The following is a 230,686-nucleotide window of genomic DNA, read 5'->3' on the forward strand; positions in this document are numbered from 1 at the left end:
TTTATGCACGGCTGATGGCACAAAAAGGAAACTGGCAGGTAGATTTGAAACCGTGGTATCGCCTGACTGAAAGTAACAGCCGGGATGATAACCCGGATATGAACCGTTATATGGGGTATTATCGCCTGAAAGTCGGCTATCACTATGGTGAAAATGTATTTACCATGCAGGGGCGTTATAACTGGAACACTGGTTATAGTGGCGGAGAGCTGGGCTGGAGTTATCCTCTATCTAAACATGTCCGTTTTTACGCACAACTCTTCAGCGGATATGGCGAATCAATGATTGATTACAATTTCAGACAGACCCGATTCGGTATCGGTGTTATGCTGAATGATATGCTGTAATTAATTAAATATCCGTTGTTTTTCAAGTTGCCTCTTTGTTGGCTGTGTTCACTCGCTCAGAGCACCGTTTTTATAAACAGATGGTTATCTAAGTTCCCGGGGGCGATCCCTTGTCGCTGCGATGCAACTTGAAATTCACTGGATATAATCATTTTATAAAACCAGCTCTAAACATTGAGGAAAGGCGTGTCTACCGCAGAAGTCATCAGCACGGCATCGCTGGCTGAACAAGTATTACGAAAAACATTCGGATATCAGCAATTTCGCGCCGGACAGCAACAGGTCATCAATGCTGTTCTTGATGATCGAGACTGTCTGGTTATCATGCCGACAGGTGGCGGTAAATCAGTTTGTTATCAAATCCCCGCTCTGATGAAAGAGGGGCTGACATTGGTGGTTTCTCCACTGATCTCATTAATGAAAGATCAGGTGGATCAACTCAGAGCGAATGGTATAGAAGCAGAGTGCTTAAACTCCACTCAGGATCGTGAACAACAGAGTGATATTATCCGTCGCTGTCGTCAGGGAAGCATTAAATTGCTTTACATTGCTCCTGAGCGGCTGGTGACTGATAACTTTCTCGAACAGTTATCTCATTGGCGTCCTGCTCTGCTGGCTGTTGATGAAGCGCACTGTATTTCTCAGTGGGGGCATGATTTCCGGCCAGAATACCGGGCACTTGGGCAATTACGCAGGCGTTTTCCTGATCTCCCCGTTATCGCGTTGACAGCCACCGCAGATAAGACCACCCGGCAGGATATTGTCCGCCTGTTGGAACTGCGTGATCCTATCATTCACCTCAGTAGTTTTGATCGTCCTAACATTCGCTACACATTGGTTGAGAAATATAAGCCCCTTGACCAGCTTTGGGCATTCATTCGAAGCCAGCAGGGAAAAAGCGGGATTATCTACTGTAACAGCCGGAATAAAGTAGAAGAAACGGCCGAACGGTTGCAAAAGCGCGGATTGAGCGTTGCACCTTACCATGCGGGGCTGGAAAACAATCAGCGAGCATGGGTACAGGATGCATTCCAGCGCGATGATTTACAGGTAGTGGTGGCAACGGTTGCGTTTGGTATGGGGATTAACAAACCGAACGTGCGATTCGTTGTGCATTTTGATATTCCCCGCAATATCGAATCCTATTATCAGGAAACGGGGCGTGCCGGGCGTGATGGCCTGCCTGCTGAAGCTGTGCTGTTTTATGATCCGGCGGATATGGCGTGGCTGCGCCGTTGTCTCGAAGAAAAACCTGCCGGTGAACAACAGGATATTGAACGGCATAAACTCAATGCGATGGGCGCATTTGCTGAAGCGCAAACCTGCCGCCGCTTGGTCTTGCTCAACTATTTTGGTGAAAGCAAGCAAACAACCTGTGGTAACTGCGACATCTGCCTCGATCCACCGAAACGTTATGATGGTCTGGTGGATGCGCAAAAAGCCCTGTCCTGTATTTACCGCGTTGGGCAGCGTTTTGGGATTGGCTATATTGTGGAAATGTTACGTGGCGCTAATAACCAGCGTATCAGGGAGTCAGGGCATGACAGGTTACCTGTTTACGGCATCGGTAAAGAGCATAGTCAGGAACATTGGATGAGTGTCCTGCGCCAGCTAATCCATCTGGGGCTTATCAACCAAAATATTGCCAATTATTCTGCACTACAACTGACGGAAGCCGCGCGGCCTATTTTGCGTGGTGAAATGCCCCTGCAACTTGCAGTTCCCCGAATTCAAAGCCTGAAAAGCAGAAATCAACAAAACAAGTCATACAGTGGAAACTATGATCGTAAATTATTCGCTAAGTTGCGTAAATTACGGAAATCCATTGCTGACGAAAATAATATTCCGCCGTTTGTCGTTTTCAATGATGTAACACTGATTGAGATGGCGGAACAGTGCCCAATAACACCCGATGAGCTTCTGCTGATTAATGGTGTCGGGCAGCGTAAACTCGAACGTTTTGGTGATGCCTTTATGACAGTTATCCGTGAACATTTCGAAGGATTCGAATAAACGTAGCAGTAGTAATTTTGTAATCTGCAACCGGAAAGACCGCGGGTATAGAGGATGATGATGGTATCTGAAAGATTGAAAGCAAGCTGGTTAAACCGTGAGCCTCAGTTTTCTGCTTTTACAAATGGATTATTGCTGGATTTTTGGAATATCAGAGATGAACGTGAATTCATGGGTGTTGATAATATCCCTATCCGTTATGTCTCTTTCAGTTCACCTCACCATGATAAAACACTGGTAATATCTCCGGGTCGTAGCGAAAGCTATGTGAAATATCCGGAGGTAGCCTATGATTTTTACCATTTGGGTTACAACATTCTTATTATTGATCATCGCGGTCAGGGGCGTTCAGGCAGAATGCTGACAGATCCCCAGAAAGGGCATGTTGAGTCGTTTGATCACTATGTAGATGATCTGGCAAAACTCATTGAACTGGAAATTTCTTCACTTAAGTCGCATCGCTGTTATGCACTTGCTCATTCAATGGGAGGGGCTATCCTGAGCTCTTTGCTGTTACGTCATGAGTCGGTATTCCGTGCTGCGGCTTTATGTGCTCCTATGTTTGGTATTAATTTGCCAATGCCTCGCTGGGTGGCAAACTTTTTGGTCAATCAGGCTGAACCTTATCCTGGAAGGCGTAACAGATATGCGGTCTTAACCGGGCAATGGCGTCCATTACCCTATTTGATCAACCTGCTAACTCACAGTTATGCCCGTTACCAGCGATACTTACGCTATTATGTAGATTATCCTGAATTGCGCCTGGGTGGCCCGACTTATCGCTGGATGCGTGAAAGTATGCGGGCTGGAGATAGCCTCATTGAGAAGGCTGGCGAAATTCAGACACCACTCATCGTCTTAAAAGCAAGCGAAGATAAAGTAGTTAGTAATCGGGAGTTGTTGGCTTTTTGTGCATCTCGCCAAAAAGCCGGAGCAGGAAAAGAAGAATATAATCCTCTGGTTATCCAAGGGGCACGCCATGAAATCCTGTTCGAAAAAGACGCATTGAGAGCACAGGCTCTTAATGCGATTTGTGATTTTTTTGACCAAAATTAATTTAGCTTAGGAATTTGAACCATGTACCATGTTGTTGCTTCAGATTTAGATGGCACACTGTTATCTCCCGATCACGTATTAACACCATATACAAAGAAAATATTGAATCTGCTGACGGATAAAGGAATCCACTTTATCTTTGCAACAGGGCGTCACCACATTGATGTAGGACAGATCCGGGACGGGCTGGGCATTGATGCTTACATGATCACATCAAATGGGGCGAGGGTACACAACTCACAAGGAGATTTGGTCTTCAGCCATAACCTTGCACCGGAAATTGCCCGTGATTTATGTTTGCTGGAGTTTGATAACCCGGATGTTCTGACTAACTATTACAATAACGATGAGTGGTGGGTTAATCGCGCAAGCGAGGAACAAACCGAATTCTTTAAAGTATCGGATTTCCATTACCAGATTTTCCAGCGCGACAATTTCCCGGTTAATGGGGTATGCAAGGTTTACTATACCAGTGACGACCATGATTATTTGGTTCAGCTGGAAGAAAGGATTGAAGCGCGCTGGGGAGACAAAGTCAATGTCAGCTTTTCACTGAGAAACTGTCTGGAAGTCATGTCAGGCGGTGTATCCAAGGGAGAAGCACTGGCACAGGTCTGCCAGTCCATCGGTTATGAGTTAAGTGATTGCATAGCGTTTGGAGATGGCATGAATGATCGTGAAATGCTGAGCGTGGCTGGCAAAGGCTGCATTATGCAGGGTGCACATCAGCGCCTGAAAGACACTCTACCGGACATGGAAATCATAGGCTCTAATGCTGATGATGCGGTGTCGTGTTATTTGCAGAAAATGTATCAGGTTTAAGGGTGTTGGTTTCACCCATCAAAATATAAAAACAGCATCCGATTGGATGCTGTTTTTATATTTAAAAGACAAAATTAGCAATACTATTTTTAAATATGATAATTTTATTATTTATTATCACAAATATTATCATTTGGTTTTATGGTTATATTATTACTGTGGATTTGTTTTTAATTTTTTATATTTCAAGTTGCTATGTGATTTTTATCTTAATAATGAATCGTAATGAAAGTGTACTGTGTAGATATAGGGGTTTTTTAATCATCATGTTTCAAAATTTATTAATTACAATCAATGAATTTTCTATGATAGTTGTTGCTGAAGTTCAATAATTAAATTCCTGTATTTTTACAGTCTACGCGAGTAGATATTCTGGTGTGTGAAAATAATCGATGAATAAAAATAATATTGTCAGACATATTATGTTGGAGTTAAAAATTCACTGTTCCAACATTCAGGGAATACATTGTTATGCCGTATGAAAATACGGAGCCAGTTATCACTGAGTTAAGACATGCTTCTGAAGCGTGTCTGGCTACACCGGAAGGGCGAAAAGGGTTTCGGCGAGCGATTTTTTCCTGTTGGTTCGGTACGACGATGGAATATGCCGATTTCGCACTTTACGGTTTAGCTGCTGGTATCATTTTTGCTGATATTTTCTTTCCGGAAGTGACTCCGACAATGGCGTTATTAGCCAGTTTTGCCACTTATTCTGTCGGGTTTATTGCCCGTCCTATTGGAGCGCTTGTATTCGGCTGGATGGGTGATCGGAAAGGTCGTAAATTCGTCATGGTTATGACTGTCATGCTGATGGGAGTTTCCACGACATTAATTGGCTTAATTCCCAGTTATGCACATATTGGTGTTTGGGCCCCGATTTTTTTGGTGATTTTACGATTTATACAGGGATTAGGAGCAGGTGCAGCATTATCTGGCGGTACTGTCATTCTGGGGGAATTTGCTCCACCTAAGCAGCGAGGTTTAGTTTCATCCATTATTGCTCTTGGCTCTAATGGTGGAACGTTACTGGCATCACTAGTCTGGTTGCTGGTTTTGACGATGGATAAAAAGAGTTTATTGGATTGGGGATGGCGTATTCCATTCCTGTGTAGCTTTTTGATTGCACTAGCCGCATTATTCATACGCCGCTATATGAGTGAAACGCCGGTTTTTGAACGCTATAAAGCAATGCTGACAGAAGAACGAGGTCGGGTATTAACTGAAAAAGAGCAAGATAAAATATCTGGGCGTGAGCGCTGTTTTTGGCAGAGAACCCGGGCATTCTGGCTAATGGTAGGGTTGCGCATTGGCGAAAATGGGCCGTCATATCTGGCTCAGGGGTTTATCATTGGTTATGTTGCAAATGTACTGGCGATGGATAAATTTATTCCCACAATTTCTGTACTTATAGCGTCAGTTCTGGGGTTTATCATTATTCCTCTGGCAGGTTATTTTTCTGATCGCTTTGGGCGCCGTATTACTTATCGCTGGTTTTGTCTATTACTGATTTTTTATGCATTTCCTGCTTTTTACCTGATGGAAAGTCGTGAACCTATCGTCGTTATTCTGACTATTGTTGTAGGAATGGGATTGGCTTCACTCGGTATTTTTGGTGTACAGGCTGCGTGGGGAGTTGAACTATTTGGTGTCACCAATCGTTACTCCAAAATGGCATTTGCGAAAGAATTAGGCGCGATATTATCTGGTGGTACAGCACCACTGATTGCAGCCGCTTTATTCTCTTTTAGTGGTCATTGGTGGCCCATTGCATGTTATTTTTCAGTGATGGCAGGGATCGGGTTTATTACGACATTTTTTGCACCTGAAACACGTGGCAGAGATTTGAATTTACTTGAAGATGCAATTTAATACCCTGCAATCCAATATGATGGAACTAGTATAGTTATATGAATGCCCGCTTGAAAAAAGTCACACGCAGCGATGTTGCGAAAGAAGCCGGAACCTCGGTAGCTGTTGTCAGCTATGTTATTAACAATGGCCCACGCCCCGTAGCAGAAGCAACTCGTCAGCGTGTATTGGCTGCGATAAAAAAAACAGGTTATCGCCCGAATAATATTGCCAAGGCGCTAGTTTCTGGCTCAACTCATGCCTATGGCCTGATTTTGCCGGATATATCCAATCCTTTCCTTTCTTCGGTAGCTCATGCCTTGCAGTTGGAGGCTTTTAAACATGGTCAGGTACTGCTGCCGGGAGATTCAGGTGATAATCGAATCCGGGAGAAGGAGCTGATTAATAATCTACTGAATCGTCAAATTGATGGTTTACTGTACACTAGCGTGGATCGTCATCCTTATATTGATTTGATTCAGGCCAGTGGAACTCCCTGCGTGATGCTCGATTGGGTTTATGCTGATTCAAATGTCAGTGCAATCCGGGTCAATGAACGGATTGCCGCATTTAAAGTGACTCAACATTTGACTGAGCATGGTTATCGGGATATTGCCATTATTTGTGGGCCTCTTAGTATGCTAAACACACAAGATCGCCTTTCCGGCTGGCGAGATGCGTTAGAACAGGCCAATCTGGCGATAAAGAAAGAATGGATTTTCTCTACAGATTATACCCGGCTGGGAGGCTATGAAGCGACGCTACGAATGTTGAAAGGGAAGTTGCCTCAGGCTTTGTTTGCTTCCAATGAGTTGCAGGCGTTCGGTTGTTTACGGGCACTGGCCGAACATAAAATAAAAGTGCCAGCCGATATTGCGTTAGTTTGTTTCAATGCGACTCAGCAATCTTTATATAATGTGCCTTCTTTGACTGCTGTTCGCCAGCCGGTTGATCAGATGGCACAAACAGCTATCAACATATTGAGAACATGGAATGGCCGGGCACAGGAGTGTGAATTCGAGTTTGAATTACAAATTGGTGAATCCTGTGGCTGCCAGCCTGAGCGATAAACTCACTTATTATCGTGCTTCACTGGGTTCTACCTGATCTAAATATCGCCTGACCAACAACACGACTGGTGCAATAAGGCTGATAGCAAAGACATAATTCCATACTAATTTGTAATCACTAACAAAAATTAGTGGAACAAGCCCTGTCGCAATGATCCTGCCGCACAGTGCGAAAAATTGCCCATATGAAAATGCCCGGCCAATTACCTCAGAATCAACTTCCTGTAGAATAAGGTTGTTGCTTGATATCCGTGATGCTGAATTACTGAATCCGAGGAAAAAACCACATATCAGAATCACTTCAAGAGTTGGAAACAGAGCGATTATACCGAGCGCTATCGTAAAAGTGAGAGTGAACATTAGCACCAGATTGCGTTGAGGATAACGATTGGATATTTTTCCCATAATAAAACCAACCAGAATGGCACCACAGCCATAGATAATCCCGTAAGTAGCATAAGAGCTGATAGGTTGCTGAAGCACACTATCCATAAATGGGGGTTGTATGATATTGATGGTCATGATGCAAATGAAGGGAATTGCGCCCATTGATATATAGCAAAATAAGTCAGTTTTTAAAAATGACAAAGGAAGCGTAGATTGCTGAGATTCAGGTGCTCTTCCAGGTTTGATATTTCTGGCGGTATAAGGGATTACTGCGAGTATAATAAGGGAAATAAACGCCATGCATGCCAGTAGCATAAAAATATCAATGTTGGCTGAACCAGAAAAGGTAACGACTAATAATGCTGCAATGAGTGTCGAAGACTGGGCTTCTATTTCAAGAATGGCATTAATACGATACAGCTCACTGGCCTGAAAAACATCTTTAATAAATCCCTGCCGGGTTGAATAGAAAACAGCGAAATAAATCTGAATGCAGATATAGGCACAGATTAGGGCATATAATTGGTTGGAAAATGTACTACCTGAGAGAGAAAGAAACAGAAAAAGTATCAGAACCGCAATGGTGATAAACATCAGAATTGATTTTCGGTTGAAAGAATCGATTATTCTGCCAATAAAAGGCGTCAGACAAAGTACTAAAACAGCAGAAAACATGGCAGTTGTTGCCAGAGAAGAAGGATCCCCGGCATTATTGCTGATATACCACGGAATAAGATACATTCCTATTGCAACGGCAATTGAAGAGAAAAGATTTGCTATCAGGAAAAAAGTTATTAGTAGCCATGGCCTGTCGGATAAGGTTTTCATATTATCTCGAACGATAAGAATATGTTTATTATTTAAGCTGACATAATAGGGTTTTGTTAAATTTATGTAAATGGCGTGACTGGTGTAACCGCATTTTTTGCCTTTGTGCGATGATTAATAACTGATTAGAGTATTTTTCAGAGGCACCATTCCTTTTTTTGATGATTTAATTAATTATAAGCATGCTATGAAAATATTATTTTATGGTCGGTTAATGCTGCATTAATTAGCTTTTTTTTTCTGATCAATTGATGGCTAACTTTGATATGAAGTAGACGAATATATATTGAAATTACGTTTTATTTTATATTGGGCAGATTTTATTGATTAAATATCTGAGAATTACATGGTTTGTTTAATATTATTCCTTTAAGGGCGATGTGTGGACTTTAAAATATAATTGAGTATAAAATCTCGCATCCTTTATAGTTTGTCTCCTTTTGTTTTATTAAATTTTCTTTTAAAGAAGTAATATTATGAATTGGTATGTTCAGGTTTTAAAAAATTACGCTGATTTCTCCGGGCGTGCACGTCGTAAAGAATATTGGATGTTTTATTTTCTCAATATGCTGGCATTTTTGGCCGTTTGCATATTAGGTGCAATTCTCGGTGAGACCATCGGACTTATATTAGTTGTCCTCTATGCGTTAATCACTTTTATTCCGTCACTGGCAGTAACGGTACGTCGCCTGCATGATACTGATCGCTCTGGCTGGTGGTTCTTACTGGTTTTTGTCCCGATTGGCGGTATTGTTGTATTTATCTTTACTCTTCTGGAAGGTACAGAAGGTAGTAATGAATACGGCGCTGACCCAAAGGGACTGCGTTAATATAGTAATATCTCTTTGATCTTTTTCTTTAGTTTGCCAAAACTATCAAAACGCTGCTTATGATTTTATAACAGCGTTTTCTTATCAATAAAAAATCATCTTATTCTGTCATCGTTACCTGATTTTTAATTTTCCCTTCTTCCTCGCAGAAGCAAGTAAACTAATATTCCGCTTAATACTATTACCGCCATAATAATAGGTGTTTGTTGGGCGATGCTGGATTCCAGCACAGCACCGAAAGAGATATACCCGACAGGAACGTTAATAAATCGGGTAGAGGTAAACAGGGTCATTATTCTGCCAAACAGATTTTCAGGTACTTTGCGTTGAATCAACGTAATTTCTACTGGCGCAGCAAAACCAATGCCACAGCCGATGGTAAAAAGCTGGATAAACAAAACATACTGCCCACTGAATAGAGATAAAGACAGGAAGCATAACCCAAGCAGGCTGTAGCCGGAGAGAAGGATCCGGTGGCTGGAAAAGTATTTTCCATAGATACCGTACAGCAAAGAGGAAAGAGCAGTGCCTATACCAAAGCATGTCATTGAAACCCCAAGACTGATAACGGAATTAAATTCGGTTTTATTGACGTAAGGCAGGTAAACGGTCAGGAATGGGGTGATAACAAAATTGATAATTGAACTTAGGATGAGTACAGAAAACAGTTCCTTCTCTGATTTAATGTAGCGCAAGGCTTCAAGGAAATAATGATGTGGCAGAGAAGGGGCTTCCGTTATCTGGTTTATATCAGCGGAAAAATGTTTTTTCAGAATAATAATACCAAGGGCAACAACTAAAAAACTGACCGCATCAAAGTATAATGCGTTGATTGTACCAAGCATGGCGATAATGAGTGAGCCAACAGCAGGGCCAACAAGATCACAAATATTTTCAATGGTGCTATTTATGCCATTGATTAATTCATTCTCTCTTTTATGCAGTTTTATTTCCTTTGCTAGCATAATATCTTTTGCCAGACGCCCTGGTGCATCCAGAATAGTTGAAAATATTAATAAAATAGCTAGAAGATAAAAGTGAAGAATATCCATTGTATAGAATACAGGGATTAATAACACACTCAGGAAATTAACTAAATCCGATAATACTGAGATCCGAAATGCGCCGTATCTATCAACTAACTGTGCACTGAAAAAAACAGATAATATTAATGGCAGCATTTTGGCTGACATCACAGCAGCAACCAGTAATGGACTGCCTGATATTTCCAGAATTAACCAAGGAATAGCGATTTCTGTGATGGTGTTTCCCAGAATAGAAACACCATTTAATGCCAGTAAGCCACTTATCTGAACAGGGATGCGCCTTACCATATTTTTGTTCTCTTTTTCCCTAAATTAAATTATAGATCTCCCGGTTTACGTGGAAGATTGCGACCTGATGTATTGGTTGTAGCACTGCGGATCTCCTGTCCGAAAATATCAACACGAGCCTGAAATGGAGGGAATGGCAGGGTGATATTGTGGTTATGGAATTCCTGCAAAATATACTGATGTACTTCATGACGAGCAGGCATACGATGCCCCATTTCTGCGGCATAAGCTCGCAGTTCATAAATCTGAATCCCTTGTTGCAGGTCAACCAGATAGGCTTCAGGCATCGGATTATCGATAATTAACGGGCATCGTCTTGCTGCGGTCAGTAATATCTCTGTTGCTTTCGCAGATTCTGTCTCTACGGGAACAGGGATCGTCAGGACAATACGGGTGATGGTATCAGACAATGACCAGTTTATAAATTGTTCAGTAATAAATGCTCTATTGGGAACGATGATCTCTTTTCTATCCCAGTCAGTCAGAGTAGTTGCCCGTGTATTAATTTTTGTGATGCTACCGGTCAGCCCGCGAATAGTGACGGTATCGCCAATACGGATTGGTTTTTCGAACAGGATCATCAGCCCGGAAATAATATTGGCAAAAATTTCCTGTAACCCAAAACCAAGCCCAACCCCCATTGCTGCAACTAACCATTGCAGTTTTGACCATTCAATACCCACTAATGAGAAACCGACGATACTGCCGATCAGCGTAATACCGTATTTGGTTAATGTGGTGATGGCGTAGCCTGTACCGGGCGTCAGTTCCAGATGTTGTAACAGTGCCAGTTCCAGTAATGCAGGGAGATTACGGACAAGCTGAGTCGTAATAATAATGACCAGAATGGCAATCAGGATAGAACCCAGAGTGATTGACTGGATAGTATCAATACCGTTGATGCTTGTGGTGACATCCCATAACCGGATATTTTCAAGGAAAGAGAACGCAGAATGTAGTTCTGACCATAACAGGATAAGTGAAACCAGTGCCAGCATCGTCAGGATGGAGCGTACCAGACCTAAAGACTGGGCACTGATTGCATCCAGATCGATAACTGGCTCTTCAACTTCAATCACCCCTTCAACACTACTGTTAATATTGCTGGAATCTTCTTCACTTTTAGCGCGTTGAGCAAGGATATCGGCCCGGCGTTGTTTTGCCCTTTCGAACGCAATTTTACGACGCTGGATTAACATCCATCGGCGGGTTATGTGATAGATGACCAGCAGGGAGAACCAGATGGCAACGGAGGTTTCCAACCGCGCTAACAGGGCCTGCGAAGTTTGCAGATAACCCAGTACAGAAGCCAGCGCGGCCAGAATTGGTGCAGAGAGCAGTATCCACCATAAAACAGAGTTGATAACGTTTTCACCTGACCCATGTTTATCCATGTACAGTGGAATACCAGCCCGTTTCAGGCTGGTTGTGACCAGACTTAGCGAGACGCAGAGCATTAGAAAACATAATCTGCCGAGGGTTGCACCAAACTCACGATCACTGTAATTGTTAAAGGTAATTAGCGCCATCATCAATGGCACAATCAGGAAAATTGATACCCGATAAAAGCGCATTGCCCGTTTGACGCGTTCTTCCGGCCAGCGGAAATGAGCAATAAACAGACCATTCGGATGGGCAAACGCTGCACTGAGCATGAAAATCCATAGGATAGGCGTTGTTTCACTGACACCATTACCGATAGCGGTTGCCATTGGGTACTGCCAGGCGTTTTTCAGGCCGTAGCCAATCGCTGACCAGAGCATTGGCAGAGGCAAAGCCGCTACAACAGACCAGAACACGGTTCTTATGGTCAGGGAGAAGTGATCTTGTGTCACCTTTCCGATACGGTTGCTGGAGCGTTCAAGGAAAGCGTGATACTGGCGGTGTGAACTGATGCTGAATATCACCAGCAACAACGTACCCAGCAGATAAAGCAAGGTATCCTGCGTTGTCAGCATCACATGGATTGCAATTCCTAATTGGGAAATTGTATCCAGAGAGAGTAATCGGGTTAAATCTCGTACAACCAACAGAGGATAATTCAGTGAAATGGGATTGACATCTGCTACCCAGAACAGATAGCGGTGTGTGGCATCCTTAACTTCTTTCAATGCCTCATTTAACTGGCTGGTAGAAACTTTGAGTTTTGTTAATTCCAATATTTCGCTGTCATAACCGGAAAGCAGGGAATTAAGTAACTCTTTTCTGGTACGGATAAGGGAATCATAAACCTGTTTTTGGGTTGGCGTCAGGCTGCTATTTGTAATAGGAGTATGTTCGCTTTCCCGCTGAGAGTGTTCCAGCATTTCTTCATATTTTAGCCTTTCAACCCGTAATTCAACTATATTTCGGTCTAGCTGCTGAGATTTCGGGACATCCGGGATGCGGGTTAACTGTGCCCTTAACGCGGCTCCTAATGTTGTTGAATCACCCAGCCACTGCGCCTGTTCGCGGATGGTATTAAGGGTCTGACGTACCCGCAGAATATCATCGGCAGCTTTGCGTTGCTGAGAGCCAATGGAATCCATGCGTTGAGTTTGCTGATTGAGCATTTGTGAAAGGTGGCGGTTTTGCTGAAGTTCATCCAGTAGAAACTGAGGGAGTTTTCCACCATTCTGTTCTGCCAGCATTTCAGTATGCTCAAGAGCTGACTCTGCTTTTTGCTGCCGCTTGGCGTTTAACTGGCTACGAAGTTGCTGGAGCTGAATATCCAGATTTTGATAGCGTTTTTTAAATAATTCTGCTCGTAAGCGGGCAATCTCCTGCCGATTATTGGCAGAAAGTTGTGCCATCTCCAGTTCACTGGTCGCAGTTTTGCGGGCATTCACTTCTGCCTGAGCAAGCGTTAACTGTGCTTCACTCAGTCCCGGTGAAGGTGTATTTAATGACTGAAGCCGGGAAGTTGCCTCAGCTAACAAGCGCCTTGCTTCTGTTTGCTGTTGAGGCATGAGATTTACGGATTCACTAATCTCCCGGATTTTCTCCTGTTCTTGTTGTAACTGCCGTTCCTGCTCCAGTAATTGACTGTTCAGCTGGATAATCTGCTGTTCCAGGCTGCTGATGGCCTGATTAGCCTGAATAGCAGGAGGTGGTTCACTGGTTGCCAGTATTTTCTGACGTAATTCTTTGATTAATTTTGGGAAGTCATCAATTGACTGTTGATATTTTGCAATCCGTTCCTTGGAGGATTTTGTGTCACTAATCCAAGTGATAGCCCCTTGCAGTGCTTGCGCAATTTCAGCGTCCTGCGGATTTTTACTGCCTTCAACCTGTTTCAGCTCCTGTTTAAGCTGGTTTTCATCCAGCTGTGTTGTGGAGGCGAAAGCCAGATTCGCAATAAGCAGGCTAAGAAATAAACTGATAATCAGGCGCACAATAAGGGGCTCCTTGGTAATAAATTAACTGGCGCTATTTTGATTCACGGAAACATCGTCAGTTGTGTGCTCAGTATGCTCTTCATCGTTTGAGATAGTTTGTGCCAGCAGGCCACCCATCAGGGTTTGTGAACCACTGTATAAGTTATTGGCAAACTGAATCTGATTAGGGGCAAACAGATTGATTACGGTTGAACCCAGTTTGAAACGGCCCATTTCTTCTCCTTTCTTGAGAGTAACAGCCCCTTCTTCGCCTTCTGCCGGATAGACCCAGCGTTTGATAATCCCTTCGCGTGGTGGGGTAACACAGCCACTCCAGACAGTTTCTATACTACCCACAATTGTGGCACCAACCAGAATTTGTGCCATTGGGCCAAAGGCTGTATCAAACATACAGATAACACGTTCATTACGTGCAAACAAATTCGGTACATTGGCGGCAGTCAGCGGGTTGACTGAAAACAGATCGCCGGGAACATAAATCATCTCTTTCAATACGCCGTCACATGGCATATGAACACGGTGATAATCTTTCGGTGATAAGTAAATCGTCACAAACTGGCCATTACGGAACTGCTCAGCAAGTTGGTGCTGGCCGGCCAACAGTGCTTCTACCGTATAATAGTGACCTTTAGCCTGAATAATCTGCTCTTCCCGGATGGCACCCAATTGGCTGACGGCTCCATCTGCGGGCAGTGCCAACAGGTGTGTTTCATTGACGACGGGACGAATGTCCTCTTTTAATGGCCGGACAAAGAATTCGTTAAAGGTTGAATAAGCCTGAAAAGATGGATTCTGGGCTTCATTCATATCAACTTTATAAACTTTGGCAAAAGCCTTAATGACAAGCTGTGTCAACCAGCCTGCTTTTTTATTGGCGAACCAGCCTGCTAAGTGAGTAATACATTGCTTTGGCAGTAAATATTGTAGTCTGATTTTAATATTATCCAGCACGTCAACCTCTTGAAGTGTTTTATCGGCCAATGTCTTATAGGAAAATTGGGCAAAAGTCCGCTATTCTACCTGCCCTTATCTTGAATGTCAGGGCAACGTATTGCTAATTATTGCCTTATTTTTGACCTTCAGTGAAATTTTTGCGTGGTTTAACCTGAGCCATGCTTTCCAGGATCCTGTGGTAGTTTTCAAAGCGCTCTTCTGCAATAACCCCTCGTTCCAGTGCATCGCGTAACGCGCAACCGGGATCATCAAGATGTTTGCAATCGCGGAATTTACAGCTTCCAAGGTAATCCCGAAATTCAATAAACCCTTGTACCACCTGTTCTGGCGTCAAATGCCATAAGCCGAATTCCCGGACACCGGGAGAATCAATGACATCTCCTCCCTGTGGGAAATGGTAGAGGCGTGCTGTTGTCGTCGTATGCTGACCAAGGCCAGAGTTATCTGAGACTTCATTAACCAGAATGGTGTTTTCGTTGTCCGGAAGCAGGGTGTTCAGCAGGCTGGATTTTCCGACCCCTGATTGACCGGCGAATATACTAATTTTATCAGCCAGTAATTGGACTAGTTCAGGAATGCCTTCTCCGGTGTGACTGGAAACTTCCAGCACCCGATACCCGATATGGCGGTAAATATCCATGACACCGTTGACCCATTCACGACTTTCTTCATCCAGAAGATCGATTTTATTAAGCACTATCAAGGGTTCAATATTGAGTGTTTCACATGCTACCAGATAGCGATCGATAATATTCAGTGAGAGTTCAGGCAGGATAGCGGAAACAATCACAATTTGGTTGATATTAGCGGCAATCGGTTTGATACCATCATAATAATCAGGACGAGTGAGCACGGAAGTACGTTCATGAACCGCTTCTACGATCCCATTGACCTTAACATCTGACTGGAGCTGTAAGGCAGGACGCCATACGACACGATCACCGGTAACCAGTGAACGAATAGTCCTGCGGATATTACAGCGTTGTATGGAGGCGTCTGCGGCCTCAATATCTGCATGTTGCCCGAATCGGCTGATAACCAGCCCTTCTTGTGGCTCACCAAACTGGCTGTCGTCCAGTTCTGGTTTTTGGGCGTCATTCCTGCTGAGCGGCTGTTTTAGCCTGCGCTGGTGATTGGCCTGCACACGGCGTTGCTGCCCTTTGGAGAGTTTACTTTTAGCCACCGAACCTCACTTATTTCATCTATCTTGCTGGTTATCGCTGTGGGTGATCAAAAACGCTATGATACACCTCTGATACAGATTACCTGTTTTAAAGGAACCTAGGATATATCATGTCAAAAAGTGAGAACAATCTTATCTGGATAGATTTAGAGATGACGGGTCTGGATCCCGAGCGCGATCGCATAATTGAAATTGCAACAATAGTGACTGATTCAGAGCTGAATATTCTTGCAGAAGGACCGGTTATTGCGGTACACCAGCCAGCTGAGCAACTGGCCCTGATGGATGAGTGGAACGTCAGGACTCACACTGGCAGTGGTTTGGTGGAGCGTGTAAAACAGAGTTCGTTTAGTGAGGCTGAAGCTGAAAAAGCGACGATTGCCTTTCTGGAACAGTGGGTTCCGGCAGGAAAATCCCCTATCTGCGGTAACAGCATTGGTCAGGATCGTCGTTTTCTGTTCCGTTATATGCCTGAACTGGAAAGATATTTTCACTATCGCTATCTGGATGTCAGCACACTTAAGGAATTGGCCCGTCGCTGGAAGCCAGAAATGCTGGCTGGCTTAAGCAAGAAAAATACTCATCAGGCACTGGATGATATCCGGGAGTCAATTGCGGAACTGGTTTACTACCGCGAGCATTTTATTCAGAAATAAATGGCGGTATTTTGCTGACATGAGTTGATTAAGTGGGTCTGAAACCCCACTTAATCAACGTTTATCGCTAGCAATTTAAAATAGATCTGAGTGCTTTTCATCTATAGCTGTGATCACAAATTACGTATGATTTGTTGGTTTAATAATCAATTAAGGGAAAAATTCGTTTTTTTTTCGTCTTGGTACTTGCCAGAAGGTGAATTATTTGTATAATGCGCTCCCCGTACCGATGAATAATTTCGAAAGTACAGCACACCAAAATTAAGCGGGAATAGCTCAGTTGGTAGAGCACAACCTTGCCAAGGTTGGGGTCGCGAGTTCGAGTCTCGTTTCCCGCTCCAAATCTTTTTTATCAGAGTCAACCCTAAATTTCTTACCATTCTCCGAATTCTGACAATACTCCTGATACACACTGCTTTTAAATAAATTTTTTGTTCAGGGCAATGTCATTGCAGTTCTGACACTACGCGGCGTAAGCGAAAGTAAAGCAACAATAGCCAGAGTTAAGCCAATCCAAAGTGGTGATATTAATCCATATCCGGCAGCAATGCTTAATCCCCCGGCCCATGAGATAAAGGCAGAACCACTATTAATGAAAGAGACATGGACGCTGTTAACCAAAGGGCCTGCATTTGCCACGCGCATAACCCGTGTAATCAGTGCCGGGCTCATAGAGACACCTACAATGCCAATAATTAGAAAAGCGATCACACTGATATAGCGGTTTTCCGGGAAAAGCGCGAATATCAGCAGCGATATTGTCAGTATACTTATCCCGATTGTCAGTACCGCAAAGGTGTGTCGATCAGCAAAACGACCTGTGATCGAAGTACCGATGACATTCGCAACGCCGTAAAAGCCAAGAACAATAGGAATGATAGCGGGTAATAATCCTGTGATTTCAGTCAGGATAACAGAGATATAACTGAAAGCAGCGTAAGATGCGCCAATAATCAGAGCGCTTGATGCATAAGCTGCCCAGAGTTTCCCATTTCTGAATGAGGCAAGTTGCTCGCTGATACGGATATTGGCAGCATTGCGTGAAAGTGGCACCATTGCCCATAAAATCAAGGTACAAATAATGGTGAAGATAACGATTAGCCAAAAACTGAAACGCCAGCCGAAATACTGATCGATCATGATTGCTGCGGGGACACCCAGAACATTTGCCAGCATCATGCCTGTGAATACAATCGATGAGGCTCTTCCTCTTATTTCTGTTTTAACAACTTCACCACAGATTGCCAAAGCGATGCCGATGCAGGCAGATCCTGCAAAACCGGTAATAACACGGGCGATAGCCATAACATAATAACTTCCGGCAATTGCAGCTATGACCCCTCCGATACTATAGAGCGTTAATATCCAAAGCAGCGCTTGCTTGTTGGGAATTCGAAGTACACCAAATACTGTTGTCAATATCGGTCCGCCGATAAGCATTCCTACTCCGTAGAGTGAAAGCAGGTAGCCGATATCTGTGACTGTAACGGCAAACGCATCCATTAACGATGGCATCATGCCCACAACCATAAACGCGGAAGTATTCAGGATGAATATCGTCAATCCGAGCAAATAGATGGAGAGAGGTATATCACGATGTTTTTTATCTGATATTTCTGGTGAGGCTTTTGTATTTATTTTCTCTGATGCCATGTTATTCACGGTGGATTTCCTCAATATAGCTGTACTTTGTTTGTTCGGTATGAAAGTTTGTGTTTGATAAAGAGCAGTGTGGGATATAAACAAAAATCATTCAATTTAATAATTGAATATTAGATTAATGTGATGTCAAATTTTAGTCAAGAGGCTACACAATTCATGTCTTTTTGCTTTTGATTAAAGAGAAAATGCGCAGGTGTTGAGTGCTGATTAAGGCATTAGTGGTGTTTACTAGCGTCTGATAGCATGTATTTTGAGCACTTGATGTTTTATGGCTTGTAAAATACTTGCCATCTTTACTAAAGAAGTTCATAATGGCGCCCATCTTGATGCCGTTAAAGACAAAACATTAACCTAATCAATGGGTTGAGTGTCTTTATTTTTAAAATAGCGGATCAGCTATGCGGGAATAGCTCAGTTGGTAGAGCACAACCTTGCCAAGGTTGGGGTCGCGAGTTCGAGTCTCGTTTCCCGCTCCAAATTCAGGACGGCAGATTTTAATAATCTGCAAGTCATAGAAAAAAGCGCCTTTCGGCGCTTTTTTTGTTTTTATTACGCAAATCCACTCTTGTGAACTGTAGAGTATTTGTTTTACTCCACAAAATCCTGATTACCTACCGATTTTAGCTCTTGTGATTACCCAATCTATTACTGAATATTTGACAAACAGCTTTTGATTGATTTATTTGGTAACGGGTGGTCAAATAGCGCAACGGATATAAATATTTTTCAGATATATGCTGCCCCTTTCGATACTATTAGATACATTACAACCAGTTATATCTAAAAGTATCATTCATATAGTTAAACTTTCTAATTTAAAGCAAAGTGATTACCTATCTAATTTATATCGATTTTTAGAAAATAGATTTGATTGGCATCAGGAAATAAATGAGGAATAATTATGAATGAAATTAATAAAAGTGACAGTTATGAATTCGATAATTATATTTTTAAATTAAAGACTAATCTCACTGAAGATAATTTAATCATAGAAGAAAATAAAAGTAATAAAATTATCTTCTCAGGTTATTTCAATGAAATAGATGATGTTTTGTTACTTGGAAAAAAAATATACATTAATTTAATTGATAAAAATAGACCCGTTGTCATTAAATTTTCTGCTTTTTCTAATAAACTTGGAGTGTTTAAAGCATATCAAAAGCTAGAACGTAGTTTTCATGAGATTAAATTAAGAAAAAAATTTAATGATTCATATGGGAAATACAAGGAAGAAGCAGAGGAAGTTTATAAAAAATACATTAAAGTATGTGGTCGGTTTAAGAAAAGCATGCGAGAAGCCGGGAGTATATATGTCAAGCTGAAAAAGGAAAATGAGGAATTAACTAACAAACTGAATTCTTTGTTAGACCAGCAAAAAGATGAAAATATTAGTCATAAACCAGCTAAAAAAAGTATAAAAACATCAAAAGGTAAGAGTTTTAATGGCGTACATTATAGCAATAATTTGTTAGAAGATGTTTCAGGGCAAGATTGTGAGAATTATATTAATAAATTCGGGACTTGATATAATCCATTCCCTGAAAATAATAAAATAGATGGATATCACCGTAGCCAGTGATATCCATCTGTTTTGAATATGTATTTCAATAAGTGCTTTCAGTAAGTTCTTTTAGCAGTATTTCTCTGCGTTCCTGCATGTTTTTTATCGTTTTTTGCTTCACATGCCCAAAACCACGGATTTGATCGGGTAAAACAGCGAGCTTCTGACAAATCTCCATGTTATGACTATTTAATTTTTCTATGAGTAAATCAATTAATTGTTCATATTCGGAGAGTAAATCCCTCTCTTGTTTCCGCTCTTCCTGATAACCAAAGATATCAAAAATAGTACCGCGCAATGGCTTACAGGCAGCGAGAAAACGAAAAACAGGAATTATCCAGGAGCCATACTCCCGTTTTCCTCTTTCACCGGTTCTGGGATCTTTACGATTAAAAAACGGTGCACTGAGGTGAAAGCGAATCTTATCCGTCTTATCAAACTGTGAACGGAGCTTATCCAAGAACCCGGTTTTGACGTAAAGGCGGGCAACTTCATACTCGTCTTTATAGGCCATCAGTTTGAATAAGTTTTCTGCGATAGATTTCGTTAGTTCTTCGGCATTAATTTGCTGTGTAACTTGTTGGACTTGAGCAATACGGCTGAGATAACGCAGTGCATATCTTTCATTCTGATACTCAACCAGAAGCTGGTATCGGTGTAAAATCAGGTCATCCAGTGTCTTGATGGTTTGTTTCGGTTCAACATGTAGAGAATTATTCAGGATATCTGGTTGTACGGCCGCAATTCTACCGATATGTAAAGCGCGTCGCGCATTCTCTATGACATGATTTTTTATGCCACTTTTCTGGATGGCCTGCTCGATAGAGCGTAGACTGATTGGGATTTTACCAAGCTGCCAAGCATAGCCGATTAAAACAATGTTAGTTTGATTTCTGTCTCCAACCAATTCGGCAGCAATCTGCTCGGCATCAATGGATTGTAATGTCCGGCAGTGCTGGCGGAGAGTATCCTGTATTCTGCTTTGATCTAAATTGAGTGTCGGATTTCTCAGCATGGCACCGATTTGCGTCTCATGGGTATTCAGTACACAACTGGTTTTTGATTTTGACATTACTTCCAGTGAGTTTTGCCCTGTGACAGTGACTAAATCAGCCGCAATAGCAAGATCTGCACGTCCTCGATCAATTCTGACCTGATGCAATTGTTCGGCATTCTGACTCAATCGAATATGGGTCATTGCTTCACCCCCTTTTTGAGCGAAGCCTGTAAAATCAAGCAGATTAACAGCATATTTTTCTATTTCGGCAGCAAGACCAAGCATATGACCAGTAGTAATGATGCCGTTTCCTCCGACCCCCGCTAATAAAATTTCAAAGGGAGCTTCTGCCATTTTTATCGTTGGTTCAGGTAGTTTAATCAGCAAGTTATCAATTTCTTCCTGCGACATTATTGTACCGGGATCCTGAACTGGATTGGCGTTTTCGATAGTAATAAAACTGGGGCAGAAGCCTTTCAGGCAGGATAGATCTGAATTACAGACATGGTGATCTATCGCACGTTTAGTGCCCAGCGGTGTTTCAATCGGAACAACAGCAAGACAATTGGATTGAATTTGGCAATCACCGCAACCTTCACAAACGGCTTCATTAATCACCGCCCGCCTTTTTGCCTGTGGGATTAATCCTCTTTTTCTTTTACGACGTAACTCTGTTGCACAGACCTGCTCATAGATGATGACCGTCACGCCTTTGATATCTCGCAGACGTTTCTGTACATCTTCGAGATAATCCGACTGATAAATTTTGACTTCGGCAGGGAGGCTATTCTGGCCTTTATATTTATCCGGGTCATCGGTGACGACTACAACTTCTTTCGCCCCTTCAGCCAGTATTAAAGAGGCAATTTGCTGGATCGTTATATTGCCATCAAGTGCCTGTCCGCCTGTCATTGCAACGGCGTCATTAAATAACAGTTTATAGGTGATGTTGCTGTCAGCAGCGATGGACTGACGAATGGCTAAATGCCCTGAATGGAAGTAAGTTCCGTCTCCCAGATTCTGAAATACATGGGAGCGATTGATAAAAGCGGAATGGCCTATCCAGTCAACTCCTTCTGACCCCATCGCGGTCAGGCCATAACCCGTACTACGATCCATCCATGCTGCCATTACATGGCATCCGATACCGATTTGTGCCTGACTACCTTCAGGCAGACGGGTTGAAGTGCTGTGGGGGCAGCCAGCGCAGAAATAAGGTGTCCGTTTGGGAAGCGTGATATCGTGTAATGTCGTCTGGACAGTCCATTCCAAAGGGACAGAAAGAAATAAGTCGAATTTTTTTAGCCAATCTGCCAGAAGAGGAGCAAGCAGGGAAGGGCGTAACTCCATATCTGTAGAGACTAGCTTGTTGCCGAGATGATCGTGTTTCCCAATCAGATTAATTTGTCGTGGCAAATTAATGAGATGCTGCGCGAGATGCAGTTCAACAACAGCGTTTTTTTCTTCAATGACAAAAATATCAGAAACCTGTGATGCCATCTCGCTGAGAAGTGGTGATAAAGGATAAACCAGTCGAATATGGAGAAGCGCAACGCCGTTTTTTGCCAGCTCAGCAGGTGACAGGCCTCCGATGCGCAGCGCTTCCAGAACATCCTGATGAGCTTTACCAACGGTAACTAATAAGGCTCGCGGATGTTGGCATGGTGCGATGAGCTGGTCTATCGGATTGAGTCTGGCGAAGTCCTGAACAGCTTTCAGTTTATAGACCAGCCGTTGTTCTATCAAAGGGCTGGGAAGGTCCGGCCAGCGCCAGTGTAACCCGTTCGGCCCGGGATCTATTTCCGGTATCTTATACTCAGGAAGAGTTTTCTCTCCCCTGATAGCACTGCTTTCCACGACTTCACTGATTGCTTTGAACCCAACCCATGTTCCGCTGACACGGGAGGCTGCCCAGCCCCATAACCCCACATCATGGTAGTCAGACACCGAAGCGGGATGTAAGACCGGCATACCCCATGATATCAGCGAGAGATCAGATTGGTGTGACATAGAAGAAGATACGCATCCGTGATCATCGCCCAAAATAACCAGTACTCCACCATTGGGTGAAGTACCATAGGCATTGCCATGCTTGAGCGTATCTCCGGCGCGATCAACCCCCGGCCCTTTGCCGTACCACATACTAAAAACACCGGTAACATTGCGGTCGGGGTCAGATTCAACTTTTTGAGTACCATAAATCGCAGTCGCTGCAAGATCTTCATTGATTGCAGGGTGAAAACGTATATTAGCCTGAGCCAGTTTTTTCCCACTTTGCCATAATGCCTGATCCAAGCGGGCTAATGGTGAACCTCGATACCCTGAAACAAATCCTGCTGTATTGAGATTATGGCTTTTATCCAGTTCCGCCTGAGCGAGAAGAAGATCGACAAGCGCGTCATTGCCAGTAACAAATTTAGGTGGAGAGTATAGAGTCATATAATTCGGCCTTTACTTAAGAGCATTACCGTTTGAGATACGACTAAAAATGGATCTAATCTATTTCCAGCAAATTATTCCGACAAGTACAAATCTTATTAGAGGTTAATTGTATATATTATGTTAATTTTTAGATAACGTAATGTACCATATTGCAATGGCAGCGTTCTATAAACATATGCAAAGTATGCGGTATATACAGATTTGAATGTCTTTTGAGCGGTTAGTGTTGATGTCTGGGTAAATGGCTTGCCATCTTTATCTGAGGCGTTCATAATAGCGCGCGTTCCTGAGATGCAGGAAGTTGATAGTTACGGGTGTTTACCGTAATTTCAGACTCAAATTAAAGCATTTCTGGTTCACCATCAATAATGCGGGAATAGCTCAGTTGGTAGAGCACAACCTTGCCAAGGTTGGGGTCGCGAGTTCGAGTCTCGTTTCCCGCTCCAAATCAAATTTCCATTCTGTAAACTAGTCAATCGATCAATTAGTCGAATCTCAAACCTAATACAATAGGTAATGTAATTACTGCAAGCATTGTTTGCAACGTGATAATCGCTGACATTAACTGACTGTCTCCATTTAACTGGCGGGTTAAAATATAAGCTGTCGGTGCAGTGGGTATGGCGAAAAAGAGAATCAGTAAGTTGATTTCCAACACATTGAGCTGAAATAAACAGCCAATAATGCCGGCCACCAAAGGCATCAGTAATAATCTGGACAGGCTGTTAATGATAATTGGTTTTTTCTCTGTTCTTAGCATTGATGGCTGCAACGATGCGCCGATGCAAATTAACCCCAGAGGAAGACTCGCCCCTGCCAGAATTTTTAAAAATTGCCCTGAGCCGTAAGGCAAGCCAATATTAGTCAGATTGAGGGTTATCCCAATGAAACAGGCTAATATCAGAGGGTTTTTAGTAATTATCATGACAAACTGCTTAACTGATAACGTCTTGATATCTGGTGTTAGTGCAAACACAGAAATTGCATTGCAAAGAGGAACCAAGATAGCGAGGATCAGCGACGCTACAGCGATCCCATGAGAGCCGAAAATATCTACCGTGATGGCTAATCCGAGATAAGTATTGAAACGCAATAACCCCTGTACATAAACACCAAAACGTTGCGCTGGCCATTTGAGTAAAAGCTTAATGACTATTAATGCCATTAAACCGGTGCTAATTACAGCGAGAATGGCCCAAAATAGCTGTGGTAACTGAGGATTATCTAAAGACGCAGTTGCCAGGCTATTGATTAATAAAGCAGGAAAAAGCAGAAAATAATTAAGTTTCTCTGCTCCTTGCCAGAATAAAGGATTAAACGAGGTATCACGCTTTAGAATAAAGCCTAATAGTATCAGTGCAAATAATGGCCATAAGATGGTAATAATCTGATTCATATATTATCTTAAATTTTGCTATCTACTGTCTTCTGAACCGCTTCTTTGCTGGTTGTATCGAAATTCGTTGGTATATATCCCAATATGGTTTTTTAGCCGTATATTATTTTGTTATCTTTTTATTAGTCATAAAAATTCCTGCAATAATGAAAATGCCACCAATACATATAGATACAGTAAACGTTTCCTGTAAAAAGAGTACTCCGCCCAATATCGCTGTCAGTGGATTTAATGCAATAAAAACACCTGCTCTTGTGGCGCCAATCTTACCAATGCCATCATAGTATAAAACATACGCAATAGCTGATCCGATGACGCCTAAATATGTCAGGCTTATCAAATCGCTCATGGATAAAGAAACTAATGCAGTAGAGTTAATATCACCCGTCACGAACGCTGTTATTGTTAACATTATTGCACCCGCAATGACGGAGTAAGCGACAGTATATAATGCACCAATTTCATTGATTGTTTTCCTGCCGAAAACACTATAAATCACCCAGCTGATGACACATCCTAAAATAGAGATGTCACCAATTATATTACCTTTATTACTCAATAATGATGATAAATTGTTTCCGACAATAACGATCCCGGCACCAAACAAACAGAATGAAATCCCGATAGTTTTTATGGTGGACATTTTTTCCTTAAACAAAAAATACGAGACTGTTGCTATCACTGCGGGATTTATTGCGACAATCAGAGAAGCTCTGGATGCATCGATATATTTCAGGCCATAAAAAAAACAAAGGTTATAGACATAAATACCAAAGAAACCCAGCATGACAATATTTGCCATTTGTGACTTATTGATTTTGATAAATCCTTTTTTAGAAAAAGCGATAATCATCATTAGCACAAATGCTGCAAAGATAAACCTAACTGTAGCTGATAATAACGAACTGGTATCAGAGGAGATAAACCTTCCTGCTATGAACGTTCCGCCCCATATAATGGAAACAATAGTTAACTTAATGTAGCTTGAGTAATCATCTGGTTTTGTTGTCATACTTATTATCGCCTTGTGATGTTTTCTCACTTAATATTTTCGTTAAGAAATGATAATAATGAACTATGTTCTTGTCTGATTTTATATCAATTACATTATATTATTGACGTTAGTCAACTCAGCATAGCAATATCATCATAAAAAACAAAGAGGAAAGACTATCTCTGATGAGGATTATTAGGCGTTAATGTAATTTAATGATAAGTAATCTATCTTTTTAACGTTTAATATTATTTGACTGGTCAGATAAATTAACTTAGCCATATAATTAACTATATGGCCAAGGTTTGTTTAGTAAATGCCGTAATCACATAAAGAAATATAATTATATTTCAGAAGGCAATAAGATATTTCGAAGTTTATTTTTTATTCCCAGCTTTAATTTCGCATCATTAAATATCTCATTGATAATAATTCGTTGAATTCGGCTCCCTCCCATGAATTGATAGTTCATAGGTTCTTGCAGAAGTAAGACTACATTTTTATAATTTTCCTGACTATAATTTTTTATCGATTCAAGGATATTTATTTTTGTATTATAGTAGCCTATCGGGTTACTTTTCTCTGTTTTTTCAATCAAGAAATCTATCATATCGAATCGCTTATTAATGCCAAAGACTAACGCTGCATGGAAATCATTGAAGAAATAAAAACCAAGTTCATCTTTATTATTCCATGACTCAAAAAGTAAATCTGCATGTTTTTGTATATATTGATCGTCCCTTCCGTGCGTGAATTTCATTTTAAATAATAAAGAAGTGGCGTCTAAATCTTCAAGTCCATACTTGTCATTTTTATGACGAATCTGATGGTATATATCTAATGCCTGATCAATTTCGTTAATTTCCATGAGAAACATTGCGTAATGCCAGAACAGGTGGATTCTCATGCCATAGTTGTTATGCCAAATGTCCTTCATTTCATCCATCCACTCCTTTCCCTCATGAAATAATTTCTTATCATAAAAATAGTGGCAGATAGCATGAATAGCATAAATATCGAAACTATTTATTTTCAGTGAACTGGCTGCACTGTCATAAGACTCATCATGATACCCGTTTTCATTCAGGATAAAGGCTTTAATACCTTTGAAATAGCTATAAAACTCATCGCTAATCTCCCAGTGCTTGTTAACAAGACTGAGCGTTTCAAGCATGGTTCCGGTCATACCATTGTTGAACTCAATCATATGACATGTATAAAAACTGAATATATCTTTAGGGTTTTTTAGTAAGCATTTATAGAAATAATTTCTGGCCTGATAATAATTTTCATTAATTAAAGAAATTATCCCGGAGTTTATTAAATCAGCGCGTTTATCCGATTCTTTTTCGCTTATTTTTTCTAGTATTTCGATGAGTGATTTAGCCTTTTTATACTTACTTTTCTCCATTGAGAGAAGTAAGTCAACTATATGTATTTGTAATATTGAAAGAGGGATATCACTTGAGTGAAACCAATTTATATTTGTGAGTTTTTCGTTTCTTTTCATTCCCAGTATGCAATGATAACATTCGTGTATGAGTGATAAATCATCAATTGTATTAACAACCTGAGATACATTTGACTTATCATTAATAATCATAGGTAACAACCTCATTTAGAGTTGATTGATATGTTATTTTTATATAAGTTTATATTTAATTATTCTATGGTGAATATATAATAAAAAGGAATGAAAATTAATACGTTCTTTTAAAAGTAACAGTCTATTAGTATAGGGTGTCTATCGAATATTATTATATATTATCGACCTGCTTCCAGCATTCCGTTATCCAGTCACTTAATATTAATATCCGGTTGAGAACATAGCTATTTTGTACTCTTAAAAGATGAACCGGTAGTGAAGGGAGAGTCCAGTCAGGTAATAATTGGATTAATATTCCATCTTTGATAGCACTATTGAATAACCACTTTGGTCCTGCATGGATACCGGCTCCATCACATACAGCCTGATAAATTGCTCCTACATTGTTAAGGTAAAAACTACCGAATAACTCTACTCGTTCGATTAATTCATTGCGGGATAATTGAAGATTGGTTGGATGGATATTTTGATGTAGTGAGTAAATAATCGACTTATGTTTCGTTAAATCCTGTGGATACATTGGTGTTCCATACTTTTCCAGATATTTAGGGCTGGCGCATAATACTCCAGAAATATTTCCCAATTTTTTAGCGATTAGGGTTGAGTCAGGTAATTCGCCAATTCGGATCGCGAGATCAATCCCCTCCTGCCGGAGGTCCAGGCAACTATCTGAAAGTACTATGTCAAATATAATGTCTGGGTTTTTATGTTGAAATACGGTTAACCATTGTGTGACGTAGTGTTCTCCCAAACTCACCGGAGCAGTAATCTTAATTATTCCAGATAATGCATTACCGCTGATATCACTCAATGTATTATCTATTTCATTAAGCAAAGGTAACATCCGGAAATAAGCTAACTCACCTGCTTCTGTCAGGCTTAATTTTCTGGTTGAACGATTAATTAATTGAACCTTTAGCTGTTGTTCAAGAGCAGCTAAACGTCGGCTAGCAACAGAGGGATCTAATCGTAAGTCTTTTGCTGCTTTTATCAGGCTTCCTTTTTCGACAATTCGAAAAAAAAGATGCCAGAGTGCCAGATCATGATTCATGCTATTTCCACAATTTTCATTTGAACATATAGCAATATTATTATGATGGTATAGAAGTAAAATAAAGCTATTAAAAACTTTTGTGGAGGCATAGATCGCAAATGGCGAAAAAGTCATGGCGTCGGTATTGGGTATTGGCTGCTGTTTGTATTGCCGGGCTGATTTTACCTCTTGAATATACGGGACCAGCTGTAGCTTTACCTGCGATTCAATCTGAGTTGAGAGGGAGTGCAATTGCATTATCTTGGGTTATTAATGCATTCGCATTAAGTTTTGGTAGTGCTGTAATGGCAGCAGGAGCGTTAGCTGATCAATATGGACGCAAGAAAATGTTTGTGAGCGGTATAACGGGTTTCACACTATTCTCTCTTCTTGTTACTGTTGCCAATAGTGTTGTTTATCTTGATTTATTACGTGGAATACAAGGTTTTTTCGCAGCACTGACTATGGCGGGGGGGAATGCCGCTTTAGCACAGGAATTTGATGGAAGAGCAAGAACAAAGGCTTTTGGTTTGTTAGGGACTGCTTTTGGTGTGGGTTTAGCATTTGGGCCGGTGATATCAGGTGCTTTGATAGAGATATTTGGTTGGAGATCTGTATTTTTACTGGGGGCTTGGTTTGGAGGAATTGCATTGGTAATTGGTTGTATCCAAATGCGTGAGTCACGGGATCCTAATGCAGCAAAACTCGATATTAAAGGGGTAATTAGTTTCACTGCATTTTTAGTGTTATTAACATTTGGTATTATGCAAATTCCACAAAGTGGTCTTGGAAGCGTTTCTGTTATTTTACTATTTGCTGCTTCCGTCATGATGTTGTGTATTTTTATTATTTGCGAATTAACGCATACTCGCCCAATGCTGGATTTGTCTCTTTTCCGTTTTAAAAAGTTTGTTGGGGTACAGCTTTTGCCACTGGCAACTGCGATTTGTTTTATTGTTTTGCTGATTTTGTTTCCAATTCGATTAATTGGTATTGAGGGCTACAGTGCAATTGAAGCTGGCGAAATAATGCTTGCATTGTCAGCACCCATGCTTATTGTTCCTTTTTTCTCGGCTTTGTTAACGCGCTGGTTTTCATCGCCGGTACTTTCATGTTTGGGTTTGTTATGTGCAGTAGCAGGATTAGCATGGTTAGCAAAAATACCTGTTGGTACACAACCGACAGAGTTAATATTGCCATTGATGTTGATAGGTGTTGGTGCAGGTTTTCCGTGGGGATTGATGGATGATCTTGCTATTAGGGTAGTGCCTATAGAACGGGCAGGAATGGCAACAGGGATTTTCACAACTATGCGAGCTTGTGGTGAGGCCATATGCGTTGCGGGAGCATTAGCAATGCTGAATTTTTTACTACAAATAAGTTTACAGCAAGTTTCACAACAGCCCACCAAAGTGATTTCTACGGCGGCAAGTAATTTGACAACAGGTAATTTTGACAATGCCAGAAGTCTGATTATTCATTTTTCTGATCAGGAGATTCTGACTATTTATAATGACGCTTTCAATACATTGATATATATATTAATGGGAATGACAATATTGGCTTCTATTATTTGTTTTATAACATTAAAAAATGAAAGGAGAGTTATTTAACATTAAGTTAATATGGTTGTTTTTTGCATGAAAATCCTCCCAGTATATTACTTATCACGAAGGTGATGTAATTTGATATGGCTTTTCTGGTTAATTCGAATAATTATATTCTATTTCTTTTAATGTGTATTTTTTCCAGGAAAAGTAATCACAGTCTGTATTAGTGTAGTTTATAGGTCGTTGTTCTCTGGCGTATTTTAATGAGGGATATTGTAATTATACAATTTCCAATTGTGGACAGTTTTCTTTTTATATTAGATATCCAGTGCTGACTGAAAAGATTTCTCTGCTTGACCTTTAAAATTATCATTATCGATAGGAGCATGGAAAGTATGATAAGAACCGGAAAGCAATATATAGAAAATTTGCGTGATGGGCGCACCATTTTTATTAATGGAGAAAAAGTTACAGATCATGTGGATCATCCTGCATTCAGGAATGCGATTAGATCTGTAGCAAGCCTGTATGATTATAAAATCCAACATGCAGATACAATGACTTTCAGGACAGAAACTGACGAGCAGATGAGTCTGTACTGGCAGTTACCTTCCACCCCTGAGAAGCTGATTGCACGTGGTCAGGCTGCATATGAGTGGGCGAAGCAGACTGTCGGCTGGCTTGGCAGAAGCCCGGATAATGCAGCAGCTGTGCTTACCGGAATGGTCACGCATATTGAGTTATTCGAATCTTATTCTCAGGAACGCGCTGATGCTTTACGGAATTATTTTGCCTATGTGAGTGAGAATGATCTTTATCTGGCCTATGCGCTGATTAACCCACAGGGCGATCGCTCAAAAACACCGGGTGCGCATGAAAAGAATATTTATCATACCCTTGGGGTTGTGGAAAAAAATGCTAAAGGTATTGTGGTTCGGGGAGCAAAAATGGTTGCTACCGGCGCAGCATTAGCAGATGAAATATTAGTTGGTTCGCATAAGCCGATGAAAAAAGGCGTTGATGAACGCTATGCGCTCTCTTTTGCTATGCCGATCAATACCAAGGGCATAAAAATTATATCCAGACGCTCTTATGAACTGGGAGCTAACCCCGCTGATTATCCGCTATCATCCCGTTTTGATGAGAACGATTCCACCATCTATTTCGATGATGTTTTGGTTCCCTGGGAAAGGGTATTCGTCTGCGAAGATATCGAGATGTGTTTTAAGCAGGTGGATTCAACCGCAACGGAACTCCTGATGGATATTCAGAGTATTGCCCGTTACGCGGTAAAATTACATTTTCTGGCTGGTATGGCGCAGGAAATGGCTGAAAATAATGGTGTCAGCGAATATCCACCCGTAAAAGAATCACTGGCACAGCTTGCTTCTTATGCCATGAATATTGAAGGATTATTTAAAAGTGTGCTCCATTGTCCAAGAATTGATAATGGATTTTATCTACCTGACAAAACGTTGCTTTATACATATCGAGTCATCGGGCAGTCCACATATCCAAGTGTACTGGAGACGATCAGAAAGTTGGCGGGCGGCGGAATTTTGATGGTGCCATCAAGTCAGTCTGATTTAGAAAATTCTGAAATTTTGAGTATTATTGAGAAAACACAATATTCATCTATCGTTTCCCCTGCTGAGAAGGTCAAGTTCATGAAACTGGTCTGGGATGCTATTGGCTCTGAATTTGCCTCAAGACATCACCAATATGAACTGTTTTACGCCGGAGCGCCTCATCAGACACTGGGACGGCTTTATAATCAATATGACTGGGGATTATCAAGAGAATTAGTGGAAAAGATAAAAGCCCTTTAACTCACGTTTTATTGCCATACTTGCCCCGTTGTGACTACGCTGTGGGGCAATAGTTGCAACTATTTGCTATCTTATTCCCATCAAAAATAATTTGCTGAAAGCGCTTGCCATCCTGCTTTAACAGGTCCATAATGCCGCCTCATTTTTGGATAGGCAGAGGAAAATTTCTCCACTAGTGTCTAGAATGGATGAAGAGTTTCCATTTTTACTGCTGATCCCTGATGCTTTCCAGTGAAGTGCAATTTCTATTTTTTATCCACAGAATTTAACATAACAACCATTTTGAGTTGCCCAGTATTGATTTGCTTGTTACACAGAGTTATCCACAGGCGATATGATCGCGTCTAACTTTTTTAATTTATTATCTTAAATAAGATATATCAATTAACTAATTGATAAGTTTGAATAATTGACTTTTATTTAAAGTATCTTAATTGATATTTATCTTTCCTTTGCACTTTTAGTAGAAAAGCATTTTTATTTTATTCACAAGGAAACAGAAGCTTTTTTTAAGCAAAAATCAGGCTGATTGTATATTAAGCATCTCGGGGCAACCCTTTGGTAATTGCCCGTATTAACCGTTTTTGTTGTGATGTTTGAACGTTAATTGCATCAATACTTCGGCGGGATAGTTGTTGGTCAATAGCCCAGTGGATATGTTCATCTAACACCTCACTTAGCCCAATTCTTTTTTCTAAAACCAGTACGATTTCATCACGGTATGGGGCATTACCCAATGCAACTGAAATATTACGCAGCCAGCGTAAATAGCCAATACGACGTATTGCTGAACCTTCTGTTATACGCAGAAACTTTTCTTCGCTCCAATTGAACAAATCGAGTAGTTCAGGAGTATGTAGTGCTGCGCGAGGGCTAAAATCGGCTTCGTCTGTTAATTGTGAAAAACGATTCCAAGGGCAGATAAGCTGACAGTCGTCACAACCATAAATCCGGTTGCCCATTAATGGGCGAAACTCTTCCGGGATCACACCATCAAGTTCAATTGTCAGATATGAAATGCAACGACGGGCATCAATGGTATAAGGCTCAACAATGGCGCCTGTCGGACACGTGGTCATGCAGGCAACACAACGCCCGCATTGCTCTTCCTGGGGGGAGTCAACAGGGAGGGGAAGGTTAACCAGTAATTCGCCGAGAAAGAACCAAGAGCCTGACTCTCTGTTTAATATAAGTGAGTGTTTACCAACCCAGCCAATTCCGGCTTTAGCGGCAAGCGGGCGTTCCATAATCGGAGCGGAATCAACGAAAGGCCGGAAATTCAGTATTCCCTGATATTCATGGGCGGAGCAATATTCCTGAATTTGCTCACCCAGCTTTTTAAGCCGCTGGCGTAGCAGTTTATGATAATCTCTGCCCAGTGCATAACGACTAACATACCCCTGCTCAGGATTATTCAGGGTGCTGGCAAAAGCGGCTTTGGCCGGCAGGTAATTCATGCGCACGCTGATAACCCGCAAAGTACCGGGTAGCAATTCATGAGGACGTGCTCTCATCATGCCGTGGCGTGCCATCCAGTCCATTTCTCCCTGATATTGCTTATCGAGCCACTCCTGTAGTCTCGGTTCTTCTGTGGATAAATCGGTATCACAGATACCAACTTGCTGAAAACCGAGAGAAAGGCCCCATTGTTTGATGTTTGCTGCCAGAAGGTTCAGGTCGAGAGGGATTGCCATTGGATATTAAGTGCTGCTGTAAAGGGCGGATAGGTTAACACAGGTTTTACCCGTCGTCTTTCAAGTTGCTTTGTTTCCGGGTAGAAGATAGTAAATGATAATAGCTGAGTTATGTTATGGTTATTGGTTAAACTATCTAACTAATATGTCTTTCATATATCCTATGGGTTTCAGACGATGGTCTGGGAAACGATGGGTATATTCCAATAGGCTTTAATTCAATAAAACAATAGATAATTTTCTATGAAAGAACTTGTTTTATCACTTCCGAATGAAAATGCCACTGTTGCATTGGGCAATTCAGTGGCAGCAGTCTGCGAACGCGGCTATGTTATTTATCTATATGGCGACCTTGGTGCCGGAAAAACAACGTTTAGCCGTGGTTTTCTACAGGCGCTGGGTCATCAGGGGCATGTGAAAAGTCCGACTTATACACTGGTTGAACCTTATGCTCTACAGCCACGCCCTGTTTATCATTTTGATTTGTATCGTCTGGCAGATCCTGAAGAACTGGAATTTATGGGGATCCGCGATTATTTTCATCAGGATGCCATTTGTCTGGTGGAATGGCCGCAACAAGGAACAGGGTTTTTACCTAACGCTGATATTGAGTTGCATCTAGCCTATAACAATGAAGGGCGGCAGGCTCATTTTGTGGCGTTATCTGAATATGGTGAAAGTTTACTGGATAATCTGAAATCCTTATGAAGGAATCCCTGACCATGATGAATGCCTTCTGCGTGAAGACGATAAAAAAATGGCAATCCCATTGTCTGATGTTTTTTATGCTGTTTATTGTTCTGAACCTATTGGTTATGACAACGGCGGTCGCATCGACACTAACAAATGTACATGTGAGTAACAGTTCATCTGAAGCCACTGTTACGTTGGGGTTCACTGGCGGGCATCCCGAGTATCGCTTTTTTCCTCTTCATAACCCTGAAAGGCTGGTTGTGGATATTCGTCAGTCAGCCGGTATTACAGGATTGCCGATGCGTTTATCTGGTCAGAATCTGGTGAAGATAGTCCGAACGAGCCAGCCGCCTGATGCGCAACATAAGCGGGTTGTACTGGAACTGGCTCAGAAGGCAACGGCGACTTCCGTTGTAAAGAAATCAGGGAATCAATATCAGATTATTTTCACTTTGAAGGCCGAGGGGGCTGCAAACAGCCCTTCAATATTCAAAGAGAACACCGCATCTAGTGAGGTTTCAACTCCACATAAGAGTAAGCAGTCACTAACAAATAAGGCGGCTGAAGTTACTTCTGTCATTCAGGAAACAAAACCTGTGTCCGCGCATAATGCCCCGGTTGTGAAAAAGCAGATAAATAAAACTGCTCAGGGGAAATATCCGATTGTGATTGCTATCGATGCCGGGCATGGAGGACAGGATCCGGGAGCCATCGGGCCGCGAGGATTACGGGAAAAAAATATAACCATCAGTGTGGCGCGCAGGCTGGAAGAACTTTTACGTAATGACCCGATGTTTAAACCCGTTCTGACACGCAACGGAGACTATTTTATCTCGGTAGCTGGACGTTCTGAGGTGGCCCGTAAGCACAAAGCAAATATGCTGGTTTCTATTCATGCGGATGCTGCACCTAATCGCAGTGCCAGAGGGGCTTCTGTCTGGGTATTGTCTAATCGTCGTGCAAACAGCGAGCTGGGAAACTGGCTGGAGCAACATGAGAAACAGTCTGAATTATTGGGGGGCGCGGGAGATGCTCTGGCTAATGGTACAGATCCGTTTTTGAGTCAGGCAGTGCTAGATTTACAATTCGGGCATTCACAGCGGGTAGGTTATGACGTTGCGGTTAAGGTGCTACAACAGTTATCTCAGGTTGGTTCTCTGCATAAGCGCACGCCGGAACATGCCAGCTTAGGGGTTTTGCGCTCACCGGATATTCCTTCCATTCTGGTGGAGACAGGATTTATCAGTAACACATCAGAAGAAGAGCTGTTAGGCTCCAATCAGTATCAGGAAAAGCTGGCGCAGGCGATTCATCTTGGATTGCGTCACTATTTTCAGGCTAATCCGTTGCAGACAGCACCAAAATAATTTTAAACGGTACGTAAGAAACCCGGTGATTTAAGAAAAATCGCAAATTACCAAGAAAAAGTAGGTAAGGTCGAATATGGTTATCAGGATATTACCCCCACAATTAGCAAACCAGATTGCTGCTGGTGAAGTGGTTGAACGCCCGGCATCGGTAGTGAAAGAGCTGGTGGAAAATAGCCTTGATGCCGGTACTACCCGTATTGATATCGATATTGAACGTGGTGGCGCAAAATTAATCCGCATACGTGATAATGGCTGTGGAATTAGCCGACAGGATCTCACATTAGCGCTGGCCCGTCATGCGACCAGTAAAATAGCCTCTCTGGATGATTTGGAAGCCATTGTCAGTATGGGGTTTCGTGGTGAAGCGCTGGCCAGTATCAGTTCTGTTTCACGGCTGACCCTGACTTCCCGGCCTGAGGGACAGGCAGAAGCATGGCAGGCTTATGCCGAAGGCCGTGATATGGAAGTGACGGTAAAACCTGCTGCCCACCCTGTCGGAACAACGGTTGAGGTTTTGGACCTGTTTTATAACACCCCTGCCCGACGTAAGTTCCTGAGAACAGAAAAAACTGAGTTCGGTCATATTGATGAGATCGTGCGCAGAATCGCCCTTGCTCGTCTGGATGTGGCGATTAACCTGAATCACAATGGAAAGCTCGTGCGTCAGTATCGTCCGGCTAAAGAAGAATCCCAGCATGAACGGAGGCTGGCAGCGATTTGTGGTACGGCATTTATGCAGCAGGCGCTGGCACTATCATGGCAGCACGATATGTTGTCTATTAAGGGCTGGGTTGTTGATCCCAAAAGTTCTCATACCGCGTCAGATATTCAGTATTGCTATGTGAATGGGCGCATGATGCGGGATCGGCTGATTAATCATGCTATCCGTCAGGCTTATCAGGATTTGCTGCAAGGCGAACAGCAACCGGCTTATGTCCTGTATTTAGAGATAGACCCACATCAGGTTGATGTGAATGTGCACCCAGCTAAACATGAAGTACGTTTTCATCAGGCGCGTCTGGTACATGATTTTATTTATCAGGGCGTTGCTGCGGTGCTGAAACAGCGTAGTAACGGCACTGAGTTGGGGCTAGATTGTCAGGAAGAGACAACAGACTGGATACCCGAAAACCGGCCTTCTGCGGGGGAAAACCATTTTCTCCGACAAAAACAAACAGCTTCGGCCGGGTCAACGCAAAAAACGTCATCCTCTCCCAGTACCGCCTCTGAAACACCATCTTCAGGTCATCAGGCAGGACATAGTGGTATCAGACAGCCTTATCAGGGGGAAAGTTACCAGAAAAAACAAGGCGAGTTGTATCAAAAATTGATGCAGTTTGCGCCAGAAGAAAAGCAGTCCCTTTTTCCTGAACGGTCAGAAGCAGAAAGAAAAACTTCCGAAAAGTCGGCTTCTGTCACAGAAAAAGCACCATTAATGTCTGCTCGTTCAACTCCTGTACAGGGAAAAAATAGTAGTTATAGTTTCGGTAAAGTATTGAGTATCTATGCTCCCCACTATGCATTGCTTGAATCGGCCTCGGGTATTGGATTATTGTCACTGCCTGTTGCTGAACGCTGGTTGCGGCAGGCTCAATTAACGCCGGGGGAGCAGGGGCTTAAACCACAGCCACTTCTTATCCCACTGAAGTTGTCTCTCAGTGAGACAGAGGTCAATGTTTTGCGACAGAATAGTGAGCTATTGAAGACTTTTGGTATTGAATCGACTGTCGCACATGGAAAAGTGACCATTCATGCGGTATCGTTGCCTCTGCGCCAACAAAACCTGCCAAAACTTTTTCCGGCGTTGTTGGGTTATCTGATGGAACAGTCATCAGTTTCAGCACGATCAGTTTCAGTACAGCAGGTGGCAATCTGGCTTGCCCGCCATGTGGGCAGTGAACATGAAACGTGGAATATTGCACAGGCTGTTCAGCTTTTAGCTGATGTTGAGCGTCTTTGCCCTCAATTAGTGGGATCTCCGCCAGAGGGTTTATTACAATTAATTGATTTACAAGCAGTGGTGGCACTTTTTAATCATGAGTGATTTAAAAACTCAACATTTGCCCACAGCCATTTTTATTATGGGGCCGACAGCCTCAGGAAAAACGGCATTATCAATCGCTTTGCGTCAGCATCTTCCGGTTGAACTGATTAGCGTTGATTCTGCACTGGTTTATCGTGGCATGGATATTGGTACTGCGAAACCGTCCGCAGAAGAGCAGGCTCAGGCTCCGCACCGTTTGATTGATATTCTGGATCCTGCCGACGTGTATTCTGCTGCTGATTTCCGTCGCGATGCGCTGGAACAAATGGCAGAAATTACGGCAGCAGGGAGAATTCCGCTCCTGGTCGGCGGAACCATGCTATATTTCAAAGCATTACTGGAAGGGTTATCACCACTACCTTCAGCAGACCCTGAAGTCAGGGCGGTCATTGAGCAGGAGGCAGAGGAACACGGGTGGGAGTCATTGCATCAGCAATTGCAGGAGATTGATCCGGTTGCAGCAGCAAGAATCCATCCAAATGATCCACAACGTCTTACTCGTGCACTGGAAGTTTTTCGAATTTCGGGTAACACTCTAACTACATTGACAGAAACGTCTGGGGAAGTATTGCCTTATCGTGTTCATCAGTTCGCTATTGCGCCTGCAAGCCGTGAAATTTTGCATCAGCGCATTGCAGCCCGATTTGAACAGATGATCAAATCAGGGTTTGAAGATGAAGTTAAAGCGCTTTATGCTCGTAGCGATTTGCATACGGATTTACCCTCCATTCGTTGTGTTGGCTATCGTCAAATGTGGTCTTACCTCGCAGGCGAGATTTCTCATGATGAGATGGTTTATCGTGGTATCTGCGCAACTCGCCAGCTGGCGAAGCGTCAGATAACCTGGCTCAGGGGGTGGGACGATGTGGCCTGGTTGGACAGCGACCAGCCTGAGCAGGCCCTGAAAACAGTCATGCAGGTTATTGGTACATAAATTCGTTGATTGTGTACAATTATCAGTACAAAGCGTCATTTTTGAGTAGTTACTTTTTCGAACCAACGGGTTCTTAGTTAAAAACAACAAAATAAGGAAAATATAGAATGGCTAAGGGGCAATCTTTGCAAGATCCATTCCTGAACGCATTACGTCGTGAAAGGGTCCCGGTTTCTATTTATTTAGTCAACGGCATCAAATTGCAGGGTCAGATTGAGTCTTTTGACCAGTTTGTCATTTTGCTGAAAAACACGGTTAGCCAGATGGTTTATAAACACGCCATCTCTACTGTTGTGCCTTCCCGTCCGGTATCTCACCACGGTAGCAATGCTAATATGGCATCCAGCGTGGGAAATTATCAGGCTGGTAACAGTCCGGCAGCACAACAGGAAAATGATATCGCTGAATAAATCAGTGATAATGCCTGACATAAATAAAAACATAGGTAGGGAGACTTTACCTATGTTTTTCCTATGGAATTTTATACCCAATGGATTTCGAGTTGCATCTCGGTAGCTTGAAAGACGAAGGGGATACTCAGCCTGAGGGTTGCACCATTGTTTGATCGTTACGAAGGCGGAGAACTAGCCGTTCTGGTGCATGTTTTTTTCTCACAGGAAAAAGACACGGAAAATCTCAGTGAATTTGAATCATTGGTGACTTCCGCAGGTGTTTCTCCTGTGCAGATTGTGACAGGAAGCCGTAAGGCTCCGCATCCGAAATATTTTGTCGGGGAAGGCAAGGCAGAAGAAATTGCTGAAGCAGTCAAAAACAGTGGTGCAGATGTGGTGCTGTTTGATCACGCACTTTCTCCTGCTCAGGAACGTAATCTGGAACGCTTGTGCCAATGTCGTGTTGTTGATCGTACTGGTGTAATACTGGATATTTTTGCCCAGCGGGCGAGAACTCATGAAGGTAAGTTGCAGGTAGAACTTGCACAGTTACGCCATTTATCTACTCGCTTAGTCCGAGGCTGGACCCATCTTGAACGCCAGAAAGGCGGAATTGGTTTACGTGGCCCCGGGGAAACCCAGCTGGAATCAGATCGCCGTATGTTGCGCGATAAAATTAAACAGATTCTGGGGCGTCTTGGTAAAGTAGAAAGACAGCGTGAACAGGGGCGTCAGGCGCGCAACAAAGCAGATATTCCCACCGTTTCTCTTGTTGGTTACACCAATGCCGGAAAATCAAGTTTATTCAATAGAATAACCTCGGCTGAGGTATATGCTGCTGATCAGCTTTTTGCTACTCTCGACCCGACATTGCGTCGGATCGCTGTAAATGATGTCGGCCCGGTTGTTCTGGCTGACACCGTTGGTTTCATTCGTCACTTACCCCATGATTTGGTGGCAGCGTTTAAGGCCACTTTGCAGGAAACAAGGCAGGCAAGGTTATTGCTTCATGTTGTTGATGCGGCTGATAACCGGCTGGATGAGAACATTCTTGCAGTGGACAGTGTTCTGGAAGAGATTGAAGCACATGAAATCCCTTCTTTGCTGGTGATGAATAAAATCGACATGCTGGACGATTTTGAACCCCGGATTGACCGTGATGAAGAAAATCGTCCGGTGCGAGTCTGGCTTTCAGCCCAGAGCGGGGAAGGTATACCCCTGCTATTGCAGGCACTGACTGAACTTCTTTCCGGTGAGATTGCACATTATGAATTGCATTTGCCTCCGGAAGCCGGGCGTCTGCGTAGCCGTTTTTACCAGCTTCAGGCCATTGAGCGTGAATGGATGGAAGAAAGCGGTCAGCTGGGGCTAGAAGTCAGGATGCCGATGATCGACTGGCGTCGTCTGTGTAAGCAGGAGCCAAATTTACCAGACTATGTTGTCTGATTGATTGGCGCAGGGCGACAAACAAGGTATTATTTTGGCCGCCATTTCAGGGTACTTAGCGTTATGGAGTAACGTGATGAAATGGCGGTGATGAAATGATTGTGCCAGAATTGCAGTGACAAAATCAGCACTGTCATCAGCACTGTCAAAAGGTATCACCCAAAAATATTGGTTGCTTATGAAACGGTGAAGTTTATCGTTTTTGCCCATGGAGGTTGTGTCTGATATATCAGTAACAGCGGCCTGTGAAGTGGGAAGCCTCACCCGTGTGGGTGGAAGAGCAGTCACCTCTGAAAAACCAGTGAAAAACTAAAAAGTGGAGCTAAAACATGGCGTGGAATCAGCCCGGTAATAACGGACAGGACCGCGACCCGTGGGGAAGCAGCAAGAATAATGGCGGCAACTCCGGCGGCAACAATAAAGGTGGTCGAAACCGTGGGGCAACTGATCTCGACGATCTGTTCCGTAAACTGAGCCAAAAACTCGGCGGCCTCGGTGGAAACAAAGGTGGAAATGGTTCTGGGCAGAACCCTAAATTTGGTGGACGTCTTATTGGTCTCGCCATTGCTGTTGTAGTTGTTGTTTGGGTTGTCAGTGGTTTCTATACAATCAAGGAAACAGAACGTGGTGTTGTTACCCGTTTGGGTAAATTCAGCCATATCGTACAGCCCGGTCTGAACTGGAAGATGACATTTATCGACCGCGTTCGTGCTGTTAACGTTGAATCTGTTCGCGAACTGGCAACAACGGGTGTCATGCTGACATCGGATGAAAACGTAGTGCGTGCTGAAATGAACGTTCAGTATCGTGTTACTGATCCTGAAGCCTACCTTTTCAATGTCACCAATCCAGATAACAGCCTTCGTCAGGCGACTGACAGTGCTGTGCGCGGGGTTGTCGGCAAATACACAATGGAAAAAATCCTGACAGCGGATCGTACTATTGTGCGTAATGATACCCAAAAGGTACTGGAAGAAACCATTCGTCCATACCACATGGGGATCACCCTGCTGGATGTTAACTTCCAGACTGCGCGTCCACCTGAAGAGGTGAAAGCGGCATTTGATGACGTTATCGCAGCCCGTGAAGAAGAACAAAAAACCATTCGTGAAGCAGAAGCCTATAAAAACTCTGTCTTACCAATTGCCAAGGGTAATGCTCAGCGTATTATCGAAGAAGCCAAAGCTTATAAGGTCAGTGCGGTATTGAATGCACGGGGTGAAGTAGCAAGTTTTGCCAAAATCCTGCCTGAATATAAAGCGGCACCGGAAATTACCCGTGAGCGTCTTTATATCGAGACAATGGAACGAGTTCTGAGTAATACCCGCAAAGTGATTGCCAATGAAAAGAGCAATAATATGCTGGTATTGCCACTGGATCAGGTTCTTCGTAGTCAGGCTGAAGCAGCAAAGGCTAAATCACCAGAAGTGAAAGTAACACCAGAGCATCGCAGCACGACACATTCTACACCAGCACACGGGCAATCAGGTTATGGCAGTTCTGGCTATGGTGATTCAAGCGACCTGCGTGGTGATACGACAAGACAAGGGAGACCATAATAATGCGTAAGTCGTTCGTCTTTGTTATTGCCGCCATATTGGTTGTGCTCTACTCATCAATCTTTATCGTATATGAAGGCCAGCGTGGGATCGTACTGCGTTTTGGTAAAGTAGTACGTGATGCTGAAAATAAGCCAGTGGTTTATCAGCCGGGCCCACATTTTAAGATCCCATTTATTGAAACTGTCAAAACGCTTGATGCCCGTATCCAGACAATGGATATCAAGGCAGACCGTTTCCTGACCAGTGAAAATAAAGACTTGATTGTTGACTCTTATCTGAAATGGCGCATTAAAGATTTCAGCAGCTATTATCTGGCTACCGGTAATGGTTCAATTTCTCAGGCTGAAGTTCTGTTAAAACGTAAATTCAGTGACCGTCTGCGTTCTGAAATCGGTCGTCTGGATGTTCGTGGTATCGTAACCGACTCCCGTGGTCGTCTGACGACGGATGTACGTAATGCTCTGAACCTGGGAACGAGTGATGAAGACTCTTCCGCAGACGATGCAATCGCTTCTGCTGCAGCCCGTGTGAAGAAAGAAACCAAAGGTGCACAGCCTGCTTTCAATCCGAACAGTATGGCTGCACTGGGGATTGAGGTTGTGGATGTCCGTATCAAGCAGATCAACCTGCCGGATGAAGTTTCAGGAGCAATCTACCAGCGTATGCGTGCAGAACGTGAAGCGGTAGCGCGTCGTCACCGTTCACAGGGGCTGGAAGAAGCTGAGAAGGTTCGTGCAGCGGCTGATAAGTCGGCGACTGAAATCAAAGCAGCCGCATATAGTGAGGCTCTGATTTTACGCGGTGAAGGTGATGCGGAAGCAACAAAACTGTTTGCCGATGCTTTCAATAAAGATCCTGATTTTTATGCCTTTATCCGTAGCCTGCGTGCGTACGAGAATAGCTTCAGGAATGAAGGGAATATCATGGTTCTCAGCCCTGATACAGACTTCTTCCGCTATATGAAAGATCCATCTAAACAGCGCACTCATAGTCGTGCTAATGACTGATAGTTTCTGATAGGTAAATTGATTGCAGATAAATGGTCTGATATTTGCCTGAATTAGCAGAAATAAACGTCATTTCTGAGCCACTGTAAGAAAACTTACAGTGGCTTTTTACGTCATTTTTTATACCCACGGTCTTTCAAATTGCTTCTTTTGTAGCTCTTATGAGTTATTCCGTCATTACCAATGCTTACTTATCAGCCCGTTAATATGACGAAACGAAATAACAGAAGTGAGAAAAAATACTGAAAGGTGCTAAATGAGATGGTAGAATCCATTTTTAAGCAACCGAGTGAACTTTTGAAATGGGTAAGAACGTTGTCGTATTGGGCACCCAATGGGGTGACGAGGGCAAGGGTAAAATCGTCGACTTGCTGACTGAACGGGCTAAATATGTTGTCCGTTATCAGGGGGGCCATAATGCGGGCCATACATTAGTCATTAACGGTGAAAAAACCGTTCTCCACTTAATCCCATCTGGGATCCTGCGTGAAAATGTCATTAGCATTATCGCTAATGGGGTCGTTTTAGCACCAGATGCTTTGATGAAAGAAATGAACCAGCTTGAATCACGTGGGATTCCTGTACGTGAGCGCTTGCTTATTTCTGAAGCTTGTCCATTGATCCTGCCTTATCATGTTGCATTGGACAATGCTCGTGAAAAAGCGCGTGGTGCGAAGGCAATCGGTACAACCGGTCGTGGTATCGGTCCTGCATACGAAGATAAAGTGGCTCGCCGTGGTCTGCGTGTGGGTGATTTGTTCGATAAAGAAACTTTCGCAGCTAAACTGAAAGAAATCATCGATTATCATAACTTCCAGCTGGTTAACTATTACAACGAACCTGCCGTTGATTTCCAGAAAACTCTGGATGATATTCTGGCGATTGCGGATATCCTGACTGGCATGGTAGTTGACGTTTCTGACCTGCTTTACAAAGCAACTCAGAAAGGTGAGCTGGTAATGTTTGAAGGTGCTCAGGGTACATTACTGGACATCGACCACGGTACTTATCCTTATGTAACCTCCTCTAATACCACCGCTGGTGGTGTTGCAACGGGTTCAGGTCTGGGTCCGCGTTACGTTGATTATGTACTGGGTATTGTCAAAGCTTACTCTACCCGTGTTGGTGCAGGTCCATTCCCAACAGAACTGTTTGATGAAACCGGTGAATATCTGCGCCAGAAAGGTCAGGAATTCGGTGCTACCACAGGCCGTAGCCGTCGTACTGGCTGGCTGGATATCGTTGCTATCCGCCGCGCTATTCAAATCAACTCCCTGTCCGGCTTCTGTATGACCAAACTGGACGTACTGGATGGCCTGAAAGAAGTTAAGATCTGTGTAGGTTATCGTCAGGCTGATGGTACTGTCATCGACACTACACCACTGGCAGCAGAGAACTGGGAAGGTCTGGAAGCGGTATATGAAATCCTGCCGGGCTGGGATGAAAGCACTTTCGGCGTGAAAGAGCACAGCCAGTTGCCACAAGCTGCTCTGAACTACATTAAGCGTGTAGAAGAACTGTCTGGTGTTCCTGTTGATATTATTTCTACAGGCCCTGATCGCTCTGAAACGATGATCCTGCGCGATCCATTTGATGCTTAACTGATTATTTTTAATCACTAAGTATCTCTAACCGGGCTTTATGCCCGGTTTTTGCATTTTAGGGACGCAGACAGCCGTACCTCTATCATTTTTCTGGTGACAGCTTGCTTTGCTTAATTTTTAAAATACCCACATAATGTGACCAGTTAATGATGATAAACCAATAATCTTTACTTGTTTGGTTTCCAATAATCCCCGTTATATCCAGCCACCCAGAGGTAAGTGTGCAGTTAACCAGTTTTACCGATTACGGCTTGCGTGCCCTGATTTATATGGCTTCTTTACCTGAAGGCCAGATGACAAATATTACCGAAGTAACAGAAGTTTACGGTGTATCACGTAATCATATGGTAAAAATCATTAATCAACTGAGTAACCTGGGATTAGTGAATGCTGTCAGAGGAAAAAACGGCGGCATTAGTCTGGGAAAATCCGCCAGTGAAATTAAAATTGGTGATGTGGTGCGTTTACTGGAGCCACTTGGATTAGTTAACTGCGACAGCTGCCATATTACTCCAGCCTGTCGTCTAAAATCAGTATTGAATCAGGCAGTGGAAAACTTTTTGGAAGAATTAAATCAATATTCTTTGGCCGATATGGTTGAAGACAATCGTCCCCTTTATCAATTGTTGCTGACGAAATGAAGCAGGAAATAAAGCGCGGGGATAAACAGCTTACTGATGACAACAGAGGAATAGCGATGTCAAAAGATCCTTTTCAGGAACGAGAGGCTGCAAAATACGAATCTCCTATCCCAAGTCGGGAATATATCTTGGATATCCTTTCTAAACACACCACTCCGGTAAGTCGTCAGGAAATAGCACAAGAACTTCAGTTAACCAGCGCAGAGGCGCAGGAAGCATTGCGTCGCCGTTTGCGCGCAATGGAGCGTGATGGACAGTTAGTTTTCACTCGTCGCCAGTGTTATGCGTTGCCGGAAAGATTGGATCTATTAAAAGGAACTGTCATTGGGCATCGTGATGGTTATGGATTCTTACGGGTGGAAGGTCACAAAGAGGATTTTTATCTGTCAGCAGAACAGATGAAGATGGCAATCCACGGTGATGTTGTTTTGGCTCAACCTTTACGTCCGGATCGTAAAGGCCGTATTGAAGTGCGTATCGTCCGGGTATTGGAGCCAAAGACCAGCCAGATAGTCGGGCGGTATTTTATCGATGCCGGTATGGGTTTTGTGGTTCCTGATGACAGCCGTTTGTGTTTCGATATCCTGATCCCGAAAGAAGAAATTTGCGGAGCAAGGATGGGGAATGTCGTTGTTGTGGAACTGACGAATCGCCCAACCCGTCGTACTAAAGCCATCGGTAAAATTGTTGAAGTACTCGGTGAAACGATGGGAACGAGCATGGCGGTTGATATTGCCCTTCGAACCCATGAAATCCCTTATAACTGGCCACCGATAGTGGAAAAACAGTTAGCTGGTCTGGATGAAAATGTCCCGGAATCAGCGAAAGAAGGCCGGGTTGATTTACGAGCACTGCCGTTAGTCACTATCGATGGTGAAGATGCCCGTGATTTCGATGACGCAGTATATTGTGAAAGAAAACGCGGTGGCGGTTGGCGCTTATGGGTTGCCATTGCTGATGTTAGTTACTATGTTCGCCCACAAACGCCTCTGGATGCCGAAGCATGTAGCCGTGGTAACTCCGTTTATTTCCCGTCGCAGGTTGTGCCGATGCTGCCGGAAGTGTTATCAAACGGATTATGTTCGCTAAATCCAGAGGTTGATCGCTTGTGCATGGTGTGTGAAATGACGATTTCCGCTCAGGGAAGGTTGTCTTCATACAAATTTTACGAAGCGGTGATGAATTCTCACGCTCGTTTGACTTATACCAAAGTAGGGAAAATCCTACAGGGCGATCAGGAACTGCGAGAACATTACAAGCCGCTGGTGGAGCACATCGAACATCTGCATGAACTTTATCAGGCGTTGGATGTATCCCGTGACGAGCGGGGAGCCATTTCGTTTGAATCTGAAGAAGCGAAATTTATTTTCAATGCAGAAAGGCGAATTGAGCGCATTGAACCGGTTGTGCGTAACGATGCTCATAAGTTGATCGAAGAGTGTATGATTCTGGCAAATATTGCGGCTGCGCGTTTTGTCGAAAAACATCGTGAACCTGCTCTGTATCGTATTCATGATCGACCACGAGAAGAAAGTATTCTGAATTTGCGTTCGGTCTTTAATGAACTGGGACTGGAACTGCCGGGTGGCATGACGCCAGAGCCGAAAGATTTCGCTGAACTGATGAAACTTGTCTCTGAACGTCCCGACCATGAATTGTTGCAAACGATGTTGTTGCGTTCCATGAAACAGGCCATTTATGATCCGGAAAATCGCGGTCACTTCGGTCTGGCCCTACGCGCTTATGCACATTTTACATCGCCGATCCGTCGCTATCCTGATTTAGTTTTACACCGGGCAATTAAGTATCTGCTGGCACAGGAAAACGGTACTGCTGAACAGCACTGGACACCAACCGGTGGCTGGCACAACGATATGGCGCAGATGCTGCAATTGGGTGATCACTGCTCAATGACTGAACGCCGTGCTGATGAAGCGACACGAGATGTGGCTGACTGGCTGAAATGTGATTTCATGCAGGATCAGGTGGGTAATGTTTTCACCGGCCTGATTACCAGTGTGACGGGCTTCGGTTTCTTTGTCAGGTTGCATGATCTGTTCATTGATGGTTTGGTACATGTTTCCACATTGGATAATGACTATTACCGTCATGACAATGTTGGTCAGCGTCTCATCGGTGAATCTTCCGGGCAGACTTATCGGCTTGGCGATGAAGTAGAAATCCGTGTAGAAGCGGTTCACATGGATGAACGTAAGATTGACTTTGCTTTGCTTTCTACGACCCGCAAAGCCCGTAATAAAGGCAAAACAGCACGGGATAAAGCGAAAAAAGGCGCATTTGAGCGTAAAGGTGCCAAAAAAGGTCGTGATTATAAAAAATCAGATAATTTTGAGCCAGATAGCGGTTTCCGTAAGAAGAAAAAAACGGAAAAAGCCAGTTCAGGAAATAAGTCAGATAAAACGTCAGACAGCCAGTCAGGAAAAGCAGGCAAAAAGAAGAAAATTTCAGACAAAACCAAAAAAATCACGGCAAAGCTGAAAGCTAAACGCGCGAAAAAAACGCGGAAAACAGTTGATAGTTAACTAGCAAAAAATAGAGATAATAGGGCGGTTTTCGCCGCCCTCCATTTTTTAGGTATCATCCCGTCATGAGTGAAATTATCTACGGTATTCATGCCGTTAAAGCCTTATTGGAGCGTGATCCACAGCGCTTCATGGAAGTTTATGTTCTGAAAGGGCGCGAAGATCGCCGTTTGACCCCGCTGTTGCAGGAACTGGAAAGTATCGGGATTTCTGTTCAACTGGCTAACCGCCAATGGCTGGATACACAGACAGAAAATGCGGTACATCAGGGGATCATCGCGAGAGTTAAACCCGGACGGCAATATCAGGAGAATGACCTGCCTGATTTACTGGCTCAGTGTGAGCGTCCTTTCCTGCTGGTGCTGGATGGTGTGACTGACCCACATAATTTGGGAGCCTGCCTGCGTACTGCGGATGCCGCAGGAGTTCATGCCGTTATCGTTCCCCGAGACCGTTCGGCACAGCTGAATGCAACTGCGAAAAAAGTTGCCTGTGGTGCCGCAGAAAGCGTACCTCTGATCCGCGTTACTAACCTCGCCCGTACTTTGCGTTTATTACAGGAACACAATGTCTGGATTGTGGGTACAGCGGGAGAAGCCACTCATTCTCTGTATCAAAGCAAATTGACTGGCCCGATGGCACTGGTCATGGGTGCTGAGGGTGAAGGCATGCGCCGTCTGACTCGCGATCATTGTGATGAGCTGGTCAGTATTCCGATGGCAGGTTCTGTTTCTTCTCTGAATGTTTCAGTTGCAACGGGCGTTTGTCTGTTTGAAATCATGCGTCAGAGAAGCGCTTAAAAATATACCCTATGGATTTCGAGATGCGTCGCGGCAGCAAGGGAACTCATCACCAGGAACATAGACAATCGTCTGTTTATAAAAACGGTGACTGGGGTGAGTGAGCGTAGCCAACAAAGAGGCAACTTGAAAGACGGCGGGTATTACTTGAGTTTTTTCTACTACGCAGGTATAGTGACGCGTCGATTTTTCAGCCGTACTTAACACGTTCCTTGCCTCCATGGGCCACGGCTGACCCTGACAGGAGGCTGAATAATCCGTAAGGAGCAATGATAATGCGTCATTACGAAATCGTTTTTATGGTCCATCCTGACCAGAGCGAACAGGTTCCGGGCATGATCGAGCGTTACAGTGCAACTATCACTAACGCACAAGGTCAGATTCATCGTCTGGAAGACTGGGGCCGCCGTCAACTGGCTTATCCAATCAACAAACTGCACAAAGCTCACTACGTTCTGTTGAACGTTGAAGCTCCACAAGAAGCGATTGATGAGCTGGAAACTAACTTCCGCTTCAACGATGCCGTTATCCGCAGCATGGTTATGCGTACTAAGCACGCAGTAACTGAACCATCACCAATGGTTAAGGCTAAAGACGAACGTCGCAGCCGTGACCTGGTCCTGGAAGAAGGCCTGGTTGATGATGTTGATGAAGCTGGGGATTCTGAAGAGTAATCTCTGTGACAGCTAATCGTTTGGTGCTTTCTGGCACAGTGTGCAAGACACCGATACGAAAAGTCAGTCCATCCGGTATTCCACATTGTCAGTTTGTGCTCGAACATCGTTCACAGCAGCAGGAAGCCGGATTCAGCAGGCAGTCATGGTGCAGAATGCCCGTTATTGCCAGCGGACAATTGTTACAAGAATATACTCACAGTATAACGGTCGGTAGTCGAATAACCGTTTCAGGATTCATTAACTCCCATCATGGGCGCAATGGTCTTAGTAAACTGGTTCTTCATGCCGAGCAGATTGAATTGATAGATTCTGGAGACTAGCCAAATGGCACGTTATTTCCGTCGTCGCAAGTTCTGCCGTTTCACAGCGGAAGGCGTACAAGAGATTGATTATAAAGACATTGCTACGCTGAAAAACTATATCACTGAAAGTGGTAAAATTGTACCTAGCCGCATCACCGGCACTCGTGCAAAATATCAGCGTCAGCTCGCTCGTGCTATCAAGCGTGCACGCTACCTGTCTTTGTTGCCTTATACTGATCGTCATCAGTAATAGGCACAGTCCATTCACGACTTTGAGAGGATAAGGTAATGCAAGTTATTCTGCTTGATAAAGTAGCGAACCTGGGTAGCCTGGGTGATCAAGTTAACGTTAAAGCGGGTTATGCCCGTAACTTCTTAGTTCCTCAGGGCAAAGCTGTTCCTGCAACTAAGAAAAACATCGAATTTTTCGAAGCTCGCCGTGCTGAACTGGAAGCTAAACTGGCTGACGTTCTGGCAGCAGCACAAGCTCGTGCAGAGCAAATCAAAGCACTGGGCGTTGTGACTATCGCTTCTAAAGCGGGTGACGAAGGTAAACTGTTCGGTTCTATCGGTACTCGTGACATCGCTGATGCAGTTACTGCTGCTGGTGTTGCTGTATCTAAGAGCGAAGTTCGCCTGCCTAACGGCGTTCTGCGTACTGTTGGTGAGCACGAAGTTCACTTCCAGGTACACAGCGATGTATTCGCACAGTTGAACGTTAGCATTGTTCCAGAAGCTTAATCTTTGATTAGCTACAAGAACATGTGAACAAAAAACGCTGGCAATGCCAGCGTTTTTTGTTTTCTTATGAAATGATCACCTTAGCTATTTCACTCACTTTTTCGATGATATCTTGAGGTGCTTTCTCAATAAATTTGATCTGGCGATTGGCAAAATCTAAGGATTTTATCTGATGAATAAGGATTGCTCCTTGAGTAGATAGATCCTTTGGTAAGATCACTTCCATATTCATCCCTCTTTTCATACTGGTAATCGGGGCTACAATAGCAAATCCTGTATGCTCGTTGAACATTTTGCGAGAGAGTACAAATGCAGGTCGACGTTTCATGATTTCTTTACCTGCACTTGGATCAAAATCTAATGAAACAATGTCTCCTTTTTCTGGTACATACATCAGAGTATTTCCTTACCAACAGGCTTGGAGTTAAGCCACTCTTTATCTTCTTCTGTTATTGTAAAACATTCTTTGGGACTTCCTGCTAATAGTGATTCCAGAGTTAACTCTTCTTCAATTGGTGTGAGTACAATTCTGTTATCCTGAATAGACAGTTCTAACTTTGAGCCAGTATGCAGATTCAGTGTTTTCACAATAGCTTTTGGAATACTAACAATGTTAGCTCCTCCAGATTGACGAATAACGACAGCAGCCATAATTGTGCCTCCTCCTGCTTAATTTATGCTCTAGTATAGCAATAGACAATGTTTTACAAAAGTAAAACTCTCTCTTTTTAATTCCTTCGTGCGTTTACCCATTCAGGCAGGGCTGTTATGCTTGAGCCTTTATTTATCCAATAAAGGTAATTTCATGACAAAACCTTCTTTTGAATCTATTGAAGCACGTGCAAGCTACGGTATTGGTTTGCAGGTTGGACAACAATTGCAGGAATCCGGTTTGCAAGGGCTGGAGCCAGAAGCTTTACTGGCAGGTCTGTGTGATGCACTGGAAAGCCGTGCTCCGGCGCTTCCTGTAGAAGAACTACATCGTGCTCTGCGTGAAGTACATGAGCGTGCCGATGGTGTTCGTCGTGAGCGTCAGCAGGCGATGGCAGAAGAAGGCAAAAAGTTCCTGGCAGAAAACGTACAGCGTGAAGGTGTGAGCAGCACTGAGTCTGGTTTGCAGTTCTCTGTTCTGACTCAGGGTGATGGCGCAATCCCGGCTCGCAGTGACCGTGTTCGTGTTCACTACACTGGCCGTCTGATCGATGGCACTGTATTTGACAGTTCTGTACAGCGTGGAACGCCAGCAGAATTTCCTGTCAGCGGCGTTATCCCTGGCTGGATTGAAGCTCTGACGCTGATGCCTGTTGGCTCCAAGTGGGAACTCTATATCCCTCACAACCTGGCTTACGGTGAACGCGGTGCAGGTGCTTCCATTCCTCCTTACAGCACTCTGATCTTTGAAGTAGAACTACTTGAGATCCTGTAATTCTGAACAATAAAATAGCTGGATAACCGGCTATTTTATTTTAGAAAATGCAGAGGTGTATATGTTACAACAGATCTGCCAACTTGCACGGGAAGCAGGTGCAGCCATCATGTCCGTTTATCATGATGAGCAACCGATGCAAATAAAGCATAAAACCGATGATTCACCCGTTACTGCTGCGGATATTGCCGCTCATAAGATCATCAAAGCAGGGCTGACACGTATTTCACCTGATATTCCATTGATATCAGAGGAAGATCCTCCAACGTGGGATGAGAGGAAAAACTGGCGTCGTTACTGGCTGGTTGACCCATTGGATGGCACGAAAGAATTCATTAATCGGAATGGTGAATTTACGGTCAATATCGCACTGATTGAAGAGGGTATTCCTGTCATGGGGGTTGTGTATGTCCCAGTACGTGACGTTCTTTATTCAGGGCATGAGCGGCATGCGTGGAAGGAAACTAACGGGCAGAAATTTCCTATCAAAGTTGTCTCTGCAACACCACCCACTGTCGTGGTTAGTCGTTCTCATATGGATGATGAGCTGAGGGATTATCTTACTCAGTTAGGGGCTCACCAAACACTGTCAGTCGGATCATCACTTAAATTTTGTATGGTAGCTGAAGGGAAAGCCCAGCTTTATCCTCGCTTCGGGCCGACAAATATCTGGGATACTGCCGCAGGCCACGCCGTTGCACTTGCTGCAGGCGGGCATGTTACTGACTGGGCAGGTAAAACGCTGGACTATACGCCGCGTGAATCGTTTTTAAACCCGGGGTTTAGGGTAACGATTTTTTAATGGGGTAAAGTGATAATGGTTCCTGACGAAACCATTATCACCAGCCAATATCATCGGATATTTTTAATATAACCGATTAATTTTTCAGTTCTTCTTTGATCAAAGCAAGGACGTGCTTGATATCTTCATTGTTCAACTTGCCATCTTTGACAAACTGTACGATACCGTTTTTATCCAGCACAATAATTGCTGAACTTTTAGGTTCCAGACCCCATGCTTGTTTGGCAACACCATCACTATCGACAATAAATTGTGACCACGGGAATTCTTTTTTACTGTCTTCAAGGCTGCTCCGGACGAAAGCACTGGTGCCGAAGATAGCATCATCAGTGTTTACAACGCTGGTTGTCTGATATTTATCTTTCGGAAGATCAGCGGCTTTTAGGGCCTGAATAAGAGGGTCATTCATCTCTTTGGCAGAGCTGCGTCCGGCAATATGCTGGATAGTTCTGACTTTCCCCGGCAGTTCTGCACTGCTCCATTGTTGATAGCTAAACTTACCGTTGTTGAGAAGGAGTTCACCTTTGTCTGCTATAATTACGGCAGGCACAGGTTGCCCGACAGTAATGTTATGAGCAAATGCAGTAATTGAAGTTAATCCCAATATTAAAGCTAACACTATGTTTCTTAGCATATTTATTCCTTACTTAGCATGATGTGACATGTTATCAGGGAGTATCATACCCAGCATAGCGACTGTTAACTGGTCTGCTCTCATAAAATAAAACAATTTGGTAACATTTAAAATAAAATATAAGTAAATCTTCAACAAGGATAACATAATGCTCCATTTTTTCATTATGTTACGCTAAAACAGCGATTGAATCTTCAGTATTCGGGAACGAATTTCCAGATGCAGAGTCTATAGAACGTACACAGCCGTGATGTACCTTTTGATTCACTAATTGCGCAGTACAGAAAAATAGTATCGTAAGAAGCATGGAGGAGTAAAAAAGAGATGAAAATCTTTCAGCGCTATAATCCACTAAAAATTGCTCTCTACGTAAAAACCCTATTCCGTGGAAGGTTATATATCAAAGACATGGGTGCCTTTGAATTTAATTATGGGAAAATTCTGCCTCCCAAAATAAAAGATAAACGCCATTTCAATGTCATGAGTGAAGTTAACCAGCAGGTGTTACTTCTACAAGCCGAAATGGGGTAGTTCCAAAATAAAATAGTTTTGGGAACTGAATGAACGGCCTTTCGGCCGTTTTTTGTTGGTGTTTCTTATTGGGATTTATTCAGATATTGCCGGTTCTGTTGGGCTACTGGAAGGGGGTGGAGTATCAACAATTTTGGTTACCAATAATTGGTCGATTTTATAATTATCAATATCTACCACTTCGAATTTATATCCGCTGAACTTCACATAATCAGTACGCTTCGGAATTTTCCGCAGGCGGAACATCATAAAACCAGCAATCGTTTCATAATTGCTGGAGTCCGGGAAGTCTTCAATATCCAGAACTCGTAACACATCTTCTATGGGCGTGCCGCCTTCAACTAACCAGGAATTTTCATCACGGACAACAATCTGTTCTTCCTGCCCCTGACCGATTAAATCGCCCATTAAAGTCGTCATAACGTCATTCAGTGTTATCACACCCATTACCAGTGCGTATTCATTCAGAATGATGGCAAAGTCATCTCCGGCAGCCTTGAAACTTTCCAGTGTGTCAGATAGCGAAAGGGTATCCGGGATCATTAGTGCATTGCGGACTTGAACACCATTTTTCAGGTTGAGACTTTGCCCACTCAGGACACGGTTCAGTAAATCTTTGGAATCAACGTAGCCCATGACATGATCGATATCGCCGTCGCAAACAAGGAATTTCGAGTGTGGATGAGTAGAAATCTTTTCTTTGATACTGTTTTCGTCTTCATTCTTATCAAAATAAACCACACTTTCGCGGGAGGTCATGGCAGACGGAACCGTACGGGATTCCAGCTCGAAAACATTTTCAATCAACTCATGCTCTTGCTTACGTAATACACCTGCGACAGCTCCAGCTTCAACCACAGCATAAATATCATCAGAGGTAATATCTTCATTACGGGCCATCGGGATTTTAAAAATCTTGAATATGCAGTCAGCAAGCCCATTGAACAGCCAGACTAAAGGCCGGGATATTGCCAGACAAAAACGCATTGGGTTAACAATCCGGATAGCAACGGCTTCAGGCTTAATCATCCCAAGACGTTTGGGTGTTAGATCAGCAAGTAGAATGAAAAGGCTGGTTACGATAATAAAAGAACAGATAAAGCCGAGTTGCTCTGCCCAGTCATGGGGCATGAAACTGGTCAGTAGTGACTTAATAGCAGGCGAAAATGCTGATTCTCCAACAACACCCGCGAGGATTGCTACGGCATTCAGACCAATTTGTACGACGGTAAAAAAGCGGCCCGGAGTTTCCTGTAACTTAAGAACGCGGGCAGCATTAATATTTCCCTCGTTCACCATCAGTTTTAGTTTTATTCTTCTTGAAGCAGCCAGAGAAATTTCAGATAACGAAAAAAATGCGCTGATAGCACAAAGCAAAAGTATGATTAATAAACTGTTTAACATAAAGTATCCAAGTCTTATCTTCAGTGGCAGGGTAGTTTTTTATTTGAATAACACTGAAGAAAGGAGTGAAAAATTACACAAATAAAAACTTACGGCAAAGGTAATATGCCGTAATTTAAATGAATTTAGTCAAATAATTATAACATTGGGTTGACTAAACTGGCTAGTTTCTGGACGTAGGCGGGAAACAGATCCCCGTTCCTCCCAGCCCACAGTACCCTTCAGGGTTTTTCATCAGGTATTGCTGGTGATAATCTTCCGCAAAATAGAATGGTCCGGCTGCCCGGATCTCTGTGGTGATCGTGCGCTGATCGCCATTCTCATCCATCGCCAGCTGATATTGTTCGAGACTTGCGACTGCCTGTGCATATTGTTCAGGAGAAACGGTATAAAGAGTTGAACGATATTGTGTGCCAATATCACCATGCTGACGCATCCCCTGTGCCGGATCGTGATTTTCCCAGAACAGTTTTAATAATTGGCTATAGGTAATTGTTGTCGGGTCAAACACAATTCTGACAACTTCAGCATGTCCGGTTAATCCGGAACAAACCTCTTCATAGGTCGGATTTGGCGTGATGCCACCACTGTAGCCGGCTGAAGTGGTATAAACCCCTTCCTGTTGCCAGAACAGGCGTTCGACACCCCAGAAACACCCCATTCCGACATAAGCAATTTCCATATTTTCAGGAATGTTATCTATCGCATACTGTGTAACGTAATGGTAGGGTGATACAGTTAATGGTAATTCTCTACCGGGTAATGCACTTTGTTCAGTAACATGTTGGCTTTCGTTAGTTGAATTTGGCAAGATTCTCTCCTGTTTATCATCTATTTTATGGTTATAGAGTTGCTTGTATATCTATAAAGCTTTACCAAAATTAATTTATGGCAGAATTTTTATACTGCTGAATATTACCCCTAAATAAATGTATTAGGAGTTAGCGTGTCACGATACTCTTTCATATTTGTACTTTGTGTGTCTATCGCAACTCCATCGGTTTATAGTGCAAATTTACGATTGAAAGTGGAAGGACTTTCTGGCGAACTGGAAAAAAATGCCAGAGTGCAGCTCTCAAACATTAGTACTGATGAAGTTTCTCCCGATGGACGTTTTCGTGCCCGTGTCGAGAAAGCGATACGAAAAGGACTCAGACCACTGGGATATTATGAGCCTACAATTGAGTTCACTTATCAGGAAAATACGCCTCCTTCCCGCCCGGTTTTAACAGCAAAAGTCACTTTAGGAGAACCGGTTCGGATTGCCGGTGTTAAGGTTGATTTGGAAGGTGGAGCCAGAACCGATCCTGATTATGCGACAATGATTAAAAAAAATATGCCGAAAGATGGGACGATCCTGAATCATGGTGAATATGAAAGTTTTAAGAATGCGCTGAATAATCTTGCTCTCAGGAAAGGGTATTTTGATGCCGAAATGAAAAAAAGTGAGCTGGAAGTCTCTAAAGAACGGCATATATCTTACTGGGATTTTGATTTTGATAGCGGGCAACGTTATCGTTTTGGCCCTGTTAAATTTCAGGGTTCACAAATCCGCGAAAACTACCTGAATAATCTGGTGCCATTTAAAGAAGGTGATTACTACTCTTCGGAAGAGCTGGCAGAACTTAACCGTCGGTTGGCAGATACTGGCTGGTTCAACTCTGCGGTTGTCGTACCTGATTTTAAAACGGGTCGCGGGAGTAAAGATAAAATATTACCACTGGATGCTTCATTAGTTCCCCGCTCTGCCAACTATGTTGAGTTAGGTGGAGGATATGCAACAGATGTTGGTCCCCGTGTTCAGGTAAAATGGAAAAAGCCGTGGCTGAATTCCCGAGGGCATAGTTTAAGCACCAGTATCAATGTTTCCAGACGTGATCAGGTGATTGATGCGTCTTATAAAATGCCACTTAAGGCTAACCCGCTTGAGCAGTACTACGAATTGCAAACCGGTTATAAACGTAAAGAACTTAACGATACCACTTCTGATACAGCAACTTTAAACCTCTCCCGCAACTGGGATCTCTCCACCGGCTGGCGGTATGGTGTCAACCTGCGCTGGAGCCTCAGTCACTTTACGCAGGCTAATGTGACAAATACCACTGCGTTGCTTTATCCGGGAGCTAATGTCAGCCGAATCCGCCAGCGTGGAGGCACGATGCCTTACTGGGGGGATAGCCAGCGCTACTCAATTGATATCTCTGATACAACCTGGCATTCAGATGTCGACTTTATGGTGTTACAGGCTCACCACGTCTGGGTCAGGACGTTACGTGATAAACACCGTTTTGTTGTGCGCGGCGATCTTGGCTGGATAGAAACCAATCAATTTGAGAGAGTGCCACCTGATTTGCGTTTCTTCGCTGGGGGTGATCGCAGTATTCGTGGTTACAAGTATCAGAAAATTTCACCTAAAGACAGCGATGGTAAATTGACAGGTGCATCAAAACTGGTTATTGGCTCGCTGGAGTATCAATACAATGTTCATGGTAATTGGTGGGGAGCTATGTTTGTGGATACCGGCGAAGCAGTCAATGATATCAAAAGGAGTAACTTCAAAACCGGTGCAGGTATTGGCGTGCGCTGGGCTTCTCCCGTCGGGCCGATTAAGTTCGACCTTGCTTCTCCTGTAGGGGACAAAAATAATCATGAGGTTCAGTTTTACATTGGTTTAGGGGCTGAACTATGAGGTGGGTAAAAAGAGTTAGTATTGCTTTCCTGCTGATTGTTGGCCTGTTGCTCATCACGGTTGTGGGATTAGTGACAACACAAACCGGCCTGCATTTTATGATCAACAGTGCAACGCGTTTGGTTCCAGGGCTGGAGATAGCAAATGTCAGTGGCGGCTGGCGCGATTTAACACTGAAAGGCATTAAATATAAGATGCCGGGTATTGATGTTAATGCTGATAATTTTCACCTCTCACTACGGCTTTCCTGTTTACATCGCAGTCATATCTGCGCCAATGCCCTGACAACGGAAGGCGTCTCTGTTCTGGTTAATACCGCTGAACTTCCGTCGTCAGAAAAATCGCCGGATTCTGAGCCATTAACTGAATTGAAAACGCCGTATCCTATCGAGTTGGATCTCCTTTCCTTGAAGAATATTCACGTCAAAGTCGACGATATCGCGATTGATTTAGGTGAATTTAATGCGGGAGCACAGTGGCAGGAAAAGCATCTGACGTTAAAACCAATACAAATCAGTAATCTTTTGGTTGCACTACCCAAAAAGCCTAGTGAACCTACTGAACAAAAACTCCGGTCAAAAACTGAATCTGAACAATCATTGGGTGAAGTTTTAAAGACGCTGTTTGCCAAGCCACTTTTGGCAGACTTACCTGCGATTCCTATTCCTCTTGATATCACGGTAGAAAATATTCACGGTCGCCAGCTTCGTTTGGCGGGAGATACTGATATCACCATCAATGATGTGGAGCTGAAAGCCAGTAATCAGGGGCAGGATGTAGATATCAAAAACTTTAGCGTGAGTGCGCCGGAAGGTTCTCTGGTAATACAGGGAACGGCAAAACTTGCTGAACAGTGGCCGGTTAAATTGTCAGTTAAGGGTAGTACTACGCTGGAACCCGTAAAAGGGCAGCATTTTCAGGCAAAACTGAATGGTGCTTTGCTACAGCAACTTAATCTGGCATTAAAGCTTGCAGGGCCCGTGGATGCGGACCTGAATGTTCAGACGGAATTAGCTAAAGCAAATCTACCTATGCGCCTGACACTGGTAAGTCATCATCTACAGTGGCCATTAACGGAAAAAGCGGAATATCAACTGAATGATGTCAGGTTACACCTGAATGGTAAAGCCAGTGATTATGACCTTTCCCTACGCTCTGATATTAAAGGGAATGAACTTCCTCCGGCATTATTGGTTCTGGATGCGAAGGGAAATGAGGAGTTGCTCCGGCTCACTCGTTTGCGCCTGTCGGCATTACAGGGTAATGCCGAGCTCACAGGTGTGGTTGACTGGAGTAAAGCCATTAGCTGGAATGCTCAGTTGCACCTGCATGGTATTGACACTGAAAAACAGTGGCCGGAATGGCCTGCCAGAATAGATGGCAAGGTAGCGGTTCGGGGTAGCTTATATGGCGGGAGCTGGCAGCTTCAGCTTCCTGAAATAGCCCTTGATGGTCATGTAAAGCAGAACAGTATCAAAATGCATGGCAAAGTTTCCGGTAATGCAGCGGGGCAATGGGATATCCCCCAATTTAACGTCATATTTGGTCGTAATACGCTGGATGTTAAAGGCCGTCTTACTGATGAAAAATGGGAGTTGGATGGAGATATTCATGCGCCACAACTAAATGGCCTGTTGCCGGGGCTGTCTGGTGTGGTTATGGGGGATTTGAAACTACGTGGCAACCTCAAAGCACCTCAGGTCGTTGCAGACTTAAACGCGCGTGGTGTGCGCTGGCAGAATGATTTATCGGTAGATAGCGCGGTTATTAAAGGGGATTTACGGTCAACGGATCAAATTGAAGGCCGGTTATCAGTCATCATTCAGCAGCTGAAACAGGCCGATTTGGCTATCAATAATCTGGAGCTTAACGCCAAGGGTACAGAAAGACAGCACGAACTGCAATTACGGGTGGATGGCAGCCCTGTATCAGGCCGTTTGGCTCTGAATGGCAGTTTTGACCGCAAACAGGAACGCTGGAAAGGTAATATCAATAATACCTATTTTGATACGCCTGTTGGCGAGTGGCGTTTAAGTAAAGCAGTGACGTTTGATTACCAAAATTTACAGCAGAAAGTGATCGTTGGTACTCATTGTTGGCTGAACCCGAATGCTCAGCTCTGTATCCCGAAACCGATAGAAGCAGGTAGCAGCGGGCAGGCTGATATCGTACTGGAGCGTTTTGATCTTGCCATGATCCAGCCATATCTGGATAAGACAACTCAGCTAAAAGGGATATTCAGTGGTAATGCTAATGTTAAATGGACGGAAGGGCATCAATTACCACAGGTAAAAATGGCGCTTGAAGGTGATGGCGTTCAGCTTCGGCAGGTTGTGGAAGGTTCTACATTACCCGTTGATTTCGAAAGGCTGACTCTGAATGCAGGCCTGAAAAACGGAAAGGTTGATTTATCGTGGTTGTTTAAACTGGTCGGTAATGGTCAATTAGATGGTCATGTTCAGATAGATGATCTGGATGGACGGCGTAAATTATCTGGTAATGTCGATGCCCGTTTTCTTTCTCTTAATCTGATTAAGCCCATTTTGGATAAAGGTGAAAAAGCTGACGGAACTTTGAATGCAAACTTGAATCTTGGTGGGAGTGCCAAGAATCCATTGTTATATGGTTTTCTGAAGGCAGATGTTTTTCAGGTTAATAGCCACTGGTTGCCATTTGATATTAACCAGAGTCAGTTATCCGTTTATTTTGATGGTGTTCGTTCTGATTTGGAAGGGATCATTAAAACACCTCAGGGACAGCTTAATCTCCACGGGAATGCAGACTGGCGTAATTTAAATGCCTGGTCTGCCAGAGTCACTGCCTATGGGGATAAACTGCGGGTTACTGTGCCACCTATGGTTAAAATAGATGTAAGTCCTGATTTGGTTTTTGAGGCAACACCTCATTTACTGAAACTCAATGGTAATGTGGGTATCCCATGGGCCCGGATTACGGTTCAGGAGTTACCTGAATCTGCCGTAGGTATTTCTTCTGACGAAGTAATGTTGGATAAAAATCTTCAGCCGATAGAAAAGAAAAAGTCTTCCATTTTGATTCAAAGTGACTTAAATATTCACATAGGTAATGATGTTCGCTTGAATGCATTTGGCTTGAATGCCCAGTTGAAAGGAGATCTGAAAGTTATTCAGGATCAACAAGGTCTGGCGCTGAATGGTCAAATTGATATTCCGGATGGTCAATTTCGTGCTTATGGGCAGGATTTACAGGTGCGCAAGGGGCTGATTATGTTCTCTGGCCCACCGGATCAACCACTGTTGAATATTGAAGCAATCCGCAATCCTGAATCGACAGCGAATAATGTCATCGCTGGTGTGAGGGTGATGGGGCTGGCAGATAAGCCTAAAATTGAAATTTTCTCTGAGCCGGTGAAATCGCAACAGGAAGCACTTTCTTACTTGTTGCGTGGTGAAGGCTTAGAAAAGGGAGGCTCTGACAACTCCCAGATGACTTCTATGTTGATCGGCCTCGGCGTTGCCCAGAGCGGTAAATTAGTAGGCAAAATAGGTGAAACCTTTGGTGTCTCTGATCTGGCGCTGGATACACAGGGAATTGGCGATAAATCGCAGGTTGTTGTGAGTGGTAAGATTACCAACGACTTACAGGTGAAATATGGCGTTGGTATTTTTGACTCACTGGCAACTCTGACCCTACGTTACCGGGTGATGCCAAGATTGTATCTGGAAGCGGTATCTGGTATTGATCAGGCTTTAGATCTGCTCTATGAGTTTGAGTTTTAACGATGCGAGTTATTGTTTATGGTAGCCTGAGGCGCAAACAAGGCAATCACCACTGGATGACCTATGCCCAACTTTTAGGAGAGCATCGGCTTGAGGGGTATGAAATTTATGACCTGGGGCATTATCCCGCGGTAGTCCGCGGCGAAGGCACTCTTGAATGTGAAGTTTATCGCATTACATCATCCATTTTGACTGAACTGGATGATTTGAAAAAGAACACTCAGGAATATCAAAGGGAATTGATCCAAACCCCCTACGGCAGCGCATGGATTTATTTATATATGTTATCTGTCGAGGGTCTTACCCGAATAGAAAGTGGTGACTGGCTGAAACGTCACGAAGAAAAATAACGATCTGTATTGTATTTTTTAGGATCACTCTAATTGACTATACACAATGGATTTCAAGGTGCATTGAGGCGGCAAGGGAGAGAACCCCCGGGAGCATAGATAACTATGTGACTGGGGTGAACGAACGCAGCCAACAAAGAGGCAACTAGAAAGACGAAGTGTATAACTAAACAAAAAACCTCTGTGCCTATAAGAACACAGAGGTTTTTTACGATCAAAACTTGCTGTTATCCGTCAGGATTATTTTTTGGCAGCACGTTCGAAAGAAGTCAGGATTTCAGCTTTAGCTGCTTCAACATTTTCCCAGCCGTCAACTTTTACCCACTTGCCTTTTTCCAGATCTTTGTAGTGTTCAAAGAAATGGGTAATCTGAGAGCGCAGCAGTTCTGGCAGATCGTTCACATCTTTGATGTGATCGTATTCTTTGCTCAGTTTAGTATGAGGAACAGCAACCAGTTTAGCATCTTCACCGGATTCATCGGTCATTTTCAGCATACCAACTGGGCGGCAGCGGATAACGGAGCCTGGCTGCAATGGGTATGGAGTTGGAACCAGTACATCAACCGGGTCACCATCAAGGGACAGAGTGTTGTTGATGTAACCGTAGTTGCACGGATAGAACATAGCCGTTGACATGAAACGGTCTACAAACAGAGCGCCGGAGTCTTTGTCGACTTCATATTTAATTGGATCAGCATTTGCCGGGATCTCAATGATAACGTAGATGTCTTCTGGCAGTTCTTTACCCGCCGGTACGTTGTTCAGGCTCATAAAAGGTTTCCTTCAATTTCAAACCAAAATGGAGTGCGGGGTATTATAGCCAAAACAGGCCTAAAGTAATTCCATTTTTCTGATTCGTAGAGTGAACCATAATTTATGAAAGGTGTATTTCTTTATAAAGACGAAATGAAAGAAATCAGACAAGAGTGAGAAATAAAGAGATTTGATTTCTTTTTATAGTGGCTCTAATATGACTTCATTATTTGAAGTCGTAGTGTATTGAGATTATGGATAAACAGATTTCAGCGCTCCGAACGAGGCAGCGACGCACGTTAGATCAAATATTTAAAATGCCTGTTCCTTCTGGGATTAAGTGGTCAGATATTGAATCTCTTATTAAAGCATTAGGTGGAGAGATCAAGGAAGGACGAGGCTCGCGTTGTAAATTTATATTAAATGGCAGTATCGCCAATTTTCATCGTCCTCACCCATCTCCCGATACAGATAAAGGTGCTGTAGTCGGTTTACGGGAATGGTTGGATAGCATCGGAGTCACGCCATTATGAATAAACAACACACTAATATTATGGAAATAGCCGAACATCAGGCTGTCATTAGTTATGTACCTGAAATTGGGATGTTTCGGGGAAAGTTTTTAGGGTTATCGGGGTATTGTGATTTTGTGGCTGACAGTATAGCTGGGTTACATGCTGAAGGGAGGCTATCACTGGATGAATATCTGGAGGATTGCCGTATCGCTAATATCGAACCCTATCAACAGCGTGAAAAAACAAAAAATTTCACATTGCGCTATCCTGAGTCCTTTGGAGAACGCTTAATCCAAGCGGCTGCGGAGCACCAGATGTCAATTAATGCGTTTATTCTTGATACGTTAGATGAACGTATTCACCATAAATAATATTCATTAATTGAAGAGACGAAACTTTGCCTCTTCAATTAACTATTTAATAAATCGATTTATTCTTCGGGAAATTCAGCCATAAAACTTTCGGCTTTTTCCACCATCGATTTGGTTCCGACAAACAGTGGAACGCGCTGGTGCAACTCGCTTGGTTTGATATCCAGTATCCGGCTTGTACCGTCACTGGCTTTACCGCCAGCCTGTTCAGCCAGAAATGCAATCGGGTTGCACTCATATAACAGGCGTAATTTACCGGTCGGATGGCTGGCTGTACTTGGGTAAATGTAAATACCGCCTTTCAGCAGGTTGCGATGGAAGTCAGCAACGAGTGAACCGACATAGCGGGTAGTGTAAGGACGCTGAGTTTCTTCATCCTGCTCCTGGCAATATTTGATGTATTTCTTCACACCCTGAGGGAATTTAATGTAGTTCCCTTCGTTAATGGAGTACATATTGCCTTTTGCCGGGAACTGAACTTTTTCATGAGTCAGGCAGAATACACCCAGAGAAGGATCATAAGTGAAGGTATGAACACCACAGCCAGTGGTGTAAACCAACATGGTGGATGAGCCGTAGACGACATAACCAGCCGCAACCTGACGATGGCCCGGTTGCAGGAAGTCTTCTTCAGTAACCGGTTGTCCGATCGGTGTAATTCGGTGGTAAATGGAGAAAATAGTACCAACGGAAACGTTTACATCAATATTCGAAGAACCATCCAGTGGGTCCATCAAAACAACATATTTTGCATTTTCTGCCCGATCGCCATCAAAGATGACGATATCGTCTTCTTCTTCAGAAGCGATACCAGCTACTTCACCGCGAGCTTTCAGTGCTGCCTTGAGTTTTTCATTGGCATACAAGTCCAGCTTCATCTGAACTTCACCCTGAACATTTGAAACACCGCTAGTGCCCAGAATATCCACCAGACCTGCTTTATTAATGTCCCGATGAATGATCTTGGCACCCAGTTTGATAGCAGAAAGTAATGCGGTCAATTCACCTGTAGCATGAGGAAAGTCGTGCTGTTTTTCGACGATGAATTCGCCTAATGTTTTCATGACGAAGGCCCTGATTTGGTTATGATTTTAAAAGAGTGCATCACATGAGTGTTGCACTTAAGTGCGGGCAGTTTAGCTAAAGAATAGAATGATTGATAGGTCATTGCATTTCTAATCTATGATTTGATGGTTAGAATAGTGATACACTTCATGATATCGGATAGAAATAAATGCGTATTCATATTCTTGGCATTTGCGGAACTTTCATGGGAGGGCTGGCCATCCTCGCTCGCTCGTTAGGCCACGAAGTGACCGGCTCTGACGCCAATGTGTATCCTCCTATGAGTACTCTGTTGGAAAATCAGGGTATTGAACTGATCCAGGGATACGATCCTTCACAACTCAATCCTGTACCAGATATGGTGATCATCGGTAATGCCATGACACGGGGCAATCCTTGTGTTGAGGCGGTTTTGGATCGTGGTATTCCTTATACATCAGGCCCGCAGTGGCTGCATGATCACGTTTTGCCGGAGCGTTGGGTTCTGGCGGTTGCAGGAACACATGGCAAAACGACAACAGCCGGAATGCTGGCATGGATTCTGGAAGCCTGTGGTTATAAACCGGGATTTTTGATCGGTGGCGTACCGGGTAATTTTGAAGTTTCAGCACAACTGGGTGAAAGCCCGTTTTTCGTGATTGAAGCGGATGAGTATGATTGCGCTTTTTTTGACAAGCGTTCAAAATTCGTTCACTACAGCCCCCGCACGCTCGTTATGAACAATCTTGAATTCGATCATGCTGATATTTTCGAAAATTTGGCTGCGATTCAAAAACAATTCCATCACCTTGTCAGAGTTGTGCCGGGAACCGGTAAGATCCTGGCCCCCGACCATGACATTAATCTGAAACAGGTTATCGGCATGGGATGTTGGAGTGAACTGGAATATACCGGTGAAACAGGGAGCTGGCAGGCCAAAAAAACGACTCAGGACAGCAGTACTTATCAGGTGTTCCATCATGGTGAGTTGGTCGGTGAAGTTAGCTGGTCATTAGTGGGTGAACATAATATGCATAATGGCTTGATGGCCATTGCAGCAGCTTACCATGTTGGAGTGCAACCTGCGGACGCTTGTCAGGTATTGGGCGACTTTATTAATGCCCGTCGCCGTCTGGAGTTAGTCGGTGAGGTCAATGGCATCTCGATTTACGATGATTTTGCTCATCACCCAACAGCCATTCTGGCAACGCTGGAAGCGTTGAGAAGTAAGGCAGGGGGCATGGCTCGTATCCTTGCTGTTCTGGAACCTCGCTCAAATACGATGAAGCTCGGCATGAGCAAAAATGAGATAGCTCCTTCTCTGGGCCGTGCAGATGAAGTATTTCTGTTTCAGCCCGGTAATATTCCGTGGCAAGTTGCTGAGATAGCCGAACAGTGTATTCAACCCGCCCGTTGGTGTTCTGATATTGATGCGTTGGTACGGATGATCGTTGAATCAGCACAGCCCGGTGATCATATATTGATTATGAGCAACGGTGGTTTTGGTGGTATTCATGAGAAATTACTGGCGGCGTTGAACAAAAAGGATCAGGCGGCCTGATTGTTCATGTGAGAGGATCGCAATGATCGGGCGATCCTCTGTGTGGCTAAGTAGCGTTTAACCTATCATTAATTTACAGTTCTTGATCAAACAAATTGAGTATAGCTTCATAGAGCTGTGCCGTTGTAACGGCCTTTGTCGGGGTAGAAAAAACCGTATCATCCCCTGCGATGCTGCCAAGGATCCCTTCAGCTTTACCTAATGAATCCAGTAAGCGTGCAATTAATTGTGCTGCGCCGGGGCTAGTGCGAATAACCACGACTGAATGATTATAATCGACATCCAATACCAGATTTTTTAATGGGCTGGTGGCAGTAGGAACACCTAATTCAGCTGGCAGACAGTAGACCATTTCCATTTTTGCATTGCGGGTTCTGACTGCACCAAATTTTGTCAGCATTCTGGAAACTTTAGACTGGTTAATGTTTTCAAAGCCTTCTTCCTGAAGTGCTACAACAATCTCGCCCTGAGAGCTGAATTTTTCTTCTTTTAGTAATGCTTTGAAAGCTTTTACCAAATCTTCCTGTTTCGAAGGAATTCGCATATTTCACCATCGTTAAATCCGTTATGAAGTCAATATTATGCAAAAGAGTGAATTTTTATGCAAGGAAGGGACGGAAAGACCGTGACAGGATGCATAATTACATGATTGAACAAGGTAAATGTATTGTTAATAAAATGGAATCACTAGCAGTAAAAGAGAAGAACAGATTAATTAACTCATTAATTCATAAGATAGCAAGAATAATTCCTAAAAAAGTGTCCGTTATCTCATTAACAGATAAGCATTTTGTCTAAAATAAAGAACTTTGGTGTTCCATCCTCAGGCTATTCGGTAGATAATCTGGCTGTTAACAGATTGTTTTTAATACGTAGTGATGAGTAAGGCAGAAGGCTTATCCCATACCTGTATTGAATATGGTAAATTGAGCCTCTTAACCAGACAGATTTCAGTTTATTACAGCACTTAATTTTTAAAGGAGTATCAGGATGAAAGTTGCAGTTCTCGGTGCAGCCGGTGGTATTGGTCAGGCACTTGCCCTTCTACTCAAGACCCAGCTTCCTTCAGGTTCAGAACTTTCTTTGTATGACATTGCCCCGGTAACCCCAGGCGTTGCTGCCGATCTGAGCCATATCCCGACAGCAGTTAAGGTCACTGGTTTTGCGGGTGAAGATGCAACTCCAGCATTGGCAGGCGCAGATGTTGTATTGATTTCTGCTGGTGTAGCGCGTAAACCTGGTATGGATCGCTCAGATCTATTTAACATTAATGCAGGCATTATCCGTAATCTGGTTCAGCAGATTGCTAAAACATGCCCGAAAGCATTGATCGGAATTATTACTAACCCTGTGAACACGACTGTAGCAATCGCTGCTGAAGTGCTGAAAAAAGAGGGTGTGTACGATAAAAACCGTCTGTTTGGTATAACAACGCTGGATATTATCCGCTCTAATACCTTCATTGCTGAACTGAAAGGCAAAAAACCAGAAGAGCTGGAAGTTCCTGTTATCGGTGGTCACTCTGGGGTAACTATTCTGCCATTACTGTCTCAGATCCCTGGTGTTAGCTTCACTGCTGAAGAAGTTGAAGCTCTGACAAAACGTATCCAGAATGCCGGTACTGAAGTTGTTGAAGCAAAAGCGGGTGGCGGATCTGCGACTCTGTCTATGGGACAAGCAGCTGCCCGTTTCGGTCTTTCCCTGATCCGTGCTCTGCAGGGTGACAGCAATGTTATCGAATGCAGCTATGTAGAAGGTGATGGCAAACACGCTCGCTTCTTCGCACAACCTATTCGCTTAGGTAAAAATGGTATTGAAGAACGTTTAGATATTGGTCAGCTGAGTGAGTTTGAACAAAACGCCCTGAATAATATGTTAGACGTTCTGAAAAAAGATATTGAATTAGGCGAAAAATTTATTAATGGTTAATTCAATTAATTCTTAATTTATTAATATACGAATTAACTTAAATATATTAGATAACTAAAACCGCTAACTTAAATACAGTTAGCGGTTTTTCTTTTCAATAATTATATTGATAGCTAATTATTCTTTTTTCTCTCTGACTTTCCTTTCTAATAATTCCCCGGTATGGGGATCGAAATAACGGCTGGGCCATATTTCAGACGGATGAATACCTAAATAATTTGCTATTATCCATTCTCCCTTGGGCCATGGGCGAGAAAGAGTATTCGCCAAAGTTGATGAGCTTAATCCTGATTCACGGGAAACAGCGGCCAGAGTTGTTCCACGTTTACGTAAAGCAGCAATAATATCAGCAGGATGCCAATCCGATTTCATAGAAATCATTTTTTTAATCCTTTCCTATTAAATTTAGAGCCACATTAGTGGTATAACTAAAGCGTTAGAGTGAAATTAATAACGAACATGGATCTGTTATTAAGAAAATAAAATAACATTATTTTTTCTAAAAATATTTCTTATTTTTTCTTAATAACTTCTTTTTTGAACTTGGTTACAAAAATAGAGAAACATTATGAAAAAAGAGTGGTATACGGCAATGGAGTTGACCGGTGTAGGTGAGTTACCTAGATCACCACAAGGAGTGAATGCCAGAGCGAAACGTGAAGAATGGATGAGACAAAAACGAGCGGGTGTTCAGGGTAGGGCAATTGAATATCACTATTCTTGTTTTCCTGAATCAACTTTATCGGCTCTGGAACTTAATGAAATATCGCCTGAATATCAGGTTCAGAAACAAGACCCTCTGTCTATTTGGGTAAGTGCATTTAATTTACTCACGGATGAAGAAAAGGAGGTAATTACAGAAGTGATACTAAGAGATGGTATAAGAAGTTTTTTGGAAAAAATTCTAGCTACCTGAGCCAGCTTTTGAAAAGCCAAATTGAAAAACAAAGGGTATAAGATTTGGTTTTCTCTTTACTGCTCCGGTAATAAGCGAGGAGAGAGAGATGAAAAAAGAATGGTATTCTGCAAAGGAGCTCATTGGCCTCGCTGGTCTGCCATCATCCCCTCAAGGGGTAAACCTGATGGCAAGACGTGAAGGTTGGGAACAGCGTCGTAAGCGTGGGGTGCAGGGAAAAGCGCTCGAATATCATGTCAACAGCCTGCCTGAAGATGTTCTGAATGTACTGGCCGTGAGTGAAAGCTCGGTTGAGTACTACCGGAACAAACGGCAAGATCCGTTTATGATTTGGGTGGAAGCTTATTATCAACTGACCAAGCCCGAAAGGGAGCGCATGGTTAAGTTCATTTTACGCAAAGGACTAGCCAGCCTTGTACAATACACAGGAATTCAAGAGGTTGAAAACAAAGGCAGTATCTCAGACTGAACAGTCTGAGATACTGATTGCATAAGCTCAGGAAAGTCGCTGTACAGCGATATGGGCAAGTCCCACAAGGGCCGCTTTGTATGGAGACTCATCAAGTACTTGTAACGCTGAAATTGCCTTATCAGCTTCTTCCTCGGCCCGTTGGCGGGTGTAATTGAGTGAACCACACTGTTTCATCGTTGTAAGCACAGTATCCAACAAATGGCGGCCATTACCTTTTTCAATCGCCTCGCGGATCAATGCTGATTGCTCAGGAGTTCCGTGATTCATCGCATGTAAGAGCGGAAGAGTCGGCTTACCTTCATTCAGATCATCCCCAGTATTTTTTCCGAGCGTATTATCATCGGAATCGTAATCTAAAAGATCATCGATCAACTGGAATGCAGTACCAAGATAGCGACCATAATCGCGTAGTGCTGCTTCCTGATCCGGGGTTGCATTGGACAGAATGGCGGAAGAATGTGATGCCACTTCAAACAGGCGCGCCGTTTTGCTGTAAATGACGCGCATGTAATCATCTTCTGAAATATCCGGATCATTACAATTCATCAACTGCATCACTTCGCCTTCTGCAATGACATTCGTGGCATCGGACATCAGTTTCAGCACGCGCATTGAGTTGAGGTCAGTCATCATTTGAAACGAACGGGTATAGATAAAATCACCGACCAGTACGCTGGCTGCATTGCCATACATGGCATTAGCTGTTGCCCGACCGCGACGCATATCGGATTCATCTACGACATCATCATGAAGCAGGGTTGCTGTGTGAATAAATTCTATCAGGGCAGCAACTTTGATATGTTTCTCTCCCTCATGACCCAGTGCCTTAGCGACCAGCACGGCAATCATTGGGCGAATGCGTTTGCCACCGCCACTAATAATGTAATAGCCAAGCTGGTTGATAAGCGCAACATCAGAATTTAATTGGTTAAGAATGGTTTCATTAACCGCTGCCATATCATCAGCTGTAAGTTTAATTATCGATTCTAAGTTCATGTTTTGGCTTCGGACTCTGATTCAGAGCTGTGCTCATTAATTAGTATATCAATAGATATCACGTTTTATTGATTGTACTTGAAAAACCGTTCAAATAAATGACAATCGAAAAACTCCGCTTTTTTCTCATCTGTTCTAATTCTGCTCTTGTCTTCCAAACGGTTTTTGCGTAGAATTCGCGCCCTATTGTGAATATTTTATAGCGCGCTCTGGAAAGAATTTTAGGGGGTGCGCGGAAAGCGGAGTTTATATGTACGCGGTTTTCCAAAGTGGTGGTAAACAACACCGAGTAAGCGAAGGTCAGACAATTCGCTTGGAAAAGCTGGACATCGCAACAGGTGAAACTGTTGAGTTTGACCAGGTTCTGATGGTCGCTAATGGCGAAGATATCCAGATCGGCGCTCCAGTAATCGAAGGCGTTAAAGTTAAAGCTGAAGTAGTTGCACACGGTCGTGGCGAGAAAATTAAAATTGTTAAGTTTCGTCGTCGTAAACACAGCCGTAAGCAGCAGGGCCACCGTCAGTGGTTCACTGAAGTTAAGATCACTGGCATCGCTTAAGATATTAGGAGAGCAGATAAATGGCACACAAAAAGGCTGGCGGCTCGACTCGTAACGGTCGCGATTCCGAAAGTAAACGTCTGGGTGTAAAACGTTTTGGTGGTGAGTCTGTATTAGCAGGCAGCATCATCGTTCGTCAACGTGGTACTAAATTCCACGCAGGCAACAACGTAGGTTGTGGCCGTGACCACACCCTGTTCGCATTAGCTGACGGAAAAGTTAAATTCGAAGTTAAAGGTCCACAAAACCGTAAATTTATCAGCATCGTAGCTGAATAAATTTTTTGAACTTCGATCGAATCGGAAGCCCTGCAATGTGTGTTGCGGGGCTTTTTATATTTTGGATTACGCCATCTCTGGGTACGATCTGCCATCCAGCTTTATAGTGGCTATCCTACGGAGAAAAGTGATGAAATTTGTAGATGAAGCCAGAATACTGGTTGCAGCGGGAGATGGTGGCAATGGCTGTGTCAGCTTCCGTCGTGAAAAATATATTCCAAAAGGTGGGCCGGACGGCGGTGACGGCGGTGACGGCGGTGACGTCTATCTGCTGGCAGATGAAAACCTTAATACCCTGATTGACTACCGTTTTGAAAAATCCTTCCGTGCTGAACGTGGGCAAAACGGTCAGAGCCGTGATTGCACCGGCAAACGTGGTCAGGATATTACCATTAAAGTTCCGGTAGGAACCCGTATCCGCGATATCGCTACAGGAGAGATTCTGGGTGATATGGTGCGTCATGAGCAACGTCTGATGGTTGCCAAAGGTGGCTTCCACGGGCTGGGCAATACCCGCTTTAAATCCTCGGTTAACCGTGCTCCTCGTCAAAGAACAATGGGAACACCGGGAGAAACTCGTGACCTGATGCTGGAACTGATGCTGCTGGCTGATGTCGGTATGCTTGGTATGCCGAATGCGGGTAAATCCACCTTCATTCGAGCGGTTTCAGCAGCCAAACCTAAAGTGGCTGATTATCCATTTACAACGCTGGTACCAAGCCTTGGCGTTGTACGTATGGATAATGAGCAGAGCTTCGTAGTCGCTGATATTCCGGGTCTGATTGAAGGCGCATCAGAAGGTGCAGGTTTAGGTATCCGTTTCCTGAAACATCTGGAGCGTTGCCGTGTTCTGTTGCATCTCATTGATCTGTGCCCGATCGATGAATCTGATCCAGTAGAAAATGCCCGTATCATTATCAACGAGCTGCATAAGTACAGTGAGAAACTGGCTGAAAAACCACGTTGGCTGGTATTCAATAAAGTTGATCTGACTGATCCAGAAGAAGCTAAGCTGAAAGCAAAAGCAATTGCGGATGAACTGGGTTGGGAAGGCGATTACTACATGATTTCAGCCGTGAATCGTCAGGGGGTGAAAGAACTCTGCTGGGATATCATGGAATTCATTAAAGTTCAGCCTCGCCAGATGAATGCTGAAGAAGGCACTCAGCCGGAAAAAGTTGAATTCATGTGGGATGACTATCATAAGGAACAGTTGCAACAGGTATCTGAGGAAGATGATCTGGATGACGACTGGGACGAAGAAGATGAAGAAGGCATTGAGTTTATTTATAAACGCTAATTGCTTATTTCAGATACTTTAATGATGAAAAAGGGTGCTGTTAAAGCGCCCTTTTTTTCTGGAATTTCTTTTTATGAATTACTTATACCTTATGGATTTCGAGTTGCTTCACGGCGGCAAGGGAATGAATCCCCGGGAGCATAGATAACTATGTGACCGGGGTGAGTGAGCGTAGCCAACAACGAGGCAACTTGAAAGACGACAGGTATATCAATTATTCTGATAGAGAGATTTATATAAATGATGCTCGAAACGGACCAGAGGCGCTCGACGATTCCGTAGATTTTCTGGAGTAACAGAGTAAGATGAAATAAATTGGACGAAAGCAATCTGTTGCCCACTGGCGGCTGTCATAAAGCCAGCAAGATTATACACCCCTTGCAGTGAACCTGTTTTTGCAAATACCTTACCATCCACACCCGCAGTATGAAGTCCCGGACGATAGGCTAACGTGCCGTCAAAACCTGCTTTAGGCAACATCGAGATGATATCCAGCTCATTATCGTGTTGCGCGATGAATTGCAGGATTTCCATCATTGTTGAAGGGGTGATGAGATCGTGACGTGAAAGACCAGAACCATCAACGATGACCGCATTACCGATATCAATACCGGCTTTTTGTTTTAGAATTTGGCGGATAGCATCAGACCCGGAACGCCATGTACCGGGAACATTAAAGTAATAATGGCCCAGAGTGCGATAAACCGTATCTGCTATCATGTTATCTGATTTTTTTAGCATCACCTTGAGCAAATCAGGTAAAGGTGCCGATTGATTCATTGCCAGCGTTTTTTCGGGCTGCTGAGGAAATGATTGGCGCCGTAGATGGCCTTTCAGTTCAATTCCAGCGAGACGTAATTCATTTTTCAGTATAGTTCCAGCATAGCTTGCCCCATTCTGGATAGCAAATGCCAGTGGCAATGGTTCATCGCGCTGGGTCAGACAGCCAGTCAGGGTATATCGGTTTAATTCGCCTGTGGTTACATCAAGTTCACAGTATTTTGCTTCCGATGAGCCTTTAGCGAGCGTTTTAACTTCGCTGAAGACGTTGACGGGATAATAAGAAGGCGTGTGAACAATAGCTGGTTCATTTACCTGTTCTGCGCTATAGAGTAGGACAGAAAAGCAATTTTTATCGACAATGGCAGCGCCGGGCGGCGCGCTGAAACATTGGGTCATATCATTCCATACCCATCCTGGCGCTTTATCGTGGCTGGAAAAAATAGAAATGTCGATGATGAGATCGCCGTTAATCTGCTGTATACCCGACTGTTTCAGCTTCTCAACCATATTGCGTAGTTGCGTGCGCGTCAGTGATGGATCGCCGACAAAGCGGGCAATAAGGTTACCCTTTAATTTGCCATCTTCAATATTGGCATTGCTCTCCAGCGTTGTGACAAAACGAAAATCTTTGCCAAGCTGTAATAAGGCAGCTAATGCTGTCACTATTTTCTGAGTACTGGCCGGTAATGCCAGTTGTTGCCCACGATAATCAATAATTGGTGCTTTTTCACCGATTCTTTGGGCGATAAATGAAACATTGGCCCCTGCTGGCAAATATTCAATATTCTTCTCAATTGAAGAAGCATTTGCACTAAAAACGCTCAGGCTCAAACTGAGCATACAAGCTATTTTGCTGGTAACTTTTAAAAGAGCCATAGATCTCGCATATAAATGTGGGTGTATTTCAATAAAATTTGTATTAATAATACTAAGACGCAATTCAGGAAAAAGTAAACGATGATCCATCACCAACTCTACGTTAAAATGATAGATTAGCAGGTAGAATGTGTATGTGAACTATCAGACTATTCTGTAGTTTACGCCCCTTTTATTGTCTGGAAGCCCACCTGATAGGGTGTGCTCATTGTGTTGCAATATATTGCAATCTACTGTTATTGCAAAATAAGTTACCTTTTTGCAAAAATCAGGAAGATGTTGTCTGGGCTTAGGATTGATTTAGAGGTTTAATAAATGAAACAAATTCCGATGACGGTACGTGGCGCGGATAAATTGCGCGAAGAATTAGAACATTTGAAAAATGTACGTCGCCCTCAAATTATTGCTGCAATCGCTGAGGCACGTGAACACGGTGATTTGAAAGAAAATGCCGAATATCATGCTGCCCGTGAGCAACAGGGGTTTTGTGAAGGCCGTATTCAAGAAATTGAAGCTAAACTTTCTAATGCGCAGGTGATAGATATCACGAAGATGACCAACAATGGCCGCGTGATTTTTGGTGCGACGGTAACGGTGCTGAATGTTGATTCTGATGAAGAACAGACTTATCGCATTGTGGGTGACGATGAAGCGAATATTAAAGAAAATCTGCTTTCGGTTAATTCACCTATTGCTCGTGGCTTAATTGGCAAAGAAGTGGATGATGTAGCTGTGATTGAAACACCTGGCGGTAAAGTGGAATATGAAGTTCTGAACGTCGAGTATGTTTGATATTCAGCTTAAAAGCTAAGTTTTCCTTCCCACACGATGTGTGCGGGAGGGAAAATGGTAAGTGGTCATAATACCGGTAATGATAATGAAAAGGCCCGATGAGGTCTTTTTTTGTCATGATAAAATGGCACTTTTGTATAAAGATATTGAGATTATTTCGGTAAACTAATCTTACGCTCTTCAGAAGGGCGATAGAGAACTAGCATTTTTCCAATAATTTGCACATTATATGCACCAGTTTCACGAACAATAGCTTCCGCGATCAAAGTTTTGATTTCACGGTCTTCGCCTGCAACTTTGACTTTGATAAGCTCGTGATGCGAAAGGGTTTGTTCGATTTCGGCCAATACGCCTTCAGTCAGTCCGTTGTTACCGATCATGACAACAGGCTTTAATGAATGAGCGAGACTTTTCAGGTATTGCACTTGTTTCTTGTTAAGAGTCATCGTTTTTTTGCTTAGTTGGGATTGAAAACGACCTATTCTACCGCCATCTCTTATCTATCACCATAAGTGTGTGGTGTGGTTTGATAAGAGAGTGAAAAAAATAAGACTCTCTGTTAGTAACAGTTGGAAAGAACAATGGCCAATAAAAAACGCTCAGCAAGCTCAAGTCGCTGGTTACAAGAACATTTTAGTGATAAATATGTTCTTAAGGCGCAGAAAAAAGGGCTTCGCTCCCGCGCTTGGTTTAAACTTGATGAGATACAGCAAAGCGACAAAATATTTAAACCGGGCATGACCGTTGTTGATTTAGGCGCTGCTCCAGGTGGGTGGTCTCAATACGTAGTCAGTCAGATTGGTGGACGTGGGCGGGTCATTGCCTGCGATCTTTTGCCAATGGATCCCATTGTCGGCGTTGATTTTCTGCAAGGGGATTTTCGTGATGAGCAGGTATTGAAAACATTACTTGAGAGAGTTGGTGATAATAAAGTCCAGGTCGTCATGTCGGATATGGCTCCCAATATGAGTGGAACCCCCGCGGTCGATATTCCTCGATCCATGTATCTGATTGAATTAGCATTGGATATGTGTCGTGATGTGCTGGCCCCTGGGGGCAGTTTTATTGTCAAAGTGTTTCAGGGAGAAGGCTTTGATGAATACCTGAGGGAAATACGCTCCCTTTTTACGAAGGTTAAAATTCGTAAACCGGACGCTTCGCGGGCACGTTCGCGTGAAGTATACATTGTAGCGACGGGGCGGAAAGTATAGTACCCTGCTGCTATTTGTTAACACAGTTGTAATAAGAGGTTAATCCCTTGAGTGACATGGCGAAAAACCTGATTCTCTGGTTAGTCATCGCAGTTGTCTTGATGTTATTGTTCCAGAGTTTTGGTCCCGGCGATTCTAGTGGTCGTAGGGTGGATTACTCTAACTTCATCAGTGAGTTATCACAGAATCAAATAAGTGAAGTACGTATTTCTGGTCGTGACATTGATTTCACTAAGAAAGACAACGGTGGAAAATACAGCACGTATATGCCAGTTCCAGATGAGAAGCTGCTGGATACACTGCTAAACAAACAGGTAAAAGTTGTTGGTGAACCACCAGAACAACAGGGCCTGTTAGCGTCTATCTTTATTTCATGGTTCCCAATGCTGCTGCTGATTGGCGTTTGGATCTTCTTTATGCGTCAAATGCAAGGTGGTGGCGGTAAAGGGGCGATGTCTTTCGGTAAAAGCAAAGCTCGTATGCTGACGGAAGATCAGATCAAAACGACATTTGCAGACGTTGCTGGTTGTGACGAAGCAAAAGAAGAAGTGGGTGAGCTGGTGGAATACCTGCGTGAACCCGGCCGTTTCCAGAAACTGGGTGGTAAGATCCCGAAAGGCATCCTGATGGTTGGGCCTCCGGGTACAGGTAAGACCCTGCTGGCGAAAGCAATCGCAGGTGAGGCTAAAGTACCATTCTTTACCATTTCTGGTTCTGACTTCGTTGAAATGTTTGTTGGTGTTGGTGCTTCCCGTGTTCGTGATATGTTCGAACAGGCGAAAAAAGCCGCTCCTTGTATTATCTTTATCGATGAAATCGACGCGGTAGGCCGTCAGCGCGGCGCTGGTCTGGGTGGTGGACACGATGAACGTGAACAGACACTGAACCAGATGCTGGTTGAGATGGATGGCTTCGAAGGTAATGAAGGTATCATCGTTATTGCTGCAACCAACCGTCCTGATGTACTGGACCCTGCGCTGCTGCGTCCTGGCCGTTTTGACCGTCAGGTGGTTGTTGGCCTGCCTGATGTACGTGGTCGTGAACAAATTCTGAAAGTTCACATGCGTCGTATCCCGCTGGATACCGACATTGATGCTTCCATCATTGCCCGTGGTACACCAGGATTCTCGGGTGCCGATTTGGCGAACCTGGTGAACGAAGCTGCTCTGTTTGCTGCCCGTGGCAACAAACGTGTCGTTTCAATGGTGGAATTTGAGAAAGCCAAAGATAAGATCATGATGGGCGCAGAACGTCGCTCAATGGTCATGACGGAAGAGCAGAAAGAATCTACTGCTTATCATGAAGCAGGGCACGCCATTATTGGTCGTCTGGTTCCTGAGCATGATCCGGTTCATAAAGTGACGATTATCCCACGTGGTCGTGCATTGGGTGTGACTTTCTTCCTGCCAGAGGGTGATCAAATCAGCGCCAGCCGCCAGAAACTGGAAAGCCAGATTTCTACTTTATACGGCGGACGTCTTGCAGAAGAGATCATCTACGGCCCAGAGAATGTTTCTACCGGTGCATCGAACGATATCAAAGTAGCAACATCCATTGCCCGCAACATGGTCACGCAGTGGGGCTTCTCAGAAAAACTGGGGCCATTACTGTATGCGGAAGAAGAGGGTGAGGTTTTCCTTGGTCGTTCAGTCGCTAAAGCGAAACACATGTCGGAAGATACTGCTCGCTTAATTGATCAGGAAGTTAAGGTTCTCGTTGACCGTAACTACCAGCGTGCACGTCAGATTCTGATGGATAATCTGGACATCCTGCACTCGATGAAAGATGCGTTGATGAAGTATGAAACCATTGATGCGCCTCAGATTGATGACCTGATGAACCGTACTACCGTTCGTCCACCGGCAGGCTGGGAAGGCGATAACAGAAATGGCGGTAATAGCAATAATAGTAATAACCGTCAGGATACATCATCTCAGCAGCAGTCTGCGAAACCTGCGGATGGTAACCCAACCGCATAATCTACTCAAACCAAAGGCAACTATAAATAACACAGGTTGCCTCTGGTTTTGACAGACCGTACTGATTAAACCCCGGGGTAAACCTGGGGTTTTTAACATTAAGGCTCCCTAGCAATGAAACTGACAGCCAGAGGAAGTATCCTTGATCTTTCCCATCCACAGGTTATGGGGATTTTGAATGTCACTCCTGACTCCTTCTCAGATGGTGGTACACACAATACCCTAGATACAGCCTTACACCATGCTGTCAGTATGATTGGAGAAGGTGCCACTATTATTGATGTCGGCGGGGAATCGACACGCCCCGGTGCAGATGAGGTCAGTGAACAGGAAGAACTGGATCGTGTTGTGCCCGTAATCGAGGCTTTGTCCCGGCGTTTTGATGTCTGGATATCGGTTGATACTTCAAAAGCTATCGTGATACAGGAATCTGCAAAAGCCGGCGCTCACATTATCAATGATATTCGCTCATTACAGGAGCCGAATGCTCTGGAAGAGGCAGCCAAAACAGGCTTACCCGTTTGCTTGATGCATATGCAGGGACAGCCCGGAACGATGCAGGCAGAACCGCATTACACTGATGTTATAGCGGAAGTAAAAGCATTTTTGGAAGCTCAGATTGAGCGCTGTATCGCGGCTGGTATTGCAAAAAATAACCTAATAATCGATCCGGGCTTCGGTTTTGGTAAGAATTTATCGCATAATTATCAGTTATTGGCTCAGTTGAAAGCATTTCATCATCTTGGTGTACCCATCTTGGCGGGCATGTCGCGTAAGTCAATGATTGGGCAGTTACTTCATGTACCCCCTCAGGAAAGAGTCACGGGAAGTGTTGCCTGTGCTGTCATTGCAGCAATGCAAGGCGCTCAGATTATTCGTGTGCATGATGTAAAAGAAACTGTGCAGGCAATGCAGATTGTTCAGGCAACCTTGTCAGAGAAAAATACGCTATCAGCAACAGACAATTTTTGAACAAAGAACGATCTGTGAACAACGAATACGTTCAGCAAAGGAAGAAAGAAGTTTATGAGTAACCGTAAATATTTTGGTACCGATGGTATCCGTGGCAAAGTCGGCAACAGTCCGATTACCCCTGATTTTGTTTTAAAACTTGGCTGGGCTGCGGGGAAAGTACTGGCGCGCCATGGTTCTCGCAAAATTATTATTGGTAAAGATACCCGTATTTCTGGTTATATGCTGGAATCTGCTCTGGAAGCAGGCCTGGCAGCTGCCGGGTTATCCGCCTCATTTACCGGTCCTATGCCAACACCTGCCGTGGCATATCTGACACGCACTTTTCGTGCTGAAGCCGGAATTGTGATTTCTGCTTCCCATAACCCTTACTATGATAACGGAATTAAATTTTTTTCCATTGATGGCACCAAACTTCCTGATGATGTGGAAGAAGCGATTGAAGCTGAAATGGAAAAACCACTGACTTGCGTAGAATCCGCTGAGTTAGGGCGTGCTAATCGGATTGTTGATGCGGCTGGTCGTTATATTGAATTCTGTAAAGGTACATTTCCTAGTGAACAAAGCCTGAATGGATTGAAAATTGTACTGGATTGCGCTAATGGCGCGACTTACCATATTGCGCCAAACGTTCTTAGAGAACTGGGTGCTGAGGTGATCGCCATTGGCTGCGAGCCAAACGGCATTAACATTAATGAAGAATGCGGTGCAACGGATGTCCGTTTATTACAGAAGCGGGTACTGGAAGAACAGGCTGATGTCGGTCTGGCATTTGATGGCGATGGTGATCGCATTATCATGGTTGATCACCTGGGCCATAAAGTGGATGGAGACCAGATACTTTACATCATTGCACGTGAAGCATTACGTCAAGGGCAGCTGCGTGGCGGAGCCGTTGGTACTTTGATGAGTAATATGGGACTGGAGCTGGCATTGAAGCAGCTTGGCATTCCATTTGAACGTGCAAAAGTGGGTGACCGCTATGTACTGGAAAAATTACAGGAAAAAGGCTGGCGTCTGGGTGCAGAAAACTCAGGCCATATCATCTTGCTGGATAAGACCACTACAGGTGACGGTGTTGTTGCTGGTTTGCAGGTTTTGAGCGCAATGGTACGTAATGACATGACCCTGCATGATTTGTGTAGTGGCATGAAGCTGTTGCCTCAGGTACTGGTTAATGTGCGTTTTGCGGGCAATAACGATCCACTTCAATCAGAACAGGTACTGGAAGTAGTTAAAGAGGTTGAAAACGAGTTAAATGGCCGAGGTCGTGTTCTGCTGCGTAAATCAGGCACTGAACCTCTGATCCGCGTTATGGTGGAAGGGGAAGATGAAGAACAGGTCACTACATTGGCGCATCGTATCGCTGATTCAGTGAAAGGGATGAGCTGATTTGTTGATTTTTTCCTCAATCAGCGTCAGTATTTAAAATTAACCTTGCTTGTCTGAGACGCTTTGGTTAGTATTCACACCCGCTCAATCAGTTAATTTTTCTAATTGAGTGGGTGATGCAGAATAACGTTACCGTAGTATAACGTCACAGTTATGGTAAATCCCACGAGGAAACGGGTACAACATATGTATGAAGCTCTTTTAGGTATATTCTTGCTGGTCGGTATCGGGCTAATTGCTCTGGTTCTGTTACAGCAGGGGAAAGGTGCTGATATGGGTGCTTCCTTTGGTGCGGGTGCGTCTGCAACAATATTTGGTTCATCGGGTTCTGCGAATTTTATGACCCGTATGACAGCGGTTTTTGCAACATTGTTTTTTGTTATCAGTCTGATTCTGGGAAATATGACCACGAATAGAACTGGTTCAAGCGGCAAATGGGAAAACCTTAGTGAGCCTGTAAAAACTGAAAAACAGGCAGAGACTCCGGCAATACCGGCAGCTCCAGCTAAACCAAATAGTGATATCCCTCAGTAATTTTTGGTAGAAAGTTTTCTGTCAGAAATAGTCAGTAAAAGAATTGAAGTAGGGTTGTTTATTTAAACAGTTATTATTAGCCGCTTAAGATAACAGTCCTATAATCAGTGCCGAGGTGGTGAAATTGGTATACACGCTACCTTGAGGTGGTAGTGCCTAAACAACGGGCGTACGGGTTCAAGTCCCGTCCTCGGCACCATTAATCTAGAAACTTGCGTTTTTAGTATTATCAGCGTAAGATTTGCCACGTTTTCGAACGCGGGATGGAGCAGCATGGTAGCTCGTCGGGCTCATAACCCGAAGGTCGTCGGTTCAAATCCGGCTCCCGCAACCACTTCTTAACAACTATGTACCTTTTCAAACAGTTATAAGCTTAGCGACCATAGAGGTATTAACCCTGATTTGACAGGTTGCTTCATGAGGTATAGCTTTGATAGGTATTACAAGAAGTTGGTTGAGACCACTGGCAGTAAACAGGGTCCAGTTACATAAAGCCCCGCGTATCGGGGTTTTTTGTTATTTGACAGCAGAACTACTGGGCTAATATAGCCCTTTTTTTATGTCTTGGGGGTGGGCTTGTCCACATTAGAGCAAAAATTAACAGCGATGATTTCAGCACCAGTTGAAGCTTTAGGTTATGAATTAGTGGGCCTGGAGTTTATTCGCGCACGCGTATCGACACTGCGAGTCTATATCGATAGTGAGGAGGGTATCACTGTTGATGATTGTGCTGATGTTAGCCATCAGGTCAGTGCAGTACTCGACGTCGAAGATCCGATCCCAGGGTTTTACAACCTGGAAATATCTTCTCCGGGGCTTGAGCGTCCACTGTTTAAGGCTGAACACTACCAGCGTTTCATGGGGGAAGAAATCAACCTGATGTTACGCATGGCAATGCAGAATCGTCGTAAATGGCAAGGTATTATCAAAGCCGTTGATGGTGAAATGATTACGGTTACGGTGGATGGAAAAGACGAAGTGTTCGCACTGAGCAACATCCAGAAAGCGAACCTGGTACCCCACTTTTAAAGTTCGGATGAGGCAACTAGGATGAATAAAGAAATTCTGGCTGTTGTTGAAGCGGTTTCTAATGAAAAATCTCTCCCTCGCGAAAAAATCTTCGAAGCATTAGAGATTGCACTGGCGACAGCCACCAAGAAAAAATATGAGCAAGAAATCGATGTTCGTGTCTGCATCGATCGTAAATCCGGTGATTTTGATACCTTCCGCCGCTGGGTTGCGGTAGAAGAAGTCACCCAGCCTACCCGCGAAATCACACTGGAAGCGGCAAAATTTGACGACCCGGAAGTTGAACTGGGTGGTTATATTGAAGACCAGATTGAATCGGTAACTTTTGACCGTATCACAACTCAGACCGCAAAACAGGTTATCGTACAGAAAGTACGTGAAGCTGAGCGCGCAATGGTCGTTGATCAATTCCGCGAACAGCAGGGTGAGATCGTGACCGGTCAGGTTAAAAAAGTAAACCGTGAAAACATTACGCTTGATCTGGGTAATAACGCTGAAGCGGTTATTTTGCGTGAAGATATGCTGCCACGTGAAAACTTCCGTCCTGGTGACCGTGTACGTGGTGTCTTATATGACGTACGTCCGGAAGCTCGTGGTGCACAGCTATTTATCACCCGCTCCCGCCCTGAAATGCTGGTTGAATTGTTCCGTATTGAAGTGCCGGAAATTGGCGAAGAGATCATTGAGATCAAAGCTGCTGCCCGTGATCCGGGTTCCCGCGCTAAAATCGCAGTGAAAACTAACGACAAGCGTATTGACCCGGTTGGTGCTTGCGTAGGCATGCGCGGTGCAAGGGTACAGGCGGTTTCCAGCGAGCTGGGCGGTGAAAGAATTGATATTGTGTTGTGGGATGATAACCCAGCGCAATTTGTCATTAATGCAATGGCTCCGGCGGATGTTGCCTCTATCGTTGTTGATGAAGATAACTGCACGATGGATGTTGCCGTGGAAAACAGTAATCTTGCTCAGGCGATTGGCCGTAATGGTCAAAACGTCCGTCTGGCGGCACAATTGCTGAAAAAACATCGTGGTGATGACAAGTGGGAACTGAATGTCATGACTGCGGAAGAGCTGCAAGCAAAACATCAGGCAGAAGCTCATGCTTCTATTGATACATTTACCAAGCATCTCGACATTGATGAAGATTTCGCCACCTTATTGGTCGAAGAAGGTTTCTCTACACTGGAAGAACTGGCCTATGTACCAGTTAATGAACTTCTGGCTGTAGAAGGTCTTGATGAAGAAACCGTTGAAGTTCTCCGTGAACGTGCGAAAGCGGCCTTGACAACGCTGGAACTGGCTCAGAAAGAGAGTCTTGGTGATCAACAGCCAGCCCAAGATTTACTGGATTTGCCTGGCATGGAACGTGCTTTAGCGTTTAATCTGGCTGCCCGTGGCATCTGTACTCTGGAAGATCTTGCCGAACAGGGTATCGACGACTTATCTGATATCGAAGGACTGAGTGATGAGCAAGCAGGAGAACTCATTATGGCAGCCCGAAATATCTGTTGGTTTGGCGATGATGCATAAATAAACTGTAGCAGGAAGGAACAGAATGACAGAGGTAACCGTAAAATTACTGGCAGAAGAGATCCAGACATCGGTTGAACGCCTGATCCAGCAATTCACTGATGCTGGCATTCAGAAAACCGCAACTGACTCTGTTTCCCAGAAAGAAAAAGAAGCTTTGCTGGCCCACCTGAACCGCGAACAAGGCGGTACTGGTGGCCAGCCAGGTAAATTGACACTACAGCGTAAAACGCGCAGTACACTGAACGTCCCTAGCACCGGTGGCAAAAGTAAATCGGTAGCGATTGAAGTCCGCAAAAAACGCACATATGTGAACCGTGACGCGATTGAACAGGCTAAAGCGGAAGAACAGGCGCAGCGTGAAGCGGAAGAGCAGGCTCGGCGCGAGGCAGAAGAGAAAGCGCGGCTTGAAACTGAAGCGAAGAAACTCGCGGAAGAGCAAGCTCAACGTGAAGCGGAAGAACAGGCAAAACGCGAAGCAGAAAAGCAAGCTAAACGTGAAGCAGAAGAAAAAGCCAAACGTGAAGAGGCTGAAAAGGCTCAGCGTGAGGCAGCGGAAAAAGAAAAAGTGACTACTAAGCAACATACCGAAACCAAGTCTAAATCAGTGCAAACTGAGGCAGCAGCGCAAAATGAAAAAGCGCGCCGTGAAGCTGAAGCAGCAAATTTAAAACGCAAAGCTGAAGAAGAGATGCGCCGTAAAGTTGAAGCAGAAGCAAAACGTGTAGCAGAAGAAGCACGTCGCATGGCAGAAGAGAATAAGGATAAATGGTCCAACGATGCTGATGTAAATGACAACAGCAACAGTGACTACCATGTAACAACTTCCCGTCATGCCCGTGATGCGGAAGATGAGAATGACGCCAAAGTTGAAGGCGATCGTCGTACCCGCAGCCGCGGTGGTAAAAACACCCGCCAGAAGAAAAATAACAAACATTCTGAATCGAAAGCTGATCGTGAAGAAGCACGTGCAGTTGGCCGTACTAAAGGCAAACAGCGTAAACCGAGTGCTTTGCAACAAAGCTTTAATAAACCTGTCGTCGCTGTTAACCGTGATGTTGTGATTGGTGAAACCATCACTGTTGCTGAACTGGCTAACAAAATGGCAGTAAAAGGTTCTCAGGTTATCAAAACCATGATGAAGATGGGCGCAATGGCGACTATCAATCAGGTTATTGATCAGGAAACCGCTCAGCTGGTTGCTGAGGAAATGGGCCACAAAGTTATCCTGCGTCGTGAAAACGAGCTGGAAGAAGCGCTGATGAGTGATCGTGACACTGGTGAAACTCAGGCTGAACCACGTGCGCCTGTAGTGACCATCATGGGCCACGTTGACCACGGTAAAACCTCTTTGCTGGACTATATCCGTTCAACCAAAGTGGCATCTGGCGAAGCAGGTGGTATTACTCAGCACATCGGTGCATACCATGTGAAAACTGAGAAAGGTATGATCACCTTCTTGGATACCCCTGGCCATGCTGCATTTACCTCCATGCGTGCTCGTGGTGCTAAAGCGACCGATATCGTTGTTCTGGTTGTTGCGGCGGATGACGGCGTGATGCCTCAGACCATCGAAGCTATCCAGCACGCTAAGGCTGCTAATGTGCCGGTTGTTGTTGCGGTTAACAAAATCGATAAGCCAGAAGCTGATCCGGATCGTGTGAAAAACGAATTGTCACAGTACGGCATCATTCCGGAAGAGTGGGGCGGCGAGACTCAGTTCATGCATGTATCAGCAAAAGCTGGTCTTGGTATTGATGAATTGCTGGAAGCTATCCTGCTACAGGCTGAAGTACTGGAACTGAATGCAGTTCACTCTGGCATGGCAAACGGTGTGGTTATCGAATCCTTCCTGGATAAAGGCCGTGGCCCGGTTGCTACAATTCTGGTGCAGTCCGGTACGCTGAACAAAGGTGATATCGTTCTGTGCGGCTTTGAATATGGCCGTATCCGTGCGATGCGTAACGAACTTGGTCAGGAAGTCATGACTGCGGGTCCATCCATTCCTGTGGAAATCCTGGGTCTGTCCAACGTACCGTCTGCGGGTGATGAAGCGACTGTTGTACGTGACGAGAAAAAAGCACGTGAAGTTGCTCTGTATCGTCAGGGTAAATTCCGTGAAGTGAAACTGGCTCGTCAGCAGAAATCTAAACTGGAAAACATGTTTGCGAACATGGAAGAAGGTAAAGTATCTGAACTGAACATCGTTCTGAAAACTGATGTTCAGGGTACATGCGAAGCAATTTGTGATTCACTGCTGAAACTGTCTACTGACGAAGTTAAAGTGAAGATCATTGGTTCTGGCGTAGGTGGTATCACTGAAACTGACGCAACACTGGCCGCAGCTTCTAATGCTATCATTCTGGGCTTTAACGTACGTGCTGATGCTTCTGCACGCCGTATCATTGAAAACGAAAGCGTTGACCTGCGTTACTACTCTGTTATCTATAGTTTGATTGATGAAATTAAACAGGCGATGAGTGGTATGCTGGCACCAGAATACAAACAGCAAATCATGGGTCTGGCAGAAGTCCGTGATGTCTTCAAATCACCTAAATTTGGTGCGATTGCTGGCTGTATGGTGACAGAAGGTAACATCAAGCGTAATAACCCAATCCGTGTACTGCGTGACAACGTGGTTATCTACGAAGGTGAGCTGGAATCCCTGCGTCGCTTTAAGGATGATGTCAACGAAGTCCGTAATGGTATGGAATGTGGTATCGGTGTGAAGAACTACAATGATGTTCGCGTTGGCGATATGATTGAAGTCTTCGAAGTGGTTGAAGTGAAACGCTCCATCGATTAAAAACCACAATTGACCCGTTAAATTTCAGGTTGTCTCTAATGGCGACAACCTGAATAAAACAGGGTATATACACAATGGATTTCAAGGTGCGTCGCGGCGGCAAGGGAGAGAATCCCTAGGAGCATAGATAACCGTATGTTTATAAAAACGGTGACCGGAGTGAACGAGTGCAGTCAACAAAGAGGCAACTTGAAAGACGAAGTGTAGAAATTCATTCCATTCTTGGGGGGCTTCATGCCCCCCAAAATGTCAGGAGATAAAACAATGGCAAGAGAATTCAGTCGTACTCAGCGCGTTGCTCAGGAAATGCAAAAAGAGATTGCCATCATTTTACAGCGTGAAATGAAAGATCCCCGCATCGGTATGGCAACTGTTTCAGGTGTTGAGGTTTCCCGCGATCTGGCTTATGCCAAAGTATTTGTAACTTTTCTGAATGCATTAGTGGACGGACACGATTCAGAGAAAGTTAACCTAGGTATCAAAGCATTGAATGAAGCTTCCGGTTTTATTCGTTCATTGCTGGGTAAAGCGATGCGTTTGCGTGTTATTCCTGAACTGACGTTTTCTTATGACAGTTCTTTGATTGAAGGGATGCGCATGTCAAATCTGGTCACCAACGTCGTGAAAAGTGACGAACAGCGTCGTGCTTCTACGGATCACAACGAGGAAAAATAATGGGGCGTCGTCGTAGGGGTCGTGCGATACACGGCGTACTGTTGCTGGATAAGCCACAGGATATTTCCTCCAATGATGCTTTACAGAAAGTAAGGCGGGTCTTTAATGCCAGTAAAGCGGGCCATACCGGTGCGCTAGACCCGCTGGCAACGGGAATGCTGCCAATTTGCCTTGGTGAAGCGACTAAATTTTCCCAGTTTTTGTTGGATTCAGATAAACGTTATCGGGTCATTGCCCGTCTGGGGCAGCGCACTGATACTTCCGATTCACACGGCAAAATTATTAGTGAACGCGAAATTCAGGTGACTTCCTCTCAGCTTGATGCAGCACTGGAAACATTCCGTGGGGATACCATGCAGGTTCCTTCCATGTACTCTGCATTGAAGCATCAGGGAAAACCGCTGTATGAATATGCCCGTCAGGGTATTGAAATTGAGCGGGAAGCTCGCCCGATTACTGTTTATGAATTACAGTTCATTCGCTGGGAAGGCGATGAGCTGGAGCTGGAAATTCATTGTTCCAAAGGAACCTATATCCGCACCATCATTGATGATTTGGGTGAATTGCTGGGCTGTGGTGCTCATGTTATTTATCTGCGTCGTTTGCAGGTTGCTAATTACCCTAATCACCGCATGGTGACACTGGAACAGCTCTATGCGTTAAAAGAACAGGCTGAAGAACAGCAGATTGAAGCAGGAGAATTGCTCGATCCATTATTATTACCGATGGATACCGCTGTAATGCATTTTCCGGTTATTCAGTTGTCATCTGTTGTTGCTGCTTATTTTAAGCAGGGCCAGCCGGTTCGCAGTCAACATAGCCTGCCATCTGGCGAATGGGTGCGGGTTAATGAAGGTGATGAAAATAAATTCATCGGCATTGCTGTTATTGATGATGATGGACTGGTAGCTCCGCGTCGGCTGGTTGTAGAAACCACCGAAGATGGTGAAATGCATTAAAAGTAGCATTTATGGGGTTATCTTGCGCTTCATCTATTTGCAGCGTAGAATAATGCGCCTGTATATGGGTGGCTGAATTAGAGATCGGCACTCATCATTTTTAAACTATATTTGGAGTTATACTATGTCTCTAAGTACTGAAGCAAAAGCGCAGATTATTGCTGATTTTGGCCGTGGCGCTAACGACAGTGGTTCTAGCGAAGTTCAGATTGCCCTGCTGACTGCACAAATCAACCATCTGCAAGGTCACTTTGCAGAGCACAAAAAAGATCACCACAGCCGTCGTGGTCTGCTGCGTATGGTTGCACAGCGTCGTAAACTGCTGAACTACCTGAAGCGTAAAGATCTGGCATCTTACACCACGCTGATCGAGCGTCTGGGACTGCGTCGCTAATCGATGAGTTTCAGTGGAAAGGGGCCTATCTGGCCCCTTTTCTTCTAGAAAATGGAGATTAAGAAATTTAAGTTCCATTTTTAACTAGTTGAACCTCTTCAGTTACAGTGACTCGCGCGGCTAATGAGAGTACTTAAAAAGACATTTCCGAAAGATTTCAGGTTACACCGCAGCTATTAACGCTGCTACTTGAAAGGTAAAGGGCCTAAGTACTGTCATTAGTCGTGAGGGTGTAGCGAAGAGAACATCCATTGTTGCTGATATTTAAACGTAGCAACACAAACGAAGGAATATTATTTTGCTGAATCCGATTGTTCGTAAATTCCAGTATGGTCAGCACACTGTGACCATCGAAACCGGCATGATGGCTCGTCAAGCGACAGCCGCTGTTATGGTTAATATGGATGACACCGCGGTATTTGTTACCGTTGTTGGTCAGAAAAAAGTGAAACCAGGTCAGGATTTCTTTCCACTGACTGTTAACTATCAAGAACGTACTTATGCGGCTGGCCGTATTCCAGGAAGTTTTTTCCGTCGTGAAGGCCGTCCGGGTGAAGGCGAGACTCTCGTTGCCCGTTTGATCGACCGTCCACTGCGTCCTCTGTTCCCAGAAGGCTTCCTGAACGAAGTTCAAATCATCGCAACCGTTGTTTCCGTAAACCCACAGGTTAACCCGGATATCGTTGCTATGATCGGTTCTTCCGCAGTATTGGCACTGTCTGGTATCCCGTTCAACGGCCCGATTGGTGCAGCGCGTGTTGGTTATATCAATGACCAGTATGTACTGAACCCAACCAGCGATGAACTGAAAAACAGCCGTCTGGATTTGGTTGTTGCAGGTACAAATAACGCTGTACTGATGGTTGAGTCCGAAGCGGAACTGCTGACAGAAGAACAAATGTTGGGTGCGGTTGTATTCGGTCATGAGCAACAACAGATTGTGATTGATAACATCAACGCACTGGTTGCTGAAGCAGGTAAAGAGAAGTGGAATTGGTCACCTGAGCCAGTTAACCAGTCTCTGCATGAGCGTGTGGCTGAGCTGGCAGAAAGCCGTCTGGGTGATGCTTACCGTATCACTGAGAAACAAGATCGTTATGCTCAGGTTGATGCTATCAAAGAAGAAGTAGCAGCAATCATTCTGGCAGAAGCCGCAGAAAAAGATCTGGAGCTGGAAGAGTCAGAAATTCTTGACGTACTGGCTGTTCTGGAGAAAAACGTTGTTCGTAGCCGTGTTCTGCGTGGTGAGCCACGTATTGATGGCCGTGAAAAAGATATGGTTCGTGCACTGGATGTTCGCACTGGCGTCTTGCCACGTACTCATGGCTCATCTCTGTTCACCCGTGGTGAAACTCAGGCGCTGGTTGCAGCAACTCTGGGTACTGAGCGTGATGCACAGGTTATCGATGAACTGATGGGTGAGCGTACAGACCGCTTCCTGTTCCACTACAACTTCCCTCCATACTCTGTAGGTGAAACTGGTATGGTTGGTTCACCAAAACGTCGTGAAATTGGTCACGGTCGTTTGGCGAAGCGTGGTGTTCTGGCAGTAATGCCTAGCATTAATGAATTCCCGTATACCGTGCGTGTCGTTTCTGAAATTACTGAATCCAATGGTTCTTCTTCTATGGCTTCCGTCTGTGGTGCTTCTCTGGCACTGATGGATGCAGGCGTGCCGATTAAAGCCGCAGTTGCTGGTATCGCTATGGGTCTGGTGAAAGAAGGTGAAAACTTTGTGGTTCTGTCTGATATTCTGGGTGATGAAGATCATCTGGGCGACATGGACTTTAAAGTTGCGGGTAGCCGCGATGGTATCAGCGCATTGCAGATGGATATCAAAATTGAAGGTATCACCCGTGAAATCATGCAGATTGCTCTGAATCAGGCTAAAGGTGCCCGTTTACACATCCTGAGCGTAATGGAGCAGGCTATCCAAAGCCCACGTAATGATATCTCTGAATTTGCACCACGCATTCACACCATTAAGATCAATCCAGACAAGATCAAAGATGTGATTGGTAAAGGCGGTTCAGTTATCCGTGCACTGACAGAAGAAACCGGTACAACCATCGAGATCGAAGATGATGGTACTGTGAAGATCGCAGCAACTGACGGCGATAAAGCTCGTCATGCTATCAGCCGTATCGAAGAGATCACTGCTGAGGTTGAAGTTGGCCGCATTTATGCAGGTAAAGTGACTCGTATTGTTGACTTCGGTGCATTCGTTGCTATCGGTGGCGGTAAAGAAGGTCTGGTACATATTTCGCAGATAGCTGACAAGCGTGTAGAGAAAGTGACTGACTATCTGCAGCTGGGTCAGGAAGTTCCGGTCAAGGTACTGGAAATCGATCGTCAGGGTCGTATCCGCCTGAGCATGAAAGAAGCTGTAGCTAATACTGCTGCTGAAGCACCACAATTACCGGAATCATCAGTAGAATAAGTTTGACGTAATGAACGGCGTCCTGTAAAAAGGGCGCGGCTTACCCTGATATATTTCTGCTCACCTCTGGTAGGTGGGCTGAAAAATAAAAGGTAAGCCAATTTTTCTGGCAGGATGCCAGAAATAAACAATGTGGGTGGAGCAACAGGGCATTCTGATTAATGTCTGACTTCGGGAGTAGGAAATGAATTCTTTTCTGCGCTGGTGTTACGTTGCAGCTATTTTTCTCCTTGTGGGATGTGGTGGCAGCACAGGGTGGCGTAAAAATGAAGTTTTTGCTATTCCACTTCAACCGACATTGCAACAAGAGGTTATTCTGGCACGCATGGAACAAATACTTGCGAGCCGTTCTCTCAAGGAAGATGAGTACGCACAGCTTTTATATGAAAGAGGTGTGCTGTATGATAGCCTTGGGCTGAGGGCATTGGCACAGAATGATTTTTCAGTGGCTTTGTCTATCCGTCCTGATATTCCTGAAGTTTTTAACTATTTAGGGATTTATTTTACGCAGGCAGGCAATTTTGATGCTGCCTATGAAGCGTTTGATTCTGTTTTAGAGCTTGATCCAACTTACAACTACGCGCGAATGAATCGCGGCATCGCATTGTACTACGGCGGCCGTTATCGTTTAGCGCAGGATGATCTGCAGGCGTTTTATCAAGACGATCCAAATGATCCCTTCCGTTCGTTGTGGTTGTACCTTGTGGAAGAGAAACTCGATCCCAAGGTTGCAATGACTAGCTTGTCAAATCGTTTTGACAAATCGAACCGGGGGCTATGGGGCTGGAATATCGTTGAATTCTATTTAGGTAAAATCAGTGAAAAAACACTGATGGAACGCCTGAAGCAGGATTCGACAGATAACACTTCGCTCGCTGAGCATCTCAGTGAAACTGACTTCTATTTAGGTAAACATTACCTAAGTCTGGGGGATGAGGATAGCGCGGTTGCGTTATTCAAGCTGACGGTAGCTAACAATGTCCATAACTTTGTTGAGCACCGCTATGCATTGTTGGAATTGGCGCTGCTAGGCCAAAGACAAGATGACTTATCGGAATCGAACCAACAATAGCTGACGAACATTTTCACGACAGATTTTTAAGTCCACATCTTAAGGGGTGGGGGCTTGTTTGTTCGTTTAATAACATAATTTGAGCCAGTTCACATTTTAAATGAAAATGACAGAAATTCTTTTCACTGTGTTATGTAGACTGGCCGCCACGATTAATGAGGCACCATTACATGACCACTGAGACTGAAATCTCTTTTGCTGATTTAGGGTTATCAGCACCTATTCTTTCTGCGTTGCAAGACATGGGCTATGAGAAGCCTTCTCCAATTCAACAGCAATGCATTCCTCACCTATTAAATGGTCGTGACGTGCTGGGTATGGCACAGACTGGTAGTGGTAAAACTGCGGCATTTAGCTTACCTCTACTGCATAATATTGATGCTGAGCTTAGAGCTCCACAGATCCTTGTGTTAGCACCGACCCGTGAACTGGCGGTACAGGTTGCTGAAGCATGTTCAGATTTTTCTAAACACATGCGCAGTGTGAATGTTGTAGCACTTTATGGTGGACAGCGTTATGACGTTCAGCTGCGTGCTTTGCGTCAGGGGCCACAAGTTGTTGTAGGTACACCGGGTCGTCTGCTGGATCACCTGAAGCGTGGTACGCTGGATCTGTCCAACCTGAAAGGTCTGGTACTGGACGAAGCTGACGAAATGCTGCGTATGGGCTTTATCGAAGATGTTGAAAACATCATGAGCCAGATCCCGGCAGAACATCAGACTGCTCTGTTCTCAGCAACTATGCCTGAAGCGATTCGTCGTATTACTCGTCGTTTCATGAAGGAGCCACAGGAAGTTCGTATCCAGTCCAGCGTAACCAACCGTCCGGATATCAGCCAGAGCTACTGGTCTGTTTACGGTGGTGTACGTAAAAACGAAGCACTGGTACGTTTCCTTGAAGCAGAAGATTTTGATGCAGCGATTATTTTCGTACGTACCAAGAATGCAACTCTGGAAGTGGCAGAAACTCTTGAGCGTAACGGCTATAACTCTGCGGCACTGAACGGTGATATGAATCAGGCTCTGCGTGAGCAGACTCTGGAGCGTCTGAAGAACGGTCGTCTGGATATTCTGATCGCGACTGACGTTGCTGCTCGTGGTCTGGACGTTGACCGTATTAGCCTGGTTGTTAACTACGACATCCCAATGGATGCGGAGTCTTATGTACACCGTATCGGTCGTACAGGCCGTGCAGGCCGTGCAGGTCGCGCGCTGTTGTTTGTTGAAAACCGCGAACGTCGTCTGCTGCGTAACATTGAACGTACAATGAAGCTGACAATTCCAGAAGTAGAACTGCCAAATGCAGAACTGCTGAGCCAACGCCGTCTGGAGAAGTTTGCAGGTAACGTTCAGCAGCAGCTGGAAAGCAGCGATCTGGATCAATACCGCGCTCTGCTGTCTAAGCTGGGTACCGGTGAAGAACTGGATATGGAAACACTGGCAGCAGCACTGCTGAAAATGGCACAGGGTGAACGCCCACTGATCCTGCCACCAGATCCTGTCCGTCGTCCTCGTCGTGAATTCAATGATCGTGATGACCGTCGCCGTAATGGTAATAGCTTCGGTGAGCGTGATCGCGGTGACCGTGGCGATAGAGGTGACAGAGGCGACCGTGGTGATCGTCCTCGTCGTGAGCGTCGTGATGTTGGCGATATGGAACTGTACCGTATTGAAGTGGGCCGTGATGATGGTGTTGAAGTTCGCCACATTGTTGGTGCGATTGCTAACGAAGGTGATATCAGCAGCCGTTACATCGGTAACATCAAACTGTTCGCAACTCACTCTACCATTGAGCTGCCAAAAGGTATGCCGGGAGATCTGCTGTCGCACTTCACTCGTACCCGTATTCTGAACAAGCCACTGAATATGCAGCTGTTAGGTGATGCACAGCCATTTGAACGTCGTGAGCGTCGTGGTGGTGGTCGTAACGGCGGTAATGGTGGTAACGGCGGTAACGGTGCACGTCGTGATCGTGACGGTTTTGGCAACGGCAACGGTGGTGGTCGTCGCTTTAATAACAATGAACGTCGTGGTGGCGGTGAGCGCGGTTCTTTCCGTGGCCGTGGCAATGATGATTTCAACGGTGGTCAGCGTCGCCGCCAGCAACCAAGCAATGGTAACGTGTAATACACCATTGAGTGTTGCTTTGTGTTAGTGATAACGCATTGAAATATTAGATAGAAAGAAGCCCTTTCTTCTTATTGGAGAAAGGGCTTTTCTTTTTTTATTCAGGCTATTTCTGGTCCAGAATATCTTTAACTTCCGCATCTGAAAGTAAGCACTCACCTTGATGGATAATCATTTTTTGGATAATTGCTCTGGAGACAACATACGTAATTTCCAGTAATACCCGTTCTTCTACGGAGCAAAGGCCACCTTCGGATTGTTCCAATGGATGAATAAGTAGCCGATGTCTGCGCCCAAGAAATCTCTCAATAAATCGCATCAGACCATGTTGTTTAAACAACGAATCCAATTGCAGCTTTGCATCATAGAAATCCCCAACCAATAAGCGAGAAGTGCTGAAATTTCCTGTAATACTCAGTTCTTTTTGATTATTGAGATTTTTCAGGGTCATTTGATTGGTTTTAATTTTCAGGTAGAGATCGACCATACATATCCTTATTTGATTTTGGCTTATACACTTCGTCTTTCAAGTTGCCTCTTTGTTGGCTACGCTCACTCACCCCAATCACCGTTTTTATAAACATACGGTTATCTATGCTCCCGGGAATGAGTTCCCTTGCCGCCGCGATGCATTTTGAAATCCATTGTGTATAGATAGGGTGCAGACAAAATGATTAATTCAATCCCAGTTCTTCTTTAAGCGGTTTTAAATAACGGCGGCTGACGGGAATACGTGCATCATTGCGTAAAACTAATTCTGCATGACCGTTTTCCCCGAAAACAATTTCCCGCAGATGTGTCATATTGACCAGATACTGGCGATGACAGCGGGTCAGGGGAGTACGGGTTTCCAGTGTACGCAGAGTTAATTCCGTAAAACCCTCTTGCCCATTGGTGTTCATCACATAGACACCACTCATGCGTGAAGTGATGTATAACACCTCATCCAGTTGCATCAGCCATATCCGGCTGTGTCCTGTGCAGGGAATATATTTCAGCTGCTCACTTTCTGGCTGTAAGTCTGCCAGATGCTGTTTTTGATAGCCTGAACGCAGTCGCTGTAATGTTTTGCTCAACCGCTCTTTTTCCAGCGGCTTTAGCAGATAATCAAAGGCGTGTTCCTCAAATGCTTGTATCGCATATTCATCAAAAGCCGTGAGAAAAACGATATAGGGGCGGTGTTCCGGGTCGAGCATACCTACCATTTCCAGCCCGGTAATGCGGGGCATCTGAATATCAAGGAAAACCACATCAGGTTTCAGGCGATGAATAGCACCAATTGCTTCTACTGCATTGGCGCATTCACCAATGATTTGAATATCCGTTTCTTCTGCCAGTAGGCAGCGTAGATTTTCGCGAGCCAGTGGCTCATCATCAACAATCAATACATTCATATTTACGTTTTCTTATCAGCTTCTTCTTCCAATGGTAAACACAAAATGACACGGGTAAATTCTTCTGGCTGGCAATCAACACGGACGCCATAGTGCTCACCGTAGCGAAGTCGCAGCCGTTTATCTACCAGACTCATCCCAAGCCCATCCCCCAATTTTTGTGGGCAATACAACCCTGCATTATCTTCAATTTCAACCAATAACAGATTGGTTTGCTGGTAGGCTCTAATCGTAATTCTTCCCGTATCCAGTAACTGTGATGTGCCATGTTTAATTGCATTTTCGACCATCGGTTGCAGGGAAAATGCGGGTAATCTGGCGTAGCGCAGTGATTCCGGGATATCTATGGTTATCTGGAGGCGTTCACAGAAGCGCGCTTTTTCAATCTGTAAGTAAGCATTCACATGCTCTATTTCATTTTGCAGTGTGGCAATGTCTTCCGGACGTTTCAGATTTTTGCGGAAAAATGTTGAAAGGTACTGTACGAGCTGGCCTGCCTGTTGGCTATCACGTCGTATTACGGCCTGCAATGTATTCAGGGCATTAAATAAAAAGTGAGGATTTACTTGCGCGTGAAGCAGCTTTACTTCTGATTGCAGCAAAGATTGTTTATTCCGCTCATACTGCCCGGCAAGAATTTGGGCTGAAAGCAGGCTGGCAATCCCTTCCCCTAACGTCCGGTTAATTGAACTGAATAAGCGGTTTTTGGCTTCGTACAATTTGATTGTACCGATGACTTGCTGATTTTCACCCCGAAGAGGGATAACCAATGCTGAACCAAGCTTACAAGTGGGGTTTAGAGAGCAACAATAAGGGATTTCATTGCCATCGGCATAGACGACCTCATTATTGGCTATTGCGCGATGTGATTGCTCAGAGGCAATGGGAGTGCCCGGCAGATGATGGTCTGAGCCAATCCCAATAAACGCCAGTAACTTATCCCGATCTGTAATTGCCACAGCACCGATTTCTAGTTCCTGATAGATGACTTTTGCCACACGCATACTGTTAATTTCATTAAATCCCTTCAGTAATATACCTTCGGTACACACTGCAATTTTCAAAGCCTGAGCAGAAAAGGCACTGGTATATTTTTCAAAGATAGCCCGCCTGTCCAGCAAGATACGGATAAACATGGCAGCGCCGATACTGTTGGCGATAATCATCGGAGCGGCAATATTTTTTACTAACTGGAGTGCTTCACTGAAGGGGTTAGTAAACAGCAGAATAATTCCCATTTGGGCACATTCTGCAAAAAAAGTCACAATAGCCGCAGTCCATAAATTAAGTAATTTATTGATCCTGCCGCGCTTCATTAAATAAATATGGACAAAACCGCCAAGTACGCCTTCTATGATTGTTGATACCATACAGCTGAATGCGGTCATTCCACCCAGAGAATAGCGATGTAATCCCCCGGTGAATCCGACCATTGCCCCAACAGTCGGCCCACCAAGTAAACCACCGAGCACAGCGCCGATAGCGCGGGTATTGGCGATAGAATCATTCACATTCAGGCCAAAATAGGTTCCCATCACGCAGAAGATGGAAAAGATGACATAACACATCAGCTTGTGAGGTAAGCGAACACTCACTTGCAGTAGAGGGATGAACAGAGGTGTTTTACTCAACAGCCAGGCAATTACCAGATAAATACACATCTGCTGGAGAAGTAATAACACGAGGTTAAATTCATACATTTTTTTTCACAGTGGATTTGATAATTATAAATAAATTTATACAGTTATTATCAAAGTTTGAATTTAACATCGTCAATAGAATAGCGGGAATTAACGTAATTTTGGATGGAAAGCAGGTAATCCGCCCTGAGCAGGGCGGATTTTTGCTCGGAAAATGAGCAGAAGGACTATATACAGATAACGTAATCGGTCACTGTTTCGTTGATAACATGCGCTGTTCCGTCATCAATATTGACGGCAAAATGGGCATTTTTACCGTCTCCATCTATTCCTGGTGTTGAAGAACGATAAGAACGGAATTGTGGCCATCCGTACAGATCATGCATTTCATTCTTCTGGTGGATTTGGTACAGGTTGAGCAGATCTTCTTTTGTCGGTAATTCTTTATGTATTTTATGGCAATACCACACGGATCCCTGATAAATACGGCGCGGCCAGTGTTCACCATTTTCGGTGTATGTCGTCATTCCTTTCATCCCCATAGCATCCAGTTCTGCTTGTAGCAGAGGTCGGCTAAAGACACGTCCATTCGCCCCTGTCGCTGTATCGGCCATATGTCCCCAGAAACTTGCATATTGAGAATCAGGGCTGGTTGCAACGGTAAAGATAACATTCTTAGTTTGCAGTGCTGAAACGCCATATCCTGCTACTTGTAATGTTGTTTTGACCCCCAGACCATGTGGATCGGTGAGGGGAAGGGATAATGTGCCATTATCACCAGTGACTCCCTGATAGTGACCGGCATTACCATTGATCTGTAGTGTCACTGCCTGATGAATGTTCTGACGATTCAGTGCCTCAGTGGTTTTTACCTCTATCGGAACATTCCTTACGGGTTGGCCGTGATTGAATGTCTGCACACTCAGAGTGATTGTTTCGCCTTTTTTAGCTTTGCCAGTATTGATGGTGACTTTCAGATTATCTGCAATGCCTTTGATTTTGCCGCCTTCTGTGCCGCCATAGGTATAATTACCCTGTTCCTGGCCCATACTGGTATCAATCATTTTTGTATTTCCAGTAATATTAAGCCCATTTTGTGCCTGAACAACGAGAGCCTTGACTCTGCCTGCATCTTCCAGTGTCAGTGTATAAGCGGGGATTTTACCTGATTCAGTAATTGTTGAGCCTTTAGTAATATCAATATTTCCTTTATCTCCCCACACATAGCGTGATTTGTCTGTACTTTCTCCACTGTTGGCATTGAAGGTATAGGTTGCTTTGAGAGTGTGGCCCATTTCCAGTCGGCCTGACATTCTGACATCTTTAATGATGGGTTTATCAGGATGGAAGAACGTGATCTCTATTGGTGTGAAATTCAGCTTTTTGAATTTAGCGGTTACTGTCAGTACACCTATTTTTTCGCCAGCAGTGAGTAATGCTTCATAGGTGCCCGGTTGAGTTTCTTTGATTTTTCCAATTGTTGGCGCTTTCCCTGCCCCACTTAGTTCGCTGCTGACGAATTTGAGATCTTCTGCAGAGTCAGGAATCGGGTTGCCATTGCCATCTCGTAGCATCAATTTAAGTGTGGTGCTGGAACGACCATCAGCGGACAGCTCGTGATCTCTTGCTGTGAATGTTGATTTATCAACGCTTGCCTCTGCTTGTAGCACCTGAATCTGAGTCTCTGCCCGTTTGGAAGCATTATCATGTTCATCATAAGCAATCGCGCTTATGGTATAAGCATTGTTACCACTATGGTGATACTTAGGTAGTGTCAGCAGGTAGAGCTTGTCACTTTGGCGTTCAATTTTACCCCCATTGGCGAGCAGGCTTGCTGCATCCCACTGAATCGTTTTCAATCCATATTTGCTGTTTACACTAATATGAATTGGTTTTATTTCACCGGCATGACCGGAAATCAGGCTATCTAATGTCAGGCGGATAACTTCACGTTTACGGTATTCCAGAACGATTTGGTTATTACGATCAATGAGATCATAACGGCTACCCTGTAGAGTATGACTGAAACCAACGGCATCAGGATTAATCTGTTTTGACCACGGAGTACCGATTTCATAATTCATTTCTAAATTGAACTGCGTATCTCCATTGCCGGACATATCCTGTTTGCGGTCGATACCAAAAGTCAGTAGTGGTATAGGGGTATAGTTAATGCCTGCGGTAAACGCAGCCGGGTTTTTCCCGCGGTGATTTTTATTGATTAATCCGACTTCATTACCGAAATATTGTTCATATACCAGCTTACCCCCAAGCTGCGGCAGAGTGGGGATATAACCCTGTGCTCTCAGATCGAACCCATTAGCAGGGCGTTCATCATAATCTTTCAGGAAGCGTGATTCTTTCCAGTTACTTAAGCGTAAATAGCCGTTAATTCCCAGTTTCAGATAATTGCGAGTATATTCTGCACCGAGGCCAAACCGGGTATTATTTCCGGTAAAATCGTGATCCAGAAAAGCGTTGTAGCCCAACATCCAGCTATCAAAAAACTGTCGTTGCCCGACACCGAAATTAATGGTGTTGCGTTTATCAATACGGCGTAAGCCAAACTGAGTAAAATTTATTTTACTCTCGCTATCATACAGAGGCAGCAACATATCGAGCTGACTGCCATCCAGATGACCACGTCGATCAATATTAGCCTGTACCCGCGCTGTACCATAATGCCCCAACCAATTCTGGAGTTGTTGATTAGCTTCGCCTACAGCCAGATTACTTAACTGATTGATTGCGCTGTTGCCTACGTTATCGCTGCTCAGTATTTCTCCGATGCGAGTGGCGGAATTTGCCAGAGCGTTGCCGGTGCCATTGGTTTCGGAGGACGGCCCTGATTCCATCTGCCCAGATTCAACCGGCCTTGATACGAATTGTGCCGATGAAAAGTAATTGAAGGGTAAATACTTATTAGGGCGAGGTTTGGGAACGTTAATCTCATCACCTGCACTAAGTTCTGAAAATGGCTTATGGAAAGCGTGTAACTGATTTATTTCTTTAAGTTGATCAATAGTGAAACTATAGCGTTTAGCAATTGTGTAAATAGTCTCTCCTGGCTTCAGAATATAAGACTCTGTCGGTATTGCTATCAAAGGAGCATATTGAGAAGTCGTCAGTGTTTCAGCCATGGCGATAGTGGGAGCAAATGCGCCAGCCAGTGGAAACGAAAACTGGGCAATAATGTTTACCCAGGCTACTCGTTTCAGCACGGTTTGCTGATTTTTTACCCACGGCTCATCAAATTTTTTATACATAAATATTAGACCTGTAACAGTAAAAGCGTCAGGTGATGACGGTATAAAAGAATGGCAAAGTGACATTACCTTATTTAAGGCATCACAAATGAGCTAGCAAAAATTCTGTTAGCTAATTAATGCACGGATTATTTATCTGGCATATATAATATATATGGTTTTTTATTCCAGCATAAATTTATTTTTTGGTCAACACCACTTTCTATATTAGCTGTTTAAGATAAAAAAAGAGAGCCAGAAATAGAATAATTAAGAAGTAATTTATACCTGTTTCATTATTTTGCAACACTTTGATTTTATGGATTATATCAATTGTCCCATAGCGTTGCAGAGCGCCTATTTACATGATAAGGAATTATCTGATGAAGGAATAAAATAATTCTAAATATAATGAATTTTTTGACAATTAAATATCTATTGCTAATTATTACTGGTTTTTGTTTTCATTTTCATTTTATTAAGTATTGCTACTTTGATTTATTATCGAAATGTATTTAGATGCAAAGAAAAATAAGGGCGATTCTTTTATTTATAATAAAATATTAATTGATAAGTTAATTTTAATTATAAAAAGTATTAAGTAAGGAAATTCGACTCTGAAAATTGATTAATTCTCTTCCATGCCGCCCCTAAAAATTGATTAGGTATATAATGTTATAAATGATTGAGCAAAGTATTTAACTTTTGTCAATGATGAAGCGCACGAATTTCTAAAAAGGATTTGTGAAAATAGTGTCACACTAGGCAACTAATCGTCATTCGATAAGAAACGAATCATAGAGATTAGGGGTTAAAACGACAGATTAAGACAGTGTCGTTGAATGGGTGCAGCAAACTTAATGCCGTAAATCTCCGACGAGTTTTGTTCGGGTAGTATGTTTGGAGCTTACAAAACATAATGAAGAAAAGAACACTTTTCACAATATTGCTGATTATTTTTCTGACTGCAATGGCTGTACTTTTTCGTTCACATCATCAGGATTTATTGTTACAGGGAGAGGTAGACGCTCCTGAAGTCATCATTACATCCAAAGCATCCGGACGTGTAGCCGCGCTTCACGTTAGGAGAGGTGACGATGTTAAAGCAGGGCAATTGCTGATTAGTCTTGATGGCCCTGAATTGGCTGCAAAAGTTGCCGCCGCTCAGGCAGCCCGTGATCAGGCCAAAGCAAAACTCGATTTATCCATCAGTGGTACACGGGAAGAGAATATCCGTAGTCTGGAAGCTGCATTTTTACAGGCAGAATTTGGCTATAACAATGCAAAGCGTGAATTTGTACGGCTGAGCAATATTTCAGTTAAAGGCTATTCATCCGCCAGTGAACTGGATAATGCCCGAAATGCCCGCGATATCGCCTATCAGAAAATGTTGGCAGCGAAAGCAGAGCTGGAAGCGGGAAAAAATGGCGATCGTATTGAACTGAGGCAACAGTATCAGGCTGCACTGAATGAAGCGGAAGAAAAATTACGGGAATTAATAATCCAGAGTAATGATTTACAGGTAACAGCACCTGTTGCTGGTGAAATCGGGCCACTTCCGGCAGAAGTCGGTCAGCTTTTTAATGCAGGTAGCCCACTGGCAACCCTCGTACGTATTCCCGAAACCTACTTCGTCTATAACCTGCGTGAAGATATTCTGGCTAAAGTACGCAAAGGTGACAAAGTTAAACTGCGTATACCGGCGCTGGATAACAAAGAGGTTGAGGCAGAAGTGCGTTATATCGCGCCAATGGGAGATTATGCGACAAAACGTGCAACCCGTGCGACAGGGGACTTCGATCTGAGAACATTTGAAGTACGTTTATACCCATCACAACCGGTTGATGGTCTGCGCCCCGGTATGAGTGCGTTATGGCTCTGGGGTCGCTAAGGTGGCAGGCTGATGAACAGAAAAGGTGGATGGTTTGGTGTTAAATGGAGCAGCTTCGGATGGAATAGTTTTAGGTGGCATGCTCATGAATGGAATATCTTCAAACAGGCCTTTAATAAGGAACTGAAGGTTGCATCCCGTAGCCCGGTTTTTCACTGGCTGAGTTGGCTGTTTCCGTTGTTGCTGTTTATCTTAATCAGTGCCACCTTTTCGGAAGGGACGCTGTTAAACCTGCCTGTTTCAGCAGTGGATAATGATCACAGTTCCTTATCACGATCGTTGATTCGTAATCTGAATGCAGCGCCCCATGCAGATATCAAAACTTATAATGGTGGTCTGGCTGAGTCATTAGAGCGTTTGGGTAGCGCAGAGGATTATGCTCTGCTCTATCTTCCCTTTGATCTTGAAAAAGATGCGCTGAGTGGGAAACAGCCAACGGTGAGGATGTATTACAATGCGCTGTTTTATGGTGCGGGTCGTTATGCGTCTGTGGATTTCAGTGGGTTGATGGCAGAAACGAATGCCAAATATCGCAGTGTCATCGCATCTGAAATTGGCCGTCAACTCCCTCCGCTTGCCAGAGCGACCATGTCTTATGACAGTCTGTTCAATGCCAGTGGCAGCTATATTTACTATCAGCAATTCGCTGCAACCATCCATTTATTACAGCTTTTTGTTGTAACCGGTACGATTTATACCATGGCGAGAGGTAAACACCTCCTGAGCGAAAAATCTTTTGTACCGGCTTTAATAGGGAAACTGGCCCCGCATACAGTCACTTTTACCCTGTTGTTGATGGTAGAAATCATGGCGCTGGTGGCATTTTCTGATGCCAAAGTCGCAGGCAACCCGCTCTATATGCCTGTGGTCGGGTTTTTCTATGTGATTGCAGCTCAAAGTATTGGCCTGTTGCTGTTTACTTTTACCAACAGTGCAATAACGGCTTATACCCTGATTGGGATGCTGGTGAGTATCGCAATGTCGTTTTCCGGTATGGTTATGCCTGAATTATCGATGGTGTGGCCAGCAAGGCTTATTTCAAATCTGGAACCGTTAACCCATGCTTTAAATGCGATGTTCGATATTTTCTTACGGGAAGTGTCATTAAAAATCATCGTTTACGTTTGCATGTTACTGGCAATTTACCCTTTGGTTTGTGCCTTGCTGGTTCGCAATCGCCTGTGGAAACGGCTTAGTCAGTCTGGGGAGAGCCTATAATGCAGGGGAAGCCGGAAAATGAATAACTGGAAAATGTACTGGCAGACTTTCCGCACGGTATTGTTGTCAATGTTGGAAAAACCCATGTGGCTGATGTTGATTGTTTCTCTGTGCGTCATGAGTCTGGTTTACGTTAAACCCACATTATGGGATCTGCCCGTCGCAGTTATTGATCAGGATAATAGCCATATGAGCCGTGCGCTGATCCGTCACGTTGATGCGACAGCAAAAGTAGAAACCAAAAATTATGCCAGTCTCGCGGATGCCCGTGCTGACATGCTGCATCGGGAAATATTTGCCATTATCATCATCCCGACAGATTTCGAGAAGCGTCTTTTAGGCGGGAAAAACGTGACAGTTCCGGTTTATGGTGATGCGACTAACCGTCTGGCTAACGGAGAGATTCAACAGGATTTGATACTGGCTTACCAAAAGTTACTATCAGAATACAATACAAAATTACTTTTGAAGTCAGGGTTCAGTACAGAACAGGTGAAGGTTCTGCTACAGCCAATCAAAGGAGAAACAGTCGGATTATTCAATCCGGGGGTGAGTTATGCCGCCATTGTTTTCCCCGGATTATTAGTCATGCTTTTGCAGCACTCCCTACTGATAGCCAGTGTGCGTGTCAGCATCGCTATACGTGAAACCCCCAAAGGCAAGCCCCCGCTACCTGTCTATCTGGGAGCGCTGTCCGCACTGTTGCCTATCTGGTTGTTTTTATCTGTCATCTTTTTTGTGCTATGGCCGTGGATTCTGGGATACAGGCAGGATGCACCAATTTATCAATTACTATTAATGACTTTTCCATTCCTGCTGGCGGTACTGGGGCTGGGCAAACTGGTTACAGAGTGCTTACGCAGCGTGGAAATGATTTATCTGACACTGGCATTTATTACTACACCAGTATTTTATATTTCCGGCACCACCTGGCCCATACAGGCAATGCCAGATTGGGTAAGGGTAATCTCATCCGCTTTACCATCCACATGGGCAACCAAAATTATCGCAGGGATGAACCAAATGAATATGCCTTTGCAAAGTATGCTAGGGGATATCGCGATGATCCTACTCCTAGGGGTTATCTATATGATCTTGGGGATCTTGGTTGGGATGCTACGTAATGGTGAATTACGGGAGCTGAGAGGATTTATGAAACACCTGAGAAGGAAATAATAATAATCTCGAATTATCGTCAGAGAGATAGTGAAAATATATTGATTTGGGACAGGTTCCGTGTAAAGGTTTCAGGTGCTGATTTACTGCATCTCAATACCAATTTTTATGATGGATTTTTGAGATAGCATCAGGAAATATCTCAGTATTTTGGCAGAATAACAAATTCCTTTTTATGAAAAAGGAACTGGCTTGTATTAGGTTAAATCCACTATCCATTTTGATTTATTATAGTTAGCTGAATTTATCAAAATGGAACAGAAAGAGGGCGCTGATCAGCACGATCGCGCGTTATCGTCATGTTAATCAGGGTCGAAATTCCGGTTGATGCTATGGGGATTGATCGCTTGTTGCGGGAATCCTTTGAGACATCGGCAGAAGCTGAGTTAGTCCACAAGCTAAGAGAAGATGGCTTGTTGACACTGGGTGTTGTTGCGACTGACGATGAAGGTCACGTGATTGGCTATGTTGGTTTTACACCGGTTGATGTCAATGGACAGGATCATAACTGGGTTGGGTTAGCGCCATTGGCGGTGGCCGAATCGTACCGTCGTCAGGGGATTGGCGAGAAGCTGGTATATGAAGGCTTGGACAGCCTGAATGAATTCGGCTATGGGGCAGTTGTTGTACTTGGTGAGCCTGAATATTATCAGAGATTTGGTTTCAGGCTTGCTGAAGAGTATCAACTACATTGCCAGTGGCCTGGTTGTGAACGATATTTTCAGGTTTACACACTAGCAGATGTCTCGCTGGATGATTGCCATGGTCTGGTCACGTATTCCCGTCATTTTGCTGACGTATGACATGTTACCGGTATTCTTATGGCAACACGTAAGTTAACAAAACTCAGTTAACAGAACCTATGATAGGTAGGTAACTATACAGACAGGCTGGACAGTCACCAGCCTTTCTTTTTGCTGCTTACTCAGTTGTTTTACCCGATATTCCAGTCTCAAAGCCGTACTCCTGTCTGGCACTGCGCTATGATAGACCAACGTTAATGGCCCTTTTCCTTTCAGCGCTTTTGCTCCTTTTCCGGCTGTATGCTGAGCCAGACGGCGAGAAACATCTGTCGTAATTCCAGTATATAATGAACCATTCCGCATTTTTATCAGGTAAAGATACCAATCAGATTCTTTAATATTCATTACTTTTCTTAAGTTATTTCCAATGTATTAATAACAATAAAGATTAATGCATTTATTGGCTATCATCCTAATGACTACATTTCTACAATTATAACTTATGGATTATATTAAATTATATGTCTATTCACCGTAGGTTAGCATTTTTTCAATTCAAAATTATTGAATAAGAATAGCAGTAATTGCTAATTATCATTTTTCTGATAAGCGTATAAATTGATCCGCATCACAAAGGGTAACTCCTATATTTACAAGTAGTCAGAGGATTTAAAGATGAAAAACGTGAAATTTATTGCTGCCGTGTTGTCATTAAGTGCTATTTCATTTGGTTCATTTGCAGCAACCGAAGTTAAAAGTGCTGATGGAGAGAAGATTGGTGTGGTTTCTGTAGCAGGAGCGGAAACGCTGGATAGTCTGACTGAGGCATTATCCAAAAAAGCTGATAAAGCTGGAGCCCAATCTTTCCGTATTATTTCTGCAACCGGCAAAAATAAATTGTATGGTGTTGCTGAAATCTATAAATAACTTATAGTTATCCCAGACTATACTTATTTATTAGATAAATATCAGAACACGTAACTGGAAGCTATCCAGCGTGTTCTGATTAAAAGGCAGAAATATAACGGTATATAAACAGATGGAATCGGATAAAAAAAAATTAATAATATGTCAGTATCTTGCTAATCAACATGTCTTCACACTTTGTACTTCTTCATCTCAGGATCTCTGGTGTGCCAGTTGTTTCTATCTCTTTGACGCTGAAAAAATGGTTCTTTGGTTTATGACTGAAGCTGACACGCGTCACGGTAAAATAATGCAGGAAAATGCCATCGTGGCGGGAACGATTGCAGAGCAAACGCACAATATTTCCCAGATCAAAGGTATTCAGTTTCGTGGTGAGGTTGTTGCTCTGACAGGTAAAGATGAAACTGTTGCCAGAGCGGCTTATTGCCACCAGTTTCCTGTTGCGATAACGGCAAAAACACCTATCTGGCAATTGAACCTGAATGAGATCAAAATGGTGGATAATTCGCTTGGTTTTGGCAAAAAATTATACTGGCGGCGTTAATATCAGCGCAGATAGTGAATCACCTGATTACGGCTGCCCCGCCAGATCAGCATCGGATCCTGTTGTTCCTGTTCAAATTTCCCGTCAACTAACACATTAATATGGCTGACAATCTCCTGCTGAAGTTCATTTAATTCGTCGAGAACATAGCCTGTCCATAGCCAGATATCTTTATCCGGGCACTCTCTTTTGACCCGTTTGACCAGCCTGAGAATTGCTGCTGTGTTATCGGGATGAAGCGGATCGCCACCGGATAATGATAGCCCTTGTCGCCTGATACGATAATCATTCAGATCAGCAATGAGCTGATTTTCAACTGCCAGAGTGAAAGGATGACCAGAATCAATCCGCCACGTCGTCTGGTTATAGCAGCCACGACACTGATGGGAGCAACCCGCGACAAACAGAGTGCAGCGGGTTCCGGGGCCGTTGACCACATCGACCGGATAATATTGATGATAATTCATGATATTAGCCAATATGCCCATGATTGAGATGTTTAATGCGGCGTTTTACCTCTTCCTGTTTACCCGTATTAAATGGGCGGGCATCAGGACTGCCAAGATATCCGCAAACCCGTCTTATCACGGAAACCTCGGCTGAATTATGATTACCACAAGCAGGGCAGGTAAAGCCTTTACTGGTACAGGAAAACTCTCCGGTAAAACCGCATTGATAGCATTCATCAATCGGGGTATTGGTTCCATAATAAGGAACACGGGAATAACTGTAATCCCATACATCTTCCAGTGCCTTTAAATTATGTTGTAGGTTGGGATATTCGCCGTAGCAGATAAAACCACCATTCGCCAACGGAGGGTATGGTGCTTCAAAATCCAGTTTATCGTAAGGATTGACCTTCTTCTCTACATCCAAATGGAAGCTGTTTGTGTAATAGCCTTTATCTGTAACTCCGCTGATTACGCCGAACTCAGCGACATCAAGACGACAAAAACGGTCACATAAACTCTCGCTCGGCGTACTGTATAAGCTGAAGCCATAGCCGGTTTGCTGTTTCCATTCATCGGTGGCTTTACGCAGATGTTTAACGATAACGAGTGCTTTTTGCCGGCGCTGTTCATTATCAAATAGATGAGTATGGTTACCATATAACGCATTAATCGTTTCATGGATACCGATATACCCTAACGAAATAGAAGCCCGCCCATGTTTGAAGATTTCGGCAACACTGTCATCTTCTTTTAGTCTTACGCCACAGGCTCCTTCCATATAAAGAATAGGGGCAACCCGTGCTTTGGTACTTTCCAGTCGCTCAATGCGCGTCATTAGTGCTTTTCTGGCAACCAGCAAGCGTTGATCTAATAACTGCCAGAAACGCATTTCATTACCTTTTGCTTCAATTGCAATACGGGGAAGATTCAGGCTGATAACTCCCAGGTTATTGCGCCCGGCATGAATTTGCTGCCCATTCTTTTCATAAACGCCCAGAAAACTTCGGCAACCCATCGGAGTTTTGAATGATCCGGTGACTTTAATCACCTGATCGTAATTCAGAATATCGGGATACATACGCTTGCTGGCACATTCCAGCGCCAATAATTTGATGTCATAGTTGGGATCGCCAAACCGGTGATTCAGCCCATCACGGATGGCAAAAACCAGTTTTGGGAATACTGCCGTTTTGCGGTTTTTACCCAGACCAGCGAGGCGATTGCGTAAAATAGCCGTCTGAATTAAACGGGATTCTTCTGATGTTCCCAGCCCAAACCCGAATGTTACAAACGGCGTTTGCCCATTGGCGGTATGCAGCGTATTCACTTCATATTCCAGAGACTGGAACGCGTCGTAACATTCCTTTTCCGTGCGGGATTCTGCGTAAGCTTTCTTATCTGCGATTTGCCACTCTTCAGCAATAATCAGGTGCTTGTGATAGCTGGCTTTAACAAAGGGCGCAAGCACTTCATCAATGCGGTCAATGGTTGTGCCGCCATAAATATGACTGGCGACCTGAGCAATAATTTGGGCTGTGACGGCAGTCGCTGTGGAGATCGACTTTGGCGGCTCAATTTCAGCATTTCCCATCTTAAAGCCGTGGGTCAGCATCCCTGCTAAATCGACCAACATGCAGTTAAACATCGGGAAAAATGGCGCATAATCCAGATCATGGTAGTGAATTTCGCCTTTCTCATGTGCCAGAACGACATCACTCGGCAGCATATGCTGTTTGGCATACTGTCTGGCAACGATCCCCGCCAGCAAATCACGCTGAGTAGGGATCACTCTGGCATCTTTATTCGCATTTTCATTGAGTAAAGGAAGATCACTTTGCTCGATCAGTCCGCGTATTTCCTGATCTAGACGATCATGCCATCCGTGGAGAGTATTTTCCTCGATGTTAACCAGATGGTCATTACGCTGCATCACAACCGTTTTCACAATAGGGTTCCTCAGTATGTTATCCACCAGATAAATCGTAACGACTATTGCAGTGCCTATCACAACGACAGTTGCATAATGGCTAGTTTTTAACTTTGTGTGGATAACCTTGTGCATAAGCACTATATGTAGTGATTATTTTATATTTAAGCACAATATGTGGAATTTTGAAGCGAATATACCGCTCAATAAATTGATCTGAGACAAAGAAAGGGAAAGTTGTTCTGGAAAGAGATATAGGCAAAAAAGAGCAACCAACCCCAATATTGAGCCTATCAGGGTTGATAACGCTATGAATTAGCTACGTACTGCAATCGCTTCGATTTCGATTTTTACATCTTTTGGCAGACGAGCAACTTCAACACATGAACGTGCAGGGAATGGCGCGTTATGTTCAGTGAAGAACGCTTCATAAGCGGCATTCACAACAGTGAAGTCATTCAGGTCTTTAACAAACACAGTCGTTTTCACAATATTGGCAACTTTCAGGCCAGACTGCTCAATGATGGCTTTAACGTTTTCCAGTGACTGGCGAGTTTGTGCAGTAATATCTTCAGAAACAGCCCCTGTTTTTGGATCAACAGGGATTTGGCCGGAAGTAATAACCATGCTGCCCAGATCAACACCCTGAACATAAGGGCCGATTGCGGCTGGTGCATTTTCGGTATGAATGGAACGTGACATTAGGAACTCCTGTTTAACGTCAGAATTAAAGATACCCGTCGTCTTTCAAGTTGCCTCTTTGTTGGCTGCACTCGCGCACCCCAGTCGCATAGTTATCTATGCTCAGGGGATTTTCTCCTTTGCCGCCGCGATACAACTCGAAATCCATAGGGTATATGTTGAGAAGGCTTTATTATAGTGTCACTCGGCCCGGCATCAACTGCGGGATCTTAATCGTTGTTGATAACAGCCTGACGATCAAACTCTTTCTCACAGTACTTGCAGCGAACGATAACATCATTTGCCGTTTCCATGACATGGAAGCTGCTTTCTACAGGCTCATTATGGCTGATGCAGTTACCATTAGGGCAGACAAGGATACTGTCAATCTGTTCTGGCAGGTTGATTGGCATTTTCTTCACGACGACATAATTTTCAATGTTATTGACGGTTGCATGTGGGGCATACATAGCGAGCTGGTTTGCCTGCTGGGCTGTCAGGAAGGTATTTTCGAGTTTGATCAGATCTTTCTTTCCTAAGTGATTGGAAGGCAAATTCAGGCCAATAGTAATACGCTGATCAGTTTCTGTGAGTTTGAAGAGAGACAATAATTTAAAACCGACCTGAGCCGGAATATGGTCGATAACTGTGCCGCATTTAATGGCTTCTACTTGCAGCTGATGGTCTTGTGGATGCTCTTGAGTCATGTTGTGTTGTGAATACCGTCTGGTATTCTTCCTCCGGATATTAGGGGATGTCTACACATATTTTGTCATATAAGATTTGGCATTGCATCTTGTGTAACCGACACAATTTTAAATGGTATTTAACCTGTTCAACAGAAAGAAAATTAAAATTTGATAGCTTTTGACTTTGTTGCTAGTCTGTAAATATCTTGTTATTTTAAAATAAATAAAATTAATGATTAAAGTCTCTTTTATTTAAATAATTAATAAAGATTATTAAAATATAACTAAGTGAAAACATAAAAGAATATGAAGGTTAATATGCTGCATTCTTTTACTGAGCGGAAAATTAGTACAAAAAAGATTTTTGACTGGGAAACCATTAATAAAATATCTATTAATGAATGTCATGAGCCTTTAGAAGTTATTTATGAAACAGATAAAATAAAACTGAAACCGGTTTATTTTCTTGCTGGTGTCAATGGCGCTGTTGAATATTGTGCAGTAAGGAAAAGTGTGGCTGAAAAATTAATACAGGCCTCCCAATTATTGCCTGCTCATTTAGGGCTTTTAGTTTTGGATGGGTGGCGTTCACGAGAAACTCAGCTTGCATTGCAGGAGAAAACACGGGCTACCATTGCGCAGCAGTACAGCTACTTATCCATTGAAGAACAAAAAGAATTGCTGGAGCAGTTTGTGGCACCCGCCCCGACTGAGCAAAATCCGGTTAGTCCTCATCTGACAGGGGGTTCAGTGGATGTGACGCTGTTTGATATTGCCTCTGGTGAGGCATTGTTTATGGGCACAGAATTTGATGAAGTGGATGATCTGTCTTACACCGCAGCCTTAGAACAAGCATCGGATACAAACATGCCGGCAGTATTATACCGTCGGATACTGCATCACGTTATGCTTCAGGCTGGCTTTACTAACCTGCCGACTGAGTGGTGGCATTACGATTATGGTAATGCTTTATGGGCATTCTATAAAAATGATCAGGCTGTTTATGGTGCAGTGGAAGGCATCAGAGAATCAGGCAGCACAATATAGAATATTATCGGCCTGAACAGAATAAGAGGTTAAATTATATAATGAAAAATACCTTAATTGACGCTGATAATTCATTAATGCTGTGGGCTTTTATTATGATTGCGGTAGCAGCTGCAATTATGCTGGAGCAGAAATATAAATGGGCCACTAAAATACCGGGCGCTGTTATTGCTCTGGTCATCGCTATTTTTGCTTCTAACTTACATATTATTCCGACTGAAGCACCCGCTTATGATGTTGTCTGGGAATATATCGTCCCTTTAGCAATTCCGTTGCTGTTATTTAAAACCAATTTACATAATCTGATTACCGGCAGCTGGCGGTTATTGATATTATTTTTGATTTCCTCTGTCGCGACGATGATTGGCACAGTGATCGCGTTTCACTTACTCAGGGGTTATATCCCTGAGCTGGATAAAATCAGTGGGATGATGTCTGCATCTTATACGGGGGGTGGGGTTAACTTTGCCGCAATGGCAGCCAAATTAGCACCATCTGAAAGTATGACGGCATCCACTATTGTTGCTGACCATATGATGATGGCTGCTTATTTTATTATCCTGATGGTTATATCTGGCTGGTCAGTGGCAAGGAAATTCTGGGGAAGCCCTTATTCTGATGCGATTGACAATAATCCGGAACTGGATAAATCGCGGACTTTAGCTGCTGCTTACTGGAAACCGAAAAATATTGCTCTGAAAGATATCGCCTTGGCACTGGCATGGTCAATTTTTATTGTCGCGCTGTCATTCCATCTTTCATCATGGTTAAAGGCGCTGTTCGGGAAGCCTGCCAGCATCTATCAGGAACTTATTTTCAGTTTAATATCAGACAAATACCTGCTTCTTACTACAGTGACATTTATTCTGGTATCGATATTCAAAAAAACCTTCAGCAATCTTAATGGTACGCAGGAATTAGGCACTTACGCTATTTATATGTTTTTTGTTGTTATCGGCATACCGGCATCTGTCCACGCTATAATCAGCAATGCGCCATTGCTGTTTGTCTTTGTTTTTATTATTGCCATGATTAACTTGTTGATTACTTTCTCAGCAGGGAAAGTATTTAAATTTAGTCTGGAAGAAAATATTCTTGCCTGTAATGCCAATATTGGCGGGCCAACCACAGCGGCAGCAATGGCAATCAGCCGTGGCTGGAATTCCCTGGTCGGGCCGATTATGGTCATTGGTACAGTTGGTTATGTTATTGGTAATTATGTCGGCACGTTTGTTTACTTTGTGGTGGAGAATATGTGATAACCGATTAAATTCAGTCGGTCAGGGAAGTGTCATCTTCCTGAGCATGCTGTTTACAATAATACTGTGTGCAAGAGAGACCGGGATCATATACATTTTCCCAAAAAAATTATGGGTAATAACGGATGCTGTGACAGTGACTTTATCGCCTTTTCCCTGATTATTACTTGATAAAACATTCAGGGAGACTAAAACGGTTAAGTGTATATCTTCTGATAGCAGGCATAATTCATTATCACTGATACGGATAATCTTAAAAAAATCAATAGAGCTTCCTTCCTGTACGTTTTCTTCTAAATGCCCGCCAGAGAACCCATTGATTTTTTCAACACCTGCGAGACTAGATATTTTATCTCTTATTGCAAAAGACAAACGTATCCATAATGGTGTTTTCTTTGTCATTTCATTATAAACAGTCAAAGCAGTGGTTTTATTTTTAATAAAAGTATTTTGCTGGCTGTAATAGTCTAATTTATCTTTTTTATTTAAAAGCAAAAAACCAAACTCATCACGATAGTACATATGACACCACGCTATTATTTTTCCCAAATGTTCGGCTTGTTCGTTATTTTGCAGTAGATATCTTTTGTCTTTCAAGTTGTCTCTTTGAGAAAGTATAAAAAGCGCTCACAATTGAAGCAAAAATGAACAATACTTTACTTTGTTAACGTCTTATCATTGTATTTATTTTAACCAGATAAAATATGCTATCTGACAATGTGATATTTGTCACATTGCAGGTCACTGTATCAACAGGAAGATAATTCGGTTTTCTCGTTGTATAAGAACGGAATAAGTATCACAATAAATCTGTTCGGCGTTCCTGATTCATCTGCCAATCCGTGGCCAATTCTTTGACCACCAGGTTAAAAATAGAGATTGTTATGAAATTCAAATCAAAAATAAAACCCTATCACGCCGCAGCGGGAGGTTGGGGGTCATTGGAGGCAACAACACGTTTTGTCTTTGATAGTAAACAAGTATTAAAGAACATGGTTAATCTAATGCGCATGAACAAACCCAGAGGCTTTGATTGCCCGGGATGTGCATGGGGTGATGATAACAAAAGCCTTTTCAGCTTTTGTGAAAATGGCGCGAAAGCAGTTACCTGGGAAGCCACCCGGCGTTATGTAGACCGGGAGTTTTTTGCCACACATAGTGTTAGCAAACTCTACGAACAAAGTGATTACTTTCTGGAATATCAAGGGCGCGTTATTGAACCGATGCGCTATAACCATGAGACAGATCACTATGAGCCTATTAGCTGGGAGCAGGCTTTTTCTTTGATCGCCAGACACATTAATGGGATGGAAAACCCGAACCAGCTGGAGCTGTATACTTCCGGTCGGGCCAGTAATGAAGCCTCATGGTTGTATCAGCTATTTGGCCGGGTACTGGGGACTAATAACTTTCCTGATTGCTCAAATATGTGTCATGAAGCCAGCGGTTACGGGCTGCTGAAAAGTCTGGGAGTGGGTAAAGGAACGATTCGTCTGAATGATTTTGATCATGCAGATGCCATTTTTGTCTTTGGGCAGAATCCCGGAACAAATCACCCACGGATGCTGCATAGCCTGCGGCACGCGGCAGAACACGGAGCCAGAATTGTCACCTTCAATACATTACGTGAACGCGGCTTAGAGCGCTTTGCTGATCCACAAAAACCCCTCGAAGTTGTTACTCCAATGGCAGGCAATATCAGCCATCGTTATTATCAGCCTAAATTAGGCGGAGATATGGCTGCTGTGCGGGGGATGGTCAAAGCGTTGCTGGAAGTTCATAACTCTCGTATAGCTGCCGGAGCCGCAGGTATTTTTGCTCAAGACTTTATTTCGGCTCATACCGAAGGTGTGGAGGCTTATTTACAGGAAGTGGCTGCTACTGAATGGTCATTTATAGAGGAACAATCAGGTCTGACGCAGCAACAGCTACGCGAGGCAGCGGATATTTATCTGCATGCTGAACGTGTGATTTGCACCTGGGCAATGGGGATTACTCAGCATAAACACTCTATTGATACAGTCCGTGAGATTACAAACCTGCAATTACTGTTTGGTCAGTTAGGTAAACCCGGTGCTGGTGTATGCCCGGTGCGTGGTCACAGTAACGTACAGGGAAACCGGACGATGGGGATTAATGAGCAACCGTCTCAGGCTTTCCTTGATAGTCTGGCAAATCACTTTGGTTTTGAACCTCCCCGTGCTCATGGTCATAATGTGGTGCAAGCGCTGGAGGCAATGTTACGTGATGAAGTGAAGGTACTGATTGCGCTGGGGGGAAATCTCGCTGCTGCTGCGCCTGACAGCCCACGTACAGAGGAAGCACTCCGGCATTGCGATTTGACTGTTCATATCAGTACGAAATTAAATCGCAGTCATCTTGTTACCGGTAAAAAAGATGCTCTTATCCTACCGGCACTGGGGCGTACAGAACAGGATATTCAGCTTAGTGGTGCGCAGTTTGTTACGGTAGAAGATTCTTTCAGCATGGTGCATGCTTCTGAAGGGATAAACAAACCACTATCTGATACACAGCGTTCTGAAACTGCGATTGTTGCGGGCATTGCTGGTGCGGTCTTAGGCAATACCCCAACAATTAACTGGCTGGAATTAGCCGGAGATTACAACAAAATCCGTGATCACATTAGCGCAACTATTCCCGGTTTTGCTGACTTTAATAAAAAATGTGAACATCCGGGCGGTTTTTATCTCGGTAATGCGGCGGCAGAGCTGCGTTTTCAGACCCCGAGTAAAAAAGCTGAATTTAGCCATGCACCATTGCCAGACACACTGTTTCCCCAAATTGATGGAGAAGAAGTTCCCTTTGCTTTGCAAACCTTGCGCTCCCATGATCAATACAACACAACCATCTATGGTTTAGACGACCGCTATCGTGGCGTTTATGGTCAACGGGAAGTTTTGTTTATGAACCCGGAAGATATTGCTCAGTCGGGCTATCAGGAGGGCGATCTGGTTGATATCGAGACCATCTGGCATGACGGTATTGAGCGTAAAGTATGTGGATTTAAATTAGTTCCCTACACTATTCCGCGCGGTAACCTTGCCGCTTATTACCCTGAAACCAATCCGTTAGTACCGATGGACAGCTTTGGTTATGGTACAGGTACACCCACATCCAAATCTGTTCCGGTGAAGTTATCGCTGACCGCATTGAAGGATTCAGAATCTCAGCGCCTCATATAATACATGGATTCAGGCTCGTTTTTTGGGAAAGACATTAAAACCGAGCCTGCTGTTCGGCCTTTAATCAAATGAAGGTGAATAATCAGAGTAAATTGAATTTTTCATTAGGTTGCAATAAAGCCGGTAATGGCGTCTGGTCATTCATTTCCATCAGATGGCGTTCAATGACGGTACAAATTGCATTGAGGGGTAAATCATTAGGTGAAGTTCCGAATGGATCTTCTAACTCTTCAGCCAGCGCATCCCATGATAAGAAAGCATAAGAAATAAACACTGAAACAAACGGTGTCATATAGTGTAAATCGGTAACCAGAGCAAAAGGCAGCAGGGTACAGAAGAGATAAACCGTTCGCTGGAGTATCAGCGTGTAGGCGAAAGGCACGGGAGTACTGGCGATACGCTCACAGCCACCCAGAATATGGGAAAGCTCATTGAGGTTCTTATCCATCATTTCATAGGTAATATCACTTAATAACCCCCCTTTCCTCCATTCACCGAGGAGAAGACTCATTTTCAGTAACAATCGATTAGTTGGCATCGGACTGCGAATAATTTCAGCATATATTTCTGTGGGCAGAAGGCGATATAAATCTTCTTTTGGATCTGTGCCACGTAACTGATGTTTTAAACTCCAGCTAAACGCGATAAGCAAAACAGAAAATTGTTGATGTAACTGAGTTTCATCTGGCTGAATACTCTTAATCTGGCGTAATAACGAGCGCTGAGTAACCAATAACGATCCCCAAAGTGCTCTGGCCTCGACAAAACGGCTGTAGCTGGTGTTATTGCGAAAACCGAGAAAAATGGCGATAGCGATCCCCAGCAGGCTAAACGGGGCGACGGTCAAATGAATACCAAGGTGTTCATACCACTGATAACTCACAACTGCGATGATAGACATGAGTATATTCAGCATTAAACGGAAGGTAATTTTTGATAAGACTGAGCCATGCCAGTCAAATAGACGAAAGAACCAGTGTTGGTTAGGACGGATGATCATGGTGAATACAAACTTTTATAATTATTAACTAACTAAATAAGACCATCCTAATACTATTGTAATTACAGCTCCAGAATTTCACATTTTTTCTTAGTCTGAGGTTAAAAAAACGCCTCCTATCAGGAGGCGCTATGCCGTAGTTCATTGTGTTCAAATCTCCTTAGATAGGAGGCTTAATATTTAGAATGGTGGTTAAAATGTAAGTAGATTAATGAAGAAGCGCCATTCGCTGGCTGGATTTTATAGGATACCTGTGCCGTAGAGTGCAGTTCATGGCTGATAAACTGTTCGGCCGATACCGTGAATTTTCCCTTCCCGAATAGGTAAGGCCCGCAGGACCATGTGCCGGATGCAGTAACGGTGGTATCACACGCTTTATTATTACCGTTTTTGCCTATATGTATGTGGGCGCCGGGTTCGCCTATTCCGGCAATGTCAAAAGGTTTCCGGTGGAATTCAGCATTCTGTTTAGGCGCAGTGATACTGATTCGGGTTTGGGTGATCTCATATTGGCGTGAAACTTCCGAAGTTCTTTTATAATGGGTTGTGGTCAGATCTTTTGAGTGGAGTTCTTGATATTGGGCTGCATAAAGGGAGAATATCCCTGCCTGTTTTGCTGTCATGACTGGGTTATTTGGGCATACCCATTTACCGTTGGCATCCACTTTGGTCTGACAAATCAGTGTGCCAGATGAAGGCGGCAGGACGGTTTCTTTTGGCGGTAGAAACAATTTTGAACTGGCAATAAGGATCAGTTGGCCGGGAGTGCCTTCTCCTTGAATTGATATACCGCTATTTATCCGGTAGTGAGCGTTTTTTTGCGGCTCGGTAATCCGCATTGGCATGGTAAAGTGCCATTCGATAGGTGCACCAATTTTCTTCCCATCCTTGGTTTCCTGTATCACTAATTTATAGGCTTCTCCTCCGTGTAATTTGCTTGTGTCAATGTTTAACCCCCAATGAGGAATAGTAAGGCCTGCTATGGTAGAAACGGCACCTAAAACAGCACCAGAAGCAGCTCCGGCCAGATTGAAGACAAGCCCAGCGGCAGCTCCCGCTGCTGTTGCTGCTGCACTGAATAAACCGAACAGGCTTATTAACCCGCCGTCCGGATCAATCGGTGGAGAATTGGCGGGATTATCAATTTCAGGTTCGTCCTCCTCCGGCTCTTTTTCTTCCACAGTCACCACTTCCGTCTTAGTAGCAACTACTTTGTTGTCTTTCATTAATTCGGCGGTCAGTTTATATGTGCCTTCGGTGAAAGTGACGGGTGTCCGACATCCCCAGTCACCATTATCACTGACGACAGCATCCTTACAAATTGTGTCCGGGAAGGTGTCTGCCGTATCTCCCCCTGATGCTCCCCGAGAAAGGGGTAATTTACGTTTTCTGACGTTAACTGTTCCACCGGGAATACTGGCAGTTCCTGATACCGTCGTAACGGTATCTGAGGTGTTTGCCGGGTTTGTAATGCCAACGTCAAGGGGGCCGATTTCAAAATATGCTTTTGGTAAGAAATCTGACCAAATATGAGGCTCAATATTGAGTCCTTGAGGTCTAATCCTGTCCATTATCTCAATATAATAAACCCCGTCTTTCAATTCAGAAGGAAGCGATAAACTCCAGTTTGGAAAATCATGTCTTTTTCCATAATCACTATATTTTATTGGTATTTCGGAAAAATATTTACCATTTTCCAATGGAATTTTTACGTAGATATCCTTATCCTTATCATCGCTATTGCATTGAGGGGAATTTGAAGGTGACTGACTGCTTTTTTTCATGCAGATAGAATATTCTGAAGGTAAAAGTATATCATCATTTGAGAGAGTATAACGTTGATCATCACCACCAAAACCAGTGAATTTTTTATTTTGTATATCAATAGGTGAGATTTTTGTTGGTGATTCCATCGGATATTCTTTATTAAAAGAAGGCATAAGATATCCGCCTTCAAATTCGAAAGACTGGTAATACCATAACTTTGGATCACTCGGGTCAACGTTCTCCAGTTTTTGTATTGCACTGATATATAAAAACGGGTTTTTTCCTGAATTAAAATCTTTTTTTGATGCAAATAAATTTCTTAAATGAAAATTATCTTTATCTCGAGGATTATTTTTACAATTTGAATTTTTACCATCAAAAATACAAACTAGTTTTGCATTTTTAGCATAATCCACGTTATATTCTAATATTTTTCTATATATGTTTCCTTTTCTATTTTCGTTTTGCTCAACATTTAAAGTGGAATAATCTTCTGGTTTTAAACTGATGCTGACTTGATCTTTTATTTCTTTATGCTTGGATTTTTTGGATTTTTTGGGTTTTTTGTATTCTTGTTCTGCATTTATATTATAGTTATCATCTTTACCTAAATTTTTAAGATTAATATTAGTATTTATACTGCATGACCATAGTCCATTCTCACCTGTTTTTATCAATTCGTTATTATTTAACCCAGCGCATAATTTATCCTGTGTATAAACTTCGTCACCATACTTAGGGTTAGCGCTTAATGACAATGTTATTTCAGAACCAGGGGCGGCGTATCCACGTATGGTAAAGTTTTTGGTTAGAACTATTGATTTATCTGTTGGGTAAATAATATCAAACTCTTGCTTTGTATTTGGTATTGTTGCTGTTATGGTATCACTATCCCATGATGTATTATCTTTCTTTAACTCTTCAGCTGTAATAGTAATTTCATATTCATTTCCTTCACTAACTGTTTCAGTGAAATAAGTATCATATGGGATATCACATTTCCATTTTCTATCTAAGCCTACCTTACATTTAGTATTTTTTTCATCTTTGTGATTAATGGAGTAACGAAGATTGATCTCAGTAGATAGACGACCAAATCCCTCTACAGGTATGCTTTTTCTCCTTTTACTTAATTTTGCACCCCAATCCGGACTTTCGATCCATATTTTTTTCATGTATTGAGAAAACCAACTTCCTGGGTATCTTTTGCGACTCAAAGGGGTATCAAAATTTTTTCCTGTAACATCTGGTTTATATTTTCCTGTAACATCTGAAGCAAAAAAGAATGGACGAACTTTATTGCTATCTTTAACTTTAAGAGTATCTTTTGTTGTGGATGCAACACCGATGATTGTATCATGCCAAATAACCGGGCCACCAGAGTCTCCAGATTGTGCAATTCCTGGCTTTAAATCTTCATTTTCTTTTATAAGAAGCCCATAATTTTGTTGATAATCTACGGCATTAGTGACAATGTTAACATCAGCTCTTTGCTGTTTTTCTTCTGTATTTTTTGTCTCCTTTCCTGTTGTTGGATCAATTCCCAAATTACCATAGCCATATATAGAAGCGTTATAATAATTTTTGTCTATTTTTTCATAAGCTTCATCATAGTTAAAGAAACGACGAACATGACCATAATTAGCTAAATTAGTAGGCTTATCTAATTTTATTATTGCAAAATCTGAGGCTATAGGGTATCGAATGAAATTTCTATATGATGCAGTGCCAATTACTCTTTTTTCATAATTTTCAATCGAATATGTTTTAATGTTTTCAAGGTCACCCTTGCAATGTGATGCTGTCAAAATATAGCTCGGAGAGATCAGCGAACCACTACATGAAAAAATATATTTTCCTGATTCATCTTTAGCATGAATATTCACAACCCAAGGTTTGCATTTACTATTGTTACTATCAATACAGCTTTCTTCTCCTCCCGCAATTGTTTCTATTGGGTGGGGGGGCAATACAGCATCTGAAAATACATTTACACTGTAAGATAATAATAAGAGGGTGAAAAATACTTTAAATATAATCATAACAGCCTCCTGAATGGGGAGATTAATTATTTTTTTCAATACAGCTCATATGGTCATTACCTCCAGTGCATTCCAGTGTTTTATCTTTCCTTGCTGGATAATTTTCATTATCAGATGTTTCATGGATAGTAAAAAGATACACCCCTCGTTTAGCATAATATTCATTGTCTGAACGCCAATTTCCTTTTTCATCAGGAATTATTTCTTCCGATTTTACACCATCATAAAATATTATTTTAGGGTGGAGAGTTTCTTTGAAATCACTGGTTTGTTTATCATTATTAGGTAGGGAGGTTCCATAAAAGTAGATAAATACATTATCGATGATGCCATATTTTACAGAGAAATCTTTTGATTTCAGTATAGTGACTTCGTCATTGCTATTTTTAATGGGAACATTTGGTGTTCCTGTATTTTTAGCTTTAATTTGTATAAAACCGGCAGGGGCATCACTAATTTTGGTTTGCCAGTTATTTCCAATACGAGAAAGAATGGGGAGTACATGTTCACCATTTGAATAGTAGCTTGCAATTACATCAAGAGGTGTTTTTTCTGTTACTTTCCCTTCAATGACAATCTGTTTAGGATTGTCGTCTGTTGAAGTAATAAATTCATGTATAACAGGTTTTGTGATTTTTACCGGACAACGTGCTACTCCAAATTTAATTTCTTTTTTTCCGGGGAGATTATTGTCATTTTTCCTATTCTGGTTAAAAAGCACAGATGCTTTATAGTAATTAAAACATTTTGCGGTTAAACCTTTAAGGCTCCATGTGCCGGAATTAATATCAACATCAGGTGTATATTCTTTCGTTGGTTCAGAAGGATGAGTGTAATCAGGATCATCAAAACTAGAAATTGATACTTTAATTTTTTTAGCATCATTTGGAGTTTTAGTATTAATTAAACCGGATATGTCATATTTTCCATCAGGTATAATTTGAGAATCCTTCATTGACGTTATGGTTGCCCCACAAGGTGGTCCTTTAATAGTAATTCCTGAATTCTCAATACCCTCAATACTAATTTTTCTGGGAACCAGTTCGCAGTTTATCCAAACTTTTGCCCGCCATTGAGTCCTTTTTCCTTCTATAAGCTTAACTTTATATTTATTTTGGTCAAAATTAGTGACAAGATAAGGTAACGATTCATCTTTCATAAGACCCTGTCCCATAATAGTAATATAGTTATTTTTGGCTTGCTCTTGCGGATCAGAGGAAGTAATTTTTGGTGGTGTGAAAACATAATCATCCTTGATATCTATGCTCATACTATAGCCATCCTCAACCAAAATCCCATGATTTAAACAGTCATAGCCTTTTTTGCAAGTAGCGCTGATTTCAAGATTACAATAGCTTGTATTAACCGAACTAAGCCATGGTCCCCAAAATGATTCTGAATATATTAATAATTGTAAATCACATGTTTTATATGGTTGAAAGTTATGATAGGTAGTTGCAGTCCATTCCACGAATTTATTTTTACTATGGCAGCTGAATATTGTATTGTAATCTATAATGTTTTCACGATAAATTTCTCCACTCTTCAAATCAATATCTTCAGATCCATGATCTTTCATGCATTTATCATTAGTCATATGAATTTTTAACTCACCATATTTACTACTGTTTTTAAAGGTTAAGTTATATCTTGCTGAAAAAATGTTTGTATTTTTTTTTGAATTTCTATTCTCGTAATTTGGAGTGAAAGAATGGTTTTTGAAGTTATTTCCGTAGCCCCTACTAAGACAAGGGAATAATATGGATAGCGTTATTATATATAAGTTTAATTTATTTATTTTCATATGAAAGCCTTAAATAAAAAACATATCACCATGATGGTTAGTTTAATTTTTAAATCTTTTGGATTTTTTTATTAAATATAATTTATAAAAAATGTAATAGGATACATTGTGGAAAATCTGGGGCCGGGCAATTCCATCAAGGGAAAAAGATTCATACTTAAGTATGGTAAAGCATCTCAATAATGTCCAAGTTTGGAATTGTTTTTTATATCAGTGTGTCCTAATTGGCTTTGGTCAACTATTCCACAGATGTAAATTGTGAGCATACCAACTACAATATTCGATCAGGATTACATGTGAGTAATTTCATTCCATCCTCTCAGTATGTGAAAGTTATCAATACCATGCAGAGATATTTGGCTATAAAAACATAGTGGGATTTTTAGAGGCTCAACCTTTCATTTGATGAATTGAATGACTGGAATGTTATTTGGAGATGTATTCAATTTTTTGGTTATGTATTCAAAGAGTTGACCACTCTCAAACATAATATTCACGTTCAATGAAAGTGCCAATGATTTTGTCATGCATTTCAGGTGACTTTGAATAACCAAGTGTTTTACGGTTCAGGCGCTTAATTCGGTTACGTAACGTTAAATTTTCACGTTCGATACGTTGAGTAAAATATTTTCCAACCAGATTGTTGGCTGAAGGCAGTCAATTATAGTATAGGCACGATAATCATCAGTACACCAAAAGGCCACCTTGCATTTAGGTAGTTTTTTCAATAACTTTTTCTGCGTTTTCTTGTTTCGTCTACCAAAAGCATGCGCAATGATACGTTTTAGGCGAGGCTCCCAAGCATACCATAACCAACGTTGGCACTTTTTATTTCCGACGAATGACCATATTTCGTTAATTTCACCCAGCGGTAAGGTTGGTGCCCACCTTTGCCAATGCCATGTTTTTTAACGTCCTTCGTCTGGTGACAACTTTCAAGTTACCTCTTTGTTGTCTGCACTCGCTCACCCCAGTCACATAGTTATCTATGCTCCTAGGTATGAACTCCTTGCCGCCGCGATGCATCTTGACCGAATTTTTAATAACTCTATCTTACGTTCTATAAACGGAACAACTGGAATCGCATTTTTGTGAGTTTTCAATTTCTGTAGCTAATTTATGAGAGTGCATTTTCTTTATGGCTCGTTTTCTTTTCCTGAATTTCGGGATTTCGCTTATCTAATTCTGCTAAGATATGCTCTATTTTTTCATCAATATCAAATGATAGACTTCCTGTGCGCCAAAACAACGAACTACCACGTTTAAAATCAGTCAGTGAGACTGATTTTTTACCTTTTATTATGTAGGTAATAATAAAAGCCTGAATTTCAGTATGTATGGAATGTCTTTTCTTTCCCCAAAGACATTTAGTAATATGGAACCGAAAATTAGTAGACCATAATGTATTTTTATTGCTTATAAAATAGAGTATTAATCCATCCGGTTTGCTCTGAGGCAATGGAGTGAATTGATAGGAAATACCAGCTTGCTGATAACGAGCAGCGCTAAGTTTTAAGGATGGAGAAAATATGATCTGTCTTTCACGATCGATTATAATAATGTCCTGAGGGATTAAAAATAAAATGTGGAGAATTAATAAGATAAAAATCAGGAATTGTCCAAAATAGATAGCATAATCAGAAATCTCAAAATAATATAAATTAAATATTCCAGAGTCATACTCTTTATCACGAATTAGATCATCATAATGCAATCTATGATAAATGAAATTCCAGATTGGGATGGAGTTATTATCTTCTACATCAAGCCCAGCTATATATTTTTCCGGAGAAAATGAAGCTGGCAGATCATTTCTAAGATGAAAACTTTTTCCGTATTCTTTACGAAGTTTTTCGACCTCTTCCAAAATGATAGATTCCTCCCACTCTTTGTGTGAAATGAAGGTACTGATGTACCAACCACTGATGGGGATTTCAATAGCCAAATAAAGTAAAAATAAAAAAATACGAGGTAAAGTCAGTGACCTGCCTATTAAAACACATTGCTTATCATTAATACTTTTGAGCATGGAAAAAGCTTTTAATTCTCGTTTACTCTTTGGTTTTGTTGGTAATTTTAGTAAGTTCTCTTCTTGTTCAATGAGTAAGGAGGGGTCTGGACGCCATGTTTCTGGAGCATGAATATTTTTTCTTGTCGCTGAAAGAGCTTCTAATGCGGCTAGAATATGAGTTATCTGCTCATCAAAGTCGGCAGGTTTTTCATCTTCATGGCATTTGCGGGGAACTGGAGTACGCAGGATATCGCCTTCAAAAACAGGGGATTTACCATATAGAAGATAATTGACAATAAAAACATAAGGTAATATAAATCTTTTTTGTTGTTTTGAAGAGGAATTTCTTTCACGATACATATGTAGTGAAAATATACGACGGCTGAGTGAATTATTCCTATCCAAAGTGTATAGTATCAACCCTCTAGTTTCTGATGAGTGTAACTGTACTCGTAATTGAGAAAATCCAACCTGTGAATAATGGGCAGCATAAACTTTTCCTTTACGCCAACTAAAAAATAATTGGCGTTTTCTATCAATAAATAATGGTGGGGGATTTTTATAAAAACGACGAATATAAATGGGTAAAAAAATAGTCAATGATATTAATGTTCCAAATATAAAAAAATCCAACAGGAGAAGGGAGATGTTATTATCGGAACCGTTATAACGATAATAGAGATATCTATCGAAGGTTATTTCTTTCGAATAATTAACATATCTGACAATTTCCATTTTTTTGGAATAGTGTGGTTGGAGATAAAAATCTTTTTCTCCATATTTTTGGCGAGCCAAATTAACTTGCTCCCATATTTCCGGGAGATGTTCTTTTTTCTGTTCTGTAAATAATCCTATGGCAAGAGCCCAAAATAGGAATAATAATATTGGTCCAAATAGTGATAATGAAGAATGGAAATCTCTATCTGTCGTTTTCATCGCACATAAATCGCCATCAATGCTTTCGATACATATAGATAGGGGGATTTTTCCTAGTTTGTTACTTAGTAATGGAGTCGCAAGTAACTCTTTTTGGTGCTCAATAAATGGTGTTGGCGTTATTCTACTCAGAGCCTTGGCTGGTATGTTGTACCACTTTACATCATTCATGATTTTTCTATCCATTTTTAACTGTTTTTATTTTCTAATTTTTATTTAATTAATAAATATCAACCAGATGGATACATGCTGGTTGATATAAAGTAGAGGTATCATAAATGCAGTAACATAATTTATCTGACTATTTATGTATTTTCCTGACTATTATCTTTGGCATCTCGTTTGTCTAGTTCCGCCAAAATATGCTCAAGCTGTTCATTAAAATCTGCGGGTTTTTTATCCTTGAATAAGAACAAAGCGGGAAAACGTTTATAATCAGTAGCTGCAACGGCATCTTTGCCTTGTATAAGGTATTTAACGATAAAGGCGTGTGCTTCATCTTGCCGTAGTTTTGTGTTGAATCCTAATATAGAACCATAAGAGAGACACATCTGGAAAGCACGACGAGCTAGTGTATTGTTTTCATCCAGTGTATACATTGCTAACCCCATCAGATGGATAATTTTCATGGGGTCGGTTTGATTGGAAACGCCTACCTGAGAATAGCGGGCAGCATAGACTTTGCCTTTATACCAACTGAAAAACAATTGCCGTTCTCGATCAATAAATATGGGTGCTTGTAGTTTCCAGAAAAAGCATCTGTGTATTAGGTAGAAGGAAAAAACAAGTAATAAACTGAAACGTAAAAAATCTGTAATTAAAAACTTGGTGCTAGCGTGAAAATAGTTATAGCGGTAATAAAGATACTTCCAGAAAGAAATAGTTTTATCATTGCCGATAAAACGGGCATTTTCTAAATTTTCAGGAAGATCTTTTCGAAGATAAAAATCTTCACCATATTCTTCGCGAACATTATTGACAGTACGTAATATATTAATTTCACTTCTTGTTTTTAATTCTATAAGGCTTTCAATGCAATAATAAAAAGTTAATAATACGCCAATAAGAATGGGGAAAAATATGATTGTTCTCGCAAATCGCTGTATATTCCGCAGAGTGCATTGTTTATCATCAATGCTGTTAAGAGGAGGATAACTTTGTAATGCTTCGTAGCTTTTTTTCTCCATTGGTATTTTCAGCAAGATTTCTTGCTGGTCAATAAGTAGGGTAGGTGTGACATCATGAAGGGTTGTAGATATTTTTTTTGAATCGTTCATTTATCGGAACTCCATACCTTTAAATCCTATAATAGGTTTTTGATTCATTTCTTTACTTGTAAGATAACGTAATGGAACAATGGTATCCTCATAAGGGATATAATGCCAAAATAGTTCAGCTGTATCCTTATTGGGATAAGGATATCTATCTTCAACACTGATCGTTAGTTCTAGATTACCATTTTTGTATTCAACTTGAGCTATCTTCAGTGCTTCACGAAATCTTGCGGTGAGTTCTTCATCATATATATAAAGTTTCCCATCAATTTCTTCCGCTCGGGATTTCAACTCATTATAATATTCTTGTTCTTTTTTAAATGATTCCATATGCACTCGAATTGCATCTACAGGAGCCATACCACCCGAGTGCCAAGTATTGACGGGCTTAGGTAAAGGCTTATAAAAGGCATATTGAAGATCAGAACTGCCTTGCTGGAAAGCAGGTAATTTGAAGGTATAAATGGTGCTGAATTTTTTGTATTCTTGTTTACTTTGAATATTTAAATTAGGCATAAAGAACAGATTTAAGAATTCTTGACTTTCAATATCAAAGGCATGTTGGATTTCTTTGCTATTACTCATTTTTCTAGCATCTTTTAGCTGGTCATGAAATGCTGGACGTTCAGCATTCCCCCAAAACGGATACATATCCCCATTTCCCCAAAAGCTGTTACGGAATAAATTCTGTGTATCAGAGCTGTTAAATAATAACAGACCAATAGTGCCACCAATAACTAAGACCCATCCCATAAAAGCCATACCAGCCATCAATGCACTACCTATTGCTACTGCCTCAATACCAGCAGCCATACCAATACTCACAGTACCTAATGCTGCACTTCCCAGCCCTATGGCATAGTTGCTGTATGCCGCTCCTTTATTACTGATAGCTCTGGCTTTTCTTCCATCAATAAAAGATACATAAGCTCCCATAATATTAACCAGACCAAGACCAGATTTTACCCATTTGGCGTTCAGTTTGTTGGATAGATTATTTGAAATACCTTCGAGCCTATTTAGTAACACTGGAGAGGCGTTTGGCATAAATTTATGAGCATGTTTGGTGACTTTGGATGTAATTAGTGTCAAATCCGCTGTTAATGAAATAAGTGCTGCTGAAAACTTAACAACATCATAAGACCTGCTGAGCTCATCCTGGTCTAGCGGATTGTTGCTACTGAATTGAGACTGTATAACAATAGAAGTTGCAGTTTGAACGTTGAAAAATAGGCTAAATCCCGGAGCTACTTTTTCCAGTAAGATTGCTGTCTTATGTGTACCAACTTTTAAAAAATCAAAAGAAGTATTAAATCCTTCTTTGATAGTAATTTTCGCAAGCTTGATTCCGATACCGGTTTGATCCGATACTTCTATTACTTGCTTGGAAACGGTATTTCCTATTTTTATTCCTGTTTTCTTAGCATACTCACCTGTTTGTCTTACTGTATTTTCAAATTGTTGTTCTGCTTGGCTAGGAGCGCTTATTTTTTGTAATTTTTCATAGAAAAGAGACTGTGAATTTTTTAATTTTTTAAATGTTTCATTATGCTTAGGCATCCTCGGCCCTTTATTGCCGGAATAACTCTTTTTATTTGCAATTTTTTCTAAACGGCCTTGGATTTTATTGAACTCTTCAGGAGTAATATGAAGTCCTTCACGATAATCAATAACAATACCGAAAGGTTGCATTAAAACAGGTACAAATTTGTTAACAATCAATTGAATGGCAGTATCACTTAAATGGGTCAAAGGGCCTTTTATTGCTATTGCTCCCGCTTCCATTATCGCAAACGCTTTCCCAACAATCTTTCCAAACAGTTCAAGAAATTTTTCTGAGACGTAGACTGATATCTTTATAATTTGATCATTTAGAAATTTTTTAGATTGTTGTATCGGCTTGTTAGGATCATTAATATTTTCTAGTGTTTTGTTAATAGCATTTTTGGTGCCCTGATGAATTTTCTTGGCAATCTCTTTACTTTCGCCATGAGTTAGTATTTTCACCATACCCGTCGCCGCTATTTCCCAGGCATTGGTGCTGTATTGAGGTGTATAGTTTTTCTCTGCCGCTGTAATAGCATCCCTTTTGGCTTTTGCTTCTTTATTTGGGTCGTATAAGCCATAGGGGAGGATACCCAGCGTTGTATCAGCGAAATCTTTTAATGTGGTTGGTTTTCCTGCTGCTAATGAAATCAATTCTTCCAGCATTTTTTCCGATGTGACGGACATTTGCAGTCCATGAAAAATATCAAAAACAAGTTCAACAAAAGTGTAGATTTCCTGAATATCACTCTCATTTGATATTTCTTTTTTCTCATGAATAGAGAAGAAATGCTGGAAATAGTTATCAAGGCTGCCAACTTTTCCAGTAACCGCTGGTGCACTGGCAAATGCTTTGAATAAGCTAATGAAAACATCCTGCCGTTTTTCGAATTCCAGATGTGAATCTCTTATTTTGGGCCAATATTTTCTCACAGCCTTTCGGCTTAAGACTTCGCTATTGGCTCGTTTTGCTATGGGATCATTTTTATTAAATACCTTAATATAATCATCTATATACAATCCAATGGTCATCGGATAGAGATTGCGTTCAGCATTGTATTGTTGTAATAGATCCAGAATATTATGCGCTTCTAAAATCTCCTTCTGCCGTCCAACCGGATCATGCAGTATTACAATCCGTGCCTTCTCTTGATAACACAGCTTGTTGCGAATCTCCGCTGCAATATTCTCTGCATCCATTTCATAGGATTTTTCTGTCGTTAGCTCATCAATCCTGAGATCATTGATATCTAATTCTTCAAATTTATGGGCATCAATTTTTGCTTTGACAGCTGAGAACTGCTCCTTGCGGGTTTTGTAATCTTCAATTAATTTCGTGAAATTGGATTCGGTTGCTTCAATCGCATATTGTTGATTATCCGCATCCAGATTAATGAACTGCATGGTCTTTTCACGCAGCTTTGTATCGCGGTTCATACGGGCAATGACATCGGGATGCCAGAGGTGTTCGCTGTAAGCAATACTGATATTTGAAACATCTTTTGCTACAAATAGGAAAGGATACCCTTCACCCTGTAAACCAGGTTCTGGCATCACTCCATCGTGGGCATCTTTTTTATTCCGGTACATATACTTCCGAAAACGCTCAATTCTCGGTGCATCATCGTTATCTGAGCTTTTTTCTACTTCATATCTAAAGATATGGAAATAAGCTGTACGGCTGGGGCGGTGTTCCATGCTGTCTTCTTCTCGAATATAAATCCAGCCAGAACGCATCAAACGAGCCGCATATCCCTTACTCTGTTTCAGCGTTGTCGCAGACATCAGTGTGTGAATATCCGGTGGAGATTCAGGTTGTTCCATTTCTTCGCCGAAGAAATTTACATAAGCATAACGGACAGGGTAGAGAGGTTTGATATTTCCATCACACGGGTATTTTGCACTTCCCATATCGAGTCTGGATACGGATTCGTTCGCGTTTGCACTAATATTTGAGATTACAGAAGTCATGACTGGCTCCATGTTGTCGGGTTAAGGCATTCCTTGAGAAGTTTGTAAGCTCTGGCTTCCTGATTGGAAGGTTCAGATAAAACAGTTGCTAGTATGTGCTGCCAGAAATCTTCATTTTTCACCGTCATTGATTGCGCCATAATGTAATAAAGCCCGGTAAGTTCAAGTGTAAAACCGTGCAGATAGGCATAATTGGCATGTTTGGTAATGAAAGAAAGAAGCTGTTCTTCCGGTACCTGGCATTGTTGCTGAATATTATCTTTAATGAATGTTTTGACCTTATGGAAGTATCTCTGCTGCACATATAGTTCAAAATTACGTTTCATCCTGTCATTGATCGTCACGGTTTCTGGTTTGGTTTCTCTGAGGCTCTCTGTAACGCTGATTTTCATCATGCTGTTTTCATTAGTTAAACCGTAAATGGCCCCGATATTACGCATAAAGGAGGCCAGAGCGCAGCGAGATAGGCTTTTGAGCATCAAATCTACTGTCAGTGAATAATAGAAGCGGAAGAAAACCCATTCTCGGCTGCTTTCCTGTTGCAAATAGGAGAATTTGCGCAGGTGGTTATACAGTTCATCAAATTTACTGTCGGTATGGATAAAAATTCCGATATCCGGTGTATGGTGGGTGATGAATATATCCCGCAGAAACTGGTTATTTTCAGAACCTGTCAGCTCGACCAGATAGGGGGCAGAGTCTTCAAGAGTAATTTGTGTTTTACCTTTAAACAGACAGCGATAAGTCAAGCCAGAAACCATAAGGGAAGGCACGATAAAGTGGCTCGTATTTTTATGATAAACTCCGGCGTCAATGATCAGATAACTATGGGAATATTGGATTTTGTTCTGTTGCTGTCGGTAAAGCAGCGTATATAGGTCGTCACTGATCCAGTGCCGATTAAAAGAGTTATCACCGATAAAAGGAACACAGGGATATTGGGTGATTGACAGCTCTCCGGTATCAATCGGCAATCGTTCACTAATATCCAGTGATTCCAATACCAGAATTGATTGTTCTATATTTATTTTATCTAGATTCAGGATTAGGTGTTTTTCAAGCTGAGCACTGTTGTTCAGATATTGGAGAAAAGGCAATACTTTCTCATACTCGCCCTCTGTCGCTTTTAATGAATTCAACATATGGTCTGATAATTGAATCAAAGCCTGATGTTGGCTTTTGGCATAAATTAATGCCTGAGCGCGATATCGTCGTTGTTTCTGTTGTTCTGAACCACGATAGCCATATGAAAACTCTGCAACCCAGATATTTTCATATCGTTGGTAGTCATTCTCTTGCCTGTGCATGATGTAATATCGTCAACTTTTATTTAGGAAAAATTTTTTGGAAAATAATGTTACGAAATTAATTTATTTAAATGGACGATAATAGCTTAATTTTATGGAAGGCTAAAACAAGAAAAATGATTTTAAATCAGTGCTTATTTTAAATTAATGAATTTAATTATAACGGATAGTTATACTACCATTATGGTAATTGATTTGTGATAAATAATATGAAATCAATTATAAGTAAATTTATTTTTTATAAATGGGATTTCTTGATGAAATGATGTTAAAGAATTTTTTGGGAGAATAATACTATGGCTAAGGTCTAATTCTCTTAGCCATAATATTTGTAACTGCTTATTTATGTTAATTAATTATTTCAGCATTAATCTATAACAACATTTTCATTCAGTACCAGCGATAGCAATGCCTGACGCGCATAAATTCCATTGCCTGCCTGCTGGAAATAATACGCATAAGGCGTTTTATCTACATCAACAGTAATTTCATCAATACGTGGCAGAGGATGGAGTACTTTCAGGTTCTCTTTGACATTCACCAAATCTGCCGCACGTAGCACAAACTGGGCTTTGATATTGGCGTATTCAGAAGGGTCAAGGCGCTCTTTCTGAACGCGGGTCATATACAGAATATCCAGCTCAGGCAGCACATCTTCAAAATTGTTGTGAATGCTGTAGCTCACCTGTTTTTCATCCAGCATGTGCAGAATATAGTTGGGCATAGAAAGTGCGTCCGGTGCGATAAAGCAGAAGTGGTTGCCCTCAAATTTCGCCAGTGCTTGTGTCAATGAATGTACGGTACGACCATATTTCAGGTCACCAACCATCGCGATTTTTAGGTTATCGAGTTTGCCCTGAGTTTCCTGAATGGTAAACAAGTCTAGCAGCGTCTGGGTAGGATGTTGGTTTGCACCATCACCGGCATTAATGATCGGAATATGGCCGGAAAATTCAGAAGCAAGTCGGGCAGCGCCTTCCTGTGGGTGACGCATGACAATCGCATCAGCATACTGGCTGATAATAGAAATCGTATCGGCCAGCGTTTCACCTTTTTTGCCCAATGATGTGTTGCTGCTGTCCGCAAAGCCTACTACAGAGGCGCCAAGCCGCTGGATAGCCGTTTCAAAAGAGAGACGGGTGCGCGTAGAGGCTTCGAAGAAGCAGCTGGCGATGACTTTGTGTTTCAGTACATCAGTCTGTGGATTGGCTTTCAGGGCTGCTGCCGTCTGCAATACCAATTCAAGATCTGTGCGGCTCAAATCATTAATTGAAATGATATGCTTGCGATATAACGGGTTAGCCATGTTTACATTCCTCTTTTATGACTTTTAGCCTTGGACTGGGCAGACGAAAAAAAGCCCCTCAATTGAGGGGCTTTTAAATGTTCGGTTAGTAATGGGGAAAACAATACGCCCAGGCTGCCAGTTGGCAGTGCTTCGTTAGATTGGCGTTTTGTAAGGCTGTATTTCATGTTTTCTCCCGGCAAATCGTCGCGCATTATACTCGCGATTGTATTCACTGCAAGATTTGTTGAGAGAAATTTTTCATTCAATCAATAATCAATCTCAGGAACCAAAGAGATAATTCCTGATCCTACCAACGCTCTGATTTAAAACATTCATTAAATAAATAATTGAAGTTGATTTAATATAAAATATAAGAAGACGCAATTATTTAACTACAAATACCGCAAAATCCTCAGCCAAATCAGTATTCGGAAATATTTCCCGACATTCAGCCAGTAAACGTGGACAATCTTCTTTACCATAACGTCCGCTGATATGCGTTGCGATAAAATGTTTTACCTTGGCATCACGAGCCAGTGTAGCTGCCTGTTTAGTGGTGGAATGACCGCGTTCATTGGCTTTTTCGGCAAACGCATGTTCCAGAGTAATTTCATGTACCATGACATCAACATCAACCGCCAGTGTCAGGGCTTCCGGTGTGGGCTCGGTATCCCCGAAAATCGCTAATGATTTGCCACGAATCGGGGCTCCAAGATAATCTTTACCGGAAATTGTCCGTCCATCTTCCAATGTGACCGTACCCCCTTGTTTTAGGGTTTGCATCCACGGGCCACGGGGAATCCCATCCTGATCCAGCTTTTGGGCATCCAGCGTACCGGGCCTGTCATGTTCTTCAATCCGATAGCCATAACATTCCACACGGTGATTCAGGGCATAAGCAGTTACTTTTATTGTGCCATCATCAAACAGTAATCCGGGCTGTACTTCAATAATTTCCAGTGGATAGGTCAGAAAGGAGCCGCTTAACTGCAATGAAGTTTCCACAAACTGGAGGATCCCTTTTGGCCCGTATAGTGTTAATGGATCGGTGGAGCCGCCCATTGATCGACTGCATAGTAAGCCGGGAAGGCCAAAGATATGATCTCCATGCAAATGGGTGATAAAGATCTTCTCCAGTTTGGAGATTTTAATCGGAGAGTGAAGGATCTGGTGCTGTGTTCCTTCTCCGCAGTCAAACATCCACAGTGAGCTGCGGATCTCCTGTAAATCGAGAATAAGGCTGGTGACATTGCGTTCTTTAGTCGGGATACCTGCGCTGGTACCCAGAAATTTTAATTCCATATCGTCTTCTCCTAATCTTGCTGAATACTTTCCCAGTCTAAGCCGAATCGGGCGAGATACTTACGTAATCTATCGGCATCATTGGGTTGTTTCTTTTGTTGGCGGGAAACAGCGAAGAGCTTGCGACCGGCCTCCGATAAACTGGCTGATCCCCGACAGACGCAGATAACGGTTTCTAACTGCTGGCGATCAAACAGATCAATTTCTGCTAAATGATCCGGTAGCAGGGCGGAACTATTTTCTCCTCGCCAGTGTTGTCTGAGGCGGATGATTTCTTCTTCTGCCAAATGCTGATTGATGCGGCCATTTTCAGCAAACGTTGCCATACGGGCGACTGATGCACTTAATTCACGGAAATTTCCCCGCCACTTGGCCTGTTCTGAGCAGGCAAAACGCAGGTAAATCTGCCGGGCTTCTTTATCAAAACGAACCTGCGTCTGTTGCATTTGTGCATAGCGGGCCAGTTCATAGTCGATATTTGGTTCAATATCTTCACGGCGCTGAGCCAGTCCGGGTAACTGATAAGTCCACATATTGATACGGGCATATAAATCTTCACGGAATTTTCCCTGAGCAACCCTATCCCGCAGATCCCGGTGAGTGCCGGCAATTAACTGAAAGTCACTGTAAACTTCCCGATCAGAACCGTACGGCAGGAAGTTTTTTTCTTCAATCGCCTTCAGTAACATCGCTTGTTCATCAAGGCCTAACTCGGCTACTTCATCCAAGAATAAAATACCACCATCGGCTTCGCGTAATAGGCCGGTTCGCGGCTGGATTGCCCCTGTAAATGCCCCTTTGACGTGTCCAAATAGTGTAGACATGGCATTATCACCGCGCAATGTTGCACAGTTTACTTCGACAAAACGCCCTTTAAGCAGATGGCGTGACTGGCGAAGTTGATAGATCCGGCGAGCCAGAAAGGATTTACCTGCCCCGGTTGGCCCGGTCAGCAGGATCGGTGCTGATGAGCGCAGCGCAACACGCTCAATCTGGTCTATCAGATGGTTGAAACTGGCATTGCGTGTAGCGATGCCGGATTTCAGGAACGCCACTTGCTCCTGCTGTTCACGCAGAAAGCGGCTGGTTAACGTGGTATAACGACTGAGATCCAAATCGATAACAGTGTAGACTCCTTCAGGATGGCTATCGCGATCGCCATTTCTGGGAGAAGTCTGGATCAGCTGGGCTGGCAGATAACGCGCTTCAGTCAGCAAAAACCAGCAAATCTGGGCAACGTGCGTGCCTGTAGTGATATGTACCAGATACTCTTCATTTTCAATATCGAAAGGATAGCGCACCGCAAAATCAAGCAGAGCAGTATAAACTTCCTCAAAATCCCACGGATCATCAATCTGGATTTCTTGCAGAACAACACGGGTCTGTGGGGAGGTTTCTTCAATATCTTCTTTAACTCTTTGCGCCAGATTGTAGCTATCTGCCTGATAGAGTAATTCCAGCCTGTCAACTGGCAGCTCAGGTTGCTGGCATAGCCCAATAGTAGGGCGCCATTTTGTCCAGCGATTCGCCTTTTTCCCACGCCTGTCTAATGTTGTTCCCAAAACCCCAATAGCAACTCTGCGTTTCATCCTTGCCTCTGTTATTGATTATCTAAATTTATAAAAAACGATATAGAAAGATAAGAAAATCAAATGGCAAAAACAATCGCCGAAAATAGGTAAAAATAAAAATCGTTAATTTTCATAATGATAATAAATATTTTTGCCTTTTTTCAAAGTTGGCACGGGATTGGCTATATAAATATCAAAGAATTAAAGGAGAACAAAAATGTCTATAACTGAAATGAAAACCAATGATTATAACTTATTGACTCAGGAGAGCGGTGCTCCGGTAAAAATGTGGACGAATGGGGTGCCGGTTGATCCAAAAGCGATTACTCAATTACAAAACACGGCCAAGATGCCTTTTGTATTTAAGCATCTGGCTGTGATGCCGGATGTACATGTCGGTAAAGGTTCTACCATCGGGAGTGTGATCCCGACTCGTGGCGCTATTATCCCGGCAGCCGTTGGGGTGGATATTGGCTGCGGAATGATTGCAGTTCGTACTTCATTGGTGGCATCGGATTTACCGGATAATTTGCTGAATATCCGCCATGCTATTGAAGCTGCTGTACCGCATGGACGTACTGTGAACCGTGGTGGACGGGATAAAGGTTCCTGGAATAAGGTGCCGGAAGTGGTGGATCAACATTGGGCAACGTTGGCTGATCGCTTTAAACATATCACCGATAAATACCCGAAACTACTGAACACCAATAACCGTCAGCATTTGGGGACGCTGGGAACAGGGAACCATTTTATTGAGCTGTGCCTTGATGAAGCGGATCGCGTTTGGGTAATGCTGCATAGCGGTTCCCGTGGAGTAGGAAATGCCATTGGTAATCTGTTTATTACACTGGCGCAGAAAGATATGCAGCAACATATCGCTAATTTGCCTGATCGTGATTTGGCGTATTTTGAGGAAGGAAATCGCTACTTCGATGATTATATGGAAGCGGTGGACTGGGCACAGGACTATGCGCGCCAGAATAGGGAAGTGATGATGCATCGAGCACTTGAGGCGTTATCACGCGAGATACCAAAACCGTTCACAACACAACAGGAAGCGGTGAATTGCCACCATAACTATGTACAGCGTGAGCAGCACTACGGTGAAGAGATTTTGGTAACCCGTAAAGGAGCGGTATCAGCCCGTAAAGGCCAGATGGGGATCATTCCGGGTTCGATGGGAGCAAAAAGTTATATTGTCCGAGGGCTTGGAAATGAAGAAAGTTTTTGCTCATGTAGCCACGGCGCTGGTCGTGTAATGAGCCGTACTGAAGCGAAAAAACGCTTTACAGTGAACGATCAGAAACAAGCCACCGCGCATGTGGAATGCCGAAAAGATAGTGATGTCATCGACGAGATCCCGATGGCATATAAAGATATTGATGCAGTAATGGCTGCTCAGTCTTCATTGGTGGAAATCGTGCATACTTTACGTCAGGTAGTTTGTGTAAAAGGTTAGAAGAATCGCAGCAGGAAAAAGAAAATGGAAAGGGAAGCAGAAACAGTCAGCCCGGCAATGCGGGCTCGTATTAAAAGAGAACTGTATAAAATAGAGAAAAAATATGGCGTGCGGATACTGTACGCCTGTGAGTCTGGCAGTCGAGGGTGGGGCTTTGCCTCACCGGACAGTGATTATGATGTGCGATTCATTTATGTTCACCCCGTGGACTGGTATCTCAAAGTGGAAGCCGGGCGGGATGTGATTGAACAGCCGATAAATGATGAGCTGGATATCAGTGGCTGGGAGTTGCGCAAGGCTTTAAAACTACTGAAGCAGGCAAACCCGACTTTGATGGAATGGCTGGATTCTCCCGTCATCTATCATGCAGATGCGGCTGCAACTAATGGGCTGAAAGCGATGGTGCCGCATTTTTTTTCGGATATTAAAGCGCGTTATCATTATCTTTCAATGGCGAAGAAAAACTTCAGGGGTTATTTGCAGGGTGAGCAAGTTCGGCTAAAAAAATACTTTTACGTATTGCGTCCGTTACTGGCTGTGCGTTGGGTTGAGATGGGTAAAGGTACTCCTCCCATAGATTTTGAAACGCTGGTGGCTGGTACAGTTTATGATCCTCAATTGAAAGCAGAAATTGCAGATTTACTGCGAATTAAACGAGCTGCCAATGAAGCAGAATATGGTTTGCGCAAGCCGGGAGTTCACGCATTTATTGAATCAGAACTGAATGAGACCGTAGTGCGTTGTGAGCTGAAGGATAATCGTGAACGCAATCAGGATTTACTTGATAGTTATCTGAAGCGTTGGGTAATGAAAAATAGATAAAAAACGCCGATTACTGAGGGAAAACATGGATCATATCGATACTAAAATCAGCAAGTTTTTAAGTTACGTATTGCGTCATCAGCCTGAATCTATCGGTCTAACACTGGATAGTGAAGGCTGGGCGGATATCAGTACGCTGATTAAATGTGCAGTGAAGCAAGGAAAGCGGCTGAATTACCCTATGATTGAAAAAATTGTCGCGACTAATGATAAAAAACGCTTTGCGATTTCGGAAGACAGGAAACGTATCAGGGCAGTACAAGGGCATTCAGCCAAACGGGTAGATATCCCTTATCAGGAAAAGATACCGCCGACCGTTTTGTATCACGGTACAGCAACCCGCTTTCTGGATTCAATATTTAAACAAGGGCTGGTGGCGGGAAATCGCCATTATGTGCATTTATCGGCAGATGAAGTGACCGCGATTAAGGTGGGTCAACGACATGGTAAAGTTGCTATTCTAAAAATTGAGGCCCAGTTAATGTATGAACAGGGAATTAAATTCCATCAGGCCGAGAACGGTGTCTGGTTGACAAAGGCGGTTCCTGTCGAATATATCAGTATGAAGTAACATCATAATTAAACATGTTTATGCACACCTAACTCTGGAGATAAAAATGACAGTTCTGGATTCTCTATTGGCATTCATGATCGCTGCTACATTATTAACATTAACTCCTGGTCTGGATACGGCTTTGGTTTTAAGAACCGCCGCGGCGGAAGGTGGGAAAAAAGCCTTTCAGGCCGCTCTTGGAATTGATGCCGGATGTTTTATATGGGGAGCGATGGTGGCATTTGGTTTGGGTGCATTGATCGCTGTATCTGAACTGGCATTCAATATTCTGAAATGGTGTGGAGCGCTGTATTTATGCTGGTTAGGTCTTCAGATGATCTCTCGCCCTAATACCGATCTTGGTGGTGAGAATACTTCTTCGGTTAAAACGTCGAACTGGTTTATCAGGGGCATGCTGGGAAATGTACTGAACCCAAAAGTAGGTGTGTTTTATGTCTCTTTCTTGCCTCAGTTTATTCCTCAGGGGCATTCACCCATGATCTGGACATTTGGCTTAGTTGCTATTCATGCCGCACTGGGTACGATATGGTCCCTGATTCTGATTTTTGCCACACGTCCGCTTTCCCATGTGTTAAAGCGCGGTAATGTCATCAAATGGATGAACCGGGCGACAGGAGGATTATTTCTGTTTTTTGCGGTTAAATTAGTATTTAGCCGGCGTTGAAACTTCGTTGAGCTTAGGTTGATATTTGTATTCTACAATATATTTATGTTCGACATATTATCCATTGTCTTTTCAGTTTACAATCTGAAAGACAATGGACATAGCTTATTAAAGTGACTTTCCATTTTAAACAAACCTTGTGTTTTTCTGACCATTTGATGGGCTTATTCTATATTTAAATTAATTGATTATTATATTTCTCATTGTCACAGTTATAGGAATGGTATAAATATAATAAATGAGGAGATAATTAAATGAATATTACTTTTCGCACATTTGATATTAAAATATCTTCTGGAGATCCCAGAAGGACGGATAAATTTTATTATAATGGTAGACAGCAAGTCACATTGGTTATTAATATTATAAAACAAGTGGATGGTGTCGATACGCCATTAACTGAAGACGAAAAGGAGAGTGTGACGCTAGCGAGTAAAAAGCATCCCAAAACTCCTCTCAGCTCTCCCTGGTTCTGTGATAAAGTAAAGAATCAGTATGATGAAGGAATTAGGGGAGAAGTAATAAATAGTAATACAATCAATGAGAATAAAAGTAAGCAGGGAGATACAAATCCAGAGACTATTTATCGCTATTTTCGGGCGGAAGCAAGTGATAAAATGGAGCTTGTAGCGACAGTGACCATTAATGGGAAAATATACTCTTCCAGCACACAAGATGATAAAGTAGTAACAATATTACCCCGTGCACCGTATAAAGTAGAACATCGTGAACTTAAGTTAGAACAAAAAATAGCTTATTTAAATGAATTTGAAACCAGAAATTATATAAGTATTAGTTTTTATTCTTGGGGACTACCAGATTCATTATACATTAAAGAATATAAAGTTCTTTGTTTTAAATACGAGGCTATTCCTGAAGGTGGCATTATAGGTCGTAATTTGCCTGGTGAGGATCCTGCACGAATGAGTGTCATGTTAAAAAGAGATATTTTAGATATTCCAGTTAAGAGTTTAATAAGAACGGAAAATGTACCGGGTGGAGATACTATTTTACATTTTCCCATTAAAAATAATGAATTCAGAGCAACTCTTGGATTTTGTGATAATCGCGTTCATCATGAAAGAAAAATAAATGAGGGCTGTATGGCCGAGATAGTGGATAATTTTGGATGCCGTCATACTTTTCTAGTGGAAACAACCAACGACTTTAGTTCATTATATCTTGTTGACTAAGCGGATATCTGTTGAGACGCCGGTTGCTAAGATGCTGGCGTCTATTTTAATTTCCACTTATAGACATTTCGTCTTTCAAGTTGTTTCTATGTTTATATTGGCTGCACTCACTTACCCTAGTTACCGTATTTATAAACATACGATTACCTATGCTCCGGAGATTACTGAGAGGCTCCAGTCTCTCACCGCAGCTCAGCCTTTGGCCGGGCAAATTCGTACCTGACGAATTTGTTTTTCCCTTGCCGCCGCGACGCATTTTGAAATAAATCCATTGTATATAGAGTTAGTTCTCAAATAGCGTGTTAAATATCAAAGTCTAATTCTTTAACCAATGTAGCCACCATGACAGCCTTAATCGTATGCATACGGTTTTCTGCCTGATCAAAAACAATGCTGTATTCTGATTCAAACACATCATTAGTCACTTCCAGACCACCAGACAAGTTGAATTCTTCCGCAAGCTGTTTACCAAGAATGGTTTCTTCATTATGAAAAGCCGGCAGACAATGCAGGAATTTCACATCTGGATTTCCCGTTAGTTTCACGAGATCCATATTAACCTGATAAGGCGCTAATAATTCAATGCGCTCCTGCCAGACATTTTTAGGCTCACCCATTGAGACCCAGACATCGGTATAAAGGAAATCAGCTGCCTGTACGCCAGCCGCGATATCTTCCGTCAGTGTGATTTTTCCACCTGTTTTCGTTGCCTGTTTTTGGCATTCACTCACTAATTGAGCATCCGGCCAGCAGGTTTTTGGTGCAACCAGACGCAAATCTAATCCCGTTAATGCAGCCGCTTCCAGCAAGCTGTTACCCATGTTATTACGGGCATCGCCCAGATAGACCAGTTTTATTTCAGTTAAGGGTTTTCTACTGTGTTCCTGCATCGTCAACAAATCTGCTAGTAGCTGAGTCGGGTGGAACTCATCCGTCAGTCCATTCCAGACGGGGACACCGGCATATTCTGCTAGCGTGTCGACTATTGCCTGCCCATAGCCACGGTACTGAATACCATCATACCAACGCCCAAGTACCCTTGCTGTATCTCTGATCGATTCCTTATGCCCAATCTGGCTGCCGCTGGGACCTAAATAGGTGACATTAGCTCCTTGGTCATGTGCTGCAACTTCAAATGCACAGCGTGTGCGGGTGGAGTCTTTCTCAAAAATCAGGGCGATATTCTTTCCTGCCAGCAAGGGAATTTCTTTACCTGATTTTTTATTCGCTTTCAATTTCATTGACAGGGATAAAAAAAGCTCAATTTCTTTAGGCTTGTAATCAAGTAATCTCAGGAGATGACGGTGAAAAAATGGATTCATGTGACATTTTCTCCATAGGGATAAATTGAATTAATATGCACTATATATCAATAAAAAATCTTATTACAAGCGCTATATACACAATGGATTTCAAGATGCATCGCGGCGGCAAGAGAGAGAACCCCCAGGAGCATAGATAACTATGTGACTGGGGTGAACGAGCGCAGCCAACAAAGAGGCAACTGGAAAGACGAAGTGTATAGTGTGTATTGAAGATTTAAGGATAGCCAAGAGAATAGTGACCCGGCGCTTAAGGCCTGTACTTTTGGTTTAACAGCACGGGATAGCTATATCCTTTGCAAAGAAAAGATGGGAGAATGCGGAACAGGATAGCCAACTGACAGAGGGGATTGGCATGGCAGACCCACATGCACTGGAAGAACAGCGCGAAGAAACTCGCTTGATCATCGAAGAGTTATTGGAAGATGGCAGTGATCCTGAAGCGCTTTATATCATTGAACACCATTTTTCAGCAGACGATTTTGACCGTCTGGAGAAAGCAGCAGTTGAAGCATTTAAACTTGGTTATGAAGTGACAGATGCGGAAGAGCTGGAAACAGAAGACAGCGTTATTTTGATGTGTTGTGATGTAATCAGTGAGAGCCGTCTGGAGGCTGACCTGATCATTGCACAGGTTGAGCAATTGATGGATCTGGCTGAAAAAATGGGTGTGAATTACGATGGCTGGGGAACTTATTTTGAAGACCCTAATGCTTCAGATGATGAAGAAGATGTAGGTGATCTTTTTCCGGAAGAAGATGAACCCAGATTACACTGAGTGTTTCTATCGCATTTGCCCCACGGTTCGCGCGGGGCACATTATTATGTTTTTACAGCATTTTAACCATTCTAACCTCACAATCACTGTGCCCAGTATTGCCTAGGGGAGCATCAAGGTAACTGAATCCCAGTTTTTCATACAAAGCGATGGCTGCTTTCAGGTTTTCTGTTGTTTCTAAATAACAGCGTGTAAAGCCTTGTTCTACCCCGAATTCCAGCGATTGTTTTACGATTTGTCTGGCAACACCCTTGCCACGTAATACTGACGAAAGATACATTTTTTGCAGTTCACAGGTATTACTATCACCTCCTGACAGTGGGGCAACTCCACCACCTCCAACGACTTTCCCCGCTATTTCAACAACCCAGTATGCACTGCGGGGCTGGCTGTAAACTTCGTACAGAGTATCCAGAATTGGGTCAGCGACGGCGAAGCCTTTGTCAGCTGTCAAACCGTGCTCGGCGGATACCTCACGAATAATGGCGGCAATATCTGGATTATCTTGTTGGGTAATAGGGCGGATGATGTAGTTAGGTGTTGTGTTTTTGACCATTGTTCCCTCGTTATGTATTTTGATTTTTTGGTACTAGGTGAAAGCGCTGACTAAGCGTTTTAGGTAATAGCATGATTTAAATACGTCTTGAAATCAATTGTATATAAAAGTATTTAATTTTATTTTCGTAACATATTTAAAATTTTTTATGGCAAAATAGCAGAATTAACAATTAAGCACTATAATAAATAATTATAATCACGTAAATATCGAGCTTAATTATTGTTTGGTTTTTATTTCCGCTAAATGATTGTTTTTATTTAGTTGGCATCAAATGCACTGTTGTTTACTGTGTGCAATTTTTCATGTGGTGCAATTACTTTAAAAATAATGAGACGCAATTCATTTTAATATCATATCAAATTTTTCGGAATGATTAATTAACATGGAAAATTTAATTTTATTTATTGTTTTTATATATTTTTAATTTTTTTCCGCATGGCGGGAGTCATTTTGTGCAATAAAATTGATGGTTTAATGATGGTTATTTAAATTTTCTCCAAAGCTGAAAGTTTATGTGGAATGTATTCCAAACTCGGATGATCAGGAGAATGAACTGATAGTACTATTATGGGCTGGATGGGATATTTGGTAATGTAGGAGAAACTATAATGAATCTAATAAAGAAAATATTTATTTTAATATTCATGGTATCGTCGTTTCCGCCATTTTCTGCCATAGCAGATAATAAAACGCTATCTGATAGTGATCCCAAAAACTTTGTTGTCGGTTTATTTTTTGATGAAAATGGTGATACCTACAATCCTCTAGTAGGGTATGGCAGTGTACTACGATATACACTATCTGATCCAAATTTATCAATACAGTATACACACCATGATGATGTTGAAAATATTCCGATTGCACCACTTATGCAACGCGCTGCAGTATATTGGAGTCGTGTGACAGCACCACATTTCACTGTTAGGGAAAGGAGAGAAGGAGAATCTGCAAATTTCATTTTGCAAACGATGCTACCTGTTATGCTAGATAGTAGTAATGCAGGCCTTTATCTTGGGAATTTGGATGCATACACTGTCTTCCCTCATTCGAGAGAATATGAAGAGGATGTGAGGGACTACGGCATCACATCAGCAGGGATATTTTTCCGGCCAAGTATTCCTATAACAGATGATGTTTTCACCAACTGGGAAGACGCTATGGGGAGCGGTAGATCTTTTAGAGAGTATGCAGAGCATAATACATATGCACTGATACTTCATGAGATGGGACACGCTCTAGGATTAGCTCACCCTGATGAGATTGTTAATGGGCCAAGTTTCGTTACAGATATACACCCACGCATTTATAGAACGAATTCGTACGATGTATATTGGTTGCCCGATAGCCATGAAACTCCAATAATGCTTCAACATTTAACCGATTTTTTACTCACTCTACGGCAAAGACTTGGACAAGATTTAACGCTGGATAATATTGCTGTATCTGAACAGGAAATAAATGTGATATTAAGTCAACTTTCTTTTGATTGTCGTCCACATCGGGAGAATTTCGACATATCTTCTCGTTCACTTTCGCTTACAAAAAGTAAGTATTGTAATCATAGTACCGTTTATCCTCTGGCAAAAAGGATAGTACCAATTATTACGGCTCTGTCGCATTAATGTAGATTTAGAGTAGCTTGATCAGATTATATCCGACGCTTTGCAGAAGATAATGCAATTGAAGAATATAATCTGATCAGTTCGTTAATTAATTACTTCGAAATATCAGTTCCGAAGTATTTCTCAGAAATGTGGGCATAAGTTCCGTCATCTTTCATGCCTTGCAGAGCTTTATTAATAGCCTCGACTAATTCAGGATCGCCTTTGCGCATTAAAACGGCCGATTTACTGGCATCAGTCTGCTGAGCGACAATTTTAACCGGTGCATTCGGGCGTTGGTTTTTGAAGTCAAGAAATGACAAACGATCATTCAGAGTGGCATCAGCCCGACCGGTGGCAACTAAATCAACGGACTGGTTAAAACCATCCGTGCTGACCAGCGTGGCACCATAAGATGTTGCTAATTGCCCGTAGTTGCTGGTTAAAGATTGCGCGGATCGTTTTCCTTTGAGGTCAGCAAAGGATTTGATGCTGTTATTGTTATCACGGGTGATAAGAACAACCTGAGATGTTGTGTAAGGAATTGAGAAGCTGAATTTGGCTTCCCGCGCCGGGGTAACACCAACCTGATTAACAACGGCATCAAAGCGTTTGGCATCCAGCCCTGCAATTAAACCATCCCATTTTACTTCCGTAAACTCAGGTTTAACATCCATCCTGCGTGCAATTTCTCTGGCAATATCGACATCAAAGCCGGTTAATTTATTGCTGGCATCGTGGTAGGTAAATGGAGGGTAAGTCCCTTCTGTACCAATTTTAAATACGCCAGAGGCTTTTATGGCATCTAAATCTTTACCGGCATAGCTGGGAGCAGCGATAGCAAGAGTAACGGCACCTGCAAGCAGCAATTTTAAGAATACTTTCATGATGTTCTCCAAATGAATTTTTATAAAAATGTAGTGGCTCTCTATATTTGCCAGTCCGGTAAAGTTTCAGTCAGAGTTGAAACAAACTCGATGGTGCGCTGGTGATCCGGGCGGGTAAACATGTGTTTGGCGCTTCCCGATTCGATAATTTCCCCAAATTCCAGAAAGATAACATCATGAGCAAGGTTAGCAGCCAGACGCAGATCGTGCGTTGCCATTAACATTGTTGTCCCTTCATCTGCTAACTGTTTCAGTACAGAAACGACTTCTTTTGATAGTTCAGGGTCAAGGGCTGAAGTCGGTTCATCACATAATAATACCTTTGGCGATGGTGCCATCGCTCTGGCGATTGCAACACGCTGCTGCTGACCACCGGATAATGTGGTTGGCCACACATCCGCTTTATGCGACATTTCAACTTTTTCCAGTAGCTCCATCGCCCGCTCTCTGGCACGTTCACGAGGCCATTTCTGTACCCAAATCAGCCCCTCCATGATATTTTCAATCACAGTGAGGTGTGGAAAAAGTTGGAAATTCTGGAATACCATGCCTGTTTGCAGACTAAAGCGCTGGATTTCCTTGTGGGAAAGCCGCTCTTTGCCGGTAAACGTGATTTTTTCTTTCCCCAGCATAAGTTGACCGGCCTGTGGAATTTCCAGCAGATTAATGCAGCGTAACAGGGTGCTTTTCCCACTGCCAGAAGGGCCAATAAGGGCGGTCAGGCTGCCTTCCTTAATCGTCAGGTTAATATTTTTCAGCACCTTTTGTCCGTCGAAACTTTTTTCAATGTTAGAGAGCTGAATCATTATTGGTTTCCTTATTATTGCTATTTTTAGCGTATTGCTGAGAGAACTTGTTTTCCATACGGGTTTGCAGTGCTGATAACAGCGAACTCAGGAGCAGATAAAGAATGGCTGCTTCGGTGTACAGGATCAGTGGCTGGTATGTCACAGCGGCAATGCGCTGTGCGGCCAGAAACATTTCCGGCACGGTAATAACAGACGCCAGTGAGGTATCTTTTACCAAAGAAATAAAGGTATTTGACAGTGGCGGAATAGAAACTCTTGCAGCTTGTGGCAGAACAATACGACGCAGGGATTGCCACCAACTCATGCCGATAGAGTGGGAAGCCTCCCATTGGCCTTTAGGCACTGAACTCAGCGCAGCCCGGATAACTTCTGATGTGTAAGCACCGACGTTCAGCGTAAAGCCAATCACGGCAGAGGTGAATGCTTCCAGTGTAATGCCGATGCTGGGCAGTGCATAAAATATCAGAAACAGTTGCACTAATAACGGTGTTCCGCGGATCAGCCAGACATAAAAACGTACAACTACAACCAATGGCTTAGGCCCGTAAAGCCTGATCAGGGCAACGATAAACCCCAGTGTAAGCCCGAGGGCAAATGTGATCAGGGTGAGGGGAATAGTGAATGTCAGGCCTGCGTAAATCATCGGCCAAAGAGAATCCAGTGCTAAGCTGAGCCAGGATGGAGTCATATATCGTTCCTATATTAACATCAAAAAGTATTTATTTTTTATAAGATTGTTTTAGGGATGATATGGCAATAAGAGAGCATCCTTATATAAAATAAAGTTATAGCTTAGAACTGGCGGATCAGTGACTAAAATACTTGTCCCAGATGCGTTGGTAAGTTCCGTCAGCGTTGATTTCAGTAATGGCTTCATCGACTGCGGCCTTTAACTCGGTATCGTTTTTGCGCAGGAGTACAGCAGTCTGTGCTGCATGGGTATCGGTTGCCACAATTTGTACCGGTGCTTCTGGGCGATGTTTTTTATAATCGAGGTAGGACAGTTTATCGTTGATGGTGGCATCTGCACGGCCCGTACTGACAAGCTCAACTTCCTGATTAAAGCCATTTGTAGCGATAATTTCTGCTCCGTGCTGACGCGCAATCTGGGCGAAGTTATTGGTTAAGGTATGAGCGGACTTTTTGTCTTTTAAATCACTAAACGTTTTAATCTTATTGTTATCGGTTCTGGTAATCAGAACAGCTTCTGAAATGACATAAGGCAAGGAGAAAATATATTTTTTCTGGCGTTCGGGGGTAATCGCAATCTGGTTCATAACTGCATCTGATCGCCTAGCATCCAGACCAGCAATCAGCCCATCCCATTTCCCTTCAATAAATTCAGGTTTTACTTTCATTCGTTTGGCAATTTCACGGCCGATTTCTACATCAAACCCAGTTAATTTTCCCGAGGCATCATGATAACTGAATGGAGCATACGCACCCTCTGTTCCGATCCTGAATATGCCAGAGGACTGGATTTTACTCAGAGTGGATTCTGCATAAGTTAAATGTGTAAAGCCCAGTTGAATCATTCCTGCTAATAATATTTTATGGATAATTTTCATTTTACCTTCCTGATAATGAGAGTTATTATCAAATATAATACATGACTGGCTTTTTAGTCCCAATGATTTATATATAATAGGAAATTATATAATGTATTTTAATTCTCATATGAAAATATTGTGAGAAAACTAATAGTTCATACCTGTTCTTGTAAACAATGTTGATTACTTCCATTTTTTAATAATAGAGAAACATTTTTTAAAAAACATATTTGTTTTTTTGTTTTTCTTATCTATTTGATTTTAATTGATTTTATTTTTGTTATTTAATGGTTTTATTAACATGGAATAAAAGTAATTAAATGTGAAATCTACATTAATAATAATTGTTCTCAATAAGATAGCGTCAAAAACATTGAAGCATCATTTTTTTTAATGTAATGTTTTTCCATATTATGATTTTTTGTGTGAATTTATTGATATTAAAAGTTGGTGTTCAATGCAAAGTTCATTATTTAGAAAAGGAATGTTAGATTCATTACCTGTTTGCATTTCTTTTTTCCTCATTTTTGCATCCGTTGGTGCTCTGTATCAAAATAAAGGGCTTTCATTAATAGAGACAATGGTGGGTTCTGTATTCACTTTTGCTGCACCGTTGCAGGTCGCTGTTGTTAATTATCTTGCTAATGGCGCATTTTTATCAGTGATAATACTCACCCTGATCATTAACTTTCGCTTCTTTCTGATGTCGATGGTTATGTCACAGTATTTTCATGGCATATCAAAAAGCAAGGTTGTATTGTCAATGTTGGCATTCAGTGCCAGTACATATACCGTAACTCATGCTCATTTAGTTTCGGAGAAGATCCCTGAAGGGAAGGCTCAGTTTAATTATTATCTGGGTGTCTCTATCCCCAGCTTTGTTATCGCTGTTCTTGCAACCTTACTGGGATATGTATCTTCAGATTACCTGAATTACGATTCAATCTCTCTTTTTCTCGTGATGTTAATTCCGATTCATTTTTCATCTCTTACCGCTAAGCGTGCCGGAAAAGATTTGTCCGTTTTTGCTACGCTGATAGGTGGGTTGTGTGCACCATTCATCAATGAATTAAATATTCAGCTTATGGATATAGTAATACCCATTATGGTTGGAATGTGCATTGCATTTTATGAATTAAACATTAAAAAGGGAGCCTGAACATGATTATGGTCTTATTGATGGGAGCAATCAGTTACCTTCTTCGGGTTATACCATTTTTAATGGGTAACAAGAAAATTAAGAAAGATGGTTTTCTTATTACCTCTTTAGATTATTCAGTGTGTTTTATCCTTGGCAGTATTATTGTAAATATTTCTCTTGGTAATATAAAAATCAGCGAATTAATTTATAATTTTGAAATTAAGTATGCTCTTGCAATTATTACGGTTATAACTGCTTATTTTATCAGTAAGCGCACAGGCTCTATATTAAAGAGCTTAATTATATCATCTGTTTTATTTACATTAATATCATGGTGGGTTAATGAAAAAAATATGTTTTTTTGATACAACATTGAGAGATGGTGAGCAGGGGATTGGGTGTTTACTCTCGAATGAAAAAAAGTTGAAATTGTTACCACGTTTAATTGATTTAGGGGTTGATTCTATTGAAATTGGCATGGTAACAGATGAAGATAGCGAAAATTTTTTTTATGAGGCCGCATCATCTAATATAGATTTTAAAGATACCCATATTGCCGCTTTATGCCGATTAAAACCTGATGATATTGAAAGAACAACTTTAGCGTTAAGCAGATTTAAAAAGCCCAAATTAAACTTGCTGTGTGTTGGCTCAGAAATACATATCAGAAAAAAGTTTGATTCTACCAAAGATAGCATATTATTGATGCTGAAAGATTCTTTGGAATATATAGCTAATAGTGATTATAAAGGTAAAGTTTCAGCTATTTTAGAAGACTCATCAAGAGGGAGCTTTGATCTTTTAGAAGAGAAAATTGAGCTACTGACAGCTTACCATGTTAACGATATCTGCTTTGCCGATACCACCGGTTGTGCTACACCGTTATATATCAGTAATCTGATTAGTTATTTTAAAAATAAGTTTCCGGGTATACGGTTCTCTGTTCATTGCCACAATGATTTAGGGCTGGCGGTTGCTAATTCAATCAGTGCAATTGATGCCGGAGCAGATGAAGTACAGGTGACACTGGGTGGCGTTGGTGAGCGCTGTGGTAATGCGTCGTTTGAAGAAATAATGGCAATTCTGTCTTATAGAAGTGAATATAAAAATAGGTTTAAAGCAGATATTGATATGAAAGATCTCATTGATCTATGCAATTTTTATTATGACATTATCAATAAATTGCCTCATCCTAATAAACCTTTATTAGGGAAATATGCGTTTTCAACTTGCGCAGGTATTCATCAAAATGGAATTAAAAAATTCCCTGAAACTTATGAATTTATCAACCCTGACACATTAGGTTTGGAACGAAAATTTTATTTTAATAGATTATCAAGCAGTAAACTTTCTCAGCAAGATATTTAATAGGAATGGTTATGAATTTTTCTCAGAAAATTGGCTTCTCAACAAATATTTTTGAAAATCCGGCAGATATAGACGTTTTGGTTGAACAGTTAAGTAAAGATTTTAAGCGTATTGAAATTGAATTTGAAAAAGAGCTAAGAGACTTAATTGATTATCATCCTGAGAAATGGAATGAGAAAGTTGCTGTATTGAATAAGTTAAAAGAAGATAACGATCTTTACTATTCTGTCCACGCGCCTTATATCGGCATTAAAACAGATATTGCTAATAGTGAAGAGTTGGACAGAATTATTGCTGTTGATTATCTTGAATCATTCATTTATGAAGCGAAGAAGATTGGTGCTGAATATATTACTATTCATCCCGGCTATCTTGAATTTGATGATAATGGGATCTCTGATTTTGATTTTCAGCAGCTGTCTAAATCTATCGAGAAATTATCAAAAGTTGCAAAAGAAAATGGCATGACTATCCTGCTGGAAAATACCGGAAGTGACAGAGAAAAGTATATCGTACTAAGTGATGAACAGCATGAGATCTTATGCCATCAGTACGGTGTTTTCCTGACTCTGGACATTGTGCATTTTGAATCATTTATGCATAAAAACAGTACCAGAGAATATAAGGAAGGATTAAAAAGAATTCTACCTTATATTAGGAATGCGCACTTCAATGATGTACTGAATGGTGAACACGTTCATTTACCGTTGGATGAAGGCAACTTCGACTATCACAAAGTATTATCCTATATGGTGAGTGAAGGTTATCAGGGGAATTTTATTATTGAAGAATCAGGCGGCGGTTTTTCACCGGAAGAATTTATTATCGCCGGGAAGAAGTATGTTGAATGTTTGAATGGCATGGAATGATCCTAATTGTAAAATGAAACATTTTGTTAGTATTAATAAAAATGAAATCGAATTTTTTTCTGATGAAAACATAACTATATTGGAACAAGCCGAAAATAACGGACATTCTTTAAAAAATGGTTGCCGGTTGGGAGCCTGTCGGGTTTGTAAGTTAAAGTTATTATCCGGTGATATAGAGTATACAGTCGGGAATAAAATTGGATTAACAAAGAAAGAACTGGACGATAATTACTTTTTACCATGCTGCGCGATTGCCAAGAGCAATATTGTTTGTGAAGCAGATGGTGATAATAAAATGCTTTCAGATACCAAAGAAGGCGCTGTTATATGTGATATAACAAGAACTCCCGGAATCACTGTTATAAGATTCAAGTTATCGAAAAGATCTAAGATGGATTTTATTCCGGGACAATATATTGGTATAGAAGTCCCTAATGGTAAATGCCGGTATTATTCTGTAGCTAATATCCCGAAGGATGATGGATATGTTGAAATTCATGTAGCTAAGAATAAAAATGGCGTGTTTTCAGATGTGATTTGTGAAAAGCTGAAAGTCAATGATGTATTGTGGATATACGGGCCTTATGGTGATTTTATTTCGGATTATCATGATGAGGTAAGAGATATTGTTTTTGTTGCGACAGGAACAGGATTTGCACCGATAAAATCCATAATCGAATCTGGCGTATTTAATGAACGAAAAATTCATCTTTTTTGGGGAGGAAGACGAAAAGCCGATCACTATTTTTCTGAGATTGTAGATAACTGGAAAAACACATTAGGAAATTTTCATTTCCATATGGCTTTATCACGATCAGATGAAGAAGACTATCCTGAAGTCCATTTTGGGTATGTACAGGATGTCTTTAAAAAAGAGATTGGTCTGAATAATCAGATAGAAGTTTATATGTGTGGTTCTCCTAATATGATCAGTGATATGTCTGAGTTATTAAAAGAGAGTTATCAACTGAATGAAGATTATATTCATGTTGATGTATTCTATCCCAATAGCTAACACTCAAAAAAAGCCACTGAAAATATACAGTGGCTTAATTTAATTCAGAAAATATTACAGAGCAGCGATAGTTACTTTCTGTGCCAGTAATTTTTCTTTAGCTGCATTGTTTGTTGCCAGACGCTCACGCTCTTTAGCAACAACAGCTTCTGGTGCCCGGCTGACAAATCCTTCGTTGGACAGTTTGCCTTCGATGCCACTGATTTCTTTATCCAGCTTTTCGATTTCTTTATCCAGACGTGCCAGTTCTGCATCTTTATCTACTAAGCCAGCCATTGGGATCAGCACTTCTGCACCGTTGATCAGCTTGGTCACAGAAACAGGCGCTTCTTCTCCTGCTGTCAGAACGGTAACGGAGGAGAGACGGCCCATTGCCTGAAGGAAGTTCAGGTTTTCAGTAACGCGGCGTTGTGCATCGGCATTCGCATCACGCAGCAGAACTTCCAGTGGTTTGCTTGGCGCAATGTTCATTTCTGCACGGATGTTACGTACTGCAATGATCGCCTCTTTAATCCACTCCAGATCGTTCAGCGCTAATTCATCAACTCTCGCCTGATCGAATTCAGGGAAAGATTGCAGCATGATGGTATCTGCATCAATGCCCTTAACTACTTTCACACGTTGCCAGATAGTTTCGGTGATGAATGGAATGATTGGATGAGCCAGACGCAGCAGGCCTTCCAGCACTTCAATCAGAGTATGGCGCGCTGCGCGGACTTCTGCTTCAGAACCTTTATTGATAGCCGGTTTGGAAAGTTCCAGATACCAGTCACAGAATTGGTTCCATGTGAATTCGTAAAGAATATTAGCCGCGATGTCGAAACGGTAAGTATCCAGCGCTTCGCGATAATCTTTCACTGTCTGGTTGAACTCTGCCAGGATCCAGCGATCGGCCAGTGACAGCGACATTTCGCCACCATTCTGACCACAATCCTGCCCTTCGGTGTTCATCAGCACGAAACGGCTGGCATTCCACAGTTTGTTACAGAAGTTGCGATAACCTTGCAGGCGCTTCATATCCCAGTTGATATCACGACCCGTGGAAGCCAGTGCCGCCAGAGTGAAACGCAGGGCGTCAGTACCATGGGCTTCAATGCCTTCCGGGAACTGCTTTTCAGTACGCTTGCGGATTTTCTCTGCCATTTGCGGCTGCATCATATTGCCGGTGCGTTTTTCCAGCAAATTTTCCAGCGGAATGCCGTCAATCATATCCAGCGGGTCGATAACGTTCCCTTTGGATTTAGACATCTTCTGGCCTTCTTCATCGCGGATCAGACCTGTCATATAGACCGTCTTGAATGGCACCTGAGGTTTGCCGTCTTCATCTTTGATGAAATGCATGGTCATCATGATCATGCGGGCAATCCAGAAGAAGATGATATCGAAGCCACTGACCAGTACATCGGTCGGATGGAACGTTTTCAGTGCTTCCGTCTGTTCAGGCCAGCCGAGGGTGGAGAATGTCCACAGACCGGAAGAGAACCAGGTATCCAGCACATCATCGTCCTGAGTCAGAGTAATATCTGCACCCAGATTGTTTTCACGACGGACTTCTTCTTCATCGCGACCCACATAGACGTTGCCTTCTGCGTCATACCATGCCGGAATACGGTGGCCCCACCACAACTGACGGGAAATACACCAGTCCTGAATATCACGCATCCAAGAGTAGTACATGTTCTCGTACTGTTTTGGTACGAACTGGATGTCGCCATTCTCAACAGCTTCAATCGCTACTTTTGCCAGCGGTGCGGTGCGGACATACCACTGGTCGGTCAGCATTGGCTCGATGACTACACCACCGCGGTCGCCATAAGGAATGGTCAGATCGTGAGGCTTGATTTCTACCAGCAGGCTCTGCTTTTCGAATTCGGCAACAATAGCTTTGCGGGCGGCAAAACGTTCCATGCCACGATATTCAGCCGGGATCTCGGTTGAATAAGCGTCAGAAGCTTCACCATTGCTATTGAACACTTCTGCGGCTTCGCGGATATCACCGTCGAGCGTCAGGATATTGATCATCGGCAGGCTGTGACGTTTACCTACTTCATAGTCATTGAAATCGTGGGCCGGAGTGATTTTCACACAACCAGTACCTTTTTCCATATCAGCGTGCTCATCGCCCACGATAGGAATACGACGGTTTACCAGTGGCAGAATGATATCTTTGCCGATCAGATCCTTATAACGTGGATCTTCCGGGTTAACTGCAACACCGGTATCTCCCAGCACCGTTTCCGGACGGGTTGTCGCAACAACCAGGTAATCTTTGCCTTCGGCTGTTTTCGCACCATCTGCTAATGGATAACGCAGATGCCACATTGAACCTTTGACTTCGCGGTTTTCCACTTCGATATCAGAAATTGCTGTGCGCAGTTTTGGATCCCAGTTAACCAGACGCTTACCACGATAAATCAGGTCATCCTGATACATGCGTACGAAGGCTTCTTTAACGGCTTTTGACAACCCTTCATCCATGGTGAAGCGCTCACGCTCCCAATCCACAGAGTTACCCAGACGGCGCATCTGGTTAGTGATTGTGCCACCGGATTCCGCTTTCCACTGCCAAATCTTGTCAATAAAAGCATCGCGGCCATAATCGTAGCGAGTTTTGTTTTCTTCAGCTGCGATTTTGCGCTCAACAACCATTTGCGTTGCGATACCTGCATGGTCAGTACCGACCTGCCACAGCGTGTTTTTACCCTGCATACGCTGGTAACGCACCATCGTATCCATGATAGTCTGCTGGAAGGCGTGCCCCATATGCAGGCTGCCAGTCACATTTGGCGGTGGAATGACGATGCAGAAGCTTTCACGGCTGGTGTCACCGTTTGGCTTGAAATAACCACTCTTTTCCCAGTGATCGTAAAGAGGTTGCTCTATCTCTGTCGGGTTATACGTTTTATCGAGAGATGGCTCAGATTGCGTTTTAGTAGCGGGTGTCTTTTCCATTTTATCTTGATATTTAATAGGTTGGCGGGGTTGCCATGGTCAAATTAAAGCCGACGCTACGATAGGATTTATATCGTTCGCGAGCTAACTGTTTCAGATTTTCATCAATAGGGACGAAGTCTACCACTTCATGGAAAGCTGTGGCAAAGTCTGCAAAATGAGGAAGCAGTGTAATCAGAATATCACGGGGAGCATTGCCTCTTTTCTGCGGCCAGCACAATTCTACAGGCGCGCCATAACGGGGGCCTTCTCCTGCAAGATTGTGTGGCACAAACTGGCCCGGCTCTCGCTGCCATAGGACTTCATCCAGCTTTTCGGCCTGCTGCTGGCTTTCACAAGCAATCAGAACCCGCTTCCCTGCACGCCATTGGTCAGCGGCAAGCTGACATGCCAGCCATTCATGTGGCTGTAAATCATCTAAAGACGATGATTGTTCCGGTGACATCTTTTCCAATAAATAGAAAGTGGCGTTTTTCATAGTCTCATGATTATCGAAAATAGGTTACAGAAAAATGGTTAAACGACAGGCAAGGTGACGGAAAAAGGGTATTGCTGCTGCAATACCCTTTTCTTTAATACCTTTATTATCGCCATCATTTTTCAGGTTGTAACCCGAAATCTGTTGGGTATACGCCATATTCTTATGCAAAAAATGGCGGAGGGGTATTAATCATCAGCATTAAGACCTGCACGATTTAACAGGAATTGTGCCAACAGTGCAACCGGACGACCTGTTGCTCCTTTCTGCTTACCTGCCCGCCATGCTGTACCGGCGATATCCAGATGTGCCCAATTGTATTTAGCCGTATAACGCGACAGGAAAGCACCGGCAGTAATCGCGCCGCCAAGACGCCCACAGGAGTTAACCATATCCGCGAAATTCGACTCCAACTGCTCGGAAAACTCATCGCCCAACGGTAGACGCCATGCCCGATCACCGGCCTGTTCTGATGCATTCAGCAGTTCATGGGCCAGTGGATTATGGTTGGACATCAAACCAGTATAATGACTGCCCAGTGCAACCATACATGCACCTGTCAGCGTGGCGACATCAATAACCAGCTCTGGTTCGAAACGCTCAACATAAGTCAGCGCATCGCACAGCACCAGACGACCTTCCGCATCAGTATTCGTCACTTCAACGGTCTGGCCGGACATTGTGGTTAAAATATCTCCGGGGCGATAGGCACGACCACCGGGCATATTCTCGCATCCAGCCAGAACACCGATGACATTGATGGGTAATTGCAGCTCAGCCACAATTCTCATCGCACCATAAACAGAAGCCGCACCGCCCATATCGAACTTCATATCTTCCATGCCATCGGCTGGCTTGAGGGAGATACCACCGGAATCGAAAGTCAGGCCTTTACCCACCAGTACGATAGGTTTCGCATTCGGGTCTTTACTGCCTTTATATTCGATTACCGACATCAGCGATTCGTTCTGAGAACCCTGACCTACCGCCAGATAGGCATTCATACCCAGCTCTTTCATCTGCTCTTCACCAATCACTTTGGTAACCAGATTTTCAGCGCTGTCAGCAAGCTGACGTGCCTGTGAAGCAAGGTACGCAGCATTACAGATATTAGGCGGCATATTAACCAGATCTCTTGTTGCCTTAATGCCGGCAGCAATGGCAAGACCATGCTGAATGGCACGTTCACCGCTGGTCAGTTCGCGGCGGGTCGGCACATTGAAGACCATCTTACGCAAAGGCCGACGCAGTTCGGTTTTGCTGCTCTTAAGCTGGTCGAAGACATACAGTGACTCTTTTGCTGTTTCGACTGCCTGACGTACTTTCCAATAGTTGTTGCGTCCCTTAACGTGTAATTCAGTCAGGAAACAGACAGCTTCCATTGAACCAGTTTCATTGAGGGTGCTGATGGTTTTCTGAATAATCTGCTTATACTGGCGCTCATCCAGTTCACGCTCTTTTCCGCAACCAACCAGCAGAATGCGCTCAGACAGCACATTAGGAACATGATGCAGTAGCAGGGTCTGCCCCACTTTGCCTTCAAGTTCACCGCGGCGCAGTAAGGCACTGATATAACCGTTACTTATTTTGTCAAGTTGTTCTGCGATAGGGGAAAGACGGCGCGGTTCAAATACGCCGACAATAATACACGCACTGCGTTGTTTCTCCGGGCTACCGCTTTTTACACTAAACTCCATGCGTTCTCCTGAATCTTAAAGACAAAGACAGATACAATCGCTAAAATACCATGTTCCGCATTAAATCATCCCAAATAAAGTTCTCTGCTATGTTAAGCTGAGTATATTAATTTTAGATACTTAGCCAACGATAAGTATGCTCTAATTGAGAACAAATATATGGAATGCTTTGGTATCATTTTAGCTACGGGGAAGCCAAACTGATTCATATAAATGGTAGATATACGACGAAGTTAGCGACTTTCCTGCAAAAAGACAAGTTTTCACAGGCGTAATAAGCGTGATCATCATTAGATATCTGGTACGGGAAACCCTGAAAAGTCAAATCGCAATACTTTTCATCTTATTGCTGATCTTTTTCAGTCAGAAATTAGTTGAGGTATTGGGCGCGGCGGTGGAAGGTAATATTCCCGCAAATTTAGTTTTATCTTTGTTAGGGTTAGGTGTGCCGGAGATGGCGCAGCTAATTTTACCCCTGAGCTTGTTTCTCGGGGTGTTAATGACATTCAGTAAACTCTATACGGAAAGCGAAATTACCGTCATGCATGCCTGCGGTTTAGGTAAAAGCGTGCTGGTGAAATCCGCCCTCATTCTGGCCCTGCTCACTGCGATGCTGGCTGCGGCCAACGTTATCTGGTTCACTCCGTGGTCATCTAAATATCAGGAACAAGTGCTGGCAGATGCGAAAGCAAACCCAAGCCTTGCCGCAATAATGGAAGGGCAGTTCAAGCCTTCTAATGATGGCAACATGGTGCTGTATATCGGTAACGTCAAAGGGAATAATTTTGAGAATGTTTTCCTTGCCCAGCTTCGTCCGACGCATAATCAGCGGCCTTCAATCGTCATTGCTGATGGCGGGCATATGGAAGCATTACCCAACGGCAATCAGGTTGCGGTCCTTCATACAGGAACTCGCTACGAGGGAACGGCCTTGTTACGTGATTTCCGCATTACCGATTTTAACGACTATCGTGCCGTTATCGGACATCAAAACCCGGATGTAGACAGCGGTAAAGTTGAACAAAAATCAATGTCTGAACTGTGGCATAGCAATGATAAAGATGCCCGTTCTGAACTCCACTGGCGTCTGACGCTGATTGCATCTGTCCTGATTATGGCATTGATGGTTGTTCCGCTCAGTGCAGTCAACCCGCGGCAGGGGCGCGTACTCAGTATGCTGCCGGCCATGTTGCTCTATCTGATTTTCTTCCTGCTGCAAAGTTCCCTGCGCTCTAATGGCAGTAAAGGGAAACTGGACCCGATGATCTGGATGTGGCTGGTTAACGGTATGTATTTTGCTCTGGCACTAGCGCTTAACGTATGGGATACCACCCCGATGCGTAAACTGCGTTCACGCTTTAAGAATCAAGGAGCTGCCTGATGTTTGGTGTATTAGATAGATATATCGGGCGGACGATCCTGCAAACCATTCTGATGACACTGTTCACACTGGTGTCGCTATCCGGCATTATTAAATTTGTCGATCAGCTGCGTAAAGTCGGGCAGGGCGAGTATACCGCCCTTTCTGCCGGTATTTATACCTTGCTGAGCGTTCCCAAGGATATCCAGATTTTCTTCCCGATGGCGGCTTTGTTGGGAGCGCTTTTGGGTTTAGGAGCGCTGGCTACCCGCAGTGAGTTGGTGGTAATGCAGGCTTCGGGTTTTACCCGCCTTCAGGTTGCCGGTGCGGTAATGAAAACGGCTATTCCGCTGGTTTTACTGACAATGGTGATCGGTGAATGGGTTGCTCCACAAGGGGAACAAATCGCCCGTAACTTCCGCTCACAGAAGATGTATGGTGGTTCTTTGATGTCCACCTCCAAAGGGCTTTGGGCAAAAGATGGTAATGATTTCGTTTACATTCAGAGTGTAGGCAAGGATAGTTCTCTGAACGGTGTCAGTATCTATCATGTTGATAACGAAAAAAAACTATTGTCAGTGAAATATGCAGCATCCGCTGTGTATGATACGGAAAATGCACAATGGAAGTTATCTCAGGTGGAAGAGTCTGATTTAAATCATTTTGGCCGGATCACCGGTTCACAGTATATCTCTGCTGACTGGAAAAGCCGACTGACACCAGAAAAACTGGGGGTTGTTTCCCTTGAGCCTACCGCGCTTTCTATTCGTGGCTTGTATCAATACATTACTTATCTGAAACAGAGCCAGCAGGATGCCGGGCGCTACGAACTCAATATGTGGAAAAAGGTTTTTGCGCCGTTATCCGTGGCGGTCATGATGTTGATGGCACTTTCCTTTATCTTCGGGCCGTTGCGCAGTGTTCCTATGGGATTCAGGGTTGTGGTAGGGATCAGCTCAGGCTTTGTTTTCTATGTCCTCAATGAGATATTCGGCCCACTTAGTCTGGTTTATAGCATGCCGCCGATGTTGGGTGCATTGCTGCCGAGTCTGCTGTTCTTTACAGTGAGTGTTTACTTACTTTTGAAGAGAAAATAGCAGCCACAAATTGATATCCTGCTTCTATCAGACTGATACAGCCTGAGTTTTGATGATATAAACTCAGGCTGTTATTTTTTATAGGCTTATTTTTTTACCAATTCCATTACCGGTTGCTCTGGAATCTGGTTATGATTCTGTGCCAGTGCAGTGACCAGCTCATTCACACCTTTAGTCACCTGATGGAACTTACTGTGCTCTTTTCGGGTCATGACGATAAAGACGCCAATATTCTGCTCAGGGATCATCGCCATATAAGTGTTAAACCCGCCGCCGCCGCCTGTTTTCTGATAGATACCCGGAACATCTTTCTTACCGTTCATATAAACCCAGCCAAGCCCGATGCCATCAGCTTTTCCGGCCACATCCATTCCTCTGATTGAAGCCAGCTCAGCGCGTTTAAAATAAATGCCCTGTTCACGGCTGGCAGTCTGTTTTCTTAAATGATTGTGGGAGGATAAAAACTGCTGCATCCAGCGTTGCATATCGGCGGGAGTAGAATAAATGCCGCCACTGCCTGCTGCGGCGATAGTATTAAGGCAAGGGCTGGATTTGATCCCCTCCATCAACCGGGCACACTGGGCAGGGGTTGGTGTCAGGGTTGTATCCTTCATTTTATAGGGAAGAGTGATTTCTTCATGTAGAAGGCGGCTATAAGGTTCGCCGGTTGCTTTGGAAAGGGCATCAGCTAATAGATCGTAGGCCAGATTAGAATAAGAAGCCGTTGTGCCGGGGGCCGTTTCTAGATCCGCATTTTTCAGCCAGTTCCATCGATTAGACTGAGTCGGCCAGATAAATACCGGACGCCCCCATTTTCCACCGGGTTGCTCCCGTGGTAACCCACTGGTGTGGCTTGCCAGATGATATAACCGAATAGGCTGATCGATACCAAAATCGGGTACATGCACACCATGATAAGTATATTTTTGTAATGGATCGGTGATTTTAATACGCTTTTGTTCTGCCAGCTTGATCATGACTTCACTGGTCATCAGTTTGGTGATTGAAGCGATGCGGATTAAAGAATTCTGGCTGGGTTTGATACCGCTCCCTGGATAAGTTTCCCCAAAACTATGGTGTATGACCTGATTATTATCAATCACCACCATTGCCATACCTAGCGGATTACCTTCATTAAAGATTGACTGAGCATACTCTTCAACCAGCGCTGAAGCCATTTTCCGGTTTGAAACATCGCCGTCAAACACTTCCCATTTTGTAGGCTGTTTACCTGAGTGCGGCGTTTTGTTCTGGTGCGAATTGCCAGAAGCAGAGCAGGCTGAAATCGCTAATGAGAGAGCTGAAACAACACAAAATTTATAGAGCCGTTTGTTCATTTTCGGATTAACCAATCAGGGAGCGTAATGCATGGCGAAACTCAACCGTTATTTATTCTTCTTAAATATCGCAATAACGGCACCGATAACAAAACCCAGCAGAATACCTGCGAATATCCAATTGATAAGCGTCATACTGATTTACCTCAACAGCAGTGTTTTATAGTATTTTATTTTGAATTATATAAGGAGATTATGGGTTGTCTATCGATGATAAGAAGTTATAAAAGGTCGATTTATGTTACATAGAACAATGTGGGCTTAAATTTAAGCAAATTTATGTGAAAGTTATTGTGTTTGCTTTTTTTTTCAGCACTTGAACAAAATTGGAAGGATAAGTGTTGCGAATGGTCTTCGGGCAAGTATAATGGCTCTCGTTTTCCGACCCCTTTCAGTGCCGAAGTGGCGAAATCGGTAGACGCAGTTGATTCAAAATCAACCGCCTTCGGGTGTGCCGGTTCGAGTCCGGCCTTCGGCACCATTCATTAGTTTTCTAACGTCTATCCAAGTCTACAAAATCCCTAAAAATCCCAATAAGTCAACAAATTACGTTATTTTGACGTCTACTCCAGTCTGTTACAATCAACATGCAGCAAGGGGAATAATCTGGGGCACCTACACTTCGATTTTAGATGTGCCCCAAAAATGAAACTAAATACCTGACAAATCGAGACTGCGAAACCTAAAGAGAAATCCTATAAATTAGCGGATGGTGCTGGCTTATATCTCGAAATTACGCCACGCGGTTCTAAATACTGGCGCATGAAGTATCACCGCCCGACCGATAAGAAAGAAGACCGTCTGGCCTTTGGTGTTTATCCTGCCGTTTCATTAGCTGATGTTCGCGCTAAACGGGATGAAGCTAAAAAATTGCTTGCTCAAGGGATTGATCCCAAAGCAGAGAAAAAAGACGCACAAGCCGAATCAAAGGGGGCATATACTTTTGAACGGATCGCCCGTGAATGGCACGCCAGCAATAAACGGTGGAGTGAAGACCATCGAGACCGGATTATGCGAAGTTTTGAACAATACATTTTCCCTTATATTGGTACTCTCGATATTCGCGCTTTACGAACCAGTCAACTGTTGGCACCAATCCAAGCCGTTGATACTGATGGTAAACATGATATAGCCCAGAGATTACAACAGCGTGTAGCTGCCATTATGCGTTACGCAGTTCAAAATGACATTCTTGAATATAGCCCTGCCAATCATATGGCGGGCACTCTCACCATAGTAAAACCCAAACATCACCCTGCATTGCCTCATGAACGTCTGCCTGAATTTTTGGCTCGTCTTTCCTGTTATCGCGGGCGCTTGCTGACCAAAATTGCAGTAGAACTGACTTTATTAACATTTGTTCGTTCCAGTGAAATGAGATTCGCCCGTTGGGAAGAAATCGATCTTGAAAGGGCTATCTGGCATATACCAGCGACACGAAAACCCATTGATGGTGTTAAGCATTCTCAACGTGGTTAGAAGATGCGGATTCCGCATCTTGTACCTTTGTCGCGACAGGCTCTCTCCATTTTGGAAAAAATCAAAATCATGAGTCAAAACCGTGAACTGATTTTCGTTGGCGATCACGATCCGCGTAAGCCAATGAGTGAGAACACGGTGAACAAGGCTCTGCGAGTAATGGGCTATGACACGAAAACGGAAGTCTGTGGGCATGGTTTCAGAACTATGGCATGTAGTTCGCTGGTTGAGTCAGGGCTCTGGTCTAGGGATGCAGTGGAACGGCAGATGAGCCATATGGAACGTAACTCTGTGCGTGCGGCTTATATTCATAAGGCCGAGCATCTTGATGAACGTAGACTGATGTTGCAGTGGTGGGCTGATTTTCTGGATGCGAACAGGGATAAGGAGGTGAGTCCGTTTGATTTTGCTAGGCTTGGGCGATGAGCAGCCACGATTTATATCCTACGTTGAGTACTACCCTGCATGAGAAAGACTTTAAGATTACCTAGATTGATCTCCAGTTGACGCATGTGAGCAAGAACAGCATCCTTAGCACCTATAACCATGCCTAGGATCTTGATAGCAGGCGGGGGATAATGAGGTAGCATATTGATTATTTTTAAAACGAAGGGGTCATGCCAACGCCACTCGTAAGGTAGTAATTGGTAATAAAAGCTATCAACGCCAGTAAGGATACTGGCGTTGATAGCTTAGCTTTTTTTTGCCGTAAAATTCAAATGTTGAATAAAGCAACATAAATGGTGTTTTATGCTTGATGAGGTATTACATCAAAATGAGAGTATAACACCATGGCTCCGTACCAGGCATGTATCGCATTAATTGAATTATGTTGATGGTCACAGGGTGTGGTGGATCTAGCCACCATACCATGCGGAACAGTTTCGGCACCATATAAGGTATGTCATCTAGAAGGTAATCGTATCGTCCAAATGTTGATACGTGTGTAGGTGGAAAGCTCTCTAATACTACAGTCGTAACTGTTCCATGATCAGATATTCCTCTCGGCGGTGATAATGGCATTGTTGAGCGCGATACTGATGTCGTCGCCGCCAGTCTGACCAAAATAAAATCTGTTCTCTCGTTTCTCCTGCCTTTTCCATCAGTTTTGACAGCAGCTTACGCAGTTCCGCTACACTCAGGGCTATCAGTCCCGCCGGCGTTTTTTTTCTCCTGTATCCGCAAAACCGCCAGAACCGCATGCGCCAATAATGACAACGTAATATGCCGATACCAGCTGTGCCACTGCCGCACTTCGTAATGATCCAGACCGCACTCGCCTTTTGTTTCCTCAAAACCGCTTTCGATTTCCCAGCGATGTCCGGCCACCTGAATCAACGTCTTAAGATCGGCCTGCTCTTTAAGGGCATAGACAACATAGTAGGCCCGTTCCTGCTTCTCATTCCGGTTACGCCGGATCAGCAGATAATGACCATAACGCCGTTCCTCTTCACTCATTTGCAAGCGCCAGAGCGGGATCCGTGCCCAGTCATACCAACGTTCGTCTTTTGTTCCCAGCCCGGCTGACTGTGTTTCCCAGTCGTCATCGGTCAGACTGGCTGCAATGGTGTCTGCTCGGGTGTAATGCGGTGTTTGCCACCAGAGGCGCTCATTTTTGGGGATCGCTAAGACAAACGGTTGATGCTGAGATTCCAGCCAGCATCGCAAGCGACGATCCTGTCCATAGACCGCATCAGCGGTGACCCAGCGACAGGGGATATTGGCCTTGAATGCGCGCGCCAGCATGTGCCGGGCGAGTTGGGGTTTAGTGGCAAAGCTCACGGCGTCAGGGATGCCCGCAGCCGTACAGCGGGGCCGGTTCTCAGTCCACGGTTCGGGCAGGTATAAGGCCCTATCAAGAAAGGCATGGCCGCCCTTACCGGCGTAACACAGGAAAACCCCTATCTGACTATTTTCAATCCGTCCCGCCGTTCCACTATACTGACGCTGCACGCCGGCAGAATGCGTCCCTTTTTTGATAAAACCGGTTTCATCGATAATAAGGATACCTTGCTCATCCCCCAAATGTGCGGTGACATAATCACGTAAGATATCGCGGGCGGCTTCAGCATCCCAATGGGCCCGTTCCAGAAAATATTGAATGCCATCCGGTGAGCGTTCACCCAGCCATTCAGCCAGTTGCCAGCCGTTTTTACGTTCAACATCGCTGAGTAACCCACGAAGATACGCCAGACAACGTTGCTGAGAACTTGCAGAGCAAAATAGTGGGATCAGACGGGAATGAGCCAGCAGAAGCGCCTGTTCCCAGAAATTGACAGGTGAGGCCATAGGGCACCTCCCTTAGGATGAGGAAGAAAGAAGATAGCTATCATGACACAATGCCGGCTACGACTGTAGTACTAAGGGGTCTAATGCCAAACTGTACCGGAATGTACGCCAGATCCGTTTTTGTGCTTCTAGAGTCAGGCTAGCTAAATAACCATTCATTTAACGCCTAAAGCCAATCCCAACTTATATCTAATATATTAATTTTATTTATAATCAATATGTTGCTTAATTTTGCGTGTTCCCATTTAAAGAGGGATTCAATTAAAATGGCTGTCGAATCAAAAATTGATTCAAATTATGATTCTATTTTTGATTCATTTGTTGACAGGGGTTAAGATTCATGTATGCTAACTCAATGTCAAACACAAGAGCCTAATCATGAGCCTATTAAATAATCTTAATAAAAAATTTAATTCTGATATTAAAAACACTGTGACCTTAAGTGTTCGAGTCACTAATGAAGAAAATGCTGTACTCCAAGAAATTGCCGATGTTGTTGGCTGTACAAGACAAGATGTTATTTATCAGTTGATCTCCGACTATGCTATCCCCGAATGGTGGAAGATGAAAATGGAAAGTGAGAATGAATTAACAGATATTGCTGATGAAAATAGCGGTGTTTCTTATTTCCTCTTAAATACTAATAAAACAAATAGCACCGTTGACCATAACATCATTCTGGAGCAAGGAATTGCTGCAACTTTCGAAGATGATTATATAGGGAAAATCAATAGAATAAAAAAAGGGGATGTTGTTTTCTTATACGAATCAGGGTCAGGGATTGTGGCATATGGTTTTGGTAGTGGCCAGAACATTGATGAGCCTAATCCAGAAAAAATTAACCATAACTCAATGCGATATCAGGTGTTATCTGATTTTTCTTTGCTGGAAAAGCCTTTATCTGCAAGAGATGTAAAACGAGTACTTGAAAATGATATACCTTTCGCTCAAACACTGTCACGCGTTAAAAATGGTGAAGTGTTATATAATTATCTAAAAAATAAAACTAATCTCGCATAAGAGAAAGTATTTTAATTTATTTGGTTATTAAGGTGATTGTTTTTTAATCTTTCATAAGGTAATGGCATGCAAACCGAATTAATAAAAGAACTGAACAAGGTTTTAAAAGGTTTTTCGCAATTCTGGAACGGAGAGGAATTGCACCGCTCAATGGTGATTGAAGCTATCAGTAAAAAACAGCCAGATCTAATCAAGGCATTGGTCACTAATGAAAAAGTGCGTTCTGTTTATGGTACGGATGTTGATGGTATTTTCATCTTTGACTTTGATAAATTATGTAGCCTGCTCAAATACAAGGAATACTGGGCTAACAGCTTCACTAAATACCGGAACAAAGTGGGATTAACAAGTGAAGGTAAATACATTGATTACAGCTCGGATGTAGTACTTGACTTCCCCTTTAAGGATTGCATTCTTGAAGGCGGGATGACAAAAGAGGAAAACGGTAAAAGTGAATTATACTACAATGAGATAATTGCAAAGGATGAAATAGATAACCTTTTATCCCCAAAGGTTTTTACATCTATAAAAAAATATAATAAAGAATCTGTTTCTGACAGGCTATTATCATTCATCTCAAATGATAATATTTTATTAAAAGGGAATAATTTAATAGCACTACACTGCTTGAAGAAAAGATTTATTAACTCAGTTAAGTTAATCTATATAGATCCACCATACAACACTGGAAACGATAGTTTTAGGTACAACGATAAGTTTAATCGTTCTACATGGCTTACTTTTATGAAAAATAGACTATCAATCGCAAAAGAATTATTAAGCGATGATGGTATCATATTTGTTCAATGTGACGACAAGGAGCACTCCTCCCTGAGATTTTTAATGGATGATATTTTTGGTAGGGATAACTTCCTAAACAATATCGTCGTAAAGACTTCTGATCCTTCAGGATTAAAAGTAGTAAATCCGTCACCATATTCTCAAACAGAATACCTTCTAATGTTTTGTAAGGACAGGAGCAAGTACACCTACACACCTCAGTTCGTAAAAAGCTCTTACGACCCATCATACGGGAAATTTATAAAAAACATAAATGATGACTATTGTCAATGGGAGACGTGCTCTTTAGCTGAACATTTCGCTAAGTGTAAGGGTTTTAATAGCGTTAAAGAAGCAAAGGAAAAATATGGTCGATTAGATTTTGACGAAGGAATGGCTCAATTCGCGATTGAAAACGCAGATGCTGTTTATCAAGCAACCGCAATAAGCAATGCGGCTGGCAAAAAAATCGTAGAGATTAGGGATGAGTCTAAAAAGAATCCGGGTAAAATCTATAAAGTAGAAAGGGATAACGACAATATATATATTATTAACGGAAGACAAATATATTTTTATTCTAATAAGGTCAAGAATTTAAATGGAACTCTGACCCCCACCATGTTACTTACTAATCTATGGCTTGATATCCCGTGGAATGGAATAGCTAATGAAGGTGGTGCTATTTTTAAAAATGGGAAAAAGCCTGAAAAACTGATTCAGCGGTGTATTGAGTCATGTACAAAAGAAGGTGACTTGGTTTTGGACTTCCACCTTGGGAGCGGAACAACAGCAGCAGTAGCCCATAAAATGGGGCGTCGCTATATTGGCATTGAGCAAATGGATTACATCAATGAGATTACCGTGCCGCGCCTGCAAAAAGTCATCGAAGGCGAGCAGGGTGGTATATCCAAAGACGTTAATTGGAAAGGTGGGGGAAGCTTTGTCTATGCCGAACTGATGGAGCTGAACGCGTACTTCGTGCATGCAATCCAGAAAGCGCAGTCTACTGAGGAACTCGAAAAACTGTTTTCCGTAATGAAAACGGAGGCGCACCTCAATTATCAGGTGGCACTTGAAAACGTGCTGTCCGCTGAGTACGAAATGGAAGGCATTCCACGAAAAGTTGCATTCAGCGAGTTGGAACTGCACGAGCAGAAGCAGCTTCTAATTGAAATACTTGATAAAAATCAGCTCTACGTGAACGCCTCGGAGATGGACGACTGCGATCTGAACATTTCAGAGAGCGACAAAGCTTTCACCCGCAGCTTCTACGGTATGGAGTGACGGCATGGCGAAGAAACCGAAATCAGGCGGCAGTGAGAAGCTACTGTTTAACAAGCTGAAGCAATTTGACGAACCCGGTCTGTTCCATGACAACTACCAGACGCCGGGCTACGTTCAGGCGAACCTGAAGGACGAGTTGCGTCCGTATCAGCACGGGGCACTTCGTTACCTGCATTATACGCAGCGTAAGCGGGAAGAGGCACTGCTGCATTACCGCCACCTGCTGTTTCACATGGCAACCGGTGCTGGAAAAACGATGGTGATGGCGGGAACGATACTCTATTTGTTTAAAGAGTACGGGTATCAGAACTTCATCTTTTTCGTGCATACCGACGCGATTATCCAGAAAACCCGCGAGAACCTGCTTAACCCACAGTCGCCGAAGTATCTGTTTAGTCAGGAACTGGAAATTGATGGAGAAAAAATCACCATTTCACCAGTGGAGACGTTTCCGTCTGTACCTGAGCACAATACGATTTATCTCAAGCTCTCGACTATCCATAAGATACACGACGAGCTGAACAGCTATCGTGAGAACAGCATTACCTATGAGGATTTGAAAGAAATCCCGCTCGTGCTACTCGGTGACGAAGCGCATCACTTCAATGCCGGCACCAAAGCTAAAGGCAAGGTGAAAACCTCACCGGAGAACGAGGAGCAGACGTGGGAGCGCACGATTGAGAATATCCTCGACCTGCGACTGGATAATCGCTTATTTGAGTTTACCGCGACCATTGACCTTGCAAATAAAGATATCGGGCAGAAATACCGTGACAAGGTGGTGTATCAGTATGATCTGAAACAGTTTATGTCAGACGGTTACTCGAAAAAGGTCATGCTGCTGGAAGCCAACCAGAACGACCGTGACAAGATGTTCGATGCCGTGCTGTTAAGCCAGTACCGTAAGCTGACGGCAGCGGATAACGGCATCGCTGGCTTCAAACCGGTCATTCTGTTCAAGTCGAACAAGATTGCCATCTCAAAGGCGAAGCAGGATGAATTTTCGCACCTGATTGCCGAGCTGACACCTGAGAGCGTCAGACGTCATCTGGCGAACAAAAAAGTACAGCTCAGTTCTAACACCAGTATCTGGCATAAAGTGATACAGCGTTACGCTGAGAGCGATTTGGTGACAGTTATCGGGCAGATTCAGGAAGATTTTAACGACTTCAATCTGCTGAACGTCAATAAGTCAGACCTGCTGGAAGAAAACCCCGTTCTGCTGAACACGCTGGAAGAAGTCGATAATCCGGTGAGAGTCGTCTTTGCAGTGGCAAAGGTCAATGAAGGTTGGGATGTACTCAACCTCTACGATATTGTCCGCATCAGCGAACAGGCGAGCAGCAGCAAAACCGGCACGGACAGCGAGGCGCAGCTTATCGGGCGCGGTGCACGCTATTATCCGTTCCGTTATGACGGCAAGCGGAGCTTCACCCGCCGGTTTGATAACAGCGCGAAGGATTTAAGCGTGCTGGAACAACTGCACTATCACACCATCAATGAACCGGCGTACATCAAAACGCTGCACGCTTCCCTTGAGCAGGCGGACATTGACGTGCATCAGGATGGTGGCGGCACAATCGAACACGCTAGGCTGAAAGAGGACTTTAAAAAGTCCGCCATCTATCAGACGGGTAAACTGTACTTCAACGAAGTGGAAGAGATAGAGAGCAGCAACCGCTGCTGGGAAACGTACTCACTGGAAACGCGTTTTGAAATATCGTATCAGACCGCCGGTGAGGAGTCACTGGACAACCTGACAGGGGTAACGGGCAACGTCACGAAACATGAACCGCTGGCACTGGATGAGCGTTTTTACCGCAAAGCGATGCAGAGAATCCGCTTCTACGAGCTGGATAACCTGCAACGCTTTTTCCCGAAGCTGACCGGTATTCGTGAGTTCATCGGCAGTGAAGCCTATCTTGGCAAGCTGAGAATCACCGTCACCGTGCCGCAGCCGCTGGATTTCTCTGCCGTACCGGCAAAAGAAAAACTGCATCTGCTGGAAAACGTCCTGCTACGTATCTCAGAGAACGTACGGCGCAATGACCAGAAGGTGAAAGGCACATATCGCTTCATAAGCCTGCCGGTGAAGGACGTTATCAAGGACTACAGTCTGCACATTGACCCTTCCGTGATAATTAACCAGAAAATCACTGCCGCGCAGACCATCGGTAAAAAATGGTACGTGTATGACAACGCGATACTGAATCAGCTTGAGCATCGTCTGGTGAAAATGCTGGAAGCCTTTATGCCGAAGCTCAGAGCCCGTTACGACGATATTTATGTACTGCGTAACGACGAACAGTCAACGCGCTTTAAGCTCACTGAGTTCGGCGGCGTGCGCGGCTTTATGCCGGACTTCATTATGATACTGACGCGCCATGCGGATAATGCTTACTGGCAGGTCTTCCTTGAGCCGAAGGGAGATGACAGATTGCTGGATGACGCATGGAAAGAGAAAATGCTGGAAACCCTGAATGACAGGGATCGCATTGTGATTGATGAAAGTGAGGACGTCAGACTGGTTGGGATTAAGTTCTTTGCCAACAGTCAGATGGAGGCATTTGTCAGCGATATGCAGGATAAAATTAACGATGGTGAGCCACTGGAAATCTCATCACTGCTGCTTTGAACACTGCAATTAAGAAAAGCGGAGCCTTGTGCTCCGCTTTTACTGTTGTTGAAATTCCATTCCCTATACATCCGCGTCATACAGCTCTTTGAACGCAGCGGCTATCTCACGGGTGGTCATCCCTTTGGCATACAACGCGAGGATCTGGTTATCCATCCCGGTAATACGGGTCTGATTTTTCTTCACCAGTTGTGGTTCGAAGGAGCCATCATGATCGCGCGGAGTACGCAGTTCCAGTGGGCCGTCGCCCGTGATAACGCTCTTTGTGGAATAACCGTTGCGGGAGTTAGTTCCCGGTTTGGGCTGGTTTTTCTCGTACCCGAGATGATGCGTCATCTCTGCATTGAGTGCAGTCTCAACGCTGATCTTTTTCAGCAGACGATCAAACTGGCTGAGGTCTTCAGGGGTTTTGAGGTTTTTGGCCAGTTCGTTAGCCAGAGCCTGTAACTGTTTTTCGTCCATAAATTAACCTTCATTTGATACTGGATTGAACACATCAAAATCAGGCAATTACACAAATCTATGTGCAGGCTCTGAAGGGCCGTTTCCACGGTCAGTTTTTTGAGGAAACGGGAGAGCTGACTTAAATCTTCGGGCGTTTTGAGATTTTTAGCCAGCTCAGTAGCCAGGGCTTGTAACTGTTTCTCGTCCATCTTTTCACCTGTATTAGTTGATAAATTAAACATATCAAAAACAGGCAATTACACAAATTTAGAAACAGGGTCTGATATGGCAATTAAAGAAGAAAGCTGGATTATTGATGGAAACTACGGAAGATGCTTGCCACAACGCTTATCCAGGGCAACAGGAGTTATTTTATTAGATGTTTCAACGCCATTGAGCCTGCTTCGTTATATAAACAGAACGTTATTCCAGCGTAAACGATACGGTGGATTGGAAGGTAATCAAGACTCAATCAAATGGGAAATGCTTCACCACATCACTGTTGTTACACCCAAAAATCGAAAACGCTATGCTGCAATGTTTGAAAAATTGGTCATACCAAAAATAAAACTAAGTTCTATTAAAGAGATGAAAGAACAATTTGATAAATGGGCGCTATTTTAAGTAGAAACTGATATAAATTAGTTTTCATTATATTTATATCTAAAATAACCAGATGGATTAATTTATTTTAGATATAAAATTCATAATGTTATTATTTTTATGAATTGTTTTATGTCCAGTTAACTCCCTATTCTATATAACTTATTTTTGTTTTTTTCTTGTATGACAAACAAACTTTAGGTTTGTTTATTTAGAATTTATCTATTTAAATCTTATTCATTCTATATTTAAAATCCACCGTTATGCAGGTTGTGGACTCCTTATGAAATAACATTTTTAAATAGAATAAGTAATAAAATATAGCCAGACAACCAAAGGATAAATCCGAATAATTAGCATAAATGTACACTCTGCACGTCCTTTGTCCTTTGTCCTTCGTTTTCATTTCATTAGCAGCCTGATAAATGTAACTAATTGTTAAGTCGTAAGTAAAAAGACAGCGTAACTAGTTTTAATCATTACAAAAAATAAGGGGATAACCATGAAGAGGCAAAAATTGATGAAGCAGATCGTTATCGCCATTTTGCTTGGCGTGATAACGGGATGGGGATTTAATCGTTATCTTGATGCCAGTCAGGCAAAAGAAATTGCCTCTTATATCAATATTATTACCGATGTCTTTCTGCGCCTGATAAAAATGATTATTGGGCCGCTTATATTTTCCACGATTGTTGCCGGATTAATGTCAATTGGAGGGTCATCATCTGTCGGGCGGATCACTATCAAGGCAATGATATGGTTTATTGTTGCTGGCTTGATTTCGATTAGTATTGGCACTCTGATAGCTAATCTGTTCCAGCCAGGGGTCGGGCTGAATATTGCAATTCCACAACATGGAAATATCGATACGAGTCTGAATGCTGGTGAATTTTCGCTGAAAAACTTTATCAGCCATATATTTCCCAGTAGTTTTGTGGAAGCCATGGCAAATAATGAGATCTTACAGATCCTTATTTTTTCTCTCTTTTTTGGTTCAGCATTGTCATACATTTGCCGGAATAGTCAGAAAACAAGCCCTATAGTGACTATGATTGAAGATCTGGGGCGCATCATGTTCCGCATCACAGATTATGTTATGTCATTGGCTCCAATAGCCGTATTTGCTGCCATTGCCTCTGCAATTACGATTGAAGGAATGGGATTACTTTATGAGTATGGAGAATTAATTGCTCTCTTTTATCTGGGGATATTTTTACTTTGGTGCATTTTACTGACTGTGGGGTTTCTTTTCCTCGGCAAAGATGTCTTTTTGCTGATGAAGCTTATCAGAGAGCCTATCATACTGGCTTTTGCCACTGCGAGTAGCGAATCTGCCTATCCAAAGACCATGAATGCACTGAACTGCTTTGGTGTGCCGAAAAAAATTTCCAGTTTCGTATTGCCTCTGGGTTACTCATTTAACCTTGATGGTTCAATGATGTACCAATCCTTTGCCATTCTTTTTATTGCGCAGGCTTACAATATTGATTTGAGTATCACAGAACAGATCCTGATTATGTTAACGCTGATGGTTACCAGCAAAGGTATGGCTGGCGTAGCCCGTGCTTCTGTAGTAGTTATTGCTGCCACTCTCCCGATGTTCAAACTGCCTGAAGCGGGCATATTATTGATCCTTGCTATTGACCAGCTCCTAGATATGGGACGCACGGCCACTAATGTGGTGGGTAACTGCATTGCTACCTCAGTCATTGCTAAATTGGAGGGAAAGCGGAGTAGTTCTGAATCCGAAGTGCAGGAAAAAGAGTTTGTCGGGCATGATAGTTAAATTATTGGGGAAATTACTGCATTTTTCGTTTTTACATATGATTGATATGTTTGGTGTCAGGGTATTATTTAATAAAATTAGATTCATCACTAAATAGACTCGCTATTTTTTGTATTAGATAGAAAAAATATAATAAATATAGCTAAATTTATTACTTTAATTTAGAGGGAAGCTTTACCAATTTAATTAATTGGTACTGAAATAATTCATTAAGACTATAACATTATAAAAGTGTTGCATAAGATGGAACATGATTATTATGATCAAGAGTTTCAAGCACAAAGGACTGAAAAAATTCTTTTTAAAGAATGATAGTGGTGGGTTGGAACAAAAACTAGTTCCACGAATAAAAAACCGACTTACAATTATCGACTCTGCCAGTTGTATTGAGGCTATTAATCTTCCCGGTTATGATCTTCATGAATTAAAATGTAATCGTAAAAATATCTGGTCAATCAAAGTATCAGGAAATTGGCGTATCACATTTAAATTTATAAACGGTGATGCTGAAATTCTTAATTTGGAGGCTTATCACTAATGCAAATGGCTAACCCCGCACATCCTGGTGAAATTATTGCAGAAACATTAATCGAAATGAATGTGAGTTTGCGCCAGTTTGCTAAGGCAATGGAAATCGCGCCTTCTACTGCTAGCAGGCTTCTTTCAGGACAGACATCTGTCACTCCTGAAATGGCGTTGAAGTTATCCATAGTGATTGGCAGTACACCAGAAACGTGGTTAAAAATACAGGCTAATTACAGCTTGCGAGAGGCTGAAAAGCATCTTGATTTAAGCAACTTGCACCGTTTAACGCTTGCGTGATTTTTATACTTTAGGCATAAATGGTACGTCAAAACAGTAGATGTTCTTTGAGGGTAGCATCAAGGATGTCTTTTTTAAGAAAATGTCGACTATGGTTATTGTTCGTTTTTTGTTCTTTCGGGATGATTTAAGGAGTTGCGGTTAAACTGCAACTCCCCACAACGACCTCACTCCACAACTTCTTTCTTCTTAACTACCCCATAAACCCCAGCAGTCAACATCGTACCCGCTAAAATCGCCCCTAAATAAGGCAATACAGGTGTAATTGCACCCGGTATCAGAAGTACAAAAAGTCCGCCATGTGGTGCCATCAGTTGTACGCTGAAATACATCGAAAGCGCTCCTGTAATTGCACCGCCGAGAATGCAGCTTGGCAGAACTCTTACCGGATCTTTCGCCGCAAACGGAATCGCTCCCTCCGAGATAAAACACAGCCCCAGAACTAGTGCTGCTTTTCCGCCTTCGCGTTCACTTTGGTCAAATTTAGTTCTCGCAATCACTGTTGCCAGCCACATGGCTAATGGTGGAACCATACCCGCCGCCATAATTGCGGCCATCGGGCCGTAGCTCTGGGCACTCAATAATCCTACGCCGAAGGCATAAGCGGCTTTGTTCACTGGCCCACCCATGTCGGTGCACATCATTCCGCCCAGTATTGCGCCGAGGATCACGGCGTTGGTGGTTCCCATGGATTTCAGCCAGTGAGTCAGCCATTCCATAATCGCTGAAACGGGTTTACCGACGACGTAAATCATGATTAATCCTGTCGCCAGTGTTGCGACCAGTGGAATAATCAGGATTGGTTTTAATGCTTCCATGCTTTGTGGCAGGCGAAGTCTGGTTGTCAGTAATTTGGCAACATAACCAGCAAGAAAGCCTGCGATGATACCGCCGAGGAAGCCTGCACCAGTGCTAACGGCGAGCATTCCGCCGACAAGTCCGGGAGCCAATCCCGTGCGTCCTGCGATGGAGTAGGCGATGTAACCAGCGAGTATGGGTACCATGAGGGCAAGCGCGGATCCGCCGCCGATTTGCATCAGTGCTGCCGCCAGTGTGCCCGGCTCTTTAAAGGCTTCGATGCCGAAGACAAATGATAATGCGATGCACAGGCCACCCGCGACGACCATGGGTAACATGTAGGAAACACCGGTCATCAGGTGCTGGTAAATAGGAGTATTTTCCTGATTGTTCTTGCTGGGGACAGAAGTTGTGCTAGTAGCGGTATAAATCTCAGCTTTGGTTAAGGCGTTATCCAACTCGCTGGCAGTTTTTTTCAGGGCTGCCCCTGTCGAAGTGCGGTAAAGGCGTTTGCCGGAAAAAGGAGGGAGTTCAACCTCGATATCGGCTGCGATAATCACGAGATCTGCTGCCGCGATTTCGGCATTAGTGAGAGAGTTTTCGCTTCCTACAGAGCCTCGGGTTTCGACCTTGATTTGCCAGCCGCGTTTTTGTGCTTCTGTTTCCAGTGCCTTGGCTGCCATAAAGGTATGGGCGACCCCGGTTGGGCAGGCGGTGATGGCAACAATGTTGACAGGCTTTTGCTGAACCTTGCTTTCTGCTGTATCAGCAGTGTGTTGCTGATGGTAAACGCTCGCTTCTGTTTGGGCTTTGTGGAGAAATACTTCGGGTTCGCTGATTATCTGTTTTGCGGAGCCAATGAATATTTTCTTTCCATACAAATTATGACTAGGCAGATTCAGGCTGTCCGGTACAGATTCTCCGATGATGATCACCAGTTCAGTCGTACTTAGATCGTCAGTCAGGGTAAGGCCATGTTGGGCTATGACATTTTCCAGTGTTTGTCTGGCGAGGTAGGTGCGTGCTTGTCCTTGTTTCTCATTGTTAATAATCAGTATGTTCATGGCGTTCTCATCTTATTGTTGTTTGTTTTTCGATGGTTGTTTTTTCGATTGTTTTTTTAATGAAATGAGTTCCACTTTTGTCATTAAGCAAGCGAGTTTCTGGCGGTCGATATTTCCGACGTTACTTTGGCTGACGGTCATGGCAGAAATGGCGGTAGCAAGGCGCAATGTATGTTCGCAGGGTTGCCCCATCATCAGGCCATAAATCAGGCCACTCACCATGGCATCACCAGCACCGACGGTACTGACAATTTCACAGTGCGGTGGTCTGGCGTGCCAGGCTCCGGCTGAGTTAACCAGAATAGCCCCTTCCTCACCTAATGAGACGATGACATGCGAGATCCCCTCCGCACGTAGCTGCTGAGCAGCGCCGATGATATCTTCCTGAGTCAGTAAAGGCCTGTCTGCCCAGATTTCCAGTTCATGGCGGTTCGGTTTAACCATCCACGGTTGTGCTTTGATTCCGGCAGTGAAGGCTTCCCGGCTACTATCGAACACGACACACATACAAGCTTCGCGCAGTTGTTGCATCCAGTCCGTGAAGTCATCCGGTTCAACGCCTGCCGGCAAGCTGCCACTGACGCACACCATGTTGAACTCCCGCAGCCATGTGAGGGAGTTTTTGGCAAAGCTCTGCCAGTCTTCTTTGCTGATATTGAATCCTGAAAAGTTGAAATCGGTGACAAGGCCGTTCTGCTCGGTAAGTTTGACGTTGATACGCGTCCGGCCTTCCACTATCTGAAATCGGTCAGTAATGCCCAGTTCTACGAAAGTTTTTTGGAAGCTGCTCTGGTTCTCTTTACCGAGAAAACCACCTACCGTAACGTCAATGCCGAGTGTTTTGAGGATCTTCGCAACGTTGATGCCTTTGCCTGCCGGATATAATCCCGCAGTTTGGATCCGATTAACTTCACCGGTTTTTATATCTCCGGTTAACCCGACCAGATCGTAGGCAGGATTGAGGGTGATGGTGGCTACTCTTTTATTCATTCCATTCTTGTTCATGCGATATCTTCACCCAGATTGTTGTTGATAAGATTTTTGATGGCGTCCAGAGCCTCTTTGGCATCCGGGCCGGAAGCAGTAAAACGGATACGGTCTCCCCGTTTAATACCTAAACCGGCAACCAACATCAGTTTGCGGCCATCAACGGGAATGGTGTCTCCATCCAGATGGATGATGGTAATGCGGCTGCTGAATTGTTTGATGGTATTAACCAACAGTGCACTGGGACGGGTATGTAGCCCGTGTTCATTGGGCAGGATAAAATCTGCGGTCAGGGTATTTTTTGTTTGTGATGCAGCTTGTTGTGCGGCCTTAGTGGTCAGTAATGTAATGAGCGCTGCATGATCCTGAGCCCGTTGCAGTTGCTCCCCTTTTCCTTGCTGGATCAGGTTGTTTAGATTAGTTAGCAGGCTATGGAGCTGATCGTCGGCATAGACAATGGTGATGAGCAAACTGACCGGTTTTTCATCAAGATTATCTGTATTAATACTGAAGGAAGCTTTTGGACGGGCGATGGCAACGGCATTACGTAAGCTACCCTGTGAACTGTCACTCAACCAGATCCCTTGCCCCAGATGTATGGGAGATCTAGCGAGGATATCGGCAATAAATGCGGCATTCACCGAGCTGGTTTTTTGCAGGCGAGCGAGGTTCAGCGCCTGCAAGGTTTCCAGATCTCTGGCGTCAATATCCAGTGTGATTGTAGAGGCATCCAATAGATAGGGCGGTTGTGGGTTCATGAGTAATCGGTAGAGTTCATCTGCCGAGGTGGTTTTTGCCATCTGTCTGGCTCGATTTTCATCACTGAGAATCGGGAGTAACTGATGTAGCAGCTTCAGATGCTCGTCAGATTTTGCTGCAATGCCGATAACGATGTAGGCAGTCTGGTTATCACCCCAGTCAACACCATCTGGGAATTGCATCACTTGTACACCCGTATGAAGTACGTTGCCAAGTGTGGCATGAGTACCATGCGGGATAGCAATACCGTTACCCAGATAGGTTGAAGACTGTGTTTCACGCTCCAGCATCCCATCAACATACTCTTTACTGACATATCCGGCGGTGGTTAAAACATCGGCAGCCTGCTGAATTGCATCTTCTTTATTGTCAGCATGTGCTGCCAGATGGATATTTTGCAATGTTAGGTGAAACATTTTACCTCCCTATATACACTTCGTCTTTCAAGCTGCCTCTTTGTTGGCTGCGCTCGCTCACCCCAGTCACCGTTTTTATAAAAATACGGTTATCTATGCTCCCGGAGATGAACTCCCTTGCCGCCGCGATGCATCTTGAAATCCATTGTGTATAAAATTGATTGAAACGATTCAGTTTTTTAGGGGTGAAAACCGACGTTGAATAAATTCACGTTATTTTTATTAAGTAGATGGATGGTTTTATTTTTCTACGTTGAAGTTACATTAATCCTAACGCTAGGAAATAGTATAGCAATTGATATAATGTGATTTTTATTAGTAACTATTTTTCATAATTATTAACTAGTTGTTTATTGATTTTTTATTATTCAGGTAATATTTGCTAATCACCTGTATTGTCAGGAAAGTATCGTTAAATAGTTAATGTGTAAAGTAACGTTTTATATTATTTCCTGAAAGAGTGATAGCGATCTTAATTATTTTAATTTCAGTTAAATTAAATGATTATAAAGTTCATTATTAGAATAATAAAAAATCATATGAATAGATTAATAAATTATCTTATCAAAGAAATATTCTATTTATGAATGTGAATTCTTGGTCTGAAAAAGGTTTGAGTATGTTGTATTGGAAAGAAAGGCGGTGTACTGTCTTTTCTGACTGAAAAATAGTCAATAAAAGCGTGTTACAGACTGGAGAAATCCGGTTCAAAATGGCCTGAAATGCGAACATACATGAAATGTTAATAAAAAATAGCATATTGCCATATTTCGGCTTTCAATTTCGGCGTACTGCGTTTATTATGCGCGCTTCGTAATTTCAACCGGCGCCACTGGCTTTGAGCTTCAGCGGAGAAATAATGCTTCCTGTTAGCTGACACAGTCTTTTCCCGTGGCGGTTCTATCTGCATTATTCCAAGGGATAGATGATAACATAAATGACTGAGAATACCTCTCTGATACCACTCGTTGAATTAAAGTCCTTAAGTAAAGGCTTCGACGGCAAGCAAGTTATTTCACAGCTCGATCTGACAATCAATGATGGCGAGTTTCTGACCATCCTTGGTCCATCCGGTTGTGGTAAAACCACAGTACTTCGTCTGATCGCCGGGCTGGAAGATGCTGATAGCGGCAAAATTTTATTGGAAGGGCTGGATATTACTGATATCCCGGCCGAGAACCGTCATGTTAATACGGTTTTCCAAAGTTATGCCCTGTTCCCTCATATGACCGTATTTGAAAACGTTGCCTTTGGACTGCGTATGCAGAAAACACCGGAAAAAGAGATTGCTCCGCGTGTTGAAGAAGCATTGCGTATGGTGCAGCTTGAAGAGTTTGCTCAACGTAAGCCTGCACAGCTTTCCGGTGGTCAACAGCAACGTGTGGCGATAGCCCGTGCGGTTGTGAATAAACCCAAAGTTCTGCTGCTGGATGAGTCACTGTCAGCACTCGATTATAAGCTGCGTAAGCAGATGCAGAATGAGCTGAAAGCGCTCCAGCGTAAACTCGGTATTACTTTTATTTTCGTCACGCATGATCAGGAAGAAGCGCTGGTCATGTCTGACCGTATCGTGGTTATGCGCGATGGGCGTATCGAACAGGATGGTTCTCCGCGCGAGATCTACGAAGAGCCGAAAAATCTGTTTGTTGCCCGCTTTATCGGCGAAATTAATATCTTTGACGCCAAAGTATTACACCGTATTGATGATCAGCGGATACGTGCTGATGTGGAAGGCCACGAATGTGATATTTTCACCGCTCTGCCAGTAACCGCCGGACAAATATTGAAGGTGCTGTTGCGCCCGGAAGATCTGCGGGTAGAAGAGATCAATAATGGTGAGCAGGTATCGGGCCTGATTGGTTATGTTCGCGAACGTAACTACAAGGGAATGACGCTGGATTCCGTGGTCGAAATGGAAAACGGCAAAATGGTGATGGTAAGTGAATTCTTTAACGAAGATGATCCGGATGTTGACCATTCCCTGAACCAGAAGATCGCAGTCACTTGGGTAGAAAGCTGGGAGGTTGTGCTGGTCGATGAAGAAGTCGCGTAAACTATTCCAGAACATCGTCATTACAGGCATCGTATCCTGGCTGATGATGTTTGTCTTTCTGCCGAATCTGATGATTATCGGCACCAGCTTTCTGACGCGTGATGATGCCAATCTGGTACAGATGGTATTCTCTCTGGACAACTATAGCCGCCTGTTCGACCCACTATATGCAGAAGTGTTAATACACTCGCTGAATATGGCGGTGATTGCAACGCTGTGTTGTCTGGTTATCGGCTATCCGTTTGCCTTTTTTCTGGCGCGGATGCCGAAAAAACTGCGTCCGCTGATGCTGTTTCTGCTTATTCTGCCATTCTGGACAAACTCGCTAATCCGTATTTATGGATTGAAGATGTTCCTCAGCACCCGTGGCTACATGAATGATTTTCTGTTGTGGACAGGGATTATTGAGAAACCGCTGCGCCTGATGTATACCCCGGAAGCAGTGGTGTTAGGTCTGGTTTATATTCTGTTGCCATTTATGGTGATGCCTCTTTATTCGAGTATTGAAAAGCTGGATAAACCCTGTCTGGAAGCCGCTCGCGATTTGGGTGCAGGGAAGTTGCAGACTTTTATCCGTATCATCATCCCACTGACGATGCCGGGTATTGTTGCTGGTTGTCTTTTAGTTCTGCTGCCGGCAATGGGGCTGTTCTATGTATCTGATTTGATGGGTGGTGCGAAAAACCTGCTGATTGGTAACGTCATTAAAAGTCAGTTCCTCAATATTCGGGACTGGCCGTTTGGTGCGGCAACCAGTATTTGTCTGACGTTGGTAATGGGCATTATGTTGTGGGTCTACTATCGTGCGGCTAAGCTGCTGAACAAGAAGGTGGAGCTGGAATGATCGGACGCCTGTTGCGCGGTGGCTTCATGACCATCGTTTACGCTTACCTGTATATCCCGATTATCATTCTGCTGGTAAGTTCGTTTAACAAATCACGCTTTGGTATCAACTGGCAGGGTTTTACAACCGAATGGTACAGTCTGCTATTCAATAACGACAGTCTGCTGCAAGCTGCGGGGCACTCCCTGACAATGGCTGTCGTCTCCGCAACATTTGCTACATTGATTGGTTCATTAACGGCAGTTGCGCTGTATCGTTATTCGTTCCGTGGCAAAAAATTTGTCAGTGGGATGCTGTTTGTTGTGATGATGTCACCGGATATTGTGATGGCGATTTCGCTGCTGGTGCTGTTTATGTTACTGGGCGTTTCACTGGGCTTCTGGTCACTGTTGTTTTCGCACATCACTTTTTGCCTGCCGTTTGTGGTAGTGACAGTCTATTCCCGCCTGAAAGATTTTGATGTCAAAATGCTGGAAGCTGCCCGTGATTTGGGGGCAAGTGAATTAACGATTCTGCGTAAGATTATCCTGCCACTGGCGATGCCAGCAGTTATGGCGGGATGGTTACTGAGCTTTACTCTGTCCATGGATGATGTGGTTGTTTCTTCATTTGTGACAGGGCCGAGTTATGAAATTCTGCCACTTAAGATTTACTCAATGGTGAAAGTAGGCGTTTCACCGGAAGTGAATGCATTAGCTGCTATTTTGTTGGCTTTGTCACTGGTGTTGGTACTGATTAGCCAATTTGTGATGCGTGATCGCACGGGTAAGTCTTAGGATTGTTTTTAGCGTAGTCACACGTTGGCTACGCTTTCACTTTATCAATAACATTATTTTTCTCTCAATTAATCAGCATTTCTTTCCTAAACCTTAATTTGGTAAGGAATAAGTGGCTTTACCCCATGTAAGGGCGCTTTTATAATAGCCGTTTTTTGGGGTAGGTTTATATCGAGCCTGCTGTATATGGGAATGACGCGATAATAACGCATCAACTGCGGGGAAACACTACATGAAAAACAGCATGAAAAAGTGGTTCTATCTGTTAGCCGCCGGGATGATGGCATTAAGCATTGGTTCGGTAAATGCTGCTGCCGAGAATGATGGCAAGACACTTTATTTTTACAACTGGACTGAATACGTTCCGCCTGGTTTGCTCAACCAGTTCACTAAAGAAACCGGAATCAAGGTGATTTATTCCACCTATGAATCCAATGAGAGCATGTACACTAAGCTGAAAACTTATAAAGACGGCGCTTATGATTTGGTTGTGCCCTCCACTTACTTTGTCTCCAAGATGAGCAAAGAAGGGATGCTGCAAAAAATCGATACCAGTAAGCTCAAGAATTTCCATAATCTTGATCCTAATCTACTGCATAAGTCATTTGACCCGAAAAACGAATATTCCATTCCTTATATTTGGGGTGCGACAGCGATTGGTGTTAACAGCGATAATATCGATCCAAAAACGCTGACTTCTTGGGCTGAGTTCTGGAAGCCTGAGTACAAAAACAGTTTGGTATTGACGGATGATGCCCGTGAAGTCTTTCAGATGGCGTTGCTGAAGCTGGGGTATTCCGGCAATACGACTGATCCGAAAGAAATTGAGGCGGCGTATCAGGAACTGAGAAAGCTGATGCCAAATGTACTGGCATTCAATTCAGATAACCCTGCTAATCCATTTATGGAAGGTGAAGTTGATGTCGGCATGATGTGGACAGGTTCTGCTTATGTTGCCCGTCAGGCGGGAACGCCTATCGATATTATCTGGCCGAAAGAAGGCGGAATTTTCTGGATGGATAGTCTGGCTATTCCGGCAAATGCCAAAAATGTCGAAGGTGCGATGAAGCTGATTGACTTCCTGCTGCGTCCAGAGATTGCGGCCCAAGTTGCAGAAACCATCGGTTATCCGACACCAAATCTGGCTGCGAAAAAATTGTTGCCAGCTTCTGTATCAGGGGATAAGTCACTGTATCCTGATGAAGCGGTGATCCAGAAAGGGGAATGGCAGAGTGATGTTGGTAATGCCAATGTCCTGTATGAAGACTATTTCCAGAAACTGAAAGCAGGCCAGTAATTCAGTATTAAATTTAGCTAGAAGGGAGCATTTGACTCCCTTTTTTAATATGTGAATCCAAGTATTAATGTTATAAAAAGAGGTATTCAAATTGAGATGCCAAAATAAAGATCATTGGGACAGTTGGGTTGATGATGAAAATTCTACACCTGATTTTATGGTTGAGTTGATAGGTCGCAGTCAGATGAGCAAAACAGAGACGAGTTCAATTAAGCAAGGCTTAAAATTTAACAATTAGATTAATGAATCCTCTTTACATCCTGAATTTCTACAACTAGTATACCCGGCTCAAACCTTCCTGAATTATGCTGCTGCAGGAAAAACAAGACTTCTTCCCACTCAAAACGGAAGAAGCGACTTTTTGTTTTTCTGGGTAGCTTACATGTCTACATTAAATCGTTTACAAAAACGTCTTTCCCGTCAGGGAATTGAAACTTATTACGAAAACAATACCTATCATTTCAATCAAAATCAGGTAGAAGCCAAAGTCCTGTTACCGGAATCTTTGCCACTGGAAGAAAAAGCTGTACAGCAATTGCTTGATTTAGCTGCGGTTAGGGTTCCCGGCAGTGATGCAAAAGTTTGTCAGGCTCGAGCAACGCCAGATTTTCATCCCGGCACGACAGCGCCTGTTGGTAGTGTTGTGGCAACCACAGAAGATTTAGTGATCCCTGCTGCAATTGGTACGGATATTAATTGTGGTATGCGTCTACTGACAACCGGGTTGAGCTATGAAGAAGCAAACAGCCAGAAAGAAGCATTGGTTCAGCAGCTAAAAAACGTCTTACTACTGGATCAACGCAATGTCCCTGTTACTCCGCAATCATTTGGTGCCTTATTTGATGAGGGATTGTCTGCGTGGTTGCAGGAATTACCCCGACAAGGAATTTGGCAGCAGGCTGATTTCAGCCGGATGTATGCTGAATTAAGCGCAGTATTGAGTACACATGCAGTAAAAGCTCATAGTCGATATGCTCCAGAAGCGTTTTTTGAACAGCGGGAAATTATCCGGCCCGCTAGTCTGGGAACTGTTGGTTCTGGCAATCACTTTGTTGAGTTGCAGATCGTGGATACTATTTTCGACAGACATGCGGCTTATGCTGCTGGTCTGCGCGAGGGTGATATATTGATAATGATCCATACCGGCTCACGGGATGTTGGGTTCTATGTTGGTCAGCGCTGGTCTGATAAAGCGAAGGCACTTTGGCCTGCGACAGAAAAATATCCGGCTTCCGGTCTGTTTGGTCTGACGGCGGAGCATGCTCAGGAATACTTATTGGCGATGGGAGTTGCTGCACGTTATGCGTGGGCGAATCGTATTGTGTTAACTGAATTAGTACGTTCGAAATGGCAAAAGGTATTCGAACAGGATAAAAGCCGTCTGCTTGTCGATCTCTCACATAATATTATTTTCCCTGAACAGGGAATGAACCTTCACCGTAAAGGTGCAACTCCGGCACGAGCCGGAGAATTGGCATTAATTCCCGGTTCAATGGGGGATTATTCTTATCTCGTCATGGGAAAAGGTCATTCTGACTGGTTATGGTCATGCTCGCATGGTGCCGGTCGTTCAGTACGCCGTCAGGAGATGCGTAGTAAGGCTCTAAAACCACAAGAAAATCGTGGCTTGCCGTGGCAGTGCATTACTCTGAAAAGTGAGCGTTTACGGGAAGAGGCACCTTCTGCTTATAAACCCATTACACCTGTCATCGAAGTTCAGGAACAAGCTGGATTAATTAAATCAGTGGCAAGAGTCAGGCCATGGCTTACGTTTAAGGCCTGATATTAGCGAAGATTTAAAGGCTGGTTTTGACCAGCCTTAATTACCAGAGAAACATCTTTAATTATTCTTTAACATATTCATTCAAATAAAAATCAATATTTGATGATTTTTAATAATTAATTGAAGGACAAATTTCATATGAAATTGTGAATTCATGGTCATTTTATTTTTTTCTTATTTTAAGAAAATAAATGAATTTATTTGATTTTAATAAATTTTAAATAGCCATTGTTTTTTTATAAATTAATGAATCAATCATCTTTGCTTTTCCAGTCAGAAAAAGGCATTGGATTACTATATAATTAAACTTGATTTTTTATTTCTTCCTTACGTTGAATAAATGTTTTCATAGTCTATTAAGTTGTAACCATTATTTATGTTAAGTTTGTAATCGCATCATTCAAAGCTATACTCCAAACTGCAAGAGTTGATTTCGGGTTAAAGTACTTCTAACCAGAGGATTTATATATGAAGAACTTGAAGTTATCAGTTGCGGCATTACTGGTGTTGTTTTCAAGTGCAGTATTTGCAGCGCCAGCAGTACCAACAGAACCTGTTTCTAAGCCTGTGATACCCGTGGAAAAAAGTATAAAATCGGTAAAAAATAAAACCGGTTCATTAGAAAAGCAAGTGCAGAAGAATAGTAAGAAATCAACAAAGAAAAGGAAAGCGACTTCAACAAAAGCGGTGAATACCGCACTTTGTAAAGACGGAACATATAGTAAGAGCAAATCACGCAAAGGTGCATGCTCTCGTCATGGCGGGGGTGCCAAGTGGTTGTAGTTTTCCGTTGATTTCTTATCATATCCAATTAGGGAGCCTGGGCTCCCTAATTATTTTCCAATTGATATCATTTTAATTGGTTTAAAAAAATATATCGACAACTAAAGAAAATAGTATTTTACCAATATTAGTAATGTGTTTTTTACTTGAGAATGTATTTAATTATAATGAAAGAATGAGCTTTAATTATTCTTGATAGGATAATTGTGGGTGAGGTTATATTAAATCAATTGATTTAAAATGGCCCCATTATTTATTTAACTTTATTGTTTAAATATAACTAACCAGCAAAATAGATAATGAAAAATAGATAAAATCATATCTGATAATTCATGTTGTATCGCTAATGTTTTATCAATCGATTGAACGTGGTTGGAGGGTGATTTTTTTATTTAAAATAAATGGGTTGATAATGTTTTGCTGAACATGAGTTTCCTATTTTTAGGTGTAAAATGAATGTATTAACAAGTGTTATTTCGGGATAAAAATCCAATAATTATTACACTTATTTACTATGTTGAGTGAAAAATATAGATTATTATCAGTAACGTGCTAATATTCGTTACGTAAATAGTTTGTGCGAATCACGAATAAAGATAGCTATAGGTTAATTGCTTTGTTAATATTCGTGTGTTTTTCACCCAGAGTAATAAAACGAGGAGAAGCAAATGCCCTCTCGAATGATGAGGACAACTGCGGTCTTCGCTTTCTTTCTCTCTTTAGTCTTTACTGGTTTGAGCAGTGCTTCAAAAAATAGCTCAAAAATGGAAGAGTATTCTCACAGTGGCATCAAACATCATTTGCCTGATTTGCGAAAATACCCTTCTGGCGTGCCCAGAAAGAAAGCGTTTTTGAACCTTGTTGTCCCTGTAATTGATAAGCATAATCAACAGATTATGCGAGACCGTAAATGGGTTCTGTCACACCATCATACTTCTAAATGGTCTGCACAGGATATCAGGAGGTTGCAAAGGATCTGTTCTGATTACAAAATGACTTGTACCTCACCACAACACACCAACTGGCAGAAGTTAATCAGTAGAGTTGACATCATTCCAACCCATTTTGTTGCTACTCAGGCCGCAGCAGAATCTGGTTGGGGAACATCAGAACTTGCGCAGAAAAACAATAACCTGTTTGGAATGCGTTGTAGCTCATGTGGTCATTCCAAAGGGAAAGTCAAAGGCTATTCCGTCTATAATACGATTGAAGATTCGGTCATTGCCTATATGAAAAATATGAATACGCACCGTGCTTATGAGTCACTGCGTATTTCACGGGCCAGACAACGAACAGAGCAGAAGCCGCTGAATACCAGCAAACTTATCGATCATTTGCATGGTTATTCTGAATTAGGTGCTGTCTATAATCGTTATTTACACCGGGTATTTGATGGAAATAAGGAATTGATTTCACAGGTACTGGAATACGATAGTTATAGCCAATAAGGCAAGTAATATGGTAATTCATCAAATAATCCGCACCGTATTAATTACGCTGCGGATTATTTTTATTACGACATCTTCAGTTAATAGATTTTGGAGTACATTCCAGAGGAAACGGTATATAGATAATAAAAAAGAAATCGATGTATTATCTATTGTAAATATAAACAAATTCCATAACATAGAGGGGATCGGGATTGTGTTTTTCCTACAATGATAAATGGTTAGCTAGAGCCTAATATGAACTTCTTTTCTTTTGAGTTTCTTGGAGCATTTGTTATTCTGCTCTGTGTTTACTGGCTGTTACAGAAAGCCCCCAGACTACAAAATGGATTGTTAATTTTAGTTAGTTATTTATTTATATTCTCTTTTTCAGCAAATTTTGTTTATGTTCTATTCATCTACACTCTGTTTATTTACTTTTTAGCCAATATTCTCAGTCGGTATTTATCTCATAAAATTATATTTACTTTACTGACATTGGGTATCCTTGGCTGTTTTACTGCATTTAAATACTATTCTTTCTTTCAGGAGGCAATACAACAGGCATTAGGTAGTATAGGTCTTAATGTAGAGCTACCGGTTCTTGAACTGTTATTACCGTTAGGGTTGTCATTTTATGCTTTTCACTCAGTCAGTTATGTAGTTTCTGTCTGTAAGAAAGAAATTTCACCCGCCTCATTACCAGACGTTATCCTATATCTTTGCTTTTTCCCAAGCCTTGTAGCAGGGCCGATAAATCGGGCCAAAGATTTTCTACCACAGATTCAGGCATCATCCAGAATCATTCTGGAACCCCTGAAAGCCGTGCTTTTGATTGGGCTGGCTGTTGGAAAGCTATTTCTGCTCAGCGCAACACTGACTGAAAATTTCGTTAATCCGGTATTTGAGGATCCGGCTGGTTATCATGCTGGTCAGGTTTTGGTAGCGATTTATGCTTATGCATGGAATATCTATTTTAACTTTTCCGGTTATACCGATTTGGTAACAGGGATAGCGTTATTACTCGGCTTCAGAGTACCGCAGAATTTTAATGCCCCTTATCTGGCTGAGAACCTACAGGTGTTTTGGCGTCGCTGGCATATCAGCCTGTCCACCTTTATTCGTGACTATGTTTATATTCCTCTGGGAGGAAATAAAAAGGGAGCTATCCGCAAAAGTTTTAATCTATTTGCTGCGATGGTTATCTCTGGAGTGTGGCATGGTGTGGGGATAAATTTTATTCTTTGGGGCGCTATTCACGGTCTGGGGCTAATCTTCCACAATATAAAGCGCTTCCTGTTCTCTCCATCAGGAAAACATCATGAAACGTCAGCTAAAAACCCTGTTTTGTTATTTTTATCCCGCATGATGACATTCCATTTTGTTTGTCTGGCATGGGTGTTTTTCCGAAGCCCAACACTGAATGACGCTTTGACGGTACTGGGTCAGCTTTTCTCCGGTGATATCTTGGCATCTTTGCTTTCCAGTAGTGCTTTGCTAGCCACCTTTTGGGGATTGTTTATTGCTTATCCATTACTGGTGAAGATCAGAAATTCAATGGAAAGAAATTCCCGGCATATTTCATGGCTATATTATCCGGTTCCTCTGGCACTGGTTCTCACATTGGTATTTATGTTGTCACCTTCCGGAATGCCTGGGTTTATCTATGCTAACTTCTGAATTTACATCTACATTTAAGAATGTCGGACGGGTTATTTTCATCGTTTTTTTGACCACACTGCTGTTAATCTGGCTGAATCAAAGTTCACTGGATAATTTCTGGCAGCAGAAATATCACCGCAATAGCCCGTGGACTGCCCTGAAAGGTGAGCCGCTATGGGATTTGGGAAATAATATACAGCAAGGGGTTGTTGCGGCTGGTGAAACGTTTATAGCACATGCAGGCGGTCATCATCAGGAGAAATCACAGCAATCTCGTGATAATAGCGGATCTTCCCCCGCGTTATTGCCTGAATTTCAGGTTGGGTTACATTTTTTGCAGGGCTATATTTATCCGGTAGAGAATCGTTATTTAAAGTTTCCTGATTTATTAAGGAAGGATATTAAAATCCCGTCATCACCTTTATTGGTCAATAATCAAAAGACCAACCGTCCGGTTGAGATTATTCAGAAAACGGAGGTCAGGTTAGGAAGCAGGGATAAGGTACTTTTTGCCGGGGATTCGATGATGCAAGGAGTGGCTCCACATCTGAAACGCCGTCTTTATCAGGAATATGGTATTTCCGGTATCAATTTGAGCAGACAAAATACCGGGCTGACCTATTCTGGCTTCTTTGACTGGCCGAAAGCGATCCGCAATGCGTTAAATCAGGATCCGGATATCAGGCTGGTTATTGTGTTTTTAGGGCCAAATGATCCGTGGGGTATTCCAGCAAAACCCGGAGAAAGTTACCTGAAATTTGCGAGTGAAAGTTGGGAAAGTGTTTATCGCCAGAGGATCGAAGTCATTCTTAATGATGCCCGTGAGCATAATGTTGATGTTATCTGGATCGGGCCACCTAACATGCGCCAGAAAAAGCTTTCCGGCAATATGGCTTACCTCAGTAAATTGTATCAGGCAGAAGTGGCAAAAATGGGTGAGATTTATGTTTCCGTCAATGATATGTTCAAATATCAGTCAGAAAATTACTCAGATTATATTGGTGATGGCAGCAGTACAATCAAACTCAGAAGTGGTGATGGTATTCACTTTAGTTTGAGTGGGCAGAAAGTCATTGCTGACTCTATCTTTTCATTAATCACCGCTATTCAGGAGCCAGTTGAGGAAAATGCAGCCATTCAGACAGTTCCATAGGTTTTACCGGTTAATGGGTGCAGGTTTAATCCTCTTGCTTTCTATGGGCTTATTATCATGCCATGAAAAAAAGCCTCTACCTCCATCGGAATCTCAGGTAACGCAGATAAATTATCAGAATCAGCTAGTGGACTTTTCTGAGCCTAATCTCGCATTGTTGGCTGATAAATTGCGCCACAGCCATTCCCAGACGCTGCATATCGTACAATTAGGGGACTCCCATACTGCTGCTGATTTTTTCACAGGTAAACTACGGGATTTATTTCAGCAACGCTATGGCGATGCGGGGCCAGGTTTTGTCAGCCCGATGACTGTTCCGGGGCAACGCAATGCGAGAGTTAAATTCTCCGGTGATAAGACGGGCTGGTGGCTTTCTTCCAGCCGAAAAGAGGACAGGGCTGATTTTCCTCTGGGTGGGTTTATCGCTACGCCCGAACATGCTGGCAGCACAATAACAATAAATTTATCTCCGCCTGACAATCACAAGTATCGAATGCGTGTTCTTTATCAGTCTCATGATGAAACTTATTTGCAGCCGCAATCTTCTCCTTTATGGCGGTTACCTGCGACACAAAGTGAATGGCGTTTTTCACCGGATAACCCTGTTTTTTTTCCGCTTAAGCTCTCTGCACATGATGCTCAGTTAAAAATGGGTGGCTGGCTGATAAATCGCCAGAATAGCGGGGTGATGTTATCTGCACTCGGGATTAATGGCGCGACTATTAATATGCTGAATAAATGGCAGCCGGAATGGATTAATACTCTGGCACAATTGAAGCCGGATTTAGTTATTCTCGCCTATGGCACAAATGAGGCTTTTAATGATGGTTTAGATCTTGATGGCTATCGTCAGGAACTGACCGCGAAAATACAGAAGATCCGCAGTGTTATACCAGACGCGGTGATCCTGCTGATTGGCCCGAATGATTCTTTGAAAAACAAACATGCAATAGGCTGTGAAGAGCAGCAACCTGCCTTGCTTAGAGATGTTATTCGGATTCAGGAGGAAGTCGCCAGCAAACAACATACGTTGTTCTGGAACTGGCAGGCATTTATGGGAGGAACATGCTCAATTCGCAACTGGGAGCAACAGGGCCTTGCGCGTCCTGATTATATCCACCTTTCTGCTGCGGGTTATGAACGTAGTGCGGAAGGGCTTTATAAGCAGTTTATTGATTTAATTGGGGAGTAAATCGGTGGTGAGGGCAAGAGGGCTGGAATGGCTTGCCTGCTTTATTGTAACTTAATTGAACCAATATATTTTCTGCTTACCTTGAGTGGTATCCTCAAAAACTCTTCATATTGCAACATGATGTGAGCAAACGTCATTCTATTTACGATGGGTTTTTGGCAAATATCGCATATTGCGATACCATGAGAATCAGGCATGCGAGTTATCTCGGTTAAAACCATAACGGATGCAATGTTAAAACATGCTCAGTGGAAAGTCGGTTTAAAACTGTGGCTGGATGTGTTTGACAAATCATCTTTACGTTTTGAGTCATACAGTCAGATTTTGAATGTCTGGAAAAATGCTTCTGGATGGAATGTTGACCGTATATCACATGAATTATTGGAGAAAGGGAGTAAGAAGGGGCCTCTTGATATTTATATCTTTGATGTACATAAAAATAAATGTCGCATCATTGCATGGCTTAACCCTCATTCTGGCTCTTTGTACGTCAAAGATGTTTGTTCACACGCTGAGTACGATAAGTGGTGGAAAAGCCAGACTAAATCGAAAAGGTGAATGATGAGAAAAGTATTACTCAATTCAGCAGGAACTGAGGAACTCCTTAAAAATTTACCTGTTATATTACGGGCAATATCTGATCAACTTAGTTCCGTTTCTTTATTATTCTCTGCTTGTATGGAGCCTATCGAAAATGATGAAGATCTTAAAGCAAGAATGGAGATTATCGATGAGTTGTACTCATACTCTAATGATGTCAAAGATATTTCAGCTCAATTGGCTGAATTGATAACTGATCGGGTGTATGAGTATGAAAAGCAGAACATTAAAGTTCCGCATGTAAGCCCGGCAGAAGCCCTCTCATTTTTTATCAAAGAGAGAAAATTAAAGCAGATAGATTTACGTGAGATTGCGACTCAGAGTGTTATTTCAGAGATTATTCATGGAAAAAGAGCGATGACACTCGAACAGGTAAAAGGGTTTTCTAAATTCTTCAACGTTCCAGTTGAGACCTTTATGGGAATACGTTGAAATAACGGCACCTTATCCATCAGATAATGTGCCGTTAATTTATTACAGCAAGGCGAAATAGATCATACCGATAATGGCTCCGGTAGTGCCTAAAATAGTTTCCATGATCGTCCAGGTTTTTAAGGTTTGTCCTTCAGTTGCTCCGGTAAATTTGCCGAACAACCAGAAACCGGAGTCGTTGACATGGCTGAGGATCAGAGACCCCCCTGCGATACAGACGGATAGTGCTGCCATTTGTGCACCGGAATAACCTAATTCACCGATAACAGGCAGCACTAAGCCTACAGTGGTCAGGCAGGCAACAGTGGCAGAACCCTGAATCACACGTACAGCTCCCGCCAGAATAAAACAGGCCAGAGCGATTGGCAGACCCGCTCCAACTAATGCGTTACCTAATGCAGGGCCTACACCGGAATCAACCAGCACCTGTTTGAAGACTCCGCCCGCACCAGTCACCAATAGGATAATTCCCGCTGGCTGGAGTGCCGCAGAACACACTTCCATCACCTTTTCTTTACTCATACCACGACGGATTGCCAGACCATAAATAGCCACCAAACAGGCAATTAAAATCGCAGTAAACGGATGTCCGATAAATTCCAGCCACTGATACAGGGTTGATTGTTGATCAACAAAACGGGCGGCGATAGTTTTCAAACCGACTAATACCAGCGGGAACAGTACCAATGCCAGACTTAAAGTAAAGGAAGGCATCTGGCTCTTGCCAATGCTTGGAGTACTCAGATCTTCGGGTAAATCCAGTGTGACATGTTTACTGATGAAATTACCGTATATCGGGCCAGCCAGTAACATGCCGGGAATTGCTGCACTCAGGCCAATCAGGATCATCCAGCCAAAATCCGCACCCATTTGGGAAGCCAGCATCATTGGCGCCGGGCCCGGTACCAAAAATGCCGCCGCAGCGGCAACACCCGCAAACAGAGGGATCGCCAGTTTTACTACATTACCGCCAGTCCGGCGTGCAACAGCAAAAACCACACCTATCAACAATACGACTGCCACATCAAAAAACAAGGGTAATGCACAGATAAGCCCCGCAACACCTACCGCATAATTAGCCCGTTTTTCACCGAAACTACCCAGTAATTTCACGGCAATCTGATCCAATGCGCCCGTTTCATGCAGGATCTTTCCAAACATTGCACCGAGCGCAACAACGACAGCAAGGAAGCCCAGTGTGCCGGACATGCCGTTTTGCATCGTTTGAGTAATTTTTTCTAATGGCATACCGGAAAACATGCCGGCTCCCATTGAAACCAGCATTAAGGCGATAAAGGCGTGCATTCTGGCCTTCATTACTAAAAACAGTAACAGAAGAACAGAACCGACGGCTGTCAGTACCAACGTTAATGTACTCATGAATGCCCCTCAGTAATACGTTCAATTGTTGTAATTGTATTTTTAATTACTTCGTCAAGACTCGGTTTGATATCAATGAAATGAACATCTTTTTCATCAATTGTTGGCTCTTCCAGTGTCTCAAATTGTGAGATAAGCATCTGCGGTTTGAAAAAGTGCCCTTTACGAGCTTTCAGGCGGCTTTCAATTAATTCAAAATTCCCCTGCATATACAAAAAGGACAGATTTTTATTGCCGCTACGCAGGATATCCCGGTAGTGTTTTTTCAGAGCTGAGCACACCAGCAAAGAAACGCTATTAGTACGCTGCATGGCAAAAATGGCATCGTTGAGAGCTTCCAGCCACGGTTGACGATCATCATCATTTAGGGCATGACCTTCAGCCATTTTCTGAATATTGGCGCGGGGATGAAGAAAATCACCATCTAAAAAAGCGGCACCCAGTTCACGGGCAACACCATTGGCAACGGCAGATTTACCGCTGCCGGATACCCCCATCAATATAAAAACGTGGTTTGGTCGCTGGGTATCGCTCATATAAAACTCCTTTATGCAGATTTTGCCACTTGGCTATCCCTGTGACTGATCTGCAAAATTTTCTCTGTGAAATATTACCTGTGCAATGTTACCGGTAACTATCTATCAGCAACATTATCAGTAGCAAAGGATGGTGAGCAATCAATCAAGATTGGCAAAAAAGGAAAATGTGAGGCTTATCGCAATTGAAGGTGGGAAAGCATCATATTAAGCTACAAAAATTAAACACTTTCGCCTAATGAAAGTGTAAACCCAACATCAATCAGGGTTTGTTCCAGTTTTTCACCTTTCAGACGAGCGAGTAATGCTTCTGCTGCCTTGCGTCCCATTTGGTCACGGGGAGTCAATACACTGGCAAGTTTTGGTGTCATTACCTGACCAACATCATGCCCGTGAAAACCGGCGACAGAGATATCTTCCGGTACGTTGATCCCCTGACGCTGACATTCAAAGATAGCACCAATCGCGATATCGTCATTGGTACAAAATAGCCCATCGACATCAGGGTATTTCAGGCAGGTTTCCTGTAAAAGCTGGGCGCCTAATGAGTAGGATGAACTCGCCGTAGTCATCATTTTCTTTGGTTGTAGACCGGCGCTGCGCATTGCCACTTCATAGCCCTGTAGGCGTATCAGTGTCCTTTCATCCTGTCGGGCACCGAGATAGACGATACTCCGGCATCCACGTCCGAGCATGGATTCCGTCATCTGGCGTGCAGCTTCAAAATTATCGATACCGACAGCGACATCAAGGCAGGGTGAGACACTGTCCATTAATTCGACGACAGGAATGCCAGTAGTTTCCAGTACTTTCAGTGTCTTAGGCGTATGCGTTCGTTCAGCCAGTATCAGACCGTCAATATTATAGGAAAGCAGGGAAAGCAGGCGTTCTTCTTCTTTCTGTGCAGAGTAACCGTAGTGTGCGAGCATAGTCTGATAACCATGACGGTCTGTCATATGTTCAATACCACGGATCACTTCAGCAAATACCTGATTAGTCAGTGAAGGCAGCAAAACACCGATTGTTCGGCTGGTGGAGTTGGAGAGAATATCCGGCACACGATTAGGAATGTAACCCAGTTGATCCAGCGCTGCCGCAATCCGCTTTCCCAGCGGTTCGGAAACTTGATTGGGATTGCGTAAGAAACGGCTGACTGTCATCTTTGTGACACCGACGAGATCTGCAACATCTTGTAAAACTGGGCGTTTTTTCTTCATTTTCAATGCGGTGTAATCAATATTGGGGGTACAGATTAATAGGGTGTGTTTTTAACACATTTGGACGTCATGATAATACGATTTTTAGCAAAAAACTCTGGCTAACTCACATTCCATAGATGCTCTATTTATTCATAAGCTGTCATAATGTTTTCGTAGATAGGAAATCAGAATAAACCGGATAGATATGAATACAACGACTAATATAACCTATTGGAACCGAATGGTTCCTGAACTGACGGTTACGGATTTTTCGCTTTCTCTTGACTTTTATCAGCGCATATTGGGTTTTAACGTATTGATAAGAAGGGAGGATCCTGATTTTGCTTATCTGAGTTTGGGGGAAGCACAACTCATGCTGGAAGCATTTCATGATAGTGGCTGGAATACCGGAGAGTTGAGTAAGCCACTGGGGCGTGGGATTAATCTCCAAATTGAAGTGGATAATGTTGCTTCTTTACTGGTTAGTCTGAAGGATAACGGTATTAAATTGTATCGCTCAGTAACAGATAATCATTATTGCATCGGCGAGACTTCTGTATGTCAGCGCGAGTTTCTCGTGCAGGATCCTGATGGTTATTTACTCCGATTTAGTCAGTTTATCGAGAGTACATGAAATAATTAGGATGAAAAACAATCAACTCTAAATGATTTATTTCATGTTAGTTATTCATTTTTAAGCATTTTAGGTTAACTTTAAGTGGCAGAGGTCATGCTAGTCTGCCGAGTCCTCCATTTTTCCTTTGAGTTTATTATGACCTTAACTAACTATAGCAAATTGTTAGCAACTGCATTCTGCCTTGTAACTTCATATAGTTATGCAGACAGTGAGCGCCCACTTTTTTCATTGACGATGACTGAGTCTGGTGTACAGCAAACTAATAGCGATGGTAGTTTGTCCCATTCCGCTAAATCAGAGTCCCGCATTTTGCCGATTTGGGGGGATGAAGCCCGAGCCAAAGGCTATGATCTTCCTGAACCATTCGGGGTCAGTTATGGTTATATGAACCTGCGCCAGAATGTGATTGTGGATAAAATCGGGTTTGTTATGCCTGAAAATCCTGATACCGCAGAGGCTTTAGAAGTGCTTGCAGGAAATACCCGTAGTCGCAGTGAGTCACATATGCTTAAACTGGATTCATGGGTACTGCCATTTTTAAATGTTTATGGTCTTTATGGGAAAACAAAAGGTTCATCTTCCACTAATATTGAAGGCATAAAATTTGGTGGGCATCTTTTGCCTGAAATGTTCCAAAATATACCTTTTACATTAGATTTTAAAGGCAATACTTATGGTGTAGGTACTACGATAGCTGGTGGCTATAAGCAGTTTTTTACAACTCTAGATGTAAACTATACAAAAACGAACTTGGATATTTTAGATGGAGATATAAAAGCTTTTGTAATAACACCTAGGATTGGTTACGAATTCGTATTCAGTCCACTATTTACAAGGCAAGGTAATACTAAAGTTCAAGTTTGGACGGGTGCTATGTATCAGGATATTACCCAACGTTTTAAGGGGAAAGTTGCGAACCTAAATATAACTGGAAATTTAGGTAAAGTAGTTGAGATGTTTTCCGAAAGTGACCCCGATATGGGGTTCGATGTCAAACAACACCTTGCCCATAAATGGAATAGTACAGTTGGCGCTCGTTTTGAGGTCACCCGTAATTTCAATCTATTATCAGAAGTTGGTTTTGGTAACCGAAACAGCTTCTATATTTCCGGCGAGTTTCGTTTTTAATGTTGCGCTTTACGACTATCAAAAGGCTGGTGATATCCAGCCTTCTTATTTTGACTACCTCAGCTGCTCATGCAGATATCCTGCCTGACCGCAAAAAAATTGACGGCTGGCTCAGTGAGTTAGGTGGAGATAATCAGTTTGACGCCAGCAAGAAAATTGACTGGGGTGTATTGCCAGGCCCTTTTTATACACCGGAAATGGGCGTAGGGCTTGGTGTGGCTGTAGTCGGGCTTTATCGCCCTGACAGTCACGACGATATTAGTCAGAATTCTTCACTGGGGCTCAGTGGGTTTGGCTCATCCACCGGCGCTTTTGGCCTCAATTTCACTAATTATAACTTTCTTGCCAGTGACCAGTGGCGGTTATTTGTTTCTGGCACCCTCAATAACATACCTACCTATTATTGGGGAAAAGGTTACAGCGCGGGAAAGGATAACAGTAATAAACAAAGTTATCGTTCGCGTGAATTTGATATTCGTCCCCGAGTGCTTTACCGCGTTGCTGATGCCACTTATATGGGGCTGGGTGTAAATTTTTCCTCCGTCAATGCCGGTGATACTGATGCTCAGGCGAAAAAATATTTTGAACAGTCTGTTGGCGGGGCTTCGGTTATCAGTTCTGGTGTAAGTGCATACTTTAGTTATGATAGCCGGGATTTCCTGCCCAATCCGCAGTATGGTCAGGCGATTGAGCTGATTTACACCTATTTCTCTCCTGAATTAGGAGCAGACTATCGTTTCTCTACGACACAGTTACAGTTTTCGACTTATCACCAGCTATCTGAAAAAACGGTACTCGCTTTCGATAACTACGCGCGTTTTAGTGCCGGTGAAGTGCCGTGGAACCAGCTATCCCTGTTGGGGAATAGTCTGCGTATGCGAGGTTATTATGAAGGGCGTTACCGCGACAAAAATATTTTCACAACTCAATTGGAACTGAGACATAAGCTGGACTGGCGTCACGGCGTTGTGGGCTGGGTTGGAATGGGAACGTTAAGTGATACTCCGTCAACGTTGGGAGAGCGACACTGGCTTCCTTCAATTGGCGTCGGTTATCGTTTTGAGTTTAAGCCACGTATGAATGTCAGGTTGGATTTTGGTATTGGAAAAGGCAGTACCGGGTTTTATTTTCAGGTTGGAGAAGCATTTTGAAGTATTTGGTCACACTACTGTTAAGCTTTCTGCTGACAGCCTGCCAAAACAAATCAGTACCGGTTACAACTGTCGAGCCAATGCTCAAAAGTACGACACATGAACAGGCAAAAACGGACTGGCTAGCCCTGCCTCCTGTTAAATCTCCTGAAGGTTTAAGGGCATGTTGTGCATTCGGTTATGATCTTAAAGTGAATACATTAGGATTTTCTATACCTCTCTATCATGTTGATAACATTGTTGAAGCAGAAAAATTGGGAGAACATCACTATAACGATAGCGTTCTTGGTGCAAGCGCGGCGTTATTAGGTGTCAGCAATGAAAAAATCGGCTTGCTGTATACCGAGAAAGGCGGATTCATTGATATTTCCCATGTCAGGGATACTGCGGACTATACGCTTTATCTTTTTAGCCAGATTTATGCTCACCTTGGTCGGGAATGGACACTGTCTTTGGATGATGAGCTTGCGGCTCGTAAGATTCACTTTTTTGCATTTATCCCGCCTACAGATCCAGCAGAACGCTATACTCTGAGTGCGTATCTGGCTGCAAAGCTGGCATTTCAGTTAGCCGCCTGGCATGAGATTGCCCAATGGTACGGTTATCAGTCTGTTCCCGGCTTTTCAGAGGCGATTTCGGCCTTTTCCCCGGAAGATCTCTACTCTAATTTATTGGGTGCGAGACTGGCTCTGACGCTTATTCTGCAAGGTCAGGCATCTTCTGTGAGTCACTTTTCTGCTGCGATTGCGAATATCCTGCCAATTGCCTTAAATGAGCTGGGAGCTTACGACAGGTCAGGCACAAAGAGGATGTTTGATAAGGTTGATGGTTTATGGTGGAACAGTTACCAGCGTATTCCGCAAAAGTTTCTGGTATTGCGCAGGGATTATGAAACTCAGGATAATCGTTATCCATTAATGCCTTTCGGCAAGGAAAAATCTGCTTTACGCCTCTCGTTACCAAATTCCTATCAGCATTTTTCACTGGAGAAACTGGCTGAATTTCAGTTATGGCCAACAAAGAGCATGAAAAACTTACCTTCCCCGCAGCATTACTGGTCAGTAAAAGATTTTTCAATGTTGGCGGAGAATGCTGAAAAACAAGACAGGTATCAACAACAGTTGAATAGCAGATAGCTTTTGTGACACTCAGCTGTATCGTGTTTTACCTGCCGTTTTTCAGTGGGTTTCAGCATGTAGCAGGAAAAGTCGCGGAATGACAACTTTTCCTGCTACATCAATTTATGCTGACAGGACGATTTTCAATGCTTTCTCTTTGGCGGCATTCCCAAATATGTCATAAGCGGTCTCTATTTCACTCAATGAATAATGGTGAGTGACCAATTTTTCCGGTGAAATCTTACCGGATTGAACGCTTTTCAACAGCATGGGAGTGCTGCTTGTATTGACCAGCCCAGTGGTAATGGTGATATTTTTGATCCAGAGATTTTCCAGATGTAAATCGACGGATTTGCCATGAACACCAACATTGGCAATAAACCCGCCTGCGGCAATGATATCCTGACATATCTGGAAAGTTGCAGGGATCCCCACACACTCAATAGCAACGTCAACACCAATGCCATCAGTCAATTTGTGGATGGTTTCAACCACGTTTTGCCGTGTCGGGTTGATAATTGTGTTGGCGCCAAACTGCTGAGCAACGCTGAGGCGGTTATCATCGGTATCTATCATGATGATATGTGCCGGAGAGTAAAATTGGGATGCCAGTAGCGCAGACAGTCCGACCGGCCCTGCACCAATTAAGGCGATGGTATGGCCCGGCTGAACCCTGCCATTGATAACACCAATTTCAAGTCCGGTTGGCAGAATGTCGCTGAGCATTAAAGCAGCTTCTTCATCAACACCCTCCGGCAGGCGATGAAGGCTGTTATCAGCGTGGGGAATACGTACTTTTTCTGCCTGCGTACCATCGATTTTATGCCCCAAAATCCAGCCCCCATCTTTGCAGTGCGCATAAAGCTGGCGCTTACAATAGGGGCAACTACCACAGACGGTAATACAGGAGATGATAACTTTATCACCGACTTTGAGGTTACGGACAGAATCGCCGATTGACTCAACAATACCAATACCTTCATGGCCCAGTGTCCGGCCCTGCTCAACAGTAGGAACGTCTCCTTTGAGGATGTGCAGGTCTGTCCCACAAATGGTGGTTTTGACAATGCGAACAATAGCATCAGTGGGCTCAATGAGTTGGGGTGGCGCTTTCTCTTCCCAAAGTTTTTTTCCGGCTCCGTGATAAACAAGTGCTTTCATATAACCCCCTTCACAATGGTTTTACAATGTTAAGAACTACAGTAAGCCTTGGTGCTTGAATATCTTCATGTATATTTCATGCACAACCGCATGTTTTCTCTGATTGTAATCCATAACGTGAGTTACATTATCTGCTGCCTGAAGTTTAGCAGAGATATAGCGTTCCCGATCTTCAGGGTGTTTTCTGAGCCAGTCGCGGAATAAAATATGGCGGATATGTTCAGGGCAGGCAGGGCCAAATACGTGGAGATTGGCTCTTGGTTTTGCCAGACGAAAACAGCGATGCTGATAAAAGCTGGGTTCACGTACGGTTAAGTAATAGCCTAGCCTTTCCAGTGCTGGCAAATACTTTTTTTCCTGTATGGGATCTTCCACAATAAGATCGATATCGATGATTGGCTTGGCGGCAAGATGGGGCACAGACGTTGAGCCAACATGCTCCAGCCGGAGGACTGTGCTGCCCAGTACAGATTTTATATCAGCAGAAAGTTGTTGCCACTGAGTGACCCATTCAGGATCATAATCCACGACCTCTATAACTTCTTCGATAGGTTTTCCATGCACCCACGGATTTTCATTGGGATCTGGTGGCGGGAAAAAAGTAATCTCTTTTGGAACAAACAATTTTGTCTCTCCATGCTATTTGGAAAGAGGGAATAGCCCCCTCGCGGGGACATTCGTGTTAATCGTCCTGTTGCTGCTGTTCCTTCTCTGCCTGAACTTTTTCTTTTTCAGTCATTTCTTTTTTCTTTTTCAGCTTATGCCAGATACGGCTTTCCTGTCCTCGCCAGAGACGCTGAATATTATCGTGATGGCGCATAAGTATCAGGCATGAAAGCATAGCGACGGGAAAGGTAAATTCAGGTTTAAACCACCAGACGTAGAAAGGTGCAACCAGCGCACCGATAATCGCGCCCAATGAGGAGTAACCGCTCAATAATACGGTCAGCAGCCAAGTGCCTGCAATTAACCCCATAAGATCCCAGCCAATGGCAGCGATGGCACCGAATGCAGTGGCAACACCTTTACCGCCTTTGAAATGGAAGAAAACCGGGTAAATATGCCCTAAACAGGCTGCGATAGCGATAATGCCTAAATAAAAGGGTTGAATGTTGAGTTTATATGCCAGCCAGACAGGGATCATGCCTTTCAGTACATCGCAGATCAGTACTGCCAATGCGGCACCTTTTCCGCCGATACGCAGTACATTTGTTGCTCCCGGATTACCGGAACCATGCTGGCGAGGATCGGGTAATCCTGCCAGACGACAGATCAATATCGCGCTGGATATAGAGCCACATAGATACGCGAAGATGATCATACCAAGCGCGATAGCACTCATAAGATATCTCCAATGTCCAATGAATAAGGGTCGTTTTCTTTACTATAACAATGGATAATACGCACATTTAGTCGGAAGTGGTATCCGGTGAACTAAAAAACGGGGAAACAGCGTGATGGATATCGTATTTATTAAAGAATTAACTGTTATTACTACGATTGGCGTATATGACTGGGAACAGACGATTAAGCAAAAACTGGTGTTCGATATCGAAATGGGCTGGGACAATAAACGCGCAGCTTCCAGTGATAATGTTGAGCACTGTCTGGATTATTCTCAGGTCAGTGAAATGGTGATCCGGCATGTAGAAAACCAGCGATTTGCTCTCGTTGAACGAGTGGCGGAAGAAGTGGCGGATATTTTACTGAATCAGTTTCACTCGCCGTGGGTCAGAATTAAAGTCAGTAAGCCCGGCGCTGTGGCACAGGCAACCAGTGTGGGTGTCGTGATTGAACGTAGAGCCCGCTAGCGCTGGCTTTGTTCCCAGTCGGCGATGGCTAGCTGGCGTTGCCGTTCTAATTCTGTGCGAATCTCCGCTCCCTGAAAACCACGGGCAATGATTTGCTGAACACTGACTTGAGCAGCAACAGTAAAAGCGCCGCGTAAATAGTTTTCAGAGGGATAGCGCGGTGTTTTCGAGCCGGTAGAGGCACAGATATCGGCTTTACTACAGATAATTAACTGCTCAAGGCGTTGCGGTTTTCGCCATACATCGATGGCATTGAACAGCGCCAGCACTTTTTCTGGCGATAGTTGTTGAGCTGTATGTACCCAACCGGAATATTGAGCCACGATGCCGGTAAGATCCCGTACAGAATTAGGAATACGTAACCGTTCACACAACTGTTTAATCTGTTCACTTTCGATGTGAGTGCACAGTGAAGCAAACCGAATATCAATATCAGTGCTCAGATAAGTAGACATTTTCAGGACGTTCAGAGAATGAACGCCCATATTCATACCAGTATCTGTGTGCTTGAGAGGAGCATCAAACAGGTTATTGAGTTCCGGAAAAAGAACAGCCAGAGCGCCACAATTGCGTAAAACCTGAAAATAAACCTGTGGGGATTGCGATGCGAGTGCTTTTTCCGTTTCCCGCCAGACTCGTTCAGGAGTTAGGGATGACAATTCACCACTCGCTGTCATTTCAGTGATCAGCGCCTGCGTTTCCGTTGCGATGGTAAAATCTAAATGAGCAAAACGGGCTGCAAAGCGAGCCAGACGTAATACCCGCAGCGGGTCTTCTGCAAATGCTGCTGAAACATGACGAAGGATGCGGTTTTTCAGATCTTCAGTGCCCTGATACGGGTCGATCAATTCACCTTCGGCCGTTTGTGCGATGGCATTGATAGTCAGATCCCGACGCAAAAGATCTTCCTCTAGTGTGACATCAGGAGCGGCATAACAGGTAAATCCGGTATATCCCTGACCGGATTTTCGCTCTGTACGTGCCAGAGCATACTCTTCATGGGTCTTAGGATGCAGGAAGACGGGAAAATCTTTCCCGACCTGTTGATATCCCTGTGACAGGAGTTCTTCAGGGCTGCCGCCAACAACAACCCAGTCTCTTTCTGTAATCGGCAGATTCAACAGTTGATCACGAACGGCTCCGCCAACCAAGTAAACTTTCACGCTTGTGTCCTTTAAAGCTATATCCTTAAGACTATGTTCTTGAATCGATATTCCTGAACACTGCATCCTTAAAACCGGCGTTTTAAAATCAGCTCATCCAGCGATCTTTGCGTTTCCGACGCGGAATGATATGCGGCAGAACAAGCCCCAACAGCAGGCCGATACCAGCGACAGCTCCGCCATACATGAACCACTGCAAAATGATTTCTCTTTGTTTATCATCGAGCTGTAGGTTAGCAATTTCTACTTTTTTCTCAGCGACAGTCAGCTTGTTATTGAGTTTGGTATTCTCGGCTTTTAAATCATTGATGATTCTATCGCTGGCAGCGACTTTGTCCTGCATTTCAGCAGTACGTTCATTCCAGCTATTATCAATATTAGCCAATTGCTCAGTCAGCGTTTTAATTTTCTGTTCCATAGCGGGAATACGCTCGTGCACACTGGGAATAGCGCTGAGTTCACTGGATAAGATCCAGCTTGTACGCCCTTTGCTGTCTTTTATCTGCGAGTAGCCATTCTCTGATTTAGGATTCACCAGAATGACTTCTGAACCCGCATTCAATGAACCCGTGATGCGGTTCTGATTACTTGGGCCGCTACGAATGTAGGCTGATAGTTCATCGGAAACATAACGTTTTTCTTCAGCATGCACGGATAACGGAAGTGTAAAACCAAGTAATAAAATAAGTAATCGATGTAGTTTCTGCATTCTGTTGTCAACTGTTTTGGTGTATGTGATTAACGTGATTCAAGCTATCCAATTTTTCAAACTACTCAGGCTGATAGTAAAGAGTTAAGTTTGTGGGTGCAATCAGTAAACCAGAATGAATGTTCAATCAACTGACCGAATATCGATATTGTTAGGGTTTTTTTGATGGAGTAGCACAATCATTGTTGAGAGAACAGGCTATTGTGGTTTATTTTTCATATTCTGAAAAACTTCTCTGAAGAATTTCCCTGAAAAAACCGTGGTCAGGATGAAAAACGATCCGCGCAGTATGAACCGAGAGAGAGATAGATATGCGTTCTGTAGAAGTAGAGTTGAAACTGTCAGTAAAACCCGAAACGATATCGACAGTACGCGACCGATTATTCCAGCTTCCTAATCATTACACCTCACCACAACATTTGACCAATATTTACTTTGAAACACCGGATAACCAGCTGCGCCGCTGGGATATGGGGCTGCGTATTCGTGGTTTTGACCAACAGTATGAAATGACGATTAAAACAGCCGGGCGGGTCATTGGTGGTTTGCATCAGAGACCAGAATTCAACGTTCCTCTTCATCAGCCAAAACTGAATTTAGCCCTGTTTCCTGCTGATATCTGGCCTGAAAATACCGATATTACTCAATTGCAGGCTGCGTTGACGGATCTGTTCAGCACGGATTTTTCTCGTGAAAAATGGCTGGTGAACTATGGACAGAGTGAAATCGAAGTGGTTCTGGATAAGGGAGAAATCCGTGCCGGAGAGAAAACCTCGCCTATTTGTGAATTTGAACTGGAGCTGAAATCCGGGCAGGTGTCTGATGTGCTGTCATTAGCTGAAGAGCTGGCGGTTCAGGGGGGATTACGACTGGCAAACAGTAGCAAAGCGGCACGGGGTTATGCGCTTGTCAGAGAAATCTCGTCCATTAACTTGGCTGGTATGGAAGCGGAGATCTCTGAAACGCCGGAATGGCAGCAACCGTTATCTGTTCTTCTGACAGATATCCTGCAACAGTGGCAGGAACAAGAGGAAGGATGGCTGGCAGGGATCAATGCAGGAAAAGCAGGCTTAGAGAAAGTTTTAAAACGGGCAGGGCTGGTGGTTGAAAAACAAGGCGGAACAGCTCCGGCACTGGGTTTATTGTCTGAATTAGAAGAGAGCCTTTCTAAGGCCGATGCAGAGACTGGTGCAGAGAACCTGTGTTACAACGCTAAATGGCTGCAATGTAAACTGGCTCTGACTCAGTGGTTGATGACCCAATTACCATAAACAATGGAACCTGACTATGCTGCCACTTTCATCCGTTTTAACTCATCAATTAAAGCATATGGTGATGCACTTTCAGCCATCATTCCGGCAATCAGAGGCAATCTCAGATAACTTTGCACCTCATGAACAGGCGGTGTTGGCGATAAGTGACTTTGTAGCAGAAAATCTACTGACTCGCACGGAATGGCTGGATGAGATCCGTCAGGATCCTCCGCAGCCTGATGAGTGGAAATACTATTCTACATGGCTGGCTGAATGGCTGAATCAGGCTTTATCTTCAGCCAATGACGAAAATACCCTCATGCGGGCTTTACGCCTTTTCCGCAACAGAATGTTGGTGAGAATTGCATGGTCACAGGCTCTGCATAGCAGTACAACAGAGCAGACATTGCAACAATTGAGTGTACTGGCGGAAACGCTGATTATTGCTGCCCGTGACTGGTTGTACCGTCATTGCTGTCAGAGTTGGGGAACTCCCACGGATCAGGCTGGTGTTGCACAGCCACTATTGATTCTCGGTATGGGTAAACTGGGTGGAGGAGAACTTAATTTCTCTTCTGACATTGATCTGATTTTTGCCTATCCGGAAAACGGTGTGACACGAGGTGGTCGCCGTGAAATGGATAATGCACAGTTTTTTACCCGGCTGGGGCAAAAACTGATCAAGGTATTGGATCAGCAGACGATCGATGGTTTTGTTTATCGTGTTGATATGCGATTACGTCCGTTTGGTGATAGCGGGCCGCTGGTATTCAGCTTCCCGGCGCTGGAGGATTATTATCAGGAACAGGGGCGGGACTGGGAGCGTTATGCGTTAATCAAGGCGCGGATTCTGGGGCATGATGATCAGGCTTACTGTAACGAATTACGTCAGATGTTAAGGCCATTTATTTATCGCCGTTATATCGATTTCAGTGTGATCCAGTCGTTACGCAACATGAAGAATATGATTGAACGGGAAGTTCGTCGGCGTGGTTTAAAAGACAATATTAAATTGGGAGCTGGTGGAATTCGGGAAATTGAATTTATCACGCAGGTATTTCAGTTGATCCGCGGAGGCCGGGAGCCAATCCTGCAATCCCGCTCATTATTACGGGCACTGGAAGCCATTGAAACATTGGCATTATTGACTCAGGAGCAGGTCAGGCAACTCAAAGAAAGTTACCTGTTCTTACGTCGGCTTGAGAATTTACTGCAATCCATTCGTGATCAACAAACCCAGACGTTACCGGAGAATGAACTGGATCGTGCCCGTTTATGCTGGGGAATGGGATTTTCTGACTGGGATCATCTAACAGCAGAAACAGAAAAAAATATGCTGGTTGTGCGGGATATTTTTCAGCAGCTGATCGGTGATGAAACTGAGGGTAATGGTGAAGTCTCCGCTCATGTGCCGTTTAAGAGCCTATGGCTGGAATACCTGAACAGAGACGAACTGATGGCACTTGTTCCTCATCTCAGTGAACCTGAAGCCCAAAAAATGCTCGAGACGATGGTATCTCTACGTAACGATATCAGTAAGCGCACCATTGGCCCGCGGGGACGTGATGTGCTGGATCATCTGATGCCTCGTCTGCTGGCAAAGATTGTGGCAAGAGAAGACACCAATACCGTATTGGAGCGGGTTATTCCCTTATTGCTGAGTATTGTTAGCCGGACAACATATCTGGAGCTGATTCTGGAGTCAGAACAGGTGATGACCCACGTTATTCGTCTGTGTGCCGCTTCTCCGATGATTGCCTGCCAGCTTAGTCATCACCCTCTATTACTGGATGAATTACTCGATCCGACTTCATTGTATAAGCCATTACCGTTGGAGGCGTACCGGGATGAGCTGTATCAATACTTATTGCGTATTCCCGAAGATGATGAAGAGCAGTTACTGGAAGCATTGAGGCAGTTCAAACAGGCGCAACTATTTCGGATAGCCGCAGAGGATATCGCGGGTGCCCTGCCGGTTATGAAAGTCAGCGATCATCTGACTTATCTGGCTGAAGCGATTATCGGCTCGGTGGTGCATCTGGCGTGGAACCAGATGGTAAAACGTTTCGGTACACCAACTCATTTATCACAACGTCAGGGGCTTGGTTTTGCCATTCTGGGTTATGGCAAATTAGGTGGATGGGAACTGGGTTATGGTTCTGATTTGGATCTGGTGTTTTTACTGGATTGCCCGATTGGGGTAATGACTGATGGCGATCGTTCCATTGATGCCCGCCAGTTCTATTTGCGTCTGGCCCAGCGGATCCTTCATTTATTCAGTACCCGAACAGCTTCAGGGGTGTTGTATGAAGTGGATGCCCGACTGCGTCCGTCCGGCGAATCAGGCATGTTGGTCAGTACTCTTGAAGCCTTTGATGAATATCAGAAAAAAGAGGCATGGACGTGGGAACATCAGGCGTTGATTCGTGCCCGGATGGTATTTGGTGATGAAAAAATGCGGAGCGATTTTGAGCGTATTCGCGGTGAAACGCTATGTATGCCACGGGAGCCTGAACTGTTGCGCCAACAAGTACGTGAAATGCGGGAAAAAATGTATCGGCATTTGGGAAGCCATCAACATGGTCAGTTTGATATTAAAGCTGATCCCGGAGGGATCACAGACATTGAATTTATCGCCCAATATCAGGTACTGCGTTACGCCCCTGAAAACGCCAAACTGACCCGCTGGTCTGATAATGTCCGCATTTTTGAGTTAATGGCTGAATACAATATTATGGACGAGGAGGAAGCAAGTGCACTGACACAGGCTTATATCACTCTGCGTAATGAACTGCACCAACTTGCTTTACAGGCACTATCCAGCCATGTGCCTGCTGAACGGTTCATCGAACAGAAAGCACTCGTACACAATAGCTGGCAGAAATGGCTTGGAGATAAAGCACAGTGAGTCTGGCTTTTTCTGAGGGTTCTTTCTGGCATTCTGGCTGGTTATGGTAATATCCGCCACAATTTATTCTGATATTTGGAGCATGGGATGAACGTAGCACTCCCTGATTTTCACCGTGCAGGTGTTTTGGTTGTTGGCGATGTCATGTTAGATCGCTATTGGTACGGCCCAACCAGCCGCATTTCACCGGAAGCGCCGGTTCCTGTTGTTAAAGTTGACACCATCGAAGAGCGTCCGGGCGGAGCAGCTAACGTTGCTATGAATATTGCATCATTGGGCGCTAATTCACATTTAATCGGGTTAACGGGTATTGATGATGCCGCCCGTGCATTAAGCGAAAAACTGAGCAGCGTGAAAGTCCGGTGTGACTTTGTTTCCGTTTCAACCCATCCGACTATTACGAAATTACGTATTCTTTCCCGTAATCAGCAACTGATCCGTCTGGATTTCGAAGAAGGCTTCCAGAACGTAGATGCTCAGCCAATGCTGGAGAAAATTCAGCAAGCTCTGCCAAATATCGGCGCACTGGTATTGTCCGATTATGCTAAAGGCGCGCTGAGTCAGGTTCAGGCAATGATTAAGCTGGCAAATGATGCTGGTGTCCCAGTTCTGATTGACCCTAAAGGCCACGACTTTGAGCGTTATCGTGGCGCAACCCTGCTGACTCCGAATATGTCAGAATTTGAAGCTGTGGTTGGTCATTGTAAAGATGATGATGAACTGGTGCGCAAAGGTACGCAGCTGGTACAGGATCTGGAACTGAAAGCGCTGTTAATCACCCGTTCAGAGCGTGGCATGAGTCTGCTGCGTGTCGGGCAGCCTCCTTTACATCTGCCAACGCAGGCGCAGGAAGTTTTTGATGTAACGGGCGCCGGTGACACGGTAATTGGTGTTCTGGCAACGGCAATTGCAGCCGGTAAGCCACTGGCTGAAGCCTGTTATCTGGCTAATGCGGCTGCGGGAGTGGTAGTCGGTAAACTGGGTACCTCCACTGTTTCCACTGTGGAATTGGAAAATGCTGTGCGTGGACGTGCAGAAACAGGCTTTGGTGTGATGAATGAATCACGTCTGAAAGAAGTCGTTGAACAGGCGCGTCAGCGCGGTGAACGCATCGTGATGACGAACGGCTGTTTCGATATTCTCCATGCGGGGCATGTTTCTTATTTATCCAATGCCCGTAAACTGGGCGATCGCCTAATTGTTGCAGTTAACAGTGATGCCTCAACCAGACGCCTGAAAGGTGAAACGCGACCTGTTAATCCGCTGGAACAGCGAATGATTGTACTGTCTGCACTGGAGTCAGTGGACTGGGTTGTTGCATTTGAAGAAGATACACCGCAGCGCCTGATTGCTGGTATTTTGCCTGATATTCTGGTCAAGGGCGGGGATTATAAGCTTGAAGAGATCGCTGGCAGTGAGGAAGTCTGGGCCGCTGGTGGTGAAGTGCAGGTGCTGAATTTTGAAGACGGGATCTCAACGACCAATATTATTAAGGCGATAAAAAGTCAGTAATTGTATCTGAGCCATAATGCCGTTATGTTTTTTTCGTAATTTCACGGGTGACATCAACGGCATAGCCTGAATGATTGGGAGAATTGTATTTTGTTGCAATTCTCCTTATGTATTAATCAGCTTTCTTTTCGCCATGACTCTCTTCGGCATCAATCGCTGTTTTTGGGGCTTCGAAACGTGCTTCCAGTTCGTTCAGGCGCTGTTCCATACTGATCAGTTTTTCACGGGTACGCAACAAAACCTGAGTCTGAACATCAAATTCCTCACGGTTGACGAGATCCAGCTTGCTCAACTGAGATTGCAATACCGTGCGCAATTTTTTCTCTATATCATCACCAAACTCTTTTACGCCTTTCGGCATCGCATTGTGGATTTGGCGGGCAATTTGTTCAATTTTTTTCGGATCGAGCATAATGGGTATCCTTTTACTGACAGCGTCAGTTCAATCACCGGGCTGTTATTAATAAAAATAATGTTGTCGCTATTTTAATACCTGCTGGCGAAAGCACAAATGATTGAGAGGCAGGTTTTATATTTGGTTTTTACTAATTGCCCTGATGAAGCATTAACGTTATAGTCGAATGGCTTATCTCAGGGCAGGGTGAAAGTCCCTACCGGCGGTAAAATGAAATTATCTTCTGGTGATTTCATGAAGCCCGCGAGCGCTCTGTTTGTTGTTATCTCGTTGTTGTTAAAAATACAACCAATCGGGATATAAATAGAGGTCAGCAGATCCAGTGTGACTCTGGAGCCGACGGTTATAGTCCGGATGGGAGAGAATAACAGCATCAATCGGGCGCTTGCGCTCGTCTGTTGTTTTTTTGCTTCATTTTTAAGCAATATCAACTCCTCAAAATCGCCCTGATTCTGGTAACCCATATACTTAAAAGAGGTTTTTTTACCATGAATCAGACGCTACTTTCTTCCTATGGCACTCCATTCCAACGTGTTGAACGCGCTATCGCGGCTTTACGTGCAGGCGGTGGGGTAATGGTACTGGATGATGAAAATCGTGAAAATGAAGGTGATATGATTTTCGCCGCCGAAACCATGACTGTGGAACAAATGGCATTAACCATTCGTCATGGCAGCGGAATTGTATGTCTCTGCATGACAGATGAGCGCCGTCGGCAATTACAGTTGCCTATGATGGTGGAAAACAATTCAAGCCAGTATCAGACGGCTTTTACTATTACGATTGAAGCTGCACAGGGAGTGACAACAGGCGTATCTGCCGCAGATCGTATTACAACCATTCGTGCGGCTATTGTAGATGGCGCGCAGCCGGATGATCTGAATCGTCCGGGGCATGTTTTTCCTCTGCGGGCGCAGAACGGGGGGGTTTTAACCCGCCGTGGTCATACAGAAGCAACGATTGATTTGGTCAAACTTGCAGGCTTCAAACCAGCGGGTGTGTTGTGTGAGCTGACGAATGATGATGGCTCCATGGCCAGAGCACCTGAGGTTATTGAATTTGCTCAACAGCACGATATGCCAGTGGTCACAATTGAAGATTTGGTTGAGTATCGCATTAAAATGGAAAAAGCTGTTGGCTGATTCAGTTCGGTGGTTTTCTTCTACTGATATCGTCCTCCATTAGCATGGAATATCTCATGGTTCTCAATTTGTAGCTGATAAAACTACATTCCGAGTCATGATGGGTAAAAAAAGTTCGGAATAAAAGGCCGAACAGGATAGAATATATCAGTTCTTATCGCATGTACGCTTATAAGGCCGCAGTCCACACCCTGTGGCCTTTCAGTATTTTTAAAGTACCCCATCATTTTTTGATTGGTCATATTCAGGGAAGAAACATCATAATCTTGCCATAATTTTTTTGTCGCTATCCATAATCCACCATGTTTGATTTGCTGTATGAGGGACGAGAATGAGTCTCCTGAGAATGCCCGCCTTGTTCATTGGTCACGGTAGTCCAATGAATGCCATTGAAGATAATTGTTATTCACGAGCCTGGTTTGAATTAGGGCAAAAACTCCCCAGACCAAGAGCCATTCTGGTAATTTCTGCGCATTGGTATATAGATGGTACTGCTGTGACGGCAATGTCTCAGCCCAGAACTATCCACGATTTTGGTAATTTTCCCCGTGAATTGCATGAAAAACAGTATCCAGCGAGAGGTTTTCCTGAACTGGCTGTTTTGGTACAGGATATTCTTGAGCCGATTGAGGTCGAAACTGATTTTGACGAATGGGGATTGGATCATGGCTCCTGGGGAATATTAGCTAAAATGTACCCTGATGCGGATATTCCGGTGGTCCAGCTGAGCATAGATCGTAATCAGTCGACTGCTTTCTATTATGATATAGGTAGAAAACTATCTATGTTACGGGATGAAGGCGTTATGATCATCGGCAGCGGGAATGTCGTGCATAACCTGCCAGCCGAAGAGCTGGGCGCAGAGCCTTACCCGTGGGCACTCTCTTTTGAGCAGTTTGTCCGTGAAAACCTGACTAGCATTGAAGAGCCACACCCGTTACTTCAGGCTTTGGACAGGGAAGATGGTAAATTATCCCACCCGACACCTGAACACTTTATGCCACTTTTCTATGTACTGGGAACATGGGATAAAGAAGAGCCAATTTCAACGCCTGTTGAAGGGATTGAAGATGGCTCTTTAAGTATGCTGACAATCCAATTAGGGTAATACCCTTCATCTTTCGAACGGGCACTTTATTAGCTACGCTTGCCCACCCCAGTCACATAGTTATCTATGTTCCTGGGGGTTTACTACCTGTTCGCTAATGCCATGTAATTCAACATCGATTAGATATGACTGAATTAATCCAGAATGATATGCGGATAGAAGCGGGACAGATCCTGTGTGATTAATTCCCGGTCTTCGCGGATACAGATACCCGCAGCCTGATCGTTCACTAACCAGCTTCCTACCAGCGCATGGTTATCGCCGAATTTAGGCAGGGCATGGAACTGCTGAACAATCATGCCTTCTTCACCATAAGGGCCATCTGCACTGGCTATTTCCCGGCCATTCTCGATAATACGGATATTGGCCCCTTCACGTGAAAATAAAGGCTTAATCACGTAGCTGTCCATGTCTGCCGGACGTTCATCAGCAAAATAAGCAGGCAACAAATTAGGATGATTCGGGAACATTTTCCATAGCATCGGCAATAATGCTTTGTTGGAAATAATACTCTTCCATGCTGGTTCAAGCCAACGGACTCCAGCATCAGCCAGTTTGGTCGAGAAAATTTCACGCAGCATGAATTCCCACGGATACAGCTTAAACAGATTACCGATCACCTGATCCTGTAAATCTGTAAATTGCCCCTTTTCACCCAGACCGATATCTTCAATAAACAGGAATTCTGTCGGAATACCGGCTTCTGAAGCACAATCCTGCAAATACTGGATTGTGCCACGGTCTTCTTCACTGTCCTGACAACATGCCATATGCAGCAGGCCAAACCCGTGTTTTTCGCGTAATTGCGCAAAACGTTCGATCAGCTTTTCCTGTAGGCTGTTAAATTGGTCTGCATTCGACGGCAGATTACCAGCATTGACCTGATCTTCCAGCCAGATCCACTGGAAGAATGCCGACTCATACAGGGATGTCGGGGTATCGGCATTATTTTCCAGCAGTTTTGGTGGATTCTGACCATCGTAGGCAAAATCCAGACGGGAATAGAGTGAAGGCTGGCTGGTTACCCATGAAGAGCGGACAAACTCCCAGCAATGCTTAGGGATCTGGAATTTTGTCAGCAGCTCTTCACTATTGACGACTTTTTCCACAACCTGCAAACACATCTGATGCAGCTCTGCAGTAGCATCTTCAATTTCTTCAATCTGACCCAGACTGAACTGATAATAGGCTTCTTCACTCCAGTAAGGCTGGTCATACATGGTATGGAAATTGAAGCCATATTCTGTTGCTTTTTCGCGCCAGTCCGGGCGCTCAGTAATACTAATGCGTTTCATCTTTACTTAATACTCACTTTGACTTAGCCGCCCATTGAACGGGAAGAACTGGAACTTGAGCCAGCAGATGAACGCTGCATACTGGATTGTTTTGCCACCGAATCACCGAACCCACCACGCGTAATTGTCGTTGTGGTTGCCGGTTTTGGTGCCATTGCGGTTTTTGGTACAGACATGCTACGACCGCCAGCGGTAGCCGGGCCATAACTTTTACCTGTAGCGTCAACAAATTTACCATTAGCCGGGCTGCTGGCTGATTTTGATGAGAACAGCGGTTGCGAAGGCGCAGACCGGTTACCCATCAGGTGCCCCATCATATAACCCGCCATCAAAGGCATCCAGAAGCTTCCGCTACTGCTTTGTGCCTGAGTGCCGACACCTGCCTGTGCAGGAGCCTGAGTACACTGCTGTTCACCAAATTCCGCCACGCAGTCTTCACGGGTCGCATATTTTGGTGCAGTTTTCTCTGCTTCTTTCAGGGCGTTGTTATAAGCAATGGTACATTGTTCACTTTGAGAAGGATTTGCCTTGGAACACTCATCGGCATTGGTATAAAGCGATACCGTTTCATCGTTCTGTTCACAGGCAGAAAGCATGAAAACAGCACTGACAGCGAGTGCCACAGGTGCCAGACGATATTGTTTCCACGATTTGCGGAAACTATCGCGGTTAATCTCTTTTGTCCGTTTCATTGTCATAGGGAGCATCCATCTTAAAGGTATCAGATTAGATTAAGAGCTAATCCCACCAGTGACTCACAATGGGATGGCTTATACCCGTCGTCTTTCAAATGGCCTCTTTGTTGGCTGCATTCGCTCACCCCAGTCACATAGTTATCTATGCTCAGGGGACTTGCTCCTTTGCCGCTGCGATTCAACTCGAAATCCATAGGGTATATTAGGCTCTATTAAAAATAGCCCACACAACGGCGGGCTGTTTATTGAGTATAGCGCGTTTAATATAACGTTTTTTAATCTAAAACGATAGCGCGTTAATTCAGCGAATTGATGGTGTTTTCATCTCTTTAATAATATTGCTGGCAGAGGTTGAAACCTGTGTTCCCAGTATATTATTCAGTGCAGCCAGATCGTCTTCGTTCAAAGTACCACGGGATTGCTGATTAACCAGTAGACTTATCAGGTACTTATAACGTGCTTGCGAAAGATTCTTTTTGGCCTGATACAGTTTGGTGGTTGAGTCCAGCACGTCAACGATAGTACGGGTTCCTACCTGATAACCGGCTTCCATTGAGTGCAGTGAGCTTTCTGCGGAAAGCACGGCTTGTTTGTTTGCTTCAATGCTACTGATAGAAGCTGCAATATCATTGGAGGAAGAACGAACATCCTGAATAACCTTGCGGTAAGTATTTTCCAAATCCTGACTGCTGGAGAGGAAATCATATTTAGCCTGTTCTACCTGAGAGCTGGTTGCACCGCCGCTGTAAAGTGGCAGGCTGAATGAGACACTAACAGAATTGTTGCCTTTATACTGGTTGTTACTTTCACCGGGAATGCCATGACGCGTGTGATCATTCTCAACTCCTGTACTGGCTGACAACCCGAGAGTTGGCATATAACCAGTCTGAGCATCTTTGATCTGTTCACGTTTCAAATCTTGCATCAAGCGTGCAGATAACAGGTTGAGATTGCGGGTTTCGGCTTCTTTCAGCAAGTCTTCAGCTGGTTTTGGCTTACTTGTCTTGAAGTGATCAATGTTCAATGAAGCCAGCTGTGGGTAATAAACACCGGTAATCAGGCGCAATTTTTCCAGTGAGTTATCCAGCTCATTACGGTCATAAACTTCCTGTGCCAGAATAGAATCATATTGGGCCCGGGCGTTCTGGACGTCAGTAATGGCGGCCAGCCCCACATTGAAGCGCTGGGTTGTCTGATCCAGTTGCCGGTAGAGTGAGGATTTCTGAGCTTCGCTATAGGTCAGAGCATCAATTTTGCTCAGGACATCAAAATAAGCATTGGCGGTATCCAGAATTAATTTCTGCTGGGCTGCCTGATAGCTGATATCGGCAATCCCTGCTTTCTTTTCTGCCTGATTCAGCTTACTCCAGAAGGACATATCAAAAATGCTCTGTTTCAGCGATAAGGCTGCGTTGGTACCATGAGTTTCCCGTTTACCGTTGCGAAAAGCTTTAGTATAGCTGGCTCCCGCATTCAGGCTTAATTGAGGTAACAAAGGGCTGCGGGCTACATCAATCCCTTCAAAAACCGAATTGCGATCAGCCAGCGCCTTAAGCAACTCAGGGTTAGTTTCTTTCGCCTGTTTATAAATTTGTAACAGGTCTTCTGCGTAGCCTGAAGTACTGAAACCTACCAGATTCATAGCGATAAAAAGAGATAGCAATTTTTTCATTTGCGTTCCTTGTTGTGCAGCTATTTTGCTTAAGTTGCCTCTGCATAAAAACAATATCACAGATTCTAGCAGAGAATACTTGCAGTATAAGGTGGCTGTTTGTGCCATATTGCCTTATTTTCTAGTGTGTTTGTATCTTCAAAATCAATTTACTTAGAACAATGTGAAAAAATACATTTTAATAGTAGAGAATTAAAAGATAACAAACAGGAGCTTTTATGCGCGAAGATCTTACCTCACCGCTTATTTCTACAAAATCGATAGATTCAGAAAAACCATTTACGTTTTCGAAACAAGATGTTGAAGTTATTTCCCGAAAAACACTCTATCACGGTTTTTTCAAAATGACGGAATATCAATTCAGACACCGTCTGTTTCGTGGAGGATGGAGCGGGAATATTAAGCGTGAAGTATTTGAACGGGGCCATGCCGGCGTTTTGTTGCCTTATGATCCGGTGCGTGATGAAGTTGTCCTGATTGAACAGATCCGCATTCCGGCGATAGAAACCAGCCAGACACCGTGGTTGCTGGAAGTGATTGCTGGCATGATTGAAGAAGGGGAAGATGTTGAGCAGGTTGTCCGCCGTGAAGCGATAGAAGAAGCGGGGATTGAAGTTAAACGTTGTCAGCCGGCATTGAGTTACCTTGCAAGCCCCGGAGGAACAACAGAGCGCATGAGTATTTTTGTAGGAGAAGTCAACTCTTCTACTGCCTCAGGTATTCATGGTCTGGAAGGGGAAAATGAAGATATCCGGGTACTGGTTGTCAGCAGAGAGCAGGCTTATCAATGGGTTGAAGAGGGAATTATTGATAATGCGGCTTCCGTTATTGCAATACAGTGGCTGGCATTGCACCATGAAAAACTGAAAAAAGAGTGGCTGGAAATATAAGTTGCAATTTGTGTTGGGAAACGTGAAGTGTGCCCCAGTCAGCAGATCTTATGTATAAAGACACGTTAGAATGACCCTCTATGACCGACAGGAAAAGGAAACCATTTGGAAAGCCTGCTTGAAATACCTGTGGCGAAAGGTGCCACAGCAAGAATATTGCAAATCACTGACATGCACCTTTTTGCCAATAAAGGTGGCTCACTGCTGGGTATCAATACCTACCGCAGTTATCATGCTGTGTTGGATGCGATCCTTGAGCAGAATATTGATATTGATTTGGTCGTTGCGACCGGCGATTTAGTTCAGGATCAGACTCCCGGTGCCTATCAGAATTTTGTTGAAGGCATTGCCCGTTTGCCCGCCCCTTGTGTCTGGTTACCCGGTAATCACGATTATCAGCCTGCTATGGTTGATGTACTGGCAGCGGCAGGGATTTCACCTTCCAAGCAAATATTTATTGGCCAGCACTGGCAGCTTATCATGCTGGATAGTCAGGTTCAGGGTGTTCCCCACGGCGAATTAACGGAATACCAGCTGGAATGGATGAGTAAATGTCTGGATGAACACAGTGATCGTCAGGCGATTATCATGCTTCATCATCATCCTGTACCATCAGGCTGTACATGGCTGGATCAGCACAGTCTGCGCAATGCTCCTGCACTGGCAGAATGCCTGAAGAGTAAATCGCAGGTGAAAACAATACTGTGCGGGCATATCCACCAAGAGCTGGATGTAATGTGGAATGGTATTCGTGTGATAGCAACACCATCAACCTGTGTGCAATTTAAGCCACATTGTACTAATTTTATGCTTGATACAGTGGCTCCGGGTTGGCGTTACCTTGAATTGCCTGTGACTGGTGGCGGAGAAGCAGAACTGCAAACGCAGCTTTATAGGCTCAGGAGTAATGAATTCTGCCCGGATTTAGATTCGGACGGGTATTAATGTCAACGTTACTTTACCTACATGGTTTTAACAGTTCATCCCAATCAGCAAAAGCAACTGCGCTGAAGACATGGTTGCACCAGCAGCACCCTGAAATAGAGATGCTGGTGCCACAATTGCCTCCTTATCCCGAAGATACGGCAGCCTTACTGGAAGAAATAGTGATGAGCCGCTCAGGGGAACACATTGGTTTGGTTGGTTCCTCATTAGGAGGTTATCTGGCCATCTGGCTTTCACAATGCTTTGGCCTGCCAGCCGTAGTCGTCAATCCTGCGGTTCGTCCATTCGATCTTCTTCAGGATTATCTTGGGGAAAACGTGAATCCTTATACCGAAGAGCGGTATACTCTTGAAGAAAGCCACATTCATGACCTCAAAGTAATGCATATTGACCCGCTGGAATCACCGGATCTTATCTGGTTATTGCAGCAAACCGGGGACGAAGTGCTGGACTACCGTCAGGCGGTTGCCTACCTGATGCAGTGCAGACAAACCGTCGAGTCTGGTGGAAATCATGCATTTATTGGTTTCGAATACTATTTTCCTCAAATCATTGACTTCTTGGGGCTAGCCAGCGGCAATAGTAAAAAAATTGCCAAAAATAGGTAAGCGACTGGTATTATCAACAGTATCTATCCAATGGATTCCGGGTTAACGCCGTTCTGATGGCGTTCCGGAATACGTAGGGTAATCAATACTGATTGGCCCTTTAATCATGAAGCAACCGACAGAATTACAACATGACTCAATCTAGTTATAACGCAGAGGCCATTGAAGTCCTCAGTGGCCTGGAGCCAGTTCGTCGCCGCCCAGGAATGTATACCGACACCGCCCGCCCGAACCATCTGGCACAGGAAGTGATCGATAATAGTGTGGACGAAGCGCTAGCTGGTCACGCGAAGCATATTCAAGTGATTCTCCACAGCGATCAGTCTCTGGAAGTGATAGATGATGGCCGTGGTATGCCGGTTGATATCCATCCTGAAGAAAAAGTATCAGCAGTTGAATTGATCCTGACCCGCCTGCATGCGGGTGGTAAATTTTCCAATAAAAACTACCAGTTCTCCGGAGGCTTGCACGGGGTTGGTATTTCGGTCGTTAATGCCCTGTCCAAACGGGTCGAAGTGACCGTTCGTCGCGATAGTCAGGTTCATCAGATCGCCTTCGAAAATGGCGATAAAGTACAGGAACTGGCTGTTATAGGCAGTTGCGGAAAACGTAACACCGGAACCAGTGTGCATTTCTGGCCGGATGAAAGCTATTTCGATATCCCCCGTTTTTCGACCTCACGTCTGGCCCATTTGCTGAAAGCAAAAGCGGTGCTGTGCCCCGGCGTTGAAATTATCTTTAAGGATAAACTGGCCGGAACCGAGCAAAAATGGTGTTATGCCGACGGGCTGACTGACTATTTGCTGGAAGCGGTTAATGGGCTGGTGACATTACCTCAGGCCCCGTTTGTCGGTGCCCTCAGTGGCGAAACTGAAGCAGTGGACTGGGCGCTGCTCTGGCTGCCGGAAGGCGGTGAATTACTGGCGGAAAGCTATGTTAACCTGATCCCGACGATACAAGGCGGTACCCACGTCAATGGGTTGCGTCAGGGGTTGCTGGATGCAATGCGTGAGTTCTGTGAATTCCGCAACATTTTGCCTCGTGGCGTCAAACTTTCTGCTGACGATATCTGGGATCGCTGTGCTTATGTATTATCCCTCAAAATGCAGGATCCACAATTTGCCGGGCAGACTAAAGAACGTCTATCATCGCGCCAGTCTGCGGCTTTCGTTTCCGGTGTTGTCAAAGATGCATTCAGCCTGTGGCTGAATCAGCATATTCAGGAAGCAGAGCAATTGGCTGAAATGGCTATTGCCAGCGCTCAGCGCCGCATGCGCGCGGCCAAGAAAGTGGTACGTAAGAAGCTGACCAACGGCCCGGCATTACCGGGGAAACTGGCTGACTGTACCTCACAGGATCTCAATGTTACTGAACTGTTTCTGGTGGAAGGGGATTCTGCTGGTGGATCTGCCAAACAGGCCCGTGACCGCGAATTTCAGGCCATTATGCCTCTGCGCGGTAAGATACTGAATACATGGGAAGTCTCTTCAGATGAGGTATTGGCTTCGCAGGAAGTACATGATATTTCGGTTGCAATCGGTATCGATCCTGACAGTGAAGATCTCAGCCAGCTGCGTTACGGTAAAATCTGTATTCTGGCCGATGCGGATTCCGATGGCCTGCACATTGCAACGTTGCTGTGCGCCTTGTTTGTCCGCCATTTCCCGACGCTGGTCAAACGTGGTCACGTTTATATGGCGATGCCACCACTGTATCGCATTGACCTTGGTAAAGAAGTTCACTATGCACTGGATGAAGGTGAAAAGAGTGCGGTACTTGACCGTCTGAGCCGTAAGCGTGGTAAACCAAATGTTCAGCGCTTCAAAGGGTTGGGTGAAATGAACCCGATGCAGTTGCGTGAAACTACGCTAGACCCCAATACTCGCCGTCTGGTGCAATTGACTATCAATGATGAAAATTATCAGGAAACCCTTTCCGTTATGGATATGCTTCTGGCGAAGAAACGCTCGGAAGACCGCCGTAATTGGCTGCAAGAAAAGGGTGATTCCATTGATATTGAAGTATAGCAATTGAATTGAAATTTAAACCCGGTAGATTTCAAGATACATAGCGGCCAACTAAAGCGGCAACTTGAAAGATGACGGGTTTTGAGGAAATTAATACATGAGTGAAATAACTCACGATGGAGTGGAACGTCAGCCGCTCCACACATTCACTGAAAACGCCTATCTGAATTATTCCATGTACGTCATCATGGACAGGGCGCTGCCTTTTATCGGTGATGGATTAAAACCCGTGCAGCGTCGCATCGTCTACGCGATGTCAGAGCTTGGGCTGAGTAGCAGTGCAAAATTCAAAAAATCTGCTCGTACTGTCGGTGATGTACTGGGTAAATATCATCCACATGGTGATGGTGCCTGTTACGAAGCGATGGTGCTGATGGCACAGCCTTTTTCTTACCGTTATCCACTTGTGGACGGTCAGGGAAACTGGGGTGCTCCGGATGATCCGAAATCTTTTGCGGCAATGCGTTATACCGAATCCCGCCTGTCAAAGTATGCAGAGTTGCTGCTGAGTGAACTGGGGCACGGGACAGTAGACTGGGTGCCAAACTTTGATGGTACATTGCAGGAGCCGAAAATGCTGCCTGCGCGTCTGCCTAATATCCTGCTGAACGGCACAACAGGTATTGCTGTTGGTATGGCAACGGATATACCGCCTCATAACTCACGTGAAGTGGCCAATGCGCTGATTTCCATACTGGATAAACCAGAGTCTTCACTTGATGAAGTTATGGAGCACGTTAAAGGCCCGGATTACCCGACAGATGCGGAAATCATTACTTCGAAAGAAGATATCCGTAAGATCTACAAAAATGGTCGTGGCTCGATACGCATGCGTGCTGTGTGGTCAAAAGAAGAGGGTAACGTTGTCATTACCGCTCTGCCACATCAGGTCTCTGGTGCGAAAGTATTAGAACAGATTGCCAGCCAGATGCGCTCGAAGAAGTTGCCGATGGTTGATGATCTGCGGGATGAATCCGATCACGAGAACCCGACGCGTCTGGTGATTGTGCCCCGGACTAACCGTGTGGATGTCGAGCAGGTTATGAACCACCTGTTTGTCACCACCGATCTGGAAAAGAGCTATCGTGTTAACCTCAACATGATTGGTCTCGACAATCGCCCAAGTGTTAAAGGTCTGGTTGAAATTCTCAGTGAATGGCTGGTATTCCGTCGTGAAACGGTACGTAACCGCCTTAACCACCGTCTTGAAAAAGTGCTCAAGCGGCTGCATATTCTGGAAGGTTTGCTGGCAGCCTATCTCAACATTGATGAAGTGATCCATCTCATCCGTAGTGAAGATGAGCCAAAGCCAGTGCTGATGCAGCGTTTTGGTTTAACCGAAACACAGGCAGAAGCGATTCTGGAACTGAAACTACGTCATCTGGCAAAACTGGAAGAAGTCAAAATCCGGGGTGAGCAGGATGAACTGGCAAAAGAGCGGGACAAACTTCAGGCTATCCTTGGCTCTGAGCGCAAGCTGAACACGCTGCTGAAAAAAGAGATTATTGCCGATGCGGAAAACTATGGTGATAAGCGTCGTTCTCCGCTGAAAGAACGCTCAGAAGCGAAGGCAATGAGCGATCATGATATTCTGCCATCAGAGCCGATTACGGTTGTGATGTCTCAAATGGGCTGGGTTCGTAGCGCGAAAGGGCATGAGATTGATCCTACGGGTTTAAATTACAAATCTGGTGACAGCTATCGCGATGCTGTGCGTGGTAAGAGTAATCAGCCGGTAGTCTTTATTGATAGTACCGGGCGTAGTTATTCTATTGATCCTCTGGATTTACCGTCAGCCAGAGGGCAGGGAGAGCCTTTGACCGGTAAACTGGCATTACCGGCCGGTGCATCCGTTGAGCATCTGCTGATGGCGAAAGAAGATCAGAAACTCCTGATGGCATCCGATGCGGGTTATGGCTTCATCTGTACCTTCAGTGAATTAATTGCCAAGAACCGGGCAGGGAAGGCCCTGATTACGTTGCCACAAAACGCTAAGGTCATGTCACCATTAGAGATCGGCAATGAACAGGATGATATGTTACTGGCGATCACCAAAGCGGGACGCATGTTGATGTTTCCTGTCGCTGATCTCCCGCAACTGTCAAAAGGTAAGGGCAATAAAATAGTTTCCATTACCTCGGCGCAGGCGGCTTCCGGAGAAGATATATTGAGCTGGTTGCTGGTATTGCCGCCAAAATCTTCAATCACGCTTTATTTCGGTAAGCGAAAATTACAGCTTCAGCCAGAGGAATTGCAGAAATTCCGGGCAGAAAGAGGCCGTAAAGGAACAGCCCTGCCGCGTGGCTTACAGCGTGTCGAGCGTGTAGAAATAGAAACAAAATTGAACTGAATATAATTTCAGTTTTATATAATTAAATAACCCTGACAGCAGGCCAGTACAACACTGGCCTGCCTTGCAAGAGGAAACTATGCTAACCATTATTCGTGGGATCATTGTTATTCTGTTCACCTTTCTAGTCTGTATATTCGGCGGGATTTACTGCCTATTCAGCCCCCGTGATCCGCGCCATGTGATGACCTTTGGCCGGGCATTTGGCAAGCTGCACACAATATTCGGTATCAAACTTATTGAACGTATTCCTGAAGATGCGCCACAAGTCGGCCCAAGCATCTATATCGGTAATCACCAGAACAATTTTGACATGGTAACTATGTCAAACGCTGTACAGCCTCGCACGGTGACTGTTGGTAAAAAAAGTCTGGTGTTTATTCCTTTCTTTGGTCAGTTGTACTGGCTGACAGGCAATATCCTGATTGACAGACAAAACCGGACAAAAGCTCACGGGACGATTTCACAGGTTGTTGAGCAGATTAAAAAGAACAGTGTTTCTGTCTGGATGTTCCCGGAGGGTACCCGCAGTCGTGGTCGTGGTTTAATGCCGTTTAAAACGGGAGCCTTCCATGCAGCCATTGCGGCCGGAGTGCCGATTGTACCGGTTTGTGCTTCTTCAACACATGGCAAAATCAAGCTTAATCGCTGGAATAATGGCACAGTTATTGTTGAAATGCTGCCGCCGATTGATACCACGAAATATACAAAAGAGCGGGTTCGTGAATTGGCTGAACATTGTCATCAGGTGATGAAGGCCAAAATTGAAGCGCTGGATAAAGAAGTTGAGGAGCTTAACAAGCGCAGTTAATTGAATTAAAAATAACTCACGCTATTTTTACGAAGTACTCCTTTCTGATATGGGGATGAATTCTGACTATAAATTTAAGATAGTTTTAGAATTTATCCCCTGTTCGCGATATGATTGCTTTTTGATAAATTAACGTTTTTTATTAAACGCAATCGATAAGATATATACCTATACCCAGTGGATTTCAACGCGTGTCCAACAAAGACATGATTTGGAAGACAAAGGGTAGTACCGCCGCGATATAATTTGAAATCAATTAGATATGGATAAGCACTCAATTTGGGTCGCTATTCTTTCTTTTCGTGGAGCTCATTCCTGCTGTGGAGAAAATATGTCACTGAGTCGGCGCCAATTTATTCAGGCATCTGGTTTAGCAGTATGTTTAGGAGCGCTCCCTTTTGCTGTTCAGGCAGATAAAGACCAACAAATAGCATTACCTGTTCCCCCCTTACTGGAATCTCGCGGTGGCCAGCCCCTGTTTTTAGCTCTTCAGAGAGCCAGCTGGTCTTTTGACGGGGAAAATAAGGCGTCAGTGTCGGGTATCAATGGCCTTTATCTGGGGCCGACTATTCGTGTCCGTAAAGGGGATAACGTTAAACTGATATACAGTAATCGCCTGTCAGAGCCGGTTTCAATGACTGTAAGCGGGTTACAGGTACCCGGAACACTGATGGGTGGTGCATCACGCCTGATCCCTGTTCATGGGAACTGGTCTCCGGTCATTCCGATTGATCAGCCAGCAGCAACATGTTGGTATCACGCCAATACACCACACCGAATGGCGGAACAGGTTTATGCAGGATTAGCAGGAATGTGGCTGGTGGAAGACGAAAATACTCATCGCCTGCCTTTACCCAGACATTATGGTGTTGATGATTTTCCGGTTATTTTGCAGGACAAACGATTGGATAATTTTGGTACGCCCCGCTATGACAAGGCTTCTGCCAGTCAGGGATTCCTTGGGGATACACTGGTTATTAACGGGGTGGAAAACCCGTTTATCGAAGTTGCCAAAGGGTGGATCAGGCTACGTCTGTTAAATGCTGCCAATGCCCGCCGTTTCCAATTACAGCTCAGTGATGGCCGGCCTTTCTATATGATTGCGACTGATCAGGGATTGTTGCCAGCGCCGGTGGCAGTTCAGACGCTTTCACTGGCACCGGGAGAACGCCGTGAAGTGCTGATTGATATGTCGAAAGCAGACAGTGTTGTTATCACAGCGGGAGAATCTGCCGGCATGATTGATCGTCTGAAAGGGCTGTTTGAACCATCCAGTAAATTGCGTTCAACAAATGTTCTGACGATTAAATCAGGTGGATTGTTACCTCTGGTCACAGAAGAGCTACCTTCCCAGCTTGTGACCGATACGACTGGCATTGATTCTTCAATTCGCAACCGACAAATTGTTTTAGGGGATGAAACACAGGGCATCAATGGGGCATTACTGAACCCCAATCGAACCGACATGACCAGCCATCAGGGAGCATGGGAACGCTGGATAGTGACAGCATCGATTCCACAGCCTTTTCATATCGAAGGTGCCAGATTCAAAGTTATCAAGCACAACGGGGTACAACCGGAGCCGCAGGATTATGGCTGGAAAGATACCGTCTGGGTGGATGGCAGAACTGAGCTGTTGGTCAATATGATGCAGCCATCCTATGAACACTATCCGTTTATGTATTACAGCCAGATATTAGAATGGGCCGATCGTGGCGTGGCAGGGCAATTGGTAGTGACTCCGGCGGGGATGTAAGGGCTTTTCTGTTTATTCTTCTGTGTGATGAGCCAATTTTTTTACAAGATTGGCAGAGAAAAGCCTGCTTTTGCAGGCTGCATGGAGGATTTATATTATTTTAAATAAATATCTGGTTATCATAAAAACCAAACAATTCAGTTAGAATTCCACCTATATTTAATTGAAGAGTCAGGGTATTAGCTTTAGCCAGCCCCCATGCACTAGGTCATGTATTTAAGGCGTTGTTCTTCATCACCGAATTAAGCACCTGAACCGTAAAACATTGGGTTATTCAAAGTCACCTAAAATGCATGACAAAATCATTGGCACTTTCATTGAACGTAAATATTATGTTTGAGGGAGATCAACGCCTTGAATACATGACCAAAAAATACCATACATGTAGTTAAATTTATCTGCCACAAAAGAAAAACACATAATCCATTGAAATTAAAAAATTATTTCCTTATTGCATAAACTTTATATTTTCTTAATAGTCACTATTGATTGACTTTCAACAAACTCGAAATGGATAATAAATCCGCTGTTTTCTTAATATTTCCCATTTCATTTAGGTGACTAGGTGACGCGCTATGTACGATAACTTGAAGAGTTTAGGGATTACTCATCCTGAAGATATTGATCGCTATAGCCTCCGTCAGGAAGCGAATAACGACATTCTTAAGATTTATTTTCGCAAAGATAGGGGTGAGTTCTTTGCCAAAAGCGTTAAATTCAAATACCCACGCCAGCTCAAAACTGTCTCTGACGATAATACAGGGCAAGGTTACAAAGAAGTTAAAGAGATCAACACCAATCTGCGTTATGTGCTGGAAGAACTGGATCAAATTTGTAAACGTGAACAGGCAGAAGTGGATTTGAAACACAAAATCCTCGACGACTTACGTCACCTTGAGCATGTCGTTGCCAATAAGATCGCAGAAATAGAAGCAGATTTAGAAAAACTGACCCGCAAGTAATGATATCAGCTGTGTTATACACCGCTTATCCCTTTTCCGGCAGTAAAGAGATAAAGGGTATAAGCGGTATAACCAACGGTATGAGCGGAAGGAGCACCTATAATAAATTTCCCCACTCCTCAACCCAGCCCTGAGCAAAAACTTCCGGCTCAACTACCTCGATAGCATCAATCAGCAGGATCTCACCGATCCGTTTAGCACCTTGCTCTTGTAGTAGCGCATCAAAGATATGACCTCCTCCACAGAAAGTGTCATAACTACTGTCGCCCAGCGCAATAAGGCCGTAACGTAAATCAGGCTGATAACCCAGTTGATCATTCAACTCCGCATACAGCGGCTGGATATTATCAGGCAAATCCCCCTGCCCGGTTGTAGATGTCACAACCAGTACTACCTGCTGTAAGTATTCCTGCCATTGCTCCAGAGTTGCCTCTTCAAATACTTCAGCCTCATGCCCCTGCTGCTCAAGAATTTGCTGAGCTTCTTCGGCAACAGCCAATGCATTGCCATAAACTGTACCAACGAAAATACCAATCTTTGCCATAGATATGATCCCTTCATTCTGTTTGATACTGCTTTTATTCGTATACCCTTCGTCTTTCAAGCTGCCTCTTTGTTGGCTACGCTCGTTCACCCCAGTCACATAGTTATCTATGCTCCCGGGTTCCCTTGCCGCCGCGACGCAATTTGAAATTCATTAGGTATAAGTGGTGAACGTCTATTTTTTTCAGGCGGCTATTCTGTCGGCTGTAATTCACAAGCAACCGGATGTGAACATTCCAGTTCCGGTACAAGGCCTTGCCAGCCAAATTGTTCAAGCAAATGCTGCCATGAAGAATCCCAACGGGCGGTCAATAACAACTCCTGACCTGTTACCGGATGCCTGAGTTGAAGATGGCTTGCATGCAGCATTAATCTGCCTGTCTGATAATATTTAGCAACTCCTCGATTCTGACGCAAATCCCCGTGTGTGGTATCCCCGATAATGGGATGACGGATATGTGACATATGTCGTCGTAGCTGGTGCTTACGCCCGGTTTTGGGTTTCAGTTCCAATAAACTGAAACGTGATGTCGGATAACGCCCTATTTCAACCGGACACTCAATTTTTGCCAGTGCGCGATAATGAGTAATGGCGGATTGCGCTTCCCTGTCCGTATCAGCGAATTTATCCGCAATTTTATCCAACTCTTCCATTAATGCGTAGTCGATAATCTCCTCTCCCTCGACATAACCACGCACAACTGCATGATACGTTTTTTGCACCTGCTGATGTTCGAATTGCTGGGAGAGTGTTCGGGCCACATCGCTTGACAGCCCCATCAACAAAACGCCGGATGTTGGCCTGTCCAGCCGATGAACAGGAAAAACATGCTGACCAATCTGGTCACGCAGTGTCTGCATAACAAAAACGGTTTCATGACGCGCCAGCCAGCTACGATGAACCAACCAGCCCGCCGGCTTATTTACTGCAACAATGTGTTCATCCTGATAGATAATATCCAGCATTATCAACTATTCCCCACCAGATCATCCGGTGTAAACAGGCTGTCCAGTTCACGCAAATGCTCAAGCAACGGTAAATAGCGTTCTGCCTCTTCTTTATAGACTTCTTCAAAGTAGGGGGCGATTGCAAATGATGTTGGTAAGCTGGCTTTTTGCTCAATCAGTGCACTCATTCTGGGAATTAATACCCATTGGAGCCATTCTTCCGCCGCCATCGTATCAATAGAGAAAGGCTCTGTGCTTTCGAAAGCTTCTGGTTTGGGCGGGTAACTCTTCCATAAGCCAACGATTTTCATCGTGGCTTCAATGAGCTGTAATTTGTGGAGGATTTGTTTCTCGATACTCATGATTCTTATCTTATCCTGACTGTAATCCCAATAGCAGAAACTGCCATTGCGTCATTAAATCGTAAGAGTATCACTGTTCGATCTCAGCGAAAAATATGTGACAGCATAAAATGCCACAAAACAAAATAAGAGGGGAGACAGAATCTCCCCTCTTATTTATTATTATAGCAATCCGGCTAAATTGGTCGCTTCCTGCGCATTCCCTGACAAAGTACTTCCCTGTCTGTTATTCCTTAAAAGATCATTATATTGATAGTATCTGGCAGTCCTGCCCGAACCGAATCATCCTTGAGTCACCTTCCTGATGACATAATTCCTTAATAATTTTGTCGCTGTGATTCCTAGCGGAACAACAAAATAATCGTCGATTCAGAGGCTTGAAACAAGCTACCTGAATTGTCAGGAAAAGCATTTCGCCAAAAAGATATCTTGATAATAATTTGCATATTATTGATATAAAATAAAAATAATATTTATCAGAGGTATTGATACGATGATTAAGAGACATATCTCACATCACATGTGAGATATGTCTTACAAAAAAGTAAACTGATATCTGCACCTATGAAGATATCACAGGGCTGGCAGCAGAAAGGAAAGCGGCTAAATCAGCAGCTAATACGGTTCGTTCCTTACTGCCAAATTGCTCAAGTATGACCTGACCTGTCAGATTACATACAGAAATCAGCCCCATGTCAGAGTCCGTTGTACCAATAAATACCGTCGGTGAGAGTCTCAGGCGCTTTTGCGTCACAAGATGGCCTATCAGATTTTCCTGTAACCGGACAAAATCATCCTCACTCCATACCTGAATCAAGCTGAAGCTCAATCCATCAAAACTGGCAGACATGTCGCCCGCTAACTGAGTGACATAATAATCGTGAATAGAGTTTTGCAAACAGATATCCAGTGCGTTTTCTACCTTACTGAGTTTATCCGCTGGAGTAAAAGGCTTCGGAAGCCAGTGCACCACCTCATCTCCTGTACGTTCGATACAGGGGGACGGTACACCATATAATTCACTACTCGCTGGTGGTAATCCGGTTTCCTCCTGCCACAATTCAACATAGCGTCGGGTAAAATCAGCAAGTGCTTCTGTCACATTGAAGGTCATATGTTTGTTTCTTCCATTTTTCTGTCTGTTACTCGTATTCTGCGTATTCCTATACGGTTTTAAGCAAAATAACAACTATACACTTCGTCTTTCCAGTTGCCTCTTTGTTGGCTGCGCTCATTCACCCCGGTCACCGTTTTTATAAACATACGGTTATCTATGCTCCTGAGGATTACTGAGAGGCTCCTGCCTCTCACCGGAGGCCAGCTTTTGGCTGGGCAAATTCGTTCCCGACGAATTTGTTACTCGCTTGCTGCCGCGACGCATCTTGAAATCCATTGTGTATAAAAATAGTGTCATCACTTCCATAAAATAATGGTATCAGGCTCTACACTATTTATCACAGTAAAGAGAATCATCTCCCTTCAAGTAATATTATGCCGTGTACTTGGCCTGAATTTATAGCCAGGGGCTGAATAAAACCATAGCTAATAAGTCACAAGTTAAAACAAAAATAGCATTAATATAAAAAATAACACCTCTTGCCATCCACATTATAAATGTGGATTCAAAATAGTGATTTTATTTATATCCTACAAGGTAATAACATAATGAACATAAAAAATAAAAGTCCAAATAAATTAAATAAAGAAAACAAGAATAAAAAAACAAACCTGACATTAACTGATTTTCCTAAAGACGTAAAATTGATATATAGAGAATTTATTAACTGGTCAGAAGAAATTTATTCGAATCATATTCCATGCTGTATCCCTAAATCAGACAAAGAAATTATTTTA

194 protein-coding genes, 6 tRNA genes, 5 pseudogenes and 1 riboswitch (2 of these 206 running past the window's edge) are annotated in these 230,686 nt (G+C 43.3%); of the genes and pseudogenes, 126 read left to right on the top strand and 79 right to left on the bottom strand.

Features of this window, described 5'->3' with window-relative positions:
• The 6 genes from pldA to AACS90_RS00825 all read left to right on the top strand — a co-directional run.
• Positions 1–347, top strand: partial view of a phospholipase A gene (gene pldA / locus AACS90_RS00800; protein WP_099119962.1) — the 3' end only. Its footprint begins 514 nt before the window's first position; only the last 347 of its 861 coding nucleotides appear in the window; its start codon lies beyond the left edge, outside the window; it ends in the stop codon at positions 345–347.
• Positions 348–533: 186 nt separating this feature from the next.
• The gene (gene recQ, locus AACS90_RS00805; RefSeq protein WP_099119963.1) at positions 534–2,360 is read left to right on the top strand and encodes an ATP-dependent DNA helicase RecQ; all 1,827 of its coding nucleotides are present in this window, start codon (positions 534–536) and stop codon (positions 2,358–2,360) included.
• 60 nt (positions 2,361–2,420) lie between these two features.
• Positions 2,421–3,416 (top strand): lysophospholipase L2, encoded by a 996-nt coding sequence (gene pldB, locus AACS90_RS00810; RefSeq protein WP_099119964.1) that lies wholly within the window; start codon positions 2,421–2,423, stop codon positions 3,414–3,416.
• A 21-nt stretch (positions 3,417–3,437) separates the two neighbouring features.
• On the top strand, positions 3,438–4,238 hold the full coding sequence (gene yigL, locus AACS90_RS00815; RefSeq protein WP_099109335.1) for a sugar/pyridoxal phosphate phosphatase YigL: 801 nt from the start codon (positions 3,438–3,440) through the stop codon (positions 4,236–4,238).
• Between the two features lie 471 nt (positions 4,239–4,709).
• Positions 4,710–6,107 carry an MFS transporter gene (locus AACS90_RS00820; RefSeq protein WP_099119966.1) on the top strand — a complete coding sequence of 466 codons (1,398 nt, stop codon included), beginning with the start codon at positions 4,710–4,712 and terminating at the stop codon, positions 6,105–6,107.
• A gap of 38 nt (positions 6,108–6,145) precedes the next feature.
• Positions 6,146–7,156 (top strand): LacI family DNA-binding transcriptional regulator, encoded by a 1,011-nt coding sequence (locus tag AACS90_RS00825; RefSeq protein WP_099119967.1) that lies wholly within the window; start codon positions 6,146–6,148, stop codon positions 7,154–7,156.
• 9 nt (positions 7,157–7,165) lie between these two features.
• Here AACS90_RS00825 and AACS90_RS00830 read toward each other — a convergent pair whose 3' ends face one another.
• Positions 7,166–8,371: an MFS transporter gene (locus AACS90_RS00830; protein WP_099119968.1), complete on the bottom strand. Its 1,206-nt coding sequence runs from the start codon at positions 8,369–8,371 to the stop codon at positions 7,166–7,168.
• A gap of 476 nt (positions 8,372–8,847) precedes the next feature.
• On the opposite strand from AACS90_RS00830, the gene AACS90_RS00835 reads away from it, so the two are divergent.
• A complete protein-coding gene (locus AACS90_RS00835; RefSeq protein WP_099119969.1) occupies positions 8,848–9,201 on the top strand; it encodes a DUF805 domain-containing protein in 354 nt (117 codons plus the stop codon).
• A 125-nt stretch (positions 9,202–9,326) separates the two neighbouring features.
• Here AACS90_RS00835 and AACS90_RS00840 read toward each other — a convergent pair whose 3' ends face one another.
• The 4 genes from AACS90_RS00840 to rsgA form a co-directional block, all read right to left on the bottom strand.
• Positions 9,327–10,535, bottom strand: coding sequence for an MFS transporter (locus tag AACS90_RS00840; RefSeq protein ID WP_099119970.1), 1,209 nt, complete (start codon positions 10,533–10,535; stop codon positions 9,327–9,329).
• A gap of 29 nt (positions 10,536–10,564) precedes the next feature.
• The gene (gene mscM, locus AACS90_RS00845) at positions 10,565–13,909 is read right to left on the bottom strand and encodes a miniconductance mechanosensitive channel MscM (RefSeq protein ID WP_099119971.1); all 3,345 of its coding nucleotides are present in this window, start codon (positions 13,907–13,909) and stop codon (positions 10,565–10,567) included.
• A 24-nt stretch (positions 13,910–13,933) separates the two neighbouring features.
• Positions 13,934–14,863 (bottom strand): archaetidylserine decarboxylase, encoded by a 930-nt coding sequence (asd, locus tag AACS90_RS00850; RefSeq protein ID WP_099119972.1) that lies wholly within the window; start codon positions 14,861–14,863, stop codon positions 13,934–13,936.
• A 115-nt stretch (positions 14,864–14,978) separates the two neighbouring features.
• Complete coding sequence (gene rsgA / locus AACS90_RS00855) at positions 14,979–16,049, bottom strand: small ribosomal subunit biogenesis GTPase RsgA (RefSeq protein ID WP_099119973.1); 1,071 nt, start codon at positions 16,047–16,049, stop codon at positions 14,979–14,981.
• A 110-nt stretch (positions 16,050–16,159) separates the two neighbouring features.
• Here rsgA and orn point away from each other — a divergent pair, with 110 nt between their 5' ends.
• Positions 16,160–16,705: an oligoribonuclease gene (gene orn / locus AACS90_RS00860; RefSeq protein ID WP_099119974.1), complete on the top strand. Its 546-nt coding sequence runs from the start codon at positions 16,160–16,162 to the stop codon at positions 16,703–16,705.
• Positions 16,706–16,970: 265 nt separating this feature from the next.
• Positions 16,971–17,046 (top strand) — tRNA-Gly (locus AACS90_RS00865).
• Between the two features lie 94 nt (positions 17,047–17,140).
• Here the strand turns inward: AACS90_RS00865 and AACS90_RS00870 are convergent.
• Complete coding sequence (locus AACS90_RS00870; RefSeq protein WP_241538159.1) at positions 17,141–18,358, bottom strand: MFS transporter; 1,218 nt, start codon at positions 18,356–18,358, stop codon at positions 17,141–17,143.
• 409 nt (positions 18,359–18,767) lie between these two features.
• On the opposite strand from AACS90_RS00870, the gene AACS90_RS00875 reads away from it, so the two are divergent.
• Both AACS90_RS00875 and AACS90_RS00880 read left to right on the top strand, forming a co-directional pair.
• Positions 18,768–18,843 (top strand) — tRNA-Gly (locus AACS90_RS00875).
• 425 nt (positions 18,844–19,268) lie between these two features.
• Positions 19,269–19,892 carry a hypothetical protein gene (locus AACS90_RS00880; protein WP_099119975.1) on the top strand — a complete coding sequence of 208 codons (624 nt, stop codon included), beginning with the start codon at positions 19,269–19,271 and terminating at the stop codon, positions 19,890–19,892.
• Between the two features lie 79 nt (positions 19,893–19,971).
• Here AACS90_RS00880 and AACS90_RS00885 read toward each other — a convergent pair whose 3' ends face one another.
• On the bottom strand, positions 19,972–23,364 hold the full coding sequence (locus AACS90_RS00885) for an indolepyruvate ferredoxin oxidoreductase family protein (RefSeq protein ID WP_099119976.1): 3,393 nt from the start codon (positions 23,362–23,364) through the stop codon (positions 19,972–19,974).
• Between the two features lie 373 nt (positions 23,365–23,737).
• On the opposite strand from AACS90_RS00885, the gene AACS90_RS00890 reads away from it, so the two are divergent.
• A tRNA-Gly gene (locus AACS90_RS00890) sits at positions 23,738–23,813 on the top strand.
• 38 nt (positions 23,814–23,851) lie between these two features.
• Here AACS90_RS00890 and AACS90_RS00895 read toward each other — a convergent pair.
• The 4 genes from AACS90_RS00895 to AACS90_RS00910 all read right to left on the bottom strand — a co-directional run bounded on the left by AACS90_RS00895 (position 23,852) and on the right by AACS90_RS00910 (position 28,414).
• Positions 23,852–24,763, bottom strand: a complete 912-nt coding sequence (locus AACS90_RS00895) for an AEC family transporter (RefSeq protein ID WP_099119977.1) — start codon at positions 24,761–24,763, stop codon at positions 23,852–23,854.
• Between the two features lie 103 nt (positions 24,764–24,866).
• Positions 24,867–25,775, bottom strand: coding sequence for a DMT family transporter (locus AACS90_RS00900; protein ID WP_099119978.1), 909 nt, complete (start codon positions 25,773–25,775; stop codon positions 24,867–24,869).
• Between the two features lie 325 nt (positions 25,776–26,100).
• On the bottom strand, positions 26,101–27,360 hold the full coding sequence (locus AACS90_RS00905; protein WP_099119979.1) for a hypothetical protein: 1,260 nt from the start codon (positions 27,358–27,360) through the stop codon (positions 26,101–26,103).
• Between the two features lie 154 nt (positions 27,361–27,514).
• Positions 27,515–28,414, bottom strand: coding sequence for a LysR family transcriptional regulator (locus AACS90_RS00910; RefSeq protein WP_099119980.1), 900 nt, complete (start codon positions 28,412–28,414; stop codon positions 27,515–27,517).
• 101 nt (positions 28,415–28,515) lie between these two features.
• Here AACS90_RS00910 and AACS90_RS00915 point away from each other — a divergent pair, with 101 nt between their 5' ends.
• Complete coding sequence (locus AACS90_RS00915) at positions 28,516–30,009, top strand: MFS transporter (protein ID WP_099119981.1); 1,494 nt, start codon at positions 28,516–28,518, stop codon at positions 30,007–30,009.
• A gap of 323 nt (positions 30,010–30,332) precedes the next feature.
• Positions 30,333–31,775 carry a 4-hydroxyphenylacetate 3-hydroxylase family protein gene (locus tag AACS90_RS00920; RefSeq protein WP_339373598.1) on the top strand — a complete coding sequence of 481 codons (1,443 nt, stop codon included), beginning with the start codon at positions 30,333–30,335 and terminating at the stop codon, positions 31,773–31,775.
• 536 nt (positions 31,776–32,311) lie between these two features.
• Here AACS90_RS00920 and queG read toward each other — a convergent pair.
• Entirely contained in the window at positions 32,312–33,469 is a 1,158-nt protein-coding gene (gene queG, locus AACS90_RS00925; protein WP_099119983.1) for a tRNA epoxyqueuosine(34) reductase QueG, read from the bottom strand.
• A 243-nt stretch (positions 33,470–33,712) separates the two neighbouring features.
• Here queG and tsaE point away from each other — a divergent pair, with 243 nt between their 5' ends.
• From tsaE to rplI, 16 genes are all read left to right on the top strand, one after another.
• Positions 33,713–34,177 (top strand): tRNA (adenosine(37)-N6)-threonylcarbamoyltransferase complex ATPase subunit type 1 TsaE, encoded by a 465-nt coding sequence (gene tsaE / locus AACS90_RS00930; protein WP_099119984.1) that lies wholly within the window; start codon positions 33,713–33,715, stop codon positions 34,175–34,177.
• A 14-nt stretch (positions 34,178–34,191) separates the two neighbouring features.
• Positions 34,192–35,529: an N-acetylmuramoyl-L-alanine amidase AmiB gene (gene amiB, locus AACS90_RS00935; RefSeq protein WP_445286260.1), complete on the top strand. Its 1,338-nt coding sequence runs from the start codon at positions 34,192–34,194 to the stop codon at positions 35,527–35,529.
• Between the two features lie 76 nt (positions 35,530–35,605).
• The gene (mutL, locus tag AACS90_RS00940) at positions 35,606–37,576 is read left to right on the top strand and encodes a DNA mismatch repair endonuclease MutL (RefSeq protein WP_099119986.1); all 1,971 of its coding nucleotides are present in this window, start codon (positions 35,606–35,608) and stop codon (positions 37,574–37,576) included.
• A complete protein-coding gene (miaA, locus tag AACS90_RS00945; protein ID WP_099119987.1) occupies positions 37,569–38,510 on the top strand; it encodes a tRNA (adenosine(37)-N6)-dimethylallyltransferase MiaA in 942 nt (313 codons plus the stop codon). Before mutL ends, miaA begins: the two co-directional genes overlap by 8 nt.
• A gap of 107 nt (positions 38,511–38,617) precedes the next feature.
• Positions 38,618–38,920 (top strand): RNA chaperone Hfq, encoded by a 303-nt coding sequence (gene hfq, locus AACS90_RS00950; protein WP_086955100.1) that lies wholly within the window; start codon positions 38,618–38,620, stop codon positions 38,918–38,920.
• 147 nt (positions 38,921–39,067) lie between these two features.
• Positions 39,068–40,348, top strand: a complete 1,281-nt coding sequence (hflX, locus tag AACS90_RS00955) for a ribosome rescue GTPase HflX (protein WP_099119988.1) — start codon at positions 39,068–39,070, stop codon at positions 40,346–40,348.
• A gap of 329 nt (positions 40,349–40,677) precedes the next feature.
• Positions 40,678–41,907: an FtsH protease activity modulator HflK gene (gene hflK, locus AACS90_RS00960; protein ID WP_099119989.1), complete on the top strand. Its 1,230-nt coding sequence runs from the start codon at positions 40,678–40,680 to the stop codon at positions 41,905–41,907.
• A gap of 2 nt (positions 41,908–41,909) precedes the next feature.
• A complete protein-coding gene (gene hflC, locus AACS90_RS00965; RefSeq protein ID WP_099119990.1) occupies positions 41,910–42,917 on the top strand; it encodes a protease modulator HflC in 1,008 nt (335 codons plus the stop codon).
• Positions 42,918–43,219: 302 nt separating this feature from the next.
• Entirely contained in the window at positions 43,220–44,518 is a 1,299-nt protein-coding gene (locus AACS90_RS00970; RefSeq protein WP_099119991.1) for an adenylosuccinate synthase, read from the top strand.
• Positions 44,519–44,742: 224 nt separating this feature from the next.
• The gene (gene nsrR / locus AACS90_RS00975; protein ID WP_099119992.1) at positions 44,743–45,162 is read left to right on the top strand and encodes a nitric oxide-sensing transcriptional repressor NsrR; all 420 of its coding nucleotides are present in this window, start codon (positions 44,743–44,745) and stop codon (positions 45,160–45,162) included.
• A 56-nt stretch (positions 45,163–45,218) separates the two neighbouring features.
• Positions 45,219–47,705, top strand: a complete 2,487-nt coding sequence (rnr, locus tag AACS90_RS00980) for a ribonuclease R (RefSeq protein WP_099119993.1) — start codon at positions 45,219–45,221, stop codon at positions 47,703–47,705.
• A gap of 65 nt (positions 47,706–47,770) precedes the next feature.
• Positions 47,771–48,505 (top strand): 23S rRNA (guanosine(2251)-2'-O)-methyltransferase RlmB, encoded by a 735-nt coding sequence (gene rlmB, locus AACS90_RS00985; protein ID WP_099109367.1) that lies wholly within the window; start codon positions 47,771–47,773, stop codon positions 48,503–48,505.
• Between the two features lie 275 nt (positions 48,506–48,780).
• A complete protein-coding gene (gene rpsF, locus AACS90_RS00990; RefSeq protein ID WP_086955108.1) occupies positions 48,781–49,179 on the top strand; it encodes a 30S ribosomal protein S6 in 399 nt (132 codons plus the stop codon).
• A 5-nt stretch (positions 49,180–49,184) separates the two neighbouring features.
• Complete coding sequence (priB, locus tag AACS90_RS00995) at positions 49,185–49,502, top strand: primosomal replication protein N (RefSeq protein ID WP_099109369.1); 318 nt, start codon at positions 49,185–49,187, stop codon at positions 49,500–49,502.
• A gap of 4 nt (positions 49,503–49,506) precedes the next feature.
• A complete protein-coding gene (gene rpsR / locus AACS90_RS01000; RefSeq protein ID WP_000135199.1) occupies positions 49,507–49,734 on the top strand; it encodes a 30S ribosomal protein S18 in 228 nt (75 codons plus the stop codon).
• Between the two features lie 38 nt (positions 49,735–49,772).
• Positions 49,773–50,225 (top strand): 50S ribosomal protein L9, encoded by a 453-nt coding sequence (rplI, locus tag AACS90_RS01005; protein WP_099119994.1) that lies wholly within the window; start codon positions 49,773–49,775, stop codon positions 50,223–50,225.
• A gap of 64 nt (positions 50,226–50,289) precedes the next feature.
• Here rplI and AACS90_RS01010 read toward each other — a convergent pair whose 3' ends face one another.
• Together AACS90_RS01010 and AACS90_RS01015 are read right to left on the bottom strand one after the other, a co-directional pair.
• Positions 50,290–50,619, bottom strand: a complete 330-nt coding sequence (locus AACS90_RS01010; protein WP_099119995.1) for a type II toxin-antitoxin system PemK/MazF family toxin — start codon at positions 50,617–50,619, stop codon at positions 50,290–50,292.
• Entirely contained in the window at positions 50,619–50,876 is a 258-nt protein-coding gene (locus tag AACS90_RS01015; RefSeq protein ID WP_099109372.1) for an AbrB/MazE/SpoVT family DNA-binding domain-containing protein, read from the bottom strand. The genes AACS90_RS01010 and AACS90_RS01015 overlap by 1 nt, the downstream gene beginning before the upstream one ends.
• Positions 50,877–51,030: 154 nt before the next feature.
• Between AACS90_RS01015 and AACS90_RS01020 the strand changes: the two genes are divergently transcribed.
• Positions 51,031–51,651, top strand: a complete 621-nt coding sequence (locus AACS90_RS01020) for a peptidylprolyl isomerase (RefSeq protein ID WP_099109373.1) — start codon at positions 51,031–51,033, stop codon at positions 51,649–51,651.
• A 61-nt stretch (positions 51,652–51,712) separates the two neighbouring features.
• Positions 51,713–52,453: a 3'(2'),5'-bisphosphate nucleotidase CysQ gene (gene cysQ / locus AACS90_RS01025; protein ID WP_099109374.1), complete on the top strand. Its 741-nt coding sequence runs from the start codon at positions 51,713–51,715 to the stop codon at positions 52,451–52,453.
• 76 nt (positions 52,454–52,529) lie between these two features.
• On the opposite strand, the gene AACS90_RS01030 is transcribed toward cysQ, so the two are convergent.
• Positions 52,530–53,087, bottom strand: coding sequence for a YtfJ family protein (locus tag AACS90_RS01030; RefSeq protein WP_099119996.1), 558 nt, complete (start codon positions 53,085–53,087; stop codon positions 52,530–52,532).
• A gap of 324 nt (positions 53,088–53,411) precedes the next feature.
• On the opposite strand from AACS90_RS01030, the gene AACS90_RS01035 reads away from it, so the two are divergent.
• Complete coding sequence (locus AACS90_RS01035) at positions 53,412–53,618, top strand: DUF1107 domain-containing protein (RefSeq protein ID WP_099109376.1); 207 nt, start codon at positions 53,412–53,414, stop codon at positions 53,616–53,618.
• Positions 53,619–53,693: 75 nt separating this feature from the next.
• Here the strand turns inward: AACS90_RS01035 and AACS90_RS01040 are convergent, their stop codons facing one another.
• The gene (locus tag AACS90_RS01040) at positions 53,694–55,022 is read right to left on the bottom strand and encodes a hemolysin family protein (RefSeq protein WP_099119997.1); all 1,329 of its coding nucleotides are present in this window, start codon (positions 55,020–55,022) and stop codon (positions 53,694–53,696) included.
• 163 nt (positions 55,023–55,185) lie between these two features.
• Positions 55,186–55,833 (bottom strand): peptide-methionine (S)-S-oxide reductase MsrA, encoded by a 648-nt coding sequence (gene msrA, locus AACS90_RS01045; protein WP_099119998.1) that lies wholly within the window; start codon positions 55,831–55,833, stop codon positions 55,186–55,188.
• Between the two features lie 135 nt (positions 55,834–55,968).
• On the opposite strand from msrA, the gene tamA reads away from it, so the two are divergent.
• Genes tamA through AACS90_RS01060 form a run of 3 tightly spaced genes read left to right on the top strand, consistent with a single transcriptional unit; the run spans position 55,969 to position 61,819 of the window.
• Positions 55,969–57,711 (top strand): autotransporter assembly complex protein TamA, encoded by a 1,743-nt coding sequence (tamA, locus tag AACS90_RS01050; RefSeq protein WP_099119999.1) that lies wholly within the window; start codon positions 55,969–55,971, stop codon positions 57,709–57,711.
• Complete coding sequence (tamB, locus tag AACS90_RS01055; protein WP_099120000.1) at positions 57,708–61,469, top strand: autotransporter assembly complex protein TamB; 3,762 nt, start codon at positions 57,708–57,710, stop codon at positions 61,467–61,469. Before tamA ends, tamB begins: the two co-directional genes overlap by 4 nt.
• A 2-nt stretch (positions 61,470–61,471) precedes the next feature.
• Positions 61,472–61,819 (top strand): gamma-glutamylcyclotransferase family protein, encoded by a 348-nt coding sequence (locus tag AACS90_RS01060; protein ID WP_099120001.1) that lies wholly within the window; start codon positions 61,472–61,474, stop codon positions 61,817–61,819.
• Positions 61,820–62,059: 240 nt separating this feature from the next.
• Here AACS90_RS01060 and ppa read toward each other — a convergent pair whose 3' ends face one another.
• Positions 62,060–62,590, bottom strand: coding sequence for an inorganic diphosphatase (gene ppa, locus AACS90_RS01065; RefSeq protein ID WP_099109382.1), 531 nt, complete (start codon positions 62,588–62,590; stop codon positions 62,060–62,062).
• 236 nt (positions 62,591–62,826) lie between these two features.
• Here ppa and AACS90_RS01070 point away from each other — a divergent pair, with 236 nt between their 5' ends.
• A complete protein-coding gene (locus AACS90_RS01070; protein WP_099120002.1) occupies positions 62,827–63,105 on the top strand; it encodes a type II toxin-antitoxin system HicA family toxin in 279 nt (92 codons plus the stop codon).
• Positions 63,102–63,458, top strand: coding sequence for a type II toxin-antitoxin system HicB family antitoxin (locus tag AACS90_RS01075; protein WP_099120003.1), 357 nt, complete (start codon positions 63,102–63,104; stop codon positions 63,456–63,458). Before AACS90_RS01070 ends, AACS90_RS01075 begins: the two co-directional genes overlap by 4 nt.
• A gap of 59 nt (positions 63,459–63,517) precedes the next feature.
• On the opposite strand, the gene fbp is transcribed toward AACS90_RS01075, so the two are convergent.
• Positions 63,518–64,522 (bottom strand): class 1 fructose-bisphosphatase, encoded by a 1,005-nt coding sequence (gene fbp / locus AACS90_RS01080; protein WP_099120004.1) that lies wholly within the window; start codon positions 64,520–64,522, stop codon positions 63,518–63,520.
• Positions 64,523–64,692: 170 nt separating this feature from the next.
• Between fbp and mpl the strand changes: the two genes are divergently transcribed.
• On the top strand, positions 64,693–66,063 hold the full coding sequence (mpl, locus tag AACS90_RS01085; RefSeq protein ID WP_099120005.1) for a UDP-N-acetylmuramate:L-alanyl-gamma-D-glutamyl-meso-diaminopimelate ligase: 1,371 nt from the start codon (positions 64,693–64,695) through the stop codon (positions 66,061–66,063).
• Between the two features lie 73 nt (positions 66,064–66,136).
• On the opposite strand, the gene argR is transcribed toward mpl, so the two are convergent.
• On the bottom strand, positions 66,137–66,607 hold the full coding sequence (gene argR / locus AACS90_RS01090) for a transcriptional regulator ArgR (RefSeq protein WP_099120006.1): 471 nt from the start codon (positions 66,605–66,607) through the stop codon (positions 66,137–66,139).
• Between the two features lie 446 nt (positions 66,608–67,053).
• On the opposite strand from argR, the gene mdh reads away from it, so the two are divergent.
• Positions 67,054–67,992 (top strand): malate dehydrogenase, encoded by a 939-nt coding sequence (gene mdh / locus AACS90_RS01095; RefSeq protein WP_099120008.1) that lies wholly within the window; start codon positions 67,054–67,056, stop codon positions 67,990–67,992.
• A 117-nt stretch (positions 67,993–68,109) separates the two neighbouring features.
• Here the strand turns inward: mdh and AACS90_RS01100 are convergent, their stop codons facing one another.
• Positions 68,110–68,373, bottom strand: a complete 264-nt coding sequence (locus tag AACS90_RS01100; RefSeq protein WP_099120009.1) for a helix-turn-helix domain-containing protein — start codon at positions 68,371–68,373, stop codon at positions 68,110–68,112.
• A gap of 187 nt (positions 68,374–68,560) precedes the next feature.
• Here AACS90_RS01100 and AACS90_RS01105 point away from each other — a divergent pair, with 187 nt between their 5' ends.
• Both AACS90_RS01105 and AACS90_RS01110 read left to right on the top strand, forming a co-directional pair.
• Entirely contained in the window at positions 68,561–68,908 is a 348-nt protein-coding gene (locus tag AACS90_RS01105) for a DNA-binding protein (protein WP_099120010.1), read from the top strand.
• Between the two features lie 88 nt (positions 68,909–68,996).
• Complete coding sequence (locus tag AACS90_RS01110; protein WP_099109389.1) at positions 68,997–69,377, top strand: DNA-binding protein; 381 nt, start codon at positions 68,997–68,999, stop codon at positions 69,375–69,377.
• Positions 69,378–69,404: 27 nt separating this feature from the next.
• On the opposite strand, the gene ispB is transcribed toward AACS90_RS01110, so the two are convergent.
• Positions 69,405–70,376: an octaprenyl diphosphate synthase gene (gene ispB, locus AACS90_RS01115; protein ID WP_099120011.1), complete on the bottom strand. Its 972-nt coding sequence runs from the start codon at positions 70,374–70,376 to the stop codon at positions 69,405–69,407.
• Positions 70,377–70,626: 250 nt separating this feature from the next.
• Between ispB and rplU the strand changes: the two genes are divergently transcribed.
• The 3 genes from rplU to cgtA all read left to right on the top strand — a co-directional run bounded on the left by rplU (position 70,627) and on the right by cgtA (position 72,513).
• The gene (rplU, locus tag AACS90_RS01120) at positions 70,627–70,935 is read left to right on the top strand and encodes a 50S ribosomal protein L21 (RefSeq protein ID WP_099120012.1); all 309 of its coding nucleotides are present in this window, start codon (positions 70,627–70,629) and stop codon (positions 70,933–70,935) included.
• Between the two features lie 20 nt (positions 70,936–70,955).
• The gene (gene rpmA, locus AACS90_RS01125; protein ID WP_086955134.1) at positions 70,956–71,213 is read left to right on the top strand and encodes a 50S ribosomal protein L27; all 258 of its coding nucleotides are present in this window, start codon (positions 70,956–70,958) and stop codon (positions 71,211–71,213) included.
• A 130-nt stretch (positions 71,214–71,343) separates the two neighbouring features.
• Complete coding sequence (gene cgtA / locus AACS90_RS01130; protein WP_099120013.1) at positions 71,344–72,513, top strand: Obg family GTPase CgtA; 1,170 nt, start codon at positions 71,344–71,346, stop codon at positions 72,511–72,513.
• Between the two features lie 210 nt (positions 72,514–72,723).
• On the opposite strand, the gene dacB is transcribed toward cgtA, so the two are convergent.
• The gene (gene dacB, locus AACS90_RS01135; protein ID WP_193757094.1) at positions 72,724–74,172 is read right to left on the bottom strand and encodes a serine-type D-Ala-D-Ala carboxypeptidase; all 1,449 of its coding nucleotides are present in this window, start codon (positions 74,170–74,172) and stop codon (positions 72,724–72,726) included.
• 315 nt (positions 74,173–74,487) lie between these two features.
• Between dacB and greA the strand changes: the two genes are divergently transcribed.
• The gene (gene greA, locus AACS90_RS01140) at positions 74,488–74,964 is read left to right on the top strand and encodes a transcription elongation factor GreA (protein ID WP_099109394.1); all 477 of its coding nucleotides are present in this window, start codon (positions 74,488–74,490) and stop codon (positions 74,962–74,964) included.
• A 152-nt stretch (positions 74,965–75,116) separates the two neighbouring features.
• Here greA and yhbY read toward each other — a convergent pair whose 3' ends face one another.
• Positions 75,117–75,410, bottom strand: coding sequence for a ribosome assembly RNA-binding protein YhbY (yhbY, locus tag AACS90_RS01145; protein WP_038261477.1), 294 nt, complete (start codon positions 75,408–75,410; stop codon positions 75,117–75,119).
• 135 nt (positions 75,411–75,545) lie between these two features.
• Between yhbY and rlmE the strand changes: the two genes are divergently transcribed.
• From rlmE to AACS90_RS01225, 16 genes are all read left to right on the top strand, one after another.
• Positions 75,546–76,175, top strand: a complete 630-nt coding sequence (gene rlmE, locus AACS90_RS01150) for a 23S rRNA (uridine(2552)-2'-O)-methyltransferase RlmE (protein ID WP_099120015.1) — start codon at positions 75,546–75,548, stop codon at positions 76,173–76,175.
• Positions 76,176–76,222: 47 nt separating this feature from the next.
• Positions 76,223–78,154 carry an ATP-dependent zinc metalloprotease FtsH gene (gene ftsH, locus AACS90_RS01155; protein WP_169926585.1) on the top strand — a complete coding sequence of 644 codons (1,932 nt, stop codon included), beginning with the start codon at positions 76,223–76,225 and terminating at the stop codon, positions 78,152–78,154.
• Positions 78,155–78,268: 114 nt separating this feature from the next.
• Positions 78,269–79,126 carry a dihydropteroate synthase gene (gene folP / locus AACS90_RS01160; protein ID WP_099120016.1) on the top strand — a complete coding sequence of 286 codons (858 nt, stop codon included), beginning with the start codon at positions 78,269–78,271 and terminating at the stop codon, positions 79,124–79,126.
• Between the two features lie 54 nt (positions 79,127–79,180).
• Positions 79,181–80,518 (top strand): phosphoglucosamine mutase, encoded by a 1,338-nt coding sequence (gene glmM, locus AACS90_RS01165; protein WP_099109398.1) that lies wholly within the window; start codon positions 79,181–79,183, stop codon positions 80,516–80,518.
• A 186-nt stretch (positions 80,519–80,704) separates the two neighbouring features.
• Positions 80,705–81,052 (top strand): preprotein translocase subunit SecG, encoded by a 348-nt coding sequence (gene secG, locus AACS90_RS01170; RefSeq protein WP_099120017.1) that lies wholly within the window; start codon positions 80,705–80,707, stop codon positions 81,050–81,052.
• A 109-nt stretch (positions 81,053–81,161) separates the two neighbouring features.
• Positions 81,162–81,251, top strand: a tRNA-Leu gene (locus AACS90_RS01175).
• A 58-nt stretch (positions 81,252–81,309) separates the two neighbouring features.
• Positions 81,310–81,386 (top strand) — tRNA-Met (locus tag AACS90_RS01180).
• A gap of 242 nt (positions 81,387–81,628) precedes the next feature.
• Positions 81,629–82,081, top strand: a complete 453-nt coding sequence (gene rimP, locus AACS90_RS01185) for a ribosome maturation factor RimP (protein ID WP_153043626.1) — start codon at positions 81,629–81,631, stop codon at positions 82,079–82,081.
• Positions 82,082–82,102: 21 nt separating this feature from the next.
• Positions 82,103–83,611, top strand: coding sequence for a transcription termination factor NusA (nusA, locus tag AACS90_RS01190; protein WP_099120019.1), 1,509 nt, complete (start codon positions 82,103–82,105; stop codon positions 83,609–83,611).
• Between the two features lie 25 nt (positions 83,612–83,636).
• Entirely contained in the window at positions 83,637–86,417 is a 2,781-nt protein-coding gene (gene infB, locus AACS90_RS01195) for a translation initiation factor IF-2 (protein WP_099109402.1), read from the top strand.
• Between the two features lie 264 nt (positions 86,418–86,681).
• Entirely contained in the window at positions 86,682–87,092 is a 411-nt protein-coding gene (gene rbfA / locus AACS90_RS01200) for a 30S ribosome-binding factor RbfA (RefSeq protein ID WP_099109403.1), read from the top strand.
• Complete coding sequence (truB, locus tag AACS90_RS01205) at positions 87,092–88,051, top strand: tRNA pseudouridine(55) synthase TruB (protein ID WP_099120020.1); 960 nt, start codon at positions 87,092–87,094, stop codon at positions 88,049–88,051. Before rbfA ends, truB begins: the two co-directional genes overlap by 1 nt.
• Positions 88,052–88,175: 124 nt before the next feature.
• The gene (rpsO, locus tag AACS90_RS01210) at positions 88,176–88,445 is read left to right on the top strand and encodes a 30S ribosomal protein S15 (RefSeq protein ID WP_099109405.1); all 270 of its coding nucleotides are present in this window, start codon (positions 88,176–88,178) and stop codon (positions 88,443–88,445) included.
• A gap of 298 nt (positions 88,446–88,743) precedes the next feature.
• Positions 88,744–90,885, top strand: a complete 2,142-nt coding sequence (gene pnp, locus AACS90_RS01215; RefSeq protein WP_099120021.1) for a polyribonucleotide nucleotidyltransferase — start codon at positions 88,744–88,746, stop codon at positions 90,883–90,885.
• A 184-nt stretch (positions 90,886–91,069) separates the two neighbouring features.
• Positions 91,070–91,957, top strand: coding sequence for a lipoprotein NlpI (gene nlpI, locus AACS90_RS01220; RefSeq protein ID WP_099120022.1), 888 nt, complete (start codon positions 91,070–91,072; stop codon positions 91,955–91,957).
• A 170-nt stretch (positions 91,958–92,127) separates the two neighbouring features.
• Positions 92,128–94,083 carry a DEAD/DEAH family ATP-dependent RNA helicase gene (locus AACS90_RS01225; protein ID WP_099120023.1) on the top strand — a complete coding sequence of 652 codons (1,956 nt, stop codon included), beginning with the start codon at positions 92,128–92,130 and terminating at the stop codon, positions 94,081–94,083.
• A gap of 106 nt (positions 94,084–94,189) precedes the next feature.
• Here AACS90_RS01225 and AACS90_RS01230 read toward each other — a convergent pair whose 3' ends face one another.
• The 4 genes from AACS90_RS01230 to AACS90_RS01245 form a co-directional block, all read right to left on the bottom strand.
• Positions 94,190–94,570, bottom strand: a complete 381-nt coding sequence (locus tag AACS90_RS01230) for a hypothetical protein (protein ID WP_099120024.1) — start codon at positions 94,568–94,570, stop codon at positions 94,190–94,192.
• Between the two features lie 187 nt (positions 94,571–94,757).
• Positions 94,758–95,477: a two-component system response regulator BtsR gene (gene btsR / locus AACS90_RS01235; protein ID WP_099120025.1), complete on the bottom strand. Its 720-nt coding sequence runs from the start codon at positions 95,475–95,477 to the stop codon at positions 94,758–94,760.
• Positions 95,478–95,479: 2 nt separating this feature from the next.
• Positions 95,480–97,177, bottom strand: a complete 1,698-nt coding sequence (locus tag AACS90_RS01240; RefSeq protein WP_099120026.1) for a sensor histidine kinase — start codon at positions 97,175–97,177, stop codon at positions 95,480–95,482.
• A 167-nt stretch (positions 97,178–97,344) separates the two neighbouring features.
• Positions 97,345–100,383, bottom strand: a complete 3,039-nt coding sequence (locus AACS90_RS01245; RefSeq protein WP_099120027.1) for an inverse autotransporter beta domain-containing protein — start codon at positions 100,381–100,383, stop codon at positions 97,345–97,347.
• An 898-nt stretch (positions 100,384–101,281) separates the two neighbouring features.
• Here AACS90_RS01245 and AACS90_RS01250 point away from each other — a divergent pair.
• The 4 genes from AACS90_RS01250 to AACS90_RS01265 all read left to right on the top strand — a co-directional run bounded on the left by AACS90_RS01250 (position 101,282) and on the right by AACS90_RS01265 (position 105,450).
• A complete protein-coding gene (locus AACS90_RS01250) occupies positions 101,282–102,253 on the top strand; it encodes an HlyD family secretion protein (RefSeq protein ID WP_099120028.1) in 972 nt (323 codons plus the stop codon).
• A gap of 12 nt (positions 102,254–102,265) precedes the next feature.
• A complete protein-coding gene (locus AACS90_RS01255; RefSeq protein WP_099120029.1) occupies positions 102,266–103,471 on the top strand; it encodes an ABC transporter permease in 1,206 nt (401 codons plus the stop codon).
• A gap of 18 nt (positions 103,472–103,489) precedes the next feature.
• A complete protein-coding gene (locus AACS90_RS01260; RefSeq protein WP_099120030.1) occupies positions 103,490–104,647 on the top strand; it encodes an ABC transporter permease in 1,158 nt (385 codons plus the stop codon).
• A gap of 299 nt (positions 104,648–104,946) precedes the next feature.
• Positions 104,947–105,450 carry a GNAT family N-acetyltransferase gene (locus AACS90_RS01265; RefSeq protein WP_099120031.1) on the top strand — a complete coding sequence of 168 codons (504 nt, stop codon included), beginning with the start codon at positions 104,947–104,949 and terminating at the stop codon, positions 105,448–105,450.
• Between the two features lie 57 nt (positions 105,451–105,507).
• Here the strand turns inward: AACS90_RS01265 and AACS90_RS01270 are convergent, their stop codons facing one another.
• On the bottom strand, positions 105,508–105,789 hold the full coding sequence (locus AACS90_RS01270; protein WP_099120195.1) for a GIY-YIG nuclease family protein: 282 nt from the start codon (positions 105,787–105,789) through the stop codon (positions 105,508–105,510).
• A 276-nt stretch (positions 105,790–106,065) separates the two neighbouring features.
• On the opposite strand from AACS90_RS01270, the gene bhsA reads away from it, so the two are divergent.
• Together bhsA and AACS90_RS01280 are read left to right on the top strand one after the other, a co-directional pair.
• Positions 106,066–106,317 carry a multiple stress resistance protein BhsA gene (bhsA, locus tag AACS90_RS01275; RefSeq protein ID WP_099120032.1) on the top strand — a complete coding sequence of 84 codons (252 nt, stop codon included), beginning with the start codon at positions 106,066–106,068 and terminating at the stop codon, positions 106,315–106,317.
• A 112-nt stretch (positions 106,318–106,429) separates the two neighbouring features.
• Positions 106,430–106,861, top strand: a complete 432-nt coding sequence (locus AACS90_RS01280) for a YhbP family protein (protein ID WP_099120033.1) — start codon at positions 106,430–106,432, stop codon at positions 106,859–106,861.
• A gap of 2 nt (positions 106,862–106,863) precedes the next feature.
• On the opposite strand, the gene nrdG is transcribed toward AACS90_RS01280, so the two are convergent.
• From nrdG to pyrI, 4 genes are all read right to left on the bottom strand, one after another.
• Complete coding sequence (gene nrdG / locus AACS90_RS01285) at positions 106,864–107,328, bottom strand: anaerobic ribonucleoside-triphosphate reductase-activating protein (protein ID WP_099120196.1); 465 nt, start codon at positions 107,326–107,328, stop codon at positions 106,864–106,866.
• Between the two features lie 4 nt (positions 107,329–107,332).
• Positions 107,333–109,375 (bottom strand): anaerobic ribonucleoside-triphosphate reductase, encoded by a 2,043-nt coding sequence (gene nrdD / locus AACS90_RS01290; RefSeq protein WP_099120034.1) that lies wholly within the window; start codon positions 109,373–109,375, stop codon positions 107,333–107,335.
• A gap of 180 nt (positions 109,376–109,555) precedes the next feature.
• Complete coding sequence (gene ridA, locus AACS90_RS01295; RefSeq protein WP_086955166.1) at positions 109,556–109,942, bottom strand: 2-iminobutanoate/2-iminopropanoate deaminase; 387 nt, start codon at positions 109,940–109,942, stop codon at positions 109,556–109,558.
• Positions 109,943–110,151: 209 nt separating this feature from the next.
• On the bottom strand, positions 110,152–110,628 hold the full coding sequence (gene pyrI / locus AACS90_RS01300; protein ID WP_099120035.1) for an aspartate carbamoyltransferase regulatory subunit: 477 nt from the start codon (positions 110,626–110,628) through the stop codon (positions 110,152–110,154).
• Between the two features lie 300 nt (positions 110,629–110,928).
• On the opposite strand from pyrI, the gene AACS90_RS01305 reads away from it, so the two are divergent.
• A complete protein-coding gene (locus AACS90_RS01305; protein ID WP_193757095.1) occupies positions 110,929–111,657 on the top strand; it encodes a M15 family metallopeptidase in 729 nt (242 codons plus the stop codon).
• Between the two features lie 41 nt (positions 111,658–111,698).
• Positions 111,699–112,916 (top strand): DUF819 family protein, encoded by a 1,218-nt coding sequence (locus tag AACS90_RS01310; protein ID WP_099120037.1) that lies wholly within the window; start codon positions 111,699–111,701, stop codon positions 112,914–112,916.
• 21 nt (positions 112,917–112,937) lie between these two features.
• Here AACS90_RS01310 and AACS90_RS01315 read toward each other — a convergent pair whose 3' ends face one another.
• Positions 112,938–113,513, bottom strand: a complete 576-nt coding sequence (locus AACS90_RS01315) for a DUF2867 domain-containing protein (RefSeq protein ID WP_153043628.1) — start codon at positions 113,511–113,513, stop codon at positions 112,938–112,940.
• 287 nt (positions 113,514–113,800) lie between these two features.
• Between AACS90_RS01315 and AACS90_RS01320 the strand changes: the two genes are divergently transcribed.
• Complete coding sequence (locus AACS90_RS01320; protein WP_099120039.1) at positions 113,801–116,119, top strand: FdhF/YdeP family oxidoreductase; 2,319 nt, start codon at positions 113,801–113,803, stop codon at positions 116,117–116,119.
• An 82-nt stretch (positions 116,120–116,201) separates the two neighbouring features.
• On the opposite strand, the gene AACS90_RS01325 is transcribed toward AACS90_RS01320, so the two are convergent.
• The 12 genes and pseudogenes from AACS90_RS01325 to rtcR form a co-directional block, all read right to left on the bottom strand.
• Positions 116,202–117,119 carry a bestrophin family protein gene (locus tag AACS90_RS01325; protein WP_099120040.1) on the bottom strand — a complete coding sequence of 306 codons (918 nt, stop codon included), beginning with the start codon at positions 117,117–117,119 and terminating at the stop codon, positions 116,202–116,204.
• 173 nt (positions 117,120–117,292) lie between these two features.
• Positions 117,293–120,928, bottom strand: coding sequence for a trypsin-like serine protease (locus AACS90_RS01330; protein WP_099120041.1), 3,636 nt, complete (start codon positions 120,926–120,928; stop codon positions 117,293–117,295).
• Positions 120,929–120,950: 22 nt separating this feature from the next.
• Positions 120,951–122,732: a hypothetical protein gene (locus AACS90_RS01335; RefSeq protein ID WP_153043629.1), complete on the bottom strand. Its 1,782-nt coding sequence runs from the start codon at positions 122,730–122,732 to the stop codon at positions 120,951–120,953.
• Between the two features lie 480 nt (positions 122,733–123,212).
• Positions 123,213–123,595 (bottom strand): annotated as a pseudogene (locus AACS90_RS01340) (IS1 family transposase); the annotation flags it as partial.
• 254 nt (positions 123,596–123,849) lie between these two features.
• A complete protein-coding gene (locus tag AACS90_RS01345) occupies positions 123,850–125,850 on the bottom strand; it encodes a hypothetical protein (RefSeq protein ID WP_153043630.1) in 2,001 nt (666 codons plus the stop codon).
• A gap of 134 nt (positions 125,851–125,984) precedes the next feature.
• On the bottom strand, positions 125,985–126,956 hold the full coding sequence (locus AACS90_RS01350) for a hypothetical protein (protein ID WP_099120044.1): 972 nt from the start codon (positions 126,954–126,956) through the stop codon (positions 125,985–125,987).
• Positions 126,957–130,469 carry a toxin VasX gene (locus tag AACS90_RS01355; protein ID WP_099120045.1) on the bottom strand — a complete coding sequence of 1,171 codons (3,513 nt, stop codon included), beginning with the start codon at positions 130,467–130,469 and terminating at the stop codon, positions 126,957–126,959.
• Complete coding sequence (locus tag AACS90_RS01360; RefSeq protein ID WP_099120046.1) at positions 130,466–131,776, bottom strand: DUF4123 domain-containing protein; 1,311 nt, start codon at positions 131,774–131,776, stop codon at positions 130,466–130,468. The genes AACS90_RS01355 and AACS90_RS01360 overlap by 4 nt, the downstream gene beginning before the upstream one ends.
• Positions 131,777–132,143: 367 nt before the next feature.
• Entirely contained in the window at positions 132,144–133,082 is a 939-nt protein-coding gene (gene pyrB, locus AACS90_RS01365; RefSeq protein ID WP_099120047.1) for an aspartate carbamoyltransferase, read from the bottom strand.
• 2 nt (positions 133,083–133,084) lie between these two features.
• The gene (locus tag AACS90_RS01370; RefSeq protein WP_193757096.1) at positions 133,085–133,249 is read right to left on the bottom strand and encodes a hypothetical protein; all 165 of its coding nucleotides are present in this window, start codon (positions 133,247–133,249) and stop codon (positions 133,085–133,087) included.
• 199 nt (positions 133,250–133,448) lie between these two features.
• Positions 133,449–134,366, bottom strand: coding sequence for a ribonuclease Z (gene rnz / locus AACS90_RS01375; RefSeq protein WP_099120049.1), 918 nt, complete (start codon positions 134,364–134,366; stop codon positions 133,449–133,451).
• A gap of 11 nt (positions 134,367–134,377) precedes the next feature.
• Positions 134,378–135,955, bottom strand: a complete 1,578-nt coding sequence (gene rtcR / locus AACS90_RS01380) for an RNA repair transcriptional activator RtcR (RefSeq protein ID WP_099120050.1) — start codon at positions 135,953–135,955, stop codon at positions 134,378–134,380.
• 214 nt (positions 135,956–136,169) lie between these two features.
• On the opposite strand from rtcR, the gene AACS90_RS01385 reads away from it, so the two are divergent.
• The 5 genes from AACS90_RS01385 (at position 136,170) to AACS90_RS01405 (ending at position 140,649) form a co-directional block, all read left to right on the top strand.
• Positions 136,170–137,396 (top strand): RtcB family protein, encoded by a 1,227-nt coding sequence (locus tag AACS90_RS01385; protein WP_099120197.1) that lies wholly within the window; start codon positions 136,170–136,172, stop codon positions 137,394–137,396.
• Positions 137,397–137,420: 24 nt separating this feature from the next.
• Positions 137,421–138,218 (top strand): nucleotidyltransferase domain-containing protein, encoded by a 798-nt coding sequence (locus AACS90_RS01390; RefSeq protein ID WP_099120051.1) that lies wholly within the window; start codon positions 137,421–137,423, stop codon positions 138,216–138,218.
• A gap of 25 nt (positions 138,219–138,243) precedes the next feature.
• The gene (locus tag AACS90_RS01395; RefSeq protein WP_099120052.1) at positions 138,244–138,789 is read left to right on the top strand and encodes an RNA 2'-phosphotransferase; all 546 of its coding nucleotides are present in this window, start codon (positions 138,244–138,246) and stop codon (positions 138,787–138,789) included.
• A 46-nt stretch (positions 138,790–138,835) separates the two neighbouring features.
• Positions 138,836–139,456 carry a LysE family translocator gene (locus AACS90_RS01400; RefSeq protein WP_099120053.1) on the top strand — a complete coding sequence of 207 codons (621 nt, stop codon included), beginning with the start codon at positions 138,836–138,838 and terminating at the stop codon, positions 139,454–139,456.
• 254 nt (positions 139,457–139,710) lie between these two features.
• The gene (locus AACS90_RS01405; protein ID WP_099120054.1) at positions 139,711–140,649 is read left to right on the top strand and encodes a hypothetical protein; all 939 of its coding nucleotides are present in this window, start codon (positions 139,711–139,713) and stop codon (positions 140,647–140,649) included.
• Positions 140,650–140,951: 302 nt separating this feature from the next.
• Here the strand turns inward: AACS90_RS01405 and argF are convergent, their stop codons facing one another.
• Entirely contained in the window at positions 140,952–141,971 is a 1,020-nt protein-coding gene (gene argF, locus AACS90_RS01410; RefSeq protein WP_099120055.1) for an ornithine carbamoyltransferase, read from the bottom strand.
• Between the two features lie 355 nt (positions 141,972–142,326).
• Between argF and rraB the strand changes: the two genes are divergently transcribed.
• Positions 142,327–142,749, top strand: a complete 423-nt coding sequence (rraB, locus tag AACS90_RS01415) for a ribonuclease E inhibitor RraB (protein WP_099120056.1) — start codon at positions 142,327–142,329, stop codon at positions 142,747–142,749.
• A 52-nt stretch (positions 142,750–142,801) separates the two neighbouring features.
• On the opposite strand, the gene AACS90_RS01420 is transcribed toward rraB, so the two are convergent.
• A complete protein-coding gene (locus tag AACS90_RS01420; RefSeq protein ID WP_099120057.1) occupies positions 142,802–143,305 on the bottom strand; it encodes a GNAT family N-acetyltransferase in 504 nt (167 codons plus the stop codon).
• A gap of 611 nt (positions 143,306–143,916) precedes the next feature.
• Between AACS90_RS01420 and AACS90_RS01425 the strand changes: the two genes are divergently transcribed.
• Entirely contained in the window at positions 143,917–144,930 is a 1,014-nt protein-coding gene (locus tag AACS90_RS01425; RefSeq protein ID WP_099120058.1) for a hypothetical protein, read from the top strand.
• Between the two features lie 92 nt (positions 144,931–145,022).
• Here the strand turns inward: AACS90_RS01425 and AACS90_RS01430 are convergent, their stop codons facing one another.
• From AACS90_RS01430 to AACS90_RS01445, 4 genes are all read right to left on the bottom strand, one after another.
• The gene (locus AACS90_RS01430; protein WP_099120059.1) at positions 145,023–145,796 is read right to left on the bottom strand and encodes an amino acid ABC transporter substrate-binding protein; all 774 of its coding nucleotides are present in this window, start codon (positions 145,794–145,796) and stop codon (positions 145,023–145,025) included.
• Between the two features lie 41 nt (positions 145,797–145,837).
• Complete coding sequence (locus AACS90_RS01435; protein WP_099120060.1) at positions 145,838–146,602, bottom strand: amino acid ABC transporter ATP-binding protein; 765 nt, start codon at positions 146,600–146,602, stop codon at positions 145,838–145,840.
• Positions 146,586–147,293 (bottom strand): amino acid ABC transporter permease, encoded by a 708-nt coding sequence (locus AACS90_RS01440; protein ID WP_099109037.1) that lies wholly within the window; start codon positions 147,291–147,293, stop codon positions 146,586–146,588. Before AACS90_RS01440 ends, AACS90_RS01435 begins: the two co-directional genes overlap by 17 nt.
• A 118-nt stretch (positions 147,294–147,411) precedes the next feature.
• Positions 147,412–148,173, bottom strand: a complete 762-nt coding sequence (locus tag AACS90_RS01445; RefSeq protein ID WP_099109036.1) for an amino acid ABC transporter substrate-binding protein — start codon at positions 148,171–148,173, stop codon at positions 147,412–147,414.
• A gap of 439 nt (positions 148,174–148,612) precedes the next feature.
• Between AACS90_RS01445 and AACS90_RS01450 the strand changes: the two genes are divergently transcribed.
• Genes AACS90_RS01450 through AACS90_RS01470 form a run of 5 tightly spaced genes read left to right on the top strand, consistent with a single transcriptional unit; the run spans position 148,613 to position 152,548 of the window.
• The gene (locus AACS90_RS01450) at positions 148,613–149,314 is read left to right on the top strand and encodes an AzlC family ABC transporter permease (RefSeq protein ID WP_099120061.1); all 702 of its coding nucleotides are present in this window, start codon (positions 148,613–148,615) and stop codon (positions 149,312–149,314) included.
• A 2-nt stretch (positions 149,315–149,316) separates the two neighbouring features.
• Positions 149,317–149,661: an AzlD domain-containing protein gene (locus AACS90_RS01455; protein WP_099120062.1), complete on the top strand. Its 345-nt coding sequence runs from the start codon at positions 149,317–149,319 to the stop codon at positions 149,659–149,661.
• On the top strand, positions 149,639–150,664 hold the full coding sequence (locus tag AACS90_RS01460) for a LeuA family protein (protein ID WP_099120063.1): 1,026 nt from the start codon (positions 149,639–149,641) through the stop codon (positions 150,662–150,664). The genes AACS90_RS01455 and AACS90_RS01460 overlap by 23 nt, the downstream gene beginning before the upstream one ends.
• An 11-nt stretch (positions 150,665–150,675) precedes the next feature.
• Positions 150,676–151,533, top strand: coding sequence for a sugar phosphate isomerase/epimerase family protein (locus AACS90_RS01465; protein ID WP_193757098.1), 858 nt, complete (start codon positions 150,676–150,678; stop codon positions 151,531–151,533).
• Positions 151,520–152,548, top strand: coding sequence for an FAD-binding oxidoreductase (locus tag AACS90_RS01470; RefSeq protein WP_099120065.1), 1,029 nt, complete (start codon positions 151,520–151,522; stop codon positions 152,546–152,548). Before AACS90_RS01465 ends, AACS90_RS01470 begins: the two co-directional genes overlap by 14 nt.
• Before the next feature lie 54 nt (positions 152,549–152,602).
• On the opposite strand, the gene AACS90_RS01475 is transcribed toward AACS90_RS01470, so the two are convergent.
• From AACS90_RS01475 to pepA, 4 genes are read right to left on the bottom strand one after another with little or no spacing between them, the layout of a single operon-like run.
• Positions 152,603–155,500 carry a valine--tRNA ligase gene (locus AACS90_RS01475; RefSeq protein WP_099120066.1) on the bottom strand — a complete coding sequence of 966 codons (2,898 nt, stop codon included), beginning with the start codon at positions 155,498–155,500 and terminating at the stop codon, positions 152,603–152,605.
• 13 nt (positions 155,501–155,513) lie between these two features.
• The gene (locus AACS90_RS01480; RefSeq protein ID WP_099120067.1) at positions 155,514–155,978 is read right to left on the bottom strand and encodes a DNA polymerase III subunit chi; all 465 of its coding nucleotides are present in this window, start codon (positions 155,976–155,978) and stop codon (positions 155,514–155,516) included.
• A gap of 24 nt (positions 155,979–156,002) precedes the next feature.
• Entirely contained in the window at positions 156,003–156,137 is a 135-nt protein-coding gene (locus tag AACS90_RS01485; RefSeq protein WP_256376515.1) for a hypothetical protein, read from the bottom strand.
• 29 nt (positions 156,138–156,166) lie between these two features.
• Positions 156,167–157,675 (bottom strand): leucyl aminopeptidase, encoded by a 1,509-nt coding sequence (gene pepA / locus AACS90_RS01490; RefSeq protein ID WP_099109028.1) that lies wholly within the window; start codon positions 157,673–157,675, stop codon positions 156,167–156,169.
• Positions 157,676–157,955: 280 nt separating this feature from the next.
• Between pepA and lptF the strand changes: the two genes are divergently transcribed.
• Positions 157,956–159,056: an LPS export ABC transporter permease LptF gene (lptF, locus tag AACS90_RS01495; protein ID WP_099120068.1), complete on the top strand. Its 1,101-nt coding sequence runs from the start codon at positions 157,956–157,958 to the stop codon at positions 159,054–159,056.
• Positions 159,056–160,132, top strand: coding sequence for an LPS export ABC transporter permease LptG (gene lptG / locus AACS90_RS01500; protein ID WP_099120069.1), 1,077 nt, complete (start codon positions 159,056–159,058; stop codon positions 160,130–160,132). The genes lptF and lptG overlap by 1 nt, the downstream gene beginning before the upstream one ends.
• An 86-nt stretch (positions 160,133–160,218) precedes the next feature.
• On the opposite strand, the gene ampH is transcribed toward lptG, so the two are convergent.
• On the bottom strand, positions 160,219–161,469 hold the full coding sequence (gene ampH / locus AACS90_RS01505) for a D-alanyl-D-alanine-carboxypeptidase/endopeptidase AmpH (protein ID WP_099109025.1): 1,251 nt from the start codon (positions 161,467–161,469) through the stop codon (positions 160,219–160,221).
• 396 nt (positions 161,470–161,865) lie between these two features.
• Between ampH and AACS90_RS01510 the strand changes: the two genes are divergently transcribed.
• Positions 161,866–161,950: transfer RNA gene (locus AACS90_RS01510), tRNA-Leu, on the top strand.
• Positions 161,951–162,135: 185 nt separating this feature from the next.
• Positions 162,136–163,374: pseudogene (locus AACS90_RS01515) on the top strand (tyrosine-type recombinase/integrase).
• Between the two features lie 693 nt (positions 163,375–164,067).
• Here AACS90_RS01515 and AACS90_RS01520 read toward each other — a convergent pair.
• Complete coding sequence (locus AACS90_RS01520) at positions 164,068–165,237, bottom strand: IS701 family transposase (RefSeq protein ID WP_099120071.1); 1,170 nt, start codon at positions 165,235–165,237, stop codon at positions 164,068–164,070.
• 378 nt (positions 165,238–165,615) lie between these two features.
• Between AACS90_RS01520 and AACS90_RS01525 the strand changes: the two genes are divergently transcribed.
• The 3 genes from AACS90_RS01525 (at position 165,616) to AACS90_RS01535 (ending at position 170,956) form a co-directional block, all read left to right on the top strand.
• A complete protein-coding gene (locus AACS90_RS01525; protein ID WP_099120072.1) occupies positions 165,616–166,257 on the top strand; it encodes a hypothetical protein in 642 nt (213 codons plus the stop codon).
• 66 nt (positions 166,258–166,323) lie between these two features.
• A complete protein-coding gene (locus tag AACS90_RS01530) occupies positions 166,324–168,321 on the top strand; it encodes a site-specific DNA-methyltransferase (protein WP_099120073.1) in 1,998 nt (665 codons plus the stop codon).
• Between the two features lie 4 nt (positions 168,322–168,325).
• A complete protein-coding gene (locus tag AACS90_RS01535) occupies positions 168,326–170,956 on the top strand; it encodes a DEAD/DEAH box helicase family protein (protein WP_099120074.1) in 2,631 nt (876 codons plus the stop codon).
• 66 nt (positions 170,957–171,022) lie between these two features.
• On the opposite strand, the pseudogene AACS90_RS01540 reads toward AACS90_RS01535, so the two are convergent.
• Positions 171,023–171,418 (bottom strand): annotated as a pseudogene (locus AACS90_RS01540) (transposase); the annotation flags it as partial.
• Between the two features lie 68 nt (positions 171,419–171,486).
• Positions 171,487–171,609, bottom strand: a pseudogene (locus AACS90_RS01545) (IS256 family transposase); the annotation flags it as partial.
• A 76-nt stretch (positions 171,610–171,685) separates the two neighbouring features.
• Here AACS90_RS01545 and AACS90_RS01550 point away from each other — a divergent pair.
• From AACS90_RS01550 to AACS90_RS01565, 4 genes are all read left to right on the top strand, one after another.
• Positions 171,686–172,024, top strand: coding sequence for a hypothetical protein (locus AACS90_RS01550; protein WP_099120075.1), 339 nt, complete (start codon positions 171,686–171,688; stop codon positions 172,022–172,024).
• 481 nt (positions 172,025–172,505) lie between these two features.
• Positions 172,506–173,789, top strand: coding sequence for a dicarboxylate/amino acid:cation symporter (locus AACS90_RS01555; RefSeq protein WP_099120076.1), 1,284 nt, complete (start codon positions 172,506–172,508; stop codon positions 173,787–173,789).
• Positions 173,790–174,048: 259 nt separating this feature from the next.
• Complete coding sequence (locus AACS90_RS01560) at positions 174,049–174,327, top strand: type II toxin-antitoxin system RelE/ParE family toxin (RefSeq protein WP_099120198.1); 279 nt, start codon at positions 174,049–174,051, stop codon at positions 174,325–174,327.
• On the top strand, positions 174,327–174,611 hold the full coding sequence (locus AACS90_RS01565; protein WP_099120077.1) for a HigA family addiction module antitoxin: 285 nt from the start codon (positions 174,327–174,329) through the stop codon (positions 174,609–174,611). The genes AACS90_RS01560 and AACS90_RS01565 overlap by 1 nt, the downstream gene beginning before the upstream one ends.
• Positions 174,612–174,778: 167 nt before the next feature.
• Here the strand turns inward: AACS90_RS01565 and fruA are convergent, their stop codons facing one another.
• The 3 genes from fruA to fruB are packed head-to-tail and all read right to left on the bottom strand — an operon-like array spanning position 174,779 to position 178,635.
• The gene (fruA, locus tag AACS90_RS01570; RefSeq protein WP_099120078.1) at positions 174,779–176,473 is read right to left on the bottom strand and encodes a PTS fructose transporter subunit IIBC; all 1,695 of its coding nucleotides are present in this window, start codon (positions 176,471–176,473) and stop codon (positions 174,779–174,781) included.
• 12 nt (positions 176,474–176,485) lie between these two features.
• Positions 176,486–177,463 (bottom strand): 1-phosphofructokinase, encoded by a 978-nt coding sequence (gene fruK / locus AACS90_RS01575; RefSeq protein WP_099120199.1) that lies wholly within the window; start codon positions 177,461–177,463, stop codon positions 176,486–176,488.
• An 11-nt stretch (positions 177,464–177,474) separates the two neighbouring features.
• Positions 177,475–178,635, bottom strand: coding sequence for a fused PTS fructose transporter subunit IIA/HPr protein (gene fruB / locus AACS90_RS01580; RefSeq protein ID WP_099120079.1), 1,161 nt, complete (start codon positions 178,633–178,635; stop codon positions 177,475–177,477).
• A 937-nt stretch (positions 178,636–179,572) separates the two neighbouring features.
• Between fruB and potA the strand changes: the two genes are divergently transcribed.
• The 12 genes from potA to AACS90_RS01640 all read left to right on the top strand — a co-directional run bounded on the left by potA (position 179,573) and on the right by AACS90_RS01640 (position 192,637).
• Positions 179,573–180,688, top strand: coding sequence for a spermidine/putrescine ABC transporter ATP-binding protein PotA (potA, locus tag AACS90_RS01585; protein ID WP_099109015.1), 1,116 nt, complete (start codon positions 179,573–179,575; stop codon positions 180,686–180,688).
• Positions 180,672–181,532, top strand: a complete 861-nt coding sequence (gene potB / locus AACS90_RS01590; RefSeq protein ID WP_099120080.1) for a spermidine/putrescine ABC transporter permease PotB — start codon at positions 180,672–180,674, stop codon at positions 181,530–181,532. Before potA ends, potB begins: the two co-directional genes overlap by 17 nt.
• Complete coding sequence (potC, locus tag AACS90_RS01595; protein ID WP_099109013.1) at positions 181,529–182,308, top strand: spermidine/putrescine ABC transporter permease PotC; 780 nt, start codon at positions 181,529–181,531, stop codon at positions 182,306–182,308. Before potB ends, potC begins: the two co-directional genes overlap by 4 nt.
• A 244-nt stretch (positions 182,309–182,552) precedes the next feature.
• Positions 182,553–183,605, top strand: coding sequence for a spermidine/putrescine ABC transporter substrate-binding protein PotD (potD, locus tag AACS90_RS01600; RefSeq protein WP_099120081.1), 1,053 nt, complete (start codon positions 182,553–182,555; stop codon positions 183,603–183,605).
• A 382-nt stretch (positions 183,606–183,987) separates the two neighbouring features.
• Positions 183,988–185,388 (top strand): RtcB family protein, encoded by a 1,401-nt coding sequence (locus AACS90_RS01605; protein WP_099120082.1) that lies wholly within the window; start codon positions 183,988–183,990, stop codon positions 185,386–185,388.
• A 468-nt stretch (positions 185,389–185,856) separates the two neighbouring features.
• Complete coding sequence (locus AACS90_RS01610; RefSeq protein WP_099120083.1) at positions 185,857–186,171, top strand: DUF3761 domain-containing protein; 315 nt, start codon at positions 185,857–185,859, stop codon at positions 186,169–186,171.
• A gap of 668 nt (positions 186,172–186,839) precedes the next feature.
• A complete protein-coding gene (locus AACS90_RS01615) occupies positions 186,840–187,619 on the top strand; it encodes a protein bax (RefSeq protein ID WP_099120084.1) in 780 nt (259 codons plus the stop codon).
• Positions 187,620–187,856: 237 nt separating this feature from the next.
• A complete protein-coding gene (locus tag AACS90_RS01620; RefSeq protein ID WP_099120200.1) occupies positions 187,857–189,278 on the top strand; it encodes an MBOAT family O-acyltransferase in 1,422 nt (473 codons plus the stop codon).
• Positions 189,265–190,413 (top strand): SGNH/GDSL hydrolase family protein, encoded by a 1,149-nt coding sequence (locus tag AACS90_RS01625; RefSeq protein ID WP_099120086.1) that lies wholly within the window; start codon positions 189,265–189,267, stop codon positions 190,411–190,413. The genes AACS90_RS01620 and AACS90_RS01625 overlap by 14 nt, the downstream gene beginning before the upstream one ends.
• Positions 190,388–191,605 (top strand): SGNH/GDSL hydrolase family protein, encoded by a 1,218-nt coding sequence (locus tag AACS90_RS01630; protein ID WP_099120087.1) that lies wholly within the window; start codon positions 190,388–190,390, stop codon positions 191,603–191,605. Before AACS90_RS01625 ends, AACS90_RS01630 begins: the two co-directional genes overlap by 26 nt.
• Before the next feature lie 195 nt (positions 191,606–191,800).
• The gene (locus AACS90_RS01635; protein ID WP_193757099.1) at positions 191,801–192,163 is read left to right on the top strand and encodes a type II toxin-antitoxin system HigB family toxin; all 363 of its coding nucleotides are present in this window, start codon (positions 191,801–191,803) and stop codon (positions 192,161–192,163) included.
• A complete protein-coding gene (locus AACS90_RS01640; protein WP_193757100.1) occupies positions 192,164–192,637 on the top strand; it encodes a helix-turn-helix domain-containing protein in 474 nt (157 codons plus the stop codon). It begins immediately after the preceding gene.
• Between the two features lie 42 nt (positions 192,638–192,679).
• On the opposite strand, the gene gntU is transcribed toward AACS90_RS01640, so the two are convergent.
• The 3 genes from gntU to gntR form a co-directional block, all read right to left on the bottom strand.
• Positions 192,680–194,017, bottom strand: coding sequence for a gluconate transporter (gene gntU, locus AACS90_RS01645; protein WP_099120089.1), 1,338 nt, complete (start codon positions 194,015–194,017; stop codon positions 192,680–192,682).
• Positions 194,014–194,553, bottom strand: a complete 540-nt coding sequence (gntK, locus tag AACS90_RS01650; protein ID WP_099120090.1) for a gluconokinase — start codon at positions 194,551–194,553, stop codon at positions 194,014–194,016. The genes gntU and gntK overlap by 4 nt, the downstream gene beginning before the upstream one ends.
• Positions 194,554–194,774: 221 nt before the next feature.
• Positions 194,775–195,770, bottom strand: coding sequence for a gluconate operon transcriptional repressor GntR (gene gntR, locus AACS90_RS01655; protein WP_099120091.1), 996 nt, complete (start codon positions 195,768–195,770; stop codon positions 194,775–194,777).
• 187 nt (positions 195,771–195,957) lie between these two features.
• Here gntR and AACS90_RS01660 point away from each other — a divergent pair, with 187 nt between their 5' ends.
• From AACS90_RS01660 to AACS90_RS01675, 4 genes are all read left to right on the top strand, one after another.
• Positions 195,958–196,386 (top strand): bleomycin resistance protein, encoded by a 429-nt coding sequence (locus AACS90_RS01660; protein WP_099120092.1) that lies wholly within the window; start codon positions 195,958–195,960, stop codon positions 196,384–196,386.
• 138 nt (positions 196,387–196,524) lie between these two features.
• Positions 196,525–197,517: a hypothetical protein gene (locus tag AACS90_RS01665; protein WP_099120093.1), complete on the top strand. Its 993-nt coding sequence runs from the start codon at positions 196,525–196,527 to the stop codon at positions 197,515–197,517.
• Positions 197,517–198,668, top strand: coding sequence for a BamA/TamA family outer membrane protein (locus AACS90_RS01670; protein WP_099120094.1), 1,152 nt, complete (start codon positions 197,517–197,519; stop codon positions 198,666–198,668). The genes AACS90_RS01665 and AACS90_RS01670 overlap by 1 nt, the downstream gene beginning before the upstream one ends.
• On the top strand, positions 198,662–199,804 hold the full coding sequence (locus tag AACS90_RS01675) for a DUF4056 domain-containing protein (RefSeq protein ID WP_193757109.1): 1,143 nt from the start codon (positions 198,662–198,664) through the stop codon (positions 199,802–199,804). Before AACS90_RS01670 ends, AACS90_RS01675 begins: the two co-directional genes overlap by 7 nt.
• 105 nt (positions 199,805–199,909) lie before the next feature.
• On the opposite strand, the gene AACS90_RS01680 is transcribed toward AACS90_RS01675, so the two are convergent.
• The 3 genes from AACS90_RS01680 to plsY are packed head-to-tail and all read right to left on the bottom strand — an operon-like array spanning position 199,910 to position 202,289.
• On the bottom strand, positions 199,910–200,947 hold the full coding sequence (locus AACS90_RS01680) for a zinc-dependent alcohol dehydrogenase family protein (protein ID WP_099120095.1): 1,038 nt from the start codon (positions 200,945–200,947) through the stop codon (positions 199,910–199,912).
• Between the two features lie 36 nt (positions 200,948–200,983).
• Positions 200,984–201,571 (bottom strand): GrpB family protein, encoded by a 588-nt coding sequence (locus AACS90_RS01685; protein WP_099120096.1) that lies wholly within the window; start codon positions 201,569–201,571, stop codon positions 200,984–200,986.
• Positions 201,572–201,629: 58 nt separating this feature from the next.
• Positions 201,630–202,289, bottom strand: a complete 660-nt coding sequence (gene plsY / locus AACS90_RS01690; RefSeq protein ID WP_099120097.1) for a glycerol-3-phosphate 1-O-acyltransferase PlsY — start codon at positions 202,287–202,289, stop codon at positions 201,630–201,632.
• Positions 202,290–202,404: 115 nt separating this feature from the next.
• On the opposite strand from plsY, the gene folB reads away from it, so the two are divergent.
• Positions 202,405–202,758 carry a bifunctional dihydroneopterin aldolase/7,8-dihydroneopterin epimerase gene (folB, locus tag AACS90_RS01695; protein ID WP_099120098.1) on the top strand — a complete coding sequence of 118 codons (354 nt, stop codon included), beginning with the start codon at positions 202,405–202,407 and terminating at the stop codon, positions 202,756–202,758.
• Here folB and AACS90_RS01700 read toward each other — a convergent pair.
• A complete protein-coding gene (locus AACS90_RS01700) occupies positions 202,755–203,921 on the bottom strand; it encodes a multifunctional CCA addition/repair protein (RefSeq protein WP_099120099.1) in 1,167 nt (388 codons plus the stop codon). The genes folB and AACS90_RS01700 overlap by 4 nt on opposite strands.
• 88 nt (positions 203,922–204,009) lie before the next feature.
• Positions 204,010–204,630 carry a TIGR04211 family SH3 domain-containing protein gene (locus AACS90_RS01705; RefSeq protein WP_099120100.1) on the bottom strand — a complete coding sequence of 207 codons (621 nt, stop codon included), beginning with the start codon at positions 204,628–204,630 and terminating at the stop codon, positions 204,010–204,012.
• A gap of 311 nt (positions 204,631–204,941) precedes the next feature.
• Between AACS90_RS01705 and AACS90_RS01710 the strand changes: the two genes are divergently transcribed.
• The 3 genes from AACS90_RS01710 (at position 204,942) to hldE (ending at position 210,303) form a co-directional block, all read left to right on the top strand.
• Positions 204,942–205,901 (top strand): CYTH domain-containing protein, encoded by a 960-nt coding sequence (locus tag AACS90_RS01710; RefSeq protein ID WP_193757101.1) that lies wholly within the window; start codon positions 204,942–204,944, stop codon positions 205,899–205,901.
• A gap of 16 nt (positions 205,902–205,917) precedes the next feature.
• Positions 205,918–208,791, top strand: a complete 2,874-nt coding sequence (gene glnE / locus AACS90_RS01715) for a bifunctional [glutamate--ammonia ligase]-adenylyl-L-tyrosine phosphorylase/[glutamate--ammonia-ligase] adenylyltransferase (RefSeq protein ID WP_099120102.1) — start codon at positions 205,918–205,920, stop codon at positions 208,789–208,791.
• Between the two features lie 87 nt (positions 208,792–208,878).
• Positions 208,879–210,303, top strand: a complete 1,425-nt coding sequence (gene hldE, locus AACS90_RS01720) for a bifunctional D-glycero-beta-D-manno-heptose-7-phosphate kinase/D-glycero-beta-D-manno-heptose 1-phosphate adenylyltransferase HldE (protein WP_099120103.1) — start codon at positions 208,879–208,881, stop codon at positions 210,301–210,303.
• Between the two features lie 112 nt (positions 210,304–210,415).
• Here hldE and ubiK read toward each other — a convergent pair whose 3' ends face one another.
• Positions 210,416–210,715 carry a ubiquinone biosynthesis accessory factor UbiK gene (ubiK, locus tag AACS90_RS01725; RefSeq protein WP_099120104.1) on the bottom strand — a complete coding sequence of 100 codons (300 nt, stop codon included), beginning with the start codon at positions 210,713–210,715 and terminating at the stop codon, positions 210,416–210,418.
• A gap of 172 nt (positions 210,716–210,887) precedes the next feature.
• Positions 210,888–211,088, top strand: a riboswitch (FMN riboswitch).
• A 118-nt stretch (positions 211,089–211,206) separates the two neighbouring features.
• Between ubiK and ribB the strand changes: the two genes are divergently transcribed.
• Positions 211,207–211,860 (top strand): 3,4-dihydroxy-2-butanone-4-phosphate synthase, encoded by a 654-nt coding sequence (gene ribB, locus AACS90_RS01730; RefSeq protein ID WP_099120105.1) that lies wholly within the window; start codon positions 211,207–211,209, stop codon positions 211,858–211,860.
• 331 nt (positions 211,861–212,191) lie between these two features.
• Positions 212,192–212,968 carry a 4,5-DOPA dioxygenase extradiol gene (gene ygiD, locus AACS90_RS01735; protein WP_099120106.1) on the top strand — a complete coding sequence of 259 codons (777 nt, stop codon included), beginning with the start codon at positions 212,192–212,194 and terminating at the stop codon, positions 212,966–212,968.
• A gap of 134 nt (positions 212,969–213,102) precedes the next feature.
• Here ygiD and AACS90_RS01740 read toward each other — a convergent pair whose 3' ends face one another.
• The 3 genes from AACS90_RS01740 to tolC all read right to left on the bottom strand — a co-directional run bounded on the left by AACS90_RS01740 (position 213,103) and on the right by tolC (position 216,630).
• Positions 213,103–214,263 carry a glutathionylspermidine synthase family protein gene (locus tag AACS90_RS01740; protein WP_099120107.1) on the bottom strand — a complete coding sequence of 387 codons (1,161 nt, stop codon included), beginning with the start codon at positions 214,261–214,263 and terminating at the stop codon, positions 213,103–213,105.
• A 23-nt stretch (positions 214,264–214,286) separates the two neighbouring features.
• A complete protein-coding gene (locus AACS90_RS01745; protein ID WP_193757110.1) occupies positions 214,287–214,955 on the bottom strand; it encodes a DUF1190 family protein in 669 nt (222 codons plus the stop codon).
• A gap of 304 nt (positions 214,956–215,259) precedes the next feature.
• Positions 215,260–216,630: an outer membrane channel protein TolC gene (gene tolC, locus AACS90_RS01750; protein WP_099120109.1), complete on the bottom strand. Its 1,371-nt coding sequence runs from the start codon at positions 216,628–216,630 to the stop codon at positions 215,260–215,262.
• A gap of 218 nt (positions 216,631–216,848) precedes the next feature.
• On the opposite strand from tolC, the gene nudF reads away from it, so the two are divergent.
• From nudF to AACS90_RS01795, 9 genes and pseudogenes are all read left to right on the top strand, one after another.
• On the top strand, positions 216,849–217,520 hold the full coding sequence (nudF, locus tag AACS90_RS01755) for an ADP-ribose diphosphatase (RefSeq protein WP_099120110.1): 672 nt from the start codon (positions 216,849–216,851) through the stop codon (positions 217,518–217,520).
• A 105-nt stretch (positions 217,521–217,625) separates the two neighbouring features.
• Positions 217,626–218,465 (top strand): 3',5'-cyclic-AMP phosphodiesterase, encoded by an 840-nt coding sequence (gene cpdA / locus AACS90_RS01760; RefSeq protein ID WP_099120111.1) that lies wholly within the window; start codon positions 217,626–217,628, stop codon positions 218,463–218,465.
• Positions 218,465–219,073, top strand: a complete 609-nt coding sequence (gene yqiA, locus AACS90_RS01765; protein ID WP_099108978.1) for an esterase YqiA — start codon at positions 218,465–218,467, stop codon at positions 219,071–219,073. The genes cpdA and yqiA overlap by 1 nt, the downstream gene beginning before the upstream one ends.
• A gap of 131 nt (positions 219,074–219,204) precedes the next feature.
• Positions 219,205–221,100, top strand: a complete 1,896-nt coding sequence (gene parE / locus AACS90_RS01770; RefSeq protein ID WP_099120112.1) for a DNA topoisomerase IV subunit B — start codon at positions 219,205–219,207, stop codon at positions 221,098–221,100.
• Between the two features lie 97 nt (positions 221,101–221,197).
• Complete coding sequence (gene parC, locus AACS90_RS01775; protein WP_099120113.1) at positions 221,198–223,450, top strand: DNA topoisomerase IV subunit A; 2,253 nt, start codon at positions 221,198–221,200, stop codon at positions 223,448–223,450.
• Positions 223,451–223,529: 79 nt separating this feature from the next.
• Complete coding sequence (locus AACS90_RS01780; RefSeq protein WP_099120114.1) at positions 223,530–224,261, top strand: 1-acylglycerol-3-phosphate O-acyltransferase; 732 nt, start codon at positions 223,530–223,532, stop codon at positions 224,259–224,261.
• Between the two features lie 331 nt (positions 224,262–224,592).
• Entirely contained in the window at positions 224,593–226,017 is a 1,425-nt protein-coding gene (gene ftsP, locus AACS90_RS01785) for a cell division protein FtsP (protein ID WP_099120115.1), read from the top strand.
• 235 nt (positions 226,018–226,252) lie between these two features.
• Positions 226,253–226,357, top strand: a pseudogene (locus AACS90_RS01790) (IS1 family transposase); the annotation flags it as partial.
• 235 nt (positions 226,358–226,592) lie between these two features.
• Positions 226,593–226,979: a DUF3461 family protein gene (locus tag AACS90_RS01795; protein ID WP_099108919.1), complete on the top strand. Its 387-nt coding sequence runs from the start codon at positions 226,593–226,595 to the stop codon at positions 226,977–226,979.
• Between the two features lie 97 nt (positions 226,980–227,076).
• Here the strand turns inward: AACS90_RS01795 and AACS90_RS01800 are convergent, their stop codons facing one another.
• From AACS90_RS01800 to syd, 4 genes are all read right to left on the bottom strand, one after another.
• Positions 227,077–227,523, bottom strand: a complete 447-nt coding sequence (locus AACS90_RS01800; protein WP_099120116.1) for a flavodoxin — start codon at positions 227,521–227,523, stop codon at positions 227,077–227,079.
• A 191-nt stretch (positions 227,524–227,714) separates the two neighbouring features.
• On the bottom strand, positions 227,715–228,488 hold the full coding sequence (truC, locus tag AACS90_RS01805; protein ID WP_099108921.1) for a tRNA pseudouridine(65) synthase TruC: 774 nt from the start codon (positions 228,486–228,488) through the stop codon (positions 227,715–227,717).
• 2 nt (positions 228,489–228,490) lie between these two features.
• A complete protein-coding gene (locus AACS90_RS01810; protein ID WP_099120117.1) occupies positions 228,491–228,832 on the bottom strand; it encodes a YqcC family protein in 342 nt (113 codons plus the stop codon).
• A gap of 562 nt (positions 228,833–229,394) precedes the next feature.
• Positions 229,395–229,946 (bottom strand): SecY-interacting protein, encoded by a 552-nt coding sequence (gene syd / locus AACS90_RS01815; RefSeq protein ID WP_099120118.1) that lies wholly within the window; start codon positions 229,944–229,946, stop codon positions 229,395–229,397.
• 551 nt (positions 229,947–230,497) lie between these two features.
• On the opposite strand from syd, the gene AACS90_RS01820 reads away from it, so the two are divergent.
• Positions 230,498–230,686, top strand: the 5' portion of a protein-coding gene (locus AACS90_RS01820; protein WP_099120119.1) for a cholesterol oxidase substrate-binding domain-containing protein. 1,500 nt of this gene lie beyond the right edge of the window; only the first 189 of its 1,689 coding nucleotides appear in the window; it begins with the start codon at positions 230,498–230,500; its stop codon lies off the right edge, out of view.

Origin of the sequence: Xenorhabdus sp. KK7.4 (assembly GCF_963876465.1) — a bacterium.
Lineage (GTDB): Bacteria > Pseudomonadota > Gammaproteobacteria > Enterobacterales > Enterobacteriaceae > Xenorhabdus > Xenorhabdus stockiae.

Coding starts and splice junctions, on each gene's coding strand:
- mutL (WP_099119986.1), top strand. CDS start 35,606: ATGGTTATCAGGATATTACCCCCACAATTAGCAAACCAGATTGCTGCT.
- AACS90_RS01480 (WP_099120067.1), bottom strand. CDS start 155,978: ATGAAAAACGCCACTTTCTATTTATTGGAAAAGATGTCACCGGAACAA.
- AACS90_RS01625 (WP_099120086.1), top strand. CDS start 189,265: ATGCTAACTTCTGAATTTACATCTACATTTAAGAATGTCGGACGGGTT.
- pyrI (WP_099120035.1), bottom strand. CDS start 110,628: ATGACTCAAGAGCATCCACAAGACCATCAGCTGCAAGTAGAAGCCATT.
- miaA (WP_099119987.1), top strand. CDS start 37,569: ATGAGTGATTTAAAAACTCAACATTTGCCCACAGCCATTTTTATTATG.
- AACS90_RS01330 (WP_099120041.1), bottom strand. CDS start 120,928: ATGATTATATTTAAAGTATTTTTCACCCTCTTATTATTATCTTACAGT.
- potB (WP_099120080.1), top strand. CDS start 180,672: ATGAAGAAGTCGCGTAAACTATTCCAGAACATCGTCATTACAGGCATC.
- AACS90_RS01075 (WP_099120003.1), top strand. CDS start 63,102: ATGAATAAACAACACACTAATATTATGGAAATAGCCGAACATCAGGCT.
- AACS90_RS01810 (WP_099120117.1), bottom strand. CDS start 228,832: ATGAGTATCGAGAAACAAATCCTCCACAAATTACAGCTCATTGAAGCC.
- AACS90_RS01520 (WP_099120071.1), bottom strand. CDS start 165,237: ATGGCCTCACCTGTCAATTTCTGGGAACAGGCGCTTCTGCTGGCTCAT.
- cysQ (WP_099109374.1), top strand. CDS start 51,713: ATGTTACAACAGATCTGCCAACTTGCACGGGAAGCAGGTGCAGCCATC.
- AACS90_RS01385 (WP_099120197.1), top strand. CDS start 136,170: ATGAAAACCAATGATTATAACTTATTGACTCAGGAGAGCGGTGCTCCG.
- AACS90_RS01680 (WP_099120095.1), bottom strand. CDS start 200,947: ATGAAAGCACTTGTTTATCACGGAGCCGGAAAAAAACTTTGGGAAGAG.
- AACS90_RS01250 (WP_099120028.1), top strand. CDS start 101,282: ATGAAGAAAAGAACACTTTTCACAATATTGCTGATTATTTTTCTGACT.
- AACS90_RS00905 (WP_099119979.1), bottom strand. CDS start 27,360: ATGATTATTAATGATAAGTCAAATGTATCTCAGGTTGTTAATACAATT.
- AACS90_RS01525 (WP_099120072.1), top strand. CDS start 165,616: ATGAGCCTATTAAATAATCTTAATAAAAAATTTAATTCTGATATTAAA.
- AACS90_RS00870 (WP_241538159.1), bottom strand. CDS start 18,358: ATGGCATCAGAGAAAATAAATACAAAAGCCTCACCAGAAATATCAGAT.
- AACS90_RS01475 (WP_099120066.1), bottom strand. CDS start 155,500: ATGGAAAAGACACCCGCTACTAAAACGCAATCTGAGCCATCTCTCGAT.
- AACS90_RS01350 (WP_099120044.1), bottom strand. CDS start 126,956: ATGAACGATTCAAAAAAAATATCTACAACCCTTCATGATGTCACACCT.
- AACS90_RS00910 (WP_099119980.1), bottom strand. CDS start 28,414: ATGAATCATGATCTGGCACTCTGGCATCTTTTTTTTCGAATTGTCGAA.
- ispB (WP_099120011.1), bottom strand. CDS start 70,376: ATGAACTTAGAATCGATAATTAAACTTACAGCTGATGATATGGCAGCG.
- AACS90_RS01395 (WP_099120052.1), top strand. CDS start 138,244: ATGGATCATATCGATACTAAAATCAGCAAGTTTTTAAGTTACGTATTG.
- gntK (WP_099120090.1), bottom strand. CDS start 194,553: ATGAGCGATACCCAGCGACCAAACCACGTTTTTATATTGATGGGGGTA.
- AACS90_RS00880 (WP_099119975.1), top strand. CDS start 19,269: ATGAATGAAATTAATAAAAGTGACAGTTATGAATTCGATAATTATATT.
- AACS90_RS00900 (WP_099119978.1), bottom strand. CDS start 25,775: ATGACAACAAAACCAGATGATTACTCAAGCTACATTAAGTTAACTATT.
- dacB (WP_193757094.1), bottom strand. CDS start 74,172: ATGGCTCTTTTAAAAGTTACCAGCAAAATAGCTTGTATGCTCAGTTTG.
- AACS90_RS01670 (WP_099120094.1), top strand. CDS start 197,517: ATGTTGCGCTTTACGACTATCAAAAGGCTGGTGATATCCAGCCTTCTT.
- ampH (WP_099109025.1), bottom strand. CDS start 161,469: ATGAACAAACGGCTCTATAAATTTTGTGTTGTTTCAGCTCTCTCATTA.
- AACS90_RS01320 (WP_099120039.1), top strand. CDS start 113,801: ATGAAATTCAAATCAAAAATAAAACCCTATCACGCCGCAGCGGGAGGT.
- AACS90_RS01420 (WP_099120057.1), bottom strand. CDS start 143,305: ATGGTCAAAAACACAACACCTAACTACATCATCCGCCCTATTACCCAA.
- potC (WP_099109013.1), top strand. CDS start 181,529: ATGATCGGACGCCTGTTGCGCGGTGGCTTCATGACCATCGTTTACGCT.
- AACS90_RS01795 (WP_099108919.1), top strand. CDS start 226,593: ATGTACGATAACTTGAAGAGTTTAGGGATTACTCATCCTGAAGATATT.
- AACS90_RS00840 (WP_099119970.1), bottom strand. CDS start 10,535: ATGGTAAGGCGCATCCCTGTTCAGATAAGTGGCTTACTGGCATTAAAT.
- rplI (WP_099119994.1), top strand. CDS start 49,773: ATGCAAGTTATTCTGCTTGATAAAGTAGCGAACCTGGGTAGCCTGGGT.
- AACS90_RS01705 (WP_099120100.1), bottom strand. CDS start 204,630: ATGCAGAAACTACATCGATTACTTATTTTATTACTTGGTTTTACACTT.
- AACS90_RS01355 (WP_099120045.1), bottom strand. CDS start 130,469: ATGACTTCTGTAATCTCAAATATTAGTGCAAACGCGAACGAATCCGTA.
- greA (WP_099109394.1), top strand. CDS start 74,488: ATGAAACAAATTCCGATGACGGTACGTGGCGCGGATAAATTGCGCGAA.
- AACS90_RS01660 (WP_099120092.1), top strand. CDS start 195,958: ATGAATACAACGACTAATATAACCTATTGGAACCGAATGGTTCCTGAA.
- AACS90_RS01455 (WP_099120062.1), top strand. CDS start 149,317: ATGATTATGGTCTTATTGATGGGAGCAATCAGTTACCTTCTTCGGGTT.
- AACS90_RS01225 (WP_099120023.1), top strand. CDS start 92,128: ATGACCACTGAGACTGAAATCTCTTTTGCTGATTTAGGGTTATCAGCA.
- AACS90_RS01530 (WP_099120073.1), top strand. CDS start 166,324: ATGCAAACCGAATTAATAAAAGAACTGAACAAGGTTTTAAAAGGTTTT.
- AACS90_RS00825 (WP_099119967.1), top strand. CDS start 6,146: ATGAATGCCCGCTTGAAAAAAGTCACACGCAGCGATGTTGCGAAAGAA.
- AACS90_RS00920 (WP_339373598.1), top strand. CDS start 30,333: ATGGAAAGTATGATAAGAACCGGAAAGCAATATATAGAAAATTTGCGT.
- AACS90_RS01780 (WP_099120114.1), top strand. CDS start 223,530: ATGCTAACCATTATTCGTGGGATCATTGTTATTCTGTTCACCTTTCTA.
- rlmB (WP_099109367.1), top strand. CDS start 47,771: ATGAGTGAAATTATCTACGGTATTCATGCCGTTAAAGCCTTATTGGAG.
- argF (WP_099120055.1), bottom strand. CDS start 141,971: ATGAATCCATTTTTTCACCGTCATCTCCTGAGATTACTTGATTACAAG.
- tsaE (WP_099119984.1), top strand. CDS start 33,713: ATGAAAGAACTTGTTTTATCACTTCCGAATGAAAATGCCACTGTTGCA.
- mpl (WP_099120005.1), top strand. CDS start 64,693: ATGCGTATTCATATTCTTGGCATTTGCGGAACTTTCATGGGAGGGCTG.
- fruB (WP_099120079.1), bottom strand. CDS start 178,635: ATGTTTCACCTAACATTGCAAAATATCCATCTGGCAGCACATGCTGAC.
- rpmA (WP_086955134.1), top strand. CDS start 70,956: ATGGCACACAAAAAGGCTGGCGGCTCGACTCGTAACGGTCGCGATTCC.
- AACS90_RS01325 (WP_099120040.1), bottom strand. CDS start 117,119: ATGATCATCCGTCCTAACCAACACTGGTTCTTTCGTCTATTTGACTGG.
- ftsP (WP_099120115.1), top strand. CDS start 224,593: ATGTCACTGAGTCGGCGCCAATTTATTCAGGCATCTGGTTTAGCAGTA.
- potD (WP_099120081.1), top strand. CDS start 182,553: ATGAAAAAGTGGTTCTATCTGTTAGCCGCCGGGATGATGGCATTAAGC.
- AACS90_RS00970 (WP_099119991.1), top strand. CDS start 43,220: ATGGGTAAGAACGTTGTCGTATTGGGCACCCAATGGGGTGACGAGGGC.
- AACS90_RS01370 (WP_193757096.1), bottom strand. CDS start 133,249: ATGAAATACAGCCTTACAAAACGCCAATCTAACGAAGCACTGCCAACT.
- AACS90_RS01635 (WP_193757099.1), top strand. CDS start 191,801: ATGCGAGTTATCTCGGTTAAAACCATAACGGATGCAATGTTAAAACAT.
- fruA (WP_099120078.1), bottom strand. CDS start 176,473: ATGAACATACTGATTATTAACAATGAGAAACAAGGACAAGCACGCACC.
- AACS90_RS01310 (WP_099120037.1), top strand. CDS start 111,699: ATGAAAAATACCTTAATTGACGCTGATAATTCATTAATGCTGTGGGCT.
- AACS90_RS00885 (WP_099119976.1), bottom strand. CDS start 23,364: ATGACTCTATACTCTCCACCTAAATTTGTTACTGGCAATGACGCGCTT.
- AACS90_RS01400 (WP_099120053.1), top strand. CDS start 138,836: ATGACAGTTCTGGATTCTCTATTGGCATTCATGATCGCTGCTACATTA.
- AACS90_RS01565 (WP_099120077.1), top strand. CDS start 174,327: ATGCAAATGGCTAACCCCGCACATCCTGGTGAAATTATTGCAGAAACA.
- AACS90_RS01610 (WP_099120083.1), top strand. CDS start 185,857: ATGAAGAACTTGAAGTTATCAGTTGCGGCATTACTGGTGTTGTTTTCA.
- queG (WP_099119983.1), bottom strand. CDS start 33,469: ATGGCAATCCCTCTCGACCTGAACCTTCTGGCAGCAAACATCAAACAA.
- AACS90_RS01100 (WP_099120009.1), bottom strand. CDS start 68,373: ATGATTTCTATGAAATCGGATTGGCATCCTGCTGATATTATTGCTGCT.
- AACS90_RS01560 (WP_099120198.1), top strand. CDS start 174,049: ATGATCAAGAGTTTCAAGCACAAAGGACTGAAAAAATTCTTTTTAAAG.
- potA (WP_099109015.1), top strand. CDS start 179,573: ATGACTGAGAATACCTCTCTGATACCACTCGTTGAATTAAAGTCCTTA.
- AACS90_RS01260 (WP_099120030.1), top strand. CDS start 103,490: ATGAATAACTGGAAAATGTACTGGCAGACTTTCCGCACGGTATTGTTG.
- glmM (WP_099109398.1), top strand. CDS start 79,181: ATGAGTAACCGTAAATATTTTGGTACCGATGGTATCCGTGGCAAAGTC.
- AACS90_RS01010 (WP_099119995.1), bottom strand. CDS start 50,619: ATGTATGTACCAGAAAAAGGAGACATTGTTTCATTAGATTTTGATCCA.
- pyrB (WP_099120047.1), bottom strand. CDS start 133,082: ATGGCTAACCCGTTATATCGCAAGCATATCATTTCAATTAATGATTTG.
- AACS90_RS01255 (WP_099120029.1), top strand. CDS start 102,266: ATGAACAGAAAAGGTGGATGGTTTGGTGTTAAATGGAGCAGCTTCGGA.
- folP (WP_099120016.1), top strand. CDS start 78,269: ATGAAACTGACAGCCAGAGGAAGTATCCTTGATCTTTCCCATCCACAG.
- AACS90_RS01390 (WP_099120051.1), top strand. CDS start 137,421: ATGGAAAGGGAAGCAGAAACAGTCAGCCCGGCAATGCGGGCTCGTATT.
- gntR (WP_099120091.1), bottom strand. CDS start 195,770: ATGAAGAAAAAACGCCCAGTTTTACAAGATGTTGCAGATCTCGTCGGT.
- rplU (WP_099120012.1), top strand. CDS start 70,627: ATGTACGCGGTTTTCCAAAGTGGTGGTAAACAACACCGAGTAAGCGAA.
- amiB (WP_445286260.1), top strand. CDS start 34,192: ATGATGAATGCCTTCTGCGTGAAGACGATAAAAAAATGGCAATCCCAT.
- ygiD (WP_099120106.1), top strand. CDS start 212,192: ATGAGTCTCCTGAGAATGCCCGCCTTGTTCATTGGTCACGGTAGTCCA.
- AACS90_RS01070 (WP_099120002.1), top strand. CDS start 62,827: ATGGATAAACAGATTTCAGCGCTCCGAACGAGGCAGCGACGCACGTTA.
- mdh (WP_099120008.1), top strand. CDS start 67,054: ATGAAAGTTGCAGTTCTCGGTGCAGCCGGTGGTATTGGTCAGGCACTT.
- gntU (WP_099120089.1), bottom strand. CDS start 194,017: ATGAGTACATTAACGTTGGTACTGACAGCCGTCGGTTCTGTTCTTCTG.
- ppa (WP_099109382.1), bottom strand. CDS start 62,590: ATGAGCCTGAACAACGTACCGGCGGGTAAAGAACTGCCAGAAGACATC.
- AACS90_RS01030 (WP_099119996.1), bottom strand. CDS start 53,087: ATGCTAAGAAACATAGTGTTAGCTTTAATATTGGGATTAACTTCAATT.
- rbfA (WP_099109403.1), top strand. CDS start 86,682: ATGGCAAGAGAATTCAGTCGTACTCAGCGCGTTGCTCAGGAAATGCAA.
- syd (WP_099120118.1), bottom strand. CDS start 229,946: ATGACCTTCAATGTGACAGAAGCACTTGCTGATTTTACCCGACGCTAT.
- yhbY (WP_038261477.1), bottom strand. CDS start 75,410: ATGACTCTTAACAAGAAACAAGTGCAATACCTGAAAAGTCTCGCTCAT.
- AACS90_RS01110 (WP_099109389.1), top strand. CDS start 68,997: ATGAAAAAAGAATGGTATTCTGCAAAGGAGCTCATTGGCCTCGCTGGT.
- AACS90_RS01665 (WP_099120093.1), top strand. CDS start 196,525: ATGACCTTAACTAACTATAGCAAATTGTTAGCAACTGCATTCTGCCTT.
- ribB (WP_099120105.1), top strand. CDS start 211,207: ATGAATCAGACGCTACTTTCTTCCTATGGCACTCCATTCCAACGTGTT.
- AACS90_RS01060 (WP_099120001.1), top strand. CDS start 61,472: ATGCGAGTTATTGTTTATGGTAGCCTGAGGCGCAAACAAGGCAATCAC.
- rnz (WP_099120049.1), bottom strand. CDS start 134,366: ATGGAATTAAAATTTCTGGGTACCAGCGCAGGTATCCCGACTAAAGAA.
- truC (WP_099108921.1), bottom strand. CDS start 228,488: ATGCTGGATATTATCTATCAGGATGAACACATTGTTGCAGTAAATAAG.
- AACS90_RS01640 (WP_193757100.1), top strand. CDS start 192,164: ATGATGAGAAAAGTATTACTCAATTCAGCAGGAACTGAGGAACTCCTT.
- AACS90_RS01040 (WP_099119997.1), bottom strand. CDS start 55,022: ATGTTAAACAGTTTATTAATCATACTTTTGCTTTGTGCTATCAGCGCA.
- AACS90_RS01265 (WP_099120031.1), top strand. CDS start 104,947: ATGTTAATCAGGGTCGAAATTCCGGTTGATGCTATGGGGATTGATCGC.
- AACS90_RS01435 (WP_099120060.1), bottom strand. CDS start 146,602: ATGATTCAGCTCTCTAACATTGAAAAAAGTTTCGACGGACAAAAGGTG.
- AACS90_RS01620 (WP_099120200.1), top strand. CDS start 187,857: ATGAACTTCTTTTCTTTTGAGTTTCTTGGAGCATTTGTTATTCTGCTC.
- secG (WP_099120017.1), top strand. CDS start 80,705: ATGTATGAAGCTCTTTTAGGTATATTCTTGCTGGTCGGTATCGGGCTA.
- ubiK (WP_099120104.1), bottom strand. CDS start 210,715: ATGCTCGATCCGAAAAAAATTGAACAAATTGCCCGCCAAATCCACAAT.
- rpsF (WP_086955108.1), top strand. CDS start 48,781: ATGCGTCATTACGAAATCGTTTTTATGGTCCATCCTGACCAGAGCGAA.
- AACS90_RS01470 (WP_099120065.1), top strand. CDS start 151,520: ATGGCATGGAATGATCCTAATTGTAAAATGAAACATTTTGTTAGTATT.
- orn (WP_099119974.1), top strand. CDS start 16,160: ATGTCAAAAAGTGAGAACAATCTTATCTGGATAGATTTAGAGATGACG.
- parC (WP_099120113.1), top strand. CDS start 221,198: ATGAGTGAAATAACTCACGATGGAGTGGAACGTCAGCCGCTCCACACA.
- AACS90_RS01710 (WP_193757101.1), top strand. CDS start 204,942: ATGCGTTCTGTAGAAGTAGAGTTGAAACTGTCAGTAAAACCCGAAACG.
- nrdD (WP_099120034.1), bottom strand. CDS start 109,375: ATGCACAAGGTTATCCACACAAAGTTAAAAACTAGCCATTATGCAACT.
- btsR (WP_099120025.1), bottom strand. CDS start 95,477: ATGAATGTATTGATTGTTGATGATGAGCCACTGGCTCGCGAAAATCTA.
- AACS90_RS01305 (WP_193757095.1), top strand. CDS start 110,929: ATGCTGCATTCTTTTACTGAGCGGAAAATTAGTACAAAAAAGATTTTT.
- AACS90_RS01035 (WP_099109376.1), top strand. CDS start 53,412: ATGAAAATCTTTCAGCGCTATAATCCACTAAAAATTGCTCTCTACGTA.
- rnr (WP_099119993.1), top strand. CDS start 45,219: ATGTCAAAAGATCCTTTTCAGGAACGAGAGGCTGCAAAATACGAATCT.
- AACS90_RS01335 (WP_153043629.1), bottom strand. CDS start 122,732: ATGAAAATAAATAAATTAAACTTATATATAATAACGCTATCCATATTA.
- rtcR (WP_099120050.1), bottom strand. CDS start 135,955: ATGAAACGCAGAGTTGCTATTGGGGTTTTGGGAACAACATTAGACAGG.
- hfq (WP_086955100.1), top strand. CDS start 38,618: ATGGCTAAGGGGCAATCTTTGCAAGATCCATTCCTGAACGCATTACGT.
- AACS90_RS01745 (WP_193757110.1), bottom strand. CDS start 214,955: ATGAAACGGACAAAAGAGATTAACCGCGATAGTTTCCGCAAATCGTGG.
- hldE (WP_099120103.1), top strand. CDS start 208,879: ATGAACGTAGCACTCCCTGATTTTCACCGTGCAGGTGTTTTGGTTGTT.
- folB (WP_099120098.1), top strand. CDS start 202,405: ATGGATATCGTATTTATTAAAGAATTAACTGTTATTACTACGATTGGC.
- AACS90_RS01605 (WP_099120082.1), top strand. CDS start 183,988: ATGTCTACATTAAATCGTTTACAAAAACGTCTTTCCCGTCAGGGAATT.
- AACS90_RS01800 (WP_099120116.1), bottom strand. CDS start 227,523: ATGGCAAAGATTGGTATTTTCGTTGGTACAGTTTATGGCAATGCATTG.
- AACS90_RS00835 (WP_099119969.1), top strand. CDS start 8,848: ATGAATTGGTATGTTCAGGTTTTAAAAAATTACGCTGATTTCTCCGGG.
- tolC (WP_099120109.1), bottom strand. CDS start 216,630: ATGAAAAAATTGCTATCTCTTTTTATCGCTATGAATCTGGTAGGTTTC.
- AACS90_RS01240 (WP_099120026.1), bottom strand. CDS start 97,177: ATGTATGAATTTAACCTCGTGTTATTACTTCTCCAGCAGATGTGTATT.
- bhsA (WP_099120032.1), top strand. CDS start 106,066: ATGAAAAACGTGAAATTTATTGCTGCCGTGTTGTCATTAAGTGCTATT.
- truB (WP_099120020.1), top strand. CDS start 87,092: ATGGGGCGTCGTCGTAGGGGTCGTGCGATACACGGCGTACTGTTGCTG.
- AACS90_RS01230 (WP_099120024.1), bottom strand. CDS start 94,570: ATGGTCGATCTCTACCTGAAAATTAAAACCAATCAAATGACCCTGAAA.
- AACS90_RS01015 (WP_099109372.1), bottom strand. CDS start 50,876: ATGGCTGCTGTCGTTATTCGTCAATCTGGAGGAGCTAACATTGTTAGT.
- AACS90_RS01535 (WP_099120074.1), top strand. CDS start 168,326: ATGGCGAAGAAACCGAAATCAGGCGGCAGTGAGAAGCTACTGTTTAAC.
- fbp (WP_099120004.1), bottom strand. CDS start 64,522: ATGAAAACATTAGGCGAATTCATCGTCGAAAAACAGCACGACTTTCCT.
- AACS90_RS01280 (WP_099120033.1), top strand. CDS start 106,430: ATGGAATCGGATAAAAAAAAATTAATAATATGTCAGTATCTTGCTAAT.
- nlpI (WP_099120022.1), top strand. CDS start 91,070: ATGAATTCTTTTCTGCGCTGGTGTTACGTTGCAGCTATTTTTCTCCTT.
- AACS90_RS01020 (WP_099109373.1), top strand. CDS start 51,031: ATGACAAAACCTTCTTTTGAATCTATTGAAGCACGTGCAAGCTACGGT.
- hflC (WP_099119990.1), top strand. CDS start 41,910: ATGCGTAAGTCGTTCGTCTTTGTTATTGCCGCCATATTGGTTGTGCTC.
- cgtA (WP_099120013.1), top strand. CDS start 71,344: ATGAAATTTGTAGATGAAGCCAGAATACTGGTTGCAGCGGGAGATGGT.
- AACS90_RS01245 (WP_099120027.1), bottom strand. CDS start 100,383: ATGTATAAAAAATTTGATGAGCCGTGGGTAAAAAATCAGCAAACCGTG.
- nusA (WP_099120019.1), top strand. CDS start 82,103: ATGAATAAAGAAATTCTGGCTGTTGTTGAAGCGGTTTCTAATGAAAAA.
- nrdG (WP_099120196.1), bottom strand. CDS start 107,328: ATGAATTATCATCAATATTATCCGGTCGATGTGGTCAACGGCCCCGGA.
- pepA (WP_099109028.1), bottom strand. CDS start 157,675: ATGGAGTTTAGTGTAAAAAGCGGTAGCCCGGAGAAACAACGCAGTGCG.
- nudF (WP_099120110.1), top strand. CDS start 216,849: ATGCGCGAAGATCTTACCTCACCGCTTATTTCTACAAAATCGATAGAT.
- AACS90_RS00895 (WP_099119977.1), bottom strand. CDS start 24,763: ATGAATCAGATTATTACCATCTTATGGCCATTATTTGCACTGATACTA.
- AACS90_RS01425 (WP_099120058.1), top strand. CDS start 143,917: ATGAATCTAATAAAGAAAATATTTATTTTAATATTCATGGTATCGTCG.
- AACS90_RS01105 (WP_099120010.1), top strand. CDS start 68,561: ATGAAAAAAGAGTGGTATACGGCAATGGAGTTGACCGGTGTAGGTGAG.
- pldB (WP_099119964.1), top strand. CDS start 2,421: ATGGTATCTGAAAGATTGAAAGCAAGCTGGTTAAACCGTGAGCCTCAG.
- AACS90_RS01460 (WP_099120063.1), top strand. CDS start 149,639: ATGAAAAAAATATGTTTTTTTGATACAACATTGAGAGATGGTGAGCAG.
- AACS90_RS01360 (WP_099120046.1), bottom strand. CDS start 131,776: ATGCACAGGCAAGAGAATGACTACCAACGATATGAAAATATCTGGGTT.
- yqiA (WP_099108978.1), top strand. CDS start 218,465: ATGTCAACGTTACTTTACCTACATGGTTTTAACAGTTCATCCCAATCA.
- lptG (WP_099120069.1), top strand. CDS start 159,056: ATGTTTGGTGTATTAGATAGATATATCGGGCGGACGATCCTGCAAACC.
- parE (WP_099120112.1), top strand. CDS start 219,205: ATGACTCAATCTAGTTATAACGCAGAGGCCATTGAAGTCCTCAGTGGC.
- tamB (WP_099120000.1), top strand. CDS start 57,708: ATGAGGTGGGTAAAAAGAGTTAGTATTGCTTTCCTGCTGATTGTTGGC.
- AACS90_RS01615 (WP_099120084.1), top strand. CDS start 186,840: ATGCCCTCTCGAATGATGAGGACAACTGCGGTCTTCGCTTTCTTTCTC.
- AACS90_RS01345 (WP_153043630.1), bottom strand. CDS start 125,850: ATGAATGATGTAAAGTGGTACAACATACCAGCCAAGGCTCTGAGTAGA.
- AACS90_RS01485 (WP_256376515.1), bottom strand. CDS start 156,137: ATGGCGTATACCCAACAGATTTCGGGTTACAACCTGAAAAATGATGGC.
- AACS90_RS01550 (WP_099120075.1), top strand. CDS start 171,686: ATGGCAATTAAAGAAGAAAGCTGGATTATTGATGGAAACTACGGAAGA.
- AACS90_RS01630 (WP_099120087.1), top strand. CDS start 190,388: ATGCAGCCATTCAGACAGTTCCATAGGTTTTACCGGTTAATGGGTGCA.
- AACS90_RS00830 (WP_099119968.1), bottom strand. CDS start 8,371: ATGAAAACCTTATCCGACAGGCCATGGCTACTAATAACTTTTTTCCTG.
- AACS90_RS01430 (WP_099120059.1), bottom strand. CDS start 145,796: ATGAAAGTATTCTTAAAATTGCTGCTTGCAGGTGCCGTTACTCTTGCT.
- rpsR (WP_000135199.1), top strand. CDS start 49,507: ATGGCACGTTATTTCCGTCGTCGCAAGTTCTGCCGTTTCACAGCGGAA.
- yigL (WP_099109335.1), top strand. CDS start 3,438: ATGTACCATGTTGTTGCTTCAGATTTAGATGGCACACTGTTATCTCCC.
- AACS90_RS01555 (WP_099120076.1), top strand. CDS start 172,506: ATGAAGAGGCAAAAATTGATGAAGCAGATCGTTATCGCCATTTTGCTT.
- AACS90_RS00915 (WP_099119981.1), top strand. CDS start 28,516: ATGGCGAAAAAGTCATGGCGTCGGTATTGGGTATTGGCTGCTGTTTGT.
- AACS90_RS00820 (WP_099119966.1), top strand. CDS start 4,710: ATGCCGTATGAAAATACGGAGCCAGTTATCACTGAGTTAAGACATGCT.
- AACS90_RS01740 (WP_099120107.1), bottom strand. CDS start 214,263: ATGAAACGCATTAGTATTACTGAGCGCCCGGACTGGCGCGAAAAAGCA.
- glnE (WP_099120102.1), top strand. CDS start 205,918: ATGCTGCCACTTTCATCCGTTTTAACTCATCAATTAAAGCATATGGTG.
- infB (WP_099109402.1), top strand. CDS start 83,637: ATGACAGAGGTAACCGTAAAATTACTGGCAGAAGAGATCCAGACATCG.
- plsY (WP_099120097.1), bottom strand. CDS start 202,289: ATGAGTGCTATCGCGCTTGGTATGATCATCTTCGCGTATCTATGTGGC.
- AACS90_RS01465 (WP_193757098.1), top strand. CDS start 150,676: ATGAATTTTTCTCAGAAAATTGGCTTCTCAACAAATATTTTTGAAAAT.
- fruK (WP_099120199.1), bottom strand. CDS start 177,463: ATGAATAAAAGAGTAGCCACCATCACCCTCAATCCTGCCTACGATCTG.
- argR (WP_099120006.1), bottom strand. CDS start 66,607: ATGCGAATTCCTTCGAAACAGGAAGATTTGGTAAAAGCTTTCAAAGCA.
- rpsO (WP_099109405.1), top strand. CDS start 88,176: ATGTCTCTAAGTACTGAAGCAAAAGCGCAGATTATTGCTGATTTTGGC.
- AACS90_RS01405 (WP_099120054.1), top strand. CDS start 139,711: ATGAATATTACTTTTCGCACATTTGATATTAAAATATCTTCTGGAGAT.
- ridA (WP_086955166.1), bottom strand. CDS start 109,942: ATGTCACGTTCCATTCATACCGAAAATGCACCAGCCGCAATCGGCCCT.
- AACS90_RS01445 (WP_099109036.1), bottom strand. CDS start 148,173: ATGAAAATTATCCATAAAATATTATTAGCAGGAATGATTCAACTGGGC.
- AACS90_RS01440 (WP_099109037.1), bottom strand. CDS start 147,293: ATGACTCCATCCTGGCTCAGCTTAGCACTGGATTCTCTTTGGCCGATG.
- hflK (WP_099119989.1), top strand. CDS start 40,678: ATGGCGTGGAATCAGCCCGGTAATAACGGACAGGACCGCGACCCGTGG.
- rlmE (WP_099120015.1), top strand. CDS start 75,546: ATGGCCAATAAAAAACGCTCAGCAAGCTCAAGTCGCTGGTTACAAGAA.
- AACS90_RS01450 (WP_099120061.1), top strand. CDS start 148,613: ATGCAAAGTTCATTATTTAGAAAAGGAATGTTAGATTCATTACCTGTT.
- rraB (WP_099120056.1), top strand. CDS start 142,327: ATGGCAGACCCACATGCACTGGAAGAACAGCGCGAAGAAACTCGCTTG.